Raw genomic sequence first — 230,686 nt, forward strand, 5'->3', positions numbered from 1 at the left:
GGCCGTATGGCCGTCCCTCCCTTGCGGAGTGGTGCAAAGATAGGGACTTTGGAACCGTATTTCCAAGCCCCAGTGTGAACATTTTTCTCGGTAACGCCGTAACTCGCTAGACTATTGGGAGATAATTTTATCCAGATGGACCGAAAATGTGCAGGATATGCCGCAATATGGTCGGAAGCCTGTCCTGGGGCAGCTTTTGCAGGGAAGGGAATATCCATTATCCTTACTCCTGATTGCTTTCTGTCACAGTCCTATCGGGAATGTGCTTCTGGGCGGATTCCGAGGGGTTCTGTTCGATACTCCTTCGGATCTCCTTCGGAACTCGTTCGGAACTCCTTCGGATCTCGTTCGGTTAGAAGCGAACGAGATCCGAAGGAGATCCCTATCAGATCCGAGGAAATTCCTTGGGAGTTTCGAAGGAAAACGGGGGAAATTAGGGGTTGGATATGAATTATACTGGGGTCATTATATTATCTATACTATTATAAATAATATAAGAGAGCATAATCAATCTAAATTCGGAGAGGCATAAGAGCTTATCGCAAAAATTTCATAAAGCAAGAATTGAGGGCTGAGAAAATAATATAAGATGTTAATTAATCTTAAAGCTTTCAGATAAGAAGAACAACCAATTAATTTTCCATTAACTTTAGAAGAGCCAAGAAATCTTATTATGGAAAAAGCGAAATTGACAAGTACTGCTTACACATTCCCAAAAAATCCAATTCTGTTTCGATTTAGTTTTCTGCTGATCCTACAATATATCCTTGCGTTTAATAATGGGGCTTTTATTCCCCTCCAATACGTTAGCAGATTTTTCAAGAAACTATGTTATATCATATTAGACTTAAATCCTGACAACCTTGGCCAAGAAATAGTCTGGGGTGTATGGAAAGTAGACCTGCAGGTTTTAGGACTAATCAGCATTGGAGCCGTATTGGGTACCATAATCTGGGCTTTATTCGATCGCAAAAGGCAAGTATTCCCAAAAGCGCAGTATTTGTTAACAACATTCATTCGGTATTACATCGGATTAATGCTCTTTACCTATGGCTTGGTAAAAGTCATCAAGACACAGTTTCCTACACCATCTATGGTTGAATTGACGAAACCCTTGGGCGATTTTACGCCAATGGGATTAGCATGGTCATTTTTTGGCTACTCCACGGGGTACAATCTGTTCTTAGGAATAGCGGAATGCTTGGCTATTTTGCTTTTGTTTCGAAAAACAGCCACTTTAGGTGCGTTGATAAGCTTTGCAGTCTCTATAAATATATTTATTTTAAACATCTGTTATGACATCCCTGTAAAAATCATTTCAGGGGGATTGATGTTCTTATCGCTTTATCTCTTGCTTCCAAATATTATCCGATTATGGAAGATATTCTTTAAAGGAGAAGCGAGCCAATTGGTTCCTATGCCAAGCCCTCCTATATATAAGAGGTATTTAATAATCCTACTTATCGTAGCGAAGTATATATTGATAGTAGGAAGCATCGGAAGACATTACCAAATAAATGAGCAGACAATCAAATGGCTAAACCAATTCCAGGACAAGAAATTTGAATTGTATGGGGCATACTTTGTTGGTAAAGATCAGCTAGATGAGGCCAAGCAACTTGGTATACCCTCTCGTTGGAAGTACATCTATTTTTTCAACAAGGATCTCATGAAAATAAAATATGATGATGGGACTATGGTAGAATATTCTGCGATAATAGACACGAGCAAGAAGCATCTAAAGATTATAACCAAAAGTGGCGAAAAGGGATTGGATCTATATTATCAAAAAGAGAAAAATGGCGATATGATATGGACGGAAAAGTCAAGCGAAGGCGAGAAGAGCATCCGCTTGACTCGTTACCAAGAAATGGAGAGCAAGCTACTCTCCCATTAATATAATACTGTCCTTATTGGTACTCCATTTAGAAAGCATTGATTCCTGTAATGTCCTGACCTGTTATTAAGAGGTGTACATCATGTGTTCCTTCATAAGTAATCACAGATTCCAGGTTCATCATGTGCCTCATAATTGGGAAATCGCCAACAATACCCATAGCACCCAAAACTTGCCTAGCTTCGCGAGCTACTTGCAATGCCATATGTACATTGTTTCTTTTGGCCATGGAGATTTGCGCTGGAGTTGCTCGGTTTTGTTCCTTTAAGGTGGCTAATCGCCAGGATAACAATTGCGCTTTGGTAATTTCAGTTGCCATTTCGGCCAGTTTTTTCTGTTGTAATTGAAAGGAAGCAATAGGTTTGCCAAATTGTTCCCGTTCTTTAGCGTATTGTAGCGCTGTTTCATAGCAATCAATTGCCGCACCAATGGCTCCCCAAGAAATGCCATATCGAGCCGAATTCAGACAGGAAAGTGGACCTTTCATGCTATTAACCAAAGGAAGTACATTTTCTTTAGGGATAAAGACTTGGTCAAATACCAGTTCTCCGGTTTTAGAAGCACGAAGAGACCATTTGTGCAATGTCTCTGGCGTAGTAAAGCCTTCCATAGCACGATCTGCGATTACCCCACGTACTTTTCCTTCTTCATCTCTTGCCCAAACCACAGCAATATCACATATCGGGGCATTGGTAATCCACATTTTAGCACCAGAAAGTCGGTAACCATCGCCATCAGCAATCAACTTAGTCTCCATTCCCCCTGGATCAGAACCATGATTGGGCTCCGTAAGTCCGAATGCACCAATAAGGTCTCCTGTAGCCAACTGTGGTAGGAAACGTTTTTTCTGTTCTTCAGAACCAAAGGTAAAAATGGGGAACATCACGAGGGAGGATTGCACGGATGCCGCAGACCGTATAGCCGAATCTCCATACTCCAACTCTTGCATGATTAACCCATAAGCCATTTGATCGAGACCAGCCCCTCCATATTCCTCCGGGATAAAAGGTCCTAAAGCACCAATACCTCCCAATTTTTTCATCAATTGGGGAATTTCCTTATGCTCTTGGGCATATTGATCTATTATAGGTTTTATATCCGATTTAACAAATTCGCGTATGCTATCACGAATTAATAGATGCTCCGGATTAAGCAATTCTTCGATTTGGTAGTAGTCCATTTGAATTAGTGTTAAGACGATAGATTTCAGACAACAGATTTAAGATTCCATTTTCCGATCTATAATCTTTAATTTTTAGTTTGTTTTTTATGTGTTGCTGTATTCTTATATATATAGGATGTTTATTTCATCTATTTATTTACTTCAACGTATTAGTTGCCAACTAAAATTAGGGAATGTTTAGAGTATAAAAGCTGATTTTGCTTAAAAAATCCTAGAGAGTAATGAAGATCATTTTTTAAAACAGGTGTTATTTAGCCAGAAAAAGATGTTGGAATCGCACATCATATTGATTGTTAAATATTTATCAAAAGATATTGGGGTACGGGGCAAAATCAAGGAGAATTCGTTAGATTCGATTCTTAAGTAACAAATTTTGGCATGAAAAGATATTATATTCAGTAAAACGTATTGAATAACAAAATATATTCTCTATATTTATTAAAATTTCGAATAATATAAACCACAGCATGACATCAAAAGAATTACAAGCACTTGGAATCGAGGCAGAAAACTTAGGCACATCTACTGGCAGCAAATGGTTTGCAAAAGGAGATATCATCAGTTCGAGTTCACCTACGAACGGGAAACTGATTGCTAAGGTTCAATGTACAACTCGAAAAGAGTATGATAAAGTTATAGAAGCAGCTGAAAAGGCTGAATTAATATGGCGTGATATTCCTGCACCCAAGCGTGGAGAGGTCGTTCGTCAATTGGGTGATAAACTTCGCGAATTAAAGCCTGTATTAGGGAAATTAGTTTCCTATGAGATGGGTAAGTCCTATCAAGAAGGTATGGGTGAAGTTCAGGAGATGATTGACATTTGCGATTTTGCGGTAGGTTTATCGAGACAATTGTACGGAAATACCATTCATTCCGAGCGTCCAGGTCACCGAATGTACGATCAATACCATCCATTGGGCATAGTAGGGATCATCAGTGCTTTCAATTTTCCGGTTGCTGTTTGGTCTTGGAATGCCGCATTAGCTTTGGTTTGTGGTGATGTCATTGTTTGGAAAGGCAGTGAAAAAACGCCGTTATGCGCTGTGGCATGTCAGAAAATTCTTGCTGATATCCTAAAGGCGAATAAATTGCCTGAGGGGATCTCTTCGATTATCAGTGGAGGAGCAGAAGTGGGTGCATGGATGTCGGAAGATGAGCGTATTCCATTGATATCTGCAACAGGGTCTACCCGAATGGGTAAAATCGTTGCTGCAACAGTGGCAAAACGTCTAGGGAAATCCCTATTGGAATTAGGAGGAAACAACGCTATTATCGTTACGCCAAGTTCTGATTTAAAGATGACCATCATTGGTGCTGTGTTTGGCGCTGTAGGAACAGCCGGTCAGCGCTGTACCAGTACGCGTCGATTAATCATTCATGATAGCATTTACGATCAAGTGAAAAAAGCATTGGTAGATGCCTACAAACAAATTAAGATTGGTGATCCGTTGGATAGCAACAATCATATGGGTCCTTTGATTGATACGGATGCAGTTAACATGTACCTATCTGCATTGGACAAGATAAAAGCTGAGGGAGGTAAACTACTAACTAAAGGCGAAGTATTAAAAGGAAAAGGCTATGAAAGCGGATGTTATGTAACACCGGTTATTGCGGAGGTTGAAAATCATTATGAGATTGTTCAGCACGAGACCTTTGCTCCTATTTTATACTTAATTAAATACAGCGGTGAGGTTTCGGAGGCTATTAGTTTACAGAATGGCGTTCGTCAAGGATTATCATCGGCGATTATGACCAACAATTTACGTGAGGCAGAATTATTCTTGAGTCAGAACGGTTCAGACTGTGGTATTGCCAATGTAAACATTGGAACATCTGGAGCAGAGATCGGCGGAGCATTTGGTGGGGAGAAAGAGACTGGAGGAGGAAGAGAATCTGGATCTGACGCTTGGAAAGTTTATATGCGAAGACAAACAAACACAATCAATTATACCAGTAATTTACCTTTAGCACAAGGTATCAAATTTGATTTATAAACAGTAAATATGAGAGAAACACATCAACGTTTAGCAAAACATATACTGGCCGATGGGTTGCCAGTTGTGATAGACCTAGAAAAATCACATGGGTCCTATATTGTCGATGTCGACGGCAAAGAATATTTGGATATGTTCAGCATGTTCGCATCTTCGCCAGTGGGGTACAATCACCCGCACATTGTTGCCAATGCAGAAGCTTTGAAAGATTCTGCCATCAATAAGCTTGCCCTGTCCGACATCTACCCAAAAGAGTATGCCGACTTTGTTGACACCTTTGAACGCGTAGCTATTCCTTCGGAATTGGGTTATTGCTTTTTCATCGATGGTGGTGGATTAGCAGTGGAAAATGCATTGAAAGCAGCCTTCGACTGGAAGACAAGACTTAATCAATCGAAGGGGATTTCTACAGAAGCAAGTCAGGTAATCCATTTTAAACAGGCTTTCCATGGTAGAACGGGATATACTTTATCCTTGACAAATACAAGTGACCCAAGGAAATATCAATACTTTCCTAAGTTCAACTGGCCAAGAATTACCAATCCGAAATTAAGTTTTCCATTAACGGAGGAATCCATTAATGACACGATTGAGGTTGAGAAAAAGGCTTTGGCGGAAATCGAGGCTGCTATAGCAGCTAATCCGAATGATATTGCTTGTTTAATTTTAGAGCCTATACAGGCTGAAGGTGGAGATAATCATTTCCGCAAAGAGTTCTTTCAAGCATTGCGTGATATTTGTGATCGAAATGATATCATTTTGGTTTTGGATGAGGTTCAGACAGGTATTGCCATGACCGGAAAAATGTGGTGCTATGAGCATTACGGAATTATCCCTGATGTTATTTCTTTTGGTAAAAAGACTCAGGTATGTGGTATTCTAGCAAGTAAGGAGAAATTTGATCGCGTGGAGCACCATGTATTCAAAGAATCCAGCCGTATTAACTCTACTTTTGGAGGTAACTTGGTGGACATGGTTCGCTTCCGTTTGATCTTAGAGATTATTGAAAAAGAGAATTTGGTGGAGAAAGCAGCTACTCTAGGTGAGTACTTGCAGAAAAGACTTTCTGATTTGGCAGAGAAGCATGATATGATCACTGCGGTTCGTGGAAAAGGTTTACTATGTGCCTTTGACCTTCCAAGCAAAGAGATTCGTGATAAGTTTGTTCAGGATGCCATGAATAAGCAAATGCTTATTTTAGGTTGTGGTGATTGTAGTATTCGCTTCAGACCGCATCTGACTGTTACGAAGGAAGATTTGGATAAAGCTATTGAGTTGATTGGGGAACTAGTCGATCAAAAAGTCACCGTATAAAGGAACGAGAATATAAATCATTGGCCGCACTTAGAGAATTTTAAGTGCGGTTTTTTTTATGGACAATATTTCAGCGTTCTTTTTTATTGCAAAATAATGATTACAAAACTTTGCAATAAAATCAGTTCGGGTATGATTTTACCCATTCTAGATAAACCGTTTAAGCGTAGCCTAATTTAATACATCCATAATATGAGGGTGATGTTTCCTTAATCTCCAACTTATAATTTCGTCCAGCATATGAAGGGGATTTTACAACAATATTGGGGAATTAAGAGCATTTGTCTACTGAATTCAGTATATTGGCATTAAATCTAATTATGAATTTCTATAGCGAGATTCTCGTTATAGGCAACCTATAAGCTTATCAAACCTTTAATTCTAGCAATCTTAATAAGTTGCTTTTCCATTATCAGCTATGCCCAATCTCGGGAATCTTTTGAAAGTTCATTTCGAGAGTTGAAAACCATGGTGGCCAAAAGAGACTATTACTTAAGGGAAAAGCTTCAGCGTATTGATTTGGCTAAAAGAAGTTTGAATAGTACGAAGAGTGCGACGAAAGAATATCAGCTATCAAAAGATTTATTTGATATGTATATCGACCTGCAAATAGACAGTGCGCTATATTATGCAGAGAACATGCGTCAATTGACCGAAGGTCCATTGGTAGGAGATTTAGAAAAGAGAATCGAATCTACACTTTACACAGCCAAATCCTATACCCTACTTGGCATGTACAAGGAATGTGAGGTTCTTTTGGAACAGAAATTTGAACCTAATATTGCAATCCCAGACCACTTAAAAGAACTTTATTATACGACACATTTGGATTTATATAAAAGTTTGAATGTACAGGTAAATAGTAATCAGCAACAACAGCAATATAAAGTACATATCCAATCAAATCTTGATTCTCTGACCAAGTATGCATCTAAAGGATCCATTTGGTCATCTATTCATCTTTCTAATCAGTTGAAAGCTTCAGGAAAATTGGATGAAGCGCTAGAAATTCTCAAGCCGGTTTGTGATCGGATGAATTCCTCTGACCGAGATCTAGCCAATGTAGCATTTTATATGGCCGACCTATACAGGTTGAAAGGAGATCTGGAGTCTGAAATGCTTCATCTTTCTATTTCTGCCATAACGGATATAGAGCATTCCGTAAAATCCTATGTTTCCTTATGGAAATTGGCTATTCTATTACATGAACAAGGAGATACAGAAACTGCGTATAAATTTATTGAGATATCATTAGAAGATGCCATCTATTGTGGTGCTTTTCGTTGGTTTCAAGCCATTACTCAAGTCCTTCCGAAGATATATGACTCTTATAATGAAAGGCTAATAAACCAAAGGAATGTTATCTTACTTGGTTTCTTTCTCTGTTCCAGTTTATTGGTTGGGATTGGTTTACAATATCGAAAAATCAGAAAAACTAAAAACCAATTAAGTAAAAGCTTAATAGATTTAAAATCTATAAACAAAGAGTTGAATCAAGTTAGCCAATCGTTAAATTATTCCAATGCGAAATTACATCTAGCGAATAGTCAACTTGTCTTTCTGAATAATGAATTGGTTTCTACAGGTATCATTAAAGAAACCTACTTGAGTAAGTTTATTGACCTGTGTTCTGATAATATAGATAAATTAGATGATTACCGAAATAAACTACGCCGATTACTCAAAATTGGCAAGTATGAAAAATTACAAAAAGAACTGAATTCCAAAAGTTATATCGATTCGGAGCAAAAGGACTTTCTACAGAATTTTGATGAGACATTTCTAAAGCTATTCCCTGATTTCGTGGAGGAATTCAACAACCTCTTCCCTCCTACTGATCAGCAAATACTAAAAAAGAATGAATTGCTTAACACCGAATTGCGAATATATGCCTTAATAAGATTAGGCATTTGTGATAGCCATAAAATCGCAAGATTTCTACGCTGCTCTATCAGTACCATTTATACCTATCGTTCAAAAATAAAGAACAAATCATTCGACCCTGAAACATTCGAAGACACTATTCGAGATTATAGAAAGAATCAAGCATTTCAACTTTTGGAAGATTAACAGCTAAAATTTCTATTCCTTCCATAGCACTCTATCCTTCAATATTACCTTTAAATAAACTTAAAGTTAAGCTACTTTGAAGTATCCTTTGTTAGTTCAAATTTTCTAAAATAAGCAAGAATAATCTTAATAATCCCTGTTGAAGCTTAGTTTAAAAAAGTTTGATTTTCACTGTTAAATATTTTTATAAAAAGCTATTTATCAACACTTTAATACCAGACCTTATTTTGATTTTTTTAAGACCAACGTATCAAAAGGGTTTAGTTAAAACTTAATTCATGAAATTTGTTGAAATCAACTTTACGAACTAAAACAATCATGAAAAAACTTAAAAATGCAGTAACACCTTTTCTCCAACGGAAAGGTAACACAGACCAAACCAATCGTAGAAATTATCCTTCCAGATCCAAGCACTATAACTAGTCGGGGATAAAGCAGGGATAATAGCATTCGATTAAAAAGAGCAGGGACTAACCATCCTTGATGTACAAAATTTGATTAATTATTAACTATGAAAATACATTACTTTGTATTAGGGGTTCTTATTGCACTTTTCTTTACAAGTTCAGTTTTTGGGCAGGATAAAACGCTCTCTGGAATTGTAAAAGATTTAAAGACTGGTGAGACCCTATCTGGCGTAAGCGTTCGCTCAAAACTCAAGGGGACAACTGTAGGGACGGATGAAAATGGTGGATTTAGCATCCAAAGTGTTACTAAAGACTCTTTAATATTTAGTTTCATGGGTTATAAAACTCATGTTGAAGCAGTTAAGGACCGACTTGTATTAGAAATCCTTCTATCAGAGGATGATTCGGCAATTGAAGAGGTAACTGTGGTTGCTTTTGGTAAGCAGAAAAAAACGAGCATTGTTGGTGCTATCACCACAGTCAACACGAAAGATTTACAAGTTCCATCATCCAATCTAACATCTGCTTTTGCAGGAAGAATACCTGGGATGATTGCTTTTTCACCTTCAGGAGAACCAGGAGCAGACAATGCGGAATTCTTTATTCGAGGAGTAACAACTTTCGGTTATCAATCATCACCTTTAATTCTTATTGATGGTTTTGAATCAACCACCGATAACCTAGCTCGTTTGCAACCTGATGATATCGAAGCCTTCTCCATCCTAAAAGATGCATCAGCCACAGTTTTATATGGCGCTCGTGGAGCGAATGGGATCATAATGGTTACCACAAAGGCAGGTAAGGAAGGTCCGGTGAAATTGAGTGCTCGTGTAGACTATCATGTTGCCACTCCTGTTCAAGAGATTGACATGATTGATGGTGTTTCATACATGAAATTGTACAATGAAGCACGAGTTACCAGAGACCCGATGTTGGGAACTTACTATTCCGAGCAGAAAATCCAATCAACCATGCGTGGTGAAAACCCGATGATAAATCCCAACATTGATTGGTACAATACGCTATTCAACAAATCAGTAGACAACAAGAAGGTCAACTTAAATATTTCCGGTGGTGGACAGGTAGCTACTTATTACGTGGCATTTGGTGCAGATAAAGAAGCGGGGTTATTAAGGGTAGACAACAAGAATAACTTTAACAACAACATTGATATTGGTCGATATAATGTTCGTACGAATGTATTGTTTAAATTGACACCAACGACCAAACTAGACACAAGAATTCAAGCACGATACGAGAAATACAATGGCCCATTTCATTCGGCCAGCAGTATATTCAATATGATTATGAATATTAATCCGGTTGATTTCGCACCCTATTATGAGCCGGATGCAGCCAATCTTTATACGGAAAACATACTGTTCGGGAATAAGTATACAGAGTCTGGCTTAATGCCAAACCCTTATGCGGAAATGGTGCGTGGATATGAAGACCGTAATGAGAACAATGTCATTGCACAAGCAACACTTTCTCAGGATTTGGACTTTATAACCAAAGGATTAAAGTTTCAAGGTAAAGCCTCGGCAACAACATGGAGCCGTTATGCTGGAAGAAGGAGTTATGATCCATATTATTATGATATCGATGTCAACGATTTCAATCAAGTAACCGGTGAATACAAATTATTTCTTTTAAACCCTACTTCTGGGAAGCCTTATTTGGGAAATGTAATTCCTAGTCGTAATTCCAATGGACACTTTTATTTTGAAGGTCGTTTCAATTGGGATCAAATCTATGGTAACCATAGCATCTCTGCTATGACTGTAGGTATGATGGAGGAGAAGTTATTGACAGCAGGAAACAGCACATCCATCTATGAGACCTTACCTGAACGAAACATGGGGAATTCAGGTCGTTTTTCATACAGTTTCGATGAACGCTACTTTGCGGAATTTGCCTATGGTTTTAATGGTTCTGAGAAGTTCACGGGTAATAAGCGATATGGTTTCTTTCCATCATTTGGAGCTGGATGGATGATTTCTAATGAAAAGTTCTGGCAGAAATTTGCTCCTGCGGTAAACATGTTGAAATTACGAGGTACTTGGGGTATTGTTGGTAATGACGCTATTGCGGGACGCTCAGGTCGTTTCTTCTACCTTTCCGATATCTCTTTAGGTGGTGCTGGCTATACTTGGGGAAGTACATTTAACAATGAATACGGCGGCTATACGACAAATCGTTATGCCAACCCGAATATTACCTGGGAACAATCGGAAAAGATTAACCTGGGTTTTGAATTGGGATTATTTAATAGTGCGTTAAAGATCGAAGGAGATTTCTTTAAGGATTATCGTAGTAAGATCTACATGAGTCGCCAAAATTTTCCGTCTACAGCAGGTTTAGAAGCTGCTATCAGTGGCAACGTTGGAAAGGTAAATTCTCAAGGCTTCGATGGTATGGTTGAATTCAACAAGACCTTCAGCCCTAGCTATTGGTTATCTCTACGTGGTAACTTCACCTATGCTACGAATAAATATGTGGCATTAGATGAGAAAGATTATCCAGATGAATACCTAAAGCGTATTGGAACAAACATCAATCAACCACGAGGATTGATTGCAGAGCGTCTATTTGTGGATGAACATGAGATTGCAAACTCACCAAAACAAGATTTTGGAGAATATCTGGCAGGAGACATCAAGTATATGGATGTGAATTCTGATGGGCTTATTAACAGTAACGACTATGTTCCAATCGGTCATCCGACAGTCCCAGAGGTTCAATATGGATTTGGAGCATCCATGGGCTACAAAGCAGTAGATTTCTCTTTCTTTTTTCAAGGGAATGCCAGAACATCCTTTTTTATCAATGCAGGCGATCAAGGGATTGCTCCCTTCGTAGATCATCGGAATGCCCTTTCCATTATTGCCAATGATTATTGGAGTGAAACCAATCCTAACATTCATGCCTTCTGGCCACGATTATCCACCAATGCTATTGCAAATAACACGCGTAACTCGAGTTGGTGGTTACGAGATGGCAGCTTCCTTCGCTTGAAGTCAGTGGAACTTGGCTATAGTCCAAAAGGCTTAGAGCGTTTCGGTATCCGCAAAGGGTCTAGGATTTACCTAAGCTCCCAAAATGTCTTAGTGTTGAGCAGCTTTAAATTATGGGATCCAGAAATGGGAAGCAAGGGATTAGGATATCCACCGAATAGAAGATACAACTTAGGTTTTCAATTAATTTTTTAATAGGAATACGATGAATAAAGCCATACTAGCCGCTATTTGCGGTATAGCCATATCCATATCGGGATGTACCAAGTATTTAGATGTAGTACCCGATAACACATTGAAATTAGAGAATATTTTTAATCTGAAGCAGGATGCTTACAATGCTCTTGCGAAAGTTTACAGTTACATCCCTGATGACGACCTAACACATAACAGTTCTTGGTTGCTTGGTGACGAATGGTTAGCTCGTTTGGATCTAAACAACAGTTCAAATTACTTACGTGGGATTCGTATCATGCGGGGTTTACAGTCTCAAACATCTCCTTTGTTGGGCTATTGGTCTGGAACGGGTGCTGGGAAACCCATGTACGAGGCCATGCGTCAAGCAGATATATTTCTGGAAAACATTGGTAATGTGAAGGACATGACGGATCAAGAAAAAAGAGAATGGTCCGCTCAGGTAAAATTCTTGAAGGCCTATTATGCTTTCCAATTGGTGAAGCAATATGGCCCAATTGTTATCATGAAAAAAACAGCCAATCCAGAGTCAACAAAAGATGAATTATTTATCCCACGTTCAACCGTAAAGGAAAGTTTTGATTTTATCCTAGGGCTAATTGAGGAAGCTATGCCTGATTTGAAGGAACGTGTATTAGAGAATGATTTGGGACAAATAGACCGTGTTGCTGCCAAAGCCATCAAAGCTCGTATTCTCGTTTACCAAGCAAGTCCATTCTTCAATGGTAATATGGAGTTCTTCGGAGATTTTGTCAATGCTGAAGGGGAACCCTTCTTCCCGATGAATTACGATAAGGAAAAATGGAAGTTGGCTTTGGACGCATTGAATGAAGCAATTGCACTTGCAGAACAAAACGGCATGGGCATGTATACTTATCCAAAAGAGGCATTTCTATATGATAGGGAATCTTTCAGTAAGAACCCTGATAAGATGAAGGTCCTATATGATTTGCGAATGGTTATTACAGACCCTTGGAATAAGGAGCTGATTTGGGGAATCTCAGGCATTAACTTCCGATCAGCTGGCTTAGGTGCTGCTGCGAACATTCGACTACCTATAGGTTATGGCGATGGTCTTGCCAATAGTAGTTCACAATCCTTTCAATGGCTAGGTGCATCCTACCAAATGGCAGAACGCTATTACACGCAAAATGGTTTACCTATCGATGAAGATCTAACCTATGATTTAAATGGTATACATGATGTTGTTCGTCTTCCTGGTGTCAATGATTCGGAATATGAAGAACTTGAGGGCTATATGCAGCCGGGTGCTGAAACCATCAATCTGTACTTGAATCGAGAGCCTAGGTTCTACGCTAATTTGGGAATAACAGGAGGCTTTTGGCGAGCGCATGGGGTGCGAATTAATACGCAGTTTTATTACAATTCTGATGGTGGCAGAAGTTCATCTTATTTTCCAAGTGATTTCTTGGCTTCTGGAATTGGCGTTCAAAAACTAACCCATCCGGAATCACAATCTGGAAACTGGGAACGCGTAATTAAATATCCTTTACCATTAATTCGTATGTCTGATCTGTACCTGATGCGTGCCGAAGCCCAAAATGAATATTATGGCCCTAGTGAGCAGGTTTATGAGGATATAAACAAAATCCGTCGCCGTGCAGGGATTCCCGATGTACAAGAATCCTGGGGAAATGCAAGTTTGACAAGAACCTTAAACAAACACCGCGATAAAGAAGGTTTAAGAGACATTATATTACAAGAGCGTTCTATTGAATTTGCATTTGAAGGATTAAGGTTCTGGGATATGTGGAGAACCAAGCGGGCAACACAAGCCTTTTCATCACCTATTTGGGGATGGGATACAGATGGCAAAGATGCAAAGACCTTTTTTGTATTAAGTGTTAAACAGCAAAGACGATTCACCTTGACCGATTACTTATGGCCAATTGATCTCAACGAAATCAATACCAATAGTAAGCTTATTCAAAATCCAGGATGGGTTAATTAAGCAAAATTAGGTCATTAGTAAATGATGTATCATTCCAATAAATCTGAATAACAATGAAACGTAAGACAAATATATTATGGTTTCCAGCAGTTTTCATCGTGCTTTTGGGCATGTTGAATTCCTGCAAGGAAAAAGACCGATATAACATCAATATTGAAGATAGTACCCCTCCGGGACCTGTCACCTTAAAACATTACAAATCGCTTTATGGTGGAGCTAGATTATTTTATAACATCCCTAAAGACGAAGATCTACTTTCAGTAGAGGCTGAATATACAAACAGTCAGGGCAAGACCTTTAAGTTCAATGCTTCCTATTTCACGGACTCTTTGGATGTATATGGTTTACCAAATACGGACATGCATACGATTCAGGTTTATGCTGTAGATCGAGCTGGGAATAGATCCACTCCATTGGCGGTAAATATTGAACCACTTGAGCCTGCATACCAACGAGTAGCTCGTTCCATGGAAGTAAGACCAGGATTCGGTTCTTTCTTTGTGGATTGGAAGAATGAACTTAAACAGGATATCAACGTATATGTAGATTTTGAATTCACCGATAATAGTGGACAACGTAATGTGACCTCTATTTTCAGTTCAAAGGCTGATGCTGATCGTCGTTTTATCCACAGTTTAAATGATATTGCGTCCAACAAGGTAAAAGTAAAGGTTAGAGTTGAGGATCTATATGGCAACATTACTGAACCTATTGAAAAAGGAGAAGTAACCCTATTGAGAGATGAGTTGGTTCCAAAGAAAATGTGGAAACTGCCGAATCCAAATGATTCCATTGGAGGAGTTCCTATGGTATTTGGGAATGATTTTGAAGGTAGAACGCGCTACACCATTGATGGTATTATTAACAAAGGAGAAGATTTCAATTTCATGCATACAGGTGGTCGAGGAAGAACTGGGAAGTTAGCTGATCGCAACATGCCTTGGAACTTGATGATTGACTTGGGAGATTATTACGAATTAAGTCGTGTTGTAACCCATCAACGCCGTTATGGTTCAGCATCTTTAGGTATTCGAGGACAATATTACCGTTCAGAAAATGTGGGTTCCTATAACATGTATTATTGGGATGAAGACATTGATGATTGGGTTCTGATTGGATTCCATAGCATTCCAATTCCATTAGTTCCAAGTGATTTGGATGTTGTAAAAGCAGGTGAAGCTGGTGATATGGCTTACATGTATCCTGATTATCCCGCATTTACAAAGAAAACACGTTGGTTCCGATATGAAGCAGTTTCTGACTTTTTATCAAATTATACAGGAACAGGCGCTAATGGTCTTTCAGAAATCACTTTATACGGAAGAAAAGCAAGCAATTAATGAAAGCCAAGTGCACTAAATAACGGTTTACTCCAATAATGCACACCTAAATAATATAGGAATGAAAAATATTTTAATAATAAGCATCCTTGCCTGGCTCATCCTGTTAGGCATGAATTCCTGCAACAAGGGAATGTATGATAATATCGAGAAGTTCGGAGAGGAAAAGGTTTACCCTGCGAAGTTCGACACCATATCAGGTAAAATTGGTTTTGAGCGTGTAGAGATTGACCTAATGAAAGCAGGACGAATTCCTAGTAATCAGATTTACTTAGGAAAAGCTAGTAAAACGATTGTCGAATATGACAAGGAACGGATAACAATTGACTCTGTAGTTTCTTGGATTAATATCCCGAACCTGACATTGTCCAAGCTTTATCGCTTCAGAGTTTACACACAAGATGAGTTTGGTAACAAGTCTGTTCCGCAGGAGATCGCATTAATACCATATACGAAATCGGAATTGACAACTATTGCGGTACAATCCCCAAGGATTTTTGCCTCTCCAACAACCGCTGTTTTGGATTGGGCAAATAATATATCTTCCATTCTGTTAACCTATTGTGATTTGAGATTCTCATATGTGGATCAGACAGGACAAAAACATGAAGGAACACGAGCAGAAAACCCAAGAATCTTTGCAGGTAATTTAAAGACTGGTGATGAGATCAATGTAGATGTGGATTATCGCGTAGTACCTAAGGTCAATGGGATAGAAATTTTAGATACCGTTATTCTGAAACAAGAAGTAAGTTTTTATATGCCATCTGCATCTACAACATTCTTACCAGCTGAGGCAGATGTATTAAGAAAGAATGGCGTTACTACGTTCAATGCTGCTGGGGTTGCCAATATCAAAAAGCTTACTTTTCCAATTCACACCCAAAGTCTACAAGATCTTTTTTACTTCTCCAACTTAGATGAGATAGATCTTACTGGAGGTACTCTTTTTGAAATGACCACGGTTAATTACAATAACAATGGCATTTCTGCTAGTATAGGTGGTGGACCATTTTTACCATATGTTCGTCGTTCGGGAAACATGGCAGATGTAAATGCGCAGTTCTTAGTTGATTTACTGGAGAACAAAATGGTTAAAAAAGTAAAGTATATTCCGCATTCCTTGGGTATTGACCATTTAATTCAGCCATATATAGAATCTGGTTTAGTAACCTTGGTAAACACAGAAAATGAACCAGAGCTTCCTTTGAGTTCGTTGATTACTGGGCAATTGCAAGCGACCAACTGGAAGATCGATTTGGTAAAAAATCCGAGTAGTTATCCTGCTGGTAATAACTTGAAGAATGTAATTCAAGTTATACCAAGAGATCGGGCAGCATCATTTATATTTAAGATTCCGTTGGAATATCAGTTCAACTCTGACTTATATCCTTATTTAAACTTCAAAGTGTTTGCACCTGATAAGAGTCATTTCCCAGGAGTATATGATAATTTCCGTGCTATCTGGCCACGTTTTATGAATCGTTTGTGGGCATTCCCTTCAGAAAGTCCCTATGGTCAAGAGTTATGGCAACCAGGAAAAACAGACAATAAACTAACCGACAGCCAGCTTGGCAAGTGGGTTGATATGAAAATTGACCTTAGTTTAATGAAGAATAAACACAATCGTGTCATTGTGATCAACATCGGTGGTGAACCTGCAATAACCGGAGGTTATAAACCAGCAAAAGATATTGTGTATTACTTTGCCAATTTCCGTTTATCAAAAAATTAAATTTAAGGTAATGAAAAACAAAAGCATATTAAGCATTCTCCTTCTGTTTATTACAGGTGTAGTATTTTCATTTACAAGTTGCAGTAAAGAGAGTCCTGAGGAAACCAAGCCAAGCTCATTATTAAAAGCTACTGAGGTGGCGATACATTTAGTCAACGAAAAGCAAGAAGTTCTTACGGGGGATGCTACAGTAATAATTTCGAAACGCCGACCGGATGTAAATATGTTGGTACCTCGAGAAGAAAAAACAGTCAATACCGGCAAGCTAACTTACAGAGTTTTTGAGGATACTGAGATTCGAATTACTGTTTTGAAGAAAGGATACAACCCGATTTACAAGGATCTTATTGTGAAGCCTTCGGATCAGACCATTTCAATTGTCCTTACGCCAAAATCAGGGTTAACAGTTTTGTCTTACAATGTAAAAGATGGATTTGGTGGTAAGATTTCTAATAACTTGACGGCGTTTAGCAATTGGGTAACTAAATTAGACCCGGATGTTATAGTCTTTCAGGAACTCGTAGGTTTTAAAAAACAAGAACTTCAAGAATTTGCCAAGACTTATGGTCATGATTTCAGTTATTTATTGAAGGAAGAAGGATATCCAACAGGCATAACATCCAAACAAGTAATAAAAGATGCAGAAAGCATTTTGATAAAAAGCAATTACCCTCCTTATCGAGTTCATGGCTTTATACGTGCGGAGACATTTGATCTGAATATATTAGCAGTACATTTTTCTTCACAGAGCAATGATCTTGTATTCCAAGAGGCGAATTATGTTGTAGACTTAGCAAAAGAATTGGAAAAAAATGCTCCAGTTTTAATTGCAGGAGATTTCAATTCTATTACACCAGTTGATGAAGCGATGCTGGGTAACAAATCTTGGTTAGGGAGCATGCAGAAATATCGCCCAAGTCGAGTACCATTCGATTACAGAACAATGAAACTATTTGAGGATAGCCCTTTTAAGGATGCTATTTCGCAATTAAATAATAAATATTATAAAGCAAGTTTTCCAACAAGGACAGATTACTTGAGCAGTGATTTCTTAGGGTTTCGATTAGACTATTGTTATCTTTCTGAGTCATTAGCCAAGCAATGTGATTATGTAGAAATTCTTCAAGATTCTTATAGCAATACAGCCTCAGATCATTACCCATATTTAATGCACTTTAAAGCCCAATAAAAACAAACCCTAGTCTAAAAATAGTATTGGTCGCAATCCTTTTATGGATTGCGACCCTTTTTAATTTATAAGGAATAGTAAAGCAATTTCTTTAAATCAGCTTGGTTATTATTTTGTTTGGAAACAACAGAAATGGAAAAATGGCGACAAAAGTATGGTTATAAGGGACACGCAAATAAGGTCAAATTTGTACCTTTGTAAATTATGTCGGATATTATTCAGTTGCTCCCAGATTCAGTGGCCAATCAGATTGCAGCGGGTGAGGTTGTGCAAAGGCCAGCATCGGCGATCAAGGAATTGATGGAGAATGCTATCGATGCAGGAGCAGATCATATAAAGCTTATTATAAAGGATGCCGGGAAATCGCTTATTCAAGTGATAGATAACGGCTGTGGGATGAGTGTTACAGATGCACGCTTATGTTTTGAGCGTCATGCTACATCAAAGATCCGTAAAGCAGAGGATCTATTTGCCATTCGCACGATGGGATTCCGTGGAGAGGCCATGGCTTCTATAGCCGCTATTGCACACGTAGAACTTCGTACGAGACGCATTGAAGATGAGTTGGGTACGGTGTTAGAAATAGAAGGTTCAGAAGTAATACAACAGTACCCTGATCAGGTGGCTGCGGGGACTAGCATTTCTGTTAAGAACCTTTTTTTCAATATTCCAGCTCGTAGGAACTTCTTAAAAAGTAATTCGGTTGAATTACGTCACATTATTGATGAATTTCAACGAGTGGCATTAGCACATCCAAACATATTCTTTTCCTTACATAGCGATGGAAATGAATTGTTTCACTTACCTAAAGAAACCTTAAAGCAAAGAATTGTCCATCTGTTTGGAAACAATTACAACCAAAGACTTGTTCCTGTAGAAGAGACAACTACCATATTGAACATCAAAGGATTTATAGGGAAGCCTGAATTTGCAAAAAAGACTCGAGGTGAGCAGTTTTTCTTTGTAAATAACCGCTTTATAAAAGATCCCTATTTGAATCATGCTGTCATGAATGCCTATGAGGAGATTCTACCTGCGGAGACTTATCCTTTGTATGTATTATTCATTGATATAGATCCATCAAAGATCGATATCAATGTCCATCCAACGAAAACAGAGATCAAGTATGAGGATGAGAAGGCTATTTATGCCATCTTACGTTCAGCAGTTAAGCGTAGTTTAGGTCGATTTAACATCGCGCCTACTTTAGACTTTGAGCAAGAGACGGGTTTTAATAATCTGATCACGCCAAAACCATTGGAGGAAATTCAGATTCCTACGATTAACTTCAATCCGAATTTCAATCCTTTTGATGATGGTCGACCAAAGTCTACTCGCAGCTATACTTATCCAGAACAATTGGAAAAGAAGAGCAGCATTCCACAGAATTGGGATACCCTATATCAAATCACCGAAACGGAGGAAGCGGAGCAATTAAGCTTACATCCGGAGGAGCCTGCTAAAGAAAGTGCGGTAATACAGCCTTCTGACCAACCGAAGAAACAATTTTTTCAGTTGCATAATCGTTATATCGTATCGCAGATACATTCAGGCTTTATGTTGATTGATCAGCAGGCGGCACATGAGCGTATTCTCTTTGAACAGTTTCAACAACAATTGCAGCAAAATCAAGGTGTTAGTCAACAGAGTTTATTCCCTCAAACCATTGATTTAACGGCTGCAGATTTTGCTTTAGTACAAGATATCTTACCTGAAATTCAGGCATTAGGATTCCAATTAAGGCCATTTGGTAAAAGCACCTTTATTGTCGATGGAATCCCTGCAGATTTAGAGAAAATAAACGAGGGGCAGATCATTGAGAAGTTGCTGGAAGACTTTAAGAATCAGAGTGATCTTAAACTCAGCAAACGGGAGAAATTAGCAAAAAGCTTAGCTAAGAATGCAGCCATAAAACAAGGAAGTAAATTGGACAATGAGGAAATGGAAGATCTAATAGATCGTTTATTTGCATGTGAAGCACCAAATATTTCTTTGTCCGGGAAACCTGTTATTATTACCATTACCTTACAAGAATTAGCCGAACGCTTTGGCAGAGGCATTTAAACAAAATATAGAACTATGAATAATTTCTTTGGAAATTTACCTGTTGTTACCAAGAACCTGTTGGTTCTAAACATCTTGTTTTTTATTGCCTCTTGGTTGTTGCCAAGTCTTATTATACATCTGGGGGTATTTTATCCTGACTCTCCCAACTTTCAGATATGGCAGCTGGTGACTTACATGTTTATGCATGGAGGAATTGGGCACATTTTCTTTAATATGTTTGCTTTGGTGATGTTTGGTTCTACCATTGAGCGAATTTTGGGTGCCAAACGGTTCTTAAACTTCTATTTAATCTGTGGATTTGGGGCATTGGTGATGCAATATGGCATCCAAGCAATCGAGGTTCATCAATTAACTGGATCGATTCGTCCCTTACATGAGTTGGGTAACGATGTAATAAATCAACTATCGCAAGTTGATTTTGAAGCCTTGCAGTCAATTTATGGCACGCCTTTGGTAGGTGCATCCGGGGCAATCTATGGTTTACTTCTAGCATTCGGATATTTATTCCCAAATGCAGAATTAATGCTGATATTTTTCCCAGTACCCGTGAAAGCCAAGTACTTTATTCCAATCTTAATTGTTATTGAAGTTTATCTAGGTTTTTCACAAAGCGGTTCATCCATTGCTCACTTGGCACACGTAGGTGGAGCATTGTTCGGATTCATATTATTAAAACTCTGGAAGATACGCAGAACGAATTATCATTAGCAGATGAGAAGAGAAAATGGCTTGAAGGAATTCTTTAGGACGACTTACCGAACGGGGTCTCCCATACCTTATATTATTTCTATTCAGGTTATTCTTTTCATCTTGATTCATGTTGCTGATTTATTGGTGGAGGTCAAGGTTGTCCAAACGCCAATTTATGATATGATGCTGAGTTATCTTGGCTTACCTGTCCAATTCAATAACTTCATCAGTCAGCCTTGGACCTTATTAACTTTTCCATTCCTTTATTCGGGTTTATTTCAAATCGTATTTGATTCACTGTGGTTATATTGGATGGGAAACATCTTTTTGAGTTTCCTCAATAAGCGTCAATTTCTCACTCTATTTATCAGCAGTTTTATCTTAGGAGGATTGGTGTACCTTGGCTTAGGCTTTATCCCTTGGCTCACGAAAGGCCCCCAATCCTATCTCTATTCGAACTCCATTGGACTAGCAGCATTAGTAGCGAGTTTGACGGTATTGGTCCCTCATATGGAGCTACGCCTACTTATTTTTGGACGAGTAAAGTTCAAGACATTAGCTTTCATTATCCTGGGTATTACCTTGGTATTTTATGCCTTTGCAAATCGTGCTGGTGCTCTTGTCTATTTAATGAGTATCGGTTGGGGTATTTTATTCATGCGTCAATTGCAGGAAGGCAACGACTTAAGTCGATTCTTCCAAAGACGTATAAAAAAGAAACTCCGTGTGGTTCATACCATACAAAAGACGCCAAGTTATCGTAGTTTTAAATCGGACTTACCCAATCAAGAAGTGATTGATGAAATATTGGATAAAATTTCCCAAAGTGGCTATGAAAGTCTATCTTCACGGGAGAAAGAGATCCTATTTAAGGTAAGTAGAGAAGAACAAGAATAATGTTGATTAACAAGAAGAATTTAGGCTTTTTTAGCAAAACCATCATGATCGCAAACCTATTGGCGGTCGCAGGTCTTCTGCTATGTTATTCAGCTTCCTTTATCAACCCAAAGACTTTTTGGCCAGTGGCATTCTTGGGCTTAGGATACTTACCGATACTCATCATCAATCTAGGTTTTGTATTGTATTGGTTGCTTCGCAAGGCAAAATATTCCCTATTCTCATTAATCGCCATTCTTTTAGGATGGAACCTTATGACTCAGCACATCACTTTTAAATCGGCTGAAAGGGATAAAAGTGATTCCGCCCTACGCGTGATGACCTATAATGTGCATATGCTAGAGCCTATTGAGAAATCGGATAAACCAGCCAAAGAAGAGTTTGTAGACATTATTAATGATGCCAACCCGGATATTCTCTGTGTACAGGAATTCAACAGCACTATTCGAGGAAAAAAGAAATTCAGTGAAAAGGTCAAAGAAAAAGCTAAGTTTGATAGCTACTACTTTGCCCCTTCTCAGCAGAATGATTATAGTGCCTATGGCCAGATTATCTTCTCAAAATACCCTATTATCAATTCCGGTTTAATCAAGAAAAATGAATACGGCATCAACCGTATTGTCTATGTTGACATCGTTAAACAAAGGGATACTATTCGGGTTTACAATGTACATTTACGTTCATTTGGTTTACAAAGTGAGGACAAGGAATTTATTCAGAATCCTAGTGGAACAGCCGGCAATGAAGAGCAGAAAACCAAACAAGTAGGTAGAAAGCTTAAATGGGCATTTGAACAAAGAAGCAATCAAGCGGAGTCCTTGTTTGACCATATGCAAGAGACGCATTACCCGAAGATTGTTATGGGTGATTTCAACGACACACCCATGTCATACTCGGTAAATCTGATAGCTAAGAATATGAAGAATGCGTTTCAAGAAAAAGGAAATGGATGGGGAGTAACACATTTTGAAATGTTACCTATTCTTCAAATCGATTACATTTTCTGCGATAAGCGTTTCAATGTAAACAACTATAAAGTGGTAAAGAACAGGTTATCGGACCATTACCCAGTATTCGCCGATGTTAGTCTAATGTAATCAGCTTATTCCGCTTTAATCTGCAATTCTTCTAAAGCCTTCGTCACAAAAGTATCGTACCGATTCTTGACTTTGAAATAGGCTTCTCTTCCAAAATAATACCTGCCCAGTAAAGCTTCGATATCACTCTGAATTAGATCATGCAAATCATTTTGTTTACTAGGGGAAAGCTGTAAACCTCTTCTCGCCAAGAAGCGGATAAAGCTGGCGTATTCTGTTGCAGGCAAAGTATAACCCTGTAAGAAATTCTCAATGGAATAAGCAGGTAATTTACGGGCAAATCTACTGTACACAAATTGCTCAATAAGACTGGACTGTACAAGATCACGATAGAGCACACTTACCTCGTTGGAATCAATCGGAACCTTCACATCTGGCATAATCCCTCCTCCACTATAAACCTTCTTTCCTAGCCCTGTTTGATACGGCTTGGCATGTGCATAAGTAGTATCCAAAGACCATAGACCATGATACATGGAAGCATAATCTTTCATATTGGACCAATTAGGCGAGTACTTACGCTGAATACTTCTTCCTAATGGTGTATAATAACGAGCAATACTTAGATTAATGGTTGATCCGTCAGCGAAGTTAAACAGCTCTTGAACCGTAGCCTTTCCATAAGTACGACGACCAATAACAACTCCCCTATCCCAATCTTGTACCGCACCTGCTACCACCTCTGAAGCTGAAGCTGTACGTTCGTTGACCAAAAGAATAAGTTTCCCTTGCGCATAATTACCATTAGGTTCTGAAAGGAAATCTTGTCTAGCCTCATGAGCACCTTCCGTAAATACTACTAAGCGCTGATCGGTAAAGAATTCACTCGCTAATTTAATGGCTACATGGAAATAACCACCACCATTATCTCGTAAATCCAAAATAAGATTCTTAGCCCCTTGTTTTTTCAGTTCGACAACCGCATCTTTAAATTCATCTGCTGTTTTTAGGCCAAAGCGTCTAATACGAATAAATCCAACGGTCGGTTTAAGCATATAAGCTACATCCAATGAGCTAACACTAATTTGATCACGAATAGCTTTTAGAGGAAGTGAAAGTTTCATGGAGTCCCTTTCAACGTACATTTCAACAGCTGTACCTCGCTTGCCACGCATTAGTTTTTCTACCTCATCTTTGGAGATGGTATTTCCGGAAATCTTACGATTACCAATTTGAAGAATCTTATCACCAATTTTAAATCCACCCTTATCAGCAGGACCATTGGTAATTAATCCTACAACTATCAGTGTGTCGTTCAAATTAAAATACTCCATACCAATCCCTTCAAAAGTACCTTCCAACACTTCTGATTGAGTTTTAGAGGCATTAGGCATTAGGAATGCAGAATAGGGATCTAAGTGAGAAATGATGTGATTTATGGCACCATTTTGTACAGAATCCATATTGATACTGTCCACATAGCGGGTTGAAATAAGATCCACTACTTGTTGGATTTTATAGGCATTATCAGAAAGACCAATAGGCACGAGGGATCCCCCGGTATTGAATCCTGTTTGGTCAGAGTAGTTCTGTCCAAGGATCAATCCCAATAAAAGGGTAGCTGCATAAGTTGCCGCAACAAAAATATTCCTCTTTCTTCCTTTTTGCATCTATGGTCTGGTGGCCAAAATTACTGAATAACAAATTGTTTAAAAGAATTTTAAACTTATTTATTTACCAACAATTCACAGTCCAAAATAGTTGATTAGACGTTATATTTTAGCAATTTTTCAATATTTTTACACTGTCATGCATGAATTAGAACCTTATTACAATTGGCGGGATTATTATATCGCATCTGAAGATGAGCGTAGTCCCTTCTATGAGACAGTTTATAATGAGTTTGAATACGATAAAAAGGTCTATAACTTCCTATTGCACCCGCAATGGGATTACTTTGGCTCGCAGACCCTTTACCTTAAAATATTATATGCAGATTATGATCGTGGGTATTGCATCATAGAGTTCATCGGTGAATGGAATGATGCCATCTACAACGATATTATGATTCTAAAACGTGAATTAATTGACTTAATAATTGATGAGGGTATCAATAAATTTATCTTGATCGGAGAAAACATCTTAAATTTTCATGCTTCTGATGACTCTTATTATGAGGAATGGTTTCAAGATATTGGGGATGGTTGGATAGTAGGATTGAACTTCAGAGAACATGTGATCAAGGAATTTCAGGACAACCATATTGATTATTATATCAATTTTGGGGAGTATTTGAATCATTTTCCATGGCGCACCTTGAAGCCAAAACAATTATACCACCATATCGAAGAACATATACAGCGTAGGCTCTCCTAATTGCTTGTATATTATTACAAACTGAGGGATAAAGGATTGGCATATTTTAGCTTAATTCTCATATTTTGCTTAGATTTGCCCTACTAAAACATTTGTAATTATGTCATTCAGAATCGAAAAAGACACGATGGGCGAAGTACAAGTACCAGCAGACAAATACTGGGGAGCCCAAACCGAAAGATCACGTAATAACTTTAAGATAGGTCCGGCAGCATCCATGCCAAAAGAAATCATTGACGGCTTTGCATATTTAAAGAAAGCAGCAGCATATGCTAACCACGAATTAGGTGTTTTACCTGTGGAGAAGCGTGATGCTATTGCAGCAGTGTGTGATGAAATCTTAGCAGGAAAGCTTGATGACCAATTCCCATTAGTAATTTGGCAAACGGGATCAGGTACGCAGTCAAACATGAATGTCAATGAGGTTGTAGCAAACCGTGCTCAAGTATTAGCGGGAGGCAAAATCGGTGAAGGTGAGCCTGTATTAAAAGCAAATGATGATGTTAATAAATCGCAATCATCTAATGATACTTTCCCTACTGGAATGCACATTGCAGCTTACAAAGCCGTGATTGATGTAACTATCCCTGGAGTAGAGAAGCTTCGTGATACCTTAAAAAAGAAATCCGATGAATTCATGAAAGTTGTTAAAATTGGTCGTACGCACTTAATGGATGCGACTCCTTTAACTTTAGGTCAGGAATTATCAGGTTATGTAGCGCAGTTAAACTACGGCTTAAAAGCGTTAAAAAACACCTTAGCACACCTTGGCGAACTTGCTTTGGGTGGTACTGCAGTAGGTACAGGATTAAATACGCCTAATGGATATGATGTAGTGGTAGCAAAATACATTGCTGAATTCACAGGTCTTCCATTTGTAACTGCTGAGAATAAATTTGAAGCATTAGCTGCTCACGATGCTATCGTAGAAACGCACGGTGCTTTAAAACAATTAGCAGTTTCTTTAAATAAAATCGCTAATGACATCCGTATGTTAGCTTCTGGTCCTCGTTCAGGAATTGGTGAAATCATTATCCCTGAGAATGAACCAGGATCATCAATTATGCCAGGTAAAGTTAATCCAACACAATGTGAAGCCCTTACTATGGTAGCTGCACAAGTAATGGGTAATGATGTGGCTATCACGATTGGTGGTACTCAAGGTCACTACGAGTTGAACGTGTTCAAACCATTAATGGCAGCAAACTTCTTACAGTCTGCTCGTTTAATTGGTGATGCATGTATTTCATTTGAAGAGCACTGTGCTATTGGTATTGAGCCAAACTACGCACGTATTAAGGAATTAGTAGATAATTCATTGATGTTAGTGACTGCTTTAAACACTAAAATCGGATACTACAAAGCTGCAGAGATTGCACAAACAGCACATAAAAACAATTCTACTTTGAAGGAAACAGCTATCGCTTTAGGTTATGTTACTGCCGAAGAGTTTGATGAGTGGGTTAAACCTGAAGATATGGTAGGTAGTTTAAAATAAGCTAGTGAATTACAAGAAACATACATATTCTTATAAAAAAGTGTACCTATCATTGATAGGTATACTTTTTCTATTTAGCAGCTGCGTAAGACATTCGGAGATGCAAACCGAAGGTGCAGCATTCTTTCAAGGCGTTTGGAAACAAGATAGTAAAGTTGATACTTCCCAAACTCTCAATTATACCTTACATGATTTCAAGATTACTTGTGATTCTATGTATGCTACCTTCCACGTACATAATAAGGTAAAAACTATCCCAGACAGCTGTTATGGTGATGGAAATTGGACCGAATATGCCAAAGCGGTATATGTTCAACGTGGTGACAGTATCATTGTGGAAGGCCTTTATACCAAACCAAATGGTAAACAAAAGATTTCCGGATGTTACCGTTCAGGACCTTATGTTCCCAGATTTAAAATTGCTTATGCTGGCAAAGACAGCATTGTCTTAGAGAATAGATTTGAGGCCAGACCTATCATTTTGAAAAAAGTAGCAGACATTACTTGCGTACCGAAGAAACGCTGGGAAATGTAAGCTAATAAGATATTATCTCGATTTAAAGAGATCCAATCCTTTAAGACATTCAAGTCTTAAAGGATTTTTTTATTTCTACTCAGATCATTGATCACTCCTTTTTGTAGCCTTCTTTCTATAAAGATCTGTAAAGTTAACTTGCTTTATATTACTACAATTAATGTTTTCAGTTTATTCTATATATTTACATCAGCTAATTATAAAATTTTAAACACCATGAAAATTACGATCTCCAGCCTTTTATTGGTCTTTTGTGGAACCTTTATGGTAAAGGCACAAACAATCAAGCCAGATCAAGTACTTCAAGATCTTTTATCTTCTAAAAGAAATTTAGAGCAGTATAATGACCCCATGGGTCGAAAGCAATTGGAAAAAGATGGTAAACTGAAGTCAGTAGCTGTCTTTAAGAAAGAGTACCAAAAGAATATTAATTTGATTAAGAAGAATCCTGAGTTGTTTGAGAAATATATTGCCGATAATAAATTCAAAAACAGAGATTCTGTGGTTTTTTATAATTACATACCGATGTTAGAATCGAATATTACTCCCTATCAGACTACTAAATTAAAGTATTTTGATATCGTTAATACCTACTTGATTAACTACAAAGAGAATGAGCTTCCAACAAAATTAAAAGATGCTCATACTCCTCCGTACATGAAGGGAATTGAAATAAAAAAAGACACCCCATAATTGGGATGCCCTTCATAAATTAATATCGTAATAAAACTTAATTGATCAATCGGGTTTCATCCGATGATTTCAATAAGTGTCCTTTCAATTCAGACTCTGCCTGGATTAACTCTTGCTCTGCAACTTTACGTTTCTCACGACCATCCTTTTGAATTCGTAACACCTCTTCAATGGTAGTGATAATATCGGTATTTGCTTTCTTAATCGTATCCATATCAATGATTCCGCGTTCAGTTTCCTTAGCCACATTGATAGTCGCCTCTTTCAGCATCTCAGAGTTTTTCTTCAACAACTCATTAGTCGCATCCGTAATGGCACGTTGTGCATCTAATGCACTTTGCGCATGTGCAATACCAAGGGTTAATACCATTTGGTTCTTCCACAATGGAAGTGTATTGACGATACTGGATTGAATCTTTTCCATTAAGGAGCTGCTATTGCTCTGAATCATCCGGATCTGAGGAGCAGTCTGCAACACCACCATACGCGTTAGTTTTAAGTCGTGCAATTTACGCTCAAAACGTACTACATGCTGTTCCAAATCTTTGTACTCCTGAATTTTATGTTGATCACCAGTCTCCTCAGCCTCTCTCTTTAAATCAGGAAGTGTTGTATTCATTACTTCTTGAAGCTTTTCCTCTCCAGCTTGAATATGTAATGATAGATCTTTAAAATACTGCTGATTCTGTACGAATAGTTTATCGAAGATGTTTACATCCTTAGCCAAGTTCTTATAGTGGCCTTCCAATTTCAACTCGATACTATGTATATTCTTCTCTACAGAAGCGTACTCCGTACGCATACGGCCAATTTTCTTCTTAATATTATCAAAGAAAGGAATCAAGGGTTTTTTATTCACCTTTTCATCAAAATCCCGAATTTCAGAGCGTAGGTTTACCAAGATATCCTCAGCACCACCCATATCCTTTGTACGTACTTGCTTTAGAATCTCATTGGAGAAGTTACTCACGTTACTCTGCGCACCAACACCATATTGAATGATGTCAGTTGTTGATTTCAAATTGATTTTATCTTTATATTGTTGAATCAAGGCCTTTTCCTCTGCAGTAAAGTTCACACTTACATCTGCCGGTTTATTTTGCCCTTGATCATCATTCAAATTCGTCAAATCTAAATTTGCCATATGCTTTTAGTCTTTTAAAAGGTTTCTACTTTTTAAGGTTTGCAAGTACACATCAGTTTCCGCTGACACATCCAACATTCCCATTTTAAATTGATTGGTTACTTCTTGTTCTACAGCTATAGCTGCTTGACGGATGACATCCTCTAGTTTATTCTTTGACTCTGTCGTGGTCATATTATTCAAACGAGCATTCTCCAACTCATCGTACTGCATCAATACATTTACAATGGTCGAATGCCTTACTAGAAACTTCTCTGCTTCTCGGCTATCCTTTTTCTCTAAAAGCTGAAATAAGCGAAGAATATTATCAATGTCCTTTTGAATATTTCTGTTTTCAATTTCCTTACGCCAGTGTAACAGTCGTTCCACAAACAGTTGTGGAGTATCAATAGTAGGTGCTGATATTTCCAATTGCTTTTGTGCATTTGGCGTTGAAATCCAATGCAATGGTCTTACTTCTGCCAACTCCAAGCGTTGCAAATAAGGCTTCGCCTGATTCAGCAATAACGCATTACCAACTACATAGGAAAGCATAGAGCCACCCAAAGTAAATAACATGGCTTGACTTAATGTCCCAAAGAAGGTAAAGAATGACACCATCAATCCTATTTCGATAGCCAACAATATCCATGCTGCTGCATACCAAGAACGAACCTTTGATTTCTTTGCTTGTGACATCATCACTAATGGATGAATATGTATAGGTAAAGGAATAAACAAAACGATGGATATAGCAGTCCACAGCAGTTGCCTCATTTCCCAAGCCTTATTTTTCTTTGTTGCCCAACCCATTCTCTAATTTAATTATTTTTATAAAAATACACCAATTCTTATTCCATTCACACACTGTAAAGTAAAAACTAGGTAATTGGCGCAATTTATCCTGCCATTACGTCATTTTTGTCGGTGAATATTCCAGACTGATCTTCCAAATATTTCAATGTCAGTTCGTAAGAATCTGCTTTTTCCCACTTGGCAATTATCCAAGTAATAAAACTCAGGTTAAACAAATCCCTATTTTCTTCCAGTTCCAACAATTTAATAACCCTCGATTGGAAACTTTTGTTGTGCAAAATAGCAGGATTTACAAAATACTTTTCCAACAGAGACACATAGTCGAGAACTTTCTCCTCATGGGTCTGAATCAAATACTTCCTATACCTTCTCCTAAAGCTCTTAATTCGGGCCGAAGCCAGATCCATACTACTAAAATCAGCATAAATTAATATCTCCAATAAGCTTTTCCGAATGGTCCATAGCATCCCGAGTTTCTTTTCCAACCAAGTATCACTATGATTAATCATTGCGATGCCAGACAAACATTTCCGATCACCACGTTGCGCTTGAAACATAACCTTACACAATTGCAGATCGTAATAATCTTCCAATTTCGCCTTTGCACTCTTCATTGCCAATGCTGCATCCAGAACCTCATTGGCCTGTTCAGCTTCTCCACTAAAATGCAGGTTCAATGCCAGCAACAATTGCTTACGGTAGTAAAATTGCCCATGAAAATCCTTATGCTCCCCTAACAACAGATCCATTGACTCCAAATACGACAGAGACTTTTGAAAATCTCGAGACCGAAGATTAAAGTTGGCGAGGTAATAAAGTACATAGAGTCGATAATAGACTTGCCCAGTGCTATCTCCCATCTGGGATTCAATTATCTGATAAGACTTCCTGACATACTTTTCTACAAGGCCAAAATTCTGATTAATATGCGCATATTCATTGGCGATAAATAGAATATGATACAAGGACTTATAACTCATGAAATCCACAACCGCAATCTTATACCTCCGAATCACCTCTTCTATCAGTTTGGTCAAGTCAATTACTTTTCCCTTCAATTGAATCTCATTCAATTCCCTCCTTATAAACGCATACGCAAGCTGCATCTTAGACTCTCTTATTAAATGCCCTTGATTTAATAAGAATCGACTGGAAAGGTTTTCCAAATCTAAGTTTTCATCTAAATGGGCAAATTGCAATCTTAACATTAGAATCTCTTGTAACACACTAAAGGATTCTTGATTTTCCGCAATTCCCTCTGCCCTATCCAAGCAACGAAAACCTAATCTTGCTAAATTATTTTCTAATAAATACCGCGAAACGACTAACAATCGAAGCAATTCATAATCCGCATGCTGATGCTTTTCAAATACCTTTTGCGATATGAATGACAACAGGTTTTCCTGGAGTCGCTTTCGTAAAGCATGGTATGAATCCCTATTTTTTGCAGATTTATACAGCTTATTTATAGCATTTATATCGTCAGTTTCTATCAAATCAAATAGACGGACATTTTTTACATCATGGCGCTTATTCTTTTTCTTTAAATAAGCCCTAAAATCTATCCTTTCAGTGTCATTCAATAGATTAACTAAATCAGAAATAGCATCCATACCTTTTATGTATTTCAATAAAATAAGATTAAATATACAGATTTATATCGTCAGTATTATATAAATATTAGCTTTAATACCCGATCATTCTACCGCATCTTTGCTAGCATAGTAATCATTAAAACGAAAAGATATGGAACCGCTAAATCAAAACACAGAAGAATTATTTAACATCAAAACTAATGATGATAAAAGAAATCCATTTAAACCAACCGCTGCCTTTATAGGCGCATCTTGGTTGGCTTTAATGACAGGCACAGTTGCCTATTGTATTGGATTATGGAATGCAGAAATGCAGTTGAATGAAAAAGGTTATTATTTCACCATCTTATTATTTGGGCTATTCTCAGTTATCTCTGTTCAGAAGAGCGTAAGAGATAAAGCCGAAGGATTAGAAGTAACTGAACTGTATTATGGACTAAGCTGGTTTGCTACCATTGCCTCGATTGTCCTCCTTGTTGTAGGATTATGGAATGCAGATTTATTATTGAGTGAAAAAGGATTTTATGGTATTTCCTTCATGTTGAGTGTTTTTGCTGCAATTGCCGTACAAAAAAACACGCGTGATGCCAAACTGTTTAAGGATAAAGATAATTAACTTAGCGGTTACCTTGCAGCGCCTGCTAGGCAGGCCTGTAAGGTTTTTTATGCGTCATAACCAACATAAAATTGCATAATCCTCAAATCACACCATGAAAAATATAGATCGACGTGATATTCACATTTTTGCTCGCAACAGCAGTCTATCCCAAAAAGCAACTCAACAATCCTTAGAAGAGGAAGTCTATCAGCACAAGAAGAATTGGGATGATTTTTTTCGATTCTCTTTATTGATACTGGGTCTAGGCTTTCTGTGCTTGGGCATTATTTTCTTCTTTGCCTACAATTGGCAAGACCTACACAAGTTTGTAAAGATGGGGATTATACAAGGTCTACTGCTAGCGGCAGTAAGCTTAACTCTTTTCCTAAAAACCAACGAAACGATCAAGAACATTATACTCACAGCCACCGCTATGTTGGTAGGTGTGCTATTCGCAGTATTTGGTCAAGTTTATCAAACCGGGGCAAATGCCTATGACTTCTTTCTAGCATGGACCATATTCATCGCCATTTGGACCATTATCTCCAAATTCCCTCCACTATGGATCCTTTTCATCGCATTGATAAACACGACTTTCCTTCTCTATTTTCAACAAGTAGCTGCTGATTGGAGTTGGATATTTGCATTTTCTCTTTTAACCATTGGGAACCATTAGCATGCTTAATGCCTTTATACAAAATTATCCAGCAGCTACCCCAGTAATCAGCATACTTCTAATTTATCTATACAGCTTAGGAATAATTTATGGACTGAAGTATCGTAAAATTTTCTTCCTGACCAGCATTTCCTTGAGTCTGATGATTATCATCTCCACATTCCTGTTGCATTATTCAGAATCTGAGGAAATGATATTTACGATTGGCCTATTCAATATTATCGCAGTGACAGTTCTGGTCCGCTTTTTCATTTCATTACAAAAGAAACATAGCCATGAATAATACGAATATATATCAGGACAAATTGGATTATTTTGAATCCATTAACACAGGTCCTTTAAAGATCGACCTTATACAGATTAAAAAAGCTTATGCCGATCAACGAAACGACCAATCTTTGGCTATTAAAATCTTATCAATTGTAGGGGCGGTAATGGCTTTTATAGCCTTCTTGATTTTTTTATATGCCGCCAATCTATTTGAATCAAAAGAGGGTCTTTTGATTGGTGGGATCGTCCTATTGACCGGGTCATTAATTTTAAACAAACTTACGGACAAGATTTTCTTTGACAGCATTAGTGTCTGTATGTTTTTACTCGCCTTTTTTATGTTAGGCGTTTCAACCGATCAGCTTGGTCTTAGCTTTAGCAGCATGGCGCTATTAATAGCTGTGTTGGCCATTTCTTGTATTTTTATAACTCGGAGTTATATTTTAAATTTCGCAGCTGTACTTATCGCTGTTTGGGGAATTTTTGCAAGCATGGTAGATCGAATACCAGAAGAATACCTATTTATCCTTATCATCCCATTAGGCTTATTGTCCGTATTCTTCCTATTAAACGAAGCGAAGCTTCTCCATTTCTCCGAAGGAATGGCGGCTCGATATCTCCCCTTGCGCACGGCATTTACACTAGCCTTTATTGGGTCATTAGTAGCCACTGCCGCAGGATCTTTATTCTTCACGGAAATAACGTTTAAAATTGTTTGTTCAGGAATATTCATAGTACTAACAATCGTTATTTTATTCAATCTGTTAAAAAATCAAGATTATCGTTCGGACAGTTTCCGTTATCTGACTCTAGCTATCATTGCAATTAGCTTATCCTTAACCAGTGTATCTCCGGCTATTTCAGGCAGTTTATTAATTGGTTTGATCTGTTTCCAGGTGAATTATAAAACAGGCTATATCCTAGCGCTTGCTGGCTTCCTCTACTGCCTTGGGCAATTCTATTATGACCTCAGTATAAGTTTACTTTGGAAGTCAGTTATTATGATGGCTTCAGGAGCACTTTATTTGTTAATCTACCTACTGAACAACAAAAAATTGAAAAACCATGAAAACATATAAAATCGTATTCATTGTCGTAAATCTCTTTCTGTTATTAATCTACTTCAATTACTCCGTTGCAAAGAAAGAGGAAATTCTAAAGGATGGAAAGCTAGTTTTATTAAAACTAGCACCAGTAGATCCCAGATCCTTGATGCAAGGTGATTATATGCGATTGAACTATGCGATCGCTGATAATCTTTGGACTGACACCATTCCAAAAAGAGGCTTCTGTGTTGTTAAACTAGATAAACAAGAGGTTGGCCACCGCGTAAGATATCAGGAAGGAAAAACACCATTAGCCAAAGACGAGTATTTAATAGAATATACACGCCCTACCCTCTGGGGAATTAATATAGGCGCTGAATCATTCTTTTTTGAAGAAGGAACCGCAGAACGATACGAAAAAGCCGAATATGGCGGACTAAGAATCGATGAAAATGGAAACAGCCTATTGATAGGCCTGTATGATAAAAACCGGAGGTTGATTGAGTAGGTAGAAGATATGAGACCTGAGCCCTGCGGGCAGTATTAAGTATTTAGTACGGAGTATTTAGACCTATTGGCGGGATAGCAGTAGCGTCATTTACAAACAAACTTTCTAGTTAGCACGTTAGGTAGGGGCGGTACTGAGTGAGTTTGAGGGAAGGGGATTAATCCCCGACGAAAACGAACGGAATGTCCGCCCGATCAACATGAAACCAACAGCTATATATTAAAATTGTGATTTTATGTATTCGTGCTAATAGCGGGCGATGCATGCATCGCCCCTACAAACAATCGTGATTTTATTATTCCAAACCACCATATCCGTAGGGTCGAAGCATGCTTCGACCGTTATAGCGTTCCATAAAATCTATCCCGCCAATAGGTCTAACTACTAAATACTGATTACTAGATACTGCCCGCAGGGCTTAAAAAACCCTTATCCCCAAGCCTACATTCATAAAAATATTATGAAGCGGGAAGCTGATACTCTCAAATCCGACTTTCATGATATTATTAAAACCATAGTCAAACTGTGCAGTTGCATAATAGCGTTTTGCGAAATCATATTTTCCGCTAATGCTCATCCCTACATCAACCTTACGGATGCTACGGTCAAAGCTATAGGCTGCATTAGCAATTCCGATTTGTTCCCCTGTTGGAGTTTCATCACGGATATATCCCTCAATTGCCTCGCCATAAAACCTACGGTTTACTGCAAAGGAAACATAAGGTCCAGCCAATAAACTCCAGCTTTCGGACAATTGATACTGCGCTTGTACAGGAATGGTCAAATATAGGTTCTCTACATTGGTGGAAATATCACCATAGTAATATCCTTTAACATTTTGGTTAGGGTCTTCATCCGCATTAAAGGTTGTTTTATACGCTTTAACATTCGCTTCTGTTTTCATCCCTTTACCTTCAAACACCAACCCTGAGCGAACTGCCCATTTGTTAGTAATGGCATAGCTCACCTTGGCACCTACATAGAATGGCGCTGCTGGACGATATGATTTTATTTCTCTAATTTCTACAGGCAAGCTTAATGGTGATGCTCCTCCAATTTTAGTTCCCGCTTCGGCATCAAACTGAAACTTTCCAGCCTCTAATTGCTGTGCTTGGGAAAACTGAACACATAGCATCCCCACGATGGCAACAGCCATCATTTTGATATGATTGATTTTAAACTGCATTACTTTACGTTGATTTTCAAGTTGTCCACAATTAATTTACTCCCTACTGCACCTTGAAAAATGGCACCGTATTTACTCGATGAAAGTACAATAGCTATACTGTACTGGAAGGACTCCGCCTCCGCTTTACTGATTTGACGTTTAAATTCAAAAGGAACATGAAACTTCTGCATGGCATTTGGTGTTGCCGCTGAATTCTCAATCTTGGCAATAGCGACTATATGAGGACTCGTCAATACATCTTGATCATTTAACCAGGTACGTGCCGGATCAACTGCATCATTCTCCGTCGCTTTCATTAAAGCTACACGATCAAACAATACCGCATAAATATCACACTCGTCCGTTGTCAGCACTTCCTTGCCGTTCTTATCGATTACTTTCTTTCCAGGAGTATATTGGTAGTATCCCTCAAAACTATCGGGAACATGGTTAAAAGGCAATCCAAAACGTGTCTGAATATCGATAATGGATTTAGTGAACACAGAACCGATGAACAAGTTTCCAGCAGCAATAGGTTTCTTCACCATTCCTCCTAGAAAACCAGTAGACTTCGTCTCTAGATACAAGGCATGCTTACCATTGACCACATATTCCTCCTCTTCTGTCACTTGTGTTGGGTAAGATTGCATGGTTGGATTATTTCCTGCAGTAAATGCGAAACCGGAGTTTCCAGACGCCCATAGACTTTGTGGTATCCCTTCCACGTTTTCATAAAAATAAACCCAATTCTTCTTCTCGTCCTGACCAAAGAGCTCAAAATCAAAAGCTGTAGGTACGGAAGACTCCAATAATGAGACAGCATATCTCTTGCTGAACTGACCATCTTCAGAGGTCACTTCATAAAATACAGGTTTCGTAAAATCTTGTTTAGACCCTGATGCTGGAACAATTGTCGCTCCTGGTGTTAAATCGAAGTTCAATGCATAATCTTTTAGATCAAGCTCTCCTGGCTTAATGTAGATCACGACATTTCGATTATTGATGATCGGCTTGGCGTTGATAACTGAATCTGCAATTTGAACTGCGGTAATGTCAGCTTCCATGTTCGCTGCTTCCTCCTTAATACAACTGGATAAAAAAAGCAACAGGCCTGCCAATGGCCATAATAGTTTTTTGTAAGGCATGATGTAATGTAAAATAAATTCCACTCCTCTTTTGATGGGCAAAAGAGTTTGAGCAAATATACCCTTCTTAAGGTCAATAAGGGCAGTAAAAAGGCTTTAATTCTATAACGCAAGGGAATTTTTACATTCATATTAACCATTGGTCATTAATTTCCCAGCATTCATCACAAAAATTTAGTGTAGCAATTTGCTTGACTTAATATTGTCCTAGCAAAACATAGTAAGAACATTGAATTAGATATCGTATGTTATTTTATTTCCTTATCAACCTGTGCTTAAACCTGTTTCAGGAGTCCCCAAAAGTAAACCAAGTCCTTTTTAAGGAAAACAAGGCTTATGCTAATTTGCAAAGTAATGAACAATTCCTGCAGCTGCTTTTCCCAATTATGAACAACAGCATCGATAATTCTTTAATTGGTCACTCTAGCCAAAACAATTTCTTATTTTTAAACATCAAAACTCATGAACAGCATACAAGAACCAAATAATAAGCCTTCAAATTCTAGGCGTATCAGCATTGAGGTATTTCTGGTAATCGGGATCACCGTTATCATTTTTATGACGATTGTTTTATTCAAACCTCGTTTCAGCACCATAGCCTTGTTGATACCCTATGCTTATTACCTCTTTGCCATCAACAATTACTATTTGATTATCAACCTGCAGAAAAGGAAAATCATTGAACCCGAATTCTATTTGTTGAATATCCTCTTTTCTATTCTTGGGTATCTGCCATTTATAGCATTAATTACCCTTATTCATGGTCGTTATTCCGATAAAATTATTGTTGCCGGGATCATCACTATCCTGATCGTAGTTCCTTTCAGTATGTATTATTTTTCCAAGAATAAGTTCAAAAGGCAGACCATTGCCGACTTGAAAAAGGATCTTGGAAAAACAACGGCGGAAATGAAATTAATGCAATCTCAGATCAATCCGCATTTCCTCTTCAACGTCATGAACTCCATATACGGAATTGCCTTACAAGAAGATGCAGCACGTACAGCTGATAGCGTGCAACGCCTAAGCCAAATGATGCGCTTTATGCTGTTTGAAAACCAACAAGACTATATCCTACTATCCAGAGATTTGAATTACCTCCGAGAATATGTGGCGATTCAAAGCCTTCGCGTGGAAAATATACCATCGGTGAAAATCGAATCTGACATCGTTGATCCTACAGAAAACTTCTACATCAGTCCTATGCTATTGATTCCCTTTGTGGAAAATGCTTTTAAACATGGCATCAGTATGGAGGAGCCATCATGGATTAAAGTGAATGCTGAAATACAAGATCAACAATTGAAATTCTCTGTTTACAACAGCATACATCAACTAGAGGGAACGGACTTGGAAAGAAACAAATCGGGTATCGGATTAGAGAATGTACAATCCCGATTGAACATATTTTATCCCGGAAAACACTTGCTAGTCATTGAGCAGAATCAACAAGAATTCTTTGTTTTCCTTACAGTCGATTTAAAGGTTGGATCAAACAATAAAGAGGTAGAAGAACAAAATGAACAAGGAAATTAGAATTAAAGCTATCGCATTAGATGATGAACCAATCGCATTGGACATCATCAAGCGCTTTGCTGCGCAGGTTCCCTTCATTCAGTTGGAACAAGCCTTTCATAGCGCCAAGACGGCAAACAAATATCTTCAGGAAAATGAGGTTCATTTGTTATTCTTAGATGTTAGAATGCCTGATATTAGTGGCATCGATTTCTATAAAACAATGGAAGTGAAACCAATGGTTATCTTCTCCACGGCATATCCAGATTATGCCTTAGAAGGCTTTGAATTAGAAGCCTTGGACTATTTACTAAAACCCTATTCTTTTGATCGTTTTGAAAAAGCCTGTCAACGAGCCAAAGAAATCTTAGAACTAAAAGGTGTTTTAGATAAGGATCAGACGATTTACGTCAAGGATGGTTATAAATTGATAAAAGTTAACCTGGATGAGGTGGGCTATATCGAAGCTGTAGGAAATTACATCCGATTCCATCTTCCAGACCAAGAGGTATTAGCCCGAATGACAATCAAGGAGTTTCTGCAAGAGAATGCCGAGCATAACTTCATACAAATTCATCGATCCTTTATCGTCAACCGCAGCCATATCGAAAAATTAGACCGCCAAAACCTATGGGTATTCCAACAGGAACTACCAATAGGTGCGAGCTATGCCAAATCAGTAAAAGAAGTAATCATACCCTAAGAAAATTCCTCCTTGAGCTTTTCACGTTGCGACTTAGGCAAGCCATTTAGGATCAACTCATAACTGTGATCAATCAGTTTATAAACCGCTGCATCGTTTAATTCTCGGTTGGCATACACGGTATTCCAATGCTTTTTGTTCATATGATAACCAGGAATAACCGTCTGATCGTATTTCTCCCGGAGCTCTACAGCATACTCTGGATCGCATTTGACATTAAACCGCAACTCATCGATTTGATCCAAACCTACTAACAAATACACTTTTCCAGCTATTTTAAAAGCTAAATGCTCCGGCCCAAATGGTGAATCCTCCAAAGTATATGGCTTAAGCAAACAATAATCACGTAATTCTTCAATATTCATAACCTACTATTAGCATGTTTTTCAATAGGCAAAAGGTTTGCCTAGCTAAAAGTAAGGATTTTCAAGCTAGACATATCACACAATACACAAAAAACATCGTCAAGTAGACTGTTCGTTTTGATCGGAGTTGTAAGTAACACACCCCCCATTATATCTCCTATCTAATAGCGTAGCGGTCTAAAATCTGTTGTCATTGGTCTGTTGTCTAACTGTCTCTCTCAGTGGTTTTCTTCGACACTCTTTCGGATCTCCTTCGGAACTTGTTCGGAACTCCTTCGGATCTCGTTCGGTTCCGACCGAACGAGATCCGAACAAGATCCCTATCAGATCCTATGAAATTCCCTAAGAGTCACGAAGCAAACATAAAGAAATATGGAGGAAGATATAGATCAATATATAGCCTGAAAATAATACAGTGGAACTGCATGTAAGTCTTATAATAAAGAAGATTTCTCTATTTTCTTTATGGAATTTGTTATCTTAAAACATCATTAAGATGAAGCATTTATAAGCATGGACGAAAAGGAGTTATTATTACACTACAAGCATACGGGTAACCTGGACACCTTGGGAAAGCTGTATTCGCCTTACATGTCTTTGCTATATGGGGTTTGCTATAAGTATCTACAGGATGTGGAGCAGAGTCAGGATGCCGTTATGCAAATTTTTGACGAGCTGATTGACAAGTTACGCATATATGAGGTAGATAACTTTAAGAGTTGGTTATATGTTTATGCAAGGAACTATTGTTTGATGCAATTGCGTAAGGCTAAGCAGGTCACCAAGGTTGATATTGAGGAAAACTTATACGAATCCGAGCTTCACATGCGCGCTGATGAGGAGAAGAAATGGGATGAGCAGGATTTTGAAAAGCTTGAAAGCTGCATGGCTACATTGAATGAAGAACAAGAACAATGTATCCGCATGTTTTATCTGGAGCAGCGTTGTTATAAGGAAATCGCCGACATGACGGGATATGATTTGGCAAAAGTAAAAAGCTATATCCAAAATGGGAGGCGGAATTTAAAAATTTGTATGGAGAAGAAGTAATGGAAAATAATTACCAATTATCGAGGATCCACAATTACGTCATGGGGCTCATGAGTAAGGAGGAGATGTATGCCATGGAAAAAGAGGCATTGGAGGATCCTTTTTTACAAGATGCCATTGATGGTTATCGGCTTCAACAGGGGGTTGATCGTCAGCAATTGAGCATTCTTCAGCAACGACTGGCCCGTAAATTGGAATCCAAGGCGCTCGATAAGACCAAACGATTCTACAGTTGGCAAAGGCTAACTATTGGACTTGCAGCAGCAGTATTGTTTATGGTTGCTTGTTCCCTAATTCTATTTAAGTATTTGAATCAACAAAGACCAAATGAAAATACCGAAGTCTTGTTGATGGAACAGGAAATGCGCGTAAGTACAACCGAATTAACGGCATCGGATGCACAGCCTGTATTGGGTATGAATCAATTTAACGAAGAGTTGAACTCTGAATTAAGAGATTATAAAGGTCCTGCAGAGGTAAGGCTTAAATTCTTGGTGGAGAATGGAAAAGCAAAATCAGTTCAAATTATAGAATCTACCGATCCTGAATTAAGTAAAGTCTTACAGGGCTTTATTCAAGATAAAATCACTTGGAAAGGGAATAGTGGAAGCCTATGGATTCAAGTAAAATAATAGAAGATTTTCAATTTTATAATACAAGAAGAGGTAAAAATCAAGGGGCCAATCTAATTAGACTTGGCCCCTATCTTATTTAACAATTACTATATGTTTTCTTTACCATTTAGGATTTTGTTCAATCTTCGGATTGATGGTAATCTCACTTGTAGGGATTGACCATAGATAATCCTTCTCCGGATCAAACTTCCTCAACTTAGCATCTTGCAGCATGATGTAATTCTTGCTATCCACTGGTGTCGAGGCTGCCCATTTCTCTCCGGGTGCTGATAAATACTCCGTGAAAAAGTAACTTCCTAGACGTGGCTTTATTAATTCTGTCTCCGCAGTTTTCCAACGGATTAAATCCCAATATGCAAATCCTTCAAATGCCAATTCTACCAAACGCTCTCTACGGATTTCATCTTGCATTTTTAAACCATTCGCACTGACAAATGCATTGGTTAACTTAGGCATATCAACAAAATTAGGTGCAGCATCAGTACCTACATTAATCTGCGGTAAACGTGCGCGAATTAAATTGATTGTTAGATCTAAATCGGCATCTGATATAGCATTATTCAGCTCATAAGTTGCCTCTGCATAAGTCAATAATACTTCCGCATAACGCAAGACCGGTTTATCAATAAAAGATGATGAAAGGTTCCAATACTCCTTATTGGCATACTTTCTTACACCAAAACCACTAAGATGCGCTCTAGGGTTAGGTAAGATATAATTTGTACTAGCAATGAACTCATCACCTTTCTTAAAGATGGTAAAGCTCATCCTAGGATCCTTTTTGCTGAAATAACCTAAATGCGTAGATGTTTTAGTAGGCTCACTATATAATGGTGATTTTGTAATTGGAAGTCCATCTGCCATTAGGTAGTAATCAACGAAATTCTGCGTTGGATTCACATTTGGTCCTTCGTAGGTACGCTGTATGGTATTGGATGAGATGTTGTTCTCACGGTTTACACCATAAAGTCGTACAATGATGTTTTCCTTATTCGCACTACCTTCGCCTGCTAACTGAAACAGGTTGAAATAAGCCTCATTTAAGCGTTCTCCGTTTTTACCAACCGTAGGTTGAGTGAACAAACTATACTCTTTGGAATCCATCACCTGTTTGGCAGCATCGCGTGCAATGGTCAAGTGCTTATTAGCATCACCATATTTATGGAATTTTTCACGCGTACCTTCAAATAGGGCAACTCTTGCCTTATAAGCTAAGGCTGCTGTTTTTGAAATACGTCCGTATTCCTTTGCACTAATAGTCTCCGCATTTGTACGAAGTAGCTCGATGGATTTATCAAGATCAGCAAGAATCTGATTAAAAGTTTCCTCACGTGTTGCACGTGCATTAAAAACTTCCGGATCGTTGGTTGTCAAGGTTTTGGTAATCAAAGGTACACCACCAAAACGCTTGAACATTTCAAAATAATACATGGCACGGAAGAAATAGGCTTCACCTACATAATAGTTTACTTCTTTCTCTGTCGCACCTTTTTCAATGATACTTGGCGCTTTTTCAATCAGTTTATTTGCTTGAAAAATGCTAAAGTAATTATAATCTGCACTGGTAACAGCCGTTGGTCTAGAGCCATCGCTCACCTGTGCCTCAGAACCAGTTGCTTTATAAGCATAACCAGACCACACATCCTGCTGAGCATCCGCAGTGGTTAGCCCAGGCAAAGTGGTGTAAAAATAATTGGCAGCCATGCGTAAATCATTTACTGTATTCCAATAATTCTGATCATTCATGGTCGTCTCTGGTAGTTCATTGATATCACATGATTGGATTCCCAAAAATGTCAATGAACCTAGTAATATATATATAAATCTCTTTTTCATGACTTCAATTTTATAAATCGATATTTAGACCAAAGGATACAGTAGTAGCGAATGGATAAGGTGAAACCTTATTATCTTCAGGTCTGATTTCTGGGTCAAGGGCTCCTTTAAATACACCCAACTTGGATACCGTCAAAATATCTTCTGCTGAAACATAAAGTCGAACACGGTTAAACGGCATCTTTTTGATGACATCTTTGTTTAAGGTATATCCCAATTGCACATTTTTCAAACGTGCATATGCACCGCTCAAGAACCACTTATCGGAGTTTTGGAAGTTATGTCCACCTTCTAAATATGGTCTTGGGAATGCTGCATTGCGATTTTCCTCCGTCCAGTAATCCATTTGGAAATCCATTGGCAAGTAATAAGAATACAATTGTGGCTGAATCAACTCGTTGCTAGGTTTTAACCAACGCTTGCCAATACCCTGAATAAAGAAGGAGAAGTCAAAGTTTTTATAACCCATATAAGCATTGATACCGTATTGGTAACGCGGATTGGTATCGCCCAAATAAATCATATCACCAGTCTTTCCTAATACATTATCTCCAGGTGTGATAACACCATCGTTATCAACATCGACATAACGTACATCACCAACTCCTGGAACACCAGTTTTATTGATGAAACGTTCATAACTAGGTGCGCCTTCTAACTCTTGCGCATTTTGGAAATAACCATCGGTTTTATATACCCAGATAGATTTAAGAGCATAACCTTCTACTAGGTTGTTGATTCCCGAATACACTTGTGTATTAGCCGCACCACCATATTTGATTAATTTATTTTGGTTATCGGCCATGCTTACTCCAACATTGTAGTTAAAATCATCACCGATTTTATCACGGTAATTTAAGCTAGCTTCCCAACCCCAAGTTTTCATTCTACCATCATTCGACTTCGGCACAGCAATTCCAATGGTCGCTGGATAAGTAACCGGCACCAACATGTTATTGTTGAACTTATTGAAATATTCAAATGTTCCTGAAAGCTTTCTGTTTAATAAACTAAAGTCAAGACCAATGTTTCTAGTCTCAATAATTTCCCAAGAAATCTCATCACCTGGCAATGCATTTTGCCATAGATAAGTCTGTTTTAAATCGAAGATATTTAGGTTGGAGTTCGTACTCAATTGAGAAAGGAAATCGTAGTATCCGATTCCAATTGTCGAACCTACTTTACCCCAAGAAACACGTGGTTTAAACTCATCAAAGATTGGCAATGCCTCATTGAACCAAGACTCCTTGGTCATATTCCAACCGGCAGAGAAGGATGGAAATACTTGAACACGTTTGCCCGGACTTAATCTTGAACTTTCATCCGAACGAATAGTCGCTTCAAATAAGTACTTCTCATCGAAATTATAATTGAATCGACCAAAGAAAGACTGCATCTTTTCAGCGTACGCACTTTGGCTATGCGATTTATTCAATGGATCTGATGTAAAGTTCAGCGATGGGTTATCATTTACATAAAGATTCTTCGTTGATGCAGATTGATATTGGTACTCATCACCATAGAACTGAAAACCACCCATAACATGGAAATTGTGCTTTTCAGCAACAGTTAAGTTATAATCTACTACTGCTTGAACATTCTGCTTTAATTGCTTGTAATTCCCTATCGAATAGTTATTTGGATTATTTAATTGAGATTTTGTTTTCGGATCTGGTCCGGTATAAAAATCTACGGTTCTTCTGAAGTTTCTATTCTGCTGTTCAATATGCTCTCTACTGTACATCAATTTAATTTCCAAACCTTTTACGAAATTGTTAATCGTAGCAGTGGCATTGTTGAAGTAAGTACGTTTTAAGTCATTATTGAAACCACCATCCTTCATAATGGCATATCCGAATGCTGATGAAGAACCGCTTTTGAAATAAGTACCATCTTCATTGTAAATCGGGAAACGCATTCTGGAAGAATAGAATTGGCGAAGAATAGAGTTACCCCCACCATCAATACCATATCCACCATCCTGCGGATTCCGTGTATCTTGATTGATGAAAGCATTTCCTATATCCAATTTCAAGTAATCATTTACCTGCGCAGAGATATTAGCACGGGCATTGATACGAGAAAATTTATCATTACCTACCTTGAACATACCATTTTGGGTCATGTTCCCTAAGGATGCCATATAGGTAATCTTTTCACTACCACCTGAGAACTGGATGTTGTTGTTATAGATGTTGTATTTTTTCTGAACGACTTGATCTAGAATATTTTGTTGGTTATAAGTCACCCACTGTCCGTCTTTGTTTTTAACGAAGGTTGGGCCATTAACCGCATAATTTAGATCATCCTCAGAATACTCTGGGCCTACATTGGCATTTGCTCTTGCCAAATTCACATATTTCATCTCGTCAATCAAGGAAAGACGGTCTGGCATAGCACTTGGTGATTGTACACCGACATTACTAGACAAGGAAATTCTACCTGTTCCAGCAGCTCCTTTTTTGGTGGTTACCAAGATAACACCACCTGCAGATTTAGCACCATAGATAGCGGTTGCACCACCATCCTTAAGTACGGAGATGTTTTCAATATCAGAAGGATTGATTGCTACGAAGGTTTCTTCGGAGCTAATGACACCATCGATGACAATTAATGGGTTTACACTACCATTTGCTGAAGTCTCCCCACGCAATTTGATGTTTAAGCCCTGACCTCCTGGTCTACCGGAGTTTCTCGTCACCACTAAACCTGGTGCCGCACCTTGCAACATATTGGTCACGGTTGGGGAAGGACGATCCTGCAATACTTTAGGATCTACCTGTGAAACTGCCGAGGTTAAATTCGATTTCTTTTGTCTACCATAGGCTACAACGACAACTTCGTCAATAACATCGGAAGACTGTTCTAAAACCACAGAATTAGCACTTCCTGCAGTCACCTCCTTGGATTCAAATCCAACATAGGTAAAACTAAGAACACTACTGTTTGATGCAACAGCAATACTGAATTTACCATTCACATCGGTAGAAGTCGATTTACCTTCTGCCTTTACACTTACGGTAACTCCAGCTAAAGGATTCCCATCCTTATCACGTACTGTTCCGGAAATTTCTTGCTGTGCACTTAAACTTTTGTTCAGTACAAATGGCTGGTCTTTTGAATCTGTTACTTTGGGGCCAAAGCTTGGAGATGCAAAAAGCGTTAGAGGTGAAAGTAAGGCTAAATGAATAAAGGCCTTAGTCCATCTCCCTTTTGGAAAATAATCTTTTTTGCTCATTTCTTATCAGATGAAAGGTTTTTTAGTACAATTTTGGTTATACTAACCGTAAGTCTAGAAAAGATAATTTGCAAATAGTAAACATAGAATTAACACAAACGATTGTGTTAATCACGAAAACGATTGAGAACCTTGTTTATTAATAAGGAAATGTTACAAACATTAATTGAATATCAACAAAAAAGCCTAAACTTAATTTAAGGTAAAATTAAAGTCTAGGCTCGTTTATTATAAATTTTAATTTTCTAATTATTCTTCCCAGCGGATCTTATCTTCAATGGGATTACGAACTGGTTCTCGTTCTTCGGATTGGTGTTTCCCTAAATAGAAAAATCCAATACAACGTTGATTAGGTTCTAGGTTTAAGAAAGGACCAATATGGTTGATCATACCAGGAGTAGCCCAGTAACCGCCTACACCAATAGAATATGCTGCTAACCACATATTTTCTACAGCACATGCCGTCGCTGCAATCTCTTCCCATTCCGGTACATCACCAGTATAGTTCACAACGATCGCAATAGCTGCATTAGACTGGGTAGCCTTTTTAGCCATATTTTGCTCGGTTGCTTCCGTATATTTCTCTTCAGGTGTAATCGATTTATAAATTCTTGCTAACTCATCACCCAAGCGTAGAAGACCTTCGTTACGGAATATGACAAAACGCCAAGGTTGTGTGCGTTTGTGCGTTGGAGCTGCATTAGCAGCCTCTAAGATGGTCATGATTTCTTCGCGACTAACTTCCTCATTAGTAAAGTTTGCCTGGAATACGGATCTACGGAATTGAATTGCTTTTAATACTTCGTTTTGCATAAATTATATTTTAATGGCTACTGTTTCTAATATAAGTAAAATTTGGATTAGGATACCTCTTCCCAAAGGGCAGCGATATGTAAAATAGTCAATACAGCTTTTTGCATATCTTGTACAGATACCCATTCTTGCTTACCATGGAAGGCATGTCCTCCAGCGAATATATTCGGACAAGGTAATCCCATAAATGATAAGCGAGATCCATCCGTTCCTCCACGGATACTACGTTTCTCTGCTTTCATGCCTGCACGTTCAATAGCCATCAATGCAATGTCCACAACACGTGGATGTTGATCCAATACCTCTTTCATGTTACGGTATTGCTCAGACACTTCAAAGGTATAAGCCGCTGCAGGATATTTCTCCATAACGGTTTTAACTATCTCTTCAAGCTCTTTTTCGTGATCTGCTAACTTTTTAGTATCGTGGTCACGAATAATAAAACTCAATACAGTTTCTTCCACAGACCCTTCGATACTAGTCGGGTGAACAAAACCTTCCTTAGCACGTGTAGTTTCTGGTGATAAGCGATCTTTTGGCAATGCTTCAACAATCTCTGCTGCAATCTTGATCGCATTTATCATTTTACCTTTCGCATAGCCCGGGTGAATAGAAACTCCATCAATCTTGATCTTAACACCATCCGCTGAGAATGTTTCATCCTCTAAGGTGCCAGCACGCTCTCCATCCATGGTATAGCCATATTGCGCCCCTAACTTATCCATATCAACATGGTCTACTCCACGGCCAATTTCTTCATCCGGGGTAAATAAAATACGGATGTCGCCATGCTTAATTTCTGGGTTTGCCATCAGAATACGCGCAGCATCCATAATCTCAGCTACTCCTGCTTTATCATCAGCTCCTAACAAGGTCTTCCCAGAAGCAGTAATAACATCATTGCCGATCTGATCTTTTAAATCAGGATGGTCAGCCAGACGGATAACGATCTTGTTATCATCAGGCAATACTAAGTCTTGACCTTGGTAATTGGCATGAACCAATGGTTTTACATCCGTACCGGAAGAGTCAGGAGAAGTATCTACATGTGAACAAAAACAAATCACGGGAACTTGTTTATCGGTATTGGAAGGGATTGTGGCATATACATAGCCTAAGTCGTCCAAATGAGCATCTTTAATACCAAGTTGAAGCAATTCTTCTACCAATATGCGACTTAGATTTTTTTGTTTTTCTGTTGAAGGGACAGTTGTTGACTGCACATCAGATTGGGTATCAATCTGAACATATCGTTTAAAATTTTCAGCGACCTGAAAATCATTAATGTTATTAATTTCCATAAGGCAAATCTACAAATTATTACGGCTACCTAAATTAGAAACAGCCAGTTATTTAGTTTAACTGGCTGTTTCGGTTTTATATTTATTGAAGTTTTTATTGCTTATCGGCCCAACCGAATACCTTTTCTAAGATACCTGAATTTCGAGCACCACCAATATTTTGACGAATCTTAAGCTCTTGGTCAGCTACTTTAACAAACAATCCATCGATTGCTTTTTTAGTAACGTAAGCTGTTAAATCTGTTTCAATCTTTTTACCTAATGGCAATTGATTGTATGCTGTGGTCAATTGAGTCCAATATCCAGAAACATTATTTTTACCCATTGCGGATTGAATAATCGGACTAAAGCGTGTGGTCAGTTCGGCGGTCGTACTATTCTTGAAAAAAGTCGTTGCAGCATCTTGTTTACCACTCAATAAAATATTGAAAGCGTCGTTAATTGTCATCCTGGATAAGGAATTGATAAATACCGATGAGGCTTCTTTAACCGCAGTTTCCGCAGCACGGTTCATACTGGTGATAAATTGATCACACAATTTACCCATACCAACCGCACGTAAAGCAGACTCCACTTTACGAGCCTCCTCAGGCATTAATATCTTGACCATTTGATCTCCTAGGAAACCATCTTTGGCAGAAAGGATCTGTATACTCTGTTGTAACCCATTATTAAGTGCTTGTTTTACACCTGTATTTGCTTCTGCTTGAGTGATTGTACCAGTAGAATTTCCAGTAGTATTTCCAGGGTTGCTGGTTGTTGTTCCTCCTGGAGGCAACATAATTCCTCCTCCTTGATTCATGACATCACAGCTCGAAAAGAAGATGGCTGTGCTACAAAGACCGATGATCAGTGGCTTTTTCATATATTTCATTTTCTCAAAAATAACAAATTATTAAGCAATCTTTCCTTTTGTTTTTTCTGTATCCCAATAAATGTAGCGGAATAGGCATGCTTTAAAATCAAGAAAGGCTACCCCATTTGAAGGATAGCCTTATGCACTATTTTGTTTGTTTTATTTGGGCCAGATCAGCTCTACAGCAACAGGGAAATGATCTGAAGGAAATTTGTTCATATATGTATCGGTTAAAATTCCATATTTACGCACCGTAAATGGCTTAGTAATAAATACATGATCAATCCTTCCGCTTGGTTTAATGGATTTACCCCAGCCGTTAAAGCTAGAATTTGGCTCATATTTTATCTTGGCAAGATCATAAGCATCTTGTACAACACCACTTTTGGAGAGCGTGAAATAGGCTTCATTTTTCTCATCCACATTAAAATCACCAGTAAGAATTAATGGTAGGTCTTTTGCAAACTCCTTGGCTTTAGCCAAGATTAGCTTGGCACTTTCCTTACGAGCCTCTACTCCTACATGATCAAAATGCGTATTCATAAAAATGAATTTCTTTTTGTTCTTCAGGTCTTGAAAGATACCCCATGTACAAATTCTAGGTAGGGCTGCATCCCAACCTTTGTTAGGCTTCTCCGTATCGGTAGCAGATAGCCAAAAGGTTCCGTTATTAAGCAGCTTGAAACGCGTAGCATCATAGAATATAGCGGAGTATTCACCCTTCTGTGCTCCATCATCTCGACCAACACCTACATGTTTAAAATTGGGTAGATCAGCAGACATCTCATCCAACTGATCCTTAAAAGCTTCCTGTACCCCAAAGATGTCGAACTCATGATACTTGATTAAATCTGTAACAGCCAGCTTGCGATCAGCCCACATGTTACCTTGATCATGGGTATTCTTCTGGCGGATATTAAAAGAAGCTACCTGCATACTGGTTTGTGCACTAACTGCAAACCCCAAGAGCAGCAAACTGATTCCCAATAAGAATTTCTTCATTTTATTTCGCTAACACTGTTTTCAACAACTCAGGTTGGTCAGTAGTAATGAAGTCAATTTTATCATTAATGAAAAGCTTCATATCCTCTTCGGTATTTACTGTCCACACGTTCGTTTTCAATTTTGCAGCCTTAAATTCCTTTACCCAAGTAGGGTTCTTTTTGAAAACATTCAAGTTATAATCTACACCGCTTAATTTAGCAGCCTTTACTTCCACTGGTGTTTTATCGCCATTTAAGTAATGTACTTTCGCTTTTTTATCCAATTCACGTAGCTTTAAACAAGCATCCCAATCAAAAGCGATGTACTCCACCATTTTCTGTGCTTTGTTTTTCTTGACAGCAGCGACAGCTAATTCAGCAGCTTTCAACGTACGAGCCTTACTAATACGGCTAGTCTTCAACTCATAGATAAGTTTGGTTCCTTTTTGACCCATACCAGCTTGTAAATACTCGTCAATAGTTGGAAGCGATTCTCCATTCGGGTGTTTCTTTGCTAATAATTCTTGATAGGTATTTTCTTCAATCTCCATTCCATAGAAATCATGGTCATGGTTGACAACCAAAACATCGTCTTTCGTCAAGTGAACATCGAATTCACTTCCCCAACATTTTTGATCAATAGCAGCTTTTAAGGAAGCAATAGAGTTTTGTGGAGCATTGGTGTTTTTCCAAGCACCGCGGTGGGCAATAATTTCCGTCTGCGCGAAAGCGCTATGAACTAAAAGTGACATGATGACGATTAAAATAGAATTCTTCATTGTTTGTTTATTTTTTTAAATAGATGATATTTGAAACTGAACGTTGACCTTCATGGTCAAACTTTTTATTATCTGAAGGATAATTTACAATATTATTGTCGGAACCTCCTTCAACATATAAGGTGGAACTTCCTCCACCATCTAAATTCATGGCATCTTTAGCTCCTATCCAATGCATCAGCTTCGCTAATTCGGGTAAGGACATGCCATAAGATTGGTTACTACGACCATCAACAACAATTAAGATCAGCTTGTTTTTTCCACTGATACCAACAGCAGATCGAGGGTGTCTATTGGAATTGAATGGGCTATTCGGTAAAGTAATACGGGTATTATTTGAAACCAACATTGGTCCAGCGACCAATAAGCTCTTTGCTTTAGCATTGATAGTAGTTTCAGGTGATACGGATTCTATCCTGACTTTCTTGCCATCAATAGAGAATACGGCATTAGCACGAGCAGCAGATGGTGCTCCAGAGTTGATAACTTGGCCATCAACCTTAATTAAATCTACTCCTCCACCATTTTTCACATCAAAGAAACCAGCATTGATGGCTACCAAGGCTTGGTTTTCTTCGGCAAATTGACTGGTTTTCTTGAGTACTTTGGGCTCTCCGGCAATATGAACTCGCTTGGCTAATTTCTTTAAATCAATTTCTACCCAATTAACTTCTTGGACGGCATTGAAAAGATTAGTGATGTGTGCTTGGTGCCAGATGACACCTTTTTGAATAGTCTTGCTGTTCCATTTGGTCTGTACGACCTGAAGGGAGTCTTGGTCTTGTGCATAGAGCAATTGTATTTGTCCTATGACACAGACTGCAACGAATAGGATTAGGTGTTGAATATTTCGTCGGAGCATGTATTTCAAACTTGTCCCACTAAATTACCCAATTATTATTAAGAAATCGTTAAACTTATTGTTCGCCTCTCCATTCACCATAAAATTGTTGCAAAAAGTCTTCCATAAAGGCATGCCTTCCTGCAGCAATATGCTTAGCACTCACCGTATTCATCTTATCTTTCAGTAACAATAACTTTTCGTAAAAATGATTGATCGTGGGTGCTGTGGTATTTTTATAGGCTTCTTTCGATTGATTTTCTAGAAACGGTACATCCGGATTATAGATCTCACGATTTTTATAACCGCCATAATTGAAGGCACGCGCAATACCAATCGCTCCAATAGCATCCAAACGATCGGCATCTTGTACGACTTCCAATTCCTTAGAATGAAAGCTTACTTCTCCAAGAGATGCCTTGAAGGACATATTTAAGATAATCTGTTGCACATGCTCGATAACCTCATGTTCCACTTCTAAGGACTTTAGAAACTCCCCAGCCACACGTGGGCCAATGGTTTCATCACCTCCATAAAATTTGCTATCCGCAATATCATGCAACAGGGCAGTCAATTCACAGACAAACTCATCCGCTTCTTCAGTTTGAAGAATCAATTTACAATTGTTCCATACCCTGAGGATATGCCACCAATCGTGACCTGATTCGGCATCTTTTAGTTGCTCCTGAACATAAGCAGCAGTTTTTTGGATAATCTCCTCTTGTTGGCTAGTCTTTGGAACCTTCATATAATTCGTATTGTAACAAGCGACAGTCTAATTTACCATTAAAGAACTCAAAGCGACGAGAAGCACGTAATCCGATTTTCTTTGCTAAGTCTGGATTTCCCGTAAATACATATCCACGATATCCTTGACACTCTTTTTTCAAGAAGTCTCCAATGCGTGCATAAGTCATTTCCAATTTACTATGAACACCTAGTCGTTCACCATATTCCGGATTGAACATGATGACACCTTGCCCAACTGGCACGGTTGTCTCTGCAAAATCACAAACTTCAAATTTGATTAAATGTTCTACTCCAGCTGTGCGAGCATTTAACTTCGCTATCTCAATAGCTTCGGATGAAATATCGGAGGCAATAATATCTGGAAGATTGGTCTTCTCAGTGATGTCTTTTAAAATACGGCGTTCATTGAAGAATACTTCCTCATCATAACCAATGAAATGCATGAAAGAGTAATTCATACGCAACAAACCTGGTTTACGTGTCTGAGCCATTAAAGCAGCTTCAATAGCTAAGGTACCTGAACCACACATCGGATTGACAAAAGGAGAACGTCCATTCCATTTAGTTGCCAAAATGGTTGCTGCGGCTAAAGCTTCTAACATAGGCGCTTTCCCAGGATGCTTACGGTAGCTGTGCTTTGCTAAGGTTTCTCCAGAAGTATCCAAAAAGATCTCTGCTCTGTCTTCCATCCAATGCAAATGTATCACCGCACGATTCAAATCTGGCCCTGAATTCGGACGCATGCCTTTCTTATTCTTTATGCGATCTACAATAGCATCCTTAACTTTAACATTCGCAAATAAAGGAGTTGTTATAGTTTCATTGTGCACATTGGACGTTACAGTAAAGTAACCATCAATAGGTAATAAATCCTCCCAAGGAATCTGTACTAAGTTTTTATAAAGCTCATCGGCATTGTTCGCACGAAAGGCCTTTAGTTCATATAAAACCTGAGATGCAGTATGGAGATGTAAATTAAGCTTGATACACTCATTTACAGAGGCTTTAAGCTCTACTCCTGTATTGAATGCACGTTTTATATCGAATCCTAAATCGCGGACTTCTTGTTCTAAGAATGGTGATAATCGACGGTTGCAAGTGACGATTACCTTACTTTGTGTGTTGAAAACTTCTGCCATATTTCTGCAAAGTTACTTATTCTGTAAGCAAAAAATGTTTAATTTTACGGTTTAATAAATTTGTTATGGAAATTAGAGGAAAAGTACATGAGGTAGGTGCAACGCAACAAGTAACCGAGTCTTTCAAAAAGAGAGATATTATTGTTGCTTACGCTGAGAACCCACAATTCGTAGAGTATATTCGTTTTGAAGCGACACAAGATCGCGTAAATATATTTGATAATTTAGCAGTTGGTGATGATATCGAAGTGTCTTTCAACCTGCGTGGTCGTCCTTGGACTAACAAAGAAGGTGTAACCACCTATTTCAACTCGTTAGTTGCCTGGCGTGTTACTAAATTAGCAAATACTGTTCAAGCAGCTCAAGCTCCTGGTTATGCTGATATGCCACCAGTAGACATCAGCTCTAGCGGTGCCGATGATGACGATTTACCTTTCTAATCGAAAGTTACCATATGGAAAAGCTGTACACATCGTACAGCTTTTTTTGTTGCTCCTTATTTGAGTCAGCAAAAAAACAGAGGCTTTCTTCCATTCAAGGAGAAAGCCTCTGTTGCTATAATTTTTCCAATATTGGAATTACATTTTCAATCCAATCTCACGTAGACGTTCGTCCAAATATTGACCAGCAGTATAATCTTCATACGCCTTCGGATGTTCTGCATCAATACAAGAATCCAATGATGCCAAGCTCATGCTTGATTTTGGATGCAAGAAGAATGGAACCGAGTAACGGGAAGTTTTCATCAACTCACGCGGTGGATTAACAACGCGGTGCGTAGTAGATTTTAACTTGTTATTGGTCAAGCGCTGTAACATATCCCCAACATTCACTACGATATCCTCTCCCTTGGCTTTTATCGGGAACCACTCATTATCCTTGGTTAACACTTCTAAGCCATCCGCAGAAGCACCAATCAACAGGGTAATTAAATTGATATCCTCATGAGCACCAGCACGAACCGCATCATCAGAAATTAATTCAGGGTTCTCTATCGGAAAGTAGTGTATCGCACGTAAAATGGAATTTCCATTATGTACAAACGGTTCAAAATAATCCTCTGGCAATTGTAAATAAGTAGCAATGGCTTTCAATAGATTACGACCCGCTTCCTCAAGTTTCTTATAGATCTGTCCTGTTATCTCATCAAATTGAGGCTGTTCATCCACCTTTGGATTATCTGGGAAATCTGCCTTTGAATATTCCTCATCAATAATCGTTTGACCACGTTGCCAGAACTCTTTTAAATCTGGAGTCTTAGAATCCTTAGCTTTCTCACGTCCTTTGGCAGTATAACCACGCTGACCAGCTAATTCCGGGAATTCATACTTACGCTTGATATCTTCTGGAAGATCAAAGAATGCCTTTACGGTTTTATATAGATCGTCAATCAATTCAGGTGATAAACCATGATTTGCAATGGTCACAAAGCCTGTTTCATTGAAGGCTTTACCAAGATCTTGAACAAATTGTGCTCTTTGCGCCTCATCACCAATGGTATAATGCTGAAGATCTAATCTGGGAATATTTACTAATGCCATGTTTGTTTTTGTTTATTACAAAGTTAACGGATAATTCGCTCCAAATGTTCTAAGCTGTGGGTAACAGCCACAGACCTAAACATAAATATATGATATTCAATAGATAATTTTATCCACAATGCTTAATTTGTGTACGGATTAACCTAATAAATGAGCAATCGTCATGGTTTTCCCAAAAAATCACAAAACAGTTTGATTTATCAATCGAATCTATTAAATTTGTTATGCTTGCATAATAAATAAGTAATATAACCGAAATATGAGCCAGGACAATACCCTTGATTACTTTTTAAAGACGGCGTGGCAAACAGTTGCCAACAAGTATAATGTGATTGCCTCACAACACGGCTTTACACAAGCGGCAGGTTATATCCTGATCAATATTCACCGTGACGGCACACCAGTATCACAGATTGCGAACTCTACCGGCGTAAAGACCACATCTTTATCCCGTGTGTTGAACAATCTCGAAGGTCTCGGGTTTATCTATCGAGAGACCAGTGATACCGATAAAAGATCGGTGAAAGTCTATCTTACCGAATTAGGAAGAGAGAAGAGAAAGATCGCAAAGGATGTCGTCCGAGAATTCAACGATTACCTCAGTAATTCCTTTTCCGAAAAGGAGAGAGCCAATATGATTAAGATGCTTGTCAAGATCAATGAATTGGCGACTAACTATGCTCCGGTGATGCAAGTAGAACCTTAATTTAACATAGAAAATATATACGATATGAATAGAAATATTAAGAAAGTTGCTGTATTGGGATCCGGTGTGATGGGATCTCGCATTGCTTGCCACTTTGCTAATATCGGTGTGGAGGTCTTATTATTGGATATCGTCCCTAGAGAACTTTTACCTGCTGAACAGGCAAAAGGATTAACTTTAGAGAGTCCCTTGGTGAGAAACAGAATCGTGAACCAATCCTTGGAAACAGCGATTAAATCAAACCCTGCTCCATTATTCAGCAAGTCCTTTGCCAAGCGTATTAGCACAGGAAATTTCGACGACGACATGGAAAAAATTGCTCATGTGGACTGGGTAATTGAAGTGGTCGTAGAACGCCTAGACATTAAGAAATCCGTATTTGAAAAAGTAGAACAATTCCGCAAAGCAGGCACTTTAATCACCTCGAACACCTCAGGTATTCCAATTCACCTGATGACAGAAGGTCGCTCTGAAGATTTTAAAGCCAATTTCTGCGGAACTCACTTCTTCAATCCACCGCGCTATCTTCAATTATTAGAAATCATCCCTACTCCTGACACGAAGAAAGAAGTGGTTGATTTCTTGATGCATTATGGTGATAAAATGCTGGGTAAAACCGTCGTTTTATGTAAAGATACACCAGCCTTTATCGGTAACCGAATTGGAGTATACTCCATGTTGGCTATCACCCATTTGGTGGAGCAACTGGATCTTACCGTGGAGGAAGTAGACAAATATACCGGTCCAGCAATGGGGCACCCGAAATCCGCAACTTTCCGTACTGCGGATGTGGTGGGCTTAGATACATTAGTGAATGTAGCCAAAGGATTGGAACAAAATGCTCCTGATGATGAAGCAAAAGGTGTTTTCCAATTGCCAGCATTCATCAATAAGATGGTGGAAAACAAATGGCTTGGTGAAAAAACTAAAAAAGGTTTCTATGAAAAGGTAAAAGATGCCAAAGGTGGTTCTGAAATCCTTTCCTTAAACCTGAAAACACTAGAATACGGACCACAACAGAAAGTAAAATCAAGTACACTTGAGGCTACCAAACCTGTTGAGGATATCCGTAAGCGCATGAAAGTTTATGAACAAGGAACAGATAAAGCAGGGCAACTATTCCGCGCTATGCACTATCCATTGTTTGAGTATGTTTCTAAACGAGTGCCAGAAATAACGGATGATTTCTTCCGTATTGATGACGCTATGCGTGCAGGTTTCGGATGGGAAATTGGTCCATTTGAAGTATGGGATGCCTTAGGCGTTCGTGAAACTCTAGAAAAAATCAAATCCGAAGAAAAGCGTCTTCCTGGTCAAACTGGTGAAGTTGCACAATGGGTACATGATATGTTGGAGGCTGGAAATGAGAGCTTCTATAAAGTAGAAAACGGCGTTCGCCATTATTACGATATCGCTTCAAAATCTTATAAGCCAATTCCAGGAACAGAAGACTTAATTGTTTTAGATCACATCCGTGAAAATAAAACCATTTGGAAAAACTCTGGCGTATCCATCATTGATTTAGGCGATGGAATCCTGAACGTTGAATTCCATACCAAAATGAATACCATTGGTGGTGAAGTCATCCAAGGACTCAATAAAGCGATTGATTTAGCAGAAAAAGAATACCGTGGACTGGTCATATCCAACGATGGCAAAAACTTCTCTGCAGGCGCTAATATCGGCATGATATTCATGATGGCGGTGGAGCAGGACTACGATGAATTGAACATGGCGGTTCGCATGTTTCAAAATACATCCATGCGAATCCGTTATTCTGCCATTCCAGTTGTAGCAGCACCTTTCCAACTGACTCTAGGAGGTGGTTGTGAATTCTCTATGCATGCTGACTTTGTACAGCTACATGCGGAAACCTATATGGGATTAGTAGAATTTGGTGTAGGTGTTATCCCTGGTGGTGGTGGTTCTAAGGAATTCGCACTACGCGCTTCTGACGATTACCGTCCGGATCAAATTGATCAAAACTACTTTAGAGATCGTTTCTTAACCATTGGACAAGCAAAAGTATCTACTTCAGCTGTGGAAGCCTACGAATTGGGTTATCTACAAAAAGGTAAATATGCCATCACGATGAACCGTGCTCGACTACTTGCAGATGCAAAGGCTAAAGCTATTGAGCTTGCCGATGCCGGATATGTACAACCAATCCAACGTACCGATATCAAAGCCCTAGGCAATCAAGCATTAGGCTTAGTATACGTCGGTGCATCATCCATGGAAGCAGGACACTACATCTCGGAACACGACAAGAAAATATCTGAAAAACTAGGTTATGTCATGGCCGGTGGAGACATCTCCCAACCAGCAGACGTATCGGAGCAATACCTTCTGGATCTGGAAAGAAAAGCCTTCCTAGAGCTCTGCACCGAACGCAAAACCCTAGAAAGAATTCAGCATATGTTGACTACAGGCAAACCCCTTAGAAATTAGTAGTTAGTATTTAGTATATAGTATTTAGACCCTATAGCCGATAAGCATATTTAACAATTTATTATCATAAAAAGGGAGCCAGTCACGAGTTTAAAAAACTATTTTGAATGACAAGAGAATCAAAAATGCGATATACTAAATACCAAACTCCATGCATGACTATAAAAAACTGTTACTGTGGAATAAATCCATAGAATTTGTTTCAGACATATATAAAACAACATCCCATTTTCCATCAAATGAGAAGTTTAATCTAATAAGTCAAATAAACAGAGCATCAGTAGCAATTCCTTCCAATATAGCAGAAGGTGCCGGAAGAAATTCTAACAAAGAATTTGTCCAATTTTTAGCAATAGCGCATGGCTCAACATATGAAGTAGAAACACAATTAATGATATCTAAGAACTTAGGTTATTTAAAAGAGGAAGAATTACAAATTTTATTAGAACAACTATATGAAATACAAAAAATGAGTTTCTCTCTTCAATTGAAATTAAAGAAATAACAATATCTAAGAAAAATTAGATCATCATATAAAAAAACATTAAAAGAAGACAATTAGATATTTAGAGGTTAACATTAGAGGCATGATAAACATAGAAACACAGATTTCTCACAATCAGCTTCACCCTTCAAAAGGGCACAAAAAATCTCTTTTTTAGGCGACAAATGGTCTAACTACTAAATACTATATACTAAATACTATATTATGGAAGCATACATTGTAGCAGGTTTTCGTACAGCGGTTGGAAAGGCACCTAGAGGTGGTTTCCGGTTTACGCGTGCGGATGATTTAGCATCTTCGGTCATTAAGCATTTGATGGCTTCGGTGCCGAATCTGAACAAAGAAGATATAGACGACGTGATCGTCGGGAATGCGATGCCAGAGGCAGAGCAAGGATTAAATATGGCACGTTTCATTTCACTGATGGGCTTGGATACAGACAAAGTACCTGGCGTTACGGTGAATCGTTATTGTGCTTCTGGATTGGAAACCATCGCTACTGCGGTGGCTAAGATCAAAACCGGAATGGCAGATGTCATCATCGCTGGTGGTGTCGAAGTGATGTCCGGAATGCCATTTGGTGGATGGAAGATCGTGCCTAATCCGGTGGTGGCAAAAGAACATCCAGATTGGTATTGGGGAATGGGGCTTACTGCAGAAGCTGTTGCCAAAGAATTCAATGTCTCCAGAGAAGATCAGGATAAATTTGCTTTGCAATCCAACCAAAGAGCAGTTACAGCTATTAAAAATGGTCACCTAAAGGATGGTATTGTACCTATCACAGTCAAAGAAAATTACATTAAAGATGGTAAGATCGCTACCCGTGAATACGTGGTAGATACAGATGAAGGCCCTCGTGCTGATACCTCATTGGAAGCATTGGCGAACCTTAAGCCAGTATTTGATGCCAAGGGATCTGTTACCGCTGGTAACTCTTCTCAAACTTCAGATGGTGCCGCCTTTGTATTGGTTGTTTCTGAAAAGAAAATGAAAGAACTAAACCTAACTCCTATTGCCAAGTTGGTGAGCTATGCCGTTGCTGGTGTGCCTCCTCGCATTATGGGTATTGGACCGATCTACGCTATTCCAAAAGCATTAGAACAAGCAGGATTGAAAAAAGAAGATATTGACCTTTTCGAATTAAACGAAGCATTTGCTTCACAATCGCTGGCGGTTATACGTGAGTTGGGATTGGATGAGAACAAAGTCAATGTCAACGGTGGAGCGATTGCCTTAGGTCACCCACTGGGTTGTACCGGCGCTAAATTGACAGTACAAGTATTGAACGAATTAAAACGTCAAAACAAAAAGTACGGCATGGTAACCATGTGTGTGGGTACTGGTCAAGGAGCTGCAGGAATATTTGAATTGCTGTAATCCTTCAAAGTCTACAGACAAACAAAAAATAATATTACCCAAAAAATAAAAAACAGATTAACAATCTAGCTAGGCGAAAGCCTGGCACTTATAAAAGAATTTATCATGAGTGAAGAAGTAAAAAACAATGCAATCAAAGGCGGAGAATTTGTCATCCGTGAAACTTCCTATCAAGACATCTTCATCCCTGAGGAGTTTGATGAAGAAGCAAAGATGATTCGCCAAACCTGCGTTGACTTTCTAGACACAGAGGTATTGAACAAATTAGATCGTATCGATGCCCAAGAAGAAGGTTTAATGCAGAGCCTAATGGACAAATCTGGCGAATTAGGTATGCTCGGAGTATCCATTCCAGAGGAGTACGGTGGTTTCGGCAAGAACTTTAACACTTCTATGCTGGTAGCTGATGCAGTAGGTGGCGGATTCTCCTTTGCCGTTGCCCTATCGGCACATACAGGTATCGGAACCTTGCCTATCCTTTATTATGGAAATGCAGAACAAAAAGCAAAATATATCCCAAAATTAGCAACCGGTGAATGGAAAGCAGCATACTGTTTAACAGAGCCTAACTCCGGTTCCGATGCGAATTCTGGACGTACTTCAGCAAAATTAAACGCCGAAGGAACACACTACCTGATCAATGGTCAGAAAATGTGGATCACCAATGGTGGTTTTGCTGATGTATTTATCGTATTCGCTAAAATTGATGACGATAAAAACCTTACAGCATTTATCGTAGAGAAAGATTTTGGTGGAATTACCATGAACCCTGAAGAGCATAAATTGGGTATCAAGGGATCCTCTACCCGTCAGATCTTCTTCAACGACTGTCCAGTTCCTGTAGAGAATATGCTTTCTGAGCGTGAGAATGGCTTTAAGATCGCAGTAAACATCTTGAACATTGGTCGTATCAAATTAGGTGCTGCTACTATTGGTTCTGCACGTTCGGTACTTTCTACAGCTATTAACTATGCGAATGAGCGTGTACAGTTCAACCTTCCAATCTCAAAATTTGGTGCTATCCGCTATAAGTTAGCGGAAATGGCAACCCGTTTATTTGCAACAGAATCCGCTACTTACCGTGCTGGACAAAATATTGATGATGCCTACGATGCCTTAATTGCATCAGGTATGGATGAAGCAAAAGCTAAATTAAAATCAGTAGAGCAATTTGCTATTGAATGTGCCATCATTAAAGTTTGGTGTTCAGAGATGCTAGACTATGTAGTGGACGAAGGTGTTCAAATCTATGGTGGAATGGGCTACTCGGCTGAAGCACCAATGGAAAGAGCTTACCGCGACTCCCGCATCAACCGTATTTTCGAAGGAACCAACGAAGTAAATCGCTTATTGGTGGTGGATATGTTGTTAAAACGTGCCATGAAGGGTGAATTGGATTTAATGGGTCCTGCGCAAGCAGTAGCCTCTGAATTGATGTCTATCCCTGATTTCGGTGAGGAAGATGACACTCCATTTGCAGCAGAGAAAAAAATCATTGCTAACTTGAAAAAAGCAGGATTGATGATTGCCGGTGCAGCAGTTCAGAAATTAATGATGTCCCTGTCTAAAGAACAAGAAATCTTAATGAATATCGCTGATATCATCGGTTATGTTTATGTAGCAGAGTCAGTGATATTACGTGCGGAGAAATTACAACATACCGTAGGTGGAGACCAAGCTGCTTATGCTGCTGATATGGCGAAAATCTATTTATACGGTGCTATTGATAAAGTTAATGCCGCTGGTAAAGAAGCGCTTTATTCTTTCGGTGAAGGTGACGAATTGAATATGATGTTGGTTGGTCTACGTCGATTCACAAAAGCGCAACCTTTTAATGTGAAAGAAGCACGTCAGCGTATTGCTAAGAAGCTTATCGAAGAAAATAAATATTGCTTCTAGAAGAGATATAAAATTGTTTAAAGCCCTGCCTCAAAACAGGGCTTTTTATTTTTTACCACATTCTAAACCCTAACTCGAAACAAGCTATAGCCAACCTTCTACTAAAGCTTTACGAACTACCTCTGTCATATTATTACAATCCATTTTTTTGAGAATGTTCTTTCGGTGTGTCCGAACTGTATGTTCTGAAATAAAAAGCTTATCAGCGATAAGTTTGGAATCATGTCCCTGAGCCACTAACTCCAAAACTCGCATCTCACTTGGTGAAACCGCAGCCTGAAAACAGTCACTATAATCATTCTTGTCAAATAAGGATATTTTCTTAGGATGCTCCGCATCACTGTTATCAATCAGGTAATGGCTATACTGCCTGGAAGGTTGCAAATTGGAGATGTCAGAATAGATATTGAGCATATAAATCGGCTCCATATGTTCATTAAACAAAACCGGAATGCTTTGAGCCAGGACAAATAAGGTTTTCCCATTCTTACAAATCAAGTCGAGGGTTCGATTAACCTTGATATATGGTCGCTTTTCAGGTGCTTGAGCATACAGGTATTTAAAGTATTTAGTTCCTCCTCTTGTCGCTCGAATAGTGTCCTTTAAATGGTGAATACTTAACATCAAGGAATAGCCCCTCCTGATCACCTCCTCTTTGGTATATCCTGTAAACTGCTCGATTGGTCCACCTGCATCGACAATGCTCAATGTGCTAATGTCAGCTAAGGAATAAAAATAAGTATCGAAGGCATGAAATACTCGCAAGTAATTATTTAAATCAAAATCCTTTTTTCTTTGCATGGCCTCAGCTTTACCAACAGATTTCTGCGAATACTTACTAAATTCTTGGAAGGATTGTGAAATCTTACGAAATAAAAAACTATCTAATTTCATGTGATTAAGCTTTTTGGACACCTAAAAAAGAGGAATCTTTTACCAATGATTTTGTAAGTTTAAAATAACAGTAATAATTCCAAACTCCATATACCCAAATTGGGGTATATTTCACATCATCTTCATATTAAGTCAATTTATTAACATTAGAAAACAACCTTTATCAAAAATAAATAATCAAGTAATCAACGGTTAAAACACGGCTTTTTTTCTACATTTGTTCATCCAATTTATTAACATCAAATACACTATGAACTCCAGTTCGGGTAAAAAAAAGCATATGCTTTCGGAAATATGGGAATCTAATCCTAATTTATTGTCTGATTCCACCCTAACAAGTCAATGCCCAGATATAGGGAAATATTTGGCGGATATTTTAACAGTTGGTCCATATTATTACTACATCATCAATGTCAAAAATTATGAACTCAGTAATATCCATGCTCAACTAAGCCAGATCCACGGCTTAGCCCATCCTCCAATTCAACTTAATGAAATCATAGATCTAATCCATCCTGATGATTTAGAGTTTGTCCAATTAGCAGAAAAGAAATCCATTGAACGCATCATAACCAATTATTCTGACTCCATCTTAAATTGGAAATCCAGTTATTGCTTTCGTATGCGGGTTGCAGATAGTACCTACCACTTATTTCACCACCAAGCAGTACATATTGCGGTGGATGACGAGAACAAACTAACTTATGCGTTGAATATACACACAGATATCCATCACATTACCCAAGAAAACAGTGGACTACTCTTGGTTCAATCCTTGAATCAAGAAAAAGAATATATTCAAATCGACCCTTACGAACAAGAGGAAAAAACCAAGGTCCCTGAATTAAGTAAACGCGAAATGGAAATCTTACCTTATATCGCTAATGGACACTCTAGCAAGCGGATAGCCGACCTTCTTTTCATCTCTGCAGACACCGTTCGATCACATCGTAAAAACATACTCAAAAAAACCAAAACCAACAGTAGCAATGTTCTCATTAAGAAATGTTTAGAATGGGGACTTTTATGATAAAACTTACAAAATAAGTTGAAAAATACCTCGATTGAGGTATTTTGTGAATTGATTTTAATTCCTAAAATTGAGAAACTATAATCCTCCGTTCCTACAATTAGGTACCAAGGATTACAACGCAAGGTCATGGAAGATAAATCACTGCAACTGGCTCCTATTTGGAAAAGATTTCCTCAGCTATTTTCTGAAAAGCAATTAGAAATCAGCGAATCCACTATCATCCAAATGATATCGGAGATGCTCGTTATTGGTGACCATTATTACTTTATTCTTAATGTTGCTGATGGATCCGTACAACATGTAGCAGCGAATTGTTTATCCATGCATAATCTCGAAAACACACCAGCTCATGTACAAGAAATCATCGACCTCATCCATCCTGACGACTTACCATATGTATTGCGTGCTGAAGAAGTCTGTCACCAAAAAATAGCTAAGCAAGAAGCGGAAGAACGCAAAAACTTAAAAGCATGTTACTGTTTCCGAATGAAAATGAACAATGGTAAGTATCAACTGTTTCACCATCAATCCATACCCGTATTATTTGATGAACATGGTAAAATTGTGTCAACCGTAAATATTCATACCAATATTGACCATATCTCTAAAAAAAACAGCTTAATAGCCCATGTCATTGGAATAAACAACAACAACAGTTTTTACCAATTCAATCTTTCGAAGAAAATAAGTATTGGCAAAAAACCAAATAATCCGCTTACAACCCGAGAATCTGATATTCTGCAATATGTTGCTAAAGGGTATTCCAGTATTCAGATCGCTGAATTATTGGGCATATCCGACCAAACCGTAAGAGTGCACCGAAAAAACATCCTCAAGAAAACCCAAACCATTAACAGCAGCAGTCTAATCAAATACTGCGTAGAAATGGGCTGGTTATAAACTGAACCTTTCTTTTTTCGTCAAGACTTAATTAAATAGTGCCAAGGCAATGATTAATGTCACCACAATATTGAAGGTCTGCGCCACAATAAAAGCATACAATGGCTTCTTATTATCCTGCTTAAACAAATCTTTGAAATTAGTCTCTAAACCAATGGAAGTAAATGCTAAAGCAAACCATAATCCTTGAAGACTCTTCAAGCTATCCTTAATTTGATCATTCGTCTCTGGTGAAACCACGAATGAGAATAATAGCGAAACAAATACAAAACCAACTACAAACTTTGGAAATCTCTCCCAAATCAATTTCAAGGTTGGCTTTTCTTTTTTCGTTTCATCATCTACGGACTTGGAATAAGTCCAGTAAATACTGATAAAAAAAGCTGCAATACCTAAAAGAACGTTCTGTGAGAACTTCACGATGGTACTGATCTTTAAGGCTTCCTCACCTACCAAAGATCCTGATGCTACTACTGCTCCCGTGGTATCAATACTTCCCCCTAACCAAGCTCCGGTTACCTCTTGAGAAAGGTTAAGCCATTGCGCTATATAGGGCATGAAAATCATCATCGGAATTGCCGTTATCAAGACTAAAGAGATGACATAAGAAAGCTTTTTCGTATCGCCTTTAATGGCTCCAGAAGTAGCTATCGCAGCAGAAACACCACAAATAGACACCGCACTGGACAACATTAGGGACATTTCCTTGTCAATCTTCAGCTTCCGACATACCCAATAGGCAAAATACCATACCGACACAACCACCAATAATGCCTGTATTAATCCCAAAGATCCAGCCTTTAAAATATCCCCAAAGATGACTGTTGTACCCAATAACACTAATCCTACCTTCACATACAATTCTGTACTCAAGGCTTCTTTGAACCAAGTTGGTAGTTTGAAACAATTACTGATAATTAGACCGATGGCCAAACTAAAAATAACAGCCTCCAAATTATAATCTTTGATCACCGCATTTCCGGCTAAAACCAAAGCAAATAAGGTCAACAAATAAACTGTTGGAAAGACGATTAGAAGTGCCTTTAAATTCTTTTTCAGCAATATAGCACCTAAAATAGCTGCCGCATAAACTACGACAAATTGAGCCCCCATGGCTATTAGGTTTTTCTGAGAGAGGACCGTATTTTGAAGTGTTTCCGAGTCTGACCAATTAAAGCTTGGCTTCGGTACTATTACTCCAAATAGTGCTAAGGCGATAATTGCCAATCCCAAAATAACGACTACCCAGTCTTCCGAGAGTTCAAATGTTTTAGATGCCATGAAAAAGTTTAAGTTGATTTAAGTATCAGTTGCTGTAATGCGAGCTGAAGATAGGGAAAATTAAATTTAAAGCCTCTTTCCAAGGTTAATTTTGTTGTTACAGGAACAGATTCTAATAATAAAGTGGGATCAACGCCTTTTACGCGAGCACCTATTTTGGCCATGAAGCTTGGAAGCGGCAGTCCAATGGAAGATCCAGCCACAGTGCGTATGGTTTTCATAAATTCTTCATTGCTTAAGGGGTTTGGACTACAGGCATGGTAAACCGGATCTGGCTCATTTAAACTGATGATCCAAGGTATTAATCGCAAGAAGTCATCAAGCAAAATCCAACTCACTATTTGCTTTCCTGAACCCACTGTTCCTGCCAAGCCTAGCTTAGCCAAAGGATACAGCTCCGCAAACATGCCCGATTCAGCCATCAAAACCGGGGCAATTCTTAAAATCACCTGATGGGTTTTTGGGGCCTCCCATTTCAAACAGGCAGCCTCCCAATCTTTAGCCAAATTCGCTAAAAAGTCACTTCCAAAGTCGGTACTTTCTTCATCCTTCAAATCCCCTTTGCCATTGAAAATGGAAACTCCCGAAGCATTTATCCATAATCTGGGCGGATTACTCGCCTGTTGTATGGCTTTCCCTAGCACAGAGGTAGGGCGAACCCGGGACTCCCGAAGCAAACTTTTATTTTCTTCATTAAACACCCGATTAATGGATGCTCCAGATAGATTGATCAAGGTATCCGCCCCGTCCAATATAGATGTCCAGGAGTCCATATGCTCCCCATCCCAAAGCACGAAATTCAACTTCGGATTTTCCGTTCTCCTTTTTTGGCGCGACAATACATAAACTTCATCTCCATTGGCTAAAAACCCTTCAATCAACTTTGTTCCCAAATTGCCGGTTCCTCCAGCCACGATAATCTTTGCCATAAATGCTTTATTTAAGTGGTGAATAATGATCTTTCAATGCCGTATGTGCTGCATGGTAACCACACATACCATGTACACCTCCACCTGGAGGCGTGGATGATGATGTAATGTAAACTTTCGGATTAGAGGTACGATAAGGAGTCAAGGAAAAACTCGGTCTAGTAAACATTTGCCCTAGATCCATGATTCCTCCAGAAATATCGCCACCTACATAATTGGGGTTATAACTTTCCATTTGCTGGGCATTCATGGTACTTCGTCCTAAGATGGTATCTCGAAAACCTGGCGCAAAACGTTCTATCTGTCTTTCTATTAATTCTGTACAATCTTGTTCCGAACCAAGTGGAACATGGCAATATGCCCATCCCGTATGTTTTCCAGCTGGTGCTCGACTGGAGTCAAAAACACTAGGCTGCGAAAAGAGCACATAGGGCTTAGCATTCATTCTCCCTCGAAAAGCGTCAAGCTCTGAGGCGGCGATGTCTTCAAAGGTTCCTCCCAGGTGTACTGTTGCGGCTTGTTGACAAGCAAGATCACGAAATGGAGTAGGATCTGATAATGCCCAATCAATTTTAAAAACACCCATACCATAGCGGTATTTTTCCAATTGCTTGCGATAACCCAATTTCAAGTCCAATCCTTTGACCTGGAGAACTTGCCTTGGCGACATGTTCAAAAATAACAGCTCATGCTGCGGAAGGTCTCTTACATCTTCTAACCAATGGTTCAAAAGAATCTCTCCGCCCAAATCCTGATAATAAGCCGTTAGGGCATCGGAAATTGCTTGGGACCCCCCTATTGCTATTGGCCAGCCAGATCGATGCGCCATACCACCTAAAACCAAGCCTATTGCAGAAGTTCCCAGTCTATCCAGAGGTTGCATACCATGTGCCACCAATCCTGCCCATAATGCACGAGTTTCCATACGTTCAAAACGCTTGGCAATATAACTGGCAGAAGCCAAAGCCTTCAACCCAAACTCCGCCATCAACAAAGGATGATGAGGCACTTGCAATGGACCAAAAACATCTGCAGCAAGCGATGGCCATTTGTAAACAACTTCCGAAAGTAAAGCTTGATATTCTGAAAAATCTTGACCCAACACATCCGTCATTTCCTCCATTGAACGATGCAATAGCACTGCAGGAGCATCATCAAGCGGATGCGCCAAAGGATATTTGGCTTCCATGAATTTTAAGCCATGATCTGCCAAAGGCAAAGCATCAAAAAATGGAGAACCAAAAAACATGGGATGTACAGCCGAGCAAACATCATGATGGTAGCCAGATAGAGTCAATTCACTAGTCCGCATACCGCCACCAATTTTATCGGAGCCTTCGACCAATAAGGTAGAAAGCCCAGCCAGTTGTAAACGGATGGCCGCTGAAAACCCATTAGGTCCTGATCCAACTATGATGGCATCGTACTTTTTCACTTCAACACGTTTTAGTCCCTAATCTACCATTTTTGATTGGTATACGAATTAGACCGTTTAGGATTTTACGAAACAAAGTTCTTGTTCCATACTGCTAAAGAAAAATAATGGACTAGTTAACTTATATATTCCCTTGCGTTGAACAGCAAATAAGCTTGAGTTTGCTTCGAGACTTTCAAGGAATTTCTAGGGATCTGCTAGGGATCTTGTTCGGATCTCGTTCGGTCGGAACCGAACGAGATCCGAAGGAGTTCCGAACAAGTTCCGAAGGAGATCCGAATAAGTGTCGAATAAAACCCCTGTGAGAGACGATTAGATAACAGACAATAGACAAAAGAAATAAAGGAAAAAGGTAGTGTAAAATCGGGTATAAAGAGAACTATTACAGCGTATAAAAAAAAGAAAGGCTGCCCAAATAATTTTGGACAGCCTTTAAAGATTTTAGTGTTGATCTTATTGGTTTAACAACTCGATCAAGTCTTTTTGAATGGCTTCGCCTTTATCTTCATTATACCAACGTTGGATAAATTCCTTAATCTCATCAGTTGGTTTTCCTTCGGCTTTCATTTGGGTGAATAAGTCTTGCAAAACTGCTGGTCTTGGACCCCAGATTACTTTATCGTGCCCCACATCATTACGGATGATCAACTTCGGGATGGATTTACCACCATTAGTTAAGTACTCATCGATAAGGTACGGCTCTGTATCGCGCAATTGAAAATCCAAGTCGATAAAGCTATTGTCTTTTACGATTTGGTAGATTTGCGCTACGGAATGTGCCGCATCACCACACCAAGGTTCCGTAATAAGAATCCAGTGTTGTGGATCTTTGATGTTTTGAATACAAGATTTCATGTCATCCGAAGGTTCAAACTTCTTCAACCATCTGTTCATTCTCGACCAATTAAGCTTGGTATAGTTTAGGTAGTCAGCGTCATTGGAGTATGCTTCGTGGTTTTCGGTGTTGTTTAAAATATCCTCGAAGTAACTCAGGTATTCGTCAAAATTCATGTTAGATTTCTGTTTTCACAAAAATAAGGATTTAATTAAGAATTCGGAAATGATGACAGAATGTCACATTACGATGACAATAGAAGGAAGATATTTCCGACTTTGGGCTGACAAATGACAATAAAACCATTTGGCATAAGCGTTGTTGAATAGGTATTACAATAGTAAATTAGACAACAGTTAAACATAAGATAATTACAAGATATGTCAAAAATTATAGGAATCGACTTAGGAACAACGAACTCATGTGTTGCCGTAATGGAAGGTAACGAGCCCGTTGTGATTGCCAACAACGAAGGTAAACGCACTACTCCTTCTATCGTGGCATTCGTAGATGGAGGTGAACGTAAAGTAGGTGACCCTGCAAAACGTCAAGCAATTACAAACCCACACAAGACTGTTTACTCGATTAAGCGTTTTATGGGTATTACCTTTGATGAGGCAAAAAATGAAATTTCTCATGTACCTTACAAAGTAGTTAAAGGCGACAACAATACGCCACGTGTGGAAATTGATGATCGCAAATATACGCCTCAAGAAATCTCTGCTATGATTCTTCAGAAGATGAAGAAGACTGCAGAAGATTATTTAGGCCAAGAAGTATCACGTGCGGTAATTACCGTTCCTGCATACTTTAATGATGCGCAACGTCAAGCAACTAAAGAAGCTGGTGAGATCGCTGGTTTAAAAGTTGAGCGTATCATCAACGAGCCGACTGCTGCAGCATTAGCATACGGTTTAGAAAAAGCAGACAAAGACATGAAAATCGTGGTATTTGACTGTGGTGGTGGTACTCATGACGTCTCTGTTCTAGAATTAGGTGATGGTGTATTTGAAGTAAAAGCGACTGATGGTGATACACACTTAGGTGGTGATGACTTTGATAATGCAATCATCAACTGGTTAGCAGCAGAATTTGCTGATGAAAACAATGGTTTCGACTTGAAGAAAGACGCGATGGCTTTGCAACGTTTGAAAGAAGCTGCAGAGAAAGCGAAAATCGAATTATCGAGCACTACTTCAACGGAGATCAACTTACCATATATCACGGCTGATGCAACAGGTCCTAAGCACTTAGTTCGCAACTTATCACGTGCTAAATTCGAGAGCTTAGTAGGTCCACTTATCGAGCGTACTATTGAGCCTTGTCGTACAGCATTGAAAAACGCTGGATTCAGCACTTCTGATATTGATGAAGTAATCTTAGTAGGTGGTTCTACACGTATCCCAGCTATCGTTGAAGCGGTGAAAAAATTCTTCGGAAAAGATCCTTCTAAAGGTGTTAACCCAGATGAGGTTGTAGCATTAGGTGCTGCTATCCAAGGTGGTGTATTAACCGGTGAAGTGAAAGACGTATTATTATTAGACGTAACTCCACTTTCATTAGGTATCGAAACTATGGGTGGTGTAATGACAAAATTAATTGAGTCTAACACAACGATCCCTACACGTAAATCGGAAGTATTCTCTACCGCATCGGATAACCAACCATCCGTTGAGATCCACGTATTACAAGGTGAGCGTCCAATGGCTTCGCAGAACCGTACTTTAGGACGTTTCCAATTGACTGATATTCCACCAGCACCACGTGGTATCCCTCAAATCGAAGTAGTATTTGATATTGATGCCAATGGTATCATCAAAGTATCTGCTATTGATAAGGCCACTGGTAAAGAGCAAAATATCCGTATTGAAGCATCTTCAGGTTTATCCGATGAAGAAGTGAAGAAAATGAAACAAGAAGCAGAAGCGAATGCGGAAGCGGATAAAAAAGTAAAAGAAGAAGTAGATAAATTAAATACAGCAGATGCATTAATCTTCTCAACCGAGAAACAATTAAAAGAGTACGGTGAAAAGATTTCCGCAGATAAGAAAGCTCCAATTGAGTCTGGCCTAGAGAAATTGAAAGCAGCACATGCCGCTAAGAATTTTGCAGACATCGATACAGCTTCTGCAGAATTGCAAAATGCATGGAATGCTGCTTCAGAAGAAATGTATGCTGCATCTCAGCAAGGTGCCGGAGCTGAACAACAAGCTCAAGGAGGTGCTGGACAAGCGAACAACGGTGGTAACCAGGGTGGTGCCGATGATGTTCAAGATGTAGATTTTGAAGAAGTAAAATAAAACAGGTTTACACCTGAAAATAGAAATGCCCGGATCCAATTGATTCGGGCATTTTTTATGTTGATATAGCACAGAATGGCATCTAATCTCCTTCCTCCAATTCAAAAAGATCTTCGATCTGTTTCCCCAGTATCTGCGCCAGCTTCAAGGCGAGCACGGTAGAAGGCACGTATTTGGCAGCTTCTAAGGCATTAATCGTCTGCCGGCTTACATTGACCTCCTTGGCAAGCTGTTCTTGCGACAGCCCCTTCATAACTCGAAAAATCTTAATGTTATTCTTCATTCTGCTTCCCTCCCTTATTCAATCGGTAATAATTCAACCGAAAAATAATGATAAACAATAATAATAGAATATGCCCAAAGAGCAATGCAAAGGAAACAAAAGTCATCCCGTAAATGGATAAGGTAATTAAAACACCTAAACCAATCATGATTAAAATAGCCCAGCTCCAACTGTATAGTCGAATAGACTGAATCATTTCGTCTTCAACTTTCGTTTTGGAAAAAGCAATAAAGGTAAGTCCTAATAAGCCAATTAAGAGGAATAAGGTAAAGCCTATATCAACTTCCATGATTTCAAAAAGGCCAGATTCTTGGAGAGGTGTATCGTTGTAAACGACAAAGGTATTTATTCGAATGCCTGAAATGGAATCTTGATAAATCTTATAAGGAATCATCAGGAGAAGCATGATCAAGCCTATCCACTGAAAGTATCTAGGCAATAAGGGTATCTTTTTCATAACATCTATTTTATAATTAATTATTAGGATTAACAAAACAAATGTAAGATAAACCTTACATATTGACAAGTGTTTTTTACATTTTGTAAAAAATACTTGTCAATTAATAGGAATAATGCCTTAGAATGCCCTTGTCGAAAACGGTCCAATATGCAGCTGGCATTTGGGCTTTCTTGAGGGCTTCGTTAGTCCAGGTATTGCAAGAATAAAACATGCTGTAGGCACCTTTGGCTTCATAAAAAGCATCATCTGGTCCATATTGCGCTTTGGTTTGAATATAAATAGGCTTGCCAACTTGATCTTTATCCAAGCTGTTAATAATATAATCTTGGAGAATGCTTAGCTGGGTAGAGTCGATGTTTATTTTCCGGCAGAGTGAATCGGTCTGCATCTGCTTGTAATAGGTGATGTGCAAGGCAGTTTCTCCAATCCCTAAAGCAGCGACCAAGGCTGTTTTGGCGGTTAAATCTTTCCATTCAGGGGTATTGAGATAAAAACCCTTATCACCCCATCCAATCGAAATAAATTGATGGCCTTGCGCTTTTCCCTTGGTGTTTTCAATTGGAAACACAGAGGTCCAATCCAGGTCAGCAGTTCGAATAGGAAGGACAATATCTGTATGAACACCATTGGATAGAATATAAGCCTCAATGGTTTTTTGTTCAGAAGTCTGATCTGCCTTATTCAATGAAATTCTAGACAATGAGGCATCTGTTGCTAAATACAGCAATGCAAAGACGATCAATCCTAAAAGACAATACAGAACCCAAGCCATGACTTTTTTCATCCAAGTAAATTAAATCGATTTCAACAATTGAATATAGTAAAAATTCTGACCCAAGAAGGTCTTAAATAACCATCAATTTCTACAGGTTCTAGAAATTTGGCAAAAAGAAAAGGCTAATACTTCCCAATTAAGGATTGTATTAGCCTTTTGTTTATGAGTAGAAATCCTTAGAATAATTTCTGAGGATAAGTACCATCTGCTAACAATTTAGAGATGCTTTCTTGTACGATAGGTTTGTCTTCAACATACGTTACGCCAAACCACTTTGAAGAAGTTGGGATTACTTTAAAAGCTGCCATTCCGTTTTTAACCATGTGGTCAGGAACTGAAGGAATAAAGAATTCAGACTTTGGATTATCGCCGTTCTCTTCAACAAATTGAGGGAACATATCCTGTGCTACCTCAAAAATCTTAGGTGTAAAACCCCAGAAGTTCATCGATACACGAGCATCTGCAGGTAGATCATTTTGAACACCGTTTTCCTCGTAAACGATTTTACGATTTCCTTGCTCATCGGTTACATAGTAAATGTTAGTACGCTCCGTAACAGAAGCCATGTGACCTTTTTCATCCACTTCACAAACACCTCTTGACACATAACCATAATCAGACATGGTATTGCCTACTTCAAAACCCATTAGGGACATGTGAGCATCGTCTACCTCATTGGTTAAGAAATCAGCCATTTTCTTGAAAGCATCATAACCGTAGAAGTCATCAGCATTAATCACACAGAAAGGACCATCAACTACGTCTTTGGCACTCATTACCGCATGGGCAGTACCCCAAGGTTTCGTACGTTCAATTTCTTTGTCAACACCAAATTTTTTAAGGTTGAAATCTTGGAAAGCATAATCAACGTCAATTTTTCCTTTTAATTTTTCGTCAAATTTATCGCGCATCACTTGCTCGAATTCTTCGCGAATAATAAAAACTACTTTACCAAATCCTGCACGGATGGCATCATAAATAGAATAGTCGATAATTGTTTCACCGTGTGGACCAAAGGCATCAACTTGCTTCAATGAACCGTAACGGCTTGCCATTCCTGCTGCTAAAACTACCAAAGTAGGTTTTCCCATAATATAATGTTTTGTTAAATTTTTCAGTATCGTGTGGGCAAATATACTATTTTCTTCTTATCTCTTTTTGAACATTGCGTTAAGAATTCCGTTCGCTATTTTACCCAATAGTTTTACACCTTCACGCGCTAAAGTACGACTCGCTTGGCTCTGTGCAGCTTCCAAAGGTGTTTGCCTTCTTGAGCTGGAAGAACTACGGGATTTGGCCGCTTTTTCAGCTTCTTTTTTAGCTTTCTCTGCCGCTTCTTCAGCATCGTGTTGTCCTTGTCTTTCCTCCAGGATTTCGGAAGCTGTGCGTCTTTCGATCCGCTCTTGATATTTGTTATAGAACTCTGAATTTCTGACTAGTTCCTCATATAGCTGTGGCTGACATGGTCCCATAACTGCACGTGCTGGAACCAAATGTGTCGCTACGACTTCTGTAGGAATACCTTTATCGTTCAATACCGTCACCAATGCTTGTCCGATACCCAAGGATGTTAATACCTTGTCAATCTCGTAAAATTCTGATGTAGGATAGGTCTTTACAGTTTTACGTAAATTTTCAGCATCATTTGGTGTGAAAGCTCTTAAAGCATGCTGTACGCGGTTTCCCAATTGTCCTAAAACTGATTCAGGGATATCTGAAGCAGCCTGTGTACAGAAAAACACACCAACCCCTTTGGAACGGATCAAACGAACAATCTGTTCAATCTGTGTTAAGAAAGCTTTGGATGCACCATTGAACAGCAAATGTGCCTCATCAAAGAAGAATACCAATTTTGGTTTATCCAAATCCCCTACCTCTGGTAGTTTCTTGAACAATTGCGCCAATAAACTCAAAAGAAAGGTGGAGAATAATAAGGGCTGATCCTGAATATCGGAGATATTAAGCAAGGTAATGACACCTTTGCCATCAATCTTTCCAAATAGATCATTAATATCAAATTCTTTCTCGCCAAATATATGGGCTAAACCCTGTTGTTCAATCGCTACGATCTTACGAAGGATAGTACTGGCACTTGCCGAGCTGATCTTACCATAATCCTCTTTAATCTCTGCTGCCCCTGGACCTTCGGATAGATAGCTTAAAAGTCGTTTTAAATCGGCAAAGTCTACAATAGGCAACTGTTTATCGTCTGCATATTTGAATATGGCGCTTAATACACCAGCTTGTGTATCGTTTAAGTCCAGGATACGAGCCAACAGAACCGGTCCAAAATCTTCAACGGTCACGCGCATTGGTGCACCTAGTTTTCCACTAAGAGAAAACAATTCAATAGGGAAACTAGCAGGTTGAAAAGGAATACCTACGGCATTTCCTCGTTCGATAAGCGCATCGTTGGTCTTACCAGGTTCCGCAAGTCCGGATAGATCACCTTTTACATCGAGCATAAACACTGGGACACCGGCATCAGAAAGCTGCTCGGCAGTCAATTGAAGGGTACGGGTTTTACCAGTACCGGTAGCTCCAGCGATTAGACCATGGCGGTTCATCATCTTCAAAGCAAGGTTTACCTTCGCGTCAGTGATGATTTCACCATCTAAAATACCAGAGCCCAATTGTATAAATGCGCCCTTAGGGCTATAGGATGTTGTGATTTTTTGGATGAATTGTTCTTTCATATGGTTGAGAACTTATGTTTACTCGAAATTAGGAATAAAGATAATATAATACAATCTTAGATTACCAAGTTCTATGGATTAAGGAATTATTAACAATTCAAACTAAAACACATACTTTTGTAATTTTTTCACAATTTAATTCCAAAATATCGTCTTTTTTGAAATTAAATTTTATTTTTGTTCAGTTTATGATTGCAAGGGCACATTTATTTACGAAAGCATATCGGATCATGGCAGCTAAGCTGTGTTTCTTCATCTTCTTCACGAAGATGTTGATTTCCATGACACCGATTTTCGTGGATGTACTGGATAAAGGTACTGTCCTCCAAGTAGTGATGCAATTAGAAATTGAGACAACCTCGAAAGCGGGAAACAGCAACAATGAAGATCTTCATGAAACTGGCATTAAAATCTTTAAGCCGGATGCTTTTGATTTCCTTGCTTACAATCCAACCATTGAATGCACATCTCAAAGCAGACAATATCTACGTAATGAGAAGTCTATTTGTGCGTTTCACCCCACTGTACCGACCCCCCCTCCTAACTGTTAATTCGATTCTTTGACGAAGTCATGTTCTGACCGGTAGTACACCTGTCTTAATGGGACGATTGAGTTTATTTATCATCAAAAATTGAATTACAAAAAATTAAACATCTTATGTTTGGTACACGTACGTCTGCTTTTTTGAAATTGTCAAAAAGAGACTTAAAATATGATTTTCCTGCTAGTATAGTAGTTTTTTTAGTGGCACTCCCATTATGTTTGGGTATTGCCATGGCGTCAGGAGCGCCGTTATTTGCCGGTTTATTAACTGGAATTATTGGAGGGATAGTGGTAGCCTCCATTTCTGGATCTCCCTTAAGTGTCAGTGGTCCAGCTGCTGGTCTGACCGTCATCGTATTGGGATCAATAGAAAAACTTGGTGCATATGAGACCTTTATTTTGGCGGTCGTGATCGCTGGAGTAATCCAGTTGATTCTAGGAATTGTTAAGGCCGGGATGATCGGGAATTACTTTCCTTCATCGGTCATCCTAGGGATGCTCGCCGCAATCGGTATTACCATTATCCTAAAACAAATTCCTATTGCATTTGGACTAAATGAGTCGCATGCTTTTGAATTTGATAATGGAGGCGGAATTGCTGCATTTACCAATACCGTCATGTCCAGCGTCAATTGGGGAGCAACCATCATCTGTTTTCTCTCCTTAGCGGTATTAATCTTTTGGCCTAAGATCAAAGGATTAAACAAGGTGCCAGCACCATTAGTTGTGGTATTATTGGGTGTTGGATTAGGTTTTGCTTTCCAAGGAACTGGTTTAGCCTTAAATCCAGATCACTTTGTGAATATTCCAATTGTATCTTCATTTGCTGATTTTACAGGTTTATTTATATTCCCTGATTTTACCCAAATCCTAAATAAGGAAGTTTGGATCGTTGCATTTACCATTGCGATTATCGCTTCTTTGGAAACCTTGTTAAGCATTGAGGCTATTGATAAGATAGATCCTTTAAAGCGTAATTCTCCAACAAATAGAGAATTAGTGGCACAGGGTGTAGGTAATATGGCATCGGGATTCCTAGGTGGACTACCTATGACCTCGGTAATCGTTCGTTCATCAGCTAATGCGAATGCTGGTGGTAAAACAAGACAAGCAGCTATGTTGCATGGTCTTTGGTTATTGGTAGCTGTATTGGCTATTCCAAGTATGATCAATTTAATCCCTTATGGCGGATTAGCCGCTATCCTACTTCACACAGGTTATAAATTAGCAAAACCAGCTTTGTTCAAACAAATGTTTGGTAAAGGATTGGATCAATTTATTCCATTTTTTATCACTATTGCTGTTGTCGTATTCACTGACTTATTGACTGGTGTAGGTGTGGGTATCTTGGTAGCGACCTTTTACATCTTACGTGCCAATATGCACAATGCATACCACATCAATATTAAACCAAAGGAAACAGATGATACTTCAGTAGCCGTATTAACTTTGGCAGAAGAAGTTACATTCTTAAATAAAGCACCTATTCAACATAAGCTTTATAATTTACCGAAGGATGTCAAGACCATTTTGATTGATGGACATCGAAGTAAATTTATTGATAAGGATGTCATTGATGTCATCAAGGACTTTGAGCAAAATGCGATCAGCAAGGGCTTGGATATTGAGCTAAATGAGGTGACTTTCAAGAAGGAACACCGTCGCAGAAAACAAAAACTTAAAAAAGTAGTTTAAAAGAATTAAATAAATGCGGAAACTTGTAAAGTTTCTCAGAATTGAAAACACAGAAAATCACATAAATAAAATGAGTAGAAAAGATCTAGAAATCGGCTTTGACAATATTATAAACGGAAATAAAGATTGGATGGACTTTGTAAAGAAGGACACCACTGGACGTTTTGAGCAATTAGCGAATGGACAAAACCCAGAGATTTTATGGATAGGATGTGCGGATAGCCGCGTTCCTGCGAATGAATTGACAGGTAGAAAACCTGGAGAGGTATTCGTGCACCGTAATATTGCGAACATGTGTGTTCATTCGGATATGAGTATGTTAGCCGTTTTAGACTATGCTGTCAATGTATTGAAAGTGAAACACATTATCGTGGCAGGTCACTACGGTTGTGGTGGTGTTGCGGCATCATTAAGTAGCCAACAATACGGTATCATTGATAACTGGTTATGCCACATCAAGGATGTTTACCGTCTTCATGCAGAAGAAATCGATGCTATCGAAGATACAGGTAAAAAAGCAGACCGATTAGTAGAATTGAATGTTAAAGAACAAGTCTGGAATCTGTGTTCGACTTCCATTGTTCAGAATGCTTGGAAAAATGGAGCCGACTTAGCCATCCACGGTATGGTTATTAATATCGGAACAGGACAATTGATTGATTTAGGCAATACCTATACCAGCAATGAATCCTTAGGTGAGGTATTTAAATACCTTTAATAGAAAATAAAGAAAGGCTGCTTGTAAAAAGCAGCCTTTTTTTATACCTAATATTTTAGAATTCGTTCTAGAATTATTTGACGAATGATCCGTCAAGATTAATTGTCTTGCTAAAGGAGTTGGAATATAAGTCTGCCATGACAGCAAAATGTTCTCGAGTGACTTTGTTCTTCAAACTAAACTCACCTTGGAATTTACGTTTGCTATTCCATTCTTTCTCGACTTGTTTTTGTACTTCATCGCCTTTTAGGGATACATACTTAATTAAACCGAATAAATCTCCCCAAGTTAAATCTTCATTGCGGAAGTTATCTAAGAACCACAGTTGGCTACGCGTATAGATGTCATTCATCACGGCTTTAACATCGTCAAAACGCACAAACTCGTCCTTTTTAAAGAGATACTTTCCATCCTCAACCTGACCTAAAAAGAATCCTGTGAGGTAGTTTTTCTGAATAGATCCAAAATGTGTATCCTGCGATGACACATCCTGATATGGAGTCAGTCTTGCTGAAAAAGCCATTAACTCAGCTTGTAATTTACGGATATCAATGGATTTGCTGTTTGTCTTAAAGAAGGCAAGGTATGCCGCAGTTGCTCCAAGTGCCTGACCATAGGCAGCACGGAAAGCTATATTATTAGGATCTGTGTTGACTTTACGTAAGAAGCCTGCGTCGAGAAGATTATTCCTTTCAAAAGTCAATAAGTCTTTTAGTAGGATGACATGTGCAGATCCATCTAGTTCTGCTGCACCTACAGATGTCCTTCCTAAAGCCAATGAAACATCAGCGGCCTTCTGCAAGGCGGTAGATGCAATAGACTTATCATCTTTCTCTGCTTGTGCATACAGACTCCCCTTTTCACTGAAATCAATGACTGAGAGAACCGAAAATTGCAATCGGTTACTTAGTTGAATATCCCAACCCTTTTTCTTCTGACTAGTCTTACTGATTTGTTGATTCTTAATTAAGGTTAGATTAGGGAGCTCAGCAATGATTTTATCAATTGCATTTTGAGCCAATCGAGGGTTAAGATCTTGTTTTACCAATTGTGCTAGAGAATCGCTTTTGGTTTTACTAACAGCCATCTCCATTAAGATATTCATCCAAATCCCGCCATCGAGCTTCTGATTACTGTTGATCTTAATTGCTTGACTTGTTATCTCCGGTGCAATTTGCGCTTGGTCAAGTACCCAAACAGTAGGCACATTGGAACGTGCAGCCTGCACCGCAGCAGAAAAAGCAGCTATGTCAGAACCATAGACCAATAGTTTTGGTTTTTGTTTTTTCTGTGCAAAAAGCGACAAGGGGATTATCAGGATTGCCAGTAATGCTAATCTTAAATTCATAATTTGTAAAATATACTTCGAAAATACATAAAATGAGCCAAGTATTCATGTCTTGTCCATCCAATATATCGATGAAATAGCTAACTTTGCTACATGGTAGAAGAAGAAAAATCCTTGAATTTTATCGAAGAGATCATTGAAGATGATCTTCGAAATGGGAAGAATGACGGTCGTGTATTGACTCGTTTCCCACCGGAACCAAATGGCTATCTACATATTGGTCACGCAAAATCAATCTGTTTAAACTTTGCTTTGGCACAGAAGTACAACGGACAGACCAACTTACGTTTTGATGATACGAATCCAGTAACGGAAGATGTAGAGTATGTGGACAGCATTAAGAAAGACATTCAATGGCTTGGTTTCCAATGGGCAGAGGAACTTTACACCTCAGATTATTTCGAAACTCTTTACCAATATGCTGTTGACTTAATCAAGCATGACTTGGCTTATGTGGATGATTCCACTGCAGAGGAAATTGCTGCTGCTAAAGGAACTCCAACGGAACCAGGTACTCCAACGCCATACCGCAGCCGCAGTATTGAAGAAAACTTACAACTCTTCGAAGATATGCGTGCCGGAAAATATAAGGATGGGGAGAAGGTATTGCGTGCAAAGATCGACTTAGTAAGTCCGAATATGCACATGCGTGATCCGATCATCTACCGTATTAAACATGCTCATCACCACCGTACAGGTGATAAATGGTGTATTTATCCGATGTACGATTTTGCACATGGTCAATCCGATTCCATTGAAAAGATTACCCATTCGGTTTGTACATTGGAGTTTATTCCCCACAGACCTTTATACGATTGGTTGATCAACAAATTGGAGATCTTCCCATCGAAACAATATGAATTTGCCCGCTTAAACATGACATACACGGTTATGAGTAAGCGTAAGCTATTGCAATTGGTGAATGAGAAATTTGTAGAAAGCTGGGATGATCCACGCATGCCTACTATTTCAGGTCTTCGTCGTCGTGGCTATACGCCTGAGAGTATCCGTAACTTCTGTGAAAGAATAGGTATTCAGAAGCGTGAAAACATGATCGATGTAAGTTTATTGGAATTCTGTATCCGTGAAGACTTGAATAAAACAGCTTGGCGCAGAATGGCGGTGTTAGATCCAATTAAATTGATCATTAACAACTACCCTGAAGGCCAAGTGGAGGAAATGGATGGTGAAAACAATCCAGAAGTTGAAGGTCATGATGGCACAAGAAAGATTCCATTCTCTAAGGAATTATGGATTGAACGCGATGACTTTATGGAAGATGCTCCGAAGAAATTCTTCCGTTTAGGACCTGGTCTATCCGTACGCTTGAAACATGGTTACATTGTAACTTGTACTGGATTCAATAAGGATGAGAATGGAAAGGTTACAGAGGTGTTGTGTGATTATGTACCGAACTCAAAATCTGGTGAAGATACTTCTGGAATGAAAGTTAAAGGAACAATTCACTGGGTTTCTGTGGCTCACGCTCAAGAAGCAGAGGTTCGCTTGTATGACCGTCTATTCCAAGATGAGAACCCAGCAGCAGCTGAGGATTTCAAAGAGTCCATCAATCCGGATAGCTTACAGATTATCGAGAAAGCTTATATCGAACCTGATTTAGCCAATGCAGAATTGGGTAAAGGATATCAGTTTATTCGCTTAGGTTATTTCACCTTAGATAATAAGATGAGTAAGGAGGATAAATTGGTTTTCAATAGAACCGTAACATTGAAAGATTCTTGGGCCAAAGAAGTTAAGAAAGGCTAAGGAAATCTGATGATAAATGAAATCCCCTTAAGAGGTAATCTTAAGGGGATTTTCTATTACACTAAATTATACTCTTACTTACATCCAAGCTTGTTTATATCGCTCTTCCATTCTGTTTACTTGAGCTACCAAAGCTTCATCTTTGGCACTTTCACCAATTGCTTTATAACGTGTCAAGGCCTCCATACCCAAGTGAATGGTGTATCCATCAAATCCATGCATCCCTTTGCTGGTAATCAGCAATTGTTGATTTAACAATTCATCCAATGCATTGATACTTCTGGTAGCCAATGATTTTGCTTTTTCCAATTCTTGGGTTTTATACAAAGTGTCTACTACCGTCGCATTGAGGTAAGTAAGCTTAGCCGAATTAATTCTTTTTGGCTGTAGGTCATAAGCTTTCAGTGCCAGATCACGTGCCTGCTTGGTTTTATTTTGAGCCATCAATTGATCAATTCCTTGTTGGTAAACATTGGCATAAGCCCAACCCTCAAAGAAGGTATTTGAATCTGTATCCAAATGATTGATAGATGAAATATTTGGCCAACGGTATTTGTCCATTGCATTCGAATAGATCTTGTCCGAGTTGACCAAAGAAGGAGTATTTGCTGCTTGCCCTACTTCTACTGGCATTAACTTATATAACAACCCTTCTGAGGCCATATATTTATCCATCCCCATAAAGACAGAATTTGGACTCATCTGGGTAAAATAGATCGGTCTCTCCCAATTATTCTCTGCCAGAATAGACATCAATACCAACTCCGATCTGGACACATAGCTTTGTTGATAATCCCACTGCATATATTCGGGAACATAGGATTCCCACTCTTTTGGCACTACCTTATTCTTCAATACCGCATCCTTATTAATCTTCAATTGCAACTTTTTACTCGGCAATATGTTTTCAAAGCTACCATCTTGAAGCTGCACTTTATTGGAAGGATCATCCGATAACATGACAGCTAACATTTTATCCACATCCACATGACCTTCAATTCCCATATCCAACACTCGAACCACTTCCCTCACACCTTTCTTTACCTTATCATAATTAAATCCAATTGGTAAAGCCTTCGACTGATTAACATCTTGCATGGCTTGTTTTACATACCATTCCGATTGCATGTATCCGTAGTTGAGTACACGAACATCTGTTCTCACTCCTTCCACTTCTTGCAAGTACCACAGTGGAAAAGTATCATTATCCGCATAAGTGAACAGAATAGCATTAGGTTCACAAGACTGCAAAGCATTATATGCCATATCCCGGGTCATTGTTCGTGCCGAACGATCATGATCATCCCAATTCTGACTGATTAACAGAACAGGGCCTGCCAACATACAAAGACCAGCTGATGCTACTGCCAGTTGTTTAGATGAAACTTTAATCTTTTGCTGCAAGAAATCCGTCACAGCTATCATTCCTAGACCTATCCAAATAGCAAAAACATAGAAAGAACCAGCATAAGCATAATCTCTTTCCCTAGGTTGTAATGGACTTTGGTTCAAATACAAAACAATAGCTATCCCTGTAAAGAAGAACAACAAGCCTACAATAGCAGTATCCTTTCTACTCTTCTTTAATTGCCAAGCTAGACCTATAACACCTAATAGCAATGGCAAGAAGAAATATGTATTTCTACTCGGATCATTCTTAAAGAATTCACTGATTTGACTTTGTCCAGGAAGGCGGAGATCATCTAGGAAAGAAATACCAGAAATCCAATTGCCTGAACTATATTCACCCTGACTAGGACTATCATTCTGTCTACCCACAAAATTCCACATGAAATATCGACTGTACATATGCCCCAACTGGTACCCAAAAAAGAAACGCATATTATCGATAAAGGAAGGTGTCTCTCCTTCTGCTAATCCCAAATATTGACGGTAAAAATCGCTATGCTTTTCACTATAAACCCGAGGGAATAACACTTCCTTATCGTATTCATAGCTACTTCTTCCTTTTATCTCTGCATAGCTATGTTCATCTTTCCGAAAATCAGACTTCTCATTTACACCAACAATTTGCGAATTAAAATTGGGGCCCTTAAACAATGGCTCAGATTGATATTGCTCTCTAGCAAGATAGCCTAGAAAAGAAAACACATTATCTGGCGCATTATTATTTAAGGTGATATTGGTTTGAGATCTGACCAAAAGAAAGGTATAAGATCCAAAACCCAAATAGATAAAGGCTAGTGAAAGCAAGGCTAAATTTAGAATTGGCTTAGCTTTCTTGATCGAATAGTAAATCCCAAATACAATTGCTGAAACCAATAATAGCACAAATAAGATGATGCCTGTCCCAAATGGCATGCCCAATCCATTCACAAAGAATAAATCAAATTGAGCAGCTATTCGAACGGAATATTGGATTACACCCCACAGAATAAAGCCCAAGACTAATACGCCCCATCCTAAGGATTTGGCAATACCAGTCCAGGTAACTGCTTTACTTTTGCGGAAATAAATCAACAAAGCAATGGCAGGAATGGTCAATAAATTCAATAGATGCACGCCAATACTTAATCCCATCACATAGGCCAGTACCAACAGCCACTTATTAGCATCGGGTTCATCGGCTCTTTGCTCCCATTTTAAGGCTAACCAGAATACAACAGCTGTACACAGGGACGACATAGCATATACTTCGGATTCTACGGCTGAATACCAGAATGTATCGGAAAAGCTGTACGCTAAAGCACCAACCAAACCGGCACCAAAGATCTTTACTTGCTGAGTAAAGTCCAATTCTTCGCCTTTTGCGATTAATTTCCTGGCGATTGCTGTAATGGTCCAAAACAAGAACACAATGGTCATTCCACTACATACTGCAGAACCTATATTCATCCAATAGGCTATTTTAGTGGCATCACCTAATGCCAAATTAGAAAACACATTTTGCAGCATGAGAAACAATGGAGCACCCGGCTGATGGACGATTTCTAATTTATAAGCCGAGGCAATAAATTCTCCTGTATCCCACCAACTGCTAAACTTCTCCGTCGTAAAGGAATAGATTAAAAAGGCTATGATACCACAAAGCCATCCTAAAAGATTGTTGATTCTATTATATTTCATATTTGTGGTTAGTTGTGCTAATAAAATTAACCAAGTAAATTGAAAGACCATGATGGCTTAACACTATTTAACAGCTTCGACACCTGATATGCTGAAAAAAGAAAAAGACGGAAGTAATTCCGTCTTTAGGGTAATATATAAGGGTTGGTTAGTTCGTTATACGAGTTTTTCTACGATTTTTTTTGTAGGTCCTGGATTACTCATGGTATAAAAGTGCAATACCGGTGCTCCAAAGTTTATCAACTCCTTACACTGTTGTACTAGCCATTCTTCACCAACTTGACGTACTTCAGCGTTGTTTTTACAAGCTTCAACAGCATCACTTAAGTCCTCAGGAATATCCAAGTGGAAGATTCTTGGCAAGGTGATCAATTGATTTTTTGTCGTCAATGGCTTTAATCCCGGAATAATAGGGACATGGATATCATGTTCTCTACATTTGGTGACAAATTCCTTGTATTTTTCTACGTTAAAGAACATCTGCGTAACGATAAATTCAGCACCCATGGCCACTTTCTTCTTCAACCATTTAAAGTCCGTATTAAAGTTTGGTGCTTCGAAATGTTTCTCCGGATATCCTGCAACACCAATACAGAAGTCAGTTTTCTCCGAACTGCCAATATCTTCATGCAAATACTGTCCTCTGTTCATATCCGCTACCTGTTCCAATAGATCGATGGCATAAGCATGTCCACCTTCCGTAGGAATAAAGTCAGAATCACCTTTACGAGCATCGCCACGTAACACCAAAACATTATCAATACCTAGGAAATTAAGATCGATCAAGGCATTTTCTGTCTCTTCTTTGGTAAAACCTCCACAGATCAAATGCGGTACAGCATCAACTTTATATTTACTCATGATAGCGGCACAGATAGCTACTGTACCAGGACGCTTTCTATAAGAAACACGTTCAAGTAAGCCGTTGGTATGTTGTTTATATAGGTAATCTTCGCGGTGATAAGTAACATCGATAAATGGTGGCTTAAACTCCATCAATTCATCCATGGTTTTAAATATGCTTTGAATCCCCTGGCCCTTTGCTGGTGGTAACAACTCAAAAGAATACAAGGTCTTGCCATTGGCATTCTTGATATGATCTACAATCTTCATATAATACAATTAGGGCTTAGAGAAAACGCAGTGAAAACTGGTCTCAGCTTATCTTTCCCTTATTTGGGGTAGAATGTAGCACCTTGACAAGGGTCAGGTTGCTAAGGCTTCAGCGGGTCTATTCCCTCTGCCTTTCTCTATAAGCGAGGGCTAATATCGTTATTCGTCCGTTAATCTCAAAATGAATTTCTAAAATTAAACGAAATACATCCTGAAAATTGTCCAATAAAACCCACAAAAAAAGCCATTGAACGAAATCCAATGGCTTAAAATTCTTATATCATTATGGATTACTGCTCCAAATACATATCCACTAATCCCTCTGGTAATTGCAATACCACTACTTTTTCTTCCGGATCGATACCTACTATAAAGTCTTCATTCAGGGGAAACATAACTTCTTTGTCTTCCATGTTGATGGTAGCAATAAATTGTTGTGGCATCTCCTGCACTTGTGTAATTTCACCCAACTCTCCTTCTTGCTCATCAATTACCAAATATCCAATTAAATCGCTGTATCTGAAATCATCAGGATCACGCTCTGGCATTTTCTCAATAGGCAAATACATTTTCTTATGAACCAAAGGTTGTGCTTTGTCAATATGATCTATATCTTCAAACCATGCATAGGCAGTACTATTATTGTGAAGTTTTACATTCTCCACGAAATATGGTACTAATTTCTTATCAATTTCCAAGAAAATGACGTCTAAATCTAATTCTGCATAATCTTCAAATTCAAAGAATAACTGCACTTCACCTTTTAATCCGCGGGTTTTGCTTACATAACCTATATAGAAACTCTGATCTTTATTCATTTTTTAGTATTTCAGCACAAAGGTAATGATTCTAGAAATACACTCATAAATATGTTTTCAAAGTCTATTACTTACTTTACTAAAAATTTTACATGATACAATTCAATAAAAAACAAACGATTGCGTTAAATAGGACAATCGATTGAGTTCATTTATTTTATTTCGCATAATTAACATTCTATTAATATTGGTCTTCATAAATCTATTTATGATTCTTAGGAGTCAAAAATTTAACAATTACTATATGTTATGAGAAACAAAAGCAATTACACGCCTATGTTTGCAAGAGCCATTTACCCAATAGGCTCTGCATTACTTTTAGCATTTCTTAGTCCTACTCTCACACAGGCTAATGAAATCGGAAGGACTGCTTCCTTAGTTCATGTTGCGAACCAACAACAAGTAACTGGAACAGTTAGTGGACCAAGCGGTCCTTTATCAGGAGTTACCATTCGAGTAAAGGAAGATCCTAGTGTAGCAACTTCGACAGATGAAGCTGGTAAGTTCAGCATCAACGCTAAACCTGGTCAAACCTTGGTATTCCAAGCATTAGGGTATTCCGAATTACAACGTGTTGTAAGCGGAACTAGCATGTCAGTCACACTATCTGAAAAAACAGATGAGATTGATGAAGTAGTGATCGTTGGATACGGTATCCAACAGAAGAAAGAAAGTTTAACAGGAGCGATGCAGGCTGTAAAGGGCGAGAAGCTTCGTGACATTACGACTCCTACTGTTGAGAACATGTTAAACGGTAAAGCTGCTGGTGTTTATGTTGCACCAGGTAATGGCCGTCCAGGATCACGTGGTGGTGTGGTAATTCGCGGTCAAGCAACCCTAAGTGGTACCACTAGCCCGCTATGGGTAATCGATGGTGTTATCGTAGGATCAAGCCCAGGTGACTTGAACCCTGATGATATCGTAGGATTAACCGTATTAAAAGATGCGGCTTCAACCTCTATCTATGGTTCGCAAGGTGCAAATGGAGTAATCGTTGTTACTACAAAAACTCCTAAAGCTCAAAAAGCAACCATCAGCTATTCCGGTAAATTAGGGGTAAACACCTTAACCAACGGAAATTTAGAGATGATGAATGGCGCTGAATTATACGATTATTACTCTTCTTTCCAAAATGCCAATGTAATTAATTTCCCAAGATGGAATGACGAATTGAAAAATTCTAATTTCGATTGGTGGAAAGTAGCAACCAAAAGTGGCTTAACCCAAAACCACAACGTAACTATTCAAGGTGGTAATGACAATTTACAATCTTTGCTTTCCCTAGGTTATTACAATGAAGTAGGTGCTGTTAAAGGTTATGACTACAAGCGTTACAATGTACGTTTGAACAACACCATCAGACCATTTGACTGGTTAACAATTAGACCTACCTTAGCAGGCGCACGCAGAGGTGCTGATGACCAACAATATTCCATCACAGCAATGTACACTAATTTCCCTTGGGATAACCCATACGATGATAATGGAAAACCGGTACCTCACCGTTATTCAGGTTGGGTAAATAGTGCTGGAACTAACTATTTATATGATTTACAATTCAACCACGGAAACAACCACAACTATGAGTTGATGGGTGGAATTGATTTTGATATTAAAATCACGGATTGGTTAACTTTCTCTTCTGTAAATAACTACCGTGCGAATTTATATTCTTCAGCGTACTATTATGATCCAAGTTCAAGTGCTGGAGAAAGTGTAAAAGGTCGTTTGGCAGAATACCGTTCAGAAGACTACAGAAGATATACCAACCAAATCTTACGTTTCAACAAGAATTGGGACAAACATAGTTTAAGTGGAATTTTGGCTTATGAATTTAACGATTACCGCATAAAAACACTTGATGTGTATGGAACAGGATTTATACCAGGATTCGAAGTATTAGATGTTGTAGCAAAGCCTGAGCGTACTAAAGGGGGTATCAGCGAATGGGCAACACAATCCATACTTTCCAAAGCAACTTATGAATACGATAACCGTTATACTCTTGAAGGATCATTCCGTCGCGATGGTGCATCCAACTTTGGTACAAATGGTAAATATGGTAACTTCTTCTCCGTTTCCGGAGGATGGAATATCCATAACGAGTCGTGGTTCAATTTTGACCAAATCAACTTATTGAAATTACGTGCTGCTTATGGTTCCGTAGGAAATAAACCATCTTCACTTTATCCTCAATACAGCGTATATTCGGTTTCTTCAACTTCAGGATATAACGAAAATCCAGGTGCATTAATTTCCGTAATTGGTAATCCTGATTTATCTTGGGAAAACACATACACTACTGGTGTGGGTTTAGATTTTGGATTATTTAATAACCGTATCCGTGCATCTTTTGACTATTATAACAAAGATACAGACAACATCCTTTACGCTGTTCCTGTTACAGGTTTAATTGGTGTAACCTCATTATGGAAGAACGTAGGAGAGATGAACAACCGTGGTATTGAATTAAATATTGGTGGTGACATCCTTCGTACAGACGATTTATTATGGTCTATTGATATCAACTTAGGACATAACAAAAACAAGTTAACCAAACTATATCCTACTAAAGATGCGAATGGCAACATGTCGATCCGTCCAGTTTACATTGGTGATGGAGCAGGGATTGCAGGTTCGGCACAACGTATCCTTTACCCAGGTTTACCAGTAGACACTTACTACATGGCAGAATGGGCTGGTGTTAATCCCGAAGACGGTAAACCACAGTGGTACCATATTGAAAAAGATGCAAACGGTAATGAGACTGGTAAAACAGTAACATCAAACTATGCAGAAGCTACTCAAGTAGCCTTGAAGAAAGCAGCAGCAGATTTATTTGGTGGCATTAGCACCAATTTAGCGTACAAGCAATTTGATTTATCAGCAACTTTTGGTTACTCGATCGGTGGTTTATCATACAATTACTTCAGACAAGAATACGATTCAGACGGAACATATACTGACCGTAATCAAATGAAGTTACAGGATGGTTGGTCACGTTGGGAAAAACCAGGTGATATCGCAACTCACCCAGTGGCTAAATACAACAATAAGGACAATGGTAACAAAGCTTCTTCACGTTATTTAGAAGAAAACGACTTTTTCAGAATGCGTTCTTTATCCTTAGGATATAAATTAGATTTATCTAAATACAACTTAAATAGCGTTCGTTTCTTTTTAACAGGAGAGAATTTATTTACACTGACCAAATATTCAGGTGTTGATCCAGAGATGTCTATCAATGATTCAGGTGCTGTTCTTAATACAGCTGGACCATCCGTATATCCGGCAACTCGCAAGTTTATGTTTGGCCTTAATGTTACATTTTAATCCCTAAGGAATTATTATTATGAAAAAGTTACTTATTTTATTAGCAGCCTCAGCGTTTTTAGGCTCTTGTGATATAGAAAGATTACCATACGGGTCAATGGATTCAGATAAGATATCTCAAAATCCAGATGCCATGTTAGTTGGTGCCTATGCCCAATTAAAGGCTTGGTCTGACCCTATGCACCGTGCAGGTGAATATGCCGGAGATAATATGATGATTCGTGGATCATCAACCGATGCTTTTTACGAATTTATCTCTTATTCAAGAACACCAAATAATGGTCGTTTATCAACTTTCTGGAACTCTAGCTACAAAGCTATTGCTCAAGCATCCAATATTATTAAATTGGTTCCTGAAAGCAAAGATGCAACAACTGACAATCAACTAGGTGAAGCATATTTTATCCGTGGAATGATGTATTTCTACTTGGTGCGTGCTTATGGAAGACCTTATTACCAATCGCCTGAAACCAATCTTGGTGTTCCGATTGTAAATGGTACTCCAGATAATGTATTCGGAGATTTAAACCTTCCAGATCGCGCAACAGTGAAAGATACTTATGCACAAGTAATCGCCGATTTAAAGAAAGCAGAATCATTATTGACTTTAGGAAAAACTTCTATTTATGGTACTAAAGAAGCTGCTCAAGCCCTATTATCACGTGTATATTTGTATATGAGTGGCACTTATGAATCTCCTAATGCTGAATATGCGAGATTATCCGTTGAATATGCAGACAAAGTGATTAACTCCAACCGTTATACTTTGTTAACGAGAGATCAGTTTATGCGATACAACACCTTCAAACCTGAAGACAATAAAGAAACTATTTTTGCTATTAAAAGAGTAGCTTCAGAATTCTCAGGTTATGACCATTATTACGGAATTGGTGGTATGTACTCCAATATCGGAGGTATGGGCTGGGGAGAAATGTATGCAAGTGCAAAATACATTGATCTCTTAAACGAAACCGGAAGAAACGACTGGAGACCAGACAACTACAAGATTGTTGATGCACGTGCTGCGTTCATTGCTCCAACCTATCGTAAGGATGCAAAAACTGGTGCCTATACAGAGGTATTCCGTTTCATCAAACAAGATCCAAAATCTGGTGAGTTAAACTATGCTCAAGATACAGTAATCCGCAGCGGAGGTACAATCCAAGCGAAAGAAGGTTCTGCAAATTATACCTTGACTGCTGTCAATGCTTCACAAGGCACCTATTCGATCAACTATAAAGATGGTAAAACATACCATGGTGTATTGGATTACTTTATCACATTAAACCGTGTTTATCCACAATTTTACATCATCAAATGTTCGAAAGAAGGTGAAGAATCACAACTTCACTCACCATTGATTAGCCGTTTAGGAGAGGTTTACTTGAATAGAGCTGAGGCTTTGGCTAAGTTAGGTCGCTATGCAGAATCACTTGTTGATTTGAACAAAATCAGAACTCGTTCTATTGAAAACGGTGCTTATGCAAGTATGACAGCTGCAAACGCAAAAACCTATATTGACAAGGAAAGACAATTGGAATTAGCTTACCAAGCAGAACGTAGTTATGATGTATTCCGTAATGGAGATCCATTAACACGTAAATATCCAGGTCCACAAACACAAACTGAAGTAGTTGCTCCTACAGATTACCGAGTTGTTTATTACATCCCACAAGATGCGATCAACTCTTATCCAGGAACGCTGACTCAGAACCCAACTAAATAATATTCTTTAGATTATTTTATATTGAGGTTGCCAAAATTGGCAACCTCTTTTTTTGTGGGAATAAATAAGGCACAAAAAAAGCCGTTCTGTAATAGACCGGCTCTTTCGAATACTTTTTGAAAAGGATTAACCTTCTGTTTCTTCAGTGTTTTCAGCAGTTTCTTCGCTAGCTTCTTCTGTTGCTTCTTCAGCAGCAGGGGTGTTTTTAGCAGCGATAGCAGCAGCTTTCTCTTCTTTTTTCTTTGCCTCAGCAGCTAAAGCAGCTTTTTTAGCTTCTTCTTTAGTTTTTGCTAAGCCAGATTTTTTACCTTCGATTTGCGCATCTTTACTTTCTACCCAGTTGTTGAAAAGTTCTTCTGCTTTAGCATCATCGAAAGCACCTTTTTTCACACCACCTTGCAAGTGTCTTTTGTATAAAACACCTTTGTCTGAAAGGATAGTACGAGCGGTGTCAGTAGGTTGTGCACCTTTGTTCATCCAGTCTAATGCTTTTTCGAAATCTAATACGATAGTCGCTGGATTAGTGTTTGGGTTATAAGAACCAATACGCTCGATGAACTTACCATCACGTGGAGCACGTGCATCTGCTACTACTACATGGTAAAAAGGTTTTCCTTTTTTACCGTGTCTCTGCAATCTGATTTTAGTTGCCATGTTTTTTTGTTATTTTATGTATTCAACATATCCCCCGTGCTGCATGCAAGAGGGGACGCAAAGATAGATAAAATATCTGATAATTAAAATAATAAGAGTTCGCCTTAAAAAATAGTATTTAGTATCAAGTAGTTAGTAGTTAGACCTATTGGCGGGAAAGGAAACTGGTGTTTTGGATAGCGGCCGAAGCATGCTTCGACCGTAAATTTGAGGTTAATAGCCTCAATTATTTCACGATTGTTTGTAGGGTCGATGCATGCATCGACCGCTTAACACCCAACATTATCTATTTCTTTTCCCTAACCCTTCATATTTTTTTATATCGGGCGGATATTCCGTTCGCTTTCGGCGGGGATACCCCCCTTCCCTCAAACTCACTCAGTGCCACCCCTACATAACGTAATACCTAGACAGTTTGAGGTTTCTTTATCTTCGATAAAGAACGACGAGGTCTAGTGGGAGGGCAAAAGACTCTTCGCTTCGCTTTGAGTAGTAAGGAACATACTTATCCACCTTACTATCTCATATCTCACATCTAATAGCGTAGCGGTCTCCTATCTATTTCAAGGGGTTTCCTTCGTCACTTATTCGGATCTCCTTCGGAACTTGTTCGGAACTCCTTCGGATCTCGTTCGGTTAGAAGCGAACGAGATCCGAATAAGATCCTTATCAAATCCAATGAAATTCCGTGTGAGTATCAAAGAAATCTACTAGCAAATAGCTTAAAATAACAAGGAAAGATTATGGAAAGCATGCTCTACATGGAAGGAAGCATGGGTTCAGTCTCAGAACACATAAAATATTATTTTTTTTCATGATTAGGCGGATATTGACGATATTCATCGCTAATAAATCTGCAGTGAATCCATGCCACATAAAGCACCTTTAAAAATCGTCAAAGCTTCAGCGGGATCAGGAAAGACTTTTAGTTTGACTGTCCATTACCTAAGCTTATTATTAGCTAAAGAAAGCAACTACCGAGAAATCCTCGCGGTCACCTTTACCAACAAGGCAACTGCCGAGATGAAGGAGCGGATATTATCGGTCCTTCAAGGTTTGGCTTTAGGAGATCAATCCCGAAAGATTGACGATTACCGAAAACTCCTTTTGGAAGAACATCCACAATTGGATAGCATCAGTTTGCAGGAAAAAGCCAGAAGGATTTATCGTAGAATCCTTCATGATTATGCACATTTTTCGGTAAGCACCATTGATGGCTTTTCGCAAAAGGTTATCCGCAGTTTTACATATGAGCTAAATTTAGACGCTGGCTATGCAATTGAGATGAATAGCAATAAGGTGAAAAGGGACCTTACCATTATGCTTAACAACTTATTGGATGAGAAACCCGAATTATTGGAATGGATCATCAATTACGCCGAACAAAAAATAGGCAATAACGAAAACTGGAACTATAGAAATCAACTCATGAGCTTGGCTGGATTGATATTCAGCGAGAATTTTCAAGAGTTTGATGGCTATGTGCTATCTGCAGATAGTGACCGGATTTTCAATCTATTAAACCAAGAAGTTGCCGAAAAGACTAGCTCTTTTTTACAGGCTTTAAGTGAAAGTATTGAGAATTTTCAACTTGCATTTCGAGGCTTAGGGATCCAAGAGGCAGATTTATCAGGGAAATCTCGCAATAAATTTATTGCGGCAAGTAAGGTCAATTCCAACATATTTAAGACTTCTATAACGGATTTGGACGAGAAGGTATTCGCCAAATTTGAGGTGCTATTAGCTGAGCCGGAAAAGATATTTGTGGACCAGCAGAAGGATTACCGACCAGAATTTCTAGATGCGGTATTGCCCGCATTGGAGGCTATCATGGAGCTCAAGCGCATTTTCCCTGCTTTTATAGCCTATCAGGCCGTGCAGAATAACTTGTATTTTCTACGCCTATTAAAAGAAATGAGCGATTTATTGAGCTTATGGCGCAAGGAGAATTCATCACAGTTGATTTCTGATGCGCAAGTTTTATTGAATAAAATCGGGCTCGATGAAAATAGTGATCCTACCTTCATTTGGGAGAAAATCGGCAATCGTTATAATTATTTCCTATTTGACGAGTTTCAGGATACATCCAGGATACAATGGAAAAACTACAGCCCTTTGTTGTTAAATGCATTGGCAAATACACAAGGTAAGCAGCATGAGCACTTAATTGTGGGGGATGTAAAACAGAGCATCTACCGTTGGAGAAATGGCGATTGGCGTATTTTACTGCAACAGGTAGAACAACAAGTGGGCGATAGCTTTCACCAGCAAGGTGATACATTAAACGAATTTATTCATCATGGTAATTTGCAGACGAATTACCGCAGCTTACCAAATATCATCAAGTTGAACAATTATTTGTTCGAGCATATTCCTGCCCTATTACAAGAGGCACTAAACAACAAGGTGCTAGAAAGCCTTTCTGGGGAGATGGCCGAATGGTGGCATAATACCGGTAATGATCAGATGCTCGTCAAAGCCTATCAAGATAGCATACAAACCATCCCTCCACATCTGATAGGAGAAGGCAAGCCTCAAGGATCTATTGAAATCAGCTTCCTTCCTGTTCGAGATGGACGCTTCCGAAAGAATCAAGTTATCGAAGAGTCCGTAAAGAACCTCTGCGGCAAAATTGGAGAATGGATAGGCACTGGAAGATATAAGGCAAATCAAATCGGTATTTTGGTGAGAAGCAATGCGCAGGCAAAATTAATGATTCAAGAATTGATGCGCTACAAGAATGAGCAAGGAATGGACTTTGAAGTCGTATCAGGAGATGCCTTAACCTTGGTTTCTAACAATGCGATCAGTTTATTAATCGAGACCTTCCGTGCTTTGGTTTATCAATCGGATAAACATGTCATTCATTTGGCAAACATGAGTTACCTCTACCAGATTCTTCAAGGAAATTCAGATTTCACAGCCGATGCTTGGCTTAAATTTAAGCAGAATCGCATAGACCAATTAGCTGAGGTATTGCCAATCCAGCTTATTGAACAATGGAATTCATTACAAAAAATGCCTTTGGTTCATTTAACAGAGAAGTTAATTGATACGTATCAGTTGGGAACAAGCTCCACGCACCTCCCCTACTTGTTGGCATTTAAAGACATGGTTACTCAATTTTCCAGCAAGGGTGAACGCGGACTTATTCAGTTCTTGGAGTTCTGGGAAGAGGATGGTGATAAAGCGGTATTGCCTTCCAACGGGAAAATTGATGCCATCGAGGTAACCACCATTCATAAGTCCAAAGGCTTAGCCTATGATGTGGTAATGATTCCTTTCTGCTCATGGAATCTAGACGGTATGACCAATGGTGATTTTTGGATTGATGTACAGGATACGCCATTTGCTTCATTAGGAAAAATACCGATCAAATACACCAGCGGCTTAGGAAAATCCATCTTCTTTCAACAATATTTTGAAGAAATGTTATTCAACTACATGGATGCTCTAAACACCTTCTATGTAGCGACGACCCGGGCTAAAGAGCATCTTTATATTACAGCGCCACAATTCAAAAATAGCAATTCGAAAGACCCAGAAGCAGCAGTAAGTTTTGAAATCAAGAATGAATACATCAGCGATTTGGTTTATCAAGTTTTAGATGATGAGGCATCCGTCTTTCCACTAACAGATTGTCAACTTGATATACAAGAAATAATCAGTTCTGAAACGTACGAAACTTCTGAAGGTGAAAACTTAAAGTTTGCATTGTCGAACTATCCGATGTCTGCAGAGCTAGAGCGTGCCTTGGAGCGTTCGACCAAACGGAGCATCAACAATATTTTGATGATGGAAGAGGCGGCACGGTATGGAGTATTGGCGCATGAGATCATATCTACTGCTGAAAAGGAACCAGACATTGCTCAGTTGGTGGATCAATATATCGAAGAAGGAATCCTCGTACCGGAGGAACGAGCAGAATTGATGCAAGAGATTCATGAGATCTGGCATCATCCACAGATCCACAAATGGTTAACTAGTGATTATAAAGTTTGGAATGAGGCTAGTATCATCACCTCTGAAGGAAAGACCTTGCGCCCGGATAAGGTTTTCAGTAAAGATGGAGAAACCATTGTGCTCGACTTTAAATTTACCAAGGGTGATTACATCGAGCATAAATACCAGGTGGGCACCTATATGGATGCCTTGAAGCATGTAGGTTATAAGCAAATAAAAGGGTATTTGTATTATGCAAAGACCAAGGAATTAGTTGAAGTAAATTAAGGGGTTAAGGAAACATGGACAAAGCTTTTTTACGATTAGTAGCAGAAGATATACAGGCGAAATTTGGCCAGGACATCAGTGATGTAGCCATCGTCTTTAACAATAAACGACCGATAACATATTTGAAGAAACATCTGGTGGATGTTTATGGTCAAGCCATTTGGTCTCCTCAATTTTATACCATTCAGGAATTCTTGAGTCTTTCAAGTACAAAAACTCAGGCGTCACCCCTGAGCCAATTCTTCTATTTGTATGAATTGCACAATGCCTTGTTGGCAGAGGAAGGTCATGAACCCGAAACTTTAGAAGAGTTTTACCCGATAGCAGAGATAATCTTATCGGATTTTGGACAGATAGATTACGATTTGGTACCGGTAGAGCAAATCTACATGGAACTATTTGATACAACGGAAATCGACCTTGCCTTTCAGCATTTCACAGCGGAGCAACAAGATTTTATCCGCTTGTTTTGGCAATCCTTTAGTGCCAAAGGACATACCGCGGTACAGCAACGCTTTCTAAAACTGTGGAAGCGATTGCCAAAATTATACCATGCTTTAAAAGCAAAACTAGCGGCAGAAGGTCAGATAAATTACCCTGGCTTATACCGTGAGTTAGCCGAAGGAAAAGCGGAAAAAGGTGATTTCCTAAAGCCTTATAAGAAGATTCTTTTTGTGGGTTTCAATGCACTAAATCGAGCTGAGGCTTTATTGTTTAAGACTTGGCAAGAGCAAGGCTTGGCTTTATTTTATTTTGATGCGGACGGACATTATATCGACGATAAAATTCAAGAGGCAGGATTGTTTATCCGGAGGAATTTACAGCAAACTGGACTTGAAAATGCCCTGGGTGAGATACCACATGTTTTAGCCAATAGAACTACGGATGTTCAGCTCTATCAATGCCTTGGAAAAAACAGCGAAACAAAGACTTTGCATGATGTTTTGCTTCAAGACTTTCCACAAGGCATCCCTGATGGAAAGACAGCTGCTATTTTATTAGCCGATGAAAGCTTATTGGTGCCTTTATTACAAAGTTTACCGGATTTGGAGGTCAACATCACGACAGGTTACCCATTAATTCAATCGCCTATTTACGGATTGATTGACTTGTGGTGTGAAGTGCAAATGATGATTTCTCAGCAGAAAAAGGAGAAAATCCCCTATCAATTGTTGGAGACTTTCCTTTCTCACCCAATGACCAAAGTCGCTCCTGAAACCAAACAGAGAATTCAAAAAGAGGCTTCAGAAAAACAATTATTTGAGATTCCGGTTGCAGAGATCGATGTAGCACAATCTGCTTTACCCGATTTCTTTAAGCCTATTGCATTAAAAAATGACGTCATTCCCGGTATTAACCGTATGATTCGTTCCTTATTGGAATCCATGGCTACGCAAGGGAGAATCCGATTGATTGAATCCGACTTATTAATCGAGACCCGAAAAGTGCTTAATCAATTGCATATGGGATTTGATAAGTTGGGGACTTTCTCCATTTCTTTTCAAATAGGATTGGTTAAAAAGGCTATTGCACCGATAAATTCTGCCATCGAGGGGGATCCCTTAAAAGGACTTCAAATCATGGGACTTTTAGAAAGTCGCTGTTTAAATTTCGACTATATCTATGTGTTGGGTGCCAATGAGGGAATTCTACCGAAAACCTCTAGTTCGGCAACCTTTTTACCCAACAACCTCCGCAAAGCATATGGTCTTCCTATATTAGAAAATCAAGATGCCTTATCGGCCTATCTGTTTTACCGACATTTCCAATACAGCAATTTTATGCACTTGTTTTATAATGGAATTGTGGATGAAAGCAGTACAGGAGAGGAAAGTCGTTTTATCAAGCAGCTGGTTTTTGAAACCAACTTTAACTTCATCAAAAGAGTACAGCAACAGACTTTGTTGTTTCCAGTTCAGCCCAAGGAACTCATCATTGCAAAAGAAGGCGAGATATGGGACAAATTATACAACCGTTATATCGTCAATAAAAAGCTTTTATCAGCGTCCGCATTTACCACTTACCTGCAATCGCCATTGCAATTCTTCTTGAAATATGTTGCGGAGATTAAGGAACCGCCATCCATATCTCAGGAATTTGAAATGAACAATTTAGGTTCCATCATTCACCGATGCATGGAGTTACTACTCCTACCTTACAAGGGCTTAGCAGACTTTACCCCTACAGCCGTTTTGGAAGAGAAGATTGCATTGGTAGATAGTTTGGTGCTTCAAGAAATTGGCTTGCAATATCAACAGGATTTTAAATCATATTCGGATCTGAATAGTCTTCAACGGATCATGCACAAGATATCTTCTGCCTACATTCAGATGTATCTGGAATACGATATTGCAAACTATCAATCCTTCCGAATTGTAGAATTGGAGAATGAAAAAGATTATAATCTCGATTTTGATATTATGATCGATGGGGAGCCAAGCAAGATCAAACTTTATGGAATTATTGACCGGGTAGATGAGGTCGTTGATCAAGATGGACAAGTGAAAATACGTATTGTAGATTACAAGACAGGTAGTGACAAGGTATTGTTCAGCAAGCCGGAGAATGTCTTTGCCAAGGAGACCGAAAATAAGGCGCTCCTGCAAACTTTATTCTACGCCTATGTATTTGAGCAGGTCACAGGAATAAAGGGCTTAGAGCCGCACCTATACGTCGCTAGACGCATGCGAGAGGATGGCACGTTATTCCGGAACAACAGTGGCAGTATGGTCTTTACGGATTATTTCTTGGAGGAGATGAAAAATGATTTTCTCGATTTCCTTCGGGAGACCTTGGAAGAACTCTTTAATCGGAATATTCCATTCAAACATAATCCAGATGCACATGTTTATCCATCAGATCCCTACACCCTATTTTATAAATACAGTGTCCCGGAAACGATAAGTGAAGACGAATAAAGAGCATTTCATGTTAGAAGTAAATTTCAGAATTAAGGTTTTTTATCAAGCGGCTCGCGACTTAAGCTTTACCAAAGCCTCTAGGGAGCTTAATATTAGCCAACCGGCAGTATCCAAACATATACAAGAGTTGGAGAATATTATCGGACAGGCCTTATTTTTACGCAATGGGAGTCGATTGGTATTGACAGATGCAGGCCGGACTTTGATGGATTCGGTACAGGTGATTATCCATGAATATGAACTGGCGGATTATAAACTAGGCTTGTTAAAAAACCAAGTACGGGGAAATCTGGTCATAGGGGCCAGTACAACCATTGCCCAATATTTATTGCCCAAATGGATCGCTGCCTTTTCATTGGAGCACCCCATGGTGCAGATAAAATTATTTACTGGCAATACTGCACAGGTGGACCGTTGGCTTTATGAGAAAAAAATAGCCTTAGGTTTCGTAGAAGGGATGGCTGAAGATCCTTCCTTAAAATATGTGAAGATTCTGGATGATCAGTTGATCTGGGTGGCTCGAAAAGACAATCCCTTATTTCAATCCTCTCCCCTATGCATAGATACCCTAAGAAAACAGGAATTTATTTTCCGTGAGCATGGATCAGGCACGAATGATATCGTGTTTCAACGGTTCAAGGAGTTTGGGATACATGCCAATGAATTAATCAATCGGGTTCAAATGTCAAGCTCTGAATCCATAAAACAATATATTCAATATTCTAATAGCATAGGGATTCTTTCCAAGCATGCCGTTGAGCAAGAAATTGCAAGTGGCTTATTACGAAAAGTGGATGTAGAAGGATTTGAAATTGAACGGGACTTGCATTTAGTTCACTTACATGGTGAATTATCTGGCTTACCAAAACAATTCATTCGCTTTATAAATCAAGAAATTATAAATTACGATAACTTCATGTTATAGGGCATAACTAATTACCGTTTTAGCATGTTATGCAAGAAATCTAAGTTTGCGACATGGAAAACATCAACCAAAATAACCAAAACGTCTACAAAGAAGTCAAGCAGATTGCTTTCCAAACCCGAATAGTCGCTTTTGTTTTTGTCATCATTTTGATATTGATATTAGCACAGGTTTTGGGAGTTAACACGCATATCTTTGCTGGTCACCTAGATGGCCAGAAAGATTCCACAGGACAAACTCAAGGCTTAATGGACATTTCTCAATTTAAGATGGCTGCTATTCCAGATGGCGCTGAAGGAGAGATGATCAGTTATGGGGAAAAACTGATTCGGGAGACATATAAATACTTAGGACCTGGAAATAAACTTGGGGAAGTTTATGCAGGCAACCATTTGGCATGCGGCAGTTGCCACCTTGATGGTGGGACAAAGGCATATGCTGCCCCCTACATTGGCTTAACAGCCCTTTTCCCGATCTATTCTGGCCGAGAAGGTCGTGTAGCCAGTCTGGAAGAGCGAATCAACGGTTGCTTTGAACGCAGTATGAATGGTAAGAAATTACCGCTTGATTCCAAAGAAATGATAGCCATCCTGAGCTATATGAAACACCTGAGTAAGGATGTTCCTGTAGGCCCAAGAATTGAAGGACAGGGATTTGTGAAATTAACTGTTCCGGACCGTAAAGCGGACTTGGCACATGGAGAGCAAGTATTCAAAGCACAATGTATCAGCTGCCATCAGGCAGATGGACAAGGATTAGTAAAAACGGCAGGGAACCTTGAAGATGGGTATGTCTACCCACCATTATGGGGCGATGATTCTTTCAATGATGGTGCAGGTATGGCGAGAATGCTGACCGCAGCCAAGTTTATTAAAGGCAATATGCCTTTAGGAGCTTCATTGGAAAATCCGATCCTCACCGATGAAGAAGCTTTTGACGTAGCGGCCTATATCAACTCTTTTCAAAGACCTAGCAAAGCCAATAAAGAACTTGACTATCCAGACTTAAGCAAAAAACCAAAAGACTCTGCTTACCCACCGTATGCAGACAATATTCCACAAGAACAACATAAATACGGTCCTTTTAATTTTTAACAAATGAAAAACATCATTTTAATGTTGAGCATATTCATGCTCTGCCTAAGCGCGCATGCACAACAAACTAAACCTGTAAAAAACAATCTTCAGAAAAATGCAGAATTCGTAGGAGCTACTACGCATTTAAAGCAATACAAAGCCATTTATCAATTGGATTCCAATCAGCCGGATGTTGTAAAGAAAGCTTTTCGGAACATCAACAATGTCCTGAATGACCCTAGATTAAAAGGCAAATTACAGTTGGAATTAATCACTTTCTCTGGGGGAACAGAGGTCATGCTGAAAGACTCGCCTTATGAGAAGGACTTAAAAAAACTAATTGATCAGGGTGTAATCGTTGCACAATGCAATAATTCGCTACAGGAGCGCAATTTGGTAAAGGATCAATTGTATGATTTCATAGGCTATGTCCCTAGCGGAAATGGTGAGTTGGTAATTCGTGCAGCAGAAGGCTGGGTAATCGTTAAACCATAATACAAGCAAAATGAACAGAAAATCAAGATATATCAAACGAATTTTAATAGGCTTTGTTGTTTTAGTAATGAATCAAGCAAATGCACAGGATCATAAATTTGATCCACCATGGAACACTCCACCGGAGGCTGCTGTCAACTTTACAGTTCCGGGAATTGATAATGTACCGGATCTATTTGGCGACATCGTAGATCCACAATTGGTGGTATTCTTTGCTGGTAACCAGTTCATGTGTATGGATGATCTTTTAGCGGCATTCAAGAAAAAGCATCCGCAATATCTGCGCATATTTGTGGAAACCCTTCCTCCGGGCATTCTTGCCAAACAGATTGAAGGGGGTTCTATTACGATTGGAAACATGCGTATCGATCATAAACCGGATGTCTATGCAGCAGGAAAAGGCAGAATGGAAGAAATGGCAAATCACTTTTCCAGAACAGAGATTTATGCCTACAATAAATTATCGATTATGGTTCCTAAGGGGAATCCAAAAGGTATTAAACAGATTGCCGACTTAGCCAAGAAAGATGTAAAAGTAGCTATGCCTAATCCTGCTTGGGAAGGCATCGGTAGACAAATAGTATCGGTTTACAATAAGATTGGTGGCAAGGAATTGGAAAAAACCATCATGGAAACAAAGGTTAATGATGGTAGTACTTACTTAACCAAGATTCACCATCGTGAAAGCCCCATGCGTATCTTATATCGTCAAGCAGACGCAGCACCTGTCTGGACTTCAGAGGTTGTTTACCAGAAATTACTTCAACACCCTGTGGAGGAGGTCGTCATCCCCGCAGAGACTAACATCAAAGCTACCTACATCATTGGGGAGATGAAAAATGCTCCACGAGCACAAGCAGCAAAGGATTTTGTAGACTTTATGAAAAGCGATGAAGCCAAAGCAGTTTATCATAAGTATGGGTTTGAAACACCGTAAGGGAGTATTTAGTATATAGTATATAGTAGTTAGACCCACGACTTAAACGCTTAATAATTACCATTTCATAATAAAAAGACTCTTTTTTGACTTGGCCTTACGGATAAGATTCCGAAATGGCAAAGCTCAAAAAAGAGTCTTTATACTAAATACTAACTACTAAATACTAGCTTATTTTTTATATTTCCTCATGGCCTTATTGGCTCTTTTCTTAGCGGTGGTGATTTTATAATCGAACCATTTATCCTTAAAGATTTTACGCATCGTATCGTCGAAGTGGCGTGTTACGAATAGATTTCTGGCTCCTTTTAGTTTTTCGGATATGCTATTTGCTAATGCGCGGACAGAGATGGAATATCCTTCTGTTTCGTATTGAATGTAGTGCCACCATCCTGCTGGCATGTATAAAGTTTCTCCTGGATGAATAACAGCTTCATAGCCATCTAAAAATTCTATTCCTGGGTATTCATTAACAGAGCTTTTCTTTAAGTTGGCAATGCTATGAAAGTTATAAGGCAACTTATACATCAAGTCGGATTGGTTATTCGGGAATAACCAAATGCGCTTACTTCCTTGGAATTGGGAAATAAACACATGGGACATATCAATATCAAAGTGATTTCGCGTAGCGGATCCTTCACCACCAAAAAACATATAGGGTAGCCATTGAAGGACTTTTCCACCAGTCACATCATTAAAGATGACATCCTTCTTCAATTCCGGTCTGATCTTCATCAGGTTGAATAAGAAAAGGCGTAATTCGGTAGGTTCCTTTCTGATCATATCTAAGTAATCCCCAAAACTCATTCGTCCCACTGGTGGACTCGCAGCATGGTTCTGTGACTCCTCCTCACGACCATAGATGTCGACTTGCTCATTCCCTGCTATTTCCTTGAAATACTCATAGCTCCACTTAGACCAACAAGGGCTATCCTTACTGATAAAATCCTTGATGATCACAGGTTGACTTTTATTTAAGTAGTCCTTAATGAAGTCCTTTGGAGCAATGCCAGAGATGCTATTTACAGGTTTTAATTTCACTAGATTACCGTTTTTTGAATAAATGCAAACTTATAAAAAATATTTCTACAATAAATGTACCTAAGCCTTTTGTGGGCTAATTTAATATCGAAATATCAGCAAATTAACGAGAAATATAATCTTAAAAAATGACTTCTGTCAATTTTATGACAGCAAATGAAAAAGCAGCCTTGGTTATTCATCCAACGCTGCTTTGTATTGTATTACAATATTTTGTGATATCTTATTTGTTAACCATTTTGATGTATTGCTCAATTGCCATGGTCATAGAAGGTGCTACAGGAGTTGGAGCCGGGATATCTAAAATTAGATCATGCTCTAATAAAGCCTGTTGCGTACTTGATCCAAAAGCGGCAACACGAGTATTGTTCTGAACGAAATCAGGGAAGTTTTCATACAATGACTGTACACTGGTCGGGCTAAAGAACACGATGATATCATAAAATACATCTTTTAAATCCTTAATATCCGAAATTACAGTACGGAAAAGCACCGCTGGGGTAAAGTCATAACCATTCTCCTTTAACCAAGCTTGTGTTTCTTCATTGGCAACATCCGAACATGGGAATAAGAATTTCTCCTTATTATGTTTTTTCAACACATCTTCCAAATCCTTTGCGGTTTGTTTACCAAAGAAGATTTTTCGCTTACGGTATTGGATGTATTTCTGCAAGTAGAGCGCAATGGTCTCTGAGATACAAAAATATTTCATTTCTGCAGAGACTTCGTAGCGCATCTCTTCACATACACGGAAGAAATGATCCACAGCATTCTTGCTCGTGAAGATCACGGCCGAATGGTCTGCAAAGTTAATACGTTCTTTTCTTACATCCTTTGCGGAAACGCCTTCGACATGAATGAAACCTCTGAAGTCGAGTTTTAGGTTATATTTCTCGGCTAGCGTGAAGTAGGGAGATTTATCGTTTTCCGGTTTTGGTAAAGTAACAAGTATGCTCTTTACTTTTTTTGCTCTTTCTACATCAATCTGCATAAATACTGTCTTAATTACTTAGCGCCCTGACTAATATTAAAATAGGTGCTAGTTCCAGACTGCAAAGATAAAGAATTAAATAAAAAATAGAAAACTGGAAATTCCCAAACAGGTGAAATGCAGTCCTAATAAACCGATAACCGAACAACAAAAACACCAATACCATGTAGGTAACAGCGATTGCTGGGAAATAAGCTACAGGAACAAAAATTACTGCTAAAAGGAATGGCATCAGGAAAAACATGCTATTGAAATACACTAAATAGAGCACAGCAATGTATTCACGGACAATCTTTTCTAACAGGAATATAAAGGATACAAAGCGTATAAGTAATATTTTCGCTATAAACAGCAAGGCTACAAAACCAGAATTCTTCAGGAAGTTTTCAAAGGTTAAATAGTTTCGATCGGTAAAGCTGGAAACCAATACACAGACAAAAAGCCCCAAAGAAAAACTAAAAACTATATAAAGAAAAATATATGGCCAAGAAGTCGCTAAATTATCTTCTTTACTAACTTGCTGTAACAATCGCTCCTTATAGTAGGCATCTACAATAATCTTAAGTTCAACTGGGAAGATGATTCTTAAAATCCCGAGGACAAGAAACAGGAAGGCGACTACAAATACCACCCATATCGGTCGATGATGTTTTATTCCGCCTTGGTAAACCGTTATTTCTTTATTCAGATCAAGATTCTGTTCAAGTCCAAACAACAAGTTATGCTTACCAGCTTTCCATACCTTATCGATTATTCCTTTCGCTGGATTGGTATTTTTATTTGGGGAAAGAATGATTTCACTATATTTAAGATCTGAATCTAGGGAATTGAATAGGGCTACTTGTGCTAATGAATCACGAATAGCAGTACTATCAACGACTTGCGCACTATCAATTGGAACGGCAGGAACATTGGTCTGCGCCAAAGCTTGGCTGAACCAACAAATGAAAGACAATAAAACACTTAGCGCAATCGTATATTTCATGAATCGGTAAAGTTAGAACAAAATAATTGCTTTAGAAATCGAAAAAATGACGAAGGATAAAATTATTAGATGCGCTTGGTGCGGAACGGATGAATTATACCAAAAATACCACGACGAGGAATGGGGAAAACAGGTAAAAGATGATGCTACACTCTTTGAATTTTTAATCTTAGAATCTGCTCAGGCAGGTTTAAGCTGGATTACAATTCTCCGAAAAAGAGAAGGCTATAGAAAGGCTTTTGCCAATTTTGATTACAAAAAAATTGCGAAGTTCACCGCTGAAGATGTAGAACGCATCTTACAAGATCCAGGTGTCATACGGAATCGTGGAAAGATTGAAAGCAGTATCAGTAACGCTAAACTTTTCATGGATATCCAAAAGGAATTTGGCAGTTTTTATAATTACTTATATGGCTTCTTACCGGAAGGCTCCATCATCAGCAATGAGATTGTGAATTACAAGGAGGCTCCTACAAAGACGGATGTTTCAGATGCCATATCTAAAGATCTCAAGAAACGCGGATTCAAATTCTTCGGCTCTACGACTTGTTATGCTTATATGCAGGCTGTAGGTATGGTCAATGACCATGTTAAAGACTGCTCATTCCGATAGTATCGGGTGGATCAATATTGCGATAAATATCTTGGAGGTTACGGCATTGGCCATTGTAGTCCAATCCGTAGCCTACTACGAATTCTTTCTCTATTTCAAAACCTACGTACATGATATTATCAAAACTATAGAGCAAGCATTCGGGTTTAAGTAGCAAAGTGGCAACAGAAATGCTGGCTACGCCTAATTGCTCCAATGCTTCAATGGTATGCACCAAGGAATTTCCGGTGTCCACAATATCTTCTACAATAACCACATGGCGTCCCTCTAAGGGCATCCCTACACCTATCAGTTCATGAACTTTATCCTGGCTAGTACCTGCATAGGAAGCCAACTTAACAAAAGACATTTCACAAGGGATATGAATCTGTTTCATCAGATCGGCCATAAACATGAAGCAACCATTCAGAACACCAATAAAAACAGGGTGCTTATCTTCATATCGTAGATTGATGTCAATTCCAATAAGGCGAATCCTTTTTTGGATTTGCTCGTAGTCTAGCATCAGTTCAAAATGCAAATCATCAATTCGGATATTCTTCATATTACTGATTCTCTTTCTTTTCAGGTTCTTTACCAAATAGACGTTCCATTAGGGTTCTTCGGATTTCTTCCTCCCTATCGTACTCGTCCGCCATATCCTTGATATCATCATGGTTCAAGGTGGTATCAACCAGTCCGGCTGGACGTGGAGGTCGAAGACTTGGCACTAATTCTACTTGATAGAACCCGTAGTTTGCAGGAACTTGCTCATCATGCAATTGGTTCATCTTCGTCATGATGTAACCATAGGTATTGAAATGCTTCATTAACCAAGGTTTTAGATGACCGGTATAATCAAAGGAAGACAATCCTGTTTTTGGTCTTGGGATAATACTGGATAGATAAAGACTCTCCCCTATGGTTAATTGGGAAGGACTTTTGGCAAAATAGTATTTGCTCGCCTCCGTAATTCCATATACGTTTTTACCCCATTCAATGACATTCAGATAGATCTCAAAAAGTCGATCTTTGCTAACTTGTTTTGACTGTTCCATCAACCAAACAAGTAAGATCTCCTCAAATTTACGCATCATGGTCTTGTTGCGATTGAGGTAAAGATTCTTGACGAGCTGCATGGAAATGGTACTCGCACCGCGCTTAAATTTCTTCTCTTTGATATTGGTCACCAAGGATAATTGAAAAGCTTCCAATTCAAAGCCATTATGCTTGTAAAAGAATGGATCTTCGGTATTGAGGACTGTTTTCTTTAGAATGGGTGCAATTTGATTTAATGTAGCGAAATTCGGATTGCTCGGATCTAAAGCGATATCACGCATCTTGACACTATCCTCATATGCCTCGTAGACAAATGGTGCATTTAATGCCGCGACATTAGCTTTTCCCCATTTAGTCACTTTTAAGTCAGCATCATCGATTTTGGAACTGAACTTTAAGTTGTCGGGATCATCTATATCCACTTCAAAATCCATATCGTATTGGATTTGACCATCCACTTGAATTCCATCTAGGGTTTCAAAGAGACCTACTGGAATAGCATCAAAGAACTTTTGTGCTTCAGATTTTCCAGTATGAACAGCTAGATTCAACACTTTTTTAGGCTTACGGCTAAATTTAGCATGCGGTTCAAAGACAAAGTCTTTCACCTTCACTTGGGTACCTGGAATTAATTCCACCGTATTTTCCGACACCAAAATACCTCCTGTTGCCATTCCTTCTGGCAACAATACCGGCTCTAAAGATAAGCGACGGTGGAATACCTGAAGATTCTTCGCTTCCCATCCCCCTTCTACTTGTAAGAAATCCTTGCCTTTACGTGATACTTTATCCAAGTGGAAGGTTAAGGCATCAAAAGAAACATGCATACCATATTTGCGTCCAATAAAAGGAACTTCCGCATCTTTATTTTCTGAAGAAACTGTAACACTAAGAGTCTGTCTATTTGGATTCACATTACCCTTAAGGTTCCATTTGGCTTCTTGATCGTTCAAGAAAATATCCATGTCATAATCCCCATCATCAATATTTCCAACAGGTATTAAGACCTTCTGAGTTCCACTGCTATCGGTATAGGAAAGACCCACGTCTTTCATACTCATATTGCTGGGAATCTTATCAAAGACTTGTTTAAAAAGGTTATCAACACGCTCAGCTAAGGTTCGTGCATCATCTTTATTGCTGCTACTGTCTGCCTTATCTTTTTTCCTGAAAAGGAAATCGTAGTTTGATGTACTATCTTTCTTAACTAAACTGATTTCTGCATGCTCAATATCCATATTGGCAATGCGAACATCACCGAATAATAGTGGCCAAACCTTTACGGATACCTCAAAATGATTAATGGATGCTAATTCTTCAGCGCTATCTGGCTTGACTTTAATTCGAGTAAAATCGACAGAAGTCAATCCGGAAAACTTATAACTAGCAACATCAAAAGTGAGTTGATAATCATCTTTTAGTTTTTTCTTTACTTTCGACACGGCTTTGTCCAACATCGCTCCCCGAACGGAAAGCCCCCAAATTAAGCCTGTCAAAAGAAGGGCTACCAGTACAACGGCACTGATGATAAACCATCTTTTCCTTAGGAAAGCCAAGTGTGGGTGTTGGATCTTGTTAGTTGCTGACATATATAACTCTATGGTAGAATTTTGATAAAAATAGGCAAAAATCATTAAAAACATCTGGATGACATGATATTGAGTAGGTTTCCTTAGCTTTGCAATTCATTATACGTAGTCATGATCACAAAACAACAGATCCTGGATGCGCTTAGTCATGTAGAAGAACCTGATTTAAAGAAAGATTTGGTGACCCTCAACATGATTGAGAACATCGAAATATTACCTAATAAAATCAAATTTGACGTCGTTTTAACAACACCAGCTTGTCCGTTAAAGGGTCATATCGAGCATGCATGTCGCAATGCTATAGCCTTGTTCATCTCCAAGGAGGTTGAAGTTGAAATCAACATGACAGCGCGCGTACGTGCTGTAGAAACGGCCCAATTGAAAAACATCAAGAACATTATATTAGTTTCTTCCGGTAAGGGCGGCGTAGGGAAATCTACAGTAGCTGCTAACTTGGCATTGGCTTTAGCTAATACAGGTGCTAAAACTGGTTTATTGGATGCGGACATCTATGGCCCATCTGTTCCAATCATGTTTGGAGTAGAGAATGCCCGTCCGGAATCTACCCAAACTCCTGATGGAAAAAACAAGATTGTTCCTATTGAGCGTTTTGGTCTAAAGCTGCTCTCTATCGGCTTCTTTACTGACCCGAACCAACCAATCCCTTGGAGAGGTCCAATGGCCACCTCGGCTATTAAACAACTCTTTAACGATACGGATTGGGGTGATTTAGATTATTTGGTGGTGGATATGCCTCCAGGTACTGGAGATATCCATATCACAGTGGCACAAAACTATCCAATATCAGGTGCAGTCATTGTTACTACACCTCAACAGGTAGCCTTGGCTGATGCCATCAAAGGTATGGCGATGTATCAAATGGAAGGTGTACTCGTACCGATTATTGGTGTGGTTGAAAACATGGCTTACTTTAGCCCTGCAGAATTGCCTGATAATAAATATTACATTTTCGGCAAGGATGGCGGCAAGCGTTTGGCTTCGGACAATCAAGTACCTTTCCTGGGTGAGATTCCATTGGTTAAATCGGTTTCAGATGCTGGGGATAATGGCTTCCCAATTGCACTGGATCAGGATGATCCTGTTTCAGCGTCATTTGGCCAATTAGCAGGTCGAGTTGCTCAAGAATTAAGCATCTTGGCTAATAAATAGTCATTTACATTTTTTTAATTCCAATACATGGAAAAGGTTGGATCTTTTGAAGGATTCAGCCTTTTTCTTTTAGCGGTGGATGGAGATATTGGAAATATTTGGGTATTAAAAAAGGCCGTATCGTTTGATACGGCCTTTATTTAAGAATACTAAAATATTAATTATCTAGTACCACCTGCCCACCATACGTTTTCAGAATAAACGTATTGTCCATCGCCATAAGCTTGTTGAACATTCGGGTTAGTAGTAGTTTCAGAGTTACCATAAGGTAATCTTAAAGGAAACTTGTTCGCGTTTTTCAAAACAACAAGGTCTTCACCTAATGCTTTCCAACGACGGATATCGTTGTACATTTCAGTTGATTCCCCAGATGCACCGAAGAAAGCTAAGTATTTTTGATTAGCAATTTCTTTCAATCCATTAGCTAAGAAAAGCGGTTTAACATTGCTGTTGAAATAAGCTTCAATCTGGGCATCAGTTACTGGATCAGATGTACTCTCAAGACTTCCATATTGTTCTAATGCTGGAGCTGATAAAGCAGCTGCAATAGATTTTTCAGAGTTTTTGAAGGCAGCAGTAACAGCCGCTTTAAGTACAGCTTCTACTGAAGTAGCAGCTTGACCTAAACGTTGCATAGCTTCTGCTTTTAAAAACAACAATTCATGGTAGCTTAATAATTGCGTTGAAGCTGTTTGTGAATACACAAAAATAGACGTATTGTAAACACCTTGAACTTGCTCATTGTCTCCGTTTGGAGCTAATAAATCATATTGCTTTTTATTGATATCCAAACTATCACGTTGAACCCAATCGCTATTAACAAAGTTACGGTGTAAACGAGGGTCTTTTCTATCGATCATCTTATCAGCAATACTTCTACTTGCTGCCAAACCATCTCTGGACCATTGGAAGTCGAAGAAAGGATTCAAGTTCTGTGCATTATATACATTGAACGCGCCTTCTTCAGCTGCACTTGTAAAGGATTTCTCAATTTCAGTTAAAACTTTATTCAGATCAGCAGTTTTATCTTTAGACACTTTTAAAAGACGCATGGTATAACGAGCTTTTAATCCATGTGCAAATTTAACCCATCTTGAAATATCACCTTTGAACAACAAATCATGTGATTTGAATGAGGTTTTATCTCCTTTAGGAAGATTAACCAAAGACTCATCTAATAGACGAATAACCTCTGCATAGATTTCTTCTTGTTTATCAATCTTAGGCGTAAAGGTTTTGTTTAAATCTAAAGCTTCAGAATAAGGAACATCACCATACATATCTGTTAGCAGCGCTAAGTTATAGGCTGTAAGAACTTGTGCAGCTCCCAAAGTAGAGAAATTATCTGCCTCTTGTCCTTCTGGAGAACATTTAGAAATTACTAAATGTGCATTTCTCAATGTAGCATAAATACTATTCCAAGAGTTGTTAAAAGTTGATGATGCACTCGGCTCATTTACACGGTGCTCAGCATTCCATAGTTGGTTGTGTGTTCCAACTTCATGCTCCACATAAGCACTTAAATAAGTATTGATATCACCACTTGAGTTACTGAAAGCAGTAGAAGTAATAACATCTGCTAAGATAAATTTAGCATAGACATCATTAGGATTACCTGTATTTTCGTTGATGCTATCCATTACATCTTCCGAACACGAAGTAAATGCAACTGGAGCTACTAAACAGCCTATAGCAACAAGTTTTATTATATTTAATTTAAATTTCATTTTCTTAGAATTTTAAGTTTACACCTAAACCATAACTAGATGTTCCTGGTAATGAAAAACGCTCAAATGCACCAGACATATTTGTGTTTCCTTGAGAAACCTCAGGATCATAACCTTTCAATTCTGACCATAAGATTAAGTTACGAGCAAATGCATTCACATCTACTTTAAACTTGCTAGTTGTGTAAACTGGGTAACCAATTGCTACTTCTCTTAATTTCACGAATGAAGTACCGAAAATCGAAGATTCAGATATTCCATTTTTTGCATTGAAATATGTGAAAGCATCTTCTGGTTGAATCAAGATATCATTTTTAGCATATTCATCTGTACCAACTAATTTCACTGCATCTTCTTCAAATAAGAAAGGAGATCCAGAGCGGAAATCAGCAGATTTCTGCGTTACACCATAGAAATCTAAGATACCTCCTGTACCGTGGTACATTTGACCACCATTTTTCCAGTCAATAACTGCAGATAATCTGAACTTTTTGTATTCAATAGCTGTATTGAAACCTAAAATAAAGTTAGGCGCAACAGAACCAATTACTTTTTCTTCACCTGCTTGTGGTAGACCATTTTCATCGACAACAATTTGCCCTGCTTCATTTCTTAAATAAGAAACACCATAAATAACTGGGAATTTAGAACCGATTCCAGCACGTACTTGTGGCTCAACGAAACCTCCTAAGAAGATACTTGACACACCTTCTGCCAACTCATCAACATAGTTGTCGATTTTTGTAAAGTTGAAACCGAAATCCCATTTAAAGTCTTCACCACGGTATGGAGCAATGTTTAATGTTGCTTCATGTGCGTTTGTATGAATACGACCACCGTTTGTAACATAGCTAGATGATCCAGTAGACCCAGCCAATGGAACTTCGAAGATCTGATCTTTTACATCTTGACGAGAGAAGGTATAGCTTAAATTAATCAATCCATTATAGAACGTTAAGTCTGTACCAATCTCAAGTGCCTTCGTATTTTGAGGTACTAAGTTTGGATCATAAACGATAGTACTTGGCGTATAAGCTACAACTGTATTGTTTCCATCAGGAATAGGGTAAATAATCGGTGTACCGCTTGAGAAACCACCACCATAAGTAGGAGTTACAAAGTACGGAGAATAATAGTCTCCTGCTTGTCCAACCTCAGCGTAAGAAGCTCTCAATTTACCATAAGTCAAGATACCATTCTGAAGAGGCTCAAGTTCGGTAAATACAAAACCTGCTGAAACAGAAGGATAGAAGAATGAACGGTTGTTTCTAGGCATAGAAGAAACGATATCATTTCTTCCTGATGCGTTTAAGAACAACATGTTTTTATAAGCTAATGACAAATTTAAGAATGTACCGAAAGTACGGTTAGCTCTTAAAGATTGTGATGCTGCAAATGTCGATGCATTGTTCATGTGGTTCCAACCAGAGAAGTTGAAGTTCAATCCTTGTGCATAATCTTGTCTGCGATTACGATTAACAATTTCATTACCTAATAAAGCATCAAATACTAAATCATCATTGATTTCCCAATTGTACATGGCAGTACCTAATGAGTTTAATTCAGTTACAGAGTAGTGGTAGTTTTCAACTGATCCTCTACCATTTGCATGTCCGAAACCCCAAAGGTCTGTGAAGTTAGTCGTATAAGAGTCAACTCCTAATTGGTATTTCAATGTCAATTTCTGATTTTCTGTTAGGTTAGTAGCGTATTGAACGAAACCATTTCCAAAGAAACGTTGGTTATCTTCTGTGAACACGTTATTTTCAACTGCCCAATACACACCATCGAAACCACTTGTGTTACGGTAGGTGTTCTGCGTATAAGGGTCATTTAAAATATGTGAAGGAATACCTTTTAAATCATAAGAAGCAGGAGCACCGTAAAGGGTTGCTACAATACCATTATTCGCACCAGACTGTTTTGAAATTTTAGAGTTAATGTAATTTCCCGTAAATCCAGTAGTGAATTTATCAGAAATTTGCAATTCACCAGCCAATTTAGCCGTATAACGGTCTAAACCAGTAGAAGGAACAATACCTTCAGCATTAGTTGCACCTAAAGAGAATGAGTAAGAACCTTTTTCAAAGCCTTGCATTACATTCACGGAGTTATTCCAAGTTCTTCCAGTATTGAAAAAGTCTTTCGCATTATTGTAAGCTTGTGGAGTTACCCATGGATCTAATCCTGCAGCTGCACGCTGAGGCACATAATATTTTCCAGCAGTATTAATTCCATTTGCTAAAGCTGCATTACTTAATTCATTCTTTACATCACCACCATATACTGCATCCATAGAAAGTTGGTCAATTCTTGGACCCCAAGATGTAGATGCATTAGGGCCAAATTTACCTGCAGTACCTTGAGCAAATGTTGTTTGGAAATCTGGAAGTACAGCTACTTTATCGAAAGAAACATTGGAGTTGTACGTGATTTGTGCTTTGCTACCTGCTTTACCTTTTTTGGTAGTAATGATGATAACACCATTAGAAGCACGCATACCGTATAATGCCGATGCTGCTTGACCTTTTAATACGTTGATACTTTCGATATCATTAGGGTCGATATCTAACCCACGAGATGCATAGTCAGCACCAGTTACCGAGTTACCAGTAGACACATCTGAAGTAGATGTAATTGGCATACCATCAACTACATATAAAGGAGAGTTATCCCCAGTAAATGAACGAGAACCACGGATAGTGATTTTCGCTGAAGCACCTGGCATACCTGATGATGGAGTTACCTCAACACCAGAAACCTTACCTTGAATAGCAGTTGCTAAACTTGGATTGGCTGCTTGAGTTAATTTGTCAGATTTTACTTCTTGAGTAGCATAACTTAAGGCTCTCTTCTCTCTATTAACACCCATTGCCGTAACAACGATTTCATCAATTGATGTTTCGTCATTTACTAAGGCTACATTAAGCGTTGTTTGAGTGCCTACAGCTACACGTTGAGATGTATAACCTACGAAGGAAAAACTAAGGGTAGCATTGTTGCCTACTGCAATGCTGTAATTTCCTGCTGCATCAGTCTGTGTAGCGGTGCTTGTACCCACTAACATTACTGATACTCCCCCAAGTGGTGAACCATCGGTTGCCGATGTTACCTTACCACTCACTTGGCGATTTTGTGCAAACGATACTCCAACGAAGCATGTCAACACAAAAATTAAGCTGAGTAATTTGTGTTTCATAAATGTTTTTTAATAATTAAAATTTTTAAAACAGGGACTGTTAAATTTTGTTAAACAAGAGACAAATATATAAGATTGTTTAAATATTCAACAATAGATTGCTTTGTAAATTCAAAATATGGAAAAACATTGGCTAAAAAGTTGTCATAAAAACCATATTTACAACAAAAAATAAAAAAGATTAAAATAGTTAATATTTATGGAGATAAATAAATGATTTTTGTCTTATTTTAATAAATACACACTGTTATATATTAATATATGTTTCTACATATCAGACACTTAAGATAATATTAAATTAATAGATGATTTTAGGTAATTTAAGGTTGTAATTTGTGATCAGGACCATTAAAGCAAAACAGAACAAAATATGTTAATAGCCACAAAATAATATAAATAGCTAATGAAAAATTAATATGACTTTAATATTTAAGTAACATTACACACTCTTACAAAATATAATTTGGAAATAATCACAAGTTATGAAGTAGCTAATACCTAATAGATTAAAAAGATTGGAGATTCTTTGTAACAATTTTTGATTAAATAGAGTTTACTACCATTTCCTACTCAAAAAGTATTCAATATTGACATATTGATGAAAAATCAGATTTTCGCAAAACGCAAATAAAAAGAGGCGCTATTTCTAGCGCCTCCTATTGTATAATTTAATAAAATTGTAGTGAATTATTAATCACCAGTTCTTACAAATCTCTCTTTAATTCCTCGACCTAAACAAGTCCAATGAACCTCAAAAATTAGATTTACTGGATCGACAATGACAATCTTATCGATTACGGTAGGTCTTGCAGAGCCACTGAATGCAGTAATACCAGTAATGGTCGAGTTAGACCCATCAAATTGGTATTCTGTATAACCAGAATAAGTTCTCCACAAATAATCTACGCGTAATTTATTTGGTCCTACAGTGGATAGTTTCACACCCTCTTCTGTAAATGAGCCACCTATATTAGCATCAATTGAGCCATAGTCATTAGTTACCGTATAAGTATAGGTACCTTGCCATAAAGATTTAATCGGCAAGGAATAAATCACTGCACCAAAATTCCCAGAAACAATACCATGCGAAGCTGACGAAATTTTCAAACCGATAACATTACTCTTGGTTTGATCCATACCTGTTGGCTTAACTTTAACAGTAACAAATGCTCTTTTTTCGCCCTTCTTAATAATTACCGAACTAGGAACCTCAAAAAGTGAGTTCGCAATTTGATTATAATTCCTACCTGTCTTCGCATTATAGGTGGTTACTATCTCTGCTGCTGGCTCCAATTTAACTTCAATATCTTGAGGAGCACCAGCTTCGACACCGGAGTAACTCACCGCAATCTGAAACTCTGCTTCTGGTACTACTTCCAATGTCATCGGAACATACATAACATAAGGATCAGTACCAGTTGAAACTGGCGAAGTTACATTATAGAATTCAACAATATTTTTTTTATCGGTATTTTCAGGAGATAATATGTTTTCATCTTTCAAACAGGAAGTCAATGAAAACATTCCCACTATCCCTAAAATAATTTTATAATAGTTTTTCATTCTTTCTTTTATTTATTACGACGATCATAGAAAACATAGGATCCAAAAACAGTGACATCTTTAGGCACATTATCCGCATTCAATGTGAATTCAGATACTGGATACAACAGGCGTCCTGGCAATTTATCAACTGTAGTAGCATTAGATTTTGTAGACACAAATGTCTGCGTTGAAGAACCATTTGCCACAATAGTAGGATATCCAGTTCTGCGGAAATCTTCCCATGCAATATGTCCACCAATATTATTGTAAGCGATGAATTTCTGTGTTACAATAGCTTCTACCTTTTTCTCTTTTGTATCTGCTAGTACAAAGTTTACTAATGGCGAGTTAGGATTAGCTGCAATATATTTTGCCGCATCGGCTGCAGGATCTTTTCCAGCTGCAACTCCTCCATCTGCACCTTTGTACAAGTATTTAAAAGAAGCTTCAATACCGGCTTTGAAAGCAACAGCTGCATCTCCAGTTAAAATACCATTAACCATAGCTTCAGCTTGAAGAAAATGACTTTCTGCAGCTAACATAATTGGTTGTGACATGGCTAGACCTTTCAAAGTACCGATCGTATTTTGTCCACCAGTAGTAGCTCCTGGAGTACCTATATAAAAAGGACTACTTCCTAATGTACCACCAATGGTAGGCAAATTATCCGGTGTTGGTGCATTTCCCATGTGGTTAGTAGCTACAGTAGGCCATAAACGATACGTTGCTTTTCCTCTACCTTCATCGGTAATTTTATTACCATTATAAAACTGCAAAGTAAAAGTATTCGCAATGTATTGTCTGCCATAAGCTACTTGTGCCGCTTGGTTATAATCTGAATGGTGTCTATTCCACCAAGGGTTTTGTTTGCCATCAAGTTTTTCATATCCAGGATTCACCATCGCATCATCTGTCAAGAAACCCTCTGCTGAAAATGTTGGTTGACCAGTGAAAACGCCTTTCCCATTTGCATAGACATATAATTTCAATTTAATGGTATTAGCAAATTGAATCCATTTATTCATATCACCCTTAAACAAAACATCAGCACCGCCAAGCTGTAAAGCTGAACCTGGAGGAACCGCTTTAATTTGTGCGATAGCATCATCAAGAATGGTTACTAAACCTTTATAAATATCTTGTGCTTTATCATATTTTGGCGTCAAGAAATCAGCACCTTTAGCAGCTTCGGTAAATGGAACATCATTGAACTCATTCACCAAATTCATATATAAAAATGCCTTTGAAATATTGGAAGCTGCAATAAAATAAGGTCCAGTAGCAGCATCACTGTTTTTTATAACAAATTCAAAGTCTAAAACATTATCATAAACACTGGTAAACAGGTTATTGAAATTAGAGTTTGTATAATCGTAAGTAAACTGCGTTCCCCAACCACCATATCCACCAGCATTTGCGATATAAATTATCGTTCTACCGTAATCACTGTAGTTCACAAAATTATTAGCCATATAGGTAATAGCTTGTGGAAGCACTAGTTCTGGCGTCGCGGTTGTTGGGCTATTTGGATTGTTTCCATTGACATCCAAAAAGTTATTACAAGAAGCAAGTATTAAAGCAGATGCTCCCGTAAATATATATTTAAATAGTTTTTTCATGTTAATATAAGCTTAGAATTTCAAAGTAAGGCTACCTCCGAAATAACGAGATGGAGGAGTTTGGCCTAATGTAGTAATACCAACAGCGTTTGAGTCTGAGAAACTATATTCCGGATCAGTATAAATATTGGAAGCAGGAGTCCACATAAACAAGTTTCTACCTTGGAAACTTACTTGTACACCTTTCACATATTTAGTACTTGCTAACCATGCGGAAGGCACGGTTAAGCCCAAAGCAACCTCACGGATTTTCCAGAAATCACCACGGTAAATGTAGTTTTCTGCAATATCACGGTTATACGATCCAGAAGCCCAGAAACCTGCACCACCATCGCGAACGGTAATATTCGTGTTTTCAACATACTCGCCTTGATCATTTAGGTAAGAAGAATTTGGAATTACGAAACGGTCACGATCATAATAAGTGGTACGAATCGAAGATCCCGAGAAATCTAATGTACTCGCTGCATTATTATAGATGTAATAACCACCTCTATATTCCGCAATTACAGAAAGTGAAACGTTCTTGTAATTTAAATATGTATTTAAGCCCAATCTGTGTTTAGGAGTAGCACGTCCAAAAATAACAGGACTCTCAGCAGCTGACGGGTAACCTGTATTACGATCTACAATAATACGTCCTTCCGGATCTCTTTTATATGCTGTACCTTGGAAACTAGGGAATTCATATCCTTCTATCGCTCTAGATTGTGCACCACCGCCTGTAGAAATATCAACAGTTTTTAATTCTTCGGTCAATTCTTTTACTCTACTTTCAATCCATGAGTAATTACCTCCCACCGAAACTTGCCAATCAGCAGATCTTAGGACATTTACGTTTAAAGAAGACTCAACCCCTCTATTTGTCACCATACCTACGTTTTGAAGGAAAGAGCTATAACCTGTTGTTAAAGAAACGTTGGTTGGTAAAGTTTGATTTCTAGTTTTTGTGCTGAAATAAGTGAAACCAGCAGTAATGCGGTTATCCCATAAAGTCGCATCAAAACCTCCTTCTAATCCTTCAGTAATTTCTGGTAATAAACTTGGTTTTACCATTCTACCATTTAATGAAAATCCTGCTCCAGATGCTCCAAATGGGAATCCATTAGCTTGACTTAAAGTAGATCTTAATTGGTAAGCAGAAATATTAACGTTTCCTGATTTTGACCAACCTGCTCTTAATTTTAAAGTATTTAAAATACTGTTATCCTTCAAAGCTTCAATAGCATCAGTCGCAATGAATGAAACATCGGCTGCTGGATAGAAGAATGACCTATTCTCAGGATCTAAAACAGAAACCCAGTCATTTCTACCACTTAAAGTAAGGAATAAGTAATTTTTATAATCCCCAACAAATTGACCATAAACACCAACTTCTCTGGTTACTGCATAACTTTGACTACCATTAGGCAATGGAGTAGCTCTATTTCCAACGTTAAATAAACCTGGAATTACCAATCCACCTACACTAACATCAATACCACTGTTATGTCTGTTGATAACTTGATTACCTAAGGTTAATCTTGTTCCGAAATCTCCAAATTTCTTATTTAATATGGCTTTGAAATCTCCAATTACAATGGTTGAATAAGAACTACCATCAGAAACTCCACCTGCGATATTTGCATGACTACCATTAAAATTCTTCAATACATAATCAGAATAAGTAAACTTATCTGTAGTTGATTTAAATGATTGGTTTCTGGTTGTGATGTTACCCTGAGCTGCTATTGTCAACCATTCAAAAGCTTTCCAATTAATATCAACATTACCTGTCAAATAATCATTTCTGGTTGCTTGACGGTTATTGTCAATCGTAAAATAAGGGTTAGTATAGTAGTTGTTATAGAATCCGTTTGGATTAGCAAATTTGTTGTTTCTCCAATCTTTATAATCCAACATCGGAATATTCGCTGGTGTATTCAATAATTGATCATATACAGTACTAGTAGCGGTAGTGATGTTATAACGATTTTGGATATAGTTAATGTTATAACCTACTTTTACATTGTTATAAACATTACGCGTACCATTCGCGCGAACACCGAAACGGTTATACTTATCTTGGTATGTTGTACCTTTTACATCTACGTACTGTAAAGAAACGTACTGTGTTCCTTTTTCATCACCTGATGAAATAGCGAAGTCAGTTTGGTTTTGTAAACCATTTTCCCAAAACTTATAGCGGTCTTTTCTTGGAGAGAAAAGAGCAGTTTGAGTAGAACCATCTTCTAATTTCTGACCTAAATCTTTAATTGATCCGTCAAAAGCAGGACCGTATTGCTGGTTTTCATATGGAGTATAAATCTGAACATCAGCATCAGATCCAGCACCATAAAGTTCTTGAAGTTTAGGTTGGAAGTTTACTTGCTCTACAGTTGCGGTATGACCAAAGCTAATATCAGTAGAACCAACTCTACCTTTCTTTGTCTTGATAATAACAGCACCATTTGAACCTTGAGAACCATATAATGCAGCAGCACCAGCACCATTCAATACTTGAATATCTTCTACGTCTTCCGGATTGATATTACTTAATACGGCAGTAGGAACGATCGAGTTATCTACAACCAATAAAGCTGTATTATCTCCTAAGATCGATCTAAAACCACGTAATACTAAACGTACCGTAGGATTCACACCACCTGAAATGGCATTAATCTGTAAACCTGGAACTTTAGCGTGTAAACCAGATGCTACGTTAATTGGTTTACCTTTTGTTAGGACTTCTCCTGAAATCCTTGTCTGCTGAGTACCTTGCTCACGAGCTTTTGATTGAAGCCCGACAGCTCCAACTACCACCTCATCTAACACATTGAACTCTGGCTCGATGTTCACATTGTAGACATCTCTACCTGTCAACTCAATTCTTAAGGTTTTGTAACCTATATACCTGAATTCAATTTGTTTTACCCCAGCCGGGAGGTTTAAAGCAAAATTTCCCGAACCATCTGTTTGTGCTCCAGATGTCCCATCAACGGCTTTTACCGTAACACCAGCCAATGCAACGCCATCACTGGTTGATGTCACCTTTCCTGTTATTCTCCTGGTCTGTCCAAACACAATGGTCACGGAACATAACAGCAGAACAAAACTCAAAAGTAATTTTTGTTTCATGTTTGTTGTTGTTTAGTTAAATAATCTTGGTTTTTTTAGGCTAATAATTGTTAATTATTGTTAAACCGTATCTCAAAAGTATCTGCACAATACGATTGTTACAAAAAAATCGCATATTTTTTTAAATAATTTCTTAAACAATCCTAAAAAATTAAGAATACTAAATAATATTAATCTAATCTATTAACGAAGAACAATATTATAACCAAAATAAATAGTTGTGAAAAAAATTATAATTTTATAGTAAAAATTTAAGCTTAAAACATTCTTTTTAATTACTTTTTACACAAAACTAAAAACACTAGTCTAATAACACCAATAAATTATAACCCACTATTAATTTTTTTTCGTTACCAAACTCATTAAAACTTCCAATTCATTATTCTAACTTTGCAAGCATGCGATTTGATATTATTACCGTATTACCACAGTTATTGGATAGCCCATTTGCTCATTCTATCTTACAAAGAGCACAGAATAAGGGACTGACAGAAATCCATGTTCATAATCTCCGTGATTATTCGGATAACAAGCACAAATCTGTTGATGATTATCCTTATGGCGGCGGATCAGGAATGGTCATGCAAATCGCTCCTTTCGCTGCATGCATCGATAAGCTCCTTGAAGAACGTGAATATGACGAAATCATCTACATGACACCCGATGGTGAAACATTAAATCAAGAAATTGCCAATCAATTATCTTCCAATGCAAAGAACATCATGATTCTTGCCGGTCACTATAAGGGAATCGACCAGCGAATCCGTGATATTTATGTCACAAAGGAGATCTCCATCGGGGATTATGTATTGTCTGGCGGAGAACTTCCGGCAGCGATTTTAGTAGATGCCATTGTCCGTGTTATTCCAGGTGTATTATCCGATGAAACCTCTGCCCTATCAGACTCTTTCCAGGATGGATTATTAGATGCGCCTATTTACAGTCGACCGGTTGATTGGAAAGGCCATAAAGTACCTGAAGTCTTATTATCGGGTCATGAGGCAAAAATTACTGAATGGCGCCATGAACAGCAGTTGAAACGGACCAAAGAACGCCGTCCAGATTTGCTAAATGACTAAGGATTAGCACTATTTTTTGATTATTTTGTAAAAAATGTTTGCTTTGTGGAATTTTCTACTAATTTTGTGAATTATGTTGACTCAAAATAAATATACTAACCGTTGGTGGCTTCTGACTAAATAAGTCGGGAGGGTGGTATATTATTAGATAAAGATTTTCATAATCAACCAAAACCACAGAATGGTAGCCCGACGATTTTTCGCCGGGCTTTTTTTTATACTTTTTAAACGATTAATAAACAATATGAGCTACAAATTTCAAACGAACCACAAGAAGATCCTTGCTGACACGACAACAGCAGTGAGCATATACCTTCGGCTTCGTGACACCTTTCCGAACAGCCTGCTGTTAGAGAGTTCAGAATACCACAGTCGGGACAACAACATCAGTTACATCTGTTGTCAACCGATCGCTGGTATTGTCCTGGAGAATGAAGAGTTAAGCATCTCTTTCCCAGATAAGCCAAAAACAACAAAATCGGCAAAAGAGCTCAACCTACGTGAAGAAGTATCCAATTTCCGCAGCACTTTTCATGCAGAGCCTCTTACCGACATCAATGTCATCAGCACAGGTTTATTTGGCTACTTTACCTTTGATGCAGTTGAGTATTTTGAAGACATCAGCTTAACGACAAAGCCAAATCCTGCAAAACAAATCCCCATTTTACAATACCACGTCTATAAATATGTAATTGCTATTGATCACTTCCGCAACCAATTACACATTTTTGAAAACCTGTTGGAAAACGAAGAAAGTGAATTGGATCGCATGCAGTTTTTAATTCAGAATAAAAACTTCCCGGAATACACCTTCCAAACCAAAGGACCTGAAACCTCAAACATGAGCGATGAGGACTTTAAGAACTTGGTTCTTAAAATGAAAGAGCATATCCAACGTGGAGATGTTTTTCAAATTGTCCCTTCCAGAGGATTCGCTAGACCGTTCAGTGGCGATGAGTTCAATGTGTATCGCGCTTTACGATCTATCAACCCATCACCTTACTTATTCTACTTTGACTATGGAGATTTCAAGCTATTCGGCTCGTCTCCAGAAGCACAACTTACCATCAAGGCAGATGTGGCAACCATATATCCTATTGCTGGGACATTCAAACGTACTGGTAACCTAGAGAGAGACGAGCAGATCGCGGAAGAACTCAAAAACGACCCTAAGGAAAGTGCAGAGCATGTGATGCTGGTTGATTTAGCCAGAAATGACTTAAGTCGTCATTGCAGTAATGTGGAAGTAAAATCCTACAAAGAAGCACAATATTATTCCCATGTCATTCATTTGGTTTCCAAGGTAAGTGGTAAATTGCATGCCAACGCCAATCCGTTCGATGTTGTGGGTGACACCTATCCTGCAGGCACTTTATCCGGAGCACCAAAGCATATGGCATTGACCTTAATCGACCGATATGAAGGCTTCCAGCGCTCCTTTTATTCAGGTGCTATTGGTTTTATGGGCTTTAACGGTGATTTTAACCACGCCATCATGATCCGTTCCTTTATGAGTAAGCAAAATGTTTTGCACTATCAAGCAGGCGCAGGCATCGTCCTCGATTCAGACCCAGAAAAAGAATTACAAGAAGTAGATAACAAAATATCCGCTCTACGAAGAGCATTAGAATTAGCAGTGACCATATAATATGAACAAGCCCGTATTAGTAATCGACAATTACGATTCATTCACCTATAATTTGGTTCACCTACTTCAGGAATTGAACCAATCTTATGAAGTGGTCCGTAACGATAAATTCGATTTATCCTATGTAGACCAATTTGACAAAATCCTTCTTTCTCCAGGCCCTGGAATACCTGAGGAAGCCGGATTGCTTTTGGATGTTATCCGCACCTATGCTCCTACTAAAAGTATTTTAGGTATTTGCTTAGGCCAGCAGGCTATTGCAGAGGTATTTGGTGGCAGTTTATTCAACATGCCTAAGCCTTTACACGGAGTAGCGACAAACATTGAGGTAACAGATAACACCGAAAACCTGTTTCAGAATTTTCCTAGGGAATCCAAAATCGGTAGATACCACTCTTGGGCAGTCTCCAAAGAGGACCTCCCTGAGAGTTTAAAAATAACGGCAGTTGATCCCAACGGTATTATTATGGCATTAGCGCATAAAGAATACGATGTTAAAGGCATGCAATTCCATCCAGAATCCATTCTTACAGACAATGGAAAAATCCTATTAGAAAACTGGTTAAAAAATTAAGGTCATGACAGAAGCTGTAAACATGAATATATTAGATAAAATAGTCCTACGGAAACGTCAAGAGGTTCAGGCTGCCATGGAAAAGGTCAGTTTGGCTGAGTTGGAACAATACCCACTCTTCAGCCGTAACTGTTACAACCTACGTGAAAGTGTATTGGACAACAATAAAAAGGGTATTATAGCAGAATACAAAAGGGCATCACCTTCCAAAGGTCTGATTAACGGAACTTCATCCGTTCAGGAAGTTGTGAAAGGCTATCAGGATGCTGGAGCTTCTGCCATCTCTGTACTTACCGATGCAGATTTCTTCCAAGGATCTCTTCAGGACTTAACAGATGCACGTGAAGTATTGCAAATCCCTTTGTTACGAAAAGAATTTATCGTTGATAAATATCAAATCGCAGAAGCCAAGGCTTATGGCGCAGATATCATCCTCTTGATTGCAGCATGCCTTAGCACATTGGAAATCAGAGATTTCTCCAAATACGCCAAATCACTAGGCTTAAATGTTCTATTGGAAGTGCACAATGAGGAAGAACTTAATCGTTCCATTTTTCCAAGCATCGATGCTATCGGAGTGAATAACAGAAACCTGAAGGACTTCTCCGTTTCCTTAGATCATTCCTATGGTTTGGTGAATAAAATACCAAATGATTACATCAAGGTATCCGAAAGTGGAATCTCCGATCCGCAAACGATTAAGGAACTCAAGAAAGCAGGATTCCATGCCTTTTTGATTGGAGAGAACTTCATGAAAACAGAAAATCCGGCACAGTCAATAAAAGAATTTGTAGCTCAAATCTAATCTATTGACAAGAATAAACATCTAAAAGCAACGCCCTATTCAAGCGTTGCTTTTTCTTTTTTGACTTTTAGATTAGCAAGCAATGGGAGCCTATATTTTCAAACAAGCCATTAATTTCCTTACCTTTGTGAAAATTTCAGAAAAGCATGTCGGTAAAAATTGGCGAACATATTGATTTAGGAGAGTTTCCGTTATTGCTAGCACCTATGGAGGATGTGAGTGATCCACCGTTCCGTTATGTATGCAAACAAAATGGAGTGGACATGATGTACACCGAATTTATTTCTTCAGAGGGCCTGATACGGGATGCTGCAAAATCTCGCCAAAAATTAGACATTTTCGAATATGAACGCCCGATTGGCATACAAATATTCGGTTCAGACATTGAGCATATGCGTCAATCAGCCGAGATCTGTACACAAGCTAATCCCAACCTGATCGATATCAATTACGGTTGCCCGGTAAAGAACGTCGCATGCCGTGGTGCTGGTGCCAGTCTTTTACAAGACATCGATAAAATGGTTGCCATGACCAAGGCCGTTGTAGATGCTACGCATCTTCCGGTTACCGTGAAGACTCGTTTGGGATGGGATGATAGTACTAAAAACGTCTATGAGGTCGCAGAACGCCTGCAAGATATCGGCATCAAAGCTTTAGCCATTCACGGAAGAACACGTGCGCAGATGTATAAAGGACAAGCCGACTGGTCTATGATTCGTGATGTGAAACAAAACCCAAGAATTAAGATCCCTATTTTTGGAAATGGCGATGTTGACTCTGTTGAGAAAGCAGCGGCATGGCGTCAGGAATATCAAGTGGATGGTATTATGATCGGAAGAGCTTCCATTGGTTACCCTTGGATATTCCGTGAAATCAAACACTTTTTCCAAACAGGTGAACGTCTTGAGGGACCAACCATTGCCGAACGTGTTGATGTATGTAGAACTCACCTTACCAAATCCATTGAATGGAAAGGTGATAAAACAGGGATTTTTGAAATGCGCCGTCACTACGCCAACTATTTCAAAGGCATTCCAAACTTTAAGGAATATAGAATGAAATTAGTCGAGCTTCAAGATGTAAACCACATCATAGAAGTTCTGGAAGATATCAGGCATAACTTTGCCGAGGAAGTCGCTTAAGTAAGCGACTTTTTTTTATCGCCTAATAAATCGCTTAATCAATCCCCTCTCTGAATAAGCTACTACACCTATTAGAGCAAGAAATAGGACATTTGCGAACCAGAAATTAAGCTGATAAGCAATAAAGGATAAAACCACTCCAATAAGAAGATAAGCAGCAATTTTTAAGGACTCATAAGGAATTGGATAATTCTTCTGTCCCCAAACATATGACAAAATCACCATCGTAAAATAGGCAACAGTTGTCGACAATGCCGCTCCAGTATAAGAATATTTAGGAATTAACAATAGATTCAAGACAATAGTCATCAAAGCACCTATACCTGAAATATACAGACCATAACGTGTCTGATCGGAAAGCTTATACCACACCGAAAGATTGATGTAAATTCCCAACAGCACATAATTAAACAGCAACACCGGAACAATAAATAATCCTTCCCAATATCCGGCAACATCTTCAGCTTTTCCACGGATAAATAACTTCAACCAATCCAAATTAGCACAGATTCCAACCATCACCAAGATCATGGCAAGCACAAAATACCGCATAATCATGGCATAAGTTTTTTTGGCATTTTCATTCTTGGCATAGGAAAAAAAGAAAGGTTCCGCTCCTAATCGAAAAGCCATGACGAATAAATTCAGAAATACCGCCAATTTAGTAACAGCTCCATATACCCCTAACTCGCGATCACCCTCTATACCTGGAATTAACTTCGGGAACATCATTTTGTCCAGATTCTCATTGATAATAAAGGAAATGTTGGCAATCATGATAGGGAAACTATAGGTCAACATTTTACGTAACATCACCGTATCAACACGGAATCGGAAACTCAATAGCTGAGGCAACAGCATCATTAAGGTCACTAAGGATGCCGCAAGATTTGCCAAGAAGACATTTCCCAACCAATCTTTACGAAACCAACCTGCACTGAGGTCCTTCCAAAAACTGGAATGCTCTGTCAACCAAGGTAAGCCATAAAGAAATAGCAAAACAAAACCTAAATAGGTAAATATATTGACCAATTTGATAACACCATAACGTATTGGGCGACCATCTGCACGAAGTTTAGCAAATGGAATCACTGCTAACGCATCAGCTGCCACTATTAATCCTACAATTTTAACATACGTCGTATAATCCGATATATTTTCCCTTTCACCAACGAACATCGCGATAGGTGTGGAAAATGTAAAAATAGTAATAAGGAAAATCGCGGTCATAAGAAGGGTGACAAAGAGGCTGGAATCATAGACCCGCTGCTTGTCACCCTCTTTATTTTGTAGATAACGGAAGAATGTTGTTTCCATTCCAAATGCTAGGACAGCATTTACTAGGGAAACATAAGCATATACGTGCGTAAAGATACCGTATGCCGCTTCCGTAAAGTTACGGGTCAGAATGGGCGTAATAACAAATCCCAATGTTCTTGAGATAATGGTCGTAAGACCATATATCATCGTATCGCTGACAAATTTCTTAAGCCCCGACACCTTAACTTATTTTTTTAACAACTTCAAAATTTTTGAAGCCTTTTAGTTCATTTGTCTCTTGGTGCTCTACGGAGCTTACCTCAGCATCCTCTGGTCCATCCGCACAAAACTCAAGCAAGGACTGAAGCGCAAAATCATCACCTTCAGCCTCAATGTATACCGAACCATCAGGCTGGTTCATTACAAAACCCTTAACACCCAATTGATCTGCCACAGCTTTTGTACTTGCACGAAAGAAAACACGTTGTACTTTTCCCTGAACCTGAATATTCCAATGCTTCATCCTACAAAGGTAAAAGAAGAATTAGAATAACAAACTAACGAATACGTCTTACCGTAACTTTAGGCGTCAATTTGAACGTGTCCATACCTTCTAACAACACCAAACCCGGTTGCTTACCTTCTTCCAAAGATCCCAACTGATGATCTAAGTTTAAAGCACGAGCACCATTAATGGTCGCCCATTTAATCGTATCGTTGAAGTCCAAATCAGGGAACTCTTGATGAATTACCTTCATTTCTTCTAAGATATCCAAACTATCATTAGACGCTAAACTGTCTGTTCCTATTATGATTTCATAATCTCCTAAAAGGAAATTATCAACCTTAGGAATTCTTCCTTCGATGTATAAATTCGCCTTCGGACAGAAACAGAAGTACACCTTACGACCCATACGATCTACAAAATCCAGATCTTTGATGGAGGTATAAGTATTGTGTACTAAAATTAATTTGTTCTTGGTTGGAATGTAAGGAAGGAAGGATTGCAGGGAGTTTCTAGCTTGCGCTTTAAAGTCATCTATATCGAAATCCAATTTCTTATAAAAGTCTAAGAATTCACCCTTTTTATAGCGGAAAAGTTTATTCTCCTCATCACTTTCCTGGTTGTGGATACTGATGATATTATCTTCACTAACCGCTTTCTTCAGGGTTTTAAACAAGAATTTAGAACCTGAATAGGGTGCATGTGGTGTAATCGACGAGTGCTTGTAATCGAAATGGAATTCGATTTCCTTTGCTTGATCGATACGGTTAACAACATCCTCTTTGCGCATTGCCATAACCTCTACAAAGGTATGGTAGGTAATTGGGCTTTCCTCTTTTACCTTAGCTGTAGCAGCTGTATTCACATGGTCACCAACTGCTTGAATACCATTTTCATACATTGCTTTATCAGCAGCCAACATCGCTTTTTCCACCTGATCCACTTTGCTGGAACGCTCATCCATCACCTTACTCAAGAAAGTGGTCAATCCTGTACCTTCAGGAACCACACCCTTCATGTGCGACAACTCCAAATGACAATGGGCATTGATAAAACCCGGAATTAAGGCACCCTTGAAATATTCGACTAGGTTTTCATCGATCTCCCCAGGATTATAAACACCTTTTACTACTCCCTCATTATCCATAGCAACAATTCCTTTCTTTATTGCAGGACTCGAAATAGGGAATACAACATCAGCACCGTAATACTTCATACAATTTAATAGTTCTATTTTTTTAAAGTTAGTGTAACTGCTTTTGAAACAGTTCAGCCAATTTACAAAAAATAAAATTCAGTTTAACTAATAAAAAAATATTTATGAATTTGTTACAAAGGTTGCACAATTTTGAAATGATGCATATAAAGCCTACATTTGCCGCATCTAATAGGGGTGCCTTGTTGTTAACAACACAAAAAAAGGCTGAGATTATACCCTGTGCAACAGTTGTAAAACGAATTGCACTCACCTGATCTGGGTAATGCCAGCGTAGGGAAAGGGAGGTTAAATTTAACCTATTGTAACCCCTTGCAATGGGAACTTTTAACTCATAAAAAAAACAAATATTTATTATGCTAAACAGATGTATAGCCCTCGCAGTGTGCTGCTTGTTTGCTATTTCAGCGATGGCGCAAAACAACCTGACAGTCCGTGTGACTAATCAAGAAAATTCACCATTAAGTGGTGCTACGGTTACTTTAAACCAACAAACCACGCAATCCAATTCAGAAGGCCTGGCCTCTTTTTCCGACCTTTCCAATCAAAATTACCTGCTACAGGTAACCTTTTTAGGGTACAGCCCGCAGAAGGTGAAAGTGAATCCTAGTAGACAAAAGGAAATCCATATCCGATTAACAGAACTGGACTTCCAAGCAGAGGAAATCTACATCAACGTGACCCGTGCAAAGGAAAATTCAGCAACCACATTCAAGAATTTGGGTAAGGAAGAAATCCAACGTAAAAATGTTGGTCAGGATATCCCTTATTTACTCGATCAAACTCCTGGTGTGGTGATTGGTTCTGATGCTGGTGCAGGTATTGGATATACCAACATGACTATCCGTGGATCGGATAATGAGCGTATCAATGTAACATTAAATGGAATCCCTTTGAACAACTCAGAAAGTATGGGCTCCTTTTTTGTCAACCTTCCAGACTTCGCTTCCAGCACGCAAAGTATACAGGTACAACGTGGTATCGGTACTTCTACCAATGGAGCTGGTGCTTTTGGAGCTTCCTTGAACATCCAAACCGATGCCTTGGAATCCAGCCCTTATGCAGAATTGAACAACTCATTCGGTTCCTTCAATTCTTGGAAAAACACCGTAAAAGCAGGCTCAGGACTAATCAATGGTAAATATGCCGTAAATGCCCGTTTATCCCGAATCAGTTCTGATGGCTATGTGGAACGCGGATCTTCTGACCTGAAATCTTTCTATGTAGATGCCGGCATGTTTACTGACAAACACACCTTAAAGGCGACTGTTTTCTCGGGTAAGGAAAAGACCTATCAAGCTTGGTATGGTCTCCCTGAACCATTGTACACGGGTAATAGGGATCGACTTGATGATTACATCGCAGCTATGGAGATCTATGATCCAACAGAAATCGAACGCATTAAAAATGCAGATAGAAGGTATAATATTTACAATTACGACAACCAAACTGATAATTATACGCAGACACATAGTCACCTGCAGTACACCTATAAAATCAGCGATAAGACTAGCTTAAATGCTGGATTACACTATACACGTGGAGCAGGATACTATGAGGAATACCGCATTGATGATAAGTTCAGTAATTATGGTTTAACCGACATTATTAACGGTACGGAAACCATCAAAAAAACAGATTTAATTCGTCAGCGTTGGTTAGACAACTGGTTCTATGGTGTGACCTACGCCTTACAACATCGGGTTAATAATCATTTCAATTTAAGTTTTGGTGGTGCTTATAATCAATATGTAGGAGGGCACTTTGGAGAAGTCATCTGGAGTAAATACAATTGGGGGACCCAGCCTAACCATCGCTACTACTACAACGAAGCTCATAAAAATGACTTCAACTTCTTTGCAAAAGCGGACTATCGATTAAACAAATGGCTTTTCAATGTGGATTTACAATACCGTAACATCTATTACAATGCCGAAGGTGATGACAACAAAATCAAAAACTTTCATTTCAATGATAAGTTAAACTTCTTTAATCCGAAGGCTGGATTTACCTATTTATTAAATGATCAATCGAACATTTATGCTTCTTATGCTTATGCAAGTAAGGAGCCAGTACGCGATGATTATTTGGAAAATCCATTGAATCTTTTCCCAAAACCGGAGAAAATGCAGGATATCGAAGCGGGATATAGATACCGCGATCGACAGTTCAACATTGGAGCTAACCTGTATGCGATGTTGTATAAAGATCAATTAATCCCAACCGGTAAAATCAACAATGTAGGTGAGGCAATTCGTCAGAATGTAAAAGACAGTTATAGAATTGGCTTTGAATTGGATGCTGCCTGGAAAGTAAGTAATCTATTCCAATGGTCTATGACAGCAGCCTTAAGTCAAAACAAAATCAAGAATTTCACGGAGCTGATGACCATATACAACAACAATATCGATTGGGAATATATTGGCGAAAAGGAAATCTTTCATAAAAGCACAAATATAGCTAAATCACCATCGGCGGTTTTATCCAATAATTTCACGTTCCATGCAACTCCAGATTTATCTTTTAGCTTGTTGAGTAAATACATCTCAAGAATATACATGGACAATACCAGTGCAAAAGAACGCAGTTTAAAACCTTCCTTTGTCAATCATTTTCAGGCAGTTTACAACTTCTCAGCCTTCGGAATCGCGAATATTGGCCTCAATGCTACGGTCTACAATATCTTAAATACGAAATATGCCACTTCCGGTTATACTTGGGGTCAATATTTCCAAGACAGCAACCAGCGCGATTATTATAACTTTTATTATCCACAAGCTGGAACAAACTTTATGCTTGGACTGAACATTCGATTCTAGTTCAATAATAAAGACAAATAAAATCTATAGAGTAATGCTGCATGATTTATTTTCATGCAGCATTTTTTATGGAATATCGTCGCTGCATGCATCATGATATAAACAAGGAAAATTTAATGTAAACAAGATGAAACTTCCGATACGATTTAAAGTTCAAAGACCTAGAACACGCTTCGCAATTTATTTGCTGACATTAATAGGCTATTTACTGATCTTATAAGAAAAGCATATCAGAGGGCTTGGTATTTTTTCTAATAGGAAGGATAAATAATCCTAATTGCTATAACCTGCGCCTTCCCTTGTTGTTACTTTTTGACTTTGGTTTTTTTCCATTTTATTATCTATGTCCTTAATCTTAATAATTCCGTAACACTAAAGGTTTTTAGATATTATTTATTAACGGTCGATGCATGCATCGCCTCTACCGATAACGTGGAAAATTTAGCCTAAAATATCCCTAACTGTAGGGTCAAAAGCATGCTTCGACCGGTATCCAAATTCCAGAACCCAACATTCAACATCCAATTAATTAATTATTACTGCTTTGCATAGTTCGGAGTTCCTACATCTTCGATGCAGGATGACGTGATCTTGCAGTCAGGGGATGAGACTCTTCGCTTCTCTCTGAGTTGTAAGGTTCGGAAAGAATTTTTCTAATTTCTGTTGTCTTACGTCTGATGTCTCCTTGTCTCTCCCAGGGGTTTTATTCGTCACTTCTTCGGATCTCCTTCGGAACTTGTTCGGATCTCCTTCGGATCTCGTTCGGTTAGAAGCGAACGAGATCCGAAGGAGATCCATATCAGATCCCTAGAAAATCCTTTAGAGTATCAAAGCAAACTGGTCTCAATTTGCCGGTATTCTAAAAGTGAAAGCAACGTAAAAGAGCTGCAGCTATTAATTTGAGCACCCTAAAAAACCAAACATTAAAAAACCATACTTAACTAAAAGAATATATAAACCAGAATTTAACCATGTCCAATTGAAAATATAAAAACTTATGTTTTAGCAGGAAAAACCTCTATAATTCAGCTCATAGGCTGATCATTTCGAAATCGATTGCATTAAATAGATTGAATTCTTAGTAAGAATTAACGAATAGATACATCAATTTTCTACCTAATAATGGGTATTTCTATCAAAAAAGACCGTTTTTGATATATTTTTAACATTAATTAAGTACCATCTGTGTATCTTTGCCCGTATCTTAGCCTACACAAGTACGAAAATTACGGTTAAATGGCTTATACATAATCACTTTTAGATTAGATTGAATAAGAAAAAAATAATAAATGATCCTGTTTACGGTTTTGTCACAATCCCGTCGGGTTTCATTTATGACCTCATCCAGCATCCTTACATCCAAAGACTTCGTTATATCAAACAGGTGTCCATGACGCATTTGGTGTATCCAGGAGCCTTACACACGCGTTTTCAACATGTTGTCGGAGCCATGCACCTCATGAGTCTGGCGATTGAGACTTTACGTGGAAAGGATGTGCTCATTTCTGAGGAGGAAGAGGAAGCTGCATTAGCAGCTATCTTATTGCATGATGTGGGCCATGGTCCATTTTCACATTCTTTAGAGCATACCCTGGTAGAGGGTGTTTCCCATGAATTGATCTCTGCTCAATTGATGGACAAGCTTAATGTGGAATTTAGTGGTCGATTAGATTTGGCAATTACCATATTCAACGATCATTATCCACGTCCTTTTTTACATCAACTAGTTTCCAGTCAATTGGACACAGACCGTATGGACTATCTTAATAGAGATAGCTTCTTTACAGGGGTTTCCGAAGGTGTCATCTCCTTTGATCGTATCATCAAGATGCTAAATGTGAAAGATGATGAACTGGTAGTCGAAGTAAAAGGGATATACTCGGTAGAGAAATTTCTGATTGCTAGGCGATTGATGTATTGGCAAGTATATTTGCATAAAACAGTTATTGCTGCCGAGCAGATGTTAATCCAAGCTTTGGCGCGGGCAAAACAATTAAGCAATGCTGGTCATCGCTTGTTTGCCACCCCGGCATTGGAACATTTTCTTACACAGCGGGTAACAAAAGAAAATTTTCTCGAGAACGAGTCGCACTTGGAGTGGTTTACACGTTTAGACGACACCGATATTCTTTCAGCTATCAAAATTTGGGCAGATCATGAGGACCACATTTTGCGAACATTATGTCGAAAGTTAATCCGTAGGGAGCTATTCCGTACAGAAATGAGCAACAAGCCATTTCCAACGGAATATATTAATGAGTTGAAGGAAAAGGTGAAAGAAAAGTTCATGATTGGGGAAGATGAAGTAGGTTACTTTGTCTATGAACAAGTTGTCGGAAATAGTGCATACGATTCCTCCAGCAGTAAGATCTGCGTTTTGGAAAAAGATGGTCAGCTGAAGGATATCGCTGAGGCTTCTGACCTTTCAAATATCGAAGCGCTGACAAAACGAGTGAATAAATATGCTGTCACCTATCCGAAAGAGATTGGTTACATCACACAACGCCAACAAACAATTATTAACATATAACCTTTTAGTATCACTTCATGCAATTTACCGCAGAACAGATAGCAAATTTACTACATGGTACCGTTGAAGGTAACCCCGAAGTGCTCGTGGACAAATTATCCAAGATTGAAGAGTCCTGTCCTTCAAGTTTAACCTTCTTATCGAATCCAAAGTATGAGCATTTTATCTACGAAATAGAAGCAGGTATCATCGTTATCAATGAGGATTTAAATTTACAGAAACCTGTAAAATCGACATTGGTGCGTGTTAAGAATGCTTATACAGCCTTTACCGAATTGTTAAAACTATATGATCAACTTCGTAATGAACGTTCAGGTATAGAAGAACCTGTTTTTATACATGAAACGGCTCAGATTGGCGAAGGCAATTATATCGGTGCATTTACCTATATAGGGAAACAAGTAAAAATCGGTAATCAGGTGAAGATTTATCCACAGGTTTACATCGGTGATGATGTAGAAATTGGTGATGGATCGATTATTTTTCCTGGCGTAAAGATTTACAGAGACTGTAAATTAGGGAAACAGGTGATCATTCACTCGGGTACTATAGTCGGTAGTGATGGTTTTGGATTTGCCCCTCAAGAGGATGGCAGCTATTCTAAAATCCCGCAGATCGGGAATGTCATCATTGAAGATTACGTGGAGATTGGCGCCAATACGGTGATTGATCGTGCTACATTAGGGTCGACAATTATTCGAAAAGGGGTTAAATTGGACAATTTAATTCAGATAGCACATAATGTTGAGGTTGGCTATAACACAGTTATCGCCGCTCAAACTGGTATATCGGGCAGCACAAAGATCGCTGAGCAAGTAGTCTTAGGTGGGCAGGTAGGTGTTGTAGGCCATATCAGTATAGCGAAAGGTACGCAGGTACAGGCGCAGTCCGGAGTAAACAAGTCTTTAAAAGAAGAGTACAAGAAATGGGGTGGTAGTCCTGCCTTCCCATATAACAACGAGCTTCGCTCGCAAGTACTCTACAGCAAGCTTCCAGAAATGGAAAGACGCATCGCGGAGCTTGAAAAGCAATTAAAAGAAAAAAATAATAGTTAACTTTACAGGATATTTTTTGCAATAACACGAATGTTAGATATGAATGTAAAACAAAGAACCATTAAATCTGATGTCCATTTTTCAGGCGTTGGGCTCCACACTGGTAAGCAAGTCAATGTAACGCTAAGACCAGCCCCTGAAAATCACTGGTACAAATTCAAAAGAATAGATTTAGATGGTCAGCCGCTTGTTAGTGTAGATGCTGACAATGTTAGCAATACGGCAAGGGGAACAACTATTTCACAAAATGGTGCTTCGGTTAGTACAATTGAGCATTTGATGGCCGCATTGGTAGGCCTTCAATTAGACAATGTATTGATAGAAATCGACGCCCCTGAGGTTCCTATTTTGGACGGTAGCTCGGCTATTTTTGTCGAAAAGATTCAAGAAATAGGATTCGTTGATCAGGATGCTGACCGTGACTTCTTTGAAGTAACCGATAACATTCATTATACCGATCCAGAGAATAAGGTGGAGATTGTGGCTATGCCAGTTGATGGTTACCGCATCACCTGTATGATCGACTTTAATTCACCGGTATTGGGTAGTCAACATGCGTCCATCAGTAATATTGAAGAGTTCAGCAAGGAGATTTCCAGCTCTAGAACCTTCTGTTTCTTACATGAATTGGAAGCTTTAGTAAGTCAAAATTTGATTAAAGGTGGTGATCTTTCAAATGCCATCGTTATAGTCGATAAAGAAGTAGACGAAACGGAATTGGATAAACTTCAAGGTTTATTTCATAAACGAGTTGAAGTAGCGCAAGAAGGGATATTAAACAATATTTCATTACGCTATCAGAACGAACCGGCACGTCACAAATTACTGGATATGATTGGTGACCTTGCATTAGTAGGCAAGCCAATTAAGGGCCATATTATGGCGGCACGTCCAGGCCACGCAGCCAATGTTGCATTTGCAAAACGCATTAAAGCACAGATAAAGCGTGAGAAGAATAAAAAAGGGGTTAAAGTATATGACCCGAATACGCCACCAGTTTATGATACGGTACAAATCATGAACATTCTTCCGCATCGTCAACCATTCTTGATGATTGACAAGATATTGGAACTTTCGGAAACCCATGTTATTGGATTGAAGAATGTGACGATGAATGAAGATTTATTCATGGGACATTTCCCTGGCGCACCACTTTTCCCGGGTGTGCTTCAGATTGAAGCTATGGCACAAACTGGAGGAATCTTGGTATTGAATACCGTTCCTGATCCCGAAAATTGGTTGACCCTATTCTTGAAGATTGAAAACGCAAGATTCAAAAATCAAGTTGTCCCTGGGGATACTGTAATTTTCAGCTGTGAACTATTGGAGCCAATCCGTCGTGGAATCGCACGAATGAAAGGTGTGGGTATGGTCGGTGATAAGGTAGTGAGCGAAGCGGAGTTAATGGCTCAAATAGTTAAAGTTAAAGGATAATTACCAGCAAATGATACAACCTTTATCATATATACATCCTGAGGCAAAAATTGCTCAGAATGTTGTCATAGAACCATTCACGACCATCCATAAGGATGTAGAGATTGGTGAAGGTACTTGGATAGGTTCAAACGTAACGATTATGAACGGAGCTAGGATCGGTAAAAACTGCCGTATTTTCCCTGGTGCCGTTATCTCGGGTGAACCGCAAGATTTAAAATTCGAAGGAGAAATCACAACTACGGAGATTGGTGATAACACCACCATCCGCGAATGTGTGACCATAAACCGCGGTACCAAAGATAGATACCGCACAGTAATTGGTAAAAACTGCCTTATTCAAGCATATAGCCACATTGCTCATGATTGTATAATCGGTGATAACTGTATTTTCTCCAACTCCAGCACCTTAGCAGGACATATTACCGTAGGAGATTACGTGGTATTAGCGGGAATGGTAGCCGTTCATCAATTCTGCAAGATTGGTTCCCATGCCTTTGTAACCGGAGGTACCCTGGTTCGTAAAGATGTCCCTCCTTATATCAAAGCAGCTCGTGAGCCTATTTCCTATGCCGGCATCAATTCTGTTGGTCTTCGCAGACGTGGATATACCAATGAACAGATCAATGAAATCCAAAATATTTATCGGGTTCTATTTGTTCAACACAGTAACTTGGGAAAAGCATTGGATATCGTTGAAGCGGAGTTTGAAGCAACAGAGTTACGTGATGAAATCTTAGGGTTTGTTCGTGCTTCGAACCGTGGAGTTGTCAAAGGATTTGGACAAGGTAAATCAAGTATGTAATTCAAGGAGATTTTTATTTGAATATAATTCTACAAGATATTGGAAGAAGGTATAATCGAGAATGGATATTTCGCCATCTGGATTATACCTTTTCTTTTGGAAAGAGCTATGCTATCCTAGGTCCAAACGGATCTGGTAAGTCCACTCTTCTCAAGGTTCTAACAGGTTCCTTAACACCAAGTGAAGGGACCATTGAATATCGTATGGAAGGCGACAAGCCGGTTGAAATAGACCAGACCTTCCAATACATCAGTTATGCTGCTCCATATGTGGAGCTAATAGAGGAATTCACTTTAGCGGAGCACCTAGACTTTCACTTTAAATTCAAGTCTTTCCTTCCGGGTTATGATTTGGAATCGGTAAAAGAGCAATTGGGATTTGCTAAGGGTGTCTTTCAAAAAGAAATCAGGCATTTTTCATCGGGCATGAAGCAACGTGTTAAGTTGGCTATGGCTTGCTGTGTCGATAGTAAGGTGTTATTTTTAGATGAACCAAGCAGTAATTTAGATAAAGCCGGCGAGAAATGGTATTTGGATTTGGTCGAGAAAACCAAGAATGACCGCGTACTCATCATCGGGTCAAACCAGGAGCATGAATATGCCTTCTGCGATGAATATGTGGAAATTCTAAAGTACAAATAGCCATATAATCAAGGTTTTTATTATTTTTGCTGCCTATAACAATATAAATATGTCAAAAGCTTCAGAAGTTAAAAATGGAAACATTCTTCGTTTTAACGGAGAATTAGTAGCAGTAGAGGAATATATCCACCGTACTCCAGGCAACTTACGTGCTTTTTACCAAGCAAGAATGCGTAATGTAAAAACTGGTAAATTGGTTGAGTATAGATTCAGAACGGATGAGGAGGTAGAAATTGCCCGCGTAGAGACCAACGATTATCAATATTTATATGATGACGGTGACTTCTTCGTGGTGATGGACAATACATCCTACGAGCAGTTCAACATTCCAAAATTATTGTTTGGCGATGCTGCACGTTTCTTGAAAGAAGGAATGAATGTGATCGTAGCTTTTGAAAGTGATGAACCTATCATGGCGCAAACCCCAGCTACCGTAGAATTGGAAATTACCTATACGGAACCTGCAGTAAAAGGTGATACATCAACCAACGCCTTGAAAAATGCAACGGTAGAAACTGGTGTGGAAATCAAAGTGCCTTTGTTCATCAACCAAGGAGATAAAGTAAAAGTAGATACTCGTTCTGGTGATTACATCGAACGCGTAAAATAAAGATTTTAGGTTTAGGTTGATTACTCGGTCTTGTTAGCCCCAAAGCTTCAAGACCGTTTTCATTCATAGCCATGGAAAAAGCAAAATTAAGACAAGAATATAAGCTGAAACGTAATGAACTAAGCTTGGAGGAGGTGAAACATCTGGATGAGCTACTCCTGGAAGAGCTGAAAGCTTACGATTGGTCTGGCATTAAATATTTGCATTGCTATTTATCCATTGAGAAATTTAAGGAATACAACACCCTACCCTTCATCGAATGGATTTGGAAGCATTTCCCGGAGATAACCATGGTGATCTCGAAATCTGACTTCCTATCTAACGAATTAACGCATTATAGCTTCTTTAAGGACACTTCGCTCGAACTGAACAGTTGGGGCATCCCTGAACCTATTGCGGCCGAGGAGATCCCTCCTACGGCTATTGACGCTATCATTACACCGATGTTGGTTGTTGATAAGCTTGGCAATCGTGTTGGCTATGGAAAAGGATTTTACGATCGTTTCTTTGTAAGCTGTAAAGAAGAAGTCAAGAAATTGGGAGTTAGTTATTTTCCACCCGTTGAGGCTATTGATGATATTCAGGAATGGGATATTCCTATTGATCTGGCTTTTACCCCCGGAAAGACTTTTTTGTTTTAAGGAGGGATATAGACCGCTGCGCTATTAGATGTGAGGTATGAGACCGCTGTGCTATTAGATGTGAGACACCAGACAACAGACTTTGGCATTACGATCAGTTTTTTTGGTATATAGTACAGAGTACGCTATCAGAGTTGTGATGTGAGATTTTTATGCGGTCGAAGCATGCTTCGACCCTACAGTTAGGAGTTTTTTAAGCTATATTTTCCGCGTTTTCAGTAGGGTCGATGCATGCATCGACCGTTAAAAAACAACACCAAAAAACCTCACTCCAAATCTGTTTTCCTTGTATCAGAATTCAGTTGTCTATAAAAAAACGGGCGGACATTCCGTTCGTTCTCGTCGGGGATAAATCCCCTTACATCGAACTCACTCAGTACCGCCCCTACCTAGCGTGCTATCTAGATAGTTTGTTATTAGGCGATTAGTAGCACCCATGCGTAGGGGCAGCACTGAGCGCAGCGGAATGTCTGCCCGATTCAAAAATAGTTGTGAGACCGCTGCGCTATTGGATATGAGATGTGAGATTTGAGATAGTAAGGGTGATTTTAATTTTGCGGTCGGAGCATGCTTCGACCCTACAGTTAGGGGTAATAGGAAACCTTATTTTCACGAATGTTTGAAGGGTCGATGCGGGCATCGACCGCTAAATCGCAATCAAAAGGCAATTTGTTGAGATTCCTACCGTTTATATAGTAGTACAGCTTCTGCGAGATATGCTATGCTCATTTTCAAGAACATAGATTTCGAACAGGAGTAGAAAGTAAAAAGAATCACTGTCTAAAAAGCTAAGTTCTGGTCATAAACATTATTTACTCCTAGCAAGGTCAAGTTGGTATTTCCCATTCTTTTAGAAATATCCATGAATTATTACCAACCTGATCGACCATTTAATTTGTCTACTTGAGCAATCAAGTGTCAATAGCCAGCTTTAAGTAGCTTTTTAGACAAATTCTTTTTATTAAATTACTTATACAATATTCTAAACTTGATCGTGTTCTCGATCTGTTTCAATTGTTTTAACATTTTCTTGTCGTATTCAGCGTCAATATCCGTTACGGCATAGCCAATATCTCCACGGGTCATTAGGAATTGTGAGAAAATATTGATGTTGTTTTCTGCATATACGTTGTTGATCTGTGCCATAATGCCTGGGACATTCTTATGAATGTGCAAAAGACGGTGTGCACGGGTCAGGTTTGGTAGAGTTAGATTCGGAAAATTACGACTCTGGTCAGTATCTCCATTATTGATGAAGTTTGCCATACGACGTGGAATAAATTCCGCATTTCTCTTTTTATTTTTCTTATCATCAAAAACGACAATTCCCTTCTCATTACAGATGGCTTTGGAGATATGCCCTTTAGCATCACCAAGGAAGCCTATCGTTTTTAGCTTATCCGCTCGAGCAAGAACATCATCTGCTATCTTTTGGTTAGGACCTAACAATAGCATTCCTACATCCTTTACATACTTCTCCTCTAAAGTTTCTTTAACACGAATGGAGAAACCATCACGTTTTAAGATATGTGCTGCAATCTCTGGAACTTCGCCTACAATTAAACATAGAATACGGTTCTTAGGATAAGAAATGGCACGTGGAAGATCATTCACATATAAAAACTCATCGAAACTCGGTGTAATGTGATCTGCTCTATCTGTTACGGATTGACGTGCTATATTCTCCGTAAAAGCAAAGAACTTCTCAATCAGTCCAGATTCTTTCAATTGGAAGTCAGAGTAACCATCACCTATACCGAAGATACGGCCGTTGATTTCCAATTGCTGAAGTAACTTCACCTTTCCTCCCTCATCCGACAAAGGATTCTCCTCATCATAGCCAATGATATTTCCTTCCTCATCAAATTTAAAGGTGTTTGCATAGATGTTTTCCTTGCGGATATGGTATTGACTCACCACAGGGGTAATAAACTCTTTAAAACCTCCAGAAACGATCCAAGCTGTTTCAGAATTCTCCTTGAAGAATTCTTTGTTTCTACTGAAGGATTTAGATACTTTCTTTTTTAATTGACTGATGAGTTTATCCAAATGAGATCGGTTGGCCTGTAATAGCTTTACACGACCTGCCAAGCTTTCACGGAAAGAGATCTTCCCTTCCATGGCAAGGTTAGTAAACCGTTCAATCTCCTGATAAATTTCCTCTTGATCTGGATGATTCTCCAAAGAAATACGAGCTAATTCGTCCAAAGCTTCGACTTGGGTAAAGGTGGAGTCGAAGTCGATGATGTAATAGTTTTTCACTGTGTATGGTTGTTTAGATTGTTTTAAGCATAATATGCTTGGCATACTTCTTCCAGGATCTGGTCCAGGGGTTTAAAGGAAACACCCAGAGTATTGACGATCTTGCTGTTGTCATAAGCCAATTTACTTGTTGCTGCTCGAGCAGTTTCTCTAGTGAGTACAGGTTTCTTACCATTCAACATAGACAAGGCTTTTGAAACACGCCAAGCTACCGAAAGCATGATCGGTGTAGCTTTAATCGTAGGTTCCGGTTTGTTCATCAGCTTGCTTATGCGCTTCAGTAACTCTCGATTGGAAATATTCTCGGAGTTAACAATAAAGCGTTGTCCAGAAATTGCAGTATCCATTAATTGGATCATTACTTTCGCTACATCCTGTACATCCACAATTCCCACACTGCCTAAAGGATAGATCTTATTTCCCTTATTGACCATTTCAAAGATACTTCTCGATCCATGCTCACCTGGCCCTACACCCATGATCACAGAAGGGTTTATTATAACCGCATCCAGACCTTCAGCTATTCCACGCCATACCTCCATTTCACTTTCATATTTCGCTAAAGCGTACTTAGAAATTCGGGGCGTATGTTCCCATTTATCACTTTCTTTGACTGGGAGTCCTTTCTTACTGGCCCCTAAGGCTGCAATAGAACTGACATGAACCAATCTTTTCTGATGTAATAAGCAAAGATTGACGATATGCTTGGTTCCTTCCACATTGGTATGGAACATCTGAGCGGCATCGTTTTTATGATAGGAAATTAAGGCTGCACAGTGATAAACCTGCCTTGCTTGAGCAACAAGTTCTTCCAACGCATAGTAATCGGTGATATCAGCATCTACCCATTGAATCAATGAAGAGGCTTTCAGGTTTTCAGGTATGATGGAGCTAGACCTTTTGGTCGCGATAATGCTATGCCCCTGATCAATCAGTTGTTGTACTAATGTTGAACCTAAAAATCCAGTTCCTCCGGTAACTAAAATCACTTCCTAACTTATTGTTGAAAAATTATGTTAACCAAAAGTAAGCTAATAAATGCATATTTGCTAAATACAATAGGATATTCTCACTGAAAAATTCAGTTATTATACAATCAATATGTCATTAGCAGATTTTTTATCGCCCATCTCCCTAGAAAGCATTGGAGCTTCTACGCAGTATTACAATTCACAGTTTGGGCATTCCATACAAAAATACATCGACAGCTTCCCTGATTTAGAGGATGAGTCTGAACGTCCACAAATCGCCATCATTGGTGTGGAAGAAGGTCGTTCATCCGTGAATAACAACGGTACTCAAAAGGGGCCAGATGTTGTTCGCAGGCACCTTTATGACCTTTATCAAGGTGACTATAAGGTTAGAATTGTCGACTTGGGAAATATCAAAGCTGGGGCATCTATAAAAGATACGTATGTAGCCATCAAAATGGTGATGGAAGAATTACTGAAAAAAGAAATCCTTCCAGTATTAATTGGTGGTGGTCAAGACCTTACTTATGCTCAGTACACTGCTTATGAGAATTTAGAACAACGGGTGGACATTGCAATCATTGACAGCAAATTTGATTTGGATCAGGACAATCCACAGGATATGCCGCTAAATTCGCATACTTACCTAAATCACATCATTCTGCATCAACCAGATTACCTTTTCAACCTGAGCAATATTGGTTACCAGACCTATTTGGTGAGCAAGGAATCCATCAATATGTACGATAAACTATTCTTCAATGCGATGCGTTTGGGTTCTTTTTCCGGCAAGCTGGATCAAGCAGAACCGATAATTCGCTCAGCGGATATGATTAGTTTTGATATTGGGGCTATTCGCGCCTCTGAAGCTGGTGGAAATGCCAATGCAGGTCCCAATGGATTGTATGGTGATGAGGCTTGTCAACTGGCACGTTATGCCGGGATGTCGGATAAATGTACCTCCTTTGGTATCTATGAATTTAACCCCACATTTGATCCTATGGGACAGACAGCGATGTTAATCGCGCAAATGTTATGGTGTTTTGTGGATGGCTATTACAGTCGTAAAAAGGATGCGCCGATGTATCCGAAGTCCAATTATATCATCTACCGTACAAGTCTAGAAGCAGAAGATTATGAATTGGTTTTTGTGAAGAGTAAGAAATCTGACCGTTGGTGGATGCAAGTGCCTTATTTTGGATCCAAATCAGTGAATGAGCGTTTCTATTTGGTTCCATGTCGATATGAAGATTATCAAATGGCTGTAAATGGTGAAATGCCTGACCTTTGGTGGAAGACGCATCAGAAATTACAATAATATTCTCCTAATGAATTAAGCGCTTTTCATTCATGGAAATCCTATACCCCATTCTATTGTTATTAGTGATCCTGATTTGCATCTGGCTATATGTTAGAAGCAGCAAATCAGTATCTGCTAATATCCATGAGCAGCTCAAGCAAGCATTGCAGCTGCAACAAGTAGAATTGGCTAAGGCACAAGAAAGAGAAGCCTTGCTACAGAAAGAATGGGATAAGAGCCAATTGGCTTGGAAAGAAGAGTCTCTGGCTAGGCAGTCCATTGAGCGAACCTTGGAAAGCACCAACGCCTATCTTCAAGCACAACAGGAGAAATTTGCAGATCAAAAGTTAGAACTCCAAGCCATCAAGGCGCAGTTCAACCAAGAGTTCCAAGTATTGGCAAATAAAATCTTAGAGGAAAAATCGCAGAAGTTCACTCAATTGAATCAACAACAGATTGGCCTGGTACTGGATCCCTTGAAAGAGAAGATTAAACAGTTTGAAGAACAAGTCTCCAAGACCTACCAACATGAGGCTGCAGAGCGCAATGTTTTAAAGGGCGTGGTGGAACAATTGATGCAACAGAGCGTGCAGATAAGGGATGAAGCTAATAACCTCGCTAAGGCCTTAAAAGGCGATAATAAAAAGCAGGGCAATTGGGGCGAGGTGATCCTTGAACGTGTATTAGAACGTTCGGGTTTAATAAAAGGTCAGGAATATAAACTACAGGCTTCTGTTCAAGAGCAAGACGGTCGAAGACTACAACCTGATGCGATTATTTATCTACCCGATGAGAAACATTTGATCGTAGATTCTAAACTTTCCATGATCGCCTATGAACGAGCGGTTAATGCAGATACCGAAGAAGAACGTTTGCAGTATAGTAAACAACATGTACAGTCTTTAGAAAATCACATTCGGGATCTTTCCTCCAAAGATTACCATAACTTATACGGAATACACTCGCCAGACTTTGTATTAATGTTTATTCCCATTGAATCTGCACTTAGTTTAGCTATTACGGTGAAGCCAGAACTTTTCAGTGATGCTTGGGACAGAAAAGTAGTTATTGTTAGTCCATCTACCCTATTGGCTACACTACGCACTATTGCCAGCGTATGGAAACAGGAACGTCAAAATCGACATGTTCTTGAAATAGCCAAGGAAGCCGGTTTACTATATGATAAGTTTGTGGGCTTTTTAGACGATATGGAGCAGATTCAAAACCACCTACAAAAGGCCAGCAATAAGCATGAGGATGCGATGAAGAAGCTGGCTGAGGGTCCAGGTAATGTCGTTCGTAAAATCGAACAATTAAAAGTTCTAGGTGCGAAAGCCAATAAGCAAATAGGCGGTAAATATTTAGAAGATTAATCAAGATTAGCCCCAAGTATTTGATATTTTAACCGCGAATGGCTTTATTCCATAAAATTATGGTAATAACACTATATTTATTTGATTTTCAAATGTAATGCCCTTACATTTAAGGAAAATTTCGACCACAAAACTAAAACGTCTTATGGAAGATATGATCCTCTACAATCGTCTGCAATTTGCATTTACGATTACCTTTCACTACCTCTTTCCACAACTTACCATGGGGCTTTCCTTAATGATCGTTTATTTCAAATGGCGATTCTTAAGAACTCAAATTGTAGCTTATAACGATGCTGCGAAATTCTGGATGAAGATCTTTGCATTGAATTTTGCGATGGGTGTCGTTACGGGTATACCCATGGAATTTCAGTTTGGAACCAATTGGGCAAAATTCTCTGAACTCACCGGTGGTATTATCGGACAGACATTGGCGATGGAAGGTATGTTTTCCTTCTTCTTAGAGTCTTCTTTCTTGGGGATGTTCATTTTCGGAGAGAAGTTAATGGGGCAGAAAATGCACTTCCTGGCTGGTTTTATGGTATTCTTGGGTTCCTGGGCATCAGGTTACCTCATATTAGCCACACACAGCTGGATGCAGCACCCTGTCGGTTATGAGGTTTTGGAAAATGGAAAGTTTGTCTTGAAGAACTTCTCTGCCTTATTCAGTAATCCTTGGCTATTACCATCTTATCTTCACAATCAGGCAGGTTCTTTAATTACCTCTGCCTTCTTTGTTTCGGCTGTTGGAGCTTTTTATGTATTAAGTAATTCGCATAAGGAGTACGGCAAGCTATTCCTAAAAACTGGTGTTGTATTTGGATTAAGTGCTTCTATTGTTGTTGCTTTTCCCACAGGGGATTTACTAGCAAAAAATGTGGTTAAATACCAACCAGTCACCTTTGCTGCCATGGAAGGTATCTTCGAGACTGAGCATGGAGGATCTGAAATCATCCTTATCGGTCAACCCGATATGGAGAACAAAAAGTTAGACAATAAAATCGCCGTACCGAATGTCCTCAGCTTCTTGACACATCAACGCTGGGATGCCACCATAAAGGGCTTAAATGAATTTGATGAGGCCATTCACCCGACCAATGTGCCAGGGTTATATTACGCTTACCATATTATGGCTGGCTTAGGCACGATATTCATCGGAATTATGGCTGTAGCCGCATTCCTTCTCTGGCGAAATAAGTTGTATCAAACGAATTGGGTCTTGTGGATCCTGATGTTCATGATTCCTTTCCCTTACATCGCGAATACTGCTGGCTGGTATACCGCAGAATTGGGCAGACAGCCTTGGCTAGTCTATAACCTTATGCGGATGGTTGATGGGGTTTCCCCTACGGTATCATCGGGAAACACCTTGTTCACCTTATTGGGATTCGTAGGTTTATATATTTTGTTGGGGTTATTATTCCTCATGTTGGTATTAAAGATCATTCGCAAGGGTCCTGAAGCTCCCCTTGCCCTAAAATAAACAAGTATGGAAATCTTCTGGTTTATAATCTTGGTTATCATGTTGGGGATGTATGTTATCCTTGATGGATATGACTTTGGCGCGGGTATAGTGCACTTATTATTTGCAAAAACAGATGAAGAACGAGCAGCGATAAGGAATGCTATCGGCCCTTTCTGGGATGCCAATGAGGTGTGGCTGATTGCATCTGGTGGGGTCTTATTCTTTGCTTTTCCTACTTTATATGCTTCAGCATTTAGTGGTTTCTATTTGCCCTTGATGCTGGTGTTGTGGTTTCTGATCTTCCGGGCCATTGGTTTGGAATTGAGAGGACAAATACACAACAGGCTATGGGAGCGATTTTGGGAAAAAGCATTTGGAGTAGCTAGTTTATGCTTGGCTCTATTCTTTGGTGCTGCCCTAGGAAATGTTGTCCGAGGAGTCAACTTAGGGATGGTTGAAAATGGTGTCTCCACACAAGAAGGGCATTATTTCTTCCTGCAGTTATGGAATCCGACATTGGACCCATTGGCAGAATCGCATGGTATTATTGATTGGTTTACTATCCTTCTGGGTATTGTTTCGGTAATAACCCTTACGATTCATGGTGCCAACTGGATTATCCTTAAAACCTCTTCGACTATCAATAGCCGATTGAAATCCATTATTTTCAAACTGAATATTGTGCTCTGTGTTCTGGTTATACTAACCGCAGCCTTATGGCAATACGTAAAGCCTTTCCCTTTGAACAATCTAATCGATCATGCCTGGTTATGGATATTTCCGCTAATTGCTGCCGTAGGACTGATTGGTCAGTTTTGGATACATAAATTCACGAAGGATGGAATGGGATTCCTTTTCTCCTGTTTGTTCATTTTGGGTAGTTTCGCTAGTACGGTAGCATCCTTATTCCCAAATGTATTACCTTCTACAAATTCCGTAAATCCATCCCTCACGATTTACAATGTAGCAGCACATGAATATGGATTATCGGTAGGAATGTATTGGTTTATAATCGCCTTTATTCTTGTTATCATTTACTTCATTATTCAATTCCGCGTTTTCAAAGGAAAGCTGGACGATGTCGGATATGGCGATCACTAATAATATAAAAAGGGGATAAGTATTGGCTACTTATCCCCTTTTTAGAAATCTTAATTCTTAGGATTAATATCCAGCAGCTTTATCATCTCCTCGATGGTCTGCACCAGTTTGTTTCTTACCATTTGGAAGAATCACGATATTTTCCACACGACCAATTGGTCCACGTTTATTTAATTTATAACCATCTTCTGTCAAGCTAACTCGGGTTAAGGAATCAATTGCTTTCGCCTCTACATCGATTACATCAGGTTTCCATTGGTGGTGAAAACGAGCAGCACTTACAGATTCCTGTGCTGTCATACCAAATTCCAAAACATTTAATATGGTTTGGAAAACTGAAGTGATGATAGTAGAGCCTCCAGGAGTACCGACCACCATTTTCAATTTCCCATTCTCTTCAATAATGGTTGGCGTCATGGCACTCAACATTCTTTTGCCTGGTTCGATGGAATTTGCTTTTCCACCTAACAGGCCATACATATTCGGCGTTCCTGGTTTAACGGAGAAGTCATCCATTTCATTGTTCAATAAGAAACCTGCACCATCAACCCACACACAAGAACCATAAGAACCATTGATGGTCGTTGTTAATGAAACAGCATTCCCATCCTTATCAACAATACTGTAATGTGTGGTTTGTTCTGATTCATATCCTGGGAATTTAGCTGCTTTAACCGCATCACTTGGTGTCGCTTTAGCTAAGCTTACCTTAGACATACGCTCTTGGTTAAATTTAGCATCCATTAAATTAGCTACCGGAACACGATAGAAATCCGGATCGCCTAAGTGTGTAGCACGGTCAGCATAAATGCGACGCTCAGCTTCTACCATTGCACGAACCGTACTGTCCTTTTGGAATCCCCATTTAGCCAATGGATACTTTTCCACTGACTGTAATAAAGCCATCAGCGCAACACCGCCTGAAGATGGTGGAGGCATGGAAATAACCTTATAATTTTTATACATTCCGACAATTGGAGCACGCCAAACAGCTTGGTAATCTTCCAAATCTTTATGGCTGATAATACCATTGCCACGCTTCATTTCAGTAACAATATAATCGGCTGTTTTTCCTTTATAAAAACCATCACGTCCTTGTTCAGCAATTCGGATTAAAGTTTCTGAAAGTTCCTTCTGCACAAATACATCCCCAGCCTTCCATTCTTTATCCTGAATAATAGCTGCCCCATTGGGATTGAACTTTTGGAACCTAGCTTTATATCGATTGAATTCACCAGCTTGTTGATCCGTAATTTCAAATCCTTTTGCTGCTAAATCAATGGCAGGTTGCACCAGTTCTTTCCAACTTATGCTACCATATTTTTTATGTGCTTCATCCATTCCTGCTACAGAACCCGGAACACCAGAAGCCAACTGACCATAAAGACTTAAATCCGTAATGGGATTGCCATCTTTATCCAAATACATATCACGAGATGCAGCACCTGGAGCTTTCTCACGGAAGTCTAAGGAATTCACTTCTCCATCCTTACCTCGGTACACTAAAAAGCCTCCGCCACCTAAGTTCCCAGCATTAGGATAGACTACGGCTAAAGCAAATTTCACAGCAATAGCAGCGTCTATTGCATTCCCCCCTTTTTTCAAAATATCCACTCCAACGTTGGATGCTATTGGGTGAGCAGTAACTACCGCACCATGCTCAAATTCTTGTACCGCAGTTCCAGACTGTTGCTTGACAGAACAAGAACCAAGAAGTAAAAATAAGCTTACAATATAGATTAAGTTCGGTTTTTTCATGAGGTTAAAGATAATAAGTTTGGAATTATTAGCTGAATATATTTAACTTCATTCAAATTTTAAATTTATGCGCAAACTATTCCTCCTATTAGCAGTATTATTTTCGATTAGCTTACAAGCTCAGACGGTCAGAATTCTGACCTATAACATTCACCATGCAAATCCCCCTTCTAAACCTAACTTCATTGACTTACCGGCAATCGCCAAGGTTATTAATGATGCCAAAGCAGATATTGTAGGTATTCAAGAGGTAGACATCCATGTGAGTCGTTCAGAAATGGTCAACCAAGCAGAGAAATTAGCGGAGCTAACCGGAATGGAATATTACTTTTCCAAAGGCATCAATTTAGAAAAGGGATATTATGGAACCTTGATTTTAAGCAAACATAAAATCGTTGGAAAACGTCGATATGACCTCCCCATGCCTGTTCAAAGTGAGAACCGCTCTTTAGCAATTGTAGATGTCGAATTACCTGGAGGAAAAACAATCTCTTTAGCCAATACGCATTTAGATTTAAAACCTGAAAACCGAATTGCTCAAGCAGAATTCATCAATGAATTAGGGGAATTGTACAGTAAGCCATTGATTTTTGTTGGCGACTTAAATGCTAAGCCTGATTCAGAGCCCATCAAGATATTGGAGAAATATTTCGTTAGAAATACCACAACAAATAAACCCACTTCACCAAATGTCAATCCAAGAAACGAGATTGATTACATCATGGTGTTGAAGAATCAGAAATTCGAATGGAAAAGTTATTCGGTGATCAATGAAAGCTATGCTTCTGATCACTTACCATTACTAGCAGAAATCACCTTCAAATAAAAGAAGGTGATTTCTTAACGAAGCTTCTCGTTATTTTTATGCCTTTCGCTATCGCGAAGGGTTTTCTTTTGCAGGTTTTTAGCCAAAGCATCTGTTAGGTTAATTCCTGTTTGGTTAGCCAAGCAGATCAATACAAAAAGCACATCTGCCATCTCATCTGCTAGGTTTACTTCTTCATCCGATTTCTTAAAAGACTGCTCACCATATTGTCTGGCCATGATTCGGGCAACTTCACCAACCTCTTCCATGAGCATGGCTGTATTGGTCAGTTCATTAAAATATCGAACCCCTGTACTCTTAATCCATTTATCGACGATCTCTTGCGCTTCTTGTATGGTCATAAATTAGCTTATTAAAAATTATCTTTATCCTTGGTATTCATAATGATGGTCACTGGTCCATCATTTAGCAAATCAATCTTCATATCTCCGCCAAAAACACCCATCTGTACTTCCTTTCCTAGTAGATCAGATAACAGTTGACCCATTTCCAGGTACATTGGTTTGGCAATATCTGGTTTACCAGCGCGGATAAAGGAAGGTCTGTTTCCCTTTTTAGTCTGAGCAAACAAGGTAAATTGTGAAATCAACAAAATATTTCCAGCTACATCCTGAATGGATTTATTCATTAAGCCTTGCTCGTCTGAAAAGATGCGTAGGTTTACTATTTTTTGTGCTAACCAAGTCATATCATCCTTGATATCTGACTCCTCCACGCCTAAAAGAACGACAAATCCTTGTTCAATTTTTCCTGTTATAGCACCTTCTACTGTACAAGAAGCATGTGTTACTCGTTGAATTACTGCTCGCATGAGGGTAAAAGTAAAAAGTATCTTCTTAGTCTACAAATAACACAGCACAAGGAAGGTCCTTTTGAGCCATTTGCAAAATTCCCTGCTAATTAAATTTATTTTCTATTAACAAAGATTAGCAGGAATTTGGCATCACATCGAACAAAAACTACAATTCTACACCTTACTTAAGTAGAAAGCTGTAAATTAGCTGAATTAGTTGGGATAAATTCATGCAGAAAATACATATACTTTGGGCAGATGACGAAATTGAGTTCTTAAAACCTCATATTTTGTTATTGGAACAAAAGGATTATAAGGTCAAAACGGTAAATAATGGCGCAGATGCGGTAGAAGCATTTCAACGTGAGCCTTTTGATTTGGTATTTTTAGATGAAAATATGCCTGGCTTAACCGGATTGGAGACTTTAAGTAAATTAAAGTCCATCAATCCATCCATCCCGACAGTTTTGGTAACCAAAAATGAAGAAGAGCACCTGATGGAAGAAGCCATAGGCGCTAAAATTGATGATTACCTGATTAAGCCTGTCAACCCAAAACAAATCTTGTTGACCATTAAGAAATTCACAGAGAACAAACGCCTAGTCTCTGAAAGAACGTCTATGGCTTATCAACAAGACTTCCGCCAATTGGGAATGCGGATGAATGAAAACCTAGACTTCACCCAATGGGTGGATGCCTATAAAAAACTTCTTTATTGGGAATTATCCCTTGAAAAACTAGAGGATGCCGGCATGCATGAGATCTTAACCATGCAGAAGTCTGAAGCAAATCTCCTGTTTTCTAAATTCATTGAGAAGGAGTACCTCAGATGGCTTAAAAATCCAGATGAAGGCCCAACCTTATCTCACCAATTGTTTAAGAAAAAAGTATTCCCAAAACTTGAAGCCGATAGACCAACTTTCTTCTTCCTGATTGATAACCTGCGTTACGATCAATGGAAGGTGATCAATGAAGTTTTAACGGATTATTATCGTTTGGAGGAAGAAGACAGTTACTACAGTATCCTTCCAACAGCAACCCAATATGCCCGAAATGCCATCTTCTCTGGATTAACTCCCTTAGAAATGGAAAAGCGTTTTCCCAAGGAATGGCAGAATGATGATGAGGAAGGTGGAAAGAACTTGCACGAGGATGTATTCTTAGCAGACCAGATCAAAAGATTATACCGCCGCGAAATCAAGCATAGCTATACGAAAGTGATTACCTTAGAACAAGGCAAAGACGTGTTAGAGAACATCAATAAGCATATGCAAATTGATTTAAATGTCTTTGTTTATAATTTCGTGGATATGCTATCACATGCACGCACGGATATGGCAATGATCCGTGAATTAGCCAATGATGAAGCAGCATACAGATCCCTAACATTATCTTGGTTTGAACACTCGCCACTATTGGAAGTGTTGAAATGGTTATCCCAAAGGCAAGTTCGCGTAATTATTACGACTGACCATGGTACTATTCGCGTAAGAAAACCAAGTAAGATTATTGGCGACAGAAATACCAATACCAATTTAAGGTATAAACAAGGTAAGAACTTGAACTACATAGATAAGGACGTATTTGTTGTAAAGAACCCTTTGGAAGCACAACTACCACGTATCCATGTGAGCTCTAGCTTTGTCTTTGCCAAGGAAGACACCTACTTTGTCTATCCAAACAATTACAACCATTTCGTTAATTACTTTAGTGGTACCTTTCAGCATGGCGGTATCAGCCTTGAGGAAATGATTATCCCATTTATTACATACATCCCGAAATAAACCATGGAATTTGTAGCAGCAAGCATAGCAGATTTACCTGCAGCTGCAGATTGGTTGCTTGAACAGTCTGCAGAGAATCGTGTATTTGTTTTCAAGGCCCCTATGGGAGCCGGAAAGACAAGCTTTATCAAAGTAATCTGCAGTCAATTGGGCGTAACAGATGCCACATCTAGCCCTACTTTTTCGATTGTTAATGAATACGAATCAGCAAATGGTCCGGTTTATCATTTTGACTTCTATCGTTTAAAAGATGAACAAGAAGCATTCGATTTAGGCTATGAGGAATACTTTTATTCAGGCGATTATTGCTTTGTAGAATGGCCTGAGAAAATCCCTAACCTTATTCCAGAAGATGCAGTAGAAGTAAATATCACTGTAGATGAAGATCTTAAGCGACACATTCAAATAAAATAATCTTTTTTTTCTTTTTGATGCAACCCATCTTGGCTCAGTTGCGTCTTACTATTAAACCGAACACAATTGGAGCCGATACAACTACATAAATTATGGATAGATTGCTTAGCGAATGACCGCAAAGCGCAATCGGAGTTGTATCGATATTTTGCTTCCAAAATGTATGCTGTCTGCTTGCGTTATGCAGAAAATAGCGAAGCGGCACAGGATATATTACAGAACGGATTTATAAAAGTCTTTGGACGAGCTAAAGATTTCTCCGGTACAGGTTCTTTAGAGGGATGGATCAGAAGAATAATGCTGAATACAGCCATAGAACACTACCGTAAAAACAAAAACTTGATCTTTCAGACAGACAGTATCAGTGACCGTGACTTTGAAAGTACATCAAGCAGCAGCTTACAATATTTGAATTATAAGGATTTATTAGCCTTGGTTCAAGAACTTCCTTTGGGATATAGGACAATATTTAACCTCTATGCCATCGAAGGATATAATCATAAGGAAATTGCCGAAATGCTGGATATCAGTGAAGGCAATTCTAAATCACAACTTTCAAGAGCGAGGCAATCGCTGAAAGAAAGAATCATGAAATTGGAGGAAATAACAGATGAAAGATCAAGATTTTGATAAGTTATTCTCAGACAAACTAAAGGATTTTGAAGAAAATCCACCTGAAGGTCTTTGGGACAATATTGAAGCGTCCTTAAACAAGGAAACGAAAGAAAAGCCTGTTAAACGCATGCCTTGGATTATCCTTAGTATGGCCGCAGCATTGCTATTGGTATTTGGAATTTCCATAAAAATATTTCTAAATAAGGATGCCAAAGTCATCAAGGAAGAAAAGATCATTGCAAGTATTCCTACAGAGACTGTTGAAACCGAAGAATTGCAAATAGCGCCTTCAAATGAGAATAAAGAAGTTAGTAGCGAGCAAACTTTAATAGAAAAATTAGAAAATACAAATCCGAATAAAAAACAGATTCAAGTAGCTGTGAATAGAAATGAAGAAAGAAATACAATTTCTAATCAAGATATTCAAACAGCTGCAGTACAGGAACAAGTTATAGCTGAAGTTTCTGAACCCGTAAGGTCAATTGATCTAGAAACAGAAGAACAGTTTGTGGCCAATGTACCAGAATTAGAAAACAAAACATTGGTGCAAACAGCACAGGTGAAGTTCGAGGCCAATATTTATCAAGAGGCTACTCCAAGTAAAAAGAACAAACAGGGTCTCTTTGTCCGGGTACTAAATAACCTCGTTGAGAATATCGTCATATTAGATAAGGATGTTCGACTCACGGAAGATGATGAAGGGACATGGAATCTTAATATTAAAAACAGTATTGCTAAAACTAGAAATTAACCATATGAAAATTAAATTTTTACTACCCGCTATCGTGTTCCTATTCGTAGGATTGCAAGCAGCAAATAGCCAAGAAAACAAAACAAAAGAGGAGAATAAGGAAGGAACTGCTGGACAAGATGGTAAAGCCGGCAAAAAGAAATCTGCTGAGATCAGTATAAATTTTGGAAAGGATGATAAGTCGGATACACTAGATAATGAAAATAAAAAAATCCGTTACCCACGTTCTTTTGGAGGTATTACTTTCACACGAGTGGATTGGGGATTCTCTAGATTATCAGATGATGGAAGTTTCACCTTATCGGATGACAACCAATTCATGAGTTATAAAAAGTCCTCTAACTTTGGGTTTGATGTAGCACAATATGGTATCCGTTTTACCGATCGATTTAAGATGTATCTATCTGCAGGATTTGAATGGAACTACTGGAGATTGAAAAATGATGTTTTGTTATTGCAAGATCAAACGCCTATACAGACAGAAGATTTAGATCCTGATGGCAAATTCAAAAAGAATGTATTTACTTCGACTTACTTGCGTCTACCACTTACCTTCGAATTACGCTCTCATCAGCTGAATAATGGCAAGCGTGTTAAACTAGCATTTGGTGCAATGACTGGGGTATTATTGAAAGGAACACAACGCTTGAAAAGTGATAAATATGGCAAACAAAAGTTCAAAGACACTTACAATCTTCAAACATTCCAATACGGTCCTTTTGTCCGTCTAGGATATGATAACTTTGGAATATTTGCCAAATACTATATGAATGACTTATTTGAAAAGAGTCCGGAACAAGAGAATTTAAGAAACTTAGCCTTTGGTCTTACCTTAGGATTTTAAGAAAGTGAATTGTAAAACGTATTTTTGTGTCGGGTCCTAAAGGCCCGACATTTTTTATGGGCAAACAAGCTAACTCCTGTCAATATATATTTTCCGATGTTCAACAACCTGATCTTCCTTTAATCCACGGGAAGGACTTATCCTGCGTATTTGAAGGCAATGTGACGGTCACTGCGGTTGATCGTGTAAACTTTGGCATTGAGGAAGGCAAGATTACAGCTATCATTGGAGAATCCGGAAGTGGCAAGAGTACGCTATTGAAATTGATTTATGGTTTACTGGAGCCAGCGGAGGGGGAAGTTCGCTATCGTGGATGGTTAGTGCCAACCCGTAAGGATAAACTAATCCCAGGTCATGATGCCATGAAATTAGTATCCCAAGGATTTGATGACTTAAACCTATATGCTAAGGTTTGGGATAATGTGGCTTCACAACTCTCCAATACCAATCTTGAATTAAAGAGAACAAAGACCCAAGAAACGCTTGAGCGCTTGCGAATTGATCACCTGGCACAGAAACGTGTAGCTGATTTAAGTGGTGGAGAGAAACAACGTGTAGCGATAAGTCGAGCTTTGATTAATGACCCTGAAGTCTTGTTAATGGATGAGCCCTTCAATCAGGTAGATGCTGCTTTTAGAGATGAACTACAACAGGATATTCAACAAATTGTAGCTGATACAGGTCTAACTGTCATTTTGGTTTCGCATGATCCGGCTGAGGTATTGGCTATGGCAGACAAGCTGATTGTTATGAAACAAAGCCGTATAGCTGATGCAGGAGATCCACATGCCCTATACAACTGGCCTCACCATCCATATACCGCACGTCTATTAGCGAAAAGCAATATCCTCAAAGCCGAACAGGCAAGATTAATTGGTATTGAAACAAATCACCCGATAGCTATTTTACAAGAAGACATTCAAGTAGAAGCCAATCTAAATGGGGAATATTTGTTAAAAGAAATTCGATTCCGCGGGTTCTACAATGAATTGATTCTTGGCAATGATAACATAACCTTGCATCAGATTCAATTTCCAAAACTAGAATTACCCAAAAATACCCGAATTGATATCCGTATCAATGCTTACCATATTTTTGAATCCTATTCAGAAGAATAGGGGTATTCTTATTTTAGCGTTTCAAGCCATTTTATCATGGCCGCAAACCAATCCACATCACTGGTTTTGTTTTTGAGTCCAAAGCCATGACCTCCCAACTCATAAGTAAGCAACTCATTTGGGATCTTAAACTTATCTAAAGAAGCTTTATAACGATACGTATTCTCAATAGGCACGGTCTTATCATCCTTGGCACTCATCAAAAAGGTAGGAGGTGTTTTTTTGGACACTTGCTTTTCTATGGAAAACAAGTCCGTATCTACGCTAGTAGCATCAGGTCCAATAAGATTTTGTTTAGAACCTTGATGTGTAACACCATCCTCCATGCTTATTACGGGATAACAGAGCACGGAAATATCAGGTTGTAAATCGGAAGCCTTAGCTCCTTTAATGGTGAAACGTTTAGGCAAAATTAGATAAAGTTGCTGCCAAATGTCCTCCAGCAGAAAAACCTATTACAGCCAATCTCTTTTTAGGAAATTGTTTCCGAATCAGCAACATGGCTTGCTGAGCATCCTGCAATGGACCAAAGCGCTTATCGATCATTGTTTCTTTCTTAGGCAAGCGATAATCCAATACATAGGCTGCATAACCTAAGCTCTCCAGTCGTTTTGCCACATCATGTCCTTCATGATTAATCGCAACTCGTCCATATCCTCCACCTGGAATAACTAAAAACACAATATCTTCTGCAACTTTATCGACATCCGTATAAGCGAATAGCTTAGGTTTATCCTTTTCCTCTAATTCTGTTTGCTTCATTGTAGATCCAGGAATTTCATCTGCAGAATATAAATAGTGAATCTGCCCCTTTTCCTGTGCTATCGCATGTATCGTCATTATACTCATTAAAATTACTAGAAACTGCTTCATAGGTTTTAAAGGTTAGCCATTACAATCAGGTTGAGATCCTTACATGGCAAGTTAAATTTATCGCTCATATCTTTGTTGGTCAAATTACCATGATATAAGTAAATCGCACTGCGAATACCTTGATTGGCCCAGATCATATTGTTCATTCCTCCAGACTCCCCTATTTCCAATAAGATTGGTGTAAATATATTCGTTAATGCATAAGTAGCGGTACGTGCTACTCGAGAAGCAATATTCGGAACACAATAGTGTATCACATCGTATTTCTTAAATATCGGTTTATCGTGATTAGTCACTTCTGACGTCTCAAAACAACCACCTTGATCGATACTGACATCAATCAATACCGAATTAGGTTTCATCTTCGAAACAGTATCTTCGGATATTAAACATGGCGTTCTACCATTCTTTGCTCGAACAGCACCAATCACCACATCACAGGATTTTACAGCTTTATTCAGTACAATAGGTTGTATAATTGAGGTAAATACACGACTGCCCACATTACTTTGCAAACGTCTTAATCGATATACTGAACTATCGAATACTTTCACCTGTGCCCCTAAAGCAATTGCTGTTCTGGCGGCAAATTCACCAACAGTGCCTGCACCGATAATAACCATCTCGGTTGGAGGAACTCCTGTCACACCACCCAACATCAAACCCTTTCCATCAAACACATTGGATAAATATTCTGCGGCAATCAAGACTGATGTAGCACCAACAATTTCACTCATGGCACGAACAACCGATAAATGACCACCTTCATCCTGCAAATACTCAAAGGACAAAGCTGTCACTTGTTTCTTCATCAATGCTTTCAATACATCCAAATCCATAAGACTAGGCTGTTGAGAACTAAAAAGTACTTGACGATTTTTCATCATCTCCACTTCTTGCATAGTTGGACTGGAAACTTTGATGACAATATCCGCCTGGAAGACTTCCTTTTTATCATAAACGATTTGTGCCCCTTGTTCGCTATAGTGGTGATCCAAAAAGTTAGAGGCTTTCCCGGCATCATGCTCTAAAATAACCCGATGACCATTCTCTAGTAATAATCCTACAGATAATGGTGTTAATGCAATTCTATTTTCTTGAAAGGAGCTTTCCTTGGGTATGCCGATGGTTAATTGACCTTTTTTCTTTCCTCTGCTTAGTAGTGCTTCCTGGGGTTGTAAGACACCTTCTTGAGCTAATTTGGACACATTTATCATTTACACAAAAAATAAGTTAAGTTAAAAATACACAATATTATTTCAAAATAACACCCGTAAAGGATTATATTTGATAATTAATCAGATATTAGAAACAATAAATCGTAAGTTTGCAAACTAACCTTTTACGATGAAACTACTAAAGCCTTTGAATCACATAAAGATTGTTCCTAGATGGATAATTTTTAGTTTCGACATTGCTATTTCGGCATTTGCTTTTATATTCGCTTTCATACTTTACAACAACTTTCACTTAGAATCTTTCTCTAGTACTGACTTCGCAGTGGAGTTCCTATTTTGTATGACCTTGACGGCCTTTTCATTCTTGGTATTTAGGTTATACAGTGGTATAGTACGCTACACCAGTGCGGTAGATTCCATTCGAATCTTATCAACAATTGTATTTACGGCAATAGTAATGTTCATTGCCAAATTACTCTTTATTGCTCTTCATGTTCCTTTAAATATCCCGATAAATCTAATCATTATCTATTCGTTATTTGCCTTTACTGGATTAACGACTTATAGAACATGTATCAAGATTTTCTTCCAATACACAAAGTCTACCCGTAATGGCCGAAAGAACGCTGTGGTATATGGAGCCGGAGATTTAGGAATCGCTGTAAAACGTACTTTTGAACATGATTTCCGTTCAGAGAAAACCATTGTAGCTTATATTGATGATAACGAAGAGAAAATCGGTAAATCCATTGATGGATTAAAGATTTTCAGCTCGAAGGAATTCCCTAGAATGATCAAGAAGTATGGGATTGACGAATTAATCATTGCATCATCCAATATCGATATCGAATGTAAGGACATGATTATCGATATTGCCTTGGAGCACAATGTGACTGTTCTGACCCTACCCCCTGTTAATAAAATCATGAATGGAGATTTATCTCCTGCACAGATTAAACAGATCAAGATTGAGGACTTGCTGGAGCGTGCTCCTATTCAAATTTCCAATGAAAAGCTATTTGATCAATTGCGTGGAAAGCGTGTATTGGTTACTGGTGCTGCTGGATCAATTGGTTCGGAAATATCAAAGCAGTTAAGTAAGTATGAGCCACAGATGATTATCTTGTGTGATCAAGCGGAATCGCCTTTACACAACTTACAGCTGGATTTACAAGATCTTTACAAGAATCAGATTTACCATACCTTCATAGCCGATATACGAAGCGAGCAAAGAATGCGTCAATTGTTTGAGACTTTCAAACCACATTACGTGTATCATGCTGCTGCGTACAAGCACGTGCCTATGATGGAAAATCACCCAAGTGAGGGGGTTAAAACCAATGTCTTCGGAACATATCTTTTAGCCAACTTAGCTGTAGAATTCGATATTCAAAAATTTGTATTTGTCTCGACGGATAAAGCAGTGAATCCAACCAATATTATGGGAGCGACAAAGCGTATCGCTGAAAAGTACGTACAATCGCTTAATGAGTTCCTAACGGCACAGGATAATATGAAGCCTACTCGTTTTATCACCACACGCTTTGGAAACGTGTTGGGTTCAAATGGTTCTGTTATCCCAAGATTTAGAGATCAAATTGAAAAAGGTGGCCCTGTTACAGTGACCCACCCTGATATTACCCGTTATTTCATGACCATCCCTGAGGCTTGCCAGTTAGTAATTGAAGCCGGAAATATGGGGCATGGTGGAGAGATCTTTGTATTTGATATGGGTAAGTCAGTAAAGATTGTTGATTTAGCCAAGAAGATGATTCGTTTATCAGGCTATGTTCCTTTCAAGGATATCGAAATTAAATTCACTGGTCTTCGTCCAGGAGAAAAGCTGTATGAAGAGTTACTGAATGACTTGGAGAACACCATTACTACCCACCATGAAAAGATCATGATTGCGAAAGTTCGTGAGAATGATTTTGAATTGGTTAAGAAAGAAATTATAACCCTATCCAAAGCATTGGATAGTCATAACAACTTGGATATTGTGCGACAAATGAAAGTCATGGTACCAGAATTTGTCAGTCAGAATTCCATTTATGAACAATTAGACAAAGAAAAACTCAGCGCCATAAATCATTAAGGAGACTTAAATATTTTTGTTAATATATTGCAAGTATTCTTTAAAAGTGTATTTTTGCGTTCCGTAATCTATTAAAACTAAGAATGTCACAAAATAATCAGAACATTTCTTCCAGTAACAGACCAGCTGTGAAGAGATCATTTTTCCAAGAAAACGAAAAGAGTATCACCTTTATCATAGCAGGTATCGTTATTTTGATCTTGTTATACATTGGATACCAAAAATTATATTTAGCACCTCGTGCAGAGCAGGCAGCAAATAAAATGTACCATGCAGAGCAATTCGTAGCGATTGATTCCTTACAGAAATTAGCTATTGATGGTGATGGTACAGCGCCAGGATTCAAAGCTATCGCTGATGAATTCTCCAACACGAAGTCTGCAAATATTGCTAATGCTTACTTAGGAGGTCTTTACCTTCGTCAGAAAAACTTTAAAGAAGCAATCAAGTATTTAGAGCAATATTCAGAGACTGGTTCTGAAATTCTAGATCCATTGGTAATCGGTCTTTTGGGCGATGCTTATTCCGAAGAAAAAATTTACGATAAAGCAGCTAACTACTACAAAAAAGCAGCTGACAAATCGAAAAACGTATATACTACCCCATTGTTCTTAAAGAAATTGGGCTTAGTTTATGAAGAACTTGGTGATTACAAAAATGCGGAAACTTCTTACCAACGCATTCGTGATGAATACCCGCAAAGTGCTGAATCAACTACGATTGACAGCTTCTTAGCACGCGTTCAAGCGAAACAGTAATCCTAAAAAAATTGATTATCTTTGAGGGCTACCATTGGTAGCCCTTTTTATTTACAATCGAATATGTCAAGTAGCTTAAAGAATCTATCCGACTTCTCCCATATACAGGTTGGGAATGCTGAAAACCTAAAATTTGCTATCGTTGTATCGCAATGGAATGCAGAGATTACTGGTGCTTTATTAAATGGTGCTTATAAGGGTTTATTAGACCATGGCGCTAAAGAAGAAAACATCAAACTCATTGAAGTTCCTGGAAGTTATGAACTTATTGCCGGTAGTGATATTGCGTTAAGAGACCAGAATCTTCATGCTGTCATCACTTTAGGATGTGTTATTCAAGGAGAAACCCGTCACTTTGATTTTATCTGTCAGGGAGTTGCCAGTGGATTAGCTCAAGTAGGTATAAAACACGATACACCTGTTATTTTTGGTGTTTTAACTACAGATAACCAAGAACAAGCACTTGATCGTGCTGGTGGCAAACATGGAAACAAAGGTGAGGAAGCTGCCATTACGGCAATACAAATGGCCCTTATCAACCTAAAATATTAATGGTATCGTTTTTGATTAGCTAAGGTTATGAAACAAAGTGAGTTAATCGTATTCATGGATAAATCGGTTGAATTACCGGAGGTTATTCCATGTGCTACTAAACCATGTCCTACCTTTCCTTTGCAAACTTCACGCAAAGCCTAGGCTTAACATCATGTTTGTTCGGCAACCATGCCAAACTCAGCATTAAACAATCAGAAAATGAAACAGAAAACAAATATCATGTACTATTTCTGCCTGCTCCTCAGCGTAGTCAGTCTTTGTCCATCGATGCTCATGGCGCAAACCAAGAACATCGCCGACAAGATATGGAATGCCGCAGGAGGTAAAAGCAAATGGGAAAGTACGAAATACATCATGTTTACCGTTTCTGGAAACAGCCAACACGCTAGTATCACCGGAAACCGTAAATTCTTATTGGACAAACAAAGTGGAATGGTCCGCTTTGAAGGTACCTTAAACCGCAACAATGTTGTCGCGATTTTCAATGTACCGAATCAGAAGTTGATCCACATCTTCGACGAGAATGGAACCGAAATAGCTGCACAAGATTACCGAGGTCTGTTGCCTGACTTAATTGATCAATACAACATCGACCTAAAGGTCTTATCATTGCCTGCTAGTATCGCTTCTTCTTCCTTGAACAATCCATCAGAAAGCAAAATCATCAATGCCGAAAAATTACAAAAGGTAGATTTCGCTAATTTCTTAGGCGGTCGAGGATCAGTTTATGTAAATGAAGAATCAGGATTGATTAAACGCATTGACATGGACGATAAGAGCTATACTGTCAATGGCTACAAGGACATCGGCAATGGACTTGTCCTTCCGACTATTTTTAAAGCTTCAGGAGACAGTATCTCCTACCAAAAGGTAGCTAGCTTCACCGAAATGGAACCGGCTAAATTTAACAGCTTCTAGGAGCTTTTAAGATTAAGAGAAATATTAAACAGACAACGGGCTTCAAGAAATCTTGAAGCCCGTTGTCTGTGTATGGTAAAACTTGAACCGATCTACCTCGTATAAGTACTAATACGTCCAATACGGCCATTCGCATCTACTGTAGCCAATTTCACAACCATGCCGTTCTTGGCTTGAATCCCACCACTTGGAAACTCTTGACTAGAACTTGTCGGATTAGACCCATCCAATGTATAGACAATTTTAAATCCAGGATATTCGACATTGGCATGAATACTTCCCTTCTCAGCCATAACACCTACAGATGGCAAACGGTATTTGAATCCACCATGCAACTTATCAAGCTTAGGTAGTTCCTGCGATCCTACCTTATGCGCAAAGTTACGGTATGCCTTTTCAAATTTAGCTTGATCAAAAGTCTGCTCACCCTCCCAAGCTTCCTTAGGTGCCCAAGCACGCTCAGCTAAAGCAAAAAGACGTGGTAATATCATATAATCCAAGCGATCAGCAGTCAAGACTGTCTCCGCCCATAATGCAGCTTTCAATCCGATCAGATTGGATCTACCTTTTTCTGTGAGGCGTACTTTCTTAGCTAAATAAGCATCTTCTAATTTCTTTCCCGCATCCATATGCTTCATATTGGCAAAAAAAGCATCCGGTAACAAGGCATAAGACTGATAAAGGTCTGTAATGGAAGCCCATTTTAAACCAGGCTCACGGAAATCCTTGTCCCAAACCATATCCAAATAATAGTTAGCAGAAGAAGTAAACACTGTTTTATAACCTGCATTAGCCAATTTATAGGCTAAATCCTCTTGTCCACCCCCAATTACATTGTTCCATACATCCAAATGCAAGTTCAAATGAGCTAATTCCTCATTGACAACCATGCCTTGTCCTTTATTGACCATACCGAACTCTTCCCAACCTGCCATATCCATCCCCTTTGAAGCACAGATTTCGTGGAGTTTCTTCACATAATACGGCCAAACTTCATAAACCGTAGACATTCCCTCTTTCTTCATCAGCTCTTGTACGGCAGGAGATTTCTCCCAAGATCCTGCAGGAACCTCATCACCACCCAATGAAACCAATTTCAATTCCAAGCCGACTTCCTCATACATCTTCTTGATGTCATCCAGCACCACATCCATAAAACGATATACCGATGGCAATGCCGGGTTCATCACATTGTCCCTCCAGTTTTGGGCAGAATTATAAACCGACTTGTCTGCTGCTTCATACAAAAGAAACTCCTCAGCTTCCTTCTGTTTACCAGCCTTCATCAAGCGGTTATAACGTGTTTCCATCGCCTTAATGGCAGCACGACCATGACCAGGCGACTCTATCTCCGGAATAATGGTTACAAAGCGATCTGCAGCATATTCCAGCAATTCTTGGAATTCCTTTTTGCTTAGATAATTCTTTCCAACGGCATGACCGCCTGAGCCATATGCCGGCGGAATGGTGTTCCCATCTTGAAAAGAGCCAGAACGATTGGAACCTATTTCTGTCAACTCAGGAAGCGATGGTATCTCCAATCGCCATCCTTCATCATCAATAAAATGCAAGTGAAATTTATTCAGCTTATAGGAAGCCAAAAGATCAACGTATTTCTTCAATACCGAAAGCTCCTTGAAATTACGTGAAATATCCATCATGAATCCACGATAGGCAAATCGAGGAGCGTCTTTGATTTCTACGTAGGGGAACGACAATTCTGATTTTCCCTGTAATTGCTCGGCAGTGGCCAATGAAATCAAAGATTGAATTGCATAAAATGCACCTGCAGCGGTAGATGTTTGAATCTCTATCCCTGACTTATCTATGCGAAGCTCATAGGCCTCAGATGCCAAGTCTGCATTCTGTAATACCCTGACATCTGAACCATTTTTAGGTCCTTTTACTCCAGCAACGTCTAAAGTTCTAAAGGCCAAATCATATCCTGACTGCTGCGATAAATTCAATTGAGGATCTTCATATACTCCCCAGATCTTTCCAACCTTGAATGATCCATTGTTCATTTTAAAGGATGCAGGCATTGGTAGAATTGGTTGAGGAGTTCCCTTATACAGCAAACTGTTTTTGGCAAACAATGCTGATAACTGCGCATTCTCCTCCTGAGCTGTAACATGAAGCGCTGTAACCTCTACCGGATCCAGATTGATGATTTCCGATGTTTGTCCCTTACTCTTTAGGTAAAAACCATTTGGTGTAAGCGAAGTATGTGTTATTGGATAAAGCGATTTATAATGCAAAACCAAAGAGTCCTTTACCTGAAGTGTAGTCCCAGCATTAAAGTCTACGCGATATAGGTTTCCACTCTGATCATTGAATGTTGCTTTATTGCCTCCTGTATTCTCAATTGGATACATGGAATTAAACCAAAGGTTATAAGCATCTAAGTGGATTGCCTTTTGATCAGTATTCACTAAGGTCAATTTCAGCAGGCGGTTATCGTTATGGTTGTAACCACTGGCGAAATCCCATTTCACCTGGAGCTTTTGTGCATGAACAGCACTTGTCCCCAAACCAAGAGCTAGCATAAGCAATAATGAAGATTTTAATTGATTCATAATGATGGTAATCTAGCAAAAAATCAGATAAATTAAGTTAATGAAAGATTTTTCTTAAAAAAATTTTGTTAATAAAGATCTTAATTCTATATTTGCACACCGAAACACAGAACGGCCCGTTCGTCTAGGGGTTAGGACGCAAGATTTTCATTCTTGAAACAGGGGTTCGATTCCCCTACGGGCTACACACTTAAAAGTCAAAACATACTAAAACGCTGTAAATTAAATGTTTACAGCGTTTTTTGTTTTATCGGTATCTACAAATCTTTCAATTTTTCCCTATAAAAAAGTGAGTCATTCGGTGAGTCATTTTTCTAATCTATGCTACTCACTGAAAAGGTTTTAACTCGCTGTTTCACAACTTGTTTAAAAACTGGACATCTTGATTTCGTTCTGCTGCAAGGCTAAGTTTGTTTCACTTAAATGATACTATCATGAGTACAAATTATTCCTTGCTCTTCTACCTGAAGAAACCAAAAAATTACGTAAGCGGCCCAAAGCCGATCTATCTGCGTATAACCGTGGATGGAATACCGAAAGAGGTATCCACCGGACGGGAGTGCGATCCCACAAAGTGGATATCTAAGGCCAATCGTGCCAAGGGAACTAAAGAAGACGTTAAAACACTGAACGCTTATCTGGACACCCTCGAACACAAGGTAGCGGATACCCATCTCCAAATGACCAAACGTGGCGAGGAAATAACCGCGGAATCCATTAAAATGAAATATCTCGGAAGGGATATCCCGCGAAAAACATTGCTGACTGTTTTTCTTGAACACAACGAGCAGATGAAAGCACTATTAGGAAAAGGTTTTAAGCCCAATACACTCAAGGGATACAACACTTCCCTTTCCCATATCGAACGGTATCTGAACGAAAGTCTTAACCTAAAGGATATTGAGGTACGAAAGATGGATCATGCTTTTGTTGCCGGTTATGAATTTTTCCTCCGCTCGGCACTCGGCTGCTCGGAAGTCTCCGCCGCCAAGTACATCAAGCACCTGCGGAAGATCGTCAAACTTTGCTTAGCACATAAATGGGTTACAGAAGATCCTTTTGCATTCTATAAGAATTCTGCCAAAGCGAAAGAAAAAGAATTTTTGACCGAGGACGAGCTGGAACGTATCGAACGCAAGCTGTTCACTATTCCCAGATTGGCACATGTGCGTGACATCTTTGTGTTCTGCTGCTACACGGGGCTATCCTACGCCGATGTCAAAAAACTTTCTGATGATGATATCGGACGAGGTTTCGGAGGAAAGCTCTGGATATTCACCAACCGGGAGAAAACAGAGACCGCATCGAACATTCCCATATTGCCAAAGGCACTGGAAATCCTTTCACGCTACAGTGATTATGCACCCCCTGTTTCCAAAGGTAAACTTCTTCCAGTCCTGAGTAACCAAAAGATGAACAGTTACCTCAAGGAAATCGCAGACCTATGTGGTATTACCAAGAAACTGACCTTCCACATGGCTAGGCATACTTTTGCCACAACGGTTACCCTTTCCAATGATGTGCCAATTGAAACCGTAGCCAAGATGCTCGGTCACACGGATATCAAGACCACCCAGCATTACGCCAAACTACTGGATACACGGATAGGTCGTGACATGGACAAGCTGGAGGAGGCACTCGGTAATAAAACATCGAAATATGATACAAGAATGCCAAAGGCTGCTTTTGGAAAGATGCCGGATATATCGCTACAGCCATGTTTAAAAGGTAATAAAGCGGGATAATATTATTCTCAGCAACGGCATAGTCAGGAGGGTGGCTTTATTTTACAGCTTACCCTCTTTTTTGACCGGTACTACTTCTATTACTTGGCCGTTTGGCTCGAAACAAGGTGTAGCCTCCAGCGGTGATTATGAATAGGATCAGACCTATTTGGGACAGTCAGAAATAGCTAACTTACCAAAATCTTAAAACGGTCATATATTGCAGCATTTAAAAATCGATTTGCTCCCTTATTCTCCTTATATTTATTCTGAGGGGGTGAACGTGCCCCTCGTTTCACTAGTTTTTGGACCCGGTGATGATATGACAAATATGCATCCTGTAGAGACTATCACTTTTATATTAATAATCGGTTTAAGGTGTATCAGCAAGAGTTCTTGGTCGTAGAACGGCATTTCGTCGAAAATATTTGTCCGATCACGCCTTTGTTTTTAACTTTAATCCCCTTTTTGAAGGTTTTCAATGCATTCGGGTATGAAAAGGACGGTAAAATATATGTTCAGATCACACGCCGTTGTGACAGACATCACTGGAAACGTACCCCGGTGGACTAAGCACTGTTTGCCTTATGCTAAGGCAGAACGAATAGATGTCAATGTAGGTATAATCATCAGCCAGTATTACAGCCATTTTCTTTTCTTTCTTGAGGTAGTCGAATTTGATATACATACCGACCTGCAAGCAGATTACCTGATGGAGGATACCAGTCTGTTCCTCTTTATTATGTTGGAAGGGAATATCCTATTCCATAAGCACGATGGAGAATATATCGCCGAAGCAAAAGGCGACGTCTGCTATGCTACATACAACCGGCAGGGACTGTATTCGTTCACCTTACCGGCAGGAAGACACCGCCTCTGTTATATCATCCCCAGAAATGAATGGGTGACAAAGAACATCGGGAAATATCCGAGACTGGAGCCATTCCTAGATCAGATGGGACAAGATAACCTGCCATTCGGGCACATGCCGTCCTGCCGGATCGAAAAGGGGATGGAGCGAAGTCTCGATAAGCTTCTTGGAAGGACAGAGATAAAGGATAAGGATCTTGAAGCCGCCCTGTTGCGCGATTCAAAAAGAGTGCTGTATCATTATCAGCTTGCTGTCGAGAAAAAAATGTCTGCCCGTCCCTACCTTATAAAAGAAAATCTGGATCAAAATTATAGGAGTTCCGATCTGACAAATAAAGTATTGATGGATAGGTTCAACATTACGGAAAAAACACTGATCGAAACCTTCAAGGCCGAGTTTGGGATCACACCGCACAACTATCTGATCCAGTTACGCATGCAAATGGCCAAGCAGTTACTTCTCTCAAAAAGTTCCTCTCCAACAGAAGTCTGGCAGCTGGTCGGATACGCAGATTTCAGGAGTTTTGGCATACAGTTCAAGAAATTCTTTGGTTTTCCGCCTTCAGAGTGTATTTAACGTACTTTTAAAGTCATTTTCAATAAACAACAGATCCTCGACCCGAAAAAAATTTACTTTTTTGCCCCTATTTTTCATAAAAAACAATGCTTTTTGGTAAGTTTTTTTCTACCTCTACATCAAAAACGATGTTGAACTTTGTTAAGTAAGCTTGAACAATTTTTCTCTTTCGAGAGATTCAAGATATGGCAGGCGTATCAGGCTCCACACCATCTTTCCCGATGGCAGAGTTCCAGACAGGGTAGCAAAAGGCAGTGAGACCAGCTATTTATATCCGCCGATACGCATCTGGACAAGTTCGGATGTCGGGACACAGGGACGAGGGTTACATCGATAAAGTGCAGACAAGCCTAATCGGGCAGGTGGGGCCAAGGCTGCCCTGCTGAACAGTAGGCAAATGGTCAATGTTAAAAATGAATGCAATGGACAGTAAAGGCACAGCGAAAGAAAAAAAGACAGGTTTCCCGCATCGAATGGAGAATCTGTACCGATCCCTATGGATGGAGCTGCATGTCCTGTTCTTGCGGATATCCATGGTCATTACCTTGGTGATGAAAGTCATCAAACAGGAAAAATCACCTTGTCGGATTGCCTTAGCCCAGAAGAGAGTTTCTAGAAGAATTGTCCACCGACGTAAATTTACGGTATTTACGATATACCCGGATAGCTGCAAGAACTATCCGGGAAATGAAAGCCAACGTATCTGGATACAATGGTCTTCAGCGAGGTCTGCTAAAAGACAACCCTAAAAAATAGTATGTGAAAATAAAGTTGTCCTTTGTCTTCGCTACTATAAAATCTAACTTTAAGATCAATAACGTGAAAAATCTAAAGAAATTAATGTTTGGCCTTGTGGCGCTTGGATTAGCGTTCGGCCTTATGTTTAGTGTAAGTGCTTTTAAAGCAAAAAAAGCAACTTTTACATATTGGAGATATGATCTCAACACCCAAGTCGGTGCTAGATCTGGGTTTAATTATACTCAAATTACTAATCCAAGTGCACCTGGTTGTGATGATGGGGAGGAAATGCCTTGTGTAATACAGGTTGACGAAAGTATAGATACCCAAGCAAAACTAAACACATACTTGTCAACCAACTTTCCTAATGAGGCTGCTGTAACGGCTGCCGCTTTACATACCAAATCAAACTAAAAGTGCTATTTTGCTTGGGCTTTCTAAGAAGAGAGATGTTTAACTCTAAGCATGTACTTAAAGCGATGTTGTGATATGTAGAAAAATTGTGGTGTCCGTATTTTTTGGACACCACTTTAATCGTGTAATTTCTTGGCAATCGATTTATCAGCGTTCATTTTGCTGCATGCCACTAAGCGCAATTACATCCTCTGGGATTGGCAGAGCATAACCCTTGCTCTGTGGCTCAAGTTTATAGACCTTTCCATCTATGGTCCTGCTGAGCGTAATGCCATCCCCCTCCTCATTATAACGTTTAATATCCAGCCATCTCATACTTCTGAATGCCAATTCTTTCCGTCGCTCGTCTTTAATTATTTCCAACGCTTCGAGGGATGAAGTTGCCAATGTCGGAACAAATGTACCTGTACGGTACCTATACTGCAAAAGAAGGTTAAGATCATCTAAGGCTTCATTAACCTTTCCATCCCTTGCTTTGCATTCGGCTCGTGTCAGCAACATTTCGGCCGTAGTAATACCATTGAACAGAGTCGCTCCAGCCTGATAACTACCTTTAAAAATATAGGAAGTGCCGCTGGCGCGAAAAAATGCCAACTTACGTAAGTCATCTGTATGGTACATATCATATAGCACAGGATTAATGAGTGCCCTACTCTGTACAATAGGTCCTACCGTTGCCACCCTGCTCTCGAAGATCACCTCCTCGTTTAGATGAGGCAACGGGAAATTGACAGTGATTGTAAGTGTATTGTAATCCAATAGACGATGCTGGAACCGTAAACAACTATCTGCATATTCCCCTGCTGCAATATAATCCCTCATTTGCAGATATACACGGGACAGCATTCCATAAGCCGCAGCCTTAGAAGGTCTGGTAGGGGAAGGAACAACATCCGGTAAAAACTGAGCGCTCTTCTTCAGATCGGCAAGCGCCTGATCATAACCATCGGCGATACTTTGACGGGTAGATGGCTCGTTGAAATCGGCATTCAACCGAAGAGGGATACCGGGCAATGTTTCGGCCGTAGCCTTGTTATATGGCATGCTCCAAATCCCAAGTGCATTGAAAAAAGCCCTGCCCCTGAAAAAATACGCCTGAGCCGAAATTCCTGCAAGAGCATCATTGTCGTTGATGATAGTAGAATTATCCGCGACAGCTTGCAGAATGTTATTGGCCACATTAACCTGCGCATAGATGTTTGTCCAAGCATTGTATTGTGGCTTAAATATATTTGCAGATGCCCAAACATATAGATTTCTATCGTACTCGTCACGCGCGTTAAAAACAACATCGGTCATATAGTAGTTGTCACCACACACCTCACCCATTGCCGGGTCGGTATAGTTAAGCGTAGCATAATCGTCCAATACGGCCTGCATGTCCCTGATAGTGGTTATTGTAGCAAGTTTCTGATCAGGCTTTTCCTCCAGAAACTTTTCACAGCCTGTCATGGCTATTATGACCAAAAAGGCAGCAAAATACTTTATTCTATTGTTCATATATCTAAAATTTAAATTGAAGTGCCAGCGCGTACGCTTTTGATGGCTGCAGCACATTGTCATAATCGGGATCGAGATCTTTCTTATTGGACGTCCACAACAAACCCAAATTGCTTGCGTTTAGCATGATGCGCATATCTCGGATACCTAAATTCTTGAATTTGTTTTCCAATTGGTAGCTTAGGGAAACATATTGTAGGCGTAAGTGGTCTGCCGGCTCCACCAGTACTTCCGAAAGTTGATAGAACAAACTCCGACTATCATTAACCGGGTATTGGAATGAAGGTACATTAGTATGCATCTCATCTCCCGTATTTTGCCAGCGCAGAGAATAGTCCGAATGACCGCGTCCGCTGCCCACCAAATTAGTATACTGTATACTGCTGCGTCTGAAGTAATAACCAAACTTATAGGCAAGTGCGACTTCCAGACTCAACCTGTTGTAGCTTAACCGATTGGTAAAATTTCCAAATACTGTAGGCAGTGCGGAGCCGTGATATCGCAAGTCCGTCAGACTACTGCCGTTCCCCGTGAGCTCCACGTAATCCGTAGACAAATCGTTGTTGAGATAACCTAACGGATTTCCCTGCTGATCCAGTCCTCCATATCGGTACGAAAAGACCGAGTAAACCGGTTTACCCACCAAGCCGGTAATTGTTCCGGTCCCTATATAGTCTCCGCCTTTCGTTGAGACGTCATAATAATCCGTTACCTTGTCCCGATTGGTGCTGAAATTTATGATGGTACCCCATTGGAGGCCATTTCCCACAAGGTTACGGCTCTCAAGTCTCAGATCGATGCCATGCCCCTCCATCGATGCAATATTCCTTACCATGGTCGGCCCCACACCACTTGTGTAGTCAATAGGATAAAAGCCGAACAGATCCTTGGCCCTTTTTCGGTAATAGTCAAAGCTTCCGCTGATGCGCCTGTCAAAGAGACCAAAATCAACACCTATATTAAGTGTGCCAACAGTCTCCCAACGTAGATCGGGATTATAAAAGCGTGTAATCGAGGCAAAGTTGCTTTGGGTAAAAGGTGATACAGTATTGTAGGTAATGGTAGTGAGGCCGGTACGTGATGGGTCTGCATTGCCGCTAAATCCATAACTCGCCCTAAGTTTCAGAGACGCGCCTGATTTTAGCCAAGGCAGATCGTTGTCGACATTCCAAGCCAAACCCACGCTCCATAATGGCTTCCATTTATTGTTCGTACTCACCCCGAACAGATTCGATGCATCGCGACGGGCACTGGCATAAATAAAATAAGTATCTCTGTAACTATAGCTAGCATTGCCATAAAAACTCACAAAATTGTTCCGAGTCAGCCCCAGGCTTTGCCTGCCAGGTATAAAGCTGTTGCTGCCGGTGATGTAGTGCGGATACCGCTTTGTCAGATCAATTAGACCTGTATTCAGGGTATTCGTTTCCAGTCCAAAATAGCGGTAGCTGTTGCTTTCATTGCGTAGAGAACGACGCTCAGCACCGGCAAGTGCGTTAAAGTGATGTGACCCGAAGCGTTTGTCATAGTTCAGTTGAAGCCTTAAGTTGTTCGCCAGCAGATATCCGTTCTGTAAATCCATTATACCACCCTGTGGAACCAAGTAACTGATAGAGCCATCATCGGCAGGCTGAGCAAAACTGTTCACGATATCCCTTGCAAAATAACTCTGGGCATCATAGATATTTTCATTAGTGGTCTGCTGTCTTTCCATACGATAGAGCGCTTGAACATCAAAACCTGCATACCGATAATTCATTCCTACATTTATCCCTGTATTATTAAGATTTATCTCGTCCTTGTTAAAGAGACAGTCCGTGAGCGGATAATATTTCCAATCAGCCAGTCTTCCATCCAATGTGCTCAGGTAGTTTAGCCGATAGTTCTGTACCAAAGGCATTGCATTACCATCTTCGTCTGTTAGTTGTGCATAAGGATAGAGTGTGCCATTTAACGCTGTGATCTCGGTATAACCCTGCTTGCCGCTTTTGCTTTGTGCATTAGCATGGGTAATATTCATGTCCACGCTTAGGTTTTTTGCCAAATTGATTTCCAAAGCATAACGTAAGGTCAACCTAGCGTACAATGCATCCAGATTATCCCTGTTTCGGTCGTATCCCGCTGTCGCTAACCAGTTATAGCGCCTGTTGCCTCCATTGGCCTGTAGGTTGTACTGCTGGTTTAGCCCCACTCCATAAACCTTGTTCTTGAATTCATCCCTCACATCCAGATGGCGCCATCGATCCAGACGTTCTTCTTTTTCACTTGGGCTCAGATCTGCATTGTAGAGTGTCTCTATTACGGGCGTCAACCCTGGCATAGACGGGTCATCATAAGCAGATTGATAATATCCTTGGGAAAACAGATAACTTTCGACATCGATATAATCGGATGAACTCATTTGCTGCAAACGATACAGGTAGGGCTTACTAATGACATTATTGTTAATACTGCCCTGTATTTGCAGATCTTGATTGAATTTACCTTTCTTGGTCGTGATCACAATTACACCATTGCCAGCCTTACTTCCCCATATAGAACTTGCCGCGGCATCTTTCAGCAGGGTAATACTTTCAACATCATTAGGGTTGATATTTTCGAGATTTCCATCATATGGAAAATTATCTACAACTATCAATACATCCTTGGGACCATTGATGCTGCTCAACCCTCTAATGGTAATACGTCCCTGTGCTGTACTACGGTCTACGCTCAGTCCGCTGGAAATAGCCTCTAGCCTAGATAGTACGTCTGTGCTCACCTGATTCTCGAGCATATGGGAACCGATATGCTGTACCGATCCAGTTAGTTGCTCCTGCTTGATCTTTTGGTATCCTGTACTGATTACCACTTCCTCAATTTCTTTTACCACTGGTCTTAAATGGAAGATAAGAGAACCGTTATAGTCACTTAGCAAAGTATCCAAAGGAATGTAATTCAACGCCTGTATCCTGAGTTTTACAGGTCGATTTACGATAGAAAGCTTAAAATAACCGTTGTTGTCAGTCGGAAAATTGTTGTTTCCTACAGAAACAACAGCGGTAATTCCCTTTTTGCTGTCTGCATCAACTACTCTAAAAACCTTCTGTTGGCTATGGGCAACAGCAGCTATGGTAAATAATACCGATATCATAAAAAAGATCTTTTTCATTGGTTGCTAGTGTTACGTCTGCGAATGGTCTCATTTAGTTTGTGACGCCTTTTAATGGAAACCTCTATGTTATGCAGGTCAAACATTTCTGCGCCTGTTGCTGCCCGGTATTGTCCATTTTCGATCCACACGTAATGTGGTATAATGGAGTGTTGGAATAGTTTCCAAAGTATGCCATCTTTCATAATGGTATTTAATCCGCTTCCCATTTCTCGCATCTTACCTATTATCTTTTCCTCATCATCTCCGGTATTGTCTGCATTAACCAGTACTACAGCAACTTGGTCAGCGAAAATGCGATTTATACTATCGGCGAAAGCAAATTTTTTGAGGCATGGGCCGCACCAACTTGCCCAAAAATCCAAGATGAGCAGATTGCCTCTGTATTGATCTAAAGTCTGTTTATTGGTTTGTCCGTTAATGTAAATGGTATGCTCTTGCTGCCAAAAGGCTTCAGGTAGTCTATCGCCAATCTTTAGAGGTCTAACATCATTTAGCCCGGCATCAGCCCGCTCTTGGACGGACTGGGCGCGGGCATTACTAAACAATATGAAACAAAAAATTGTGAGCAAAAACGCTTGTACTATCGGTATTTGGTGCTTTACTTTAGGCCAAAGCGTGGCCATTGCGTATAAAAACGTCATAATATTCAAAGTCTAAGTGTTTGAGAATTGGGTTAGGAAAAGTTAGTCTTAATCGTGCCTTAGGGTTAACGGAACTAAAGTCAGTGGATAATTATGCATCACAGATTAGGACAGAGTAACAAAGTTATCAATCTGGACTTCTGATAATATTTTTGTACAACTGTTTCTTCATATTTAAGTTCAATACGGATAATACAAAGTAATGAACTGCAAAATATAAAAAAGAAAAAAACAGGTTGATTTTTATTTGTTTAAGGTTGACTTTTATGTATATTTGAATTTATAATTTGTCTTATATTTATGGAAAAAACAGTCAGAATAGGTCCGAATATTAAATTTATAAGAAATCTAAAAGGACTTAAGCAAGAAGCAGTAGCTATTGAACTCGGAATAACCCAAGCAGAATATTCACTTATTGAAAATTCTGACTCGGTAGATGATCAAATCATTGTTCAGGTCGCACAGATATTCAACGTTACACCAGAAGTAATAAAAGAATTCAACGAAAACCAAGCATTCTATAGTATTGAAAACAAAGTTGAGAATAATAAAATATCCGAAAATTCACATGGAATACATCAAGTCTTTAGTCCTATAGAAAAAGTTGTTGAACTATATGAAAGACTCCTTACGAGCGAGCGAGAAAAAATAGAAATTCTTAAATCCCAAAACACAAAATAGGGTAAATCATATGTCTGAAATTATCACCAACAAGCTAAGTCTTCACAAAGGTAGAAAGATAGAGCGGGTAAGAAAACTTAGAGGTTGGACACAATCTGACCTTGCTGAAAGGATGAAAATATCTAAACAAGCTGTCTCAAAATTAGAACAATCGGAAAATATAGGAGATGAAAAGTTTAGAGAGGTCGCTGAAGCTTTAGGTGTTACTTATGAAGGCTTACGAGATTTTACGGAAGAGAAAGTTCTATATAATACAAACAATTTCTACGAAAACAGTGGTGTATCTGCATCAAACATAGCTGCAAATGTGGAGAATATCCACAATCCGTTAAAAGAGACTATTGAAATGTTTGAAAGACAACTTGCCGCTGCCAGAAAAGATTTACTTGAAATTGTAAGGCAAAACATTTCAACAAAAGATTAGACGAAATTATTTAAGAGTTAGAACAAGGAAAATAGTTTGTCTATACGAAAAAATGGAAATAATTAACAACAATTGTATTTATGGGTGATGATGACGTTCTTGGTAGCAATGCAGGAACCTCTGATAGCTATGCAGATGGGCTAAGAGGACTTAAAGATCGAGTAAGGTCGCTGCAACATCACATATTGTTGCAGGCAAATGCAGAACTTGTAGGATTCTATTGGGAATTAGGGAAAGACATTTTCGAAAAGCAACAGCATGCTCATTGGGGTAAAGGTTTAGTAGCTTCCGTTTCAAAAGACCTTAAAGCTGAGTTCCCTGATTTGAGTGGTTTTTCCCCCACAAATCTTTACAATTGTGTTAAGTTTTACAAGTTTTTCTCCTCTTCTGACTTTTTCCAAAGCAGCGTTGAAAAAATAGAAACGAAACTGTATTCATACAGCATAGTGTTGGGAGATTGCCATGGCGGCACATCATCCAATTGATCAGCAAGACACAGACAGTAGAGGAGGCTTTGTTTTATCTAGAGCAAACTGTCGAAAATGGCTGGACCATGGATATATTGGCCCTGCAGATAAAGTCATCTCTATATAAAAGACAAGGTAAAGCAATTACAAATTTAACAACAACGTTACCTGACACCAAATCTGAACTCGCACAGCAAACACTAAATGATCCTTATATCTTTGACTTTGTCAACATGACGGCAAGGAGTAAGGAAAAAGACATCGAGGAACAGTTGACACAAAACATACTTCGTTTCTTGCTTGAGTTAGGCAAAGGATTTGCGTTCATTGGTAGACAATATCGATTTGAACTGGGGGATAAAGAGTATTTCATTGATTTATTGTTTTATCACATCCCAATGCAATGCTATGTGGTTGTGGAATTAAAAAACGGAGATTTTAAGCCCGAATACGCCGGAAAACTTAATTTCTATCTCACACTGGTTGATAAAACGCTCAAATGCCCAGCCGAAAATCCGACTATTGGCATATTACTCTGCAGAGATAAAAATAATCTTGAGGTTGAGTATGCTTTGCAGGATATACACAAGCCGATGGGAGTAAGTGAATTTGAGCTTTTCACACAACTTCCCGATAATCTGAAGAGCAGTCTTCCCAAAATAGAAGAGATTGAAGAGCAATTGAGGATTGATGACAATGGCGAAAGTGGGTAAAATGGTGGACGGCCCTGCTGGGTTTACTAAGAAATGAACCAAACCCATTTTCATTGTGATTTGCAATTAGCGAATTCAAATCACAATGAACGATAAGGGAAAATGAAGGTCTGATTGCCTCTTGCCTGAACCTTTATTAAACTGACCAAGTATAGGAGGGAGACCATTGTTGAGACAAACTAAAGAAGAATCACTAATTTTCGAATAAACCAATATCAATATTAAATGAACAGAATCGAAAATGTGCTGTTGAATTACCTGCAGACGGAAACAAACCACGCCATACTGCTTACCGGTGATTGGGGTTCGGGCAAGACACACTATATAAAAAATGTTTTCTTTGAAAAAGCGAAGAATATCAAAACAATCGGTTCTGGAGCGGAGAAAAATTATCAACCGATCCTTGTATCTCTCTTCGGGGTAAAATCTATTGGTGACATCAAGGATAGAATATGGATATCCCTATACCCACTTCTTGACAATAAATATGCGCATTATGGAACATCTATATTGAAAGGCATCATAAAATCGGTAGATGTTAGTAAGCTATTGGGTAAAGAAGGATTGTTAGAGGGAACGGTAGATAATGCGGGTAAAACTGCGAAGGATATCAATAAAAAAGCAAAAGAAAAGCTCAAGTTCGATAACTTATTGATTTGCTTGGACGATTTAGAAAGGGTCAATAAAGAGTACTTAAAGGAGGACGAGCTGCTTGGATTCATAAACTCGTTGGTAGAGCATGATAACAATAAAATCATCCTGATAGCCAATGAGGATAAAATGGATGCTGAGCGCTTTAAAAAAATCAAGGAGAAAACGATTGGATATACGCTGCATTTTGAGCAGAGTTTTCGAGAAGTATTCGACAACTTTATTTCTACGTATGATTCTACCGATACGTTTAAAGAGTTCATCTCTAAGCAGTACAAGATTATCAGTGACATTTTCACAAAAGAAGGACAAGGGAGGGTTAACTATCGGACATTAAAGAACTTCATTTCCATTTTTGGTCAGGGGTATCATGTGATCGGAACTCAGGGGCTTGGTATTACTCCATTAGAAAGACTAAAAGAGTCTATCCTGATCGATATTCTCAAGTTTACACTGGGCGTCTGTATCGAATTCCGAAAAGGTGAAATCTCATATAAGGAAAGACAGGATCTGGAACAGTATGAAACGCTGGCAATCTCAAGAATATTGGGAAAAGAGAGTCAGAAAGGTTCGTACCTGATCAAATTTATCGATAGCTATATAAATGATGATAATCAATACACTTTCTATACGTCTATTTACGAAACAGTAACGGGCGGAAATATCTTCGATATCAATAGGCTAAGACAGGAGCTCCGTAAAAAACACCACGTCATTGATGACAACATACCCATTCATTATGATATATATAACAAACTGCTGGAGCATGACTATCTAAAGCTTGCAGACCGCGAATACAGAGATTTATTACGGAAGCTCAAAAATTACGCAGAGCAAGGGCTATTTCTCCCTCGAAGGGTTCACAGCTAATTTTGTGCATACCACGTTCCTTCGGATGAGCAATGCGCACAAACAGGATTTTGTAAATTTACTTTATGTTGGTTATCTGGATACGATCTATAACCTTGAACCGAACGAGATCGACTTATTTAAAGATCTAAAAGAAAATGTGGACAATAAGCTAGCGAAAAAGAACCCAAGAAGTAATAGTACCACGTTGTATAAGAAGTTACAAGAGGTTTTGGGAAAAATATTAATATCGAAGGGACAGGTATAATTGCCTCTTTTAAACCGCCTAATCATAGCATTAAATGACAGAAAAAGAATTATTATATCATTTCCCCTATCGGATCGAAAAGCAAAATAACTTTAGAAATTTTGTTAAGGATCATAATGCCCTTCAAAAGAAACATATCCCTAACTATGACGGAACCAATACCCAAGAATTCCTTTATAAAAAATCGGGATTAAGCTTGGATGAAATTCATGATTTCGAATATCTGTATGAAAATTTCCATCATTGGAAAGAGTGGTATACGAACGGGCGGAATATCTTTTCTTTCTCAAAGGAACTGCTATTGATGTTGGAGAAAACCGATGTCGATGGTATTACACCGGATAAATTTCATCTACCATACGACATCTTATATATATCCTTAAAGCCTCTGAACCTGAAAATTGCTAAAGGGAGAGAGACCGTAATTGAAGGGGTCTATGTCAACCATAACATCTGGAATGGCATGGGAGAAAATCCTGAAGGTTATTGTGACCTTTCTCTTTATTTTGTTGGAGATTTTAAGGATGTATTTCTGGAACATATCCAAAATGTCAAGAGCAGACTTCCGTACAACATAGAAGGCGTTGAAAAATTTGACGAGACACCGATCGGAAGTTTCTGGAACATTTGGTTATGGTTTGAGAAGCAGGAGGGCAGAGAAAATGTAAAGCAAACGGTAGAACACTTCCTGCAGGGGCTGAGGGAAGAAATCTTTACGAATGGAAAATCTGCGGATGAGATAACAGATTCTGATCTCGATTTCTATACCTCCACAACCGACCTGCTTGCTAACAGTATCCACCTTGTCGTAAATTGCCTATTGTATTTGTCACAACCTGCTGAAAAGATCGATGTTAAAAATGAGTTCCCCGGTGGATTACCACATAACCTGAACAAAAAACTTTCGTTTGTCAAAACGAAAAGAGAGCAAAGTAAAATAGATCGAAAGATTGAGGACTTGGGTTATACCAGGATACGGTATGTTGGAGAATCGTTTAAAAAGGCAGATTCTAATGCAGGGTCTGATATCGTGATACAATCTCATTGGAGACGTGGGCATTGGAGAAGCCAGCGTTTTGGCGAAAAGCTAAAGCACCAGAGAATGGTCTGGATCATGCCGACTATAGTAAATAGCAGCCATGGACAGCCGTTAAAAGGGCATTTATATGACGTCAGGGAAGATCAATAAGCGCTATGCGTGAAGATAATATTTAATAATAAGATGACCTACCTGAGATCTATAACATCAGCGAAGGATACGGAGACTGGTCTGACTGTGCAGGCACATGAACTGTTCCGATCGCAGAAATCGGGTTTTGCTGCGCGGAAAGATTATCACAGCGGAGACAAATCTTATTCCTGTCTGGAATGCGGGCAACGTCTGGTTATTGTCCCCAGTAGCCGTGACCGGCTCTTCTTTAGGCATCTCCCAAATTCTGACTTCTGTGAACTGAAGGATACAAATCTATCAGATGAACTGCGTGAAGACCAATATAGAGTATTATATTATAGGAAAGTGATAAACATAAAGATATAAAACATCGGATTGCTGTCGCGCTTTCAAAAACGCAAGGCGTCGAAGTGTCCAGTATAATAGAGGATACGGAATTTATCATCAAGGGGAATGAAAGACGCCGTCCCGACGTTTATTGCCGTTACTTAGGCAAAGAAATCGTATTTGAAATCCAACTTTCTCAGCTGTCATTAAGCTACATATTACGGCGATATTCATTTTATAGGACTCATGGTATCTATCTGTTCTGGATTCTTGATATAGAAAACCCAAGTGTCCAAACTCAGATGGAACGCGACATCAAATATCTCTTTCCTCATCAAAATCTGTTCTCGTTAGACGAGGCTTCTGGTGATTCTCTTGTACTTTCCTGTGCGTATAAAGCATCTTATATCTTCAATAATAATTCGGTAAGAGAAAAATGGTTGAAAAAGCTGGTCCAACTTCACCAGCTCACGTTCGATCAGATAATGATGCAGGCATATTATCTTGATTACGAACCGGAAAAACAAAAAAAGGAAGAGGAACTCATTAAATTTCTGGAAGAACAAAAGAGAAAACATGAAGAACAAGAAAGGACTGTCAAATTAAGATTATCTGAAGATAAGATCGCCAAGATTATTGCAGATATTAAAGACTTAAAAAATAAGGATTATAGCCTATTTAACCTCTATGCTCGATTTGAAAATATGAATAAGGAGGAAATAGAGCTTCTGAACATTAAGCTGGGATTGAACCGGGAGCGAACAAATACCTTACCTCCGATGATGACCTATATTAAGAACTATATAAGGAGAAACCCACATTATCTGGATTCTAGGATTTCAATCGTTGAATTTCTGTTGACCGAAAATAAAATACTTATTGATGTAAACGCTAAAGATGGAAACGGCCGAGGGTGCCTCCAAGAACTCTATGAAAACCATAACCTTGATATTTGGATGTATAGACTTATACCGGCGTTATTTTTAAGGGGATACCGTCTGACAGATCATGATCGGGAGTATTTCAAGAATCGTTCAAACAGCAATGAAAGAGAGGCTGAAACAACGCTGTTGAAGCTTAACTTTTACAACAACCTTTCAGACCATCACCTGATCCCTTTGATTTCCAAATATTTCACTTATTTAGTTTTTATTGAATCCGCACTAAAAAAGAAAATGATAGGAACGGGCTTAAAAAATTGGGTTCAGTTCGTTGTCAGGATTCAAGGCGGCTATAAAGGCTTTTGGTATTATACCAAACTTGCTTTGAAAAAGTATGGTACATGGGATCATATTGTTGGACTTGATAAAAAGGGGACATTTTTGAGAAAGATCAAAGAATTTGGTCTGGAGAGTGTTGAAACTGATCGCTCGATCGATTCGCTGCTAAGAGATTTGTATCCAGAGTTATTCTTTTAGGCATAGTTTGATGCGTAAAACTTGGGACATCTATTTCAACGATTTCCATCTATCATGCACACACCCTCCCATTTTCACCGCTTAGGCCACCCAGACGCAAGGAGACGGAATGGGGTCAAGGGCGCACAGTGATGGACAAGAGTGTGGGGGTGCGTTTACTATATCCTTGACCTTTCCGGCTCCGTGGGTAAATTTGCCGGAGCGGTGCAGATGGGAACAATTTTCCGTTCGATTTGGCAGCTGACTTTGTTACTTAGCAAGTGGTGTGCGCACAGCAAAACACCTCTTGCGTTCCGAACCGAGGTTCGCGTGCTTTCCGCCGTAGGAAGGAATGCACGTGTACCGCAGGGAGAAAGAGCCGTTCTATCTTTTCAGGCCCTGACCCTTTTTTCTGCGCCTGCGTTTCCGTTCCTCCTCACCCGCAACAGTCTGCTGTGCACCCGATGCATCGAATACAGGTTCCAACAACATGTCAAACAGCCCCCAAGCCCCTCCTGCAATGGAGGACAGCATACTGCCGACATCCGGATATTTTTCATGGTGGATATTGGCCATAAGATTATCTGTTACATGGCTCTCGTGCAGCTTTGGGTACCTTTCCATAAAATTTCCAAGGGCATGCATCTGTGCCTTCTGCTCCATCGTTCCGTTCTTCATCATATTGGCATAATGCATCCGTTCTTTCAGCCCACGCTCAAAGCCGAACACCTGATCAAAGAGCGTTTCGCCCGACTGCTTAAATGCGGTACGGTCAAACTGTCCCATTTTCCTGGAATGGGAAGTGTTCCTACCCCGCGAGGTATTCTGCGGACTCAGCTTAATTGTATTGGTAATATCCTTCCTGCTTACAATGATCTGGATATGCATCTGCTGGCCATCCTTGCGCTCGCCCCGTTGCCTCGTTCCGTTCCTGACTTCCTTTTCATTGTGTCCATAGTATCTATGGTTCTCCAGTTTACCGAACCAGAGCAGATCTTTATGGCCACTGATATTATCCCGCTTGAAATTTTTTGCATATTCGTCCATGACCTTGACGGCAAACCCTTTCAGTTTTTCCTTGGCGCCCTCTTCCCCATAAACGAAGGTGAGGTGCGCCAGCTCCTTCTGGCTTGGACTGATGTTGATCAGAAAGAACTTACTGTCATCTTTGCCCAGTTTGGCCACGTTGCTGTCGATACCGATCCGCACCTCATGCGGTCTGATGTCATCCCGGTTCCAATTGAACCAATTTTCATGTTCGGCCATGTTTTGCGTGTTTCTGTTCTCTTTTTCGAGATAGTTCACCAGCCCGGCGGAACTAGCTTTGTTGCTTCCCGTTTCGGATGCCGTGATATTGATAAACATATTTCCCTCTTGTCATAAATTTTCTAAAGCCTGACGCACCTGTTTTGCCAGTTCTTCCTTCTTTGCGGCCGATACCGGCCAGCCTAAGGTTTCCCTTTGGGCGATATAATGCTCCAGTATCTTTCTGAAACCGGATTTCAGTTTATCCTTTTCCGCAAGCGCTACGATCAGCCGTTTCAGGTCGCTGTCCAAAATTTTGAGGTGGTTGACGCTTTCACCGACAGCCGCATTTCCCTTGAGCTGCGCTTCGGCTATCGCCTTGGTGACCTTACCCTGCAATTTTGCCAGTGTTGAGAGTTCGCTGGCCATCGAATAGATCGGCACCAGCAGATCACCCTCCTGTTTACGGATAAAGGAGAGTATCCTGCTTATTCCGCTTGAAAGTTCCTTTTTCAGCATTTCATCGTTCAGGTCTGCGGGATCCTTTTTGCTCTTATAGAAATAATCCACCATCTGTATCACCAGTTCCCGTTTTGTCCGTCCCAGCTTGCGTGCCAGTAACGATAAGCGGTCGTCCACCTCCTTGGGGTAACGTACCGATTTACTGTTGGGATCAATCCTGACCATTACTACCTCCTGTGTCATCGAATATAAACCGGAACCTGCTGGCATTGGTCGGATGCCACGAAGGGATGTATTCCAGATAGCCGTATTCTACCAGCTCCGAAAGGCATTTATGGTAAGTTGTTATCGACCTGATGCGCGAAAAGCGCATCAGTCTGCTCCGGCTTGCATGGAAGAAGTCAAAAGAACTAACAGCGTCATGGTAATAGAAAAGTGCTATGACCAGACCGATGTGCGAAGGCAGCAGCCTGTCATCGCCGGTCACTCTCTCAAAGTAAGTGGTAAGAAGATGTCCCGGCATCCCCATGTGTCTATCCATTCCCATGTCCCCCTTCCATCATCTTTTGGATATCATCCCCACGGTAATAGATACTTCCACCGATCTTTTTGTAGGGCAGCGTCCCGTTGATACGGAGGTTCTGCAAAGTTCCCGGTGATATACCGAGCATTTTTCTTACCTCGGCACTGCGGAGCCACTGGCGGTCATTTTCCTTTTTCACATTCTCCCTCACGAGTTGCCTGATCTCCTCCATCATTTCCTTTTGCATCTTGCAGAGGTCTTCTTTCGTTACGATGTCTATATGCATAGTTTACAAATTTGTTTCCGATTCGTAGCGGCCACCGATATTGGCGGTGCCAAGGAACAAAATTGGAGGATATTACGAGAAGGTGGATGACCAACCAAGTCTGCTTGGTCATGTCCAGATAGTGGACGGGAGGTTATTTTTGGTCTTTTGGTACGATTCTGAAGATTTTTTCGTGCTCTTCGATCTTCACGCCCTTCTTTGCATCTTTGGGATCCTTTTTGACAAAATAGTTGCGGGCGGTGTCGATGGATATGGCTTTTCCCTTGTAGCTAAAGTACTTGGCAACGAGTTTGTAATAGGGGCTGTCAAAATCACTCCTCACGAGCTTTCTCCCATTTGGAAGGGGCAGGTCTTTTATCTGGTGGATCAGATCCATAAAGGTGGAGAGGTGTTCGTCCTGTATCATCGCCTTGCCCGACACGTTGAACGCTTCGAGTTTCTCGAGTTTTTTCTCCAGTTGGTCGATCTTTTCATGCAGTTCGTCGATCTTGGCATCTTTTTCCTTGAGCAAGACATCGCTGGGGGCAATATTCCATTTGTCCCTCGGCAAAAGGAACTTCTGAAACTCCTGTAGCTTTTCGATGTTGGACATATTCAGGGCATGTTTGGAGGAGAACGGATCCTTTCTTTCAAAATATTCTATTCTTCTGGCAACACGCTGCCAGACATGTGCAAAAAACTCCTTTTCCCTGTTTCCTTCATCCCTTGCCAGATAATGATCGAGGTGGTAGCGGTAATAATCTTCGAAAGAAGAAAGCTCAAGCTTATAGATCTTCAACAAAAAATGGTTGTCGTCACTGCCCCTTCTCAGACCGGTCAGTACGCCCAGATCGTACGGGTGTGCATTACGCTGGAATGCTCTGCGGTATTTAAAGAATTTTGACGACATAACCCAAACCTAAATAAATTCACACTTAAATGCAAAAACTGTTCACAAACAAGATAATGAATGTATTCATCTTTTGTATGTTTTTAATGGCATTCATGAGCGCTGCGCGGTTATTTAGCTCTCCTCTGCCATAAAGAGCTATCATGGAAGAGGAAATTTACTAAAAAGTTGTAAGATAGGCTCTTTCGACTGGTGAAATATCGGTAAATCGATCTATCCGTATATTGATATGATTAAATATCGGTAAATCTGTAAAGCTTTGTACAGTATACCGTAGAGTATACCAAAAACGGTCTTTACGATACCGTTAGGCTGTAAGGGTATCCCCGGAGGATACCCAAAACCCCGTTTGCAGCGCATACGGCAAGCAAAGTAGGGCTCTGCCCAACTTCCGCTTGCTCATATTACTGCTTAAAAAATCATTATTCCTCGATCAGCTTATTTCCTTTCTCATTTTATGAATATAGTAAGGGGTTAAATTGGTCATCCTTCCATTCTCCGAATCCGTGATGTGATATTAATGCGTTTTGTAAACGTACTGGAGCAATATATTTTCTGAAAATAAGAAACCCTTTTTCTTTCTGTGAAGCTCTTCTGATTTTCCCGTTCATTAAAATCTTCGATATAAACAGAGGATCTGCCTATTTTTAATAAGGTAGACGAATATTCTATAGTACGGACTTAATATTTCCTAGAATTACCCAGTCTTTATGATAATATTTAGCATCAAATGAATTACCAAACAATAATGGCTTACAGCGCTGTAAAGTTATCTCTAAGAATTTATAATCAATCTTTTCAAATAGCTCTTCATAAATGATAACAGACAAAGATTGCTTATCTGGTATTTTAATTATTTGACCTAACCCGAATTTTTCATTTTGGTATGGAATATAAAATAAATTTTCAGCAAAAATACATCAAGGAATAATAAAGGGCAAAGCATTTGTAAATAAAGGATTTACAGCTGTTTTTTGATTTTTTGGTAATGTAGCAATCGGCAGTAATTAGCGAGGTTCGGAAAGAGTAAGATTACTATTTCATTACTTTTAACTACCGAAATAAAACTTTTTATTGTATTGTATTTCAGTTATTTGCATAGTTTTTCATATTGTTTCGTGGCTCACTAAAGTTTAATTTTACATTAATGAATTGTGAGTATGGAAACGACAAAAAAATCAACGTTTAAGGTATTGTTCTACCTTAAAAAGAACGCCCCGAAGAAAAACGGAAAGGTTGCGGTTATGTGCAGAGTTACCGTAAACGGCAAACAGTCCGCATTTAGTACCAAGTTGGATATTTCCGCAACGAATTGGGATTTGAAGTACGGCAGGGTTTTGGGGAAAAGCCGAGAAGCCCAAGAGGTAAACGGCAAACTCGACAAAATCCGTTTGGGTATGGAGGAATGTTATTCCAAAATCTTAAAGAATGAGGCAACGGTAAGCAGTGCGAAATTGAAAAACACTTTTCTCGGAATGGAAAGCGGAGAATTGACCTTTTTCAAATTCTGCGAACAGTTTATAGCGGACTTTGAAAAAAAGGTAAACAGCGGACTTCGGGTACAAGGAACACACAGCAGATACAAAACACTTTTAAAGCACCTGCGGAATTTTGCTCTTGCGAAATATGGTTATAGCGATATAACCTTTCACGACCTTACTTCCGAATTTGTACAGAATTTTGATTACTACCTGCGTGATGATTTAACCTTAAATCATAATACGATTTGGCTCTATATGATAAATTTTACCACGCTTTGCCGATTGGCGATGAGCAGAAAGCACCTTGCCTTTAATCCGTTCAGCGAATACAAGAACACCAAAAAGGACAAAGACAGAGGTTACCTGTTGCGGAACGAATTGGAACAGCTTGTAGCGTTCAACAGCGAGAAAAAGAAAGACGAATTGGTTAAAGACCTGTTTGTTTTCAGTTGTTTTACAGGGCTTTCGTATTCGGATATAAAAGGGCTTAAAAACAGTAATCTTCAGGAGTTTTTTGATGGCAATCAATGGATTATCGTCCGCAGGAGAAAAACAGCCACATCGTCCAATGTAATGCTGTTGGATATACCCAAAATGATTATCGAAAAGTATGCAGGATTGTCAAAGGACGGCAAAGTTTTCCCTGTTCCGTCAAACACTGTTTGTAATGATAGCTTGAAAAGAATATCAGAGCAAATCGACTGCCTGAAAGGAAAGAAAGTTACCTTTCATTTGGCACGCCATACCTTTGCCACGCTGTTTTTGAGCGAGGGTGTCCCACTCGAAAGCTTGAGTAAAATGTTAGGGCATAAGAATATTGCCACCACGCAGATTTACGCCAAGATACTCAACGAGAAAGTTGGTAAGGATATGCAAAAAGTATCGCACAGATTTAAAGGTTTGGAACGCTCTTTTGTGGCAAGCCTTTAAAACACCACAGCCCACCGCTTAAAGCAGTGGGCTGTTTCTTTAATTGACCGATACGGTTACAGTTTCAGACAATCTGCTAACGCTGATAGTTATCTTCCAATACCTTACGAATATCGCTTTCACGGAAAAGTATTTTCCGTTCGAGCTTGATAAACGGTATCAGTCCGTCATCTCTGTACTGTTGCAACGTCCGTTTGCTGATATGCAACATCTCACAGACCTGTTCGCCTGTCAGGTAGATTTCCCCTTGCAATAACGGGTGGAAATATTCCCTGATATACAGCAGTTCATTTTTGATACCTACCACAGCTTCGAGCAGGGCAAGCATATCCTCGTTTGAATTTCCAATCTGTTTCATCTGTTTTTTTTTGTTTTTTAATGGTCAGATGGAGCCTTTCAGGGTTCATTTCTTTTGCTTTTTTAATGGTCGCTCTCCCTGCATAAGTAACTCCACATCGGATAATCTGAAATAGGTTTTCCGATTGATTTGCGTTGCCCCAAGAATACCCTTTGCCCTGTACGTCTGTAACGTCCGTTTGCTAATGTTCAGCAGTTGGCAGGCTTCCTGTTGGTCGAGCCATTTCGGTGCCTGTTGCAATGCCTTTTAGGGTGCAGTCATTTCCGCAATCAGGTTGGAAACTTCCTTTACTTCCTTGTGCAATGCTTTCAAAATCTGAATGTCTAAAACTGTTATTTCCATAGTCTAATCAATTTAGACTTCAAATGTATAAGGTACTTATACAGGGCGTTCCAATGTTGCAGTCAGAGGTAGCATTTGGCGTTCAGTTGCCGAATACTGTACTACAATCCTAATTTTGGCTTGTTGTTTTTCGGGCGAGCCTGTTGCGTTTTGATTGTATTGCCCATTCTCAAAGCAGGCTTTTTATTGACTTGTACGGCTTGATTGTTTTCAGCGTTTTTGTAATCCGAACGGATAACCGTTTTTGTTGCACCTATCACGCTTTCGGGTTCGGCAGGTTGTTTTGGCGGTTCGGCACGTTTGCCCCCGAACAGCTTGCTCCAATTTAACAAGCCTTTTGCTTCCTTGAATTGGCGTTTAAAGTTGGCTATGAAATTGGAAATAGGGTCGCCGTGCTTATCAACCTTTATCAAAGGATTATGCTCTTTTTTATTGATTTGCTCTTTCTCTTTCCGTTCCTTGTCGGTTGTTGCTTTTTGTGCCATAGGTTCAAAATTTTCGCCCAATATAGAACACAAGGGAATGTTTTGTTTTCCTTTGGCATTTAGTGGCAGTATTTGGCAGTCAAAGGCATTATAAAATCACTTCCAAAAAAGAATAAAAAGGTAGCAAAGATAAGGCGGACAGCCACCGCACCACCCAACCAAAAGACTACGGCATAATGGCTTCGCCACCCTTCGGGACTTATTCCGTTTCCTTTGGTCTTTCCGCTTGTCCGCCTTGTTTGAATGGCTTTCTTTTTTTTCCTGTTTTTTTCTTTTGGAAAATAATTTTAAGAGAGAGCAACGCACCCAACCCGACACCGCACTACAATCAAAACAAAGGCTTCGTTTTACTGTTGTACAATGCCAAAATCATTTCCTCAAATTCCTCAAAATGGTGTTCGAGGATATTATCAATGTAGGAATACAGCGTTGTTTTTTCTTCCCTTGTCAGTTGGACGATACGGATTAACCTTTCGTGGTATTCAGGACGGATATACACAACTTTTCCGTTACGCCCAGACGGAAACCGATTGGCTAAAAACTTGTCCTCGTAGTCCAATTTCTTTGGCGTACTGTTTCTGACTTTCTCTTTGGGCTTTGCTGTCTTTGGAGCTTCCTGTTTAGCCGTTTCGGACGGAGCGACAGGCTCGCCACCACCAATAATACCCATTAGATATTCTTCGTTTACATCGGGCTTGGCGAATTCATCGTTAATGTTGTCTGAAATCATAATCTGATATTTTTATAGTTGAACAATTTTTAAAAACTCATCGACAAATAAATCCAATTTTGTCGCTTTCATCAACGGTACTTCGACAGGGAGCAGGCTCGACCTGAACACATAAGTTCCCGTATCGTCCGTTTCCTTTCTGAAACGCTTACTGTCCATTATCCTCGACTGCATTACGGACAGATTAAGCTGTTGGATTACGCTTTGATAGGCTTCATATACGCCTGTTTTTTCCCTGCCGTCCACACCGTTCCAAAACAGCCACATTACCTGTTCTTTGTTTTCGCCCTCAATCGGAGGAAGCCAGATAAATGCTTTGGTAAAGCCCAATGTACTTTCCACGACCAAGCGGTCTGCCGACATCGGAGAGAAGATAAAATCCATTTTCTTTAAAGTCGTCAAAACACCTTTGGCATTTGCCGTTCCAGGCAAATCGAAAAATATCACATCGGGTTTTACAGACGATTGGTTTACATAGTCCGAAGCTGTCTGCAAAGCGGTATCAGCTTTACATCTGATAATCGGATATGCTTTTTTGTTAATGGCTTGAAACTGTCTCATTGCCATTCGTTTGTGGTATTCGTTCTGCATTATGGTTTTTAAATCCCTTTCACGCAGATTGGTAAGACTATGTTGCGGAAAGTCGCAGTCCATTACAAGCACATCGTAACCCAAGCGGTAGTGAAGCACACTTGCCAACAGGGTTGTCATCGTAGATTTTCCCACACCGCCTTTTTGGGTGGCAAAACTGATTTTTAAGGTTTTCTTTGTTGTTTCCATTATTCAAAAATTTATTGTTACACACTTTATCCGTTTTGCACACAGGTATATGTTTTGGCAGGAAGCAAAATCCTTTCACGCTTTTACAGTTTTATACTTTTAAAACTTTATGCTTTTACGCAACACGGATTTTCTTGCCTGTTTTCCTACCTGCATTAAAACGATAAGGCAAATAAAGCGATTAAAGTATCCGATGATTGAAGTATGGCAGTGTTTGGCGTTCAGTGGCAGTGTTTGTCCGAGTGCCAAATGCTGATAGTTCCTTTACTTTGTAAAGGAATAACGGAGTGGGTTTAATCCTTTAAAATCAAAGTATTTACGGATACGATAAAAACAGTTTCGGCCTGTTTTCTTTCGGCTAACTCTAATCCGTTTGCAAAACGGATTTTCTGAACCCTTGTTCAGAGCAGAGCAAGTTATCTCTTGAGGTCCTCGAAACAAATTTCCGCACCTCAAAAGCACTTGCCCTTGCAGGGTGCTGAAAACCGCTCCGAAGTCGCAGTTTCGATAACATTAAAAATGGATTTGATTATGGAAGAAATGAACAGAAAAAAGATTAAAAAGACAGGTCGAAAACCGAAGATTGACCCTGCCGTACATCGGTATTCCTTTAACCTAAACGATGAAGATAATGCCAAATTCCTTGCCCTTTTCGACCAATCGGGAATGAACGTAATGGCACATTTCATTACGGCTTGTATCTTTCAGAAGACGGTAAAGACCGTAAAAATTGATATGAATGCCGTAGAATACCACGCAGGATTGACCAATTTTTTCGGACAGTTCAGAGGAATAGCCACCAATTACAACCAGATTGTAAAGCTGTTGAATACCAATTTTTCGGAGAAAAAGGCATTGGCATACCTCTACAAATTGGAAAAACAGACTATTGAATTGGTAAAGGTAACAAAGGAAATCATTCGTTTGACACAGGAGTTTGAAAAGAAATATCTGAATAAAGAGCAAGAAAAATGATTGCAAAAATCGGAAAGGGAAGCAATATGTACGGAGCGATTTTGTACAATCAGCAGAAAGTGGAAAAGGAAAACGGAGCGGTTCTGTTGCTCAACAAGATACCCGACACGGTGGACGGCAGGTATTCCGTTGCGTATTTTAATAAATGTTTTGAGCCGTATCTGTCTGCCAATATCAAAACGGAAAAGACGGTACGGCACATTTCATTGAACCCCGATCCAAAAGACGAGGTAAGCGATGAACAGTTTACCGAAATGGCACAGGAGTATATGGAGCGTATGGGTTACGGCAATCAGCCGTATATCGTATTCAAACATACGGACATTGACCGCACAGATATACACATTGTTTCGACCTGCGTGGGCATTGATGGCAAGAAAATTCCCGATGATTACGACCACCCACGCTCAATGGCTGTCTGTCGGGATTTGGAAACCAAATACAACCTGCACAAAGCTACCGAGCAGGAACAGAAACAAACTGATAAGATTTTCAAAAAGGTAGAACAGCAGAAAGGCGATATTAAAAGTCAAATGGCTTCGGTAGTTCGGCATCTGCCGAAGTATTACCAATACACAAGCATTGGAACATACAACGCTTTGCTTTCGTTTTTGAATATTACGGCAGAGGAAATAAAAGGCGAACGCAACGGAGAGCCGATACACGGATTGGTATATTTCGCTTTGAACGATAAGGGAGAAAAAGTAAACAATCCGTTTAAAGCGTCTTTGTTTGGCAAGCACGCAGGAGTAAACGGATTACAACGGCACTTTGGACAGTCGAAAGAGAAAATGAAAACCAACCCTGCGAGGTCTGTCCTCAAAAATGCGGTGGAGCTTGCCATTCATACCACAGACAGCGAAAAGGAATTTAAAAAGCAACTTGCCGAACAGAATATTCAGACGGTTGTCCGCAGGAACAACAGCGGACGGATTTACGGCATTACGTTTATTGACAATGGTAGCCGTACTGTTTGGAATGGCTCGCAGTTGGACAGAAACTTGTCTGCAAATCTGTTTAACGATTGGTGGAACAACGGAAACAAACCCGAATTGAAAGCACAGGACAGCCCTGTTTCCAATACGGACCCGATAGACAACCAACCGACAAAAGACCTTTTTGAGTTCATCACACAGGAGCATTCGCACAGTTCTGATTTGGGGTTGTTCAGCCTGTTGCCACAAGCACAGGGCGAGGACTACGAGGAAGAACAGCTCGCCAATCGAATGAAGAAGAAAAAGAAGAAAGGCAGGAAATTGTGAATACCTAAATGTTTATTTCAAATAATGCTAATTCCGTAAACCGCACTTACTTTAAACCGAATAATGATTTTTCAATGGTGTTGTATTCAAACTGAAAGCCTGCTTTTTTTAGCTTTTCATTACTCACTTTTGAACCCTCCAACAACATTACAGACATTTCGCCGAGCAATAGTTGTATCAAGAATGCCGGTGCATTAGGTAAAATACTTGTCTTCCTGAAGGATTGAAGTAAAATTTTAGAAAAATCATTCATCGTGATATGCTCGGAAGAAACCACATTGAAGACACCTCTTATTTCATCGGTTTGTAAAATAAATTCGTACAAACGAACCAAGTCACGTATATCTATCCATGGTAAAAATTGCCTTCCGTTTCCTAAAGCAATATTAATACCCCATTTAGCCAACGGAGCTAATTTTTGGTACATACCACCCTCATTTCCCAACACGACACCTTTCCTTAAAATAGTGGTGGCAATATCACTATTTTCAAATTGTAGTGCAGCTTTTTCCCATTGCTCACAAACAGAAGCTAAAAAGTCGTCGCCGCTATCAGAAATTTCTGTGAATATTTTAGTGGAAGTAACTGCTCCATAGTACCCCACAGCAGATGAAGAAATGAAAGTGTCTAAACCAATATTTAGTCTATTGACATACTGGTACAGTAGGTCGATTGCCTTTATGCGGCTTTCGATGATTTCAACTTTCCTTTTTTTTGTCCATCGCTTTTCACCGATGTTAACCCCTGTCAGATTGATGATTATTGTAACACCGTCAAACGCCTTGCCATCAATAACAGCCTTCTCTATGTTCCATCGAAAATAATGCATATTTTCAGTCTCCGAAATATTGTTTCCTCGGGTTAAAACATGAACTATATAACCACAGTTTACGAGATGTTTTATCAATGCCTTCCCCACAAAACCTGTCCCTCCAGCAATCAGTATTTTTTTCATCGTTCTATTTTTGAAAGCAATTCCGGGAGAGCCTGTTTAAACCATACTGTATAAAGTGAGGGATTCTCATTTATATCTGATAATATTTCAGTAGGATTCATCCACTTATAATCCTGCACTTCATCGTCGTTGGGCAACGGATTCTGGTCAGAATAACCAACAAAAACATGGTCTAACTCGTGTTCGGTTAGGTTATTTTCGACAGTAGTGTAGTAGATAAACGAATACACCAGCTCTAAATTGGATTTCAACCCCATTTCATAGTTTAATCGTTCTAAAGCACTTGAGTCTACATCTTCTCCCCATTGTGGATGAGAGCAACAGGTGTTCGTCCACAAACCACCACCGTGATACTTATTGGCAGCCCTTTGTTGTAACAGCAATTCTCCTTTATCATTAAAAATAAACACCGAGAATGCTCTGTGCAATTCGCCTTGCTGATGAGCCAACAACTTTTCCATTTCTCCGATGGCATTGTCTTTTCTATCTACAAGGACTACTTTGTTTCTTTCCATATTTACGTATTTTCTTTTACCGCATCTGCATACACTTTCAAAACTCTTTCTCGTGCGGCACTGTGTTCTACAATAGCTTGGGGATAGTTTTTTGTTCCAAATTCAGGAAACCATTTTTTGATGTACGCTAAATCTTTATCGAATTTTTCGGTTTGGGTTGTCGGATTAAAAACCCTGAAATACGGTGCAGCATCACAACCCGAACCTGCCGCCCATTGCCAGTTTCCGTTGTTGGCAGACAAATCGTAATCGTTGAGTTTTTGGGCAAAATAAGCCTCTCCCCAACGCCAATCTATCAACAAATGTTTACACAAAAAACTTGCAACAATCATTCGCACCCGATTGTGCATATAACCCGTTTCGTTCAACTGCCGCATTCCTGCATCGACTATCGGATAGCCCGTTTTTCCCTTGCACCATTGTTCAAATTCCCACTCATCATTTCTCCATTTGATAGCGTCATATTTAGCTTTGAACGATTGATTGGTCACTTTGGGAAAGTGATACAATATCTGCATAAAAAACTCCCGCCAAATCAGTTCGTTCAGCCAAGTTTGATTGTGTTCCAAAGCAAAAGCTACACATTTACGAATGCTGATTGTGCCAAAACGCAAAGCAGTACCGAGTTGAGTAGTTCGTTGCAATGCCGGATAATCTCTGTATTTATCATATACATCAATTATTGAGGCCTCCAATTTGGGTGTTTTCAAATTCATATCCGTTTTTTCAAAACCAGTTTCTTTTAAAGAATGAATCTTCTTAAAATCTTGCTTTAGAAAATTTGTAAAATCCGTTTCGTGCGGCTTGTAGTGTTCTTCTGTTAATCGTTCTTTCCATTTTTTAGAATAGGGCGTATAAACCGTGTAAGGAGTTCCATCATTTTTCAGCACCTCGTTTTTATCAAAAATGACTTGGTCTTTGAACGCCCTGAAAGGAATGTTTTGCTCTTTGAAAAATCGGTAAATATCCGTGTCCCTTTGAATGGCTTGTGGTTCGTAATCCCGATTGCAAAAAACGGCTTGAACCTCAAATTTTTCAGAAAGCATTTTGAAAATATCCAACGGATTTCCATAGAACGTATTCAACCTCGCATTTGACGATTTCAGCTGCATGTTTATATCAGAAAGTGCCTGATGAATATAATCCACTCTTTGGTCTTTTTTATCTTCAAAATGTTTCAAAATATTCGTGTCGAAAATAAAAACCGACAAAACAAGATATTCCGAAGCCAAGGCCTGACATAAGCCTGTATTGTCTTCCATACGCAAATCCCTACGAAACCAAAAAACGGATATATTACTTTTCATTCAGATATTTTTTCTTTAGAAACTGAACAGCAATATTTCCAAAAATGAATATCGCAACACTTACAGCTGTAATAAAAACAGTTTGATTGCTCTGTTGATTGGCTACCGCAATGGCAATCAATGCCCAAACGGCAATCAAGGAAAACACCGGCATTTTTTGTCTCCAAAGCATAAATAAATGAACCAATGCGGCGATTATAATCATCACAATTGCCCAAATGGTTTCTGAAATCCCAAAACCATTCCACTCTACTTTTTTTAACAAAAAGGCAACATTCGCAATCAACGCAACCGAAATCCAACCCGCATAAATATGAAAAGGTAACTGGAGAAAAAGCCTTGTTTTCAAGTTGGGAGATTGTAGTTCAGGCTTAATTTGCTGTATTATTTTCAATAATGAAACAAAAATAACGACCATTAAAAGAATAGAAAGAAACGTATAGCCGTACATCCACGCCACCACCCACAAACTGTTGGCTATGCAGGATATGACAAACCACCAACCAATAGTTGAAACCGTTTTTTCTTTCGTTTCGGTCCTTTTTGTTAGCGGACCATAGTAAATCACAAAACCCAAAAGTCCGATGTAAATAATTCCCCATATAGAAAACGCATATCCTGCCGGAGTAAACAGCGTTGGATGTTTTGCCGAAATACTTGCCATTGTCTCGCCATTAAGCATACCACTACTGGAGAGATAGTTTATGGCGATGGTTGCGACTAAAGCAAGCCCATTTAAAAGTTGAAATTTATTCTTCATTACCTTGCTGTTTTAGTGATTTACCAGAAAATTTCTTGAAAAAATATAGTACCAAAAGAAATTGCGTATAACCATATACAGCATCCTCTACAGGTATCGTGAGCATGCGTATCCCTAGAAAATCATTCTGGTTGTAATTCACGATAGGCGTTTCCAATCCTGTTCCTGTCAATACACCATTTACAGGAAAGAAACCCAACATCAAAACCGTAAAAATAAGTGATGCTTTGCCAATCCAATCTGCACGAACTATAAAATGCAGATAGATTAAGGTCGCTATTGTAGCGATAGCTGTTACCAGTGTATAAATTTTGTCGTAATGCAGCAGAGCCATAACCGAACATACGATTACAATCACAAAAACAATCAAATTATTAAATCCCGAAAGCCAATCCAACTTGAAAAATTTGTCAAAACAGAAATAGGTAAACACACAGGAAAACGGAATGAACATAAAAAATAGCCATTCTTCCAAAGGTAATCCTGCCAAGACTATTCCGAGCGTATAATCAGTATTGAACCACCAAACGCCTCTTGCCGTAAACCAAACATCCCATGCGATGAAAGGAATGGCCACCAAAACAGCCGATTTCAGAAATGCTCCGAAATGTCGATTAAAGAGTATTCTTCGGTCAAAAGATGCGATGAAACAAATGATGACCGTGAAAAACAGGATTAATGCGTAAGTATAAGCCATCATTTTTTAGCGGAATTAAAATACATTCTGAAATATTTGAAAGGCACGTACAGAAATCCGAAACATTCGCCATCTTCTTTTCCCGTGTGCTTGTGATGCTGTTTGTGAGCTCTGCGAAGTGCCAAGAAATAGGGGTTTTGAGTACGACTGAAAATTTTGATGCGTTGATGAATAAAAATATCGTGTACGAAAAAATAAGCCATTCCGTACAGCATTATTCCCAAGCCGATAAAGAATAAATAATTAAGATCCTTTAACGAACCGAAATACATCAGAGCTATCGTTGGCAAGGAAAATATCACAAAGAAATAGTCGTTCTTTTCCAAAATGCCCTCATTGCTATGGTCGTGGTGGTCCCTGTGCAAAACCCACAAAAAGCCGTGCATCACGTATTTATGGATAATCCAGGTTGCTCCTTCCATCAATATAAATGTCAGCAATGTGATTAATACGTTCATATCGAAATTGTTTTTTTAAATTGTTGTTCTAAAACTTGGTAGCGAAAATCAAAAATTGACTCCAATTTCTTTTTTATAAATGCCCGATGTGCTATAGTTCCCAAAACACCGAAAGGCAACTCATATTCTACCGTATCTTTCATCAGCACACCGTCTGCGTTGGGAATAAATTCGTGAAAATGATTCCAATATTTGTAAGGTCCTTTTTGTTGAAAATCAGTGAAACTTTTGCGTGTATCTACCTGCGTTATTTTTGTCTGCCATTGTAGCGGAATACGTAATATCGGTGAAACGGTATAATCGATAATCATTCCCTTGAAAATCGGTTCGTTTTGAAAATCGGACAATACCGTAAATCCCATATCCTTTGGTGTTATTTTCGACAAATTCATTGGGGAAGAGAAAAATGCCCAAGCCGTTTCTATATTGCAATGCAATTGTTGTTCTCTGTATAATCGATGTTTCATTTTCTATTCTTTTAGCAAGGATTCTATGTGCCTATTCAGTACAGGCGATTTTATATGACTTCGATTGTTCTTAATAAATTGTATGTCCTCTGTTATGTTTGATTTATACCCCAAAAAAGACGGTGCATTTTTCTGAACAGAAAGTCGGATAAACCTCAACTCAACATTATCCGGCTCCTTTTTAATGGCTTCTTCTATGTTTTTCTTTCCTTCTTTAAATGTATTGAGCTTGCTCATCGTACTAAAAACGTGGTTTGCCCAAATGGTCTGCAAGCCTCCCAGATACCCCAAATGTGTACTCGAATTGTTTTTTGTTCTTTTCAAATTCGCTATCGCACTTTTGCACAGTTCCTCGTTTGAAGCCATTTTATCGTAATTTTTTCGTACATCGTCTAATATGTCTGCACGCATTTCAGAGATTACAAAAAGATAAAGTACAGACATCAGCAAAATGAATATTTTTGTCATAGAAAAGCCGTTTTATATCTCACATAACTTGTAAGCGCTACATAAGCTTTTTCAGAATTGTGAATACGCACCCTGTTATTCAGTATCTCTTTCGACGATTTTCTTTTTATCTTTTTAAACAATGACCAATAATATTTATAAGCCAGATACACCCCAAAAATTGAAGAGCTTGGGAGCTTCTTAATGCCGATTAGAGCTTCTTTGAATTCTTCTTCAATCTCTGTTTCTATTTCGGATTTCACAGCATTGTCAAATACATTCATATCGATATTCGGAAAATAAGTGCGTCCCAAAATCTGATAATCGTCTTTCAAATCCCTCAAGAAATTAATTTTCTGAAACGCCGAACCCAGCTTCATTGCATAGGGCTTTAGCTCTTCGTATTTTTCGTTATTTCCATTGGTAAAAACCTGCAAACACATCAAGCCAACCACTTCTGCCGACCCGAAAATATATTCTTTGTACAATTCATAATTATAATCTACTTGTTGCAAATCCATTTCCATACTGTGCAAAAATTGGTCAATCAGATTTTTGTCCATAGCGTATTTGTGCACTGTTTCCTGAAAGGATTGTAAAATCGGATTCAGAGAAATTTTTTCTGATAAAGCGTTTTCTGTTTCCATTTTCAAACGGTTAAGCAATTTGCTTTTGTCGTAATCGTGAAAGCTGTCCACGATTTCATCTGCCAATCTTACATAGCCGTAAATTGCATAAATAGCCTTACGAATAGCGGGCTTTAGCGCTAAAATACCCAAAGAAAAACTAGTGCTGTATTTTTGGGTGGTTATCTTACTTACCGAGTAAGAGAGTTCGTCAAATAGATGTTTCATATTACTCAGTTTTTGATTTTGTTTATTTCGTTGGCTACAATTTTTCCCGATATGATTGACGGCGGAACACCGGGTCCCGGAACCGTCAGCTGACCCGTGTAGAATAAGTTTTTCAGTTTTTTATTGCTGATTTTAGGTTTTAAAACCGCAGTCTGACCAAGCGTATTTGCCAGTCCGTAGGCATTGCCTCCGTAGGCATTATAATCTGACATAAAATCGCTGACGCAATAACTTTTTTTGTATTCTATTGTAGATTGCAAATCCCTCATGCCTGTGTGCTTTTCGATTCTTGAAAGCATTTCTGTTAAGTATTTTTCCCTAACAACCTCTTCATCGTTTATCCCGATAGCCAAAGGCATTAGCAAAAACAAATTTTCTTTTCCTAAGGGAGCAACATTCTTATCAGTTTTTGACGGACAGCAAGCGTAGAACAAAGGTTTTTCAGGCCATTTTTTTTTATAAATACAGTCAATATGCTCGTCCAGATCATTCTCAAAGAAAAGCGTGTGGTGTTTCAGGTTGGGAATGGTTTCATTGACACCCAAATAGAAAATCAGGCTCGATGGTGCAAATGTCTTTTTTTCCCAATAAGTCTCATCATAATTTCTATATTCCCTATCCAAAAGTGTTTCGGTATGATGATAATCCGAAGAAGCAACCACGACATCAAATTCATAGTTTTTGCTATCGATAGTCAAAGATTTCACCTTGTCGGTCTGTGTATTGATGCGTTCAACGGTTTTATTAAAATGAAAACTTGCACCCTGTTTCTCGGCTATTTTTTTCATCGCCAGTACCAATTGATAAAAGCCGCCCAAAGGATAATGTGTTCCCAAAGCATAACCTCCGTAGTTCATAAGGCTATACAATGCCGGAATGTTTTTGGGAGAAGCACCCAAGAAAATTACGGGAAATTCCATTAAGGTTCTCAGTTTATCACTTTTAAAATATCGGGCGACATAAGTTCTGAAATTAGTGAACAAATCCAGCTTCAAGGCACTTTTTGCTATTTTGGGAGAAATAAATTCTGCCCAGTTATGGCAAGGTTTATTCACAAAATCCTGCATACCTACTTCGTACTTGAATTTTGCAGATTGCATAAATTTTTCTAATTGCGACGCTGCACCTTTTTCGATTTGTTCGAACACGATTTTCAATTCCCCCAAACTTTCAGGCACATCAATTTTCTCATTAGAAAAAATCATTTCAAACTGTGGATTTAATGAAATCATCTCAAAGAAATCAGACGTTTTGTAGCCGAAATCGGCAAAGAAGCCCTCTATAATATCCGGCATCCAATACCAGCTAGGCCCCATGTCAAAAACGTAGCCTTGTTCGGTAGTAAATTGCCTTGCCCTGCCACCTGGGTGGTCGTGCTTTTCAAAAACGTGTACATCATTTCCCGCTTTTGCCAGATATGCTGCAGCTGACAAACCCGAAAACCCCGAACCGATAACAGCTATTTTCTTTTTCATAAGTTTGTATTCTTTAAGGCTTTTTCCAATAAATATTCTGGTTCTATATTTTTGTCATAAATCGACTTATGAAAGTCATTGAGCTTATTGAGCAAGCGGATTAGTTCCATTTTTTCATTTTGGGTCAAATCTCCTGTTACAATTTCAGTTGCTTTTCTGATTTTATCCATTTGCTTATCCAAAACCTGAATACCTCTGTCCGTAATTTTCAAAACCTTACTTCTTTTATCAATTTCCGAGGCCATTTGGTTTACCCATCCTTTTGAAATTAAGCGATTGATGATCTGCATTCCGACAGGCTTTTCGTGAACGTTCTTTTTTATCAGGTCCATTTTTGTCATATCGCCAAATGCTTTGAGATTGATGAGGTAAATAAAATCTTCCTGCGAAGAAAAATCCGACCCGAAAATTGCCGACCTTGAATAGCTTTTGGCATAGCGGTTCATATGCACGATCAGCGTATTAATGACACTTTCGGGACTTCGTCCCTTCTCTTTTCCTTCCCAGTTTGGTTCGGTAGTTAAGTCTTCGGCATTGTAATTTATAACGATCCATTTTTTGAAATCATCGATAGTAACTGCCGATTTATTCAGACCAGGGTTTTGGTTTTCAAATTCCACGACCAAATCAAGTATATCTTTAATCAGGTTATAGTTCATTTTGAATTATAATAGTATACAAATATACTATTATAAATTAAAAAATAGTATATTTGTATACTTTTATTTTGTGTCACAGATTTTAAAACAATTTATAATCAATGAGATAATTCCTATAGAACATTTTCACAACAAAATTTATACTTTACAGCTATTACCGAACGGAAAGCACTCACCTTGATGAAACCTATTTTCTGCGTGGCAGGCACAATATTAAATTGGGTTTAGATACCTACTATTTTGAAACCGACCACAATTTTAATACTTCCCACGATTACAAAGTAGCAAAGATTATTGCTAACGATTTGATAGAGGAATACCTCGAAAATCAGTTGTTCAAAACGGCTGTCAATGATAGTCCCAAAAACCCAACAAAACTGAATTGGACAGGGAACAAATCAGCATTGACAGAATTGATTTACGCTCTGCATTCGCAAGGGATATTTAATAACGGCAACGTAGATATTAAGCCTATTGTAACAGTATTTGAAAGAACATTCAATGTTGATTTAGGCGATTTCTACCATACGTTTTTGGAACTTAAAGCCCGAAAAATAAACAGGACAAAGTTTTTAGATGAACTAAAAGAAAGCCTTACCAAAAGAATGGACAAACAGGACGGGATATAACAACAAAAGGGCTTTAAAAGCCCTTTTGTCTTATCCTGCAATCCCAACACAATTAAAACTGTTTAATTGTTTTGAAGAAACATAAATTTCGTATATTTGCTATGAGCTAACGGAAACGTATTGAAAAGCAAAGCAATAACCACCGTTACCAAAACGTTACCTTACAATCTTTGATTATCCACATAAGAGCCTTGTTTTCAGCTCAAAAGGCTTTTTCCTGAAAACTATAAAATATATCTCCTTCTTTAAATTTCATTGACTTAATTTTTTTTATTACGTTATTCTTATTCGATGTTCTGCCACTAGGATTCGACTTATTGTAGGTCCATTTTCCTTTAGATGAAGTACAATAATTTACTATCTTTAAGAAACCAATAACTCTAATGTCTAATGATCTTAAAGTTGCTTTATTTTTTATAATAATTATTTCGGTTTCAGCACTATTTGATAGTAGGGCCTTTGTAATAGGTGCTTTGGTATCGACTTTTTTAATAGGACAAAGCCAGATATCCTGTGGATTGAAAATTCGAGTAATTATATCCATTGTGATGTTATTGATATTTGTTGCTTTGTTTATGCTAAAGTTAGACTCTTCGTTAGGGCGTGTTTTGATTTATAAAGTGTCGGGACAAATGTTGAAGGATAACTGGTTAAGTGGTTTTGGTTTTGGAAAATTTTACGAACAATACCTCTATTATCAATCAGCATATTTTGAAAAGGGATATTATACAACAAAAGAACTTATATTGGCAGGTAATACACATTATGTTTTTAATGAATACTGGAAATTGGTGGTTGAGTTGGGTATATGGATTATAGCTCCCTTAGTCGCGTCATTATATTTTTATATAAGGTTTTAATTTCTATCTTTTAAGAAAAAGAATACCATCTTAAATTATTTACTGAATTCCACAACGTGGACTATTCTTATCGCTTCTTGTTTTACGAATAAATTTAGTCGAGACTGGATCTGGTTAACTTTATTAATTGTCCTTGTTATTAACACTTTTCTTTTGACAAAGAAAAGTGTTAAATTTTTGTTAATATTCAACTTTTTTATATATTAAGGTATTCTAACCGTTAGAATTATTAATTATGAAGCCGAAAATAGACTTAGCGAATTAAGATTTGAATTTCAAAATGGAGATTTGACAATAAAAGATCTGTTTAATCATATTACGAATTTAAAATTGGGAACCGAGGATAAGAAAATAGCTCTACTCCAATTGCAGTCACGATATTATCAAGATGAAAAGGCGTGGGAAACCGCGTTAGATAAGACACTGGAGCTAGCTCATTTGAAGCCAAATCATCTTGTATTTGTTAATCTTGGAAGTATTTACGAAAATTTGGGTAAGCTAAAGGATGCGGAATATTGATCAGTTTAGTGTGAATAGCGTTCCCAATCGGTTTGTAAGTAGAGATGCTTTGTTTGAGTTTTATTTACGGATTGGAAATAAAATGGAGGCAAAAAGAGTCGGGGAAGAGATTTTGAATTTGCCAGTGAAAATTCATTCAGAAATTGTTAATCGAATAAAAGAAAAAATAAAAACTAATTTCAACCATTTATGAAAAAGGCAAGTCTTGCAATTAGCATGATGCTTGTTTTGTCATTGATTGTAGTTGTTTCGTGCAGGAAGGAAGTAATTTTGGGCTACATTCTTGAACAAATGAGCGACGAAGATTAATTCGTGCGAGAGGCACGGTTAAGCTTTCAGGAAGAATATAGAAAGAAGAAAATAAAGTTTAGATCGAATGTTGCCTCAGTTTCACCTAACCGAGATCGAAATATCGCCATTAATATACAACCTGTTTGGCGTTTTGCGAAGAACGCCTATACTCCAAAATTTCAAGGGATAGAGGTTCCTATATTAGAATCCATTGCCTCTCGTAAAATGTTTAACTATGATAAAGCCCCCATTAGTCCAGAGGATAATAGACTAAGAGCAAGAAATAGTTTTAAACGCTTGCTGTACTACAAAACAAGTAATGGTAAAAGTTTTAATATTGTGCTATCTTACCTGCCGAATGCAGCATATGTAAAGAAGTTTTCTGGCAGAATTTCAAAAGGTAGTCTCAGTTTACGCACCATTAAAGATACAAAGTATTCAGGGTATATTGAATATTCACGTTTGGATGGACGTGGTATCTTCGTATTGCAGTTTAAAGAAGGAAAGCTTTTTCGCAGACATACTTATACCTACAAAAAGTCTACTGAAGTGTCGGTATCCAATGTGGCAGTTAAATTTTCCGCGACGAATAAGAAGGCTCAAAGAGGAATTCCTGTTGAGCCTACAGCGTCAGAAATGGGATTAGGTCCGGAAGAATGTCAGGAATATACACCAGTGATGATACGTGTGTGTGCAGGATAATTGGAAGAGGAAGAAGTGGAGGATGAAGATTGTGGAGAATGGACAGAGACTGATCATGAAGAGTGTACACCGATAGAGTGTCCTCCTGAAGAACCAGAAGAACCATGGGATGATTTGTTGGCCACATTGTGATGATGACGGAGATCCTTGTTATGACCCATGGGGTTTCTACATCTGTGACCCTTGGAATCTTGACCCAGAGAATCCGGAAGAGTCTTATGTTGATTGTGCAGGTATAGAAGGTGAATGGGCCTATATCGCCCCCTGTGGTTGTATCGGAGGGTCTACGGGAATTTGGGATTGTCCTAATCAGGATACCACCGAGAATGACCCATGTGAAGCTATTCGAAGAGCCAATTTGTTAAAGAACGATGCAAATATATCTCATGAAATAGATAATATAAAAAATAACACTTCAGAAACAGGATACAAGTTATTTGTCAGTGATCCCACTGATCCGAATACATATTACATAGGGCCAGGAATAGGAGGAGGAAATTCAAGTTGGGCTAGTAATTTTACTTGGAATGCTAATCATGGATATGGAATTGGACATTTAAACAATCATCCACAAGGATCTGCTCCTAATCCATCTGATGCGATGGTTGGAATAGATCTTGACCAGATGAAATCATTGCACACAAGCTCAGAGGTTGACTTCTATACCAAAAATTTTAGTGCTATAATTGTTGCTGGTTCTGAGGTATACACTATAACAATTAAAGATGCTGCACAATATAAGCTTGATCAGAAAGCTTACGATGCTGATCGAGCATTATCAGCATCGGATTGGCTGTCAAAAGCACAGGGTTACATAACTTCTAATCCTTCGGCAACTCCTCAAGAAGCAGGTGTGTACGCATTGTTAGAAATGTATGGAAATTCAATAAATCTCTCTCGGCAAGGAATTAATTCAAACAATAGTAACGTTGAATTGAGTTTGAATTCGAATAATAATGTTATAACTAAAAATCCATGTTAATTTATAAAATTATGAAGGCAATAATGATTATAGTTTTTTCTTCCTTTTTAGTCTTGATTGCGAAAGGACAAAATCAGGTTAAACTAAAAGATCCTAAATTTGATGAGGTAGGAAAATCTTCTTTGAAAGAACTACAAGACCTTAATGCAGAAATGGTGCGAAAATCAAAGAAGCCATTTACTCGTATACAGCTTAAAGTTGATGAATATAATAAGGTTTTTAAATTTGATGGCAGTAGTGATGTTTTTCAGATAACCTTACTTCACAACAATTTGTTAAAAAATGATTGGGATAAAAGTTCTTTAAGCTTTATTGAAACATTTACTCCAATAGAGATTGGCAAACAGGAAAGATATGTGGAAAGAGTAAATACCCAAAAATATAAAGCTATTATATTTTTCACTAATGACCAAATACTCGGTCTTTCTAGTTTTATTTTATATAAAAGTCTGGTCGACAGTAATATTTATTTTATTACTTACATAAGCGACTCAATTGATAAAGTAAAGATAAACAATATGAAGCGAGTAATTGTTTGTCTACAAACTAAATAGAAACAGTGAGTTTGGAATTGTAGTTTAAAAGTGGAGGACTTTTAAACTACAGATTTTTTTCCCAGAGCCATGTTTTCATAAGTTCTTGAGATTGACGTCCATAAAACACCGATCCCATATAATTATTGTTACCATATAATCTGGTAACCTTATTTTTCAAGAAGGTTACATTTAGTCCAACATTTTACGCAAAGACTTTTGGTTTCTGTTTGGTAGGTCCCAATTCGATCTCCAAGCCATGATTACGCATTTCACCAATATTTGAATCAGGAATTTTGGCGCGTCCTACAGTTCCTAAAACTACAGCCGGTATTAGCATATCGGTCGATTTTTTTGTCAAACCATACCACACCTGCGCTCAATTTTCCATTGAACAAAACAGCATCAAATCCTAAAAGGCCATTGCAGTTTTTTCCCAGGTAATAAACGGATTGGCCAAACTAGTAGATCGAGATCCTCCAACTTGTTCAGTACCAAAAGTATATTTATTTCCATAATCAATATTTCTTTTGATGATCGTCAAGTATTGCAAATTGTCAATCTCTTGATTTTACAACATTCTCCATCCACCTTTAATTTTCAACTCTTGAGGAAAAGGAGGGTTCCTAAAGAAATGTTCTTCCGATATACGCCACCCTGCTGAAATCCCCGGAAAATATCCCCACCGGTTTCCTGAAATATACTTTGAGGAGCCATCAGTACGCACGGTCATCGTCAATAGATTTATTGGCAAAACTATAAAGTACTTGGCAACGATTTTATAATAGGGGCAGTCAAATACACTCTTCACAAGCTTTCCCATCTGGAAGGGACAGGGTTTTATCTAGTGGATCAGCTCCATGCAGGTCGAGAGGTATTCGTCCTGTATCATCGCTTTGACTGCTATATTGAACTCTTTAAGGTCCTTATTGGATACATGGTGTTAAGAAAGGGGTCGAATGTGAAGACGCTTATAAATCTACTATGATTCAGTGTTATCTATCTCTCACATTGATTTCCTACTAGTGGAAACAGATTGCAGATGTCCCAAGCGTAAAAATGGAGATTAATTATGGGATAGAGCGATTTAAGTTTAGTTAGGTCATACCTAGTGCAATCCAGGACAGCTATATTATTTTTTGGTTCTAAATAAGAAAAATTCTTTTTTAACACATGCTACTTCTCTGCAGAAAAATTATAATATAGTAATAATCAGTAAATAATACACTTTTGCTCCCTTATAAAATCAATGAATTCCATCGTTAATTCAAAAATATAATTTAATGATTTGACATTAAAGCAAATATAATGGTCGAAAATAGATCAAAATATTTGATTAAAACGACCAATCATCTGTTCTAAATGGAGCAACAGGAAGTCTATTTTCATTGAATAAATTAGGCATGGCGGTATTACTGAACCCGAAGCGAACAGCAATAGGTTTTTTTACTTGGTCTGAAGACACTATTAGTTCATTTCCTTCAATTTTACCTTTAGCAGGATAAAACTTCTGATCTTGACCTGCAATATATAGTTCAGTTATATCACTTCCTTCGACTTTCAATTTACCATTAAGATGATTAAATCGAATTCTAATTTTATTTCCTTCAATCTTATAATCTTTATAGATTGGTGATTGGTAATCATTCTTATTAAATCCATAATCCTTTACTAATGCTATATCCGCCAATCGTAAAGCCACTTCCTTTTTCTTTTGTGGGTGTATATTTTTTATATCATCCACTAAATCCGTGACCACAACCATACCTGATTTATTTAAAGTCAATGCAGTTTTCGATTGTTGTTCCCGAAGTAAAGCAGCATTTGGTATTTCATATTTATATTGGAATGGTGCAATTTGAACGAAATAAAAAGGGAATTCTAGGTTCCAAGACTTTCTCCATGAGTTGACCATTCCATGTATTAACTTATCATACCCTTTATAAGAAATGGTGTTATCTTCACCTTGGTACCATAGAGCCCCTGCAATAGGAAAACCTGCAAAAGGGTATAGCATACTATTCCATAACACTCCTGGTTGATAAGGTTTTCGAGGAGCGACTTTTTGCAATTCAGCTAATTCAGTAAGTTCTTTATCTGCATAAACTACTTCAGCAGGAGTCCAATATTCCGCTGAACTTCCACCCCAACTGGAGTTTATTATCCCAATCGGTATATTTAACTCATTTTGCAATTTTTTGCCAAAAAAATAACCTATTGCTGAAAAACTCGCTGCAGAACTTGAATCACATACTTGCCAAGAATCGAAAACATTTTCTTGTTCTGATTGAGATGCAATATTACTTATTTGCAATAATCTAATTTTATCATTAGCAATTGAAGGTAGGATGTCCTTCATCTGCTTGAGATTTTGTTCTGCTGACCATTGCATATTGGATTGTCCAGAAACTAACCAAACCTCACCAACCAAAACATTCTTAAGCGTAATTTTTTGTTTCTGTGAAAGTATTTCAATATTAAATGGACCGCCAGCATTTGGACTTGGAAGCTCTGCTTTCCAAGTTGCATTCCCTGTTATGGTGGCATGCACACTATCTTTCGACCACGAAGGTACTAAAGTAACTTTCTGACCAGCTTTACCCCAACCCCAAAACTTCACATTTGTATTTCGCTGAATAACCATGTTATCAGAGAAGAAGTTTGGCAATCTTAATGTTTGAGCTTGAATACTGCATGTTGTGATGAACAAACATAACAATGAAAATAACTGCTTTTTCATAACTAGTTTTTTTGATGAATTCTTACACCAATCAAAGTTAGTGCTACAATGAACAATAATACTGCTAACCATTGGAATATTATTGATAGGCTAATCTGCGCATCCTTTAAAGCTCCTCCTAAATATACCATTAAACCACCGACAATGGTACTCAAGAAATTTAGAAAGCCATAGGCTGTTGCTATATAACGTTTATCAACTACCTGTCGAAGTAAAGGCATCAGGTTGGCATCATTAAAACCTCTTGCCAATCCAAAAATCAACATAGCTACGATAGCAAGAATAAATACTTGAGTGGAAGCCATTATAAAAAGGAAGGGAGCTCCAATGGCAAATCCTATAATCATAACATTGACACGACCTTTCGGATTTTTTTGCACCCAACGGTCGGCAATAATTCCACCAACAATAACACCTATAAATGACCCAACTTGCATATAACCAGTAGCTGAAATACCCGCTTCTCCTAGATTTAAATGAAAATGCTCTTTTAAAAAAGTAGGCAACCATCCATTTACAAACCAATTTGCCATACCTAACACAGCAAAATAAATAAGGATAATATAAAATGAGGGTAGTCTAAAAAGTGCAGAAAGAATTTGTTTGATGGAAAAGTCATTATTGGATTCTGTATTATCCATAATTTTCTCTTCTTTTTCAACAGGTTTATCTTTGATAAAGTAGATCAATACTAATGAATATAGAACTCCAAAAAGACCAAAAACATGAAATCCATATCTCCAACCCCAAAATTCAGCAATATATCCTCCTAATCCACCTAATGCTAAACCAGTATATAACCCGCACATATGCAATCCGGTAGCCAATGAACGAGTTTTTTGATTATGGTAATCAGTGATTAAAGCCAATGCAGCAGGAATATAGCAAGCCTCACTTATTCCCATTAGCAGACGAGTAAGGAGCATTTCTGGAAATGATTGTACATAACCTGTCCATAGGGTTACTGAGGACCAAATAATCACCGAAAGAATAATCACTTTTTTTCGCGAATACCGGTCAGCTAAAAATCCTCCGAAAGGACTAACAACACCATATGACCACAAGAACACGGAAGTTAATAATCCAAATTGCGCATCTGTAAGATTAAAATCTGCTACTATTGGATCACGCATCGAGGTTATAAGAATGCGATCAAAATAATTTAGGAAAGCAACGACCCATAGCAGGCCTACTAATAGCCATGCATATCTTTTAGAGTTTAAATCCATTATCTTTCTCTTTTAATATTTCCGATCAAAACCTGAGGTGTTCGAATTCCTGGTCTAATTTCTCCCATAGGAATAACCAATTTCCCATTCCAAATGGTAGAGTTAGTGGTTACAGGGAATTTTAATTCAGAAGAACTATTTCCTTCTGGAATAGGGTTATTAAACCATTCCCTTTTTTCTGTACAGAACTGCAATATTTTGTTTGAAAATCCTGGATGATTCTCTTTTAGGTTAGCATTCGCCAATTCACCATCATCACCACCAAATACAAAAAAACTATTAGTTACGGTGTCATAATAACCGGGTGAGGATGCGGCGGCAACAGATTGAGGTAAATCAGTCACTTTTTCCCATAATTCACCCTTTAAGATATATGCATCAGTTAAATATTCACGTTGACCATTTATTAAAGCTACTCCAGATAAAATGAAAGGTTGTTTCCCATTTTCACTAAGAATAGCAAGCATTCTACCTTTTCCTGGTAAAGCAGCACAATCTTCCCAACCAGCCTCTGGATTTTTCATGTTTAATTTCCAACAGATGCTTGAAGCTTCCTTAGAGCTCGGTGATTCAATTCCTCCGGCAATATACCAGTAGTCCCCAATTAATATGGAGGCACAGTTTGCAATAGGTTTTGGTAAATGATTGATGAGTTTATAAGTCAAATTGTTTATTTCGAAATTCCATGATACTTCATAAACCTCATTTAAATGCTCCAATTCATTACTTCCCCCCGCCATATACATCTTGTTCTCATAGCTTATTGAAGCTCCATAACCCATTGTTTGAGGAAGCGGAGTTCCTTTAATCCAATTTTGTTGCGTCTCATCCTTTAGCATAAAAACTTGATCTGTCCACACTTTTTTACCTCCATCCCATGGAGCTTTTCCATCTGGGAAGTTTGCTCCACCGAGCACAATAAGTTGACCTTCTACAATACCAGAATAAGCTCCTGCAAATCCTATAGCATCAGGAATAGCAGGCAATTGCTTCCACTCCCAAACAACCTTTTTCCCCTGTCCAAATGTGGTTTGACTAATTATCATAAATACGCATATTTTTATCCATGTTTTCATTGCTCATTTTATGATTGCTGTACTGTTAATAAAAATTTAGATTGGTCTAAATCAGCATACAATTTTTGCTTAATTTCATCTGAAAGGTTTCGAAGTGGTAATCTTGAATTGCCCAAGGCTAAACCTTCCTTTTCCATAATGGCTCGCTGAACAGGTATAGGACCATATTTGACAAGTAATCTTATCATTTCTACTGCACGATAGTGTAATTGCTCAGCCTCTTGGATTTTACCTTCTTCGAATAATTGCGCCACTTTATTGTATAACTTTGCTCCGTAGTTATACGTGCTTCCAATGGCTCCTTTTGCACCTACAGCCAGGGCAGGCAGTAGTAATTCATCATACCCAAATAAGATATCATATTTTCCATTTTTATAATGTAAACATGCTTGGTACTCGTGAATGGTTGCGGCGGTATATTTAATTCCCGCAAAATTGGGAATCCTGTCTTCTGCCAATTCCAAGAATTCAATCATATCTATGGCAATTCCTGTAACAGCAGGGATATGGTAATAGAAGAAAGGTGTATTTGGTGCAGCTGCAGCAATATAAGCCATGCAATCCGCTAGATTTGAAACTGAACTTGGCTTAAAATAAAATGCAGATACAGACGATATATAATCAGCACGATGATTTTCAGCATGTTTAGCCAATTTCCGAGCCTCTTCAATACTGCTATGTCCTACATGTACAAAAACTAACATGCGACCTTGGACTACCTCCAAATATTTTTCAGTAATCATCATTCGCTCTTCTGTACTCAAACTAGGCCCTTCCCCATTAGTACCGCATATAAAAATTCCAGCAACTTGTTGCTCCAATAAATAATCGACATATGCAGGAATAATATCTAAATTGATTTCTCCATTCTCCTTAAAAGCAGCAAACGTAGCGGCAATTAATCCTTTTATCTTTTTCATGTATGTAATTTTAGAGTAGATCTTTAATTGAAACTTGTTGAAATACGAGGTCGGCTTGGCTACTTTCATACAATACTCCTACTGTATTTTCATCTACCGAGGTGATGCAAGAATATCCCCTACTTTTGCCTTCATCTAACAACACCTTGGTTTGCCAAGTTTTTCCATTGTCTTTGCTAACTTTTAAGGTAATATTCACACGATCATATTTTGAGTTGGGATTACAAAAAACCAACATGGTTTTCTTTTCTCCATTTTCTATATAATGATGTCTGTGAATGCTAGCCATACAGGTAGGTTCTATTAAGGCATTATGTGAAGTAGGGTGTTCAGTCCAAGTATTACCTAGATCGGAAGTCGTAGCAATTGCACGACCATTATCATCACCCTTCTGGGTTGTATTTAAATTGGATCGCATATTGAGCATAATGCTACCATCTTCTAATTCTACAGCCATACACTCGGTAGTCGATCTATCTAAGGCTGGTTTAGAAGTCTTCCATGTCTTACCTGCATCCTTACTATAAGTTATATTGGAGAATGCCTTACCATTGTTCAATCTTCCTTGAGTAGGAATTACAAGTGTACCATCTTTTAACGTTATCCCATGTCCTGGAGCTGGTGCCCATAACCACCAATCTTCTTGTTTACACATCTCGGTTAAATTGATAGGTTCTGACCATGATTTCCCATTATCTGAACTCTTCACTATTAAGAATTGTGATGTTTCTTTTATGCCGAATCCTGGTTGAGAGCCTTTAGTCTTCCACTGATGGTTCCATATTTCTTTACCGTCCTTGATACCAGGATACCATGTGCCCTTTTCATCTATAACCCCATACATCCATAATCCCGCGATATAAATATCGCCGGTATTTTCATCCAATAAAATATTGGCATCAGAAACACCATTAAATTTTTCGGGTAATCCGCCAAATTCTTTCATATCCATAGCAATCTCCATAGGTAGCCATGTTAATCCTTTATCCAAACTTCTAGAGACGGCAATATCCATATGACCTTGTAAATCTCTACCCGATTCATATCGAGCATCGTAAATAGAAACTAAACTGCCATCCTTTGCAGTGATTATTCCAGGGATACGACTAGTATGCACATTGTCCTGTTTATGGCGGCGTACTGCTACAGCTAATCGATGACTACTGATATCTTGCCCTTTAAAAATCGTCCTTTTTCCATTCAATCGAACGTAGTTTTGCTTTATGTTAAACTCCTCTGTCAGTTGTTCTGCCGGATTAGCTCTAATGCTTAGCCAAAATGTATTTATGCCAGATTTTAAATCAACATTGAATTTTATTGCATTTTGACCTTTTTTAGCTTTTAATTCAACCAAACGCTTATAATTTGTTTTGTTACTAGACTTTAAAAGGCTGGTATCTTTTATGGATTCCCAAATTTCAATTGTTTGAATAGATTTCATTGCTGTGGCATCCAAGTTATACGCTATTTCTAATTTTTGATTGGAAAGGTCTTCATTAGACGAAATTTGAATTTTTCTAAGAACATTAATGTCTTGGTCAGCTAAAACTGGTGTAGTTATAACTTTTGAGCTCAAAGTAATTTGTTGTCCAAACAACACATTAACACTCGTCGTGACTAGTAAGAAACAGCTTAATAGTATCTTTTTCATGAATAAGTTGATTAGGTTTAATAGTACTTTTGTACTACATTAAAAATCGCAAAAAAATATAAGGTATCCATAGATTCCTTATATTTTTTAAAGGTTAAGGTTTTAAATATTCGTAATGAGGTCTTAGGTGCTCTCGCATGGCAAGTACAAACTCTTCCTTTGTACCACTTTTTAGAATTTCCACTAAATCTGCGTGGGTAATGTTTGATCGAATACTTCTATTTTCATTTTTGATGACATAGTCAAATACAGGTAGAAGCATGATTTGAAATCTTTTTAATGTTTCGTTACCGGTCATTTCATATAATTTACCATGGAACGAGATTTCGCTATTTACTCGAAATACGTCTGTTGCAGCAGGTTTTTCTCTTTTTACGATGGCTTCCAATTCTTTGATATCAGCTTCTGTCTTTCGAAGAAACAATAAGTCTGCAAGTCCCGATTCGAGTACTAATCGTAATTCGAATAGGTTTTGCAAAGTGGCATTATCCATCAATTGTGGATTTAAAACCCGTTCAAAAGATCCAAGAATATCAGGGCTAGTTAATGTCATGCCTCTCTTTTTCTTGGATTCAATTAGTCCCAACATTCTAAGTCGACTAAGGCCTTCTCGAAGTACATTTCTACTTACAGCTAATGCTTCTGAAAGTTCCATTTCTGTAGGCAATGTATCTCCCGCTCTTAAACCTTTCTTATCTAAGTATTCCCGAATTTGACTTTCAACTAAATCTACTCGGGTATTTACTTGGATTGGTTTTAGGTCATTCAATAAATCTTTTGTTGCCATAGTCAACTCTTTAAAAAAATAATATGTTCTACAAAATAATATAAAAAGAATCTATTAATCTAACAATTTAAACAAATTGTTAAGTTATAATAAATTGAATTCTTTATGGGTTTTCATTTTAAGGCTTCGAAATCCAATTAACATTTACATACTGAAAGTCAATGGAATGCCTTCTATTTATAGCTGCACCTGCAGTTGGTTGATTTACTTGTTCGACCATCAATGCAAGCTCTTTATCATTGATTCTAGTCATACTGGTATAACCTCCATAACCTAGTGCACACAAGTCATTTGGCTCTATTCCTTTGTACTCTAATTTCTTTGAGGCATACCAAGATTTACCATCATCATTACTTAGCCTTATTGTCATCTGACAACGATTAGGCATTCCATCGCCATCGTTTGTTGCTGGATTTAAGAATGCAATTAGATTAGGTTGGAAAGAAAGTCTCAAAATAGAACCTTGGCACCTGGGATCTATTAATTTGCTATCTGCTATAAAATTGGAAAATCCTCCTTCAATATTTCCTTTTGAGATATATCTAAACTTTCCTCTATTCCATGTTCCAAGCACAGCACGATCATTACGCATAAGCAAACCACTACTTAATTCGACAATGGATCCCTCAAAGGTGTTTTTAGGAATACGTTGATACTTCCAGGTTTCCCCATGATCATCACTGTAAATATTACGTTCACCTGCAGGGATAATTAAGCGACCTTTATTCGGTCCTTGAGCAATTTGTATTCCTGATCCAGGTCCTACCGCATCCCAAATAAAGTCTTTCGGGAGTAGCTCCTCTGTACGATCCACAGGAGTTGTCCAAGTTAAACCATTATCATCAGAGAAAAGACTATAAACTTTTCGATCTCCCCATTTGCTTACAGCCGGATAATCCTTACCGTTAAAACTGCCTCCATTTTGACTGTGAAATTCACTGTTCCATGATACGAATAACCAAACACGGCCTTTCTCTTCATCATTAACAATTGTTGGGTTACCCCAAGTCCCTTCTCCTGTTCCGATAACTACTTTAAGAGCGGACCATGTTTTACCATTATCTGTGGAAATTTTTGATACAATATCGATATCTCCATAATCTAAACTAGTATGTTTTCTACCTTCAACTAAGGCTATTAGATTTCCGTTATTTGAGCGACATAAACTTGGAATTCTATAAGAATGATATCCTTCTTTTCCTTGCTCAAAAAGACGAAGACTTGCATAAATTTTACTTGTATCCTCCTCGCCTTTTAATTCAGTTTCCGGCTTCTCAAAATCCCCCATAGATAGCATCCCTGTACCTTCCGTTTTACAGGAGCTAAGTAATGTTAAACTAATATATGTCAATAACACTGTAAGCATTTTATTTCGTTTCATATCTTTCCTCCTGATTATTTGATATAAGTGACAATACTTTCATATGGTGTACTTACTCCACCATCGGAAGCAATTAATACCTTACCATTATTCAAAACAACAGCATCAATATTTCCTACTGGTACAACATAATTATTATGTGTCAAGTGTTCAACAAGTGGTCCTATCTTATTAAACTCGGCTCCAAAATTCTCGCTGGTATATAAAATTGGTGTGTTGGCAAAAACTGGACTCATACCGTAAGTTCGAGGATCAGAAGCTCTATTTTGTGGTGTGATGCAGAATAATTTACCATCAGAATTGGACACAAAAGCTGCAGGAAAAGTATGTCCAAACTCTCCAGTAACCAAACCATTAGAAAAAGTTGCAGGTTTTGTCCAAGTTACTCCGGCATCAGAACTGTAGGCGACTAGTTTATTTTTCGGTGTAACAGCAGTATGTGAGAGCAGCATCATTAATCGACCATCATTTAATTCAACAATGGATGGACTACGCAAATTAGTTCCAGATAACATACTAACTTTCCATACTTGACCTTGGTCATCCGAATAGGCTACTCCTGCTTGGTTGTTATCGAGTTGAATTGGCATCAATAACCTTCCAGATTGAGATGAGTTTTTCATGGAAATACCATGACCAGAAACATGTTGAACACCGATATTAGTCAGTTTAATTTGAGATGTAATATCTTGTTCTGCAGACCAACTTTTACCATTATCCTTAGAAACTCGTTGGAATATCCTAAGTTGGGTTGGGTCTAGGTTATAGGTCGTACCACTTAATAGATAGCCTATTTTATTGTAATGCAGAATTAAATCTCCATTTTTAGCTTTAACTACCTGCGGATTGGCATAGGTCAAATTGCTGGATTCACCAACAACTATTTGTTTTTCTTTACTCCATGTCAATCCTCCATCAGTTGAGGTTTTAAGAATAATATCAACATCACCTATTGCCCTACTTGTTTGTGCCACCCGCATTACACTATTATCATAGGCGCCTCTTCCTTCAGCAAACATCAATATACTTCCATCATTAGCTGTAACTAAAGAAGGCCTTTGGATGAAATTATAACCTTGTTCTTTTTGAGTGAATGCTTGATTATAAGAATAAGTATCTGAAGCTTCGAAATAAAAATCATGTATGGTTAAAAAGTTTCGCCATGGTCTTATAGCTGCTGGGTAATAATACAACGCTTGATCGGGCAATTGCATCTTAAAACATAATACCCCATTGACCTTGATATAGAATAAATTATCAACAATAACCGTTTCAAATTCTGCTGGGATCCCAGGAGTAATGACTTCATTTACAGTTGGCCAACCTGCTTCAGGGTTAACAGTGAAAGTTCGTTCATATAAATCTAAAAAGAATTGAGGGGCGATATTTGAAAAGCCATCAAAGCCAAATATGAATTCTTTACCATTCTCCCAACTATTACCTAAGACAATACCAGCTGCAGTTCCATTAAAAGTTCCTATGCTTGCTTTAAAATACATGTAGAAACGATGTCCTTTTCCTACTGGCAAAAATGTCTTAGATACAACCCAGTTATTTCTATAGCTATTTTCTCTTCCCCCAACATGATCAGCATTGGTAACAGGATAAGGGTTCCGATGTTGAATCAACCGCATACCATTGGACTCCTTAATCCATGACATGGTATCTCCTGCTGCATAAAAATCCGTAAAACCCTTGAATAGTATTTTATCGTCTATTGCATTGCCATCTTTCATTAACCATACCCCAGCTTGTCTATCTTTGTCAAAAGGAAAAGGCAAACTATCTGGTAAAACCGTTTCTTCTTCATATGGTCCCGGAAATCCCCAATGTTCTTCTTTATAACAACCCATTAATAAAAAAAATATGCATAGGAAAGTAAATTGAATGCTTAATCTGTTCATAATTTAATCTTCTAAAAATTGTTAATTAGATGGCTTACCTGGAATGAACCAATTTTTCTGATCTGATAATTTATTGAAAATATCAGTCCGCATCTCCCCATTATATTTTCGGGAAACCTTATCTGCCAAGATATTTTCACCAGCAATATTAGACCATAACATCAAATCGTACCATCGCTTCCCTTCAAAGGCAAACTCCCTTGCACGTTCATTGAATATGATCTGCATCATCAACGTTTTATTCGTATAATCAATATCAGTTGGGAGATACTTTACTAATCCTCTAGCGGTACGAACCATGTTTAAGAAATTAAATGCTGAGGCATAATCATTGAGCTGCAAATCAGCGATTGCTTTAAGTAACCAAGCATCTGCAGAACGGAAAATCTGCCAACTAGCAATACTACGGTAGGCTGGACGCCTTGAGGATACATTATCTAACCCAATGTATTTCCAGATTACTGTGTCTTGTTCAAAAACCTTAAAGCTAAAGCTAGTTCTGATGTCATTCCCTTCATAGGCAAAAATGCTATTAATCACCTGAGATGCAGGCTTTAAATAATACTTTCCCCCTTCTGAGGCAAGATTAGAAGTAAATTCTTGCAGACGATTAGTTTCAAAGCTATTATCAAAACGATATCCAAGAAGAAACATGCTATGTTGACTAGCAAAACTTCCTGTAAATTGGCTTGGCCATGCACCAGCTGTACCTAAAGAATGTTGATTATTCGTGATTGGTGAGTTACAAAATGCAGAGGCCGTTCTATATTCACCCAACCATAAAGCTAGTTCAGCGGCAAATGTAGCTGCAGTAGGTTGAGAGATCCGACCATATCTTTCCTCAGACGGTAAAGACTCTTTATTCCACTCAAAATTTAATGGCAGCATTCCTAATGCTTTCAAAACATCATTATAAATCATAAGCCAGATTTCTCGCTTATCTTCGGGAAAATTCTGAAGGCCTGGCAAATCCGTAATTTTCAAGTTACTACTACCACTTTTCACTTGTATACCACGCTCATCCAAATAGCTAATATCCTCCCCTTTTTGAGATCGAATAATAGGAAATTGATCAAATGTTCTCACTAAATAGTAATAACATAAAGACCTGAGCAATAAAGCTTCTGCATAATAAGCATTCGCCGCCTTATCCAATAATTTATCATCATATGTTGCCACGTTATAAACAAAATCCAATTGCCTGTTACAACGAGCGATAGTCTCATACAAGCCATTATAATCTGCAAATGGGTTTTCTGCACTAACATTGTTCAAGACAAATTCATTAATATAGGGTTGAGGTTCCGCCTGACCTGAAGTAACCATATCCGCACGAGCATCACCCCATAACAAATACTTATGAACATCTTTACTCATCGCAGCATACATCCCCAATGCAGCAGCGTTTAAATCCTCTTGGCTCTTATAAAAATCTTCTTCGATAATGCTGTTATAAGGCTCAATTTCGAAGAACTTAGAACAAGAAACTAAAACACTTGATCCAACTAGTGTTATCATGAAATATATTGCTAATCTTAATTTCATAGTGTTGTCGTTTTATTTTTAGAATGATGCTTTAAGACCTATCAAGAATGTTCTCCCCATAGGTGAAGCTCCAAAATCAATTTGTCGAAACATAGGATTGTTTAACCCATTAATCTCTGGGTCAAAGCCTGAATATTTCGTTATTGTAAGCAAATTTTCTACGGTTCCATACAATTTTAACCCCTTCAAATAAGTATTGGATTCTGCGATCTTGAAGTTATAGTCTAAGGTGATATATTTTAATTTGATAAAACTTCCATCTTCTACCCAAAGGGAGGATTGAGTTGAATTTGATGAGGGATCATTTAATACCGCCCTACTTAATCCATTTCCTGGCTTTTCTTCAGAAAGCCATCGATTCATTACCGCAGGATCTTGGTTTGCATATGTATCCATAGCGTGCATCTGCTGTTTGAATGCATTATATATTTCTGAACCATAGGAATAATTAAACAAAGCACTTAAACCCCATTCTTCATGTTGCAAAGAAGTAGATAGATACCCAAACATTTTTGGTAAAGGGGATCCAATTACTTGTTTATCCAAATTGCTAATTTTACCATCCTTATTTATATCTTCCATGATATAATCCCCAGGTTTATAATCTGTACCATCTGATCTTTTTAGATTGATAGAAGCAGCGTTATCAAATACACCTAGTACCTTATACCCATAAAATGAGCCTATTTCCTCTCCTTCTTTAGCAATACCTGAATAAGCTCCCATAGTCTGTACTATACTTCCGTTTGGTAAGGAAAGCACCTTATTATCAAGCGTATTGACTGCAATAGATAAACCCCACTTGAAATTATCCTTCCTTATTATATCAGTATTCAATTCTATTTCAATGCCCTTGTTTTCTAATGACCCTGCATTTTCAAATAATAAACCTCTGTTTTGTTCATTATTATTAGAAATATTCTGCGTAATTAATCCATTGGTTCTTTTTAAGTAATAACCTGCAGATAATCTCAACTTGTTTTCAAAAAGCGCCAGGTAAGCTTTTACATGATAATTATCAACTAATTCTGGTTTTAAATCAGGGTTAGCTATATTTCCTAAATATGTTCCCCCATATCCAAAATAAATGACTGGGTAATATTGTCCGTAATGATAAAAGCCTCTAAGCTCATGGTTACCTGTTCGATTATAACCAAGTTCCAAATCAAGTTGCCTATGATTATTATCGCCTAAAACATGAAATTTTGTTAAAATTCCTGGATATAACTTCCAACGTGATTTAGAGGAAAAATTAGAAGATCCTTGCATGTTTAGATATCCAATAACATAAATCCAATCTTTCCAGTTTAAATCTGCTTTTCCAACTAAAGTCATTAAGTTCGACCTGAACTTATTGTTAGAAGCACTATCGACTACTCCTTGGCTAAGCGTTTCAAAATCATCTGTTCCAGCATTTACTTTGCGGCCAAAGATTGATCGCTCTTCGAAGGTTTCAACTGCAGTACTTAATTGTAGGTTATAATTTAGATCAGGGTTTAACTCTCCCCATTTGCTAATTCCGGCTTGCCAATTGAGCAAAAATTCACTCGAACTTCGTTTACTATTCTGTCTTATCATATAAGTATCAGGAACAATTCCTAATGCCGGTCTATATTGTTTCTCTGAAAGATTAAAATAGGATACGGATAGATCAGAGAATAATTTCCAAGTATCTGAAATCGCCCAATTTACACCCATAACTCCATCAATTCGGTTAAATTGATTTTTGTTCTGCAGGTTATTTACTAGGGCTAATGGATTACTGAAGCCTAAAGTATCAACTGCCGCAAGTGATTTTCCAACTTCACCTGAACTGGTAAAAAAGTTAGTTCCTAAGAATGGTGCTTTAGCACTAGCTATATATAGTGGATGGATATCATAATTGAATCCTTGCTCATGATATTTTGCACTAGTATTGGTGTAAGAAAGGTTATTATAAATACTAACTTTTGGTGTTATAGTATAATCTAAATTAAACCTGATTCCAACACGATCAAAATTATTGTTTTTAATGGTACCATTTTTATCCGTATATCCTACAGAAAATAAGTAATTGGCATCTCCGTCCCCTCCTTTGAGTTTAACGTGATAGTCTTGATAAATTCCTTGTTGACGGATCAGATCCAACCAATCGGTTTGTTGATTATACATAGGATTAGTATTGGAAAATATAGGATGATTATTTAATTCATCAACGCCCATTCCTTCCTCTTCAAACCTACTCCATAAATAAGTTTTCATCCCTTGTGCATCTAACCGTGGCACAGAATAGTTGGCTGGGGTAATTCCTCCTCGCACCTGAACATCGACTTTTGTACCACCAAACTCGCCACGTTCTGTCTTAATATTTAATCCACCTGCCGAGCCCTTACCACCAATGATAGGCAAGTCTAACCCATTTGAAATAACTTCTATGGATGCAATATCATTCGGATTCAAAAATCCTAGACGATCATGTTCAAAATTTGAAAGAAAAGCAGGATAACTACTGGAAAAACGCATTGGAATTCCATCAATATAAATAATGGGTGAACTGTTGAGATTAATACTTGATACACCCTGTATCATTAGAAATGCGCTTGCTCCAATATTTCCATGGTCCATGATTGAAACCTTACCCAATCCATATAGTTTCCCTGCAATGGAAACCGATGATGAGGGATAATTAGTCAACCTTAAGCTATCCTGTTTTAAGTCCGTACGTAAAGTGTCTTGTGCATAAACAGCATTCATAGCCTGAACACTAATCAAGAAACCAAAACAGCAATATTTTATAAGCTTCATATTCATCTTAATTCAGGTTTATTTAATCGGAATTAATTCAAGGATATCAACTAAAAGATCACAACAATATCCAGGAGATTTATTGGATCCAAAATCAAGAAATACAAAATTGATCTTCACATCTGAACGTTCTTTGACTTCTATATCACCGCAATAGTTGTAAGCGAAATAGGTATATTCCTCAAAATCACCGTCTTTCTTCGAGAAGTCAATAAATTCCTTAATAATTTGGTTATTATAAATGGTCATATACTTACCTCTTGTAGCAGCAAGTCTTTGCATGACACGGATTCTGTATTTCCCTGCAGGAACATCAGGAACTGTAGTCCAAAAGTAATCCCCAGCTTGAGTAGCATCAAATTGAACAATCATTAGTTTTTTGTCCTGATGATAGCTTTGTGTTCCATTGTTTAACTTTATTGATGCTGGCGCTTGTGTAAAAACATTTTGAGCACCATAGCTACTTCCTGGTGGATATAGATTAAGACGTATCTTGGCAGGCTGAGAAGGAGTTATTTGTAATAAAGTGTCTAAAGAATGATAAATTCCATTCTTTCCAACTTTGTCAATACCATATTCTGCAGTCTGATTAAACTTAAACTTTCCATTGACAAAGTATTGTCCGTATGTGTTTAAGGAAAAGGACAACGATTCCTTATTATCTAAAGGATAAAACCGTTGAGCAGTGAGCAGATTCATATAATACCCTGAATCTGGAATGATATGATAAGATGCCCACTCTTTTAAGTCAGCAATGGATGACTTATCAAATTTCGATTTTTCTAATGCTTGATCACTTTCAATTAAAACGGTCGCTATACTATCCTTTAAATATTTGGTCAATCCTGTCTCCTCAAAAATGGAAAGCATGGTCGTATATTTCCCATTTTCCTTTAACATATCAAATAGGCTAGCAGTAGGTGGAACCAATACTGCATCTAACACATTTACATAGCCATTATTTAGATTTACATTGTTTTGGATGATAGTGGAAATATTATTAAGACGTATGGCCTCATAGCTACCACTTATATCGGCAATTATATATTTTCCATCGTATGAAGATACTGCAGGCAATGGTCCATGTACAAATTCATTGGTGTTAATCTTCCGATCCAACAAATGATACTTGAAATAATTTAGCCAAAAAGCAACTGGAGCATCTTCTATTTTCTTGATTGGTTTACCATCAAAAACTAAATGTTCAAATAGTTTTTGGAAAGCACTATTATTAGGAACAAACAGTGTATAAGTTCCGGCAGTTTTTAGCAGACTTCGTTGACCCACATATTCAACTAAAGATTTAAAAGTACTTAATTCTGCTTCCCCTTCTAAATAATCCATTATTTGAATCTCATCTGTGCTATCATATCGAGCATCAGAAAAATTCTCTTTACATGAATACATGCTTAGACCCACGAAGAGAAATAGTAGGATTAAAAAATTGCCTTTTATGAGCTTTTTCATATCTCTAAATTTTGCAGGTTATTTATTTTTATAATATTCTTTTTGAACTAAAGCGGGATTATTTTCCAACTCCGTTTCATGATAAGGTAAAAACCAACTCTCAGAATTTAATAATCTGGCTCGAACGACTTGATAGGATAACTTGAGTGGATTATTTTCTGCTGACTTTTCTAAGAGAACATTCACAAATTCTGGTCTTCTACTTATTCTTATAGCAGCAAACCATTCTTTCCCTTCAAACCCTAATTCCATCTCTCTTTCCATCAATAAATAACGCATAAAGTCAAAGCCAGTTCCCATAGCCCCAGAAGGTATAGCTGGCAAATCACAATGTTCTCGGATTATATTAATTCGTTCTTCGGCTTCAGCATATCGATTGAGCATAGCTAAGGCCTCTGCCTCCATAAATAAAATCTCTCTATAGCGATAAAATATAAAATTGGCATTACGTCCTCCTGCTGGTCTATAGCTTTCTACATAAGGAGTCTGTCCAACAAATTTGTACACTTCAAATCCACTTCCTCCCGCATAGGAAACTGGGGTTCGTTTATAAGAAGAAAGATTCTTTAGACGAATAGTATCTGCACTCCAATTGATTTGATCAACTGGAGGATATAATTCAAGACCATAAAGTTCAATGTTTGTAGAATTAGCCAGATATTTATCCGCTGAACCTACAGCCTGAAAATGTGCAAACCATCCATAAATTGGAGATGAAAATCCTGTCTGTACGTATTGGTATTCAAAAATACTTTCAGCACTGTTTCCTGGATTAAAAATGCTGTACCAATCTGCAGGTTCAACTAATTTATCCTTATAGCTATTTAATTGAGAAGTTATATTTAAAGCTTCTTGATATTGATTCCGCCATAGTTTGACATCTGCCCAAATCGCTCTTACAGCATTTTTTGTAATTCTTCCAAAGCGATCATTGACTTGCGTGAAATCCTCCGCCACATCCTTCAATGCTTTATCTAAATCTTCTTCAATAAAATCCAAAACCTCAGTCTCAGGCTTAGCAGCAGTATTGAATTTCTGAGCATCCGATTCGTATGGTTCCAAAATAATTGGCACATCTTTAAATGCACGCACTAAGTAAAAATAATTCAAGGCCCGTAGGGCATAAGCCTCACCCATCATCATTTGTAATTCACTTTCTTTAAAAGTGGGATCATTCTGTAATGCTGATGGAGCGTTTTTAATAAATGAGTTTATCCATGTTATTCCAGTATAAACAGTGGACCATCTGGTTAATCCATTCGTAGAATAGATGTCGTGTGCCATGAATTGCCTATAATCTCCTGTAAATGATTCACCCGATCCTGGTGCATATAGACTTGATCGACTATCTCCCCAAACTAGAAAGTTATTTAGATTATTATGTAATGCGGAATACATACCGTTTCTTGAGGCAAGTACTTGTTCTCTATTTTGCCAGTATTCATTGTGAACCAAATTATCAGGGACCTCTACTTCCAAAAACTTATCACAACTGCTAAACAAGAACAGCGTAAGAATGATACTATATAATGACCTTTTCATTTTATTTTCAGCTAGAGTTTATAAATTAAATCGGAAACCAAAAGTGTACTGTTTTGGGGGTGCTGTATAGCTATTATCTATCCCAAATAAATAGACTGATCCTGTAATTGGCACCTCAGGATCAACCCCTAGGTAATTGGTCCAGGTTAATAGATTATACCCTGTAACAAAGAAGCTTAATTGTTTAAAACCCCATCGTTTTAACAAATTATTAGCATCATAAGTAAAGGATAGCGATTTCAAGCGGACGTAGGAGCCGTCTTCAACCCATCTTGTAGAAGCGGCCCTATTCCAATCGCTACTAGGTGCTGCTTTTGGCATATCGGTCTCATCACCTTGCCTTCTCCAACGAGATAAGATAGATTGTGATTGGTTTTTAGAGTCCGACATCTCCTCCATAATAATACGCGAACCATTGATGATATCATTCCCAAATTGATATTGAAGGTTTAGGCTGAGGGAATATTGTTTGTAGGTTAAGGTATTATTCCACCCACCAAAAAAACTCGGGTTGGCATTACCAATTTGTACTCGGTCTAATAAGTTGATTACCCCATCTCCATTAATATCATCATATCGCATATCTCCACCTTCAAATTGATGCCCCGTTACGGATCCATACCGCATAATCTTTGGTGTAATACCGTCTGCTTCATAAATTAATTCTCCTCGATCATCACGTAAGAATGCATCCTCATCCCTTGCGTAAACTCCTGTGGCTCGATAACCATAGAATGCACCTACAACATCACCTTCTTGCAGTTTGGATGCAAATCCATTCCGACTTGTAGAGAAAGATGCTGCATCAAAGTTTTCCGGTAATTTGACAAGTTTATTTCTATTAAAGGAGATATTGAAAAAACTCTTTAATCTTGGACGATCTTGATCTCCTTTTAATATATCTGCAGTAATCCCTAGTTCAATTCCACTGTTTTCCACAGTACCAAAGTTTACATATTGATTCGCATAACCTAAAGTACTAGACAATGATTCTTTTAACAATAAATCATTAGTTCTACGACGATAAACATCGAATTGTCCTGTAACACGATCACCAAATAGTCCCCAATCCAAACCTAGGTTATACTCCGTAGTTCGCTCTTCCTTAATATTTTCATAAGCAAATTTTTCTGGATAAATGTAGGTCTCTCCTAAATACCCAACCCTAGTAGCATAAGCAATATCATAGATGTTGTTAATTTTTGGAAGATTACCTGTTATACCAAATGCAAATCTTGGCTTCAAGCTAGATATCCATTTTTGATCCGCTATAAACTTCTCCTTAGTCATGTCCCAGGCTGCCCCAATTGCAGGAAAAATACTATATGGATTTTTATCGCCATATCGGGAGTCGCCTTCAGTCTTTCCTGTTGCAGTCAAGAAATAACGATCATTTAGTGCATAATGAGCTTGTAGGAATATCCCTAAATAGCGTTGATCTGATAAAGAACCAGTAGTGCCTGTAATACGAGCAGAAGCATCTGCTGAACGTAATTCCGGAGATGCCCCGTTAAAATACCTGATCTCCATATTATTTGCCTTATCTACTGTAAGGTTAGCAACTCCAGTAATTGTTAATCGATGTTTTTCTTGTTGAACAGCATTCCAAATTAGACGGTTACTGTTATTAACCAACAATTGGTAACCATCCGACTGCATTCCGGCGTTGTAAAAGCTTTCTCCAGGTATGGCTTGTGTGGCATAACTGGGCAAAAAATAATCATCACCAGATTGTCTAAAATCCGTTGAAACTTGAGTCCTGAATTCTAAAGATTTTAATATCTTATAATTCACAGAGGTACTTGCCATAAGACGATTGGCCTTCGACAAGAATTGTGAATAATCAATCAAGGCTAACGGATTAAATCTTGAGAAGAAGGAAACCGTATTTCGATCTAAAAAATAGTTTAATCCATTCTGAGAATAAATAGGATAATATGCAGGAATTTGCCTTGCAATTCGAAGTGGATTCATTTCATTATCTGAGTTGATATTATAAGGATGTTTCGTTCCTCTTTTATCCGTTAAGGAATTAGTATAGGTTAAATCAGCAGATACCGATAATTTATCAGACACTCGATAATTTAAATTAAAGCGGGTATTGAATCGATCATAACCAGTACCTTTAGTGGTCCCATATTGGTTGGTGTATCCCAATCCCCAATAATAATTGATACGATCTCCACCTCCACTTAATGAAGTATTATATTGCTGATAGGTACCAGTTCTACTGATAGCCTTTAGCCAATCCGTATTGTTATTGAATTTCCATGCATCTGCTCGCGTCATATCTCCTCGCAATTCTGGTAATGCAGATCCATCATCATTTCCTCCTGTCCATCGTTCAATTGAATAAATTCTATGCTCATCACCACTTAACATAGGAATACTTCTAGGAACTTCTGAAACCGTAATTCTACTATTAAAATTAAATACAGGCTTCCCTCTTTTACCTCGTTTCGTACGGATTACAATAACGCCATTCGCTCCTTTCGATCCATATAATGCAGTTGCTGATGCATCCTTTAAAATGTCTATTGAGGCTATATCTGATGGATCTAAGTCACCAATAGGACTAAAACCAAAATCCGAAATACTCTGAACAGAATAGTTATTCCCAATGACCTCAGCTCCATCAATAATCCATAGAGGATCATTGATGCCGGAAATACTGGAAATACCTCGAATACGAATAGATGCTGCAGCTCCTGGATCTCCACTGTTAGCCACCACTTGAAGTCCTGGTGCCATTCCTTGTAAAAATTGATCGACAGATACGACAGGTAAATTCTCAATCCCTTTCATATCCACTGAAGCTATGGCACTTGATAACTCTCTTTTATTGATATTTACAAATCCCAAATCGGCCTCACGTTTTCCTTGCCCAACAATTTCTACCGCTTCAATTTGGGTATTATCAACTTCCATGATTACCCGCATGCCATTTCGAGCACTACTAATTAAAAATTCTTTCTTTTTATAGCCAACCATGGAAAACACAATCTTTTTAGCATTATTTGGATAACTGACGTGAAAACTTCCATCAGCTTCACTCTTAAAAGCTGTCAAGATCAAGTCTGAATTACTCACAACCAGAATTGAAACATTCTCAAAAGGCTTACCTTCTGCTTGATCAAATACCCTTCCTGAGATTGTATTTGTTTGAGCGGAAATAGAAAAACTTACAAGGTTAAGTATGAGGGTTAATATTCCCAATAAACTCCAATTTTTGTACATGATTCTAAGTCTAATTTGCTAATAAAACATTATTGATTTCATGCAATACTCCATTGCTACCTTGTTGATTCATTAAGGTATTTAATACAGATGCTGTACTCTTATTTGTGCTAATCCTAAAGGTATTCCAAGCACCTGTGAATTGTAAATTCTCACCATTTTTATTGGTAAGCTGACCATTGAATACCCCATCTGTAAATAAATACCTGTTAGTTACAATATGCCTATTTACGATAGCTTTAGCATCCGTTACATTAACTTTAGCAGGATCAATTCCTGCAGCGAGCATAGCTGCATTGGATGGTGCAAAGACTGAATACACGAAAAAACCTGTTAATTGTAGCTCAGCTAATAAGCCTGCCTTTTCCACTAAGGCTGCAAATCTTGACAAATCGCTTTGAGCCTTAATTTTTTTCCATACGGTTTGTTCTGGATCCAACTTATCGATTGGTTTTAAAAAACCATCAATTTCAAAGATTGCTCCCGTAGGTTTAACCCACACAGGTTCACTTTGAACTAAACCCACAGAATTTCCTGAATAGTCAATAAGCTTATTATTCTCAAAAAGGATATAGCCATAATCTGTTGGATAAAATCGTCTTTTAAATCCCCCGTCGGCATGAACATCAAAATGAAAAACACCTGCTTTACAAGATTGCAATCTAGCCTCTAGAGTAAGCGCATCCATGTCTTGGGCAAATGGTGAGCCCCAAATCTCATCACTTTGA

193 protein-coding genes, 1 tRNA gene, 1 pseudogene and 1 riboswitch (1 of these 196 cut by a window edge) are annotated in these 230,686 nt (G+C 38.6%); of the genes and pseudogenes, 99 read left to right on the forward strand and 96 right to left on the reverse strand.

The annotated features are described in order from the left end of the window. Positions 1-218, reverse strand: a 218-nt coding sequence (locus ABD676_RS14755) for a hypothetical protein (RefSeq protein ID WP_344675500.1), incomplete at its 3' end; no start/stop codon positions are given. 455 nt (positions 219-673) lie between these two features. Here ABD676_RS14755 and ABD676_RS14760 point away from each other — a divergent pair. Further along, a complete protein-coding gene (locus ABD676_RS14760; RefSeq protein WP_344675501.1) occupies positions 674-1,897 on the forward strand; it encodes a hypothetical protein in 1,224 nt (407 codons plus the stop codon). 28 nt (positions 1,898-1,925) lie between these two features. On the opposite strand, the gene ABD676_RS14765 is transcribed toward ABD676_RS14760, so the two are convergent. Continuing rightward, positions 1,926-3,077 (reverse strand): acyl-CoA dehydrogenase family protein, encoded by a 1,152-nt coding sequence (locus ABD676_RS14765; RefSeq protein WP_344675502.1) that lies wholly within the window; start codon positions 3,075-3,077, stop codon positions 1,926-1,928. Positions 3,078-3,547: 470 nt separating this feature from the next. On the opposite strand from ABD676_RS14765, the gene amaB reads away from it, so the two are divergent. From amaB to ABD676_RS14825, 12 genes are all read left to right on the forward strand, one after another. Next, a complete protein-coding gene (gene amaB, locus ABD676_RS14770; RefSeq protein ID WP_344675503.1) occupies positions 3,548-5,077 on the forward strand; it encodes an L-piperidine-6-carboxylate dehydrogenase in 1,530 nt (509 codons plus the stop codon). 9 nt (positions 5,078-5,086) lie between these two features. Next, entirely contained in the window at positions 5,087-6,391 is a 1,305-nt protein-coding gene (lat, locus tag ABD676_RS14775; protein WP_344675504.1) for an L-lysine 6-transaminase, read from the forward strand. A gap of 468 nt (positions 6,392-6,859) precedes the next feature. Further along, positions 6,860-8,461 (forward strand): DUF6377 domain-containing protein, encoded by a 1,602-nt coding sequence (locus tag ABD676_RS14780; RefSeq protein WP_344675505.1) that lies wholly within the window; start codon positions 6,860-6,862, stop codon positions 8,459-8,461. Positions 8,462-8,972: 511 nt separating this feature from the next. Further along, complete coding sequence (locus ABD676_RS14785; RefSeq protein WP_344675506.1) at positions 8,973-12,080, forward strand: SusC/RagA family TonB-linked outer membrane protein; 3,108 nt, start codon at positions 8,973-8,975, stop codon at positions 12,078-12,080. Between the two features lie 10 nt (positions 12,081-12,090). Continuing rightward, the gene (locus ABD676_RS14790; RefSeq protein WP_344675507.1) at positions 12,091-14,052 is read left to right on the forward strand and encodes a RagB/SusD family nutrient uptake outer membrane protein; all 1,962 of its coding nucleotides are present in this window, start codon (positions 12,091-12,093) and stop codon (positions 14,050-14,052) included. A 53-nt stretch (positions 14,053-14,105) separates the two neighbouring features. After that, entirely contained in the window at positions 14,106-15,392 is a 1,287-nt protein-coding gene (locus ABD676_RS14795) for a DUF4959 domain-containing protein (protein WP_344675508.1), read from the forward strand. A gap of 61 nt (positions 15,393-15,453) precedes the next feature. After that, positions 15,454-17,127, forward strand: a complete 1,674-nt coding sequence (locus ABD676_RS14800) for a DUF4998 domain-containing protein (protein WP_344675509.1) — start codon at positions 15,454-15,456, stop codon at positions 17,125-17,127. Between the two features lie 10 nt (positions 17,128-17,137). Beyond that, positions 17,138-18,316, forward strand: a complete 1,179-nt coding sequence (locus ABD676_RS14805; RefSeq protein WP_344675510.1) for an endonuclease/exonuclease/phosphatase family protein — start codon at positions 17,138-17,140, stop codon at positions 18,314-18,316. A 204-nt stretch (positions 18,317-18,520) separates the two neighbouring features. Continuing rightward, a complete protein-coding gene (mutL, locus tag ABD676_RS14810; protein WP_344675511.1) occupies positions 18,521-20,380 on the forward strand; it encodes a DNA mismatch repair endonuclease MutL in 1,860 nt (619 codons plus the stop codon). A gap of 15 nt (positions 20,381-20,395) precedes the next feature. Next, positions 20,396-21,091 carry a rhomboid family intramembrane serine protease gene (locus tag ABD676_RS14815; RefSeq protein ID WP_344675512.1) on the forward strand — a complete coding sequence of 232 codons (696 nt, stop codon included), beginning with the start codon at positions 20,396-20,398 and terminating at the stop codon, positions 21,089-21,091. A 3-nt stretch (positions 21,092-21,094) separates the two neighbouring features. Then, positions 21,095-21,970: a rhomboid family intramembrane serine protease gene (locus ABD676_RS14820; RefSeq protein ID WP_344675513.1), complete on the forward strand. Its 876-nt coding sequence runs from the start codon at positions 21,095-21,097 to the stop codon at positions 21,968-21,970. Continuing rightward, positions 21,970-23,067 (forward strand): endonuclease/exonuclease/phosphatase family protein, encoded by a 1,098-nt coding sequence (locus ABD676_RS14825; RefSeq protein ID WP_344675514.1) that lies wholly within the window; start codon positions 21,970-21,972, stop codon positions 23,065-23,067. Before ABD676_RS14820 ends, ABD676_RS14825 begins: the two co-directional genes overlap by 1 nt. 5 nt (positions 23,068-23,072) lie before the next feature. Here ABD676_RS14825 and ABD676_RS14830 read toward each other — a convergent pair whose 3' ends face one another. Beyond that, positions 23,073-24,677, reverse strand: coding sequence for a S41 family peptidase (locus ABD676_RS14830; RefSeq protein WP_344675515.1), 1,605 nt, complete (start codon positions 24,675-24,677; stop codon positions 23,073-23,075). Between the two features lie 139 nt (positions 24,678-24,816). On the opposite strand from ABD676_RS14830, the gene ABD676_RS14835 reads away from it, so the two are divergent. The 4 genes from ABD676_RS14835 (at position 24,817) to ABD676_RS14850 (ending at position 28,109) form a co-directional block, all read left to right on the forward strand. Then, entirely contained in the window at positions 24,817-25,383 is a 567-nt protein-coding gene (locus tag ABD676_RS14835; protein WP_344675516.1) for a hypothetical protein, read from the forward strand. Between the two features lie 100 nt (positions 25,384-25,483). Then, positions 25,484-26,881, forward strand: coding sequence for a class II fumarate hydratase (fumC, locus tag ABD676_RS14840; RefSeq protein WP_344675517.1), 1,398 nt, complete (start codon positions 25,484-25,486; stop codon positions 26,879-26,881). A gap of 100 nt (positions 26,882-26,981) precedes the next feature. Then, complete coding sequence (locus tag ABD676_RS14845; protein WP_344675518.1) at positions 26,982-27,416, forward strand: fumarate hydratase; 435 nt, start codon at positions 26,982-26,984, stop codon at positions 27,414-27,416. A gap of 216 nt (positions 27,417-27,632) precedes the next feature. Continuing rightward, entirely contained in the window at positions 27,633-28,109 is a 477-nt protein-coding gene (locus ABD676_RS14850) for a hypothetical protein (RefSeq protein WP_344675519.1), read from the forward strand. A gap of 37 nt (positions 28,110-28,146) precedes the next feature. On the opposite strand, the gene ABD676_RS14855 is transcribed toward ABD676_RS14850, so the two are convergent. The 3 genes from ABD676_RS14855 to ABD676_RS14865 form a co-directional block, all read right to left on the reverse strand. Beyond that, complete coding sequence (locus ABD676_RS14855; protein WP_344675520.1) at positions 28,147-29,253, reverse strand: toxic anion resistance protein; 1,107 nt, start codon at positions 29,251-29,253, stop codon at positions 28,147-28,149. Between the two features lie 6 nt (positions 29,254-29,259). Beyond that, positions 29,260-30,045 (reverse strand): hypothetical protein, encoded by a 786-nt coding sequence (locus ABD676_RS14860; protein WP_344675521.1) that lies wholly within the window; start codon positions 30,043-30,045, stop codon positions 29,260-29,262. An 86-nt stretch (positions 30,046-30,131) separates the two neighbouring features. Continuing rightward, complete coding sequence (locus tag ABD676_RS14865; RefSeq protein WP_344675522.1) at positions 30,132-31,679, reverse strand: hypothetical protein; 1,548 nt, start codon at positions 31,677-31,679, stop codon at positions 30,132-30,134. A 115-nt stretch (positions 31,680-31,794) separates the two neighbouring features. Here ABD676_RS14865 and yiaA point away from each other — a divergent pair, with 115 nt between their 5' ends. The 4 genes from yiaA (at position 31,795) to ABD676_RS14885 (ending at position 34,741) form a co-directional block, all read left to right on the forward strand. Next, positions 31,795-32,259 carry an inner membrane protein YiaA gene (gene yiaA / locus ABD676_RS14870; protein ID WP_344675523.1) on the forward strand — a complete coding sequence of 155 codons (465 nt, stop codon included), beginning with the start codon at positions 31,795-31,797 and terminating at the stop codon, positions 32,257-32,259. 94 nt (positions 32,260-32,353) lie between these two features. Next, positions 32,354-32,917: a DUF2157 domain-containing protein gene (locus tag ABD676_RS14875; protein ID WP_344675524.1), complete on the forward strand. Its 564-nt coding sequence runs from the start codon at positions 32,354-32,356 to the stop codon at positions 32,915-32,917. A gap of 275 nt (positions 32,918-33,192) precedes the next feature. Beyond that, complete coding sequence (locus ABD676_RS14880) at positions 33,193-34,266, forward strand: DUF4401 domain-containing protein (protein WP_344675525.1); 1,074 nt, start codon at positions 33,193-33,195, stop codon at positions 34,264-34,266. Further along, the gene (locus tag ABD676_RS14885; RefSeq protein WP_344675527.1) at positions 34,253-34,741 is read left to right on the forward strand and encodes a GDYXXLXY domain-containing protein; all 489 of its coding nucleotides are present in this window, start codon (positions 34,253-34,255) and stop codon (positions 34,739-34,741) included. Before ABD676_RS14880 ends, ABD676_RS14885 begins: the two co-directional genes overlap by 14 nt. Positions 34,742-35,159: 418 nt before the next feature. Here ABD676_RS14885 and ABD676_RS14890 read toward each other — a convergent pair whose 3' ends face one another. Beyond that, positions 35,160-35,927, reverse strand: a complete 768-nt coding sequence (locus ABD676_RS14890; RefSeq protein ID WP_344675528.1) for a porin family protein — start codon at positions 35,925-35,927, stop codon at positions 35,160-35,162. Next, entirely contained in the window at positions 35,927-37,054 is a 1,128-nt protein-coding gene (locus ABD676_RS14895; RefSeq protein WP_344675529.1) for a PCMD domain-containing protein, read from the reverse strand. The genes ABD676_RS14890 and ABD676_RS14895 overlap by 1 nt, the downstream gene beginning before the upstream one ends. Positions 37,055-37,516: 462 nt before the next feature. Between ABD676_RS14895 and ABD676_RS14900 the strand changes: the two genes are divergently transcribed. Both ABD676_RS14900 and ABD676_RS14905 read left to right on the forward strand, forming a co-directional pair. Next, positions 37,517-38,590, forward strand: coding sequence for a sensor histidine kinase (locus ABD676_RS14900; RefSeq protein ID WP_344675530.1), 1,074 nt, complete (start codon positions 37,517-37,519; stop codon positions 38,588-38,590). Further along, positions 38,574-39,272 (forward strand): LytR/AlgR family response regulator transcription factor, encoded by a 699-nt coding sequence (locus ABD676_RS14905; RefSeq protein WP_344675531.1) that lies wholly within the window; start codon positions 38,574-38,576, stop codon positions 39,270-39,272. The genes ABD676_RS14900 and ABD676_RS14905 overlap by 17 nt, the downstream gene beginning before the upstream one ends. Here ABD676_RS14905 and ABD676_RS14910 read toward each other — a convergent pair. Beyond that, positions 39,269-39,637, reverse strand: a complete 369-nt coding sequence (locus tag ABD676_RS14910; protein WP_344675532.1) for an MmcQ/YjbR family DNA-binding protein — start codon at positions 39,635-39,637, stop codon at positions 39,269-39,271. The two genes, ABD676_RS14905 and ABD676_RS14910, sit on opposite strands and share 4 nt — an antisense overlap. A gap of 513 nt (positions 39,638-40,150) precedes the next feature. Between ABD676_RS14910 and ABD676_RS14915 the strand changes: the two genes are divergently transcribed. Then, a complete protein-coding gene (locus tag ABD676_RS14915; protein ID WP_344675533.1) occupies positions 40,151-40,687 on the forward strand; it encodes an RNA polymerase sigma factor in 537 nt (178 codons plus the stop codon). Beyond that, complete coding sequence (locus ABD676_RS14920) at positions 40,687-41,319, forward strand: hypothetical protein (protein ID WP_344675534.1); 633 nt, start codon at positions 40,687-40,689, stop codon at positions 41,317-41,319. The genes ABD676_RS14915 and ABD676_RS14920 overlap by 1 nt, the downstream gene beginning before the upstream one ends. Before the next feature lie 102 nt (positions 41,320-41,421). Here the strand turns inward: ABD676_RS14920 and ABD676_RS14925 are convergent, their stop codons facing one another. The 10 genes from ABD676_RS14925 to ABD676_RS14970 all read right to left on the reverse strand — a co-directional run bounded on the left by ABD676_RS14925 (position 41,422) and on the right by ABD676_RS14970 (position 53,858). Then, complete coding sequence (locus ABD676_RS14925) at positions 41,422-43,158, reverse strand: RagB/SusD family nutrient uptake outer membrane protein (protein WP_344675535.1); 1,737 nt, start codon at positions 43,156-43,158, stop codon at positions 41,422-41,424. A gap of 10 nt (positions 43,159-43,168) precedes the next feature. Beyond that, positions 43,169-46,396 carry a SusC/RagA family TonB-linked outer membrane protein gene (locus tag ABD676_RS14930; protein WP_344675536.1) on the reverse strand — a complete coding sequence of 1,076 codons (3,228 nt, stop codon included), beginning with the start codon at positions 46,394-46,396 and terminating at the stop codon, positions 43,169-43,171. A gap of 249 nt (positions 46,397-46,645) precedes the next feature. Beyond that, positions 46,646-47,209, reverse strand: coding sequence for a nitroreductase family protein (locus ABD676_RS14935; RefSeq protein WP_344675537.1), 564 nt, complete (start codon positions 47,207-47,209; stop codon positions 46,646-46,648). Positions 47,210-47,256: 47 nt separating this feature from the next. Continuing rightward, the gene (gene pepT, locus ABD676_RS14940; RefSeq protein ID WP_344675538.1) at positions 47,257-48,510 is read right to left on the reverse strand and encodes a peptidase T; all 1,254 of its coding nucleotides are present in this window, start codon (positions 48,508-48,510) and stop codon (positions 47,257-47,259) included. 94 nt (positions 48,511-48,604) lie between these two features. Beyond that, positions 48,605-49,375, reverse strand: coding sequence for a DUF4197 domain-containing protein (locus ABD676_RS14945; protein ID WP_344675539.1), 771 nt, complete (start codon positions 49,373-49,375; stop codon positions 48,605-48,607). 150 nt (positions 49,376-49,525) lie between these two features. Further along, positions 49,526-50,368, reverse strand: coding sequence for an endonuclease/exonuclease/phosphatase family protein (locus ABD676_RS14950; RefSeq protein ID WP_344675540.1), 843 nt, complete (start codon positions 50,366-50,368; stop codon positions 49,526-49,528). A gap of 1 nt (position 50,369) precedes the next feature. Then, positions 50,370-51,128, reverse strand: a complete 759-nt coding sequence (locus tag ABD676_RS14955) for a glycerophosphodiester phosphodiesterase (RefSeq protein WP_344675541.1) — start codon at positions 51,126-51,128, stop codon at positions 50,370-50,372. A gap of 7 nt (positions 51,129-51,135) precedes the next feature. Then, positions 51,136-51,990 carry a phosphodiester glycosidase family protein gene (locus tag ABD676_RS14960; protein ID WP_344675542.1) on the reverse strand — a complete coding sequence of 285 codons (855 nt, stop codon included), beginning with the start codon at positions 51,988-51,990 and terminating at the stop codon, positions 51,136-51,138. A 55-nt stretch (positions 51,991-52,045) separates the two neighbouring features. Then, positions 52,046-52,717: an HD domain-containing protein gene (locus tag ABD676_RS14965; protein WP_344675543.1), complete on the reverse strand. Its 672-nt coding sequence runs from the start codon at positions 52,715-52,717 to the stop codon at positions 52,046-52,048. Further along, entirely contained in the window at positions 52,698-53,858 is a 1,161-nt protein-coding gene (locus ABD676_RS14970; RefSeq protein ID WP_344675545.1) for a THUMP domain-containing class I SAM-dependent RNA methyltransferase, read from the reverse strand. Before ABD676_RS14970 ends, ABD676_RS14965 begins: the two co-directional genes overlap by 20 nt. A gap of 65 nt (positions 53,859-53,923) precedes the next feature. On the opposite strand from ABD676_RS14970, the gene ABD676_RS14975 reads away from it, so the two are divergent. Beyond that, entirely contained in the window at positions 53,924-54,298 is a 375-nt protein-coding gene (locus ABD676_RS14975) for a DUF3127 domain-containing protein (protein ID WP_344675546.1), read from the forward strand. Between the two features lie 138 nt (positions 54,299-54,436). Here the strand turns inward: ABD676_RS14975 and ABD676_RS14980 are convergent, their stop codons facing one another. Beyond that, on the reverse strand, positions 54,437-55,399 hold the full coding sequence (locus tag ABD676_RS14980) for an isopenicillin N synthase family dioxygenase (protein WP_344675547.1): 963 nt from the start codon (positions 55,397-55,399) through the stop codon (positions 54,437-54,439). 259 nt (positions 55,400-55,658) lie between these two features. Between ABD676_RS14980 and ABD676_RS14985 the strand changes: the two genes are divergently transcribed. The 5 genes from ABD676_RS14985 to ABD676_RS15005 all read left to right on the forward strand — a co-directional run bounded on the left by ABD676_RS14985 (position 55,659) and on the right by ABD676_RS15005 (position 62,337). Then, positions 55,659-56,105 carry a MarR family winged helix-turn-helix transcriptional regulator gene (locus ABD676_RS14985; RefSeq protein WP_344675548.1) on the forward strand — a complete coding sequence of 149 codons (447 nt, stop codon included), beginning with the start codon at positions 55,659-55,661 and terminating at the stop codon, positions 56,103-56,105. A gap of 24 nt (positions 56,106-56,129) precedes the next feature. Beyond that, positions 56,130-58,556, forward strand: coding sequence for a 3-hydroxyacyl-CoA dehydrogenase/enoyl-CoA hydratase family protein (locus tag ABD676_RS14990; RefSeq protein ID WP_344675549.1), 2,427 nt, complete (start codon positions 56,130-56,132; stop codon positions 58,554-58,556). A 151-nt stretch (positions 58,557-58,707) separates the two neighbouring features. Further along, on the forward strand, positions 58,708-59,061 hold the full coding sequence (locus ABD676_RS14995; protein WP_344675550.1) for a four helix bundle protein: 354 nt from the start codon (positions 58,708-58,710) through the stop codon (positions 59,059-59,061). 204 nt (positions 59,062-59,265) lie between these two features. Then, positions 59,266-60,438, forward strand: a complete 1,173-nt coding sequence (locus tag ABD676_RS15000) for an acetyl-CoA C-acyltransferase (RefSeq protein ID WP_344675551.1) — start codon at positions 59,266-59,268, stop codon at positions 60,436-60,438. A 105-nt stretch (positions 60,439-60,543) separates the two neighbouring features. Continuing rightward, a complete protein-coding gene (locus tag ABD676_RS15005; protein WP_344675552.1) occupies positions 60,544-62,337 on the forward strand; it encodes an acyl-CoA dehydrogenase family protein in 1,794 nt (597 codons plus the stop codon). A gap of 84 nt (positions 62,338-62,421) precedes the next feature. Here ABD676_RS15005 and ABD676_RS15010 read toward each other — a convergent pair whose 3' ends face one another. After that, complete coding sequence (locus tag ABD676_RS15010) at positions 62,422-63,231, reverse strand: LuxR C-terminal-related transcriptional regulator (RefSeq protein WP_344675553.1); 810 nt, start codon at positions 63,229-63,231, stop codon at positions 62,422-62,424. Positions 63,232-63,481: 250 nt separating this feature from the next. On the opposite strand from ABD676_RS15010, the gene ABD676_RS15015 reads away from it, so the two are divergent. Both ABD676_RS15015 and ABD676_RS15020 read left to right on the forward strand, forming a co-directional pair. Beyond that, a complete protein-coding gene (locus ABD676_RS15015; protein WP_344675554.1) occupies positions 63,482-64,261 on the forward strand; it encodes a helix-turn-helix domain-containing protein in 780 nt (259 codons plus the stop codon). Between the two features lie 129 nt (positions 64,262-64,390). Beyond that, positions 64,391-65,164 carry a LuxR C-terminal-related transcriptional regulator gene (locus ABD676_RS15020; protein ID WP_344675555.1) on the forward strand — a complete coding sequence of 258 codons (774 nt, stop codon included), beginning with the start codon at positions 64,391-64,393 and terminating at the stop codon, positions 65,162-65,164. Positions 65,165-65,191: 27 nt separating this feature from the next. Here ABD676_RS15020 and ABD676_RS15025 read toward each other — a convergent pair whose 3' ends face one another. The 4 genes from ABD676_RS15025 to ABD676_RS15040 all read right to left on the reverse strand — a co-directional run bounded on the left by ABD676_RS15025 (position 65,192) and on the right by ABD676_RS15040 (position 69,820). Beyond that, positions 65,192-66,445 carry a YeiH family protein gene (locus tag ABD676_RS15025; RefSeq protein ID WP_344675556.1) on the reverse strand — a complete coding sequence of 418 codons (1,254 nt, stop codon included), beginning with the start codon at positions 66,443-66,445 and terminating at the stop codon, positions 65,192-65,194. Positions 66,446-66,453: 8 nt separating this feature from the next. Next, on the reverse strand, positions 66,454-67,374 hold the full coding sequence (locus ABD676_RS15030; protein ID WP_344675557.1) for a TIGR01777 family oxidoreductase: 921 nt from the start codon (positions 67,372-67,374) through the stop codon (positions 66,454-66,456). A gap of 7 nt (positions 67,375-67,381) precedes the next feature. Continuing rightward, positions 67,382-68,809, reverse strand: coding sequence for a phytoene desaturase family protein (locus tag ABD676_RS15035; protein WP_344675558.1), 1,428 nt, complete (start codon positions 68,807-68,809; stop codon positions 67,382-67,384). Positions 68,810-69,262: 453 nt separating this feature from the next. After that, a complete protein-coding gene (locus tag ABD676_RS15040) occupies positions 69,263-69,820 on the reverse strand; it encodes a thioredoxin family protein (RefSeq protein WP_344675559.1) in 558 nt (185 codons plus the stop codon). 204 nt (positions 69,821-70,024) lie between these two features. Between ABD676_RS15040 and dnaK the strand changes: the two genes are divergently transcribed. Then, positions 70,025-71,944: a molecular chaperone DnaK gene (gene dnaK / locus ABD676_RS15045; protein ID WP_344675560.1), complete on the forward strand. Its 1,920-nt coding sequence runs from the start codon at positions 70,025-70,027 to the stop codon at positions 71,942-71,944. A gap of 82 nt (positions 71,945-72,026) precedes the next feature. Here the strand turns inward: dnaK and ABD676_RS15050 are convergent, their stop codons facing one another. From ABD676_RS15050 to ABD676_RS15070, 5 genes are all read right to left on the reverse strand, one after another. Then, positions 72,027-72,227, reverse strand: coding sequence for a helix-turn-helix transcriptional regulator (locus ABD676_RS15050; RefSeq protein WP_344675561.1), 201 nt, complete (start codon positions 72,225-72,227; stop codon positions 72,027-72,029). Beyond that, on the reverse strand, positions 72,217-72,684 hold the full coding sequence (locus ABD676_RS15055) for a hypothetical protein (RefSeq protein ID WP_344675562.1): 468 nt from the start codon (positions 72,682-72,684) through the stop codon (positions 72,217-72,219). Before ABD676_RS15055 ends, ABD676_RS15050 begins: the two co-directional genes overlap by 11 nt. Positions 72,685-72,787: 103 nt before the next feature. Further along, complete coding sequence (locus tag ABD676_RS15060; protein ID WP_344675563.1) at positions 72,788-73,471, reverse strand: TIGR02117 family protein; 684 nt, start codon at positions 73,469-73,471, stop codon at positions 72,788-72,790. A gap of 167 nt (positions 73,472-73,638) precedes the next feature. Beyond that, positions 73,639-74,553 carry a sugar phosphate nucleotidyltransferase gene (locus ABD676_RS15065; RefSeq protein WP_344675564.1) on the reverse strand — a complete coding sequence of 305 codons (915 nt, stop codon included), beginning with the start codon at positions 74,551-74,553 and terminating at the stop codon, positions 73,639-73,641. A gap of 57 nt (positions 74,554-74,610) precedes the next feature. After that, complete coding sequence (locus ABD676_RS15070) at positions 74,611-76,158, reverse strand: helicase HerA-like domain-containing protein (RefSeq protein ID WP_344675565.1); 1,548 nt, start codon at positions 76,156-76,158, stop codon at positions 74,611-74,613. Between the two features lie 230 nt (positions 76,159-76,388). Between ABD676_RS15070 and ABD676_RS15075 the strand changes: the two genes are divergently transcribed. From ABD676_RS15075 to ABD676_RS15085, 3 genes are all read left to right on the forward strand, one after another. Then, complete coding sequence (locus ABD676_RS15075) at positions 76,389-76,709, forward strand: hypothetical protein (RefSeq protein WP_344675566.1); 321 nt, start codon at positions 76,389-76,391, stop codon at positions 76,707-76,709. 107 nt (positions 76,710-76,816) lie between these two features. After that, a complete protein-coding gene (locus ABD676_RS15080) occupies positions 76,817-78,397 on the forward strand; it encodes a SulP family inorganic anion transporter (RefSeq protein WP_344675567.1) in 1,581 nt (526 codons plus the stop codon). A gap of 70 nt (positions 78,398-78,467) precedes the next feature. Further along, positions 78,468-79,115 (forward strand): carbonic anhydrase, encoded by a 648-nt coding sequence (locus ABD676_RS15085; RefSeq protein ID WP_344675568.1) that lies wholly within the window; start codon positions 78,468-78,470, stop codon positions 79,113-79,115. Positions 79,116-79,188: 73 nt separating this feature from the next. Here ABD676_RS15085 and ABD676_RS15090 read toward each other — a convergent pair whose 3' ends face one another. Beyond that, positions 79,189-80,463, reverse strand: coding sequence for an FAD-dependent oxidoreductase (locus tag ABD676_RS15090; protein WP_344675569.1), 1,275 nt, complete (start codon positions 80,461-80,463; stop codon positions 79,189-79,191). A gap of 93 nt (positions 80,464-80,556) precedes the next feature. Between ABD676_RS15090 and ABD676_RS15095 the strand changes: the two genes are divergently transcribed. After that, positions 80,557-82,230 (forward strand): glutamine--tRNA ligase/YqeY domain fusion protein, encoded by a 1,674-nt coding sequence (locus ABD676_RS15095; RefSeq protein ID WP_344675570.1) that lies wholly within the window; start codon positions 80,557-80,559, stop codon positions 82,228-82,230. A gap of 78 nt (positions 82,231-82,308) precedes the next feature. On the opposite strand, the gene ABD676_RS15100 is transcribed toward ABD676_RS15095, so the two are convergent. From ABD676_RS15100 to rimM, 3 genes are all read right to left on the reverse strand, one after another. Then, entirely contained in the window at positions 82,309-85,317 is a 3,009-nt protein-coding gene (locus ABD676_RS15100) for a glycosyltransferase family 117 protein (RefSeq protein WP_344675571.1), read from the reverse strand. 156 nt (positions 85,318-85,473) lie between these two features. Continuing rightward, entirely contained in the window at positions 85,474-86,430 is a 957-nt protein-coding gene (metF, locus tag ABD676_RS15105; protein ID WP_344675572.1) for a methylenetetrahydrofolate reductase [NAD(P)H], read from the reverse strand. 45 nt (positions 86,431-86,475) lie between these two features. Beyond that, a riboswitch (SAM riboswitch) is annotated at positions 86,476-86,576 on the reverse strand. 144 nt (positions 86,577-86,720) lie between these two features. Then, on the reverse strand, positions 86,721-87,248 hold the full coding sequence (gene rimM / locus ABD676_RS15110; RefSeq protein ID WP_344675573.1) for a ribosome maturation factor RimM: 528 nt from the start codon (positions 87,246-87,248) through the stop codon (positions 86,721-86,723). 249 nt (positions 87,249-87,497) lie between these two features. Here rimM and ABD676_RS15115 point away from each other — a divergent pair, with 249 nt between their 5' ends. Beyond that, complete coding sequence (locus tag ABD676_RS15115) at positions 87,498-90,581, forward strand: SusC/RagA family TonB-linked outer membrane protein (RefSeq protein WP_344675574.1); 3,084 nt, start codon at positions 87,498-87,500, stop codon at positions 90,579-90,581. Between the two features lie 19 nt (positions 90,582-90,600). After that, positions 90,601-92,307 (forward strand): RagB/SusD family nutrient uptake outer membrane protein, encoded by a 1,707-nt coding sequence (locus tag ABD676_RS15120; protein WP_344675575.1) that lies wholly within the window; start codon positions 90,601-90,603, stop codon positions 92,305-92,307. A gap of 126 nt (positions 92,308-92,433) precedes the next feature. Here the strand turns inward: ABD676_RS15120 and ABD676_RS15125 are convergent, their stop codons facing one another. Continuing rightward, positions 92,434-92,961, reverse strand: a complete 528-nt coding sequence (locus ABD676_RS15125) for a 30S ribosomal protein S16 (protein ID WP_344675576.1) — start codon at positions 92,959-92,961, stop codon at positions 92,434-92,436. Between the two features lie 867 nt (positions 92,962-93,828). Here ABD676_RS15125 and ABD676_RS15130 point away from each other — a divergent pair. From ABD676_RS15130 to ABD676_RS15155, 6 genes are read left to right on the forward strand one after another with little or no spacing between them, the layout of a single operon-like run. After that, positions 93,829-97,191, forward strand: coding sequence for a UvrD-helicase domain-containing protein (locus ABD676_RS15130; RefSeq protein ID WP_344675577.1), 3,363 nt, complete (start codon positions 93,829-93,831; stop codon positions 97,189-97,191). Positions 97,192-97,205: 14 nt separating this feature from the next. Further along, positions 97,206-100,109: a PD-(D/E)XK nuclease family protein gene (locus tag ABD676_RS15135; protein ID WP_344675578.1), complete on the forward strand. Its 2,904-nt coding sequence runs from the start codon at positions 97,206-97,208 to the stop codon at positions 100,107-100,109. A gap of 10 nt (positions 100,110-100,119) precedes the next feature. Next, positions 100,120-101,037: a LysR substrate-binding domain-containing protein gene (locus ABD676_RS15140; protein WP_344675579.1), complete on the forward strand. Its 918-nt coding sequence runs from the start codon at positions 100,120-100,122 to the stop codon at positions 101,035-101,037. A gap of 53 nt (positions 101,038-101,090) precedes the next feature. Then, positions 101,091-102,131 (forward strand): c-type cytochrome, encoded by a 1,041-nt coding sequence (locus ABD676_RS15145; RefSeq protein WP_344675580.1) that lies wholly within the window; start codon positions 101,091-101,093, stop codon positions 102,129-102,131. A 3-nt stretch (positions 102,132-102,134) separates the two neighbouring features. After that, entirely contained in the window at positions 102,135-102,608 is a 474-nt protein-coding gene (locus ABD676_RS15150) for a DsrE family protein (protein ID WP_344675581.1), read from the forward strand. Positions 102,609-102,618: 10 nt separating this feature from the next. Further along, a complete protein-coding gene (locus tag ABD676_RS15155) occupies positions 102,619-103,545 on the forward strand; it encodes a molybdate ABC transporter substrate-binding protein (RefSeq protein ID WP_344675582.1) in 927 nt (308 codons plus the stop codon). 171 nt (positions 103,546-103,716) lie between these two features. Here ABD676_RS15155 and ABD676_RS15160 read toward each other — a convergent pair whose 3' ends face one another. The 3 genes from ABD676_RS15160 to ABD676_RS15170 all read right to left on the reverse strand — a co-directional run bounded on the left by ABD676_RS15160 (position 103,717) and on the right by ABD676_RS15170 (position 106,562). Further along, complete coding sequence (locus ABD676_RS15160) at positions 103,717-104,586, reverse strand: cupin-like domain-containing protein (protein ID WP_344675583.1); 870 nt, start codon at positions 104,584-104,586, stop codon at positions 103,717-103,719. Positions 104,587-104,809: 223 nt separating this feature from the next. Beyond that, on the reverse strand, positions 104,810-105,577 hold the full coding sequence (locus tag ABD676_RS15165; RefSeq protein ID WP_344675584.1) for a uroporphyrinogen-III synthase: 768 nt from the start codon (positions 105,575-105,577) through the stop codon (positions 104,810-104,812). Positions 105,578-105,587: 10 nt separating this feature from the next. After that, the gene (locus ABD676_RS15170) at positions 105,588-106,562 is read right to left on the reverse strand and encodes a DUF4271 domain-containing protein (protein ID WP_344675585.1); all 975 of its coding nucleotides are present in this window, start codon (positions 106,560-106,562) and stop codon (positions 105,588-105,590) included. Positions 106,563-106,608: 46 nt separating this feature from the next. On the opposite strand from ABD676_RS15170, the gene ABD676_RS15175 reads away from it, so the two are divergent. Continuing rightward, positions 106,609-107,175: a DNA-3-methyladenine glycosylase I gene (locus tag ABD676_RS15175; RefSeq protein WP_344675586.1), complete on the forward strand. Its 567-nt coding sequence runs from the start codon at positions 106,609-106,611 to the stop codon at positions 107,173-107,175. Here the strand turns inward: ABD676_RS15175 and ABD676_RS15180 are convergent. Both ABD676_RS15180 and ABD676_RS15185 read right to left on the reverse strand, forming a co-directional pair. Beyond that, positions 107,153-107,719: a phosphoribosyltransferase gene (locus ABD676_RS15180; RefSeq protein WP_344675587.1), complete on the reverse strand. Its 567-nt coding sequence runs from the start codon at positions 107,717-107,719 to the stop codon at positions 107,153-107,155. The two genes, ABD676_RS15175 and ABD676_RS15180, sit on opposite strands and share 23 nt — an antisense overlap. 1 nt (position 107,720) lies before the next feature. Next, positions 107,721-109,802, reverse strand: coding sequence for a transglycosylase domain-containing protein (locus ABD676_RS15185; RefSeq protein WP_344675588.1), 2,082 nt, complete (start codon positions 109,800-109,802; stop codon positions 107,721-107,723). Between the two features lie 111 nt (positions 109,803-109,913). On the opposite strand from ABD676_RS15185, the gene ABD676_RS15190 reads away from it, so the two are divergent. Beyond that, positions 109,914-110,972: an Mrp/NBP35 family ATP-binding protein gene (locus ABD676_RS15190; RefSeq protein ID WP_344675589.1), complete on the forward strand. Its 1,059-nt coding sequence runs from the start codon at positions 109,914-109,916 to the stop codon at positions 110,970-110,972. Between the two features lie 161 nt (positions 110,973-111,133). Here ABD676_RS15190 and ABD676_RS15195 read toward each other — a convergent pair whose 3' ends face one another. The 5 genes from ABD676_RS15195 to ABD676_RS15215 form a co-directional block, all read right to left on the reverse strand. After that, positions 111,134-112,699: a SusD/RagB family nutrient-binding outer membrane lipoprotein gene (locus tag ABD676_RS15195; protein ID WP_344675590.1), complete on the reverse strand. Its 1,566-nt coding sequence runs from the start codon at positions 112,697-112,699 to the stop codon at positions 111,134-111,136. A 4-nt stretch (positions 112,700-112,703) separates the two neighbouring features. Then, on the reverse strand, positions 112,704-115,898 hold the full coding sequence (locus ABD676_RS15200) for a SusC/RagA family TonB-linked outer membrane protein (protein WP_344675591.1): 3,195 nt from the start codon (positions 115,896-115,898) through the stop codon (positions 112,704-112,706). Positions 115,899-116,588: 690 nt separating this feature from the next. After that, positions 116,589-117,461, reverse strand: a complete 873-nt coding sequence (locus ABD676_RS15205; RefSeq protein WP_344675592.1) for a DUF1735 domain-containing protein — start codon at positions 117,459-117,461, stop codon at positions 116,589-116,591. 8 nt (positions 117,462-117,469) lie between these two features. Further along, positions 117,470-119,062, reverse strand: a complete 1,593-nt coding sequence (locus ABD676_RS15210; RefSeq protein ID WP_344675593.1) for a SusD/RagB family nutrient-binding outer membrane lipoprotein — start codon at positions 119,060-119,062, stop codon at positions 117,470-117,472. A gap of 12 nt (positions 119,063-119,074) precedes the next feature. Continuing rightward, the gene (locus ABD676_RS15215) at positions 119,075-122,179 is read right to left on the reverse strand and encodes a SusC/RagA family TonB-linked outer membrane protein (RefSeq protein WP_344675594.1); all 3,105 of its coding nucleotides are present in this window, start codon (positions 122,177-122,179) and stop codon (positions 119,075-119,077) included. Between the two features lie 398 nt (positions 122,180-122,577). On the opposite strand from ABD676_RS15215, the gene trmD reads away from it, so the two are divergent. The 5 genes from trmD (at position 122,578) to dusB (ending at position 127,427) form a co-directional block, all read left to right on the forward strand. Continuing rightward, positions 122,578-123,258: a tRNA (guanosine(37)-N1)-methyltransferase TrmD gene (gene trmD, locus ABD676_RS15220; RefSeq protein ID WP_344675595.1), complete on the forward strand. Its 681-nt coding sequence runs from the start codon at positions 122,578-122,580 to the stop codon at positions 123,256-123,258. 244 nt (positions 123,259-123,502) lie between these two features. Continuing rightward, positions 123,503-124,906, forward strand: coding sequence for an anthranilate synthase component I family protein (locus ABD676_RS15225; protein ID WP_344675596.1), 1,404 nt, complete (start codon positions 123,503-123,505; stop codon positions 124,904-124,906). Position 124,907: 1 nt separating this feature from the next. Beyond that, positions 124,908-125,480, forward strand: a complete 573-nt coding sequence (locus ABD676_RS15230) for an anthranilate synthase component II (RefSeq protein WP_344675597.1) — start codon at positions 124,908-124,910, stop codon at positions 125,478-125,480. A 22-nt stretch (positions 125,481-125,502) separates the two neighbouring features. Further along, complete coding sequence (gene trpC, locus ABD676_RS15235; protein WP_344675598.1) at positions 125,503-126,285, forward strand: indole-3-glycerol phosphate synthase TrpC; 783 nt, start codon at positions 125,503-125,505, stop codon at positions 126,283-126,285. Positions 126,286-126,431: 146 nt separating this feature from the next. Beyond that, complete coding sequence (gene dusB, locus ABD676_RS15240; protein ID WP_344675599.1) at positions 126,432-127,427, forward strand: tRNA dihydrouridine synthase DusB; 996 nt, start codon at positions 126,432-126,434, stop codon at positions 127,425-127,427. A 15-nt stretch (positions 127,428-127,442) separates the two neighbouring features. Here the strand turns inward: dusB and ABD676_RS15245 are convergent, their stop codons facing one another. Genes ABD676_RS15245 through ABD676_RS15255 form a run of 3 tightly spaced genes read right to left on the reverse strand, consistent with a single transcriptional unit; the run spans position 127,443 to position 130,408 of the window. Next, positions 127,443-128,894 carry an oligosaccharide flippase family protein gene (locus ABD676_RS15245; protein ID WP_344675600.1) on the reverse strand — a complete coding sequence of 484 codons (1,452 nt, stop codon included), beginning with the start codon at positions 128,892-128,894 and terminating at the stop codon, positions 127,443-127,445. A 34-nt stretch (positions 128,895-128,928) separates the two neighbouring features. After that, on the reverse strand, positions 128,929-129,210 hold the full coding sequence (locus ABD676_RS15250; RefSeq protein ID WP_344675601.1) for an acylphosphatase: 282 nt from the start codon (positions 129,208-129,210) through the stop codon (positions 128,929-128,931). A 34-nt stretch (positions 129,211-129,244) separates the two neighbouring features. Next, entirely contained in the window at positions 129,245-130,408 is a 1,164-nt protein-coding gene (locus ABD676_RS15255) for an amidohydrolase family protein (RefSeq protein WP_344675602.1), read from the reverse strand. 356 nt (positions 130,409-130,764) lie between these two features. On the opposite strand from ABD676_RS15255, the gene ABD676_RS15260 reads away from it, so the two are divergent. From ABD676_RS15260 to ABD676_RS15295, 8 genes are all read left to right on the forward strand, one after another. Beyond that, a complete protein-coding gene (locus ABD676_RS15260) occupies positions 130,765-133,227 on the forward strand; it encodes a TonB-dependent receptor (protein ID WP_344675603.1) in 2,463 nt (820 codons plus the stop codon). Positions 133,228-134,494: 1,267 nt separating this feature from the next. Beyond that, positions 134,495-135,757 (forward strand): HD domain-containing protein, encoded by a 1,263-nt coding sequence (locus tag ABD676_RS15265; protein WP_344675604.1) that lies wholly within the window; start codon positions 134,495-134,497, stop codon positions 135,755-135,757. 17 nt (positions 135,758-135,774) lie between these two features. Next, the gene (gene lpxD, locus ABD676_RS15270; protein ID WP_344675605.1) at positions 135,775-136,812 is read left to right on the forward strand and encodes a UDP-3-O-(3-hydroxymyristoyl)glucosamine N-acyltransferase; all 1,038 of its coding nucleotides are present in this window, start codon (positions 135,775-135,777) and stop codon (positions 136,810-136,812) included. 39 nt (positions 136,813-136,851) lie between these two features. After that, positions 136,852-138,246 carry a bifunctional UDP-3-O-[3-hydroxymyristoyl] N-acetylglucosamine deacetylase/3-hydroxyacyl-ACP dehydratase gene (locus tag ABD676_RS15275; RefSeq protein ID WP_344675606.1) on the forward strand — a complete coding sequence of 465 codons (1,395 nt, stop codon included), beginning with the start codon at positions 136,852-136,854 and terminating at the stop codon, positions 138,244-138,246. A gap of 10 nt (positions 138,247-138,256) precedes the next feature. Then, entirely contained in the window at positions 138,257-139,051 is a 795-nt protein-coding gene (gene lpxA / locus ABD676_RS15280; RefSeq protein WP_344675607.1) for an acyl-ACP--UDP-N-acetylglucosamine O-acyltransferase, read from the forward strand. 17 nt (positions 139,052-139,068) lie between these two features. Beyond that, complete coding sequence (locus ABD676_RS15285; protein WP_344675608.1) at positions 139,069-139,692, forward strand: ABC transporter ATP-binding protein; 624 nt, start codon at positions 139,069-139,071, stop codon at positions 139,690-139,692. Between the two features lie 49 nt (positions 139,693-139,741). After that, positions 139,742-140,302 carry an elongation factor P gene (efp, locus tag ABD676_RS15290; RefSeq protein ID WP_344675609.1) on the forward strand — a complete coding sequence of 187 codons (561 nt, stop codon included), beginning with the start codon at positions 139,742-139,744 and terminating at the stop codon, positions 140,300-140,302. Positions 140,303-140,373: 71 nt separating this feature from the next. Next, a complete protein-coding gene (locus ABD676_RS15295; protein WP_344675610.1) occupies positions 140,374-140,943 on the forward strand; it encodes a 5-formyltetrahydrofolate cyclo-ligase in 570 nt (189 codons plus the stop codon). Positions 140,944-141,909: 966 nt separating this feature from the next. On the opposite strand, the gene ABD676_RS15300 is transcribed toward ABD676_RS15295, so the two are convergent. Further along, entirely contained in the window at positions 141,910-143,205 is a 1,296-nt protein-coding gene (locus ABD676_RS15300) for an HAD-IB family phosphatase (RefSeq protein WP_344675611.1), read from the reverse strand. Positions 143,206-143,228: 23 nt separating this feature from the next. Further along, positions 143,229-144,194: an SDR family NAD(P)-dependent oxidoreductase gene (locus ABD676_RS15305; protein WP_344675612.1), complete on the reverse strand. Its 966-nt coding sequence runs from the start codon at positions 144,192-144,194 to the stop codon at positions 143,229-143,231. A 112-nt stretch (positions 144,195-144,306) separates the two neighbouring features. Between ABD676_RS15305 and ABD676_RS15310 the strand changes: the two genes are divergently transcribed. From ABD676_RS15310 to cydB, 4 genes are all read left to right on the forward strand, one after another. Continuing rightward, on the forward strand, positions 144,307-145,494 hold the full coding sequence (locus ABD676_RS15310) for a formimidoylglutamase (RefSeq protein WP_344675613.1): 1,188 nt from the start codon (positions 144,307-144,309) through the stop codon (positions 145,492-145,494). 32 nt (positions 145,495-145,526) lie between these two features. Continuing rightward, the gene (locus ABD676_RS15315; protein ID WP_344675614.1) at positions 145,527-146,849 is read left to right on the forward strand and encodes a DNA recombination protein RmuC; all 1,323 of its coding nucleotides are present in this window, start codon (positions 145,527-145,529) and stop codon (positions 146,847-146,849) included. Positions 146,850-146,994: 145 nt separating this feature from the next. After that, positions 146,995-148,332 carry a cytochrome ubiquinol oxidase subunit I gene (locus ABD676_RS15320; protein ID WP_344675615.1) on the forward strand — a complete coding sequence of 446 codons (1,338 nt, stop codon included), beginning with the start codon at positions 146,995-146,997 and terminating at the stop codon, positions 148,330-148,332. A 6-nt stretch (positions 148,333-148,338) separates the two neighbouring features. After that, positions 148,339-149,415 carry a cytochrome d ubiquinol oxidase subunit II gene (gene cydB, locus ABD676_RS15325; protein WP_344675616.1) on the forward strand — a complete coding sequence of 359 codons (1,077 nt, stop codon included), beginning with the start codon at positions 148,339-148,341 and terminating at the stop codon, positions 149,413-149,415. A 63-nt stretch (positions 149,416-149,478) separates the two neighbouring features. On the opposite strand, the gene ggt is transcribed toward cydB, so the two are convergent. Next, positions 149,479-151,173: a gamma-glutamyltransferase gene (ggt, locus tag ABD676_RS15330; RefSeq protein WP_344675617.1), complete on the reverse strand. Its 1,695-nt coding sequence runs from the start codon at positions 151,171-151,173 to the stop codon at positions 149,479-149,481. 67 nt (positions 151,174-151,240) lie between these two features. Between ggt and ABD676_RS15335 the strand changes: the two genes are divergently transcribed. Continuing rightward, entirely contained in the window at positions 151,241-151,999 is a 759-nt protein-coding gene (locus ABD676_RS15335) for an endonuclease/exonuclease/phosphatase family protein (RefSeq protein WP_344675618.1), read from the forward strand. A 14-nt stretch (positions 152,000-152,013) separates the two neighbouring features. Here the strand turns inward: ABD676_RS15335 and ABD676_RS15340 are convergent, their stop codons facing one another. Both ABD676_RS15340 and dtd read right to left on the reverse strand, forming a co-directional pair. Beyond that, positions 152,014-152,340, reverse strand: a complete 327-nt coding sequence (locus tag ABD676_RS15340; RefSeq protein WP_344675619.1) for a nucleotide pyrophosphohydrolase — start codon at positions 152,338-152,340, stop codon at positions 152,014-152,016. A gap of 11 nt (positions 152,341-152,351) precedes the next feature. After that, a complete protein-coding gene (gene dtd / locus ABD676_RS15345) occupies positions 152,352-152,810 on the reverse strand; it encodes a D-aminoacyl-tRNA deacylase (protein ID WP_344675620.1) in 459 nt (152 codons plus the stop codon). Positions 152,811-153,022: 212 nt separating this feature from the next. Between dtd and porX the strand changes: the two genes are divergently transcribed. The 6 genes from porX to ABD676_RS15375 all read left to right on the forward strand — a co-directional run bounded on the left by porX (position 153,023) and on the right by ABD676_RS15375 (position 158,318). Then, positions 153,023-154,576, forward strand: coding sequence for a T9SS response regulator signal transducer PorX (gene porX, locus ABD676_RS15350; protein ID WP_344675622.1), 1,554 nt, complete (start codon positions 153,023-153,025; stop codon positions 154,574-154,576). Positions 154,577-154,579: 3 nt separating this feature from the next. Beyond that, on the forward strand, positions 154,580-154,990 hold the full coding sequence (gene tsaE, locus ABD676_RS15355) for a tRNA (adenosine(37)-N6)-threonylcarbamoyltransferase complex ATPase subunit type 1 TsaE (protein WP_344675623.1): 411 nt from the start codon (positions 154,580-154,582) through the stop codon (positions 154,988-154,990). A 66-nt stretch (positions 154,991-155,056) separates the two neighbouring features. Continuing rightward, positions 155,057-155,620, forward strand: coding sequence for an RNA polymerase sigma factor (locus ABD676_RS15360; protein ID WP_344675624.1), 564 nt, complete (start codon positions 155,057-155,059; stop codon positions 155,618-155,620). After that, positions 155,601-156,356 carry a hypothetical protein gene (locus tag ABD676_RS15365; protein WP_344675625.1) on the forward strand — a complete coding sequence of 252 codons (756 nt, stop codon included), beginning with the start codon at positions 155,601-155,603 and terminating at the stop codon, positions 156,354-156,356. Before ABD676_RS15360 ends, ABD676_RS15365 begins: the two co-directional genes overlap by 20 nt. Positions 156,357-156,360: 4 nt before the next feature. Then, positions 156,361-157,200: an outer membrane beta-barrel protein gene (locus ABD676_RS15370; protein WP_344675626.1), complete on the forward strand. Its 840-nt coding sequence runs from the start codon at positions 156,361-156,363 to the stop codon at positions 157,198-157,200. A gap of 56 nt (positions 157,201-157,256) precedes the next feature. Further along, positions 157,257-158,318, forward strand: coding sequence for an ABC transporter ATP-binding protein (locus tag ABD676_RS15375; RefSeq protein ID WP_344675627.1), 1,062 nt, complete (start codon positions 157,257-157,259; stop codon positions 158,316-158,318). Between the two features lie 8 nt (positions 158,319-158,326). Here the strand turns inward: ABD676_RS15375 and ABD676_RS15380 are convergent, their stop codons facing one another. Genes ABD676_RS15380 through ABD676_RS15390 form a run of 3 tightly spaced genes read right to left on the reverse strand, consistent with a single transcriptional unit; the run spans position 158,327 to position 160,408 of the window. Then, positions 158,327-158,728 (reverse strand): alpha/beta hydrolase family protein, encoded by a 402-nt coding sequence (locus tag ABD676_RS15380; protein WP_344675628.1) that lies wholly within the window; start codon positions 158,726-158,728, stop codon positions 158,327-158,329. After that, the gene (locus ABD676_RS15385) at positions 158,721-159,191 is read right to left on the reverse strand and encodes an alpha/beta hydrolase (RefSeq protein ID WP_344675629.1); all 471 of its coding nucleotides are present in this window, start codon (positions 159,189-159,191) and stop codon (positions 158,721-158,723) included. The genes ABD676_RS15380 and ABD676_RS15385 overlap by 8 nt, the downstream gene beginning before the upstream one ends. A gap of 5 nt (positions 159,192-159,196) precedes the next feature. Then, positions 159,197-160,408, reverse strand: coding sequence for an alanine dehydrogenase (locus ABD676_RS15390; protein ID WP_344675630.1), 1,212 nt, complete (start codon positions 160,406-160,408; stop codon positions 159,197-159,199). A gap of 130 nt (positions 160,409-160,538) precedes the next feature. Here ABD676_RS15390 and ABD676_RS15395 point away from each other — a divergent pair, with 130 nt between their 5' ends. The 4 genes from ABD676_RS15395 (at position 160,539) to ABD676_RS15410 (ending at position 164,695) form a co-directional block, all read left to right on the forward strand. Beyond that, positions 160,539-162,464, forward strand: a complete 1,926-nt coding sequence (locus tag ABD676_RS15395) for a polysaccharide biosynthesis protein (RefSeq protein WP_344675631.1) — start codon at positions 160,539-160,541, stop codon at positions 162,462-162,464. 83 nt (positions 162,465-162,547) lie between these two features. Then, a complete protein-coding gene (locus ABD676_RS15400; protein ID WP_344675632.1) occupies positions 162,548-163,222 on the forward strand; it encodes a tetratricopeptide repeat protein in 675 nt (224 codons plus the stop codon). 63 nt (positions 163,223-163,285) lie between these two features. Next, a complete protein-coding gene (gene ribH, locus ABD676_RS15405; RefSeq protein ID WP_344675633.1) occupies positions 163,286-163,774 on the forward strand; it encodes a 6,7-dimethyl-8-ribityllumazine synthase in 489 nt (162 codons plus the stop codon). Between the two features lie 201 nt (positions 163,775-163,975). Next, positions 163,976-164,695, forward strand: a complete 720-nt coding sequence (locus ABD676_RS15410; protein ID WP_344675634.1) for a hypothetical protein — start codon at positions 163,976-163,978, stop codon at positions 164,693-164,695. A gap of 92 nt (positions 164,696-164,787) precedes the next feature. On the opposite strand, the gene ABD676_RS15415 is transcribed toward ABD676_RS15410, so the two are convergent. Then, positions 164,788-167,271 carry a family 20 glycosylhydrolase gene (locus ABD676_RS15415; RefSeq protein WP_344675635.1) on the reverse strand — a complete coding sequence of 828 codons (2,484 nt, stop codon included), beginning with the start codon at positions 167,269-167,271 and terminating at the stop codon, positions 164,788-164,790. A 113-nt stretch (positions 167,272-167,384) separates the two neighbouring features. Here ABD676_RS15415 and ABD676_RS15420 point away from each other — a divergent pair. The 5 genes from ABD676_RS15420 (at position 167,385) to ABD676_RS15440 (ending at position 171,594) form a co-directional block, all read left to right on the forward strand. Continuing rightward, positions 167,385-167,456: transfer RNA gene (locus ABD676_RS15420), tRNA-Glu, on the forward strand. A gap of 249 nt (positions 167,457-167,705) precedes the next feature. Further along, positions 167,706-169,016, forward strand: a complete 1,311-nt coding sequence (locus ABD676_RS15425) for a site-specific integrase (protein ID WP_344675636.1) — start codon at positions 167,706-167,708, stop codon at positions 169,014-169,016. Between the two features lie 472 nt (positions 169,017-169,488). Then, entirely contained in the window at positions 169,489-170,442 is a 954-nt protein-coding gene (locus tag ABD676_RS15430; RefSeq protein WP_344675637.1) for a helix-turn-helix domain-containing protein, read from the forward strand. A gap of 404 nt (positions 170,443-170,846) precedes the next feature. Next, positions 170,847-171,191, forward strand: coding sequence for a hypothetical protein (locus ABD676_RS15435; RefSeq protein ID WP_344675638.1), 345 nt, complete (start codon positions 170,847-170,849; stop codon positions 171,189-171,191). A gap of 70 nt (positions 171,192-171,261) precedes the next feature. Then, complete coding sequence (locus ABD676_RS15440) at positions 171,262-171,594, forward strand: hypothetical protein (RefSeq protein WP_144038129.1); 333 nt, start codon at positions 171,262-171,264, stop codon at positions 171,592-171,594. A 147-nt stretch (positions 171,595-171,741) separates the two neighbouring features. Here ABD676_RS15440 and ABD676_RS15445 read toward each other — a convergent pair whose 3' ends face one another. Genes ABD676_RS15445 through ABD676_RS15455 form a run of 3 tightly spaced genes read right to left on the reverse strand, consistent with a single transcriptional unit; the run spans position 171,742 to position 176,793 of the window. Next, the gene (locus tag ABD676_RS15445; RefSeq protein ID WP_165894410.1) at positions 171,742-173,094 is read right to left on the reverse strand and encodes a RagB/SusD family nutrient uptake outer membrane protein; all 1,353 of its coding nucleotides are present in this window, start codon (positions 173,092-173,094) and stop codon (positions 171,742-171,744) included. Positions 173,095-173,098: 4 nt separating this feature from the next. After that, the gene (locus ABD676_RS15450; protein WP_344675640.1) at positions 173,099-176,245 is read right to left on the reverse strand and encodes a SusC/RagA family TonB-linked outer membrane protein; all 3,147 of its coding nucleotides are present in this window, start codon (positions 176,243-176,245) and stop codon (positions 173,099-173,101) included. Next, positions 176,242-176,793 (reverse strand): TlpA family protein disulfide reductase, encoded by a 552-nt coding sequence (locus ABD676_RS15455; protein WP_344675641.1) that lies wholly within the window; start codon positions 176,791-176,793, stop codon positions 176,242-176,244. Before ABD676_RS15455 ends, ABD676_RS15450 begins: the two co-directional genes overlap by 4 nt. A 396-nt stretch (positions 176,794-177,189) precedes the next feature. Between ABD676_RS15455 and ABD676_RS15460 the strand changes: the two genes are divergently transcribed. The 10 genes and pseudogenes from ABD676_RS15460 (at position 177,190) to ABD676_RS15495 (ending at position 183,858) form a co-directional block, all read left to right on the forward strand. Continuing rightward, positions 177,190-177,570: a helix-turn-helix domain-containing protein gene (locus ABD676_RS15460; RefSeq protein WP_132778207.1), complete on the forward strand. Its 381-nt coding sequence runs from the start codon at positions 177,190-177,192 to the stop codon at positions 177,568-177,570. Positions 177,571-177,580: 10 nt separating this feature from the next. Continuing rightward, positions 177,581-177,994 carry a helix-turn-helix domain-containing protein gene (locus ABD676_RS15465; RefSeq protein ID WP_132778208.1) on the forward strand — a complete coding sequence of 138 codons (414 nt, stop codon included), beginning with the start codon at positions 177,581-177,583 and terminating at the stop codon, positions 177,992-177,994. Positions 177,995-178,074: 80 nt separating this feature from the next. Then, positions 178,075-178,479 (forward strand): DUF1016 N-terminal domain-containing protein, encoded by a 405-nt coding sequence (locus tag ABD676_RS15470; protein ID WP_344675642.1) that lies wholly within the window; start codon positions 178,075-178,077, stop codon positions 178,477-178,479. Further along, complete coding sequence (locus ABD676_RS15475) at positions 178,476-179,174, forward strand: PDDEXK nuclease domain-containing protein (RefSeq protein WP_344675643.1); 699 nt, start codon at positions 178,476-178,478, stop codon at positions 179,172-179,174. The genes ABD676_RS15470 and ABD676_RS15475 overlap by 4 nt, the downstream gene beginning before the upstream one ends. 225 nt (positions 179,175-179,399) lie before the next feature. After that, positions 179,400-180,695, forward strand: a complete 1,296-nt coding sequence (locus ABD676_RS15480) for a P-loop NTPase fold protein (RefSeq protein WP_344675644.1) — start codon at positions 179,400-179,402, stop codon at positions 180,693-180,695. Positions 180,696-180,699: 4 nt separating this feature from the next. Next, entirely contained in the window at positions 180,700-180,942 is a 243-nt protein-coding gene (locus ABD676_RS15485; RefSeq protein WP_344675645.1) for a hypothetical protein, read from the forward strand. Positions 180,943-180,976: 34 nt separating this feature from the next. After that, complete coding sequence (locus ABD676_RS15490; RefSeq protein ID WP_344675646.1) at positions 180,977-182,131, forward strand: AcrVA2 family anti-CRISPR protein; 1,155 nt, start codon at positions 180,977-180,979, stop codon at positions 182,129-182,131. Positions 182,132-182,164: 33 nt separating this feature from the next. After that, the gene (locus ABD676_RS18270) at positions 182,165-182,479 is read left to right on the forward strand and encodes a DUF7830 domain-containing protein (protein ID WP_425565301.1); all 315 of its coding nucleotides are present in this window, start codon (positions 182,165-182,167) and stop codon (positions 182,477-182,479) included. Continuing rightward, a pseudogene (locus ABD676_RS18300) lies at positions 182,467-182,940 on the forward strand (DUF6035 family protein); the annotation flags it as partial. The gene ABD676_RS18270 and the pseudogene ABD676_RS18300, both read left to right, overlap by 13 nt. Then, positions 182,923-183,858 (forward strand): DUF7829 domain-containing protein, encoded by a 936-nt coding sequence (locus tag ABD676_RS15495; protein ID WP_486387594.1) that lies wholly within the window; start codon positions 182,923-182,925, stop codon positions 183,856-183,858. The pseudogene ABD676_RS18300 and the gene ABD676_RS15495, both read left to right, overlap by 18 nt. Before the next feature lie 363 nt (positions 183,859-184,221). On the opposite strand, the gene ABD676_RS15500 is transcribed toward ABD676_RS15495, so the two are convergent. From ABD676_RS15500 to ABD676_RS15515, 4 genes are all read right to left on the reverse strand, one after another. Continuing rightward, entirely contained in the window at positions 184,222-185,202 is a 981-nt protein-coding gene (locus ABD676_RS15500; RefSeq protein WP_344675647.1) for a DUF5712 family protein, read from the reverse strand. A gap of 12 nt (positions 185,203-185,214) precedes the next feature. Next, positions 185,215-185,814 carry a BfmA/BtgA family mobilization protein gene (locus ABD676_RS15505; RefSeq protein WP_344675648.1) on the reverse strand — a complete coding sequence of 200 codons (600 nt, stop codon included), beginning with the start codon at positions 185,812-185,814 and terminating at the stop codon, positions 185,215-185,217. A 263-nt stretch (positions 185,815-186,077) separates the two neighbouring features. Beyond that, entirely contained in the window at positions 186,078-186,353 is a 276-nt protein-coding gene (locus ABD676_RS15510) for a helix-turn-helix domain-containing protein (RefSeq protein WP_344675649.1), read from the reverse strand. A gap of 133 nt (positions 186,354-186,486) precedes the next feature. After that, positions 186,487-187,242: a hypothetical protein gene (locus ABD676_RS15515; RefSeq protein ID WP_344675650.1), complete on the reverse strand. Its 756-nt coding sequence runs from the start codon at positions 187,240-187,242 to the stop codon at positions 186,487-186,489. 1,160 nt (positions 187,243-188,402) lie between these two features. On the opposite strand from ABD676_RS15515, the gene ABD676_RS15520 reads away from it, so the two are divergent. Further along, complete coding sequence (locus tag ABD676_RS15520) at positions 188,403-189,653, forward strand: site-specific integrase (protein WP_344675651.1); 1,251 nt, start codon at positions 188,403-188,405, stop codon at positions 189,651-189,653. A gap of 76 nt (positions 189,654-189,729) precedes the next feature. Here ABD676_RS15520 and ABD676_RS15525 read toward each other — a convergent pair whose 3' ends face one another. The 5 genes from ABD676_RS15525 to ABD676_RS15545 form a co-directional block, all read right to left on the reverse strand. Then, positions 189,730-190,011 (reverse strand): helix-turn-helix domain-containing protein, encoded by a 282-nt coding sequence (locus tag ABD676_RS15525; protein ID WP_078792819.1) that lies wholly within the window; start codon positions 190,009-190,011, stop codon positions 189,730-189,732. Positions 190,012-190,056: 45 nt separating this feature from the next. Then, a complete protein-coding gene (locus ABD676_RS15530) occupies positions 190,057-190,251 on the reverse strand; it encodes a helix-turn-helix domain-containing protein (RefSeq protein ID WP_344675652.1) in 195 nt (64 codons plus the stop codon). A 203-nt stretch (positions 190,252-190,454) separates the two neighbouring features. Beyond that, positions 190,455-190,838 (reverse strand): hypothetical protein, encoded by a 384-nt coding sequence (locus tag ABD676_RS15535; RefSeq protein WP_344675653.1) that lies wholly within the window; start codon positions 190,836-190,838, stop codon positions 190,455-190,457. Positions 190,839-191,166: 328 nt separating this feature from the next. Continuing rightward, on the reverse strand, positions 191,167-191,568 hold the full coding sequence (locus ABD676_RS15540) for a DUF3408 domain-containing protein (RefSeq protein WP_344675654.1): 402 nt from the start codon (positions 191,566-191,568) through the stop codon (positions 191,167-191,169). Positions 191,569-191,580: 12 nt separating this feature from the next. Continuing rightward, a complete protein-coding gene (locus ABD676_RS15545; RefSeq protein ID WP_344675655.1) occupies positions 191,581-192,348 on the reverse strand; it encodes a ParA family protein in 768 nt (255 codons plus the stop codon). A gap of 531 nt (positions 192,349-192,879) precedes the next feature. On the opposite strand from ABD676_RS15545, the gene mobA reads away from it, so the two are divergent. Continuing rightward, positions 192,880-193,323 (forward strand): conjugal transfer protein MobA, encoded by a 444-nt coding sequence (gene mobA / locus ABD676_RS15550; RefSeq protein ID WP_344675834.1) that lies wholly within the window; start codon positions 192,880-192,882, stop codon positions 193,321-193,323. Then, entirely contained in the window at positions 193,320-194,585 is a 1,266-nt protein-coding gene (mobB, locus tag ABD676_RS15555) for a conjugal transfer protein MobB (RefSeq protein WP_344675656.1), read from the forward strand. The genes mobA and mobB overlap by 4 nt, the downstream gene beginning before the upstream one ends. 46 nt (positions 194,586-194,631) lie before the next feature. On the opposite strand, the gene ABD676_RS15560 is transcribed toward mobB, so the two are convergent. From ABD676_RS15560 to ABD676_RS15610, 11 genes are read right to left on the reverse strand one after another with little or no spacing between them, the layout of a single operon-like run. Beyond that, on the reverse strand, positions 194,632-195,540 hold the full coding sequence (locus ABD676_RS15560; RefSeq protein ID WP_344675657.1) for a TIGR01777 family oxidoreductase: 909 nt from the start codon (positions 195,538-195,540) through the stop codon (positions 194,632-194,634). Then, entirely contained in the window at positions 195,537-196,055 is a 519-nt protein-coding gene (gene idi / locus ABD676_RS15565) for an isopentenyl-diphosphate Delta-isomerase (protein ID WP_344675658.1), read from the reverse strand. The genes ABD676_RS15560 and idi overlap by 4 nt, the downstream gene beginning before the upstream one ends. A gap of 2 nt (positions 196,056-196,057) precedes the next feature. Then, positions 196,058-197,362, reverse strand: coding sequence for a cryptochrome/photolyase family protein (locus tag ABD676_RS15570; RefSeq protein WP_344675659.1), 1,305 nt, complete (start codon positions 197,360-197,362; stop codon positions 196,058-196,060). After that, positions 197,352-198,122: a hypothetical protein gene (locus ABD676_RS15575; RefSeq protein WP_344675660.1), complete on the reverse strand. Its 771-nt coding sequence runs from the start codon at positions 198,120-198,122 to the stop codon at positions 197,352-197,354. Before ABD676_RS15575 ends, ABD676_RS15570 begins: the two co-directional genes overlap by 11 nt. Next, positions 198,112-198,822, reverse strand: a complete 711-nt coding sequence (locus ABD676_RS15580) for a lycopene cyclase domain-containing protein (protein WP_344675661.1) — start codon at positions 198,820-198,822, stop codon at positions 198,112-198,114. Before ABD676_RS15580 ends, ABD676_RS15575 begins: the two co-directional genes overlap by 11 nt. After that, positions 198,819-199,277, reverse strand: coding sequence for a sterol desaturase family protein (locus tag ABD676_RS15585; protein WP_344675662.1), 459 nt, complete (start codon positions 199,275-199,277; stop codon positions 198,819-198,821). The genes ABD676_RS15580 and ABD676_RS15585 overlap by 4 nt, the downstream gene beginning before the upstream one ends. Then, on the reverse strand, positions 199,274-199,744 hold the full coding sequence (locus tag ABD676_RS15590; RefSeq protein WP_079665773.1) for an SRPBCC family protein: 471 nt from the start codon (positions 199,742-199,744) through the stop codon (positions 199,274-199,276). The genes ABD676_RS15585 and ABD676_RS15590 overlap by 4 nt, the downstream gene beginning before the upstream one ends. A 3-nt stretch (positions 199,745-199,747) precedes the next feature. Beyond that, positions 199,748-200,212: a hypothetical protein gene (locus ABD676_RS15595; protein ID WP_344675663.1), complete on the reverse strand. Its 465-nt coding sequence runs from the start codon at positions 200,210-200,212 to the stop codon at positions 199,748-199,750. Beyond that, positions 200,209-201,045 (reverse strand): phytoene/squalene synthase family protein, encoded by an 837-nt coding sequence (locus ABD676_RS15600; RefSeq protein ID WP_093366906.1) that lies wholly within the window; start codon positions 201,043-201,045, stop codon positions 200,209-200,211. Before ABD676_RS15600 ends, ABD676_RS15595 begins: the two co-directional genes overlap by 4 nt. A gap of 5 nt (positions 201,046-201,050) precedes the next feature. Next, positions 201,051-202,520 (reverse strand): phytoene desaturase family protein, encoded by a 1,470-nt coding sequence (locus tag ABD676_RS15605; protein ID WP_344675664.1) that lies wholly within the window; start codon positions 202,518-202,520, stop codon positions 201,051-201,053. Next, a complete protein-coding gene (locus tag ABD676_RS15610; protein ID WP_344675665.1) occupies positions 202,517-203,179 on the reverse strand; it encodes a MarR family winged helix-turn-helix transcriptional regulator in 663 nt (220 codons plus the stop codon). The genes ABD676_RS15605 and ABD676_RS15610 overlap by 4 nt, the downstream gene beginning before the upstream one ends. A 140-nt stretch (positions 203,180-203,319) precedes the next feature. Here ABD676_RS15610 and ABD676_RS15615 point away from each other — a divergent pair, with 140 nt between their 5' ends. The 5 genes from ABD676_RS15615 (at position 203,320) to ABD676_RS15635 (ending at position 207,716) form a co-directional block, all read left to right on the forward strand. Further along, positions 203,320-203,808 (forward strand): RteC domain-containing protein, encoded by a 489-nt coding sequence (locus ABD676_RS15615; protein ID WP_344675835.1) that lies wholly within the window; start codon positions 203,320-203,322, stop codon positions 203,806-203,808. Between the two features lie 383 nt (positions 203,809-204,191). After that, positions 204,192-204,668: a hypothetical protein gene (locus ABD676_RS15620; RefSeq protein WP_344675666.1), complete on the forward strand. Its 477-nt coding sequence runs from the start codon at positions 204,192-204,194 to the stop codon at positions 204,666-204,668. A gap of 831 nt (positions 204,669-205,499) precedes the next feature. Further along, positions 205,500-206,180, forward strand: a complete 681-nt coding sequence (locus ABD676_RS15625) for a hypothetical protein (protein ID WP_344675667.1) — start codon at positions 205,500-205,502, stop codon at positions 206,178-206,180. Positions 206,181-206,289: 109 nt separating this feature from the next. Beyond that, positions 206,290-207,162, forward strand: coding sequence for a hypothetical protein (locus tag ABD676_RS15630; RefSeq protein ID WP_344675668.1), 873 nt, complete (start codon positions 206,290-206,292; stop codon positions 207,160-207,162). Between the two features lie 11 nt (positions 207,163-207,173). Continuing rightward, complete coding sequence (locus ABD676_RS15635) at positions 207,174-207,716, forward strand: hypothetical protein (RefSeq protein ID WP_344675669.1); 543 nt, start codon at positions 207,174-207,176, stop codon at positions 207,714-207,716. A 184-nt stretch (positions 207,717-207,900) separates the two neighbouring features. Here the strand turns inward: ABD676_RS15635 and ABD676_RS15640 are convergent, their stop codons facing one another. The 16 genes from ABD676_RS15640 to ABD676_RS15715 all read right to left on the reverse strand — a co-directional run. Continuing rightward, complete coding sequence (locus ABD676_RS15640; RefSeq protein ID WP_344675670.1) at positions 207,901-208,035, reverse strand: hypothetical protein; 135 nt, start codon at positions 208,033-208,035, stop codon at positions 207,901-207,903. A gap of 231 nt (positions 208,036-208,266) precedes the next feature. Then, positions 208,267-208,518, reverse strand: a complete 252-nt coding sequence (locus tag ABD676_RS15645) for a hypothetical protein (RefSeq protein ID WP_344675671.1) — start codon at positions 208,516-208,518, stop codon at positions 208,267-208,269. Positions 208,519-209,031: 513 nt separating this feature from the next. Then, entirely contained in the window at positions 209,032-210,435 is a 1,404-nt protein-coding gene (locus tag ABD676_RS15650) for a sialate O-acetylesterase (RefSeq protein WP_344675672.1), read from the reverse strand. A 2-nt stretch (positions 210,436-210,437) separates the two neighbouring features. After that, positions 210,438-211,664, reverse strand: a complete 1,227-nt coding sequence (locus ABD676_RS15655) for an MFS transporter (protein ID WP_344675673.1) — start codon at positions 211,662-211,664, stop codon at positions 210,438-210,440. Beyond that, entirely contained in the window at positions 211,664-212,710 is a 1,047-nt protein-coding gene (locus ABD676_RS15660; RefSeq protein ID WP_344675674.1) for a galactose oxidase, read from the reverse strand. The genes ABD676_RS15655 and ABD676_RS15660 overlap by 1 nt, the downstream gene beginning before the upstream one ends. A gap of 38 nt (positions 212,711-212,748) precedes the next feature. Next, positions 212,749-213,660: a dihydrodipicolinate synthase family protein gene (locus tag ABD676_RS15665; RefSeq protein WP_344675675.1), complete on the reverse strand. Its 912-nt coding sequence runs from the start codon at positions 213,658-213,660 to the stop codon at positions 212,749-212,751. Positions 213,661-213,670: 10 nt separating this feature from the next. After that, on the reverse strand, positions 213,671-215,311 hold the full coding sequence (locus ABD676_RS15670) for an exo-alpha-sialidase (protein ID WP_344675676.1): 1,641 nt from the start codon (positions 215,309-215,311) through the stop codon (positions 213,671-213,673). Positions 215,312-215,405: 94 nt separating this feature from the next. Then, positions 215,406-216,098 carry a FadR/GntR family transcriptional regulator gene (locus tag ABD676_RS15675; RefSeq protein ID WP_344675678.1) on the reverse strand — a complete coding sequence of 231 codons (693 nt, stop codon included), beginning with the start codon at positions 216,096-216,098 and terminating at the stop codon, positions 215,406-215,408. 118 nt (positions 216,099-216,216) lie between these two features. Then, on the reverse strand, positions 216,217-217,479 hold the full coding sequence (locus ABD676_RS15680) for a sialidase family protein (RefSeq protein WP_344675679.1): 1,263 nt from the start codon (positions 217,477-217,479) through the stop codon (positions 216,217-216,219). A 14-nt stretch (positions 217,480-217,493) separates the two neighbouring features. Next, positions 217,494-219,383, reverse strand: coding sequence for an exo-alpha-sialidase (locus ABD676_RS15685; protein WP_344675680.1), 1,890 nt, complete (start codon positions 219,381-219,383; stop codon positions 217,494-217,496). A 21-nt stretch (positions 219,384-219,404) separates the two neighbouring features. After that, complete coding sequence (locus ABD676_RS15690) at positions 219,405-220,928, reverse strand: RagB/SusD family nutrient uptake outer membrane protein (protein ID WP_344675681.1); 1,524 nt, start codon at positions 220,926-220,928, stop codon at positions 219,405-219,407. 18 nt (positions 220,929-220,946) lie between these two features. After that, entirely contained in the window at positions 220,947-223,712 is a 2,766-nt protein-coding gene (locus tag ABD676_RS15695; RefSeq protein WP_344675682.1) for a SusC/RagA family TonB-linked outer membrane protein, read from the reverse strand. Positions 223,713-223,730: 18 nt separating this feature from the next. Beyond that, positions 223,731-225,179, reverse strand: coding sequence for a fasciclin domain-containing protein (locus tag ABD676_RS15700; RefSeq protein ID WP_344675683.1), 1,449 nt, complete (start codon positions 225,177-225,179; stop codon positions 223,731-223,733). Between the two features lie 18 nt (positions 225,180-225,197). Next, a complete protein-coding gene (locus ABD676_RS15705) occupies positions 225,198-226,721 on the reverse strand; it encodes a RagB/SusD family nutrient uptake outer membrane protein (RefSeq protein ID WP_344675684.1) in 1,524 nt (507 codons plus the stop codon). Between the two features lie 18 nt (positions 226,722-226,739). After that, the gene (locus tag ABD676_RS15710; protein ID WP_344675685.1) at positions 226,740-229,958 is read right to left on the reverse strand and encodes a SusC/RagA family TonB-linked outer membrane protein; all 3,219 of its coding nucleotides are present in this window, start codon (positions 229,956-229,958) and stop codon (positions 226,740-226,742) included. A gap of 10 nt (positions 229,959-229,968) precedes the next feature. Next, a protein-coding gene (locus tag ABD676_RS15715) for a fasciclin domain-containing protein (RefSeq protein WP_344675686.1) crosses the window boundary here: on the reverse strand, positions 229,969-230,686 show its final stretch. The gene runs 1,232 nt beyond the window's last position; 718 of the gene's 1,950 nt are visible here — the last part of the coding sequence; the start codon falls outside the window, past its right edge — the gene reads right to left on this strand; the stop codon is at positions 229,969-229,971.

This window comes from Sphingobacterium kyonggiense (assembly GCF_039536825.1).
In the GTDB taxonomy this organism is placed as follows: Bacteria; Bacteroidota; Bacteroidia; order Sphingobacteriales; family Sphingobacteriaceae; genus Sphingobacterium; species Sphingobacterium kyonggiense.

What these genes read in the sequence shown, in the direction of transcription:
- ABD676_RS15200 (WP_344675591.1), bottom strand. Translation starts at nt 115,898, where the DNA reads ATGAAACACAAATTACTCAGCTTAATTTTTGTGTTGACATGCTTCGTT.
- ABD676_RS15050 (WP_344675561.1), bottom strand. Translation starts at nt 72,227, where the DNA reads ATGAAGAATAACATTAAGATTTTTCGAGTTATGAAGGGGCTGTCGCAA.
- ABD676_RS15695 (WP_344675682.1), bottom strand. Translation starts at nt 223,712, where the DNA reads ATGAAGCTTATAAAATATTGCTGTTTTGGTTTCTTGATTAGTGTTCAG.
- ABD676_RS15620 (WP_344675666.1), top strand. Translation starts at nt 204,192, where the DNA reads ATGTCTAATGATCTTAAAGTTGCTTTATTTTTTATAATAATTATTTCG.
- ribH (WP_344675633.1), top strand. Translation starts at nt 163,286, where the DNA reads ATGTCAAGTAGCTTAAAGAATCTATCCGACTTCTCCCATATACAGGTT.
- ABD676_RS14900 (WP_344675530.1), top strand. Translation starts at nt 37,517, where the DNA reads ATGAACAGCATACAAGAACCAAATAATAAGCCTTCAAATTCTAGGCGT.
- ABD676_RS14825 (WP_344675514.1), top strand. Translation starts at nt 21,970, where the DNA reads ATGTTGATTAACAAGAAGAATTTAGGCTTTTTTAGCAAAACCATCATG.
- tsaE (WP_344675623.1), top strand. Translation starts at nt 154,580, where the DNA reads ATGGAATTTGTAGCAGCAAGCATAGCAGATTTACCTGCAGCTGCAGAT.
- ABD676_RS15000 (WP_344675551.1), top strand. Translation starts at nt 59,266, where the DNA reads ATGGAAGCATACATTGTAGCAGGTTTTCGTACAGCGGTTGGAAAGGCA.
- dnaK (WP_344675560.1), top strand. Translation starts at nt 70,025, where the DNA reads ATGTCAAAAATTATAGGAATCGACTTAGGAACAACGAACTCATGTGTT.
- ABD676_RS15180 (WP_344675587.1), bottom strand. Translation starts at nt 107,719, where the DNA reads ATGAAGAATATCCGAATTGATGATTTGCATTTTGAACTGATGCTAGAC.
- ABD676_RS15095 (WP_344675570.1), top strand. Translation starts at nt 80,557, where the DNA reads ATGGTAGAAGAAGAAAAATCCTTGAATTTTATCGAAGAGATCATTGAA.
- ABD676_RS15515 (WP_344675650.1), bottom strand. Translation starts at nt 187,242, where the DNA reads ATGTCGTCAAAATTCTTTAAATACCGCAGAGCATTCCAGCGTAATGCA.
- ABD676_RS15400 (WP_344675632.1), top strand. Translation starts at nt 162,548, where the DNA reads ATGTCACAAAATAATCAGAACATTTCTTCCAGTAACAGACCAGCTGTG.
- ABD676_RS14850 (WP_344675519.1), top strand. Translation starts at nt 27,633, where the DNA reads ATGAAAATTACGATCTCCAGCCTTTTATTGGTCTTTTGTGGAACCTTT.
- ABD676_RS15025 (WP_344675556.1), bottom strand. Translation starts at nt 66,445, where the DNA reads ATGGCATCTAAAACATTTGAACTCTCGGAAGACTGGGTAGTCGTTATT.
- idi (WP_344675658.1), bottom strand. Translation starts at nt 196,055, where the DNA reads ATGGAAAGAAACAAAGTAGTCCTTGTAGATAGAAAAGACAATGCCATC.
- lat (WP_344675504.1), top strand. Translation starts at nt 5,087, where the DNA reads ATGAGAGAAACACATCAACGTTTAGCAAAACATATACTGGCCGATGGG.
- ABD676_RS15465 (WP_132778208.1), top strand. Translation starts at nt 177,581, where the DNA reads ATGTCTGAAATTATCACCAACAAGCTAAGTCTTCACAAAGGTAGAAAG.
- ABD676_RS14885 (WP_344675527.1), top strand. Translation starts at nt 34,253, where the DNA reads ATGAAAACATATAAAATCGTATTCATTGTCGTAAATCTCTTTCTGTTA.
- ABD676_RS15610 (WP_344675665.1), bottom strand. Translation starts at nt 203,179, where the DNA reads ATGAACTATAACCTGATTAAAGATATACTTGATTTGGTCGTGGAATTT.
- ABD676_RS14945 (WP_344675539.1), bottom strand. Translation starts at nt 49,375, where the DNA reads ATGAAAAAGCCACTGATCATCGGTCTTTGTAGCACAGCCATCTTCTTT.
- ABD676_RS14930 (WP_344675536.1), bottom strand. Translation starts at nt 46,396, where the DNA reads ATGAGCAAAAAAGATTATTTTCCAAAAGGGAGATGGACTAAGGCCTTT.
- ABD676_RS15655 (WP_344675673.1), bottom strand. Translation starts at nt 211,664, where the DNA reads ATGGATTTAAACTCTAAAAGATATGCATGGCTATTAGTAGGCCTGCTA.
- ABD676_RS15415 (WP_344675635.1), bottom strand. Translation starts at nt 167,271, where the DNA reads ATGAATCAATTAAAATCTTCATTATTGCTTATGCTAGCTCTTGGTTTG.
- ABD676_RS15215 (WP_344675594.1), bottom strand. Translation starts at nt 122,179, where the DNA reads ATGAAACAAAAATTACTTTTGAGTTTTGTTCTGCTGTTATGTTCCGTG.
- ABD676_RS15155 (WP_344675582.1), top strand. Translation starts at nt 102,619, where the DNA reads ATGAACAGAAAATCAAGATATATCAAACGAATTTTAATAGGCTTTGTT.
- ABD676_RS15445 (WP_165894410.1), bottom strand. Translation starts at nt 173,094, where the DNA reads ATGAACAATAGAATAAAGTATTTTGCTGCCTTTTTGGTCATAATAGCC.
- ABD676_RS15080 (WP_344675567.1), top strand. Translation starts at nt 76,817, where the DNA reads ATGTTTGGTACACGTACGTCTGCTTTTTTGAAATTGTCAAAAAGAGAC.
- mobA (WP_344675834.1), top strand. Translation starts at nt 192,880, where the DNA reads ATGGAAGAAATGAACAGAAAAAAGATTAAAAAGACAGGTCGAAAACCG.
- ABD676_RS15365 (WP_344675625.1), top strand. Translation starts at nt 155,601, where the DNA reads ATGAAAGATCAAGATTTTGATAAGTTATTCTCAGACAAACTAAAGGAT.
- ABD676_RS15070 (WP_344675565.1), bottom strand. Translation starts at nt 76,158, where the DNA reads ATGAAAGAACAATTCATCCAAAAAATCACAACATCCTATAGCCCTAAG.
- ABD676_RS14935 (WP_344675537.1), bottom strand. Translation starts at nt 47,209, where the DNA reads ATGCAAAACGAAGTATTAAAAGCAATTCAATTCCGTAGATCCGTATTC.
- ABD676_RS14765 (WP_344675502.1), bottom strand. Translation starts at nt 3,077, where the DNA reads ATGGACTACTACCAAATCGAAGAATTGCTTAATCCGGAGCATCTATTA.
- ggt (WP_344675617.1), bottom strand. Translation starts at nt 151,173, where the DNA reads ATGAAAAAACCGAACTTAATCTATATTGTAAGCTTATTTTTACTTCTT.
- metF (WP_344675572.1), bottom strand. Translation starts at nt 86,430, where the DNA reads ATGAAGATTGTAGATCATATCAAGAATGCCAATGGCAAGACCTTGTAT.
- ABD676_RS15315 (WP_344675614.1), top strand. Translation starts at nt 145,527, where the DNA reads ATGGAAATCCTATACCCCATTCTATTGTTATTAGTGATCCTGATTTGC.
- ABD676_RS15150 (WP_344675581.1), top strand. Translation starts at nt 102,135, where the DNA reads ATGAAAAACATCATTTTAATGTTGAGCATATTCATGCTCTGCCTAAGC.
- ABD676_RS15435 (WP_344675638.1), top strand. Translation starts at nt 170,847, where the DNA reads ATGTTAAAAATGAATGCAATGGACAGTAAAGGCACAGCGAAAGAAAAA.
- ABD676_RS15390 (WP_344675630.1), bottom strand. Translation starts at nt 160,408, where the DNA reads ATGATAAATGTGTCCAAATTAGCTCAAGAAGGTGTCTTACAACCCCAG.
- ABD676_RS14950 (WP_344675540.1), bottom strand. Translation starts at nt 50,368, where the DNA reads ATGAAGAAATTCTTATTGGGAATCAGTTTGCTGCTCTTGGGGTTTGCA.
- ABD676_RS14960 (WP_344675542.1), bottom strand. Translation starts at nt 51,990, where the DNA reads ATGCTCCGACGAAATATTCAACACCTAATCCTATTCGTTGCAGTCTGT.
- ABD676_RS15535 (WP_344675653.1), bottom strand. Translation starts at nt 190,838, where the DNA reads ATGGCACAAAAAGCAACAACCGACAAGGAACGGAAAGAGAAAGAGCAA.
- ABD676_RS15525 (WP_078792819.1), bottom strand. Translation starts at nt 190,011, where the DNA reads ATGAAACAGATTGGAAATTCAAACGAGGATATGCTTGCCCTGCTCGAA.
- ABD676_RS15040 (WP_344675559.1), bottom strand. Translation starts at nt 69,820, where the DNA reads ATGAATTTTGACGAATACCTGAGTTACTTCGAGGATATTTTAAACAAC.
- ABD676_RS15505 (WP_344675648.1), bottom strand. Translation starts at nt 185,814, where the DNA reads ATGCCAGCAGGTTCCGGTTTATATTCGATGACACAGGAGGTAGTAATG.
- ABD676_RS15585 (WP_344675662.1), bottom strand. Translation starts at nt 199,277, where the DNA reads ATGAACGTATTAATCACATTGCTGACATTTATATTGATGGAAGGAGCA.
- ABD676_RS15165 (WP_344675584.1), bottom strand. Translation starts at nt 105,577, where the DNA reads ATGCAGATTGATGTAGAAAGAGCAAAAAAAGTAAAGAGCATACTTGTT.
- amaB (WP_344675503.1), top strand. Translation starts at nt 3,548, where the DNA reads ATGACATCAAAAGAATTACAAGCACTTGGAATCGAGGCAGAAAACTTA.
- mobB (WP_344675656.1), top strand. Translation starts at nt 193,320, where the DNA reads ATGATTGCAAAAATCGGAAAGGGAAGCAATATGTACGGAGCGATTTTG.
- ABD676_RS15570 (WP_344675659.1), bottom strand. Translation starts at nt 197,362, where the DNA reads ATGAAAAGTAATATATCCGTTTTTTGGTTTCGTAGGGATTTGCGTATG.
- ABD676_RS15195 (WP_344675590.1), bottom strand. Translation starts at nt 112,699, where the DNA reads ATGAAATTTAAATTAAATATAATAAAACTTGTTGCTATAGGCTGTTTA.
- ABD676_RS15020 (WP_344675555.1), top strand. Translation starts at nt 64,391, where the DNA reads ATGGAAGATAAATCACTGCAACTGGCTCCTATTTGGAAAAGATTTCCT.
- ABD676_RS15275 (WP_344675606.1), top strand. Translation starts at nt 136,852, where the DNA reads ATGAATGTAAAACAAAGAACCATTAAATCTGATGTCCATTTTTCAGGC.
- ABD676_RS15115 (WP_344675574.1), top strand. Translation starts at nt 87,498, where the DNA reads ATGAGAAACAAAAGCAATTACACGCCTATGTTTGCAAGAGCCATTTAC.
- ABD676_RS15600 (WP_093366906.1), bottom strand. Translation starts at nt 201,045, where the DNA reads ATGAAACATCTATTTGACGAACTCTCTTACTCGGTAAGTAAGATAACC.
- ABD676_RS15660 (WP_344675674.1), bottom strand. Translation starts at nt 212,710, where the DNA reads ATGATAATTAGTCAAACCACATTTGGACAGGGGAAAAAGGTTGTTTGG.
- ABD676_RS15630 (WP_344675668.1), top strand. Translation starts at nt 206,290, where the DNA reads ATGATTTGTTGGCCACATTGTGATGATGACGGAGATCCTTGTTATGAC.
- ABD676_RS15480 (WP_344675644.1), top strand. Translation starts at nt 179,400, where the DNA reads ATGAACAGAATCGAAAATGTGCTGTTGAATTACCTGCAGACGGAAACA.
- ABD676_RS15085 (WP_344675568.1), top strand. Translation starts at nt 78,468, where the DNA reads ATGAGTAGAAAAGATCTAGAAATCGGCTTTGACAATATTATAAACGGA.
- dusB (WP_344675599.1), top strand. Translation starts at nt 126,432, where the DNA reads ATGTCGGTAAAAATTGGCGAACATATTGATTTAGGAGAGTTTCCGTTA.
- ABD676_RS14915 (WP_344675533.1), top strand. Translation starts at nt 40,151, where the DNA reads ATGGACGAAAAGGAGTTATTATTACACTACAAGCATACGGGTAACCTG.
- ABD676_RS15385 (WP_344675629.1), bottom strand. Translation starts at nt 159,191, where the DNA reads ATGAAGCAGTTTCTAGTAATTTTAATGAGTATAATGACGATACATGCG.
- ABD676_RS15185 (WP_344675588.1), bottom strand. Translation starts at nt 109,802, where the DNA reads ATGTCAGCAACTAACAAGATCCAACACCCACACTTGGCTTTCCTAAGG.
- ABD676_RS15675 (WP_344675678.1), bottom strand. Translation starts at nt 216,098, where the DNA reads ATGGCAACAAAAGATTTATTGAATGACCTAAAACCAATCCAAGTAAAT.
- ABD676_RS15170 (WP_344675585.1), bottom strand. Translation starts at nt 106,562, where the DNA reads ATGAAATATACGATTGCGCTAAGTGTTTTATTGTCTTTCATTTGTTGG.
- ABD676_RS14835 (WP_344675516.1), top strand. Translation starts at nt 24,817, where the DNA reads ATGCATGAATTAGAACCTTATTACAATTGGCGGGATTATTATATCGCA.
- cydB (WP_344675616.1), top strand. Translation starts at nt 148,339, where the DNA reads ATGGAAATCTTCTGGTTTATAATCTTGGTTATCATGTTGGGGATGTAT.
- ABD676_RS14855 (WP_344675520.1), bottom strand. Translation starts at nt 29,253, where the DNA reads ATGGCAAATTTAGATTTGACGAATTTGAATGATGATCAAGGGCAAAAT.
- ABD676_RS15640 (WP_344675670.1), bottom strand. Translation starts at nt 208,035, where the DNA reads ATGCTAATACCGGCTGTAGTTTTAGGAACTGTAGGACGCGCCAAAATT.
- ABD676_RS15120 (WP_344675575.1), top strand. Translation starts at nt 90,601, where the DNA reads ATGAAAAAGTTACTTATTTTATTAGCAGCCTCAGCGTTTTTAGGCTCT.
- ABD676_RS15210 (WP_344675593.1), bottom strand. Translation starts at nt 119,062, where the DNA reads ATGAAAAAACTATTTAAATATATATTTACGGGAGCATCTGCTTTAATA.
- ABD676_RS15710 (WP_344675685.1), bottom strand. Translation starts at nt 229,958, where the DNA reads ATGTACAAAAATTGGAGTTTATTGGGAATATTAACCCTCATACTTAAC.
- ABD676_RS15245 (WP_344675600.1), bottom strand. Translation starts at nt 128,894, where the DNA reads ATGATATATGGTCTTACGACCATTATCTCAAGAACATTGGGATTTGTT.
- ABD676_RS14955 (WP_344675541.1), bottom strand. Translation starts at nt 51,128, where the DNA reads ATGAAGAATTCTATTTTAATCGTCATCATGTCACTTTTAGTTCATAGC.
- ABD676_RS15340 (WP_344675619.1), bottom strand. Translation starts at nt 152,340, where the DNA reads ATGACCATACAAGAAGCGCAAGAGATCGTCGATAAATGGATTAAGAGT.
- ABD676_RS15595 (WP_344675663.1), bottom strand. Translation starts at nt 200,212, where the DNA reads ATGACAAAAATATTCATTTTGCTGATGTCTGTACTTTATCTTTTTGTA.
- trmD (WP_344675595.1), top strand. Translation starts at nt 122,578, where the DNA reads ATGCGATTTGATATTATTACCGTATTACCACAGTTATTGGATAGCCCA.
- ABD676_RS15145 (WP_344675580.1), top strand. Translation starts at nt 101,091, where the DNA reads ATGGAAAACATCAACCAAAATAACCAAAACGTCTACAAAGAAGTCAAG.
- ABD676_RS15470 (WP_344675642.1), top strand. Translation starts at nt 178,075, where the DNA reads ATGGGTGATGATGACGTTCTTGGTAGCAATGCAGGAACCTCTGATAGC.
- ABD676_RS15005 (WP_344675552.1), top strand. Translation starts at nt 60,544, where the DNA reads ATGAGTGAAGAAGTAAAAAACAATGCAATCAAAGGCGGAGAATTTGTC.
- ABD676_RS14985 (WP_344675548.1), top strand. Translation starts at nt 55,659, where the DNA reads ATGAGCCAGGACAATACCCTTGATTACTTTTTAAAGACGGCGTGGCAA.
- ABD676_RS14795 (WP_344675508.1), top strand. Translation starts at nt 14,106, where the DNA reads ATGAAACGTAAGACAAATATATTATGGTTTCCAGCAGTTTTCATCGTG.
- ABD676_RS15250 (WP_344675601.1), bottom strand. Translation starts at nt 129,210, where the DNA reads ATGAAGCATTGGAATATTCAGGTTCAGGGAAAAGTACAACGTGTTTTC.
- ABD676_RS18270 (WP_425565301.1), top strand. Translation starts at nt 182,165, where the DNA reads ATGACCTACCTGAGATCTATAACATCAGCGAAGGATACGGAGACTGGT.
- ABD676_RS15395 (WP_344675631.1), top strand. Translation starts at nt 160,539, where the DNA reads ATGAAACTACTAAAGCCTTTGAATCACATAAAGATTGTTCCTAGATGG.
- ABD676_RS15575 (WP_344675660.1), bottom strand. Translation starts at nt 198,122, where the DNA reads ATGAAGAATAAATTTCAACTTTTAAATGGGCTTGCTTTAGTCGCAACC.
- ABD676_RS15590 (WP_079665773.1), bottom strand. Translation starts at nt 199,744, where the DNA reads ATGAAACATCGATTATACAGAGAACAACAATTGCATTGCAATATAGAA.
- ABD676_RS14860 (WP_344675521.1), bottom strand. Translation starts at nt 30,045, where the DNA reads ATGGGTTGGGCAACAAAGAAAAATAAGGCTTGGGAAATGAGGCAACTG.
- lpxA (WP_344675607.1), top strand. Translation starts at nt 138,257, where the DNA reads ATGATACAACCTTTATCATATATACATCCTGAGGCAAAAATTGCTCAG.
- ABD676_RS14875 (WP_344675524.1), top strand. Translation starts at nt 32,354, where the DNA reads ATGAAAAATATAGATCGACGTGATATTCACATTTTTGCTCGCAACAGC.
- ABD676_RS15075 (WP_344675566.1), top strand. Translation starts at nt 76,389, where the DNA reads ATGGCAGCTAAGCTGTGTTTCTTCATCTTCTTCACGAAGATGTTGATT.
- ABD676_RS15540 (WP_344675654.1), bottom strand. Translation starts at nt 191,568, where the DNA reads ATGATTTCAGACAACATTAACGATGAATTCGCCAAGCCCGATGTAAAC.
- ABD676_RS15500 (WP_344675647.1), bottom strand. Translation starts at nt 185,202, where the DNA reads ATGTTTATCAATATCACGGCATCCGAAACGGGAAGCAACAAAGCTAGT.
- ABD676_RS15205 (WP_344675592.1), bottom strand. Translation starts at nt 117,461, where the DNA reads ATGAAAAACTATTATAAAATTATTTTAGGGATAGTGGGAATGTTTTCA.
- ABD676_RS15230 (WP_344675597.1), top strand. Translation starts at nt 124,908, where the DNA reads ATGAACAAGCCCGTATTAGTAATCGACAATTACGATTCATTCACCTAT.
- ABD676_RS15130 (WP_344675577.1), top strand. Translation starts at nt 93,829, where the DNA reads ATGCCACATAAAGCACCTTTAAAAATCGTCAAAGCTTCAGCGGGATCA.
- ABD676_RS14975 (WP_344675546.1), top strand. Translation starts at nt 53,924, where the DNA reads ATGGAAATTAGAGGAAAAGTACATGAGGTAGGTGCAACGCAACAAGTA.
- ABD676_RS14925 (WP_344675535.1), bottom strand. Translation starts at nt 43,158, where the DNA reads ATGAAAAAGAGATTTATATATATATTACTAGGTTCATTGACATTTTTG.
- ABD676_RS14790 (WP_344675507.1), top strand. Translation starts at nt 12,091, where the DNA reads ATGAATAAAGCCATACTAGCCGCTATTTGCGGTATAGCCATATCCATA.
- ABD676_RS14995 (WP_344675550.1), top strand. Translation starts at nt 58,708, where the DNA reads ATGCATGACTATAAAAAACTGTTACTGTGGAATAAATCCATAGAATTT.
- trpC (WP_344675598.1), top strand. Translation starts at nt 125,503, where the DNA reads ATGAATATATTAGATAAAATAGTCCTACGGAAACGTCAAGAGGTTCAG.
- ABD676_RS15140 (WP_344675579.1), top strand. Translation starts at nt 100,120, where the DNA reads ATGTTAGAAGTAAATTTCAGAATTAAGGTTTTTTATCAAGCGGCTCGC.
- ABD676_RS15425 (WP_344675636.1), top strand. Translation starts at nt 167,706, where the DNA reads ATGAGTACAAATTATTCCTTGCTCTTCTACCTGAAGAAACCAAAAAAT.
- ABD676_RS14910 (WP_344675532.1), bottom strand. Translation starts at nt 39,637, where the DNA reads ATGAATATTGAAGAATTACGTGATTATTGTTTGCTTAAGCCATATACT.
- ABD676_RS14920 (WP_344675534.1), top strand. Translation starts at nt 40,687, where the DNA reads ATGGAAAATAATTACCAATTATCGAGGATCCACAATTACGTCATGGGG.
- ABD676_RS15560 (WP_344675657.1), bottom strand. Translation starts at nt 195,540, where the DNA reads ATGAAAAAAATACTGATTGCTGGAGGGACAGGTTTTGTGGGGAAGGCA.
- ABD676_RS15260 (WP_344675603.1), top strand. Translation starts at nt 130,765, where the DNA reads ATGCTAAACAGATGTATAGCCCTCGCAGTGTGCTGCTTGTTTGCTATT.
- porX (WP_344675622.1), top strand. Translation starts at nt 153,023, where the DNA reads ATGCAGAAAATACATATACTTTGGGCAGATGACGAAATTGAGTTCTTA.
- ABD676_RS14845 (WP_344675518.1), top strand. Translation starts at nt 26,982, where the DNA reads ATGCAAACCGAAGGTGCAGCATTCTTTCAAGGCGTTTGGAAACAAGAT.
- ABD676_RS15545 (WP_344675655.1), bottom strand. Translation starts at nt 192,348, where the DNA reads ATGGAAACAACAAAGAAAACCTTAAAAATCAGTTTTGCCACCCAAAAA.
- ABD676_RS15490 (WP_344675646.1), top strand. Translation starts at nt 180,977, where the DNA reads ATGACAGAAAAAGAATTATTATATCATTTCCCCTATCGGATCGAAAAG.
- ABD676_RS15460 (WP_132778207.1), top strand. Translation starts at nt 177,190, where the DNA reads ATGGAAAAAACAGTCAGAATAGGTCCGAATATTAAATTTATAAGAAAT.
- ABD676_RS15100 (WP_344675571.1), bottom strand. Translation starts at nt 85,317, where the DNA reads ATGAAATATAATAGAATCAACAATCTTTTAGGATGGCTTTGTGGTATC.
- ABD676_RS15510 (WP_344675649.1), bottom strand. Translation starts at nt 186,353, where the DNA reads ATGCATATAGACATCGTAACGAAAGAAGACCTCTGCAAGATGCAAAAG.
- ABD676_RS15030 (WP_344675557.1), bottom strand. Translation starts at nt 67,374, where the DNA reads ATGGCAAAGATTATCGTGGCTGGAGGAACCGGCAATTTGGGAACAAAG.
- ABD676_RS15430 (WP_344675637.1), top strand. Translation starts at nt 169,489, where the DNA reads ATGAAAAGGACGGTAAAATATATGTTCAGATCACACGCCGTTGTGACA.
- ABD676_RS14815 (WP_344675512.1), top strand. Translation starts at nt 20,396, where the DNA reads ATGAATAATTTCTTTGGAAATTTACCTGTTGTTACCAAGAACCTGTTG.
- ABD676_RS14895 (WP_344675529.1), bottom strand. Translation starts at nt 37,054, where the DNA reads ATGCCTTACAAAAAACTATTATGGCCATTGGCAGGCCTGTTGCTTTTT.
- ABD676_RS14980 (WP_344675547.1), bottom strand. Translation starts at nt 55,399, where the DNA reads ATGGCATTAGTAAATATTCCCAGATTAGATCTTCAGCATTATACCATT.
- ABD676_RS15295 (WP_344675610.1), top strand. Translation starts at nt 140,374, where the DNA reads ATGGAAAAAGCAAAATTAAGACAAGAATATAAGCTGAAACGTAATGAA.
- ABD676_RS15090 (WP_344675569.1), bottom strand. Translation starts at nt 80,463, where the DNA reads ATGAATTTAAGATTAGCATTACTGGCAATCCTGATAATCCCCTTGTCG.
- efp (WP_344675609.1), top strand. Translation starts at nt 139,742, where the DNA reads ATGTCAAAAGCTTCAGAAGTTAAAAATGGAAACATTCTTCGTTTTAAC.
- ABD676_RS15705 (WP_344675684.1), bottom strand. Translation starts at nt 226,721, where the DNA reads ATGAAAAGGTCATTATATAGTATCATTCTTACGCTGTTCTTGTTTAGC.
- ABD676_RS15680 (WP_344675679.1), bottom strand. Translation starts at nt 217,479, where the DNA reads ATGAAACGAAATAAAATGCTTACAGTGTTATTGACATATATTAGTTTA.
- ABD676_RS14820 (WP_344675513.1), top strand. Translation starts at nt 21,095, where the DNA reads ATGAGAAGAGAAAATGGCTTGAAGGAATTCTTTAGGACGACTTACCGA.
- ABD676_RS15410 (WP_344675634.1), top strand. Translation starts at nt 163,976, where the DNA reads ATGAAACAGAAAACAAATATCATGTACTATTTCTGCCTGCTCCTCAGC.
- ABD676_RS15255 (WP_344675602.1), bottom strand. Translation starts at nt 130,408, where the DNA reads ATGAAGTATTACGGTGCTGATGTTGTATTCCCTATTTCGAGTCCTGCA.
- ABD676_RS15700 (WP_344675683.1), bottom strand. Translation starts at nt 225,179, where the DNA reads ATGAAAAAGCTCATAAAAGGCAATTTTTTAATCCTACTATTTCTCTTC.
- ABD676_RS15645 (WP_344675671.1), bottom strand. Translation starts at nt 208,518, where the DNA reads ATGGGAAAGCTTGTGAAGAGTGTATTTGACTGCCCCTATTATAAAATC.
- fumC (WP_344675517.1), top strand. Translation starts at nt 25,484, where the DNA reads ATGTCATTCAGAATCGAAAAAGACACGATGGGCGAAGTACAAGTACCA.
- dtd (WP_344675620.1), bottom strand. Translation starts at nt 152,810, where the DNA reads ATGCGAGCAGTAATTCAACGAGTAACACATGCTTCTTGTACAGTAGAA.
- pepT (WP_344675538.1), bottom strand. Translation starts at nt 48,510, where the DNA reads ATGGAAATTAATAACATTAATGATTTTCAGGTCGCTGAAAATTTTAAA.
- ABD676_RS15060 (WP_344675563.1), bottom strand. Translation starts at nt 73,471, where the DNA reads ATGAAAAAAGTCATGGCTTGGGTTCTGTATTGTCTTTTAGGATTGATC.
- ABD676_RS15670 (WP_344675676.1), bottom strand. Translation starts at nt 215,311, where the DNA reads ATGAAAAAGATACTATTAAGCTGTTTCTTACTAGTCACGACGAGTGTT.
- ABD676_RS15190 (WP_344675589.1), top strand. Translation starts at nt 109,914, where the DNA reads ATGATCACAAAACAACAGATCCTGGATGCGCTTAGTCATGTAGAAGAA.
- ABD676_RS15310 (WP_344675613.1), top strand. Translation starts at nt 144,307, where the DNA reads ATGTCATTAGCAGATTTTTTATCGCCCATCTCCCTAGAAAGCATTGGA.
- lpxD (WP_344675605.1), top strand. Translation starts at nt 135,775, where the DNA reads ATGCAATTTACCGCAGAACAGATAGCAAATTTACTACATGGTACCGTT.
- ABD676_RS15650 (WP_344675672.1), bottom strand. Translation starts at nt 210,435, where the DNA reads ATGAAAAAGCAGTTATTTTCATTGTTATGTTTGTTCATCACAACATGC.
- ABD676_RS14780 (WP_344675505.1), top strand. Translation starts at nt 6,860, where the DNA reads ATGGTGGCCAAAAGAGACTATTACTTAAGGGAAAAGCTTCAGCGTATT.
- ABD676_RS15685 (WP_344675680.1), bottom strand. Translation starts at nt 219,383, where the DNA reads ATGAACAGATTAAGCATTCAATTTACTTTCCTATGCATATTTTTTTTA.
- ABD676_RS15605 (WP_344675664.1), bottom strand. Translation starts at nt 202,520, where the DNA reads ATGAAAAAGAAAATAGCTGTTATCGGTTCGGGGTTTTCGGGTTTGTCA.
- ABD676_RS15125 (WP_344675576.1), bottom strand. Translation starts at nt 92,961, where the DNA reads ATGGCAACTAAAATCAGATTGCAGAGACACGGTAAAAAAGGAAAACCT.
- ABD676_RS14970 (WP_344675545.1), bottom strand. Translation starts at nt 53,858, where the DNA reads ATGGCAGAAGTTTTCAACACACAAAGTAAGGTAATCGTCACTTGCAAC.
- ABD676_RS15225 (WP_344675596.1), top strand. Translation starts at nt 123,503, where the DNA reads ATGAGCTACAAATTTCAAACGAACCACAAGAAGATCCTTGCTGACACG.
- rimM (WP_344675573.1), bottom strand. Translation starts at nt 87,248, where the DNA reads ATGAATAAAGATCAGAGTTTCTATATAGGTTATGTAAGCAAAACCCGC.
- yiaA (WP_344675523.1), top strand. Translation starts at nt 31,795, where the DNA reads ATGGAACCGCTAAATCAAAACACAGAAGAATTATTTAACATCAAAACT.
- ABD676_RS14800 (WP_344675509.1), top strand. Translation starts at nt 15,454, where the DNA reads ATGAAAAATATTTTAATAATAAGCATCCTTGCCTGGCTCATCCTGTTA.
- ABD676_RS14830 (WP_344675515.1), bottom strand. Translation starts at nt 24,677, where the DNA reads ATGCAAAAAGGAAGAAAGAGGAATATTTTTGTTGCGGCAACTTATGCA.
- ABD676_RS15055 (WP_344675562.1), bottom strand. Translation starts at nt 72,684, where the DNA reads ATGAAAAAGATACCCTTATTGCCTAGATACTTTCAGTGGATAGGCTTG.
- ABD676_RS15690 (WP_344675681.1), bottom strand. Translation starts at nt 220,928, where the DNA reads ATGAAATTAAGATTAGCAATATATTTCATGATAACACTAGTTGGATCA.
- ABD676_RS15335 (WP_344675618.1), top strand. Translation starts at nt 151,241, where the DNA reads ATGCGCAAACTATTCCTCCTATTAGCAGTATTATTTTCGATTAGCTTA.
- ABD676_RS15015 (WP_344675554.1), top strand. Translation starts at nt 63,482, where the DNA reads ATGAACTCCAGTTCGGGTAAAAAAAAGCATATGCTTTCGGAAATATGG.
- ABD676_RS14905 (WP_344675531.1), top strand. Translation starts at nt 38,574, where the DNA reads ATGAACAAGGAAATTAGAATTAAAGCTATCGCATTAGATGATGAACCA.
- ABD676_RS14880 (WP_344675525.1), top strand. Translation starts at nt 33,193, where the DNA reads ATGAATAATACGAATATATATCAGGACAAATTGGATTATTTTGAATCC.
- ABD676_RS14805 (WP_344675510.1), top strand. Translation starts at nt 17,138, where the DNA reads ATGAAAAACAAAAGCATATTAAGCATTCTCCTTCTGTTTATTACAGGT.
- ABD676_RS14760 (WP_344675501.1), top strand. Translation starts at nt 674, where the DNA reads ATGGAAAAAGCGAAATTGACAAGTACTGCTTACACATTCCCAAAAAAT.
- ABD676_RS14785 (WP_344675506.1), top strand. Translation starts at nt 8,973, where the DNA reads ATGAAAATACATTACTTTGTATTAGGGGTTCTTATTGCACTTTTCTTT.
- ABD676_RS14990 (WP_344675549.1), top strand. Translation starts at nt 56,130, where the DNA reads ATGAATAGAAATATTAAGAAAGTTGCTGTATTGGGATCCGGTGTGATG.
- ABD676_RS15065 (WP_344675564.1), bottom strand. Translation starts at nt 74,553, where the DNA reads ATGGGAAAACCTACTTTGGTAGTTTTAGCAGCAGGAATGGCAAGCCGT.
- ABD676_RS14890 (WP_344675528.1), bottom strand. Translation starts at nt 35,927, where the DNA reads ATGCAGTTTAAAATCAATCATATCAAAATGATGGCTGTTGCCATCGTG.
- mutL (WP_344675511.1), top strand. Translation starts at nt 18,521, where the DNA reads ATGTCGGATATTATTCAGTTGCTCCCAGATTCAGTGGCCAATCAGATT.
- ABD676_RS15175 (WP_344675586.1), top strand. Translation starts at nt 106,609, where the DNA reads ATGACGAAGGATAAAATTATTAGATGCGCTTGGTGCGGAACGGATGAA.
- ABD676_RS15010 (WP_344675553.1), bottom strand. Translation starts at nt 63,231, where the DNA reads ATGAAATTAGATAGTTTTTTATTTCGTAAGATTTCACAATCCTTCCAA.
- ABD676_RS14965 (WP_344675543.1), bottom strand. Translation starts at nt 52,717, where the DNA reads ATGAAGGTTCCAAAGACTAGCCAACAAGAGGAGATTATCCAAAAAACT.
- ABD676_RS15450 (WP_344675640.1), bottom strand. Translation starts at nt 176,245, where the DNA reads ATGAAAAAGATCTTTTTTATGATATCGGTATTATTTACCATAGCTGCT.
- ABD676_RS15635 (WP_344675669.1), top strand. Translation starts at nt 207,174, where the DNA reads ATGAAGGCAATAATGATTATAGTTTTTTCTTCCTTTTTAGTCTTGATT.
- ABD676_RS15580 (WP_344675661.1), bottom strand. Translation starts at nt 198,822, where the DNA reads ATGATGGCTTATACTTACGCATTAATCCTGTTTTTCACGGTCATCATT.
- ABD676_RS15320 (WP_344675615.1), top strand. Translation starts at nt 146,995, where the DNA reads ATGGAAGATATGATCCTCTACAATCGTCTGCAATTTGCATTTACGATT.
- ABD676_RS15370 (WP_344675626.1), top strand. Translation starts at nt 156,361, where the DNA reads ATGAAAATTAAATTTTTACTACCCGCTATCGTGTTCCTATTCGTAGGA.
- ABD676_RS15665 (WP_344675675.1), bottom strand. Translation starts at nt 213,660, where the DNA reads ATGAAAAAGATAAAAGGATTAATTGCCGCTACGTTTGCTGCTTTTAAG.
- ABD676_RS15135 (WP_344675578.1), top strand. Translation starts at nt 97,206, where the DNA reads ATGGACAAAGCTTTTTTACGATTAGTAGCAGAAGATATACAGGCGAAA.
- ABD676_RS15520 (WP_344675651.1), top strand. Translation starts at nt 188,403, where the DNA reads ATGGAAACGACAAAAAAATCAACGTTTAAGGTATTGTTCTACCTTAAA.
- ABD676_RS15375 (WP_344675627.1), top strand. Translation starts at nt 157,257, where the DNA reads ATGGGCAAACAAGCTAACTCCTGTCAATATATATTTTCCGATGTTCAA.